This is a genomic window from Aerococcaceae bacterium DSM 111021, assembly GCA_020112395.1.
Classification (GTDB): domain Bacteria; phylum Bacillota; class Bacilli; order Lactobacillales; family Aerococcaceae; genus Ruoffia.
Map to the genome: position 1 here is coordinate 115,344 of JACCEK010000001.1, position 230,686 is coordinate 346,029.

Sequence of the window (230,686 nt, forward strand, 5' to 3'; positions counted from 1 at the left end):
ATAAAGTGATGTTGAGGTGTTTTGATTTTATTACAAAATTTGTCTAAAGTATCACCGTCAGTTTGGGCGATGATTTTAACATTTCCATCGGATAAGTTTCTTACTGTACCTTTAATATCGAGTTCTTTAGCTATTTGACTAACGTAATTTCTATATCCTACACCTTGAACTCTACCTGATACAATTAATTCGAATGTTTCCATGTAACCGCTCCCTTTCTGTTTGTTTTATTGTATCACATAAATTATAATAAAGAATTCGAAAAAAAACTTATACAATGGTATAATTAGAGTTGCGTAAAATTAAAAGAATAGTAGAACGAGGAGGATGGTCAATGGCTTCTAAAAAGAAAGTTCAAACCAAAAAGTCAACGCAATCAAGTGATCATTCAAAACATTATATATATTTAATTATAGGCTTAATTGTCGCTTTCATTTCGATAATAGCCTTATTTAATTGGGGTTTTTTTGGTTCACTTGTCTTGAACACATTCCGATTATTTGTCGGTCAAGCTTATGATTTGCTTTTAGTTGGGGTAACCTTTATTGGATTAGCTATGGTAGTAAAGCGTTCCATTATTAATATTCCGGCATTAAAATTGTTTGGTGCTTTATTTATATTAATATCTATGACTACGTTACTTCACTTTAATCAATTTTATCCACAAGAACCTTTACCAGATTCAATTTTTTCTGTGACATTTGATATATTCAGTAATGAATTTGTGACAGGCCAAAACCAAGTGAGTATTGGTGGTGGGATGTTAGGAGCTGTCTTTTATGCTAGCTTTGGATATTTATTCGGTCAATGGGGCACATATCTATTAGTTGGAATAGTTTTCTTCATAGGTTTACTTATGATTACTGGAGCAACATTTGAAGCTTTTATTAGTGCATTAAAACAATTATTTACTTACATATTTAATGGATTTAAAGGTGCAGGACGTACGATTAGCGAAGCGCGCTCAACTTACAAAGAATCTTTTGAACAAATCGATGAAGAAGAGGCCGTTGTACCTGATGTGGATTATGAAGAACCTTCTATAGAAAACAATCAAACATTTGATGAATATGAAGATTATCCTAAAGAAGAAGTAAAATATAATAGTTATAAACGTCCAAAGAGAAAAGGACTACTTAACAAATTGAAAAACAAATTTAATGTCGATGAAAATGATATAAAGAATGAACAATGGCAACAGCGCTACCAGCCATCTATAAAAGTTGATAACAAACACAATTGGGAAGAATATGATGGATCTGATGCACTCGCTTCTACTGCTGCAAGCGAGCGGGCGAGGCTAGAACGAGATATAGATTTAGTTTTAGATTTGGATTACTTTGACCAAATTAACAGCCAAAACGAGAATCAAAGTTTAAATTCAGATCTGCCAATTAACAATCAACAAGATTTTGAAGTTGAAGAATACACTCATTCAATGTGGGATAGCAATTCAGAGAAGGAAAAGGGCATCTATGATAACTTGGATGGTGCCGTTAGTGCTGAATATGAAGAGTATCAACCAGAAGGCTTTGAGGTTACTGATGATATAAATGCACAAGAGATAAATCAATCAGAGGTAGAGGAGACATCAATTAATCTGTCGAATGCAGCACATTGGCAGCAACAGTCTAATAATGTTCAAAATACAACGGATAATGAATTAGATTCTGTTCTAGCTCAAAGTGGTCAGGTTAGTAATACTCAAACGAAGAAAAGTAATAAGAGTAAACACAAAGGATATAAACTACCATCCAAAAAATTACTTACCAAAATTCCACCAGTAGATCAATCAGATGAGTATAAACGAATTAATGAAAATATTGATAAGTTGGAAAGAACATTTAAGAGTTTTGGAGTGGATGCTAAAGTTGTCAAAGCAAATTTAGGTCCATCCGTTACGAAATATGAGATTGAGCCCGCAATAGGTGTAAAAGTAAGCAAAATTGTTTCACTTTCTGATGACATAGCCTTGGCATTAGCGGCTAGAGATATACGAATGGAAGCACCAATTCCAGGTAAATCACTTATTGGAATTGAAGTGCCTAACAATCAAGTTAGCCCTGTATCTTTTTGGGAGATTGTTGATGCAGCATTGAAATCACCAAATTTATTAGAAGTTCCATTAGGTAGAGATATTTCCGGTGCTGTTTGTACTGCTGATTTGAGTAAAATGCCACATTTATTAATTGCCGGTGCAACAGGGAGTGGTAAGTCAGTTGGAATGAACGTCATAATTGCGTCTTTACTTATGAAGGCCAAACCCAATGAAGTTAAATTCTTAATGATTGACCCAAAAAAAGTCGAACTTACTATGTATAATGAATTGCCACACTTACTATCGCCAGTTGTAACTAACCCTAGAAAAGCAGCGCAAGCATTAAATAATGTTGTTCAAGAAATGGAACATCGTTATGAGTTGTTTGCTGCGTCTGGCGTTCGAAATGTTGATAGTTATAATGAATATGTTGATGAAGAGAACAAAAATGAGGGTACTGGATACGAGCGACTACCAAAAATTGTTGTTTTTATAGATGAGTTAGCAGATTTAATGTTAGTTGCTAGTAATGAAGTTGAGAATTCTATTATACGATTAGCACAAATGGCACGTGCTGCCGGTATTCATATGATTATTGCAACTCAACGTCCTTCGGTAGATGTTATTACAGGTATCATAAAAGCCAACGTCCCTTCAAGACTTGCATTTGCAGTGTCTAGTGGTACTGACTCAAGAACTATTTTAGATTCAAATGGTGCAGAAAAATTACTTGGTAGAGGTGATATGTTATTCCAACCAATGGGTATGAATAAACCACTGAGAGTACAAGGTGGATATATCTCAGATGCTGAAGTTGAACGTATCACTGATTTTATAAAAGATCAGAGTGAACCAGAGTACGATGAATCAATTGTAGTTACTGAAGAAAGTCTTGAACAAGCGAATGCGTCAGATGATGAATACTTTGATGATGCCGTTACTTTAATCAAAGAACAAGAGACAATTAGTATTTCTCAGTTACAAAGAAAATTCAGAATTGGTTATAATCGAGCAGCCAGATTGATAGATGATATGGAAGCTTTAGGACTGGTAAGTGAGCCCGACGGTAGTAAACCAAGACAAGTTTTAATCGATTAATTATTTATGATACCTAGTAGCTCATGAGGAGCTACTAGGTATTTTTGTATAGAGAATTATAAATGAACGGTCTTTAATGAGTGAAATTTATACACAAATATACACGGAGAAATCAAAATAAAACAAACGGTTACATTGCCTTTTTAACAAGCTTATTGTATAATTTAAAATGAACAAACAAGGAGGAAGATTGAATGAAAAAATTACTTAAATTATCGGCGGTAGCTTTAATGGCGGCTGGAGTGGCATTACCAACAATGGCAGCTGCTCAAGAAGAGTTTTCTGTTATTATGATTACGGACATTGGTGGAGTCGACGATAAATCATTTAACCAATCAGCATGGGAAGGTTTAACTGCTTGGGGAGAAGAGCATGGTAGAGAACGTGGAGTAAGTGGATATGACTACTTACAATCTAATAGTGATTCTGATTTCATAACAAATATTAACACGGCATTATCATCAAATTTTGATTTGATTTTTGGGATTGGGTTTAAATTAGAACCAGCAATTAATGATATGGCACAGCAGTATCCAGATCGTCAATTTGCAATCGTTGATGCTGTAGTTGATCAACCAAATGTAGCTTCTTTAAACTTTAAAGACCACGAAGCTTCATTTTTAGCTGGAGTTGCTGCAGCTTTAACAACTGAAACAGATCATTTAGGATTTGTTGGAGGTGTTGAAGGAGTCGTTATTGATCGTTTTGAAGCAGGATTCGTAGCTGGAGCAAAAGCAATTAATCCAGACATTGAAATTACAGTGGAGTACGCTGGTAGTTTTGGGGACGCATCACGTGGTAAACAAATCGCTGCAGCTATGTACGCTAATGATGCAGACATAATCTTCCATGCGTCTGGTGATACAGGTAATGGAGTTTTCTCTGAAGCAAAAGACTTAGTTACCAATGATCCATCGCGTAATTTATGGGTAATTGGAGTAGACCGTGACCAAGAAGAAGAAGGTATTGTAACAATTGATGGTGAGGACCGTCACTTAACACTAACTTCTACATTAAAACAAGTTGGGGATGCAGTGAAACAATTCGCGGAACAAACTGAAGCCGATGGATTCACTGCTGGTAACACAGTCTATGGTTTAGCAGACGGTGGTGTTGAACTAACTGATGGCCAATTATCAGATGAAGTTAAAGAAGCTATATCGGAATATCGTCAGCAAATTATTGATGGAGAAATTGAAGTTCCAGAAACACCAGAATAAAAACACGAACGATGAATTGCAACTGATGATTATTATACGGGAAACTGTTGAGTGCCTATTCTATTAAAACTATAATACCCTTAGATATTAATTAAGGGAGGAAATAAATTGAACAAATTACTTAAATTATCAACAATTACTTTATTTGCTGGAGGATTAGTTAATCCAGTATTCGCCAACGCACAAGAAGATTTCAGTGCAATCATGATTACTGACCAAGGTGGGGTGGATGATAAGTCATTTAACCAGTCAGCTTGGGATGGATTACAAGCTTGGGGAGAAGAAAACGGCTTAGAAAGAGGAACAGATGGATTTGATTATCTTGAATCTAATTCTGATTCTGATTACATAACAAACTTAAATACAGCTGTTCAAAGTGGTTTTGATTTAATTTATGGAGTAGGGTTCAAATTAGAAGCAGCAATCAGTGATGTTTCTCAACAATACCCAGAACAACAATTTGCAATTATAGATGCTGTAGTAGATCAACCAAATGTTGCTTCAATTAACTTTAAAGATAATGAGGCTTCATTTTTAGCTGGTGTGGCTGCAGCTTCAACGACAGAAACAGATAAAATCGGATTTATGGGCGGAGTCGAGGGGATTGTACTTGACCGTTTTGAGGCTGGCTTTGTAGCTGGTGCGAAAGCAGTAAATCCAGATATCGAAATAACAATTGAATATGTTGGTAGTTTTTCTGATGCACCTCGTGGTCGTCAACTAGCAGCTGCTATGTATGCGTCAGGCACAGATATTATTTTTCAAGCAGCTGGAGACTCAGGTAATGGAGTATTCTCAGAGGCTAAAGATTTAGTTTCTGCAGATTCAGCACGCAATATTTGGGTAATTGGTGCTGATATGGACCAAGACGCTGAAGGTATTATTGAAGTTGACGGCGAGGAACGTGGCTTAACTTTAACTTCTACATTGAAACAAATTGGTGATTCAATCCAATTGTTTACTAATGAAGCTAAAGCAGGCAACTTCGAAGCTGGCGTACAAGTATTTGGGTTAGCAGATGGAGGAGTTGACTTATCTGAAGGGAATCTTTCAGAAGAAGTTTTAACAACAGTAAATGATTACCGTCAACAAATTATTGATGGTGAGATCGAAGTTCCAGAAACTCCTGAAAACTAATTCTATTATTAAAAGGGCGCCTCATGAAGGTGCCCTTTTTTTATATATATGGAAAAATGATTATTTTAATGACAAAATAAGTTTTATAAAGAATATGAATATACTGAAATATTATTAATTAAGATAACATTGTAAGTAATATAATTAAGTGAAATTTGATATATATTACTTTAATATGATTTTAGCTATGATTTTTTAGTATATTTGTCTATAATTATATATATGAAAACCGATTGCAAAATTATAAGTATAGAATGTGAGGAGCAATTATGACAGATACAAACGTGCCTGTAATTGAAATGCGTAGTATATCAAAGAAATTTGGAGAGTTCTATGCGAATAAAAATATCAATTTACAGTTAAAAAAAGGTGAGATTCATGCCTTGTTAGGTGAGAATGGAGCAGGTAAATCTACTTTAATGAATATTCTCTCTGGATTATTAGAGCCTACATCAGGAGATATTTATATGGGTGGGGAAGTTGTTCAGATAGATTCTCCAACTAAAGCGAACCTTTTAGGAATTGGTATGGTTCACCAGCATTTTATGTTAATTGATGCTTTTACAGTTGTAGAAAATATTATCTTAGGTGAAGAACCGGTTTCAGGTATGACACTTGATAAAAAAACAGCTCAGAATAAAATTGAGGAGATTTCTCAACAATATGGTTTGCGTGTTGATCCATCTGCGCGGATTTCATCAATTAGTGTTGGTATGCAACAACGTGTTGAGATACTTAAAGTATTATACCGAGGAGCTGATATACTCATATTTGATGAGCCAACAGCATCTTTAACTCCGCAAGAAATCACTGATTTAATGGTGACTTTACGTAAACTTGCAGACGAAGGTAAATCTATTATTATCATCACACATAAGTTAGATGAGATTAAGCAGGTTGCAGACCGTTGTACGGTTATTCGTCGCGGACAATCAATCGACACTGTCGATGTTTCAACAACGACGTCGAATGAGTTAGCCGATATGATGGTAGGTCGTTCAGTTTCATTTACAACAGAAAAAACAGAAGCAAATCCGACAGATAGCATATTAGAAATTAAGTCATTAAATGTTCGTGATGAACGTGGTATTTCAGCAGTCGAAAACCTATCACTAAATGTTCGTAAAGGTGAAATTGTGGGTATTGCTGGTATTGATGGGAATGGTCAATCAGAGTTAATTCTAGCTATTACTGGTTTAATGCCTGTAGAATCAGGTCAAGTTCTTTATGAGGGCAACGACATTACAAACAAATCACCCAGAGATATCAACGAAAGTGGAATAGCACATATACCAGAAGATCGTCACAAATATGGTTTAGTCTTAGATATGCGATTAGAAAGTAATATGGTATTAAAAAATTATTATCATAAACCTTATTCAAGTAATGGGTTATTGAGTTTTAGTAAAATTGAACAACAAGCAAGAAAATTAATTGAGGCTTATGATGTTAGAACAACTTCAGAAAAAGCCTTTGCAAGATCACTATCTGGTGGTAATCAACAAAAAGCAATCATTGCCAGAGAAATAGATAGTAATCCTAAATTCTTAATTGCTGCTAACCCAACACGTGGATTAGATGTTGGTGCGATTGAATTTATACACAAGGAAATAATCAATGAACGAGACAAAGGTAAAGGTGTTTTATTAATGAGTTTCGAACTTGATGAAATTTTAAATATTACTGATAGAGTGCTTGTTATGTTTGATGGGAAAATCGTAGCCAATATTCCAACACATGAGACGAATGAGCAAGAGTTAGGACTGATGATGGCAGGGACACCATTTGAAGAAATTGAAAAAGCTCGTCAGGAAGGAAGTGTTGTGTAATGAAGTCAAATTTTAAACAATTAATGGTCCCATTATTATCTGTAGTAATTGGATTGATTTTTGGAGCAATTATTATGTTAGTTTTTGGTTACAATCCTGTAGAGGGTTATAAAGCATTAATTACAGGTTCGTTAGGTAATCCTTTTAATATTGGTCAAACAATTCGTGCAGCGACACCCTTAATTTTTACTGGTCTTGGTTTTGCTGTTGCGTATACTGCTGGTTTTTTCAATATAGGACTGGCTGGGCAAGCGCTATGGGGTTGGTTAATCTCAGTGTGGATTGGAATCTCATTACCTGACGCTCCTTCATGGATAGTATTACCACTTGCTATTATTGGTGGAGCAGTTGCTGGTGCATTATGGGCTGGTATCGCTGGTGTATTAAAAGCTTTCTTTGATACGAGTGAAGTTATCGTAACAATCATGTTAAACTATGTAGCAATTTATATTTCGGATCATATTGTTCGAAATGTTATTACAGACCGAGCTGACGCAACGCCTTTTGTAGGACAAAATGCATCGTTACGTATGCAATGGTTAACAGATTTAACAAACGGATCAACAATTCATGGTGGAATATTTTTAGCATTAATCTTTGCTGTTCTTGTATATATTCTTCTTCAAAGAACAACAGTTGGTTTTGAGTTAAAATCCGTTGGATTTAACAAACATGCAGCAAACTATGCTGGAATGAATGCAAAGCGTAATATTATACTAGCTATGCTTTTATCTGGAGGTTTAGCTGGATTAGGTGGCGTTATGAATGGTTTAGGCGAATTTAGAAATGTATTCTTAACAAATGGTGTAGCCCCTGCAATTGGTTTTGATGGCTTAGCTGTTGCTTTACTAGGAGCATTGAATCCAATTGGAATTATATTTGCTAGTCTGTTATTTGGTGGTTTAAAAACCGGAGGAACAATTATGCCTCTAATGGCAGGTGTTCCATCTGAGATAGTTGAGATTGCGACGGCGGCAATTATCTTCTTCGTAGGTGCTAATTATATTATTACTTATTTTATAGATCGTCGTGAAAAATCTAAACTAAGTAATTCAGATGTGATTGTACAAGGAGGAGATGACTAATGGTTAATTTACTAGCTTTAATTGTATCATCTACATTAGTATATTCAGCCCCATTAATATTTACAGCCATCGGTGGAGTGTTTTCCGAACGTAGTGGTATTGTAAATGTTGGGTTAGAAGGTATTATGGTTATGGGTGCCTTCAGTTCGATAGTATTTAATTTATTTTTTGCCGAGTCATTCGGTTCATGGACACCATGGATAGGCTTGTTAGTTGGGGCAGTTGCAGGAGCCCTAATTGCAACTATCCATGCTTCAGCAACAGTGCATTTAAGAGCTGACCATATCATATCAGGTACGGTAGTGAACTTAGCTGCACCTGCTTTAGCGGTATTCCTTACACGTGTATTATTTGAACAAAGAGGTCAAACGGATATTATTCGTCAATCATTTGGATACTTTAATTTTCCAATATTAAGTGATATACCAGTGATTGGACGTATATTCTTCCAATCAACTTCTTTACCTGCCTATGTAGGGATATTAATCGCATTCATTTGCTGGTTTGTACTTGCTAGAACTCGCTTTGGTTTAAGAATTCGTTCAGTCGGGGAAAACCCACAAGCAGCTGATACAATGGGAATTAATGTTTATGCAATGAAGTATGCAGGTGTGTTACTTTCAGGTGTATTCGGTGGTATTGGGGGAGCTGTGTTAGCTCAATCGATTTCACTAAACTTCTCAGTGTCAACAATTGCTGGTCAAGGATTTATGGCTATGGCAGCAATGATTTTCGGGAAATGGAATCCAGTTGGAGCTATGCTAGCAGCAATATTCTTTGGGTTTGCTCAGAGTTTATCTGTAGTTGGATCTCAGATACCATTTATAGAGTCAATCGACCCAGTTTATTTACAAATTGCACCGTACATTATCACAATAATTGTACTAGTTAGTTTTGTAGGTAAGTCATCTGGTCCGGCTGCAAATGGTAAGACATATATTAAATCTAAATAGAACTCATTTAAAACGACCTACTTAATTGTAGTGTCGTTTTTTTGTTGCAAAAGAGTAGAAATATTTCTAATTAATATTATTATAAACAGTTTAAAATACTTTAGAATACAGATTACTATCCCAAAAATATATGTTATAATATGTGAGTATAGATTTAGATACAAAGAGGAGTCTGTTTTATGAGCGAATTGGGAACTAAATTGCGTGATGCGCGTGTTGAGAAAGGCTACACACTGAACACGTTACAACAAATGACAAAAATACAAAAAAAATATTTACAAGCTATTGAACTAGGTAACTATGATGAAATGCCAGGTAGCTTTTATGTACGTGCTTTTATAAAGCAATATGCCGATATGGTTGGTTTAGATGGGGACCAACTATTAATGGAATACGAGGATGAACTTACTTCGAATTCAGAGAATGAAGATATAACTGAGGACAACGATAGTCAAAAACTACCTAGTCGAACAGAGCGTTATGTATCTAACGAAAAAAATTCATTCGATACTGTTGTGTCTTATTTACCTATAATACTATTAGTAGCCATTGTTATAGGAATTATGGTTGCTTTAGTTGTTGCGATAAATAACATCGGTCAAGAAAATCAACCAACTGAATCAGCCGTAAGTGAAACATCTACCAGTATAGTAAGTGTAGTAGAGCCTGATTCAATGAATCAAGATGAGTCGGTAGAATCAGAAAGTATTGTTGAAGAGCCTACGCTGGACGAAAATGATTTAATGGTAGGAGATCAAGTATTAACATTGACTTCTGAACCTGGTGAAGCAACAACATATCAATTAAATGCACCATTTTCAGAGTATAGTTTTGAAATTGAAGGTAATAGTTTTGTTTGGGTAGGTGTTTTTGAAGACGGGGTTATTGTTCAAGATACAACGATAGTTGAAGGTGAAACATTAGAACATACAGTCACTGCGGGCACTCAAGAGGTTCGCGTTTCGTTCGGATATCCTGAAGGAGCTAACTTATCTGTAAATGGTACTTTAATAGAACCTCAAGGACAATATTTAACTGAAACAATTATATTTACAGCAGCTGAAGGAATTGAAGAAGAGACTGAAAATGAAACAATTGAATTAGATATACCTGAAGAAGATACGGAAACTAACGAAGAAGATTTCCAAGGACCAGCTGTATTAGATCCAGCCAATAACACGGATGGAGCTGAATAAAAATGCAAATGAATATAGCTAACAAACTTACTGTTGCAAGAATGATTTTAATACCAGTTTTTATTATTCTATTGTATGTTCCTAATCAGTATGGAACGATTGATTTATTAGGAGCAAGTGTTCCGGTCTTTCAATTTTTAGCCGGAATAGTATTTACTATAGCTAGTATTACTGATTATTTGGATGGATATTTAGCTAGAAAACATAACTTAGTTACAGCATTTGGAGAATTTTTTGATCCAATGGCGGATAAATTATTAGTTATTGCGGCTTTAATTATGCTAGTTCAATCAAATGCTGTACCAGCTTGGGTTGTTGTGATTATAGTTAGTCGTGAACTTTTGGTCACAGGACTTAGAGTACTTTTAGCTACTTACAGCGGAAAAGTTATGGCTGCTGCATTACCAGGGAAAATTAAAACTTTCACTCAAATGTTTGCGATAATTTTTTATCTATTTAATGACATTGGATTCGCATTAATCAATATTCCAATTTCTACGATACTAATTTATGTCTGTTTAATATTTACAGTATATTCTGGAGCAGAGTATTTTTACAAAGGTCGACATGTATTTTTAGATGCTCAATAACTTTAGTCATATAATATTTAATTAAAATTACTGCATATTATTTTTAGAACAATTTACTTCATGATAATCTTATCTGGAGTAAATTGTTTTATTTTGAAATAAATTAATGGAAACAGGGATTTTTCTTGTATATATATAGGGGGAGTTTTTTTGAAGGCTGAAATCATAGCAGTAGGTACAGAATTATTAATGGGGTATATTATAAATACAAATGCGAGTGACATAGCACAAGGATTATTAGATATTGGAATAGGAACTTATTACCAATCTGTTGTTGGTGATAATAAAGAAAGAATTAAGGAATCGTTGGAGATAGCATCTTCGAGATCAGATTTAATTGTCTTATCAGGGGGGTTAGGTCCGACTGATGATGATATAACGAAATTTGTACTTGCAGATTATTTAGGTGAAGAATTATTTCATGATAGTAACCAATTGGAGATGATTGAAAGTTACTTCAAGAATCAGAATCGTGAAATAACAGAGAATAATTACCGACAAGCCTTAACGATAAGTGGAGGTAAAACACTTAATAATAACGTTGGACTTTCAGCAGGTGTGATATATACAAAAAAAGTTGATAATAAAGACAAATATTATATTGTTTTACCAGGGCCACCATTTGAAATGCAACATATGTTGGACGAACAAGTCAAGCCATTCATCAAAAATGCAGTATCTGATCAAGGAGTCATCACTTCGAAATATATAAATTTATACGGTGTAGGTGAGTCCTTTGTGGCGGATACATTAGACGATTTGGTTAAAACTCAAACAAATCCAACAATTGCGATTTATGCAAAGCCAAAGAGGGTAACAGTTCGATTAACATCGAATTCAAAAAATTATGAACAATCGCTGGAATCTTTAGATAGTGTGTCTGAAGTGATTCGAAAACGATTTAGTAATAATTTTATCGGTTTTGGTTCAAATCAAACACTTGAGAAATATATCATCGATGAATTAACGAAACAAAAGAAAACTTTATCAGCCGCAGAAAGTTTGACTGGAGGATTAGTTTTAGAAAAACTAACTAATACACCAGGAGCAGGAGAAGTTATTAAAGGTGGTTTTGTTACTTATCAAACGAATCAGAAAGAAAAGATATTAGGTATTTCGAAAGAGTTGATAGAGAAGTACTCAGTAGTTAGTGCTGAAGTAGCAATATCAATGGCTGAAAAGACTTTGACTTTAACTGAAAGTGATATAGCGATTTCACTAACTGGTGTAGCTGGACCGTCTTCGTTAGAAGGGCATCCACCTGGAGAAGTCTTTATTGCTTTAGCAACAAATAATCATCCAACTAAAGTAACTCAGCTGAATATATCAAACAAGCCAAGACATATTGTTCGAGAAGTAGCAGAGTTTGAAGTGCTAAATTTAGTAAGAGAATTTTTAAATAAATAGAACATATGTTCGTTTTATACTTGCAAATCTGTTAAAGTAAAGATACAATATAAAAGTAAATGAAATGGAGGCACAAGTTATGGTAGATAAAGATAGAAGAAAAGCGTTGGACTTAGCGTTAAAAGGAATTGAAAAAAACTTTGGTAAAGGTGCAATTATGCGTCTAGGAGATCGCACTGATACGCAAATTTCGACGATACCAACAGGTTCACTACAGTTAGATATTGCACTAGGTGTAGGTGGATACCCGAGAGGGCGTATAATTGAATGTTACGGTCCAGAATCATCTGGTAAAACAACAGTTGCTTTACATGCAATTGCAGAAGTTCAAAAAAATGGTGGATTAGCAGCCTTTATAGACGCAGAGCATGCATTAGATCCTGCTTACGCAGCTAATTTAGGTGTAGATGTAGAAGAATTACTTCTTTCTCAACCTGATACAGGTGAGCAAGCATTAGAAATAGCTGATGCATTAGTATCATCTGGAGCCATCGATATCGTGGTTATTGACTCTGTTGCAGCGTTAGTTCCTAGAGCCGAAATCGAAGGTGAGATGGGAGACACTCATATTGGTCTTCAAGCTCGACTGATGTCTCAAGCGTTGAGAAAATTATCAGGATCAATTAGTAAAACAAAAACAATAGCATTTTTCATTAACCAAATACGTGAAAAAGTTGGAGTAATGTTCGGAAATCCAGAGACGACACCGGGTGGACGTGCACTTAAGTTTTACTCAACAATCCGTTTGGAAGTAAGACGTGCTGAATCTATTAAAGATAGTGGAAACTTTGTCGGTAATAGAACTCGAATCAAAGTTGTTAAAAACAAAGTAGCCCCACCATTTAAAGAAGCTATGGTAGATATTATCTTTGGAAAAGGGATTTCCAAAATCGGAGAAATTGTTGATATAGCAGCTGATTTAGAAATTATTAATAAAGCTGGGTCTTGGTATTCATATGGTGAAGAACGAATTGGACAAGGACGAGAGAATGCTAAAACATTTTTAGAAGAGAACCCTGACATACTTGAAGTTGTAGAAGGTAAAGTTAGAGAACATTACTTTACTCCAGTTGAAGTTAAAGAAGCCAAAGCTAAAGAAGAAGAGGCTAAAGCTAAACTAGAAGCTAAAGGGAAAAAAACAGAAAAAACAACTGAATTACCTTTAGATGAAAAAGTGTAATATAAATTAATTTAGTTTAATAAAGAGTACCAAAAAAGTTATCATTAATAACTTTTTTGGTACTCCTTTTTTGTTAAAAAAGATACTAGAAAATTTAAACTGAGTATATGTAAAGATTAGAAAAATAAATAACAATTGATTTTAGAAAAAAGCCCAATGAAATAGTAAGCGTTTTACTTTAGATGTTATCAAATCAAACTTGAATATTAGGTTAAATACGATTTGTCTATTATTATTAGAAATTAATTTAAAAATATCTATATTTTATAATTGTGATTGATTGACTAATTGACAAAATAATCATATGATAGTAAGTGTGGTTGCACACTATTTATTTTACTTAATTTTAACACTAAAATGAATACTTTAAAATTACATAGATCAGGAGGTGACTCATATGGACTTTATGTCAATCGCCTTCGCGATCGTTGCTTTAATAGTTGGAATTATAATTGGCTTTTTAATCAAAAATATGTCTGATAACAAACGTATTGATGGTGCGAAAGCAAACGCAGAAGTCATTGTAGATGACGCAATTAAACAAGCCCAAAATCTCAAACGAGAAGCGCTGTTCGAAGCGAAGGAAGAAAATCTGAAGTACCGTAATGAGATTGAGACGGAGTTAAAAGAGCGTCGCAATGAAGTCAGTAGATCTGAAAATCGTTTAATTCAAAAAGAAGAGAATTTAGATTCAAAAAGCAATAATTTAGATAAAAGAGAACTGAATATTGAATCTAAAGAAGATAATTTGAGCAAACGGTTACAAAGTGTTACTGATAAAGAAGCGAGAATTAATGAAATAATTCAACAACAAAAAGATGAATTAGAACGTGTCGCTGCATTATCACGTGATGACGCAAGAGAGTTAATTATTGATGAAACAAAAGATGGGTTAACTCAAGACATAGCAATAATGGTTCGAGATGCAGAGCAACAAGCTAAGGACGAAGCAGATCGTAATGCAAAAAATATTATTCTACAAGCTATTCAAAGAACATCGACTGATATTGTCACGGATAATTCAGTTAGTTTGGTTCAGTTACCTAATGACGACATGAAAGGTCGTATTATTGGTCGAGAAGGTAGAAATATTCGAACATTCGAAAGCTTAACTGGTATAGATTTAATTATTGATGATACACCAGATACAGTCGTATTAAGTGGATTTGATCCAATTCGACGCCAAATTGCAAAAATAGCTTTAGAAAAATTAATCCAAGATGGACGGATTCATCCTGCTCGTATTGAAGAGATGGTTGAAAGAGCTAGAAAAGAAGTCGATGAAAAAATTAGAGAAGTTGGTGAAGAAGCTACCTTTGAACTTGGTATCCATTCCCTACATCCAGATTTAATTAAAGTCATTGGACGACTAGCTTATAGAACTAGTTATGGACAAAATGTATTAAAACATTCAATAGAAGTAGCTAAGTTAACTGGCTATATGGCGAGCGAACTAGGTGAAGATGTTGTAGTAGCAAAACGAGCTGGTTTACTACATGATTTAGGTAAAGCATTGGATAATGAAATAGAAGGTACGCACGTTGAGATTGGTACAGAAATTGCAAAACGATATAAAGAATCAGATATTGTTATAAATGCAATTGCTTCCCATCATGGGGATACTCAGCCAACATCAATGATATCGGTTCTGGTTGCATTAGCAGATGCATTTTCTGCGGCCCGACCAGGAGCTAGAAGTGAATCTCTAGAGAATTACATTCGTCGACTTGAACAGTTGGAAGAAATTTCAACAAGCTTTGATGGTGTATCACATGCATACGCAATTCAAGCAGGTCGAGAAGTTAGAGTAGCTGTTAGACCAGATAAAATCAATGATGCACAAGCGGCTAAAGTGGCTCATGACATTCGAAAACGAGTTGAGTCAGAGATGAATTATCCAGGAAATATTAAAGTAACGGTAATTCGCGAAACAAGATCTGTCGAATATGCCAAATAATTGAGTTAAAACTACGAGCTTAAACGCTCGTAGTTTATTTTTTTGGTATTAAAGTATTTTGTTTGAAATATTAAGTACTAAATGAGTAGCTAGCAAAAAAGGTTCAAATCAGTGATAACATGTTGGCTTTATTTTGCTTGGAAATATTGATATGATAATAGGTAAGATTAATTGGAAAGAGGACTTTCATGAAAATATTATTTATAGGTGACATTGTTGGAGTAAGCGGTCAAAATGCAATAAAGAAATATTTAACACAACTTAAACAAGAGCACAAACCACAAGTAACTATCGCAAATGGAGAAAATATTGCGGATGGACATGGAATTACAGAATCTTTATATAAATGGTTAATGTCATCTGGTGTTGATGCAATTACCCTTGGAAATCATGCATTTGATAATCGAAATATTTATGAATTTATATCAGATGCAAAGTGTTTAGTACGTCCAGTAAATATGCCGGATGGAACTCCGGGTAAAGGAGTTCATTATGTTCGAGTTAATGATACTGAATTAGCCATAATTAATGTTATTGGGAATGTTTTTATGAAACCTTCACTAGATGCGTTTAATTACTTAAAGCCCATTATAGATGAAGTTAAAAAAAGAACAAATCATATTTTCATTGACTTTCACGGGGAAACAACGAGTGAAAAGCAAGCTATGGGCTTTTGGCTAGATGGTCAAATCTCTGCAATTGTTGGGACACATACACATGTACAAACTAATGATGGTAGAGTGCTTCCTCAAGGTACGGCATATATATCGGATGTGGGTATGACAGGTGCTTTAAATAGTGTGATTGGTTTCCGAAAAGAAGATTCATTAAAACGGTTTATGACTCAATTACCAACACGATTAGAGCAAGAAATTTCTAACGAAGCAATTATAAGTGCCGTAGTCATCGAAACGAATCCATCAACAGGATTAGCAAAATCAATCAAAACAATATATCAGCAAATTAGATAGGAAGATGTGGATGGCAAAGAAAACAAAGCAAACGCCAATGATGGAACAATATTTAAAGATAAAAGAAAGTTATCCAGATGCATTCTTATTTTATCGTTTAGGTGATTTTTATGAATTATTTCATGAGGACGCAATCCAGGCATCAAAAATATTAGAAATCACTTTAACATCAAGAAATAAAAATGCTGATAACCCTATACCAATGTGTGGCGTACCATATCACTCATCGACGGAGTATATTAAACGTTTAATAGAAGCGGGTTATAAAGTGGCCGTCTGTGAGCAAATGGAAGATCCTAAACAAGTTACTGGTATGGTTAAAAGGGAAGTAGTGCGTGTTGTGACACCAGGAACAATATTGGAAGATGATGCAATTCCTAATAAAGAAAATAATTATTTAGCTTGTATCCACATTAGTACCACTGGTTACTATCTGACATATATTGATATTTCAACTGGTGAATTATATTTAACGAAAACAATGATATGGAATCAATTAGTGAATGAAGTAAAAAGTATTAATCCATCAGAAGTCATTGTGGATGCAAAAATAGAACTTGAATTGTTAGATAAATTAAAACAGCAATTAGGCAGTTTCTTTACTTTGTACCAAGTCGATACGGAAATAGAAAATTCATGGAAGATATCAAATCCTTCTTCAGATGAACTTATAATTTTGAATATGCTTTATGGATATTTAGAAAGTATTTACATAACAAATTTAGAACATATTAAAGAAGTTGAACGTTATGAGTTAAGTTCATATATGCAAATGAACTATTATGCAAAATCACAATTAGAATTGACTCGGTCATTGCGTTCTCAGAAGAAAAAAGGATCTTTACTTGATTTAATAGACAAGACTAAAACAGCTATGGGTGGACGTAAGTTGCACCAATGGCTTGATAAACCATTACTTGATATGGATGAATTAGAAGAAAGACATCAAAAAGTAGAATACTTAATGGGGTTTTATTTTGAACGTGTCGATTTAATGGAAAACTTAGGACGAATTTACGACTTAGAACGACTAGTCACAAAAATAAGTTTGGGTAATGCAACAGCGCGAGATTTAAATCAACTACGTAATTCTTTACAAGGAATACCTCGAATTAATCAGACGTTAGAGGTAATTAATTCACATTTATTACATGAAGTGGATTATACACCATTTACTTTGTTAAATGAATTTAGCTCACTCTTGGAATATGTTGATTCTGTATTAATAGAAGATCCGCCAATCTCGATAACTGAAGGTAATATTATTAAAGATAACGTGAATCAACGGTTAGATGAATATCGGGATGCGTTAGAAAACGGCCAAAAATGGCTATCAGAGCTCCAAAAGAGAGAACGCGAGGAAACGGGTCTGAAAACCTTGAAAGTTGGTTATAATAAGGTTTTTGGTTATTATATTGAGATTAGCAGGCTCCAAGCAGCGAACTTTAATGATGATCGTTATATTCGTAAACAAACACTTACAAATGCTGAAAGATATATTACAGAAGAGCTTAAAGAGATTGAAGCAACTATTTTAGGAGCACAGGAGAAATCAACCTCACTTGAGTATGATTTATTTATTGATTTAAGAGAGTACGTTGCGAAGTATGTCAGTGGTTTACAAGAATTAGCTCATGAAGTAGCTACGCTGGATGTGTTAGTAAACTTTGCTAATATCAGTGAATCAGAGGATTATGTACGGGCAGAATTAACGCATGAGACTAAGAGAATTGAATTAGTAGATTCACGTCATCCAGTAGTGGAAAGCTTAATTGGAAAAGCAAATTTTGTTCCCAATTCATTGTTCTCAGACGAAGATAGTTCATTGCTTTTACTTACGGGACCAAACATGTCAGGTAAAAGTACATTTATGCGACAAGTCGCATTTTCTATTATTTTGAATCAAATTGGTTGTTTTGTCCCAGCTAAAAAGGCTAAGTTACCAATTATCGATAAAATATTTACTCGTATAGGGAGTTCAGATGATACAACAAGTGGTCAAAGTACTTTTATGGTTGAAATGATGGAGACAAATGTAGCTCTAGAAGAAGCCACTGAGAATAGTTTATTACTATTTGACGAAATTGGACGTGGAACGGCAACTTTCGATGGAATGGCATTAGCCGAAGCGATTATTAAATATATTGCTAAAAATGTTAAAGCTATGACTATTTTCTCTACTCATTACCACGAATTAACTGAATTAGATAAGACAATTAATGAAGTGAAAAACATTCATGTAGGTGCACAAGAGCATGAAGGGAATTTAATCTTTTTACATAAAGTCATTGATGGACCCGCAGATAAAAGTTATGGAATACATGTGGCTAAACTGGCAGGATTACCCCAAAGTGTCTTAGAAGAGAGTCAAGAAATTTTAATTGAACTTGAATCTAATGCTAAAAACCTACGCGAATCAGGAGCTGTGCAATTAGACTTATTTACAAATCATGAAAAAGATTTAATCAAGGAATCAATACCTGAAAACATTCAATCAATAGTGGATGATATCCACTCCCTTAATATCAATCAGATGACACCAATAGAAGCATTGCAAAAAATCTATGAGTGGCATCAACAAATAAAGTAATTTTTTGGAGGTGTAACTGTGGGAATTATAAGACAAATGCCAGACTTTTTAGCCAATCAAATTGCAGCGGGTGAAGTTGTTGAGCGCCCTGCATCGGTAGTTAAAGAACTCGTTGAAAATGCCATAGATGCAGAAAGTAAACAAATTCTTGTCGAATTAGTAGAAGCAGGCATCCAACAAATAAAAGTGACTGATGATGGGAAAGGTATTTTAGCTGAAGATTTACCAATGGCCTTTATGGCGCATGCAACAAGTAAAATTTATGAGACGACTGACTTATTCAATATCCATTCTCTAGGCTTTCGGGGAGAAGCGTTAGCAAGTATTGGTTCTGTAAGTAAAGTACGTATTGAATCAAAGACTGAGGAAGATATCAGTGGGCATTTTATTGAGATAGAAGGATCAAAAGTAATTGCAGAGGGTCTTACTCAAGCAAGAAACGGAACGACTATTGAAGTTAACAGTTTATTTTACAATACTCCGGCCAGACTTAAACATTTAAAAACAATCAAAACAGAATTAAGCCATACTCTAAAATTCATCCAAAATATTGCATTAGCGTATCCAGATGTTCGTTTTAGATTAACTCATAATGATCAAGAAATTTTTGCTAGTCATGGAAACAATAATCTTCAACAGGTCATTGCGAGTGTATATCAACCATCTCTAGCTAGGGATTTAATAGCAATTCAAAATGAATCGGATGATTTTTCAATTAACGGCTTTATATCCAAACCTACTCTTACTAGAACAAGTAAACAATACATACATTGGATTATTAATGGAAGATCAGTTAAAAGTTACATGTTAGATGAAGTATTAATTAAAGCGTATGGAAGACAGTTAATGATAGGACGCTATCCGATAGCAATAATCAATATTCAACTGGATCCAAGACTTGTCGACGTGAACGTTCATCCAACCAAACAAACAGTTCGATTAAGTAAAGAAGATGAATTAAGCGAGTTAGTTACTCAAGCTGTCCTTAAAACGTTAAACGAAGTAAATCCGATACCGTCATTAGAGGAAAGTGATTTAACTAAGTTAAGAGGCGATGATAATGTCTATGAACCTGTTCATTTTAACTTCACGCATCAGGCTCATCGAACTAATCAGAGTGAAGTCAAAGATAGTGAGCGAAATATAGCTGAGAAGCCATCGGATTATAAAGATCAATTGAAACACGCATTAAATAATAACAGGACATCTCGAGTTTCATCAATTTCAGAATCACCGAATGTTAATTATCATAGAAGTGAGGCAAAAGTATCCCAAAATGAACCAGTGGATTTTAAACCATTGGCATCTGAACCTGAAGTTGATGAAAAAAAGACAAACTATTCTTTAGACTTCCATAGTTTGCGTTATGTTGGTCAAATCCATGGAACTTATTTAATAGCTGAGAGTGAATCTGGCTTTTACTTAATTGATCAACATGCGGCTCAGGAGCGTATTCGTTATGAGGACTTGATGAATGAAGAGGTTGATGTAACAATACAACAACAGTTATTGATGCCAATAATAATGAATTTCACAACAATAGAGATGGAACTGATTAGTGAATTAGAGGAACAATTCGAGAATCTAGGACTTTACTTAGAATTAATGGGGCCTACAAGCTATAAGTTGGAAAGTTATCCTGATTGGTTGTATTATGAAGAAGTCGAGGGACTAGTAACAGATTTGATTGAATTGTTGAACAAACAACCAAATTTAACTATTCCAGAATTAAAAGAACGCTCGATAATAATGCAGAGTTGTCGTGGAGCAATTAAAGCGAATCACTATTTAGATGATAAACAAGCAATCGCTTTAATTCATGGATTGGATGGATTAAAAGATCCTTATCACTGTCCACACGGACGTCCAGTGTTTGTAGAGTTTAATCAAAACACATTGGAAAAATTATTCAAACGTATCCAAGACACACATGAAAGAGGAGTTTTTCGATGAGTAAACAAGAGCAATATAATGACAAAATTAAACAATTAGACGAATTACAATTTAAAGTAACGCAAGAAAGTGCGACTGAACGTCCATTTACGGGCGAATATGATGATTTCTATGAAAAAGGAATTTATGTTGACGTCGTAAGTGGTAAACCATTATTTTCTAGTTCAGATAAATATGATGCGGGGTGTGGGTGGCCATCATTTTCTCAACCCATTGAAGAATCATTCGTTTCTGAACATGATGATCATAGTTTGAACCGTAAACGAACTGAAATTCGTAGTTCAGATGCTGATTCACACTTGGGACATGTATTCCCAGATGGGTTAGAAGAGTTAGGCGGTATGCGTTATTGCATTAACTCAGCAGCATTAACATTTATTCCAGAAGAAAAAATGGAAGAAAAAGGATATGGAGAATACCTTAAGTACGTAAAATAGGAGTGAAGATAATGGTTAAAAAAGACTATCAAAAACAAATTCAAAACTTGAATGATGTACAATTTCAAGTGACTCAAAATGAAGGAACAGAACAAGCATATACAGGAGAATATGATGATTTCTATGAAAAAGGAATATATGTAGATATTGTCAGTGGTGAGCCACTATTTTCAAGTGCAACTAAATATGATGCTGGCTGCGGATGGCCATCATTCTCACAACCGATATCTAAAGCAGGTATCGTTGAGAATACAGATCGGAGCTATGGGATGGTTAGAACTGAAGTGAGAAGTAAAGATGCAGACTCACACTTAGGTCACGTATTTAACGACGGACCACAAGATGAAGGTGGACTACGATTCTGTATTAATTCAGCATCCTTAAAATTCATTCCATATGATGAAATGGATAATGAAGGTTATACTGATTATAAAAGATATGTGGAGTAAATAGATTATGTATGAATTTTTTGAAGGAATTTTGAAGTCTGTTACACCACAATATATAGTAATAAACGTAAATGGGGTTGGCTATAAATTAATTACAGCCAATCCTTTTCGTTGGCAAGATTTTATTGGTCAAACTGTTAACTGTCAAGTTGAATTAGTTGTTCGAGAAGACTCGATGACTTTATATGGCTTTTTTGATTTAAATGAAAAAGAACTATTTCATAAATTAAATAAAGTTTCTGGCATAGGGCCGAAAAGTGCTCTGTCCATCCTAGCTTTAAATGATCATGAAGGTTTAGTCCAAGCGATTGAATCAGGAGATAGTCAGTATTTGACTAAATTCCCAGGAGTGGGGAAAAAGACAGCTCAACAAATGATTCTGGACTTAAAAGGCAAATTAGACTTTGCTTCAGAGTTAATCAACACCGGATCGACAATAAGTACAAATGCTTCAAATGGAATTAATGCTGAAGTGATGGAAGCACTAGAAGGACTTGGATACTCTCAACGTGAAATAAAACGAGTAGAAAAATTAATTACTGATGAACAATTTACATCTACTCAAGAAGGATTAAGTTTTGCCTTCAAATTATTGATCAAAAATTAAAAAGGAGGGCGTAGAATGAGTGCTGAAGACCGTATATTATCGAATGAAACCATAGATGGCGCTGAAGAATTACAAGAACAGTTACTTCTTCGGCCCAAATTACTTAAAGATTATATAGGACAAGATAAATTAAAAGCGGAATTAACGGTCTACTTACAGGCTGCTAAAATGCGTGAAGAAGCTTTAGACCATTGTTTAATCTATGGTCCTCCTGGACTAGGTAAAACAACATTAGCCATGATAATCGCAAATGAATTAGAAGTCGGTATTCAAACCACAAGCGGTCCTGCTATTGAAAGACCAGGGGATTTACTTGCGATTCTTAACGAACTGAATCCTGGAGATGTCCTGTTTATTGATGAGATTCATCGTTTGCCCCGTGTTATTGAAGAAGTATTATATTCTGCGATGGAAGATTTTTTTGTTGATATTATTATTGGACAAGGCTCTACAAGCCAACCTATTCATTTTGAACTTCCACCATTCACACTTATAGGAGCAACAACGAGAGCAGGAATGCTTTCGCAACCTTTAAGAGATCGATTTGGGATTATTTCACACTTGGAGTATTATAATGCAAATGATTTAAAAGCGATTGTAAATCGTACTGCCGATGTGTTCCAGATTGAGATTGATAATCATGGTGCACATGAAATCGCATTAAGAAGTCGCGGCACACCTAGAATAGCGAACCGATTACTTAGACGTGTCAGAGACTTTGCACAAGTCAAAAGTAATGGTAAGATATCAAAATCACTAACAGATGAATCGTTAAATATACTCGATATAGATGAGTTCGGACTTGATGTGGTGGATCGTAAACTATTAACAACGATGATAGAAATGTATAATGGAGGACCGGTAGGGCTAAGTACGATTGCAGTAAATATTAGTGAGGATATTGAAACTGTCATTGATATGTATGAACCTTACTTATTACAAAATGGATTTATCCAACGTACACCTAGAGGTCGAGTAGCAACAAAAAAAGCCTATGAGCATTTAGGATATTCGTGGTTGGAAACGAAAGAGGAATAGTATGTTAACTACAAAAGATTTTGATTATGAATTACCAGAGCATTTAATTGCTCAAACACCATTAGAAGATAGAAGTGCTTCACGTCTATTAGTATTAAATAGAGAAAATGATATTCTTGAAGATACAAATTTTAAACACGTCTTAGATTATTTAAATCCTGGGGATGCACTAGTAGTCAATGAAACAAGAGTTATCCCAGCTCGTATCTTCGGAGTTAAGCCTGATACTGGAGGACATCTTGAAGTATTACTCTTGAATAACACACAAGGAAACGAATGGGAAGTGTTAGTTAAACACGCTCGCCGAGCTAAAGTTGGTACTGTGATTGAGTTTGGAGATGAGGGGAAACTTCGAGCAGTTGTTAAAAAGGAGTTAGACCATGGTGGGCGAATTATTGAATTTGAATATGAAGGTGTCTTTCTAGAGATTCTCGAAACACTAGGTCAAATGCCACTTCCGCCTTACATCAAAGAAAGGTTAGAAGACCCCGATCGATATCAAACAATCTATGCGAAAGAAAATGGGTCTGCAGCTGCTCCAACAGCAGGTCTGCATTTTACTAATGAACTTTTTGAAGAAGCGAAAGAAAAAGGAATAGAAATAATTCCATTAACATTACATGTTGGGTTGGGTACATTTAGACCAGTATCTGTAGAACGCTTGGAAGAACATGAAATGCATGCGGAATTTTATAATCTAAGTGCAGAAAGTGCAAGTCGTATAAATAAAGTGAAAGAAAGTGGTGGAAAGGTTGTTGCTGTTGGAACGACGTCTGTTCGAACATTAGAAACAATTGCACATGATAACAATGGAGAGATTAAAGAAGGTTCGGGTTGGACCTCGATATTTATTACTCCTGGTTATGAATATCAAGCAGTTGACCATTTAATTACTAACTTTCATTTACCACAATCTACTTTAGTGATGTTAGTGAGTGCTTTCTATAATCGTGAAAAGACGCTGCAAGCATACAGACATGCTGTAGAAAATGAATATAGATTCTTTAGTTTTGGAGATGCTATGTTGATACTTTAAATGTGAAAAAAAACGCTTTGTTGGTTATTGCCAACAAAGCGTTTTTTTCAATCTAGTTATTTGTTTATAGTGGGAATTGTAGCTATATGGTATGATAATTAAGTGAATGATAAGGAGGTGTGCCAATGTTGTTTAATGTTCAAAGTGAGTATTCACTACTGAGTAGCACTTTAAGAATAAGGGACTATGTCAATGAAGCTAAACGATTAGGTTATGATGCGATCGGCTTAGCGGATAATCGTGTTCTGCATGGTGCCTTACAATTTTATACAATTGCCAAAAGAAATGGGCTAAAACCACTTATAGGATTAAATCTGACACTTAAAGGAGCAATAAGACAAGATAAAAATTTTCCTTTTATGCTTTATTCAATGAGTGAAGCGGGATATCAGCATCTAATTAAAATATCAAGAATGATTAAAAATAATCATATAGATGATTTAGAAGTTTGGTCTTATATTGAACATCAAGCTACTGACCTTGTATACATATCAACGGGTAGATTAAGCGAGATGGAACAAGCGGCTATTCATGAAGATCATCAGCATGCTAACAGGTTATTGGAGCACTATTTTAGAGTGTTTGGGCAGCATAGTGTATACATGGGAATGACTATTTATCCTTATAATAGATCTGAAGTCGACATGTTAAATCAGTTTGCTAAAAAAAATAAAATCCAACAAGTTGCTGCTCAGTTAGTAAATTCATTAAGTGAAGATGAAGCGTTTAGTTTACAAATACTTAATGCAATAAAAGAAAACGAGACAATAGATAGCTCTCTTCGCTATTCAAAGGGAACAAATTATTTGTTTTCAAAAGATTCTCTTCGAACTTTATATATTGAAGCAGGACTAAGTGATGTTTGGGAAAACTCTGAAAAATTAATAAGTAAATTAAATACAACTATTGATTCATCGAAGTCGTATTTACCCAAATATCAAGTGCCAACAAATTCAACTTCTGGTGATTATTTAAAAAATTTAACGTTGGAACGGCTCAAAATAATTGGTAAAGATACTGAACAAATATATATTAATCAACTGAACCATGAGTTAAAGGTTATCGATAATATGGGATTTAGCGATTATTTCTTAATCGTTTGGGATATTATTAAGTTTTGTCATGAAAAAAATATCCGAATTGGACCAGGTAGAGGATCGGCTGCCGGTTCATTAGTAAGTTACTTGTTACAAATCACACTAGTTGATCCACTTGAATATGGACTGCTTTTTGAGCGATTTCTAAATCCAGAGCGATATAATATGCCGGATATTGATATAGATATACCGGATAATAAACGTGAGGTAGTTTTGAAATACATCCAAAAACGATATGGACATGAACAAGTAGCTCAAATTGTGACAATGGGAACGTTCGGTGCAAAAGCATCAATCCGTGACACGTTAAGAGTTATAGGAGCAGATAGTGAAACATTAAAAAAATGGTCACAAGCTATTCCTTCAGACCAAAACCAGTTAATGACATTGGATCGAGCTATAAATCAATCTAATTTACTACAATCAATCGTTTCTGAAAGTGATTTCAATAAAGTTATATTCAAAGCAGCGAAAACAATAGAAGGGTTACCTAGACATAATTCAACTCATGCTGCAGCTGTAGTAATTAATGACTTTCCACTCGATTCAATTATCCCTGTAAAAGATCGAGAGAATGACTTGTTGATTACTCAATTTACAATGAATGATGTAGAACAGATGGGTCTATTAAAAATGGATTTTTTAGGGTTAAGAAATTTAACTATTCTAGATAACATCATTCGAAACATAAAAAACAATAAAAAAATCGTAATACAACCGAGTGAAATACCCATGAATGATGTTGAAACAATAAAACTATTCCAACAAGCAGATACTAATGGCGTGTTTCAATTTGAATCGGAGGGAATCAAAGATGTCTTGAAGCGTTTAAAACCTGAAAACTTTGAAGACATTGTAGCAGTTAACGCATTATATCGCCCTGGTCCAATGAAACAAATTGATACGTTTATTCGACGGAAGCATGGCAAAGAAAAAATTGAGTATGTACATGAAGTACTAGAACCGATATTGAATACAACTTATGGAATTATAGTGTATCAAGAACAAGTCATGAGAACTGTAGTTGATATGGCTGGATTTAGCCTTGGTGAGGCTGATATATTGCGCCGTGCAATGGGGAAAAAACAAGTAGAAGTTATGGAAAAGGAACGAGAACATTTTGTTAGTGGGGCAATGGAAAAAGGATATACTCAACAAGCAGCAAAGGAAGTATACAATTATATCTATGAATTTAGTAATTATGGATTTAATCGGGCCCATGCTGTTGTTTATTCTACGTTAGCCTATCAATTAGCTTATTTAAAAGCTAATTATACTGAAGAATTTTATCAAGCTATATTGAATAATGGCCGTTCTCAATCAACTTCGTTTAATCTCTATATACAAGAAGCAAAAAATAAACTAAATAAATTACTACCTCTAGATATCAATAAAAGTAAAGCTGGTTTCAAAGTAGATGAAGGGTTAAGAATTGGATTTAATTCAGTGACCGGAATTAGAGGAGAACTCATTAGACATATTACTGAAGATAGAAGTCAAATTGGGTCTTATAAAAGTCTGCTAGACTTTTTACAACGTTTACCACTTAAATTTTTAAAAATGGATATGATTTCTCCTTTAATATATTCAGGAGCATTTGACAATTTTGGATATAATCGAGCAACGCTGATACACAATCTACCTGCAATGATTCAATCAGTAGAGTTTAGTGGACAAAATATGAATTTGTTTCAAGAAATGGAACCGAAAATTGATTGGATTCAAGACTTTACCTTAATGGAACGTTTAAACCAAGAAAAAGAGGCTCTTGGTTATACTATATCAGGTCATCCATTAGATGCTTATAAAGAAATTATTAAAAATGATGGTGGATTTATAAGTATATCGCAAGCGTTAATTGCACCCGCAAAGAAAAAAGTAAAACTCATTGGGGTTGTTCAGAACGTAAAAGAAATACGGACTAAAAATAATGATTTAATGGCTTTTACTACTATCGGTGATGAATTTTATTCTATAGATGTAGTTATTTTTCCAGCTGTGTACAAAAAATATCAGCACTTATTGACGGAGAATAATATATTAATTATAGAAGGAACTGCAGGTGTAGATCGAAGGAATAACCAACAAATTATTGTTGATTTGTTATATCCAGTGAATGATTATGTTGTAAATGAAAATCAAACTAAAAAAAATAATAGTATCAGTCGTTGTTTTATTCAAATTGATGATTTTAGCCAAGATGTCTTAAAAATTGAAGCGATTAAACAATTAGCATTGGACAATTTTGGTCCAGCTGTAATTATTTTAGTCGATAAAAATCGCCAAACAATTCAACTAGATTTGCCCTATACAATTAGTTATAGTCATAGAGTCCAACAACAACTAAAAGAAATATTCGGATATGAACGAGTTGTTTTTAAATAAATCAGGGAATTACTGTTATTAAAGCAATAAAATGAAAATGAAAACGTTGCTTTCATAAAATAACCGATGAAATGATATGACTTTATATATGAATAATGATAAAATAACGACAGTGGTAAAATTCTTACCAATCTGTATTATTGAATTAGAGGTGGAATATGGAAATCAAACGTATTGCTGTTTTAACAAGTGGTGGTGATGCACCAGGAATGAATGCTGCAGTTCGTGCTGTTGTGGAGCAAGGAATCCATCATGGCTTAGAAGTTTATGGAGTATACTACGGTTATCGTGGTTTAGTAGAAGGAGATTTTCGACTGTTAACACTCTCAGATGTGCATCATAACATTCGACGTGGGGGAACAATGTTATATTCAGCACGTTATCCTGAATTTAGAGACAAAGAAGTACAAGAGAAAGCAATCAATCAGTTAGAAAAATTTGGTATTGATGCTTTGGTAGTAATTGGTGGAGATGGATCTTTCGCTGGAGCGTTAAGTTTAACGAAATTAGGCTTTCCTGCTGTAGGAATTCCAGGTACTATTGATAATGACATACCCGGAACAGAATATACAATTGGGTTTGATTCAGCTGTAAGTGTTGCTTTAGATGCAATTGATAAGATTTCAGATACAGCATCGTCGCATAACCGTACTTTTGTTGTAGAAGTAATGGGGAGACATGCAGGAGATATCGCAATTTGGGCTGGTGTAGCTGCAGGAGCAGATGCAATCATTATACCTGAAGAAGAGTTCTTAATTGAAGATGTTGTTCGTCGAACAGAAGCAGGACGATCAGCTGGTAAAGACTATTCACTAGTTGTTCTAGCGGAGGGTGCGATGGATGTCAATAATTTTGTAGAACAATTCCAAGTTCTAGCACCAGAACAAAGTGTTCGAGGTGTGACATTATCACACGTTCAACGTGGAGGTACACCAACTGCTCGTGATAGAGTTTTTGCAACTTTAATGGGAGCAAAGTCTGTTGATTTATTAATGGAAGGCCAAAAGGCTATCTATCTAGGTGTTCGTGAAGAGCAATTAGCAGTATTTGATATTGTTGGTACACTTGAAAAAACAGAACACCAAGTAAGACAAGATTTATTAGAATTAAACCAAGTTTTAACTGATCGTGGATATTAAATTAATTAAACTAAATTATAATAAAAGGGGAAATATAATAAATGAATACCAAAAAAACTAAGATTGTATGTACTTTAGGACCAGCAAGTGACGCTCAAGCAACAATGGAACAATTAATTGAATCAGGAATGAACGTTGCTCGTTTTAACTTCTCACATGGTGACCATGAAGAGCAATTAGTACGTTTTAATACATTAAAAGCCGCACGTGAGGCTACTAAGCAAAACGTTGGTATCTTATTAGATACTAAAGGACCAGAAATTAGAACACATTTAATGGCAACAGACATTGTTACATTAGAAAAAGGTAAAACTGTCCGCATCTCTATGGAAGAAGTTGCCGGTACTGAAGAGAAATTCTCTGTATCTTATGATCAATTAATTAATGACGTTAAAGTTGGCGGACACATCTTATTAGATGATGGTTTAGTTGATTTATTAATTACTGAAATCGACCATGAAAATGGCGATATTGTTACAGAAATTCAAAATAATGGTATTCTTAAATCTCGTAAAGGTGTTAACGTACCAAACGTATCTCTTAACTTGCCAGGAATTACTGCAAAAGATGAAAGTGATATTCGTTTTGGAGTACGCGAAGGAGCTGACTTTATTGCAGCAAGTTTCGTACGTCGTGCAGCTGACGTAATGGAAATCCGTCACGTGTTGGAAGAAGAAGGACGTCCAAATGTTAAAATTATTTCTAAGATTGAAAATCAAGAAGGTGTAGATAACTTAGATGAAATTTTAGAAGTTTCTGATGGTATCATGGTTGCGCGTGGTGACTTAGGAGTTGAAATTCCTACACAAGAAGTGCCAATCGTTCAAAAACATATCATTAGAAAATGTAACGAAGCTGGTAAAGTTGTAATTACAGCAACACAAATGCTAGATTCAATGCAAAGCAACCCTCGTCCAACTCGTGCTGAAGCAGGAGACGTTGCTAACGCAATCTTTGATGGAACGGATGCTGTAATGCTTTCTGGTGAAACTGCTGCTGGTGACTATCCAGTTGAGGCTGTTAAAACAATGGCAAGTATTGCTTTACGTACTGAAGAAGCATTAGTTGGTCAAGATGCTGTTACACTTAAAGAGTATGACAAACGAGACTTAACAGAAGCAATCGGACAAGCAGTAGGACATACAGCTCGTAACTTAGCAATTAACACAATTGTTGCAGCTACAAGCTCTGGACATACAGCTTTAATGATTTCAAAATATCGTCCTCAAGCAAATATTATTGCAGCAACTTTTGATGAAGAAGTAAGTCGCTCATTAACATTAGCATGGGGTGTACAAGCCCATGAGATTGAAGCACCAGTTTCAACTGATGATATGTTAGACTCAGCAACACAACTTGTTCAAGAAAAAGGATACGCTGGTGAAGGTGACTTAATTATCATCACTGCAGGTGTTCCAGTAACTGAATCTGGTACAACTAACTTAATGAAGATTCAATTAATCGGAACTTTATTAGCTAAAGGTGAAGGAATCGGCCGAGGAAATTACATCGGTAAAGCAGTTATTGCAAATTCTGCTGAAGAAGCAAATGTTAAAACAGTTGTTGGATCAGTTTTAGTTGCTAAAAATACTGATGCTGACTACTCTGAAGCTATTAATAAAGCAGGAGCAATTATTGTTGAAGAAGGTGGAATTACTTCTCACGCAGCAGTTGTAGGATTAGAACGTGGTATCCCTGTAATTGTAGCGGTTGAAGGAGCTTTATCTTCAATTAAAGCAGATGAATTAGTTACAGTAGATGCTCGTCGTGGACGCATTTACCGTGGAGCAACAGTAAGTATCTAATATAATATTTTAATTAAGAGCACTATCAAATCTGTTTGCATTATTCTTGATTTGATAGTGCTCATTTTTTATGAATTAAAATGAGTGATTTGAAAAATATTTAATAAATCAATAATAATTAATAGATTACAAGCGAAAATTAGCCGTTTTATGTTAATATAGAAAATAAATGATTGTAAATAATTGTATGTATTGTATTCGTATACAATATAGCAAAATAAAAAAAGGAGGGATTAAATGATTCAATTTGGAGAAATAATTGAAGCAAAGATAATAGATGAAAACGAATTAAGTTATTTTGCTCAAAAAGATGGAGTTACTTTTACAATCCCGAAAAAATCCATTGAAGAAACATTAGAAATTGGAGAGATAGTAGAAGGGTTAATCTATCAAGATAAAGATGAAACAAATATCTTACAAATGGAATTACCTGATATTCGCCCTGGTTATTTTGGATGGGGGAGAGTCATACAGTCAATATATAGTCTTGGTATCTTTGTTGATGTAGGATTAATAAATAAAGATATTGTAGTATCATTGGATGATTTACCTGAAGATAGTAATAAATGGCCGCGTCATGGCGATAAGTTATACTTAACTTACCAAGTAGACAATAAAGATCGTTTTTGGGGTGTTCTTGCTCAACAAGAAGATTACGATAAGTTAAAACGTAAAGCACCAGCTCGTATGATGAACCAAGATGTGAGTGCAACAGTTGTTAGTGATAAAGGGGTAGGTGTTCAAGCTCTATCAGTCGAAGGTTTTGAAATTTTTATCCATGAGAGTGAAATGGAACATCGTCTACGTGTAGGAGAGTCAGTTCAATTACGAATTATCCATGCTCATAAAGATGGAACCTTAAATGGATCTGCAAGACCCCGTTCTTTCGAGGCATTAGATGATGATTCTGAAATGATCTATGCTGTTTTAAGTAAGACATCAGATAAATTCTTACCATTACACGATAAATCTGATCCAGAAGATATAAAAGATTATTTAGGTCTTAGTAAGTCGCAATTTAAGCGAGCAGTAGGAAGATTAATGAAAAATGGCCGAGTAACGCAAGAAAAAAATAAAGGTATTTTTATTAAAGATTAAATAGGAGTGATTTAGTGGATGAATTAATAGATGATTACGAACGTTATTTATTGATTGACCAAGGCAAATCACAGAACACAATACAAAGTTATATTAGAGATTTAAAAAAGTTTACAAAATTTATTGAAGAACAAGAAGTTGTCGAAATTAGTAATGTTAATAAAGATACGATTCAGTTGTACTTAATTAGTTTAAATCGAGCGGGATTCGCGGCAAGTACAACAAATCGAATGATATCGACATTGAAAAATTTTTTCCATTATTTGATACGAGAACAAAAAATGAATCATAACCCAATGGATCTTATCCAAGGAGCTAAAAAACGAAAACATTTACCTAAAACTTTAAGTTCAAAGGAAATAGATCGTTTACTTGCTGCACCTGATACCAATAGTAATAATGGGATTCGAGATCGGGCAATATTAGAAATAATGTATGCTTCTGGATTAAGAGTGAGTGAATTAACTCATTTAAAAATGAATGAATTACATTTAGAATTGGGTTTTATACAGACTGTTGGTAAAGGCGATAAAGAACGGATTATACCTGTTGGTGATGAAGCAATTTTTTGGATAAAAAAATATCTTGAAGAAGTTTATCCGATTTATGCAAAACAATCGAACAATTCGACAATTTTGTTCTTAACTCAGCGAGGGAATCAGTTTACTCGCCAAGGTATATGGAAAAATCTAAAGAAATATGTAAATTTGTCGGGCATTGAAAGAGAAGTTTCACCCCATATTTTACGACATTCTTTTGCGACTCACTTGTTAGAGAATGGTGCAGATTTACGTATGGTTCAAGAACTCCTTGGACATTCTGATATTTCAACAACGCAAATTTATACTCATGTTTCAAAACATCGACTACAAGAAATATATCGTCATTCATTTCCGAGGGCGATTGATTAAAAGGAGTAAAGATATGAAATTTGAAAGAATACATTTATTAGTTATGGATTCAGTTGGTATTGGAGAAGCAGCTGATGCTAAAGAATTTGGGGATATTGGATCAAATACTTTAGGTAACATAGCAAAAACAGTTGGTTTAAAATTACCAAATCTTACTAAAATGGGATTAGGTAATATTGCTTCATTAGAAGGTATTGATTCGGTAAATGAACCATCAGCTTACTTTACAAAGCTTGAAGAGGTATCTGCAGGTAAAGATACTATGACTGGTCACTGGGAAATTATGGGACTTCGTATCGATCAACCGTTTCGTGTGTTTGAAGATGGTTTTCCAAAAGATTTAATAGAAAAAATTGAAAGTTTTTCTAATCGAAAAATTGTAGGAAACAAACCAGCATCCGGAACTGAAATTTTGGATGAACTGGGTCAGCACCAGATTGAGACGGGTGATTTAATAGTATATACCTCAGCTGATTCTGTACTTCAAATTGCAGCTCATGAAGATATAATTCCATTAGAGGAATTATACAAAATTTGTGAGTACGCAAGAGAAATCACTCTAGAAGATCCTTATATGATTGGACGAATTATTGCTCGTCCATATTTAGGTGAAGCAGGGAATTTTGAAAGAACAAGTAATCGACATGATTATGCTCTTGATCCTTTTGGTGATACAACATTAGATTATTTAAAAGATGAATCTTATGATGTTATTTCGGTTGGTAAAATTGAAGATATTTTTAATAGTCAAGGAATTACTGAAGGCCACCGTACTGAAGATAATATGGACGGTGTTGATAAGTTAATTAACGTTATGGATAAAAAATTTAAAGGGCTAAGCTTTACTAACTTAGTTGATTTTGATGCCAAATTCGGTCACCGTCGTAATACTCAAGGATATGCTGATGCATTAGAAGAATTTGATGCACGTATCCCTGAAATTATTGAACACATGGCTGATAATGACTTATTAATTATTACTGCTGACCATGGTAATGATCCGACATTTGCAGGGACCGACCATACACGTGAATACGTTCCGATTTTAGTTTATAGTAAAGCAATTAATGAACCTAAAGAGCTAGACGCAACATACTTCAGTGATATTGCTGCAACAATTTCCGATAACTTCTCAGTTAAACAAACTGAAGAAGGCAAATCATTTTTAAACCAATTAAAATAAAAAGGGGTATTGATTATGTTTACAGAAGCGACTGATTATATTAAAGCTCAAGGAATTACTGAACCAACGATAGGTTTATTCTTAGGATCAGGTTTAGGGGATCTAGCTGATGAGATTGAAGAAGCCATTGAAGTTGATTATCATGATATACCAAACTTTCCAGTGTCTACAGTTGAAGGTCACGATGGAAAATTAGTTTACGGAACATTAGCTGGAAAAAAAGTGATCGCATTAAAAGGTCGTTTCCATTATTATGAAGGATATGACTTAGCCAAAGTAACTTTTCCAGTTCGTATCTTTAAAGAATTAGGTGTAGAGTCAGTTATTATTACAAATGCTGCTGGTGGTGTTAACGAAACATTTGCCCCTGGAGATTTAATGATTATTACTGACCATTTGAATTTAACTGGTGAAAACCCTCTAAACGGACAAAATATTAAAGAGCACGGACCACGATTTGTTGATATGACAGAAACTTACAGTCTACGTGGACAACAAATTTTACGAGATATTGCGAAAGAAAATGATTTTCCAATCAAAGAAGGTGTATACACTTGGTTTACTGGACCAACATATGAAACGCCTGCTGAGATAAGAGCAACACGTACATTAGGTGGAGATGCGGTTGGAATGTCAACAGTTCCCGAAGCAATTGTAGCGAAACATAGTGGCTTAGAAGTGATTGGTATTTCTTGTATAACGAACCTTGCAGCTGGAATGCAAGCTGAACTAAACCATGAAGAAGTTGTGGAGGTTTCTACGCAAGTGAAACCAAGATTTAAACTACTTATTACAGAATTAATGAGCCGAATTTAATCGGAATACCAACGTATTGAAAGACAGGATGAATATTTATAATGAGATAACGAGTTTCCTAGAGCTAAGATAAGTCATCATAAATCGCTCACAGTAAACACGTTAACATTATAAAAGATTCATAATGTCTTTTTTCATTGTTTATGATTCTTTCCAAATTATTTTGTATACCTTATAATAAATACGAAAGATTATTTCGGCGATAAGGTTTATACAATTATTTAAATATTCAATTTCTTGAAATAATTATCATAACATGGTAATATCACTCAAGTGATTAAGGGACGAGGAGGTTTCCATGTTAATTAGTTCAAAAACCAAAAATGAAAAAATTATATTAGGATTACTTTCCTATACTTATGACGAAGGGAAAGCTAGTTTGGCAGAAATGACAAACTTGTTGGAGTCTTATCGAGAAGACCCTAATTTTGATATTTTATTATATAAGAGTGATGATAGTGATAATTTTATCGGATTAATATGTATTGAAAATAATACATTAGAATCACCAGGTGAAAACATACCATCTTCAACTACAATTATCGTACATCGAATTGCGGTAGTTCCTTCATTTAGAGATGAAGGTGTAGGATATAAAATGTATGAATTACTGCGTAAACAAAATCCTAATGCTACAGTCATCGGAGCAATGAATACTGTTGATATATTAGCTAAATGGAGTACAAAATATAATCAATCAATGTAATAATTAGTAATGTAATGGGGAGATAGTTTGCAGAATACAGAGTTAAGAATAGAATTAGAGTCATTTCAAGGGCCATTCGATTTACTCCTTCATCTAATTAAACAGATGGAAGTAGATATAAATGACATCCCCATGACTGCTATCACAAGCCAATACATTAAGTATATTGAGGCAATGCAAGAATTAGAACTCGATATTATAGGCGAATATCTCGTAATGGCAGCAACATTGTTAGAAATAAAGAGTAACATCTTACTACCGGTTGAACCGAGTCCAGATTATGAAGAGGATTATGAAGAAGGCGACCCTCGTGAGATACTTGTACAACAACTGCTTTTATATCAACAATTTCAAACTGTTGCAACACAATTGCAAATTAAACAAGACGAGAGGTCACGACTATTTACTCGTCCGATGTCAGATTTAACAGCTTACCAAGAATTTGTGCCTCTTGATGAAGGTGCTCTTTCACTCGCTGATTTAACAGACGCTATGTCGGTTGTACTTGAAAAAATGGCGAGTCGTGAGCCACTTGAACGGGAAATCCAACATGAAGCAATGACTGTTTCAGACCAAATGGAGAAAATAATGGCAGCTTTCAACTTCGATACTGATCATGAATCAGTAACGCTTGATCAATTTATCGAATATGGAACACGAAATGAAATTATAACGACTTTTCTAGCGATGTTAGAATTGGTTAGAAAGCAACATCTAATCTTTCTTCAAAAAAGTAAAGATGATCCAATTCAAATGAAGAAATTAGAGGAGCATGACGTGTGAATGATTTAATAAAAAGAGTATTTGGTGTATTGTTTGTATCAGGTGACGATGGGGTTAGTCGTCAAGAATTGGCTCAGAGTTTAGAAGAGCCCGTTAGCAAGATAGACAATTGTTTAGACCAATTAAAATTGAATTTTCAAATGGATGAGTTATCTCCTCTTGAAGTTGTCAATTTTAATCAAAGGTATCGTTTAATTACCAAGAAAGAATTAGCAAAAGATGTAGAAAGTTATGCACAGGCACCATTCTCACAAAATCTATCAAGAGCTTCGATTGAGACACTATCCATTATTGCATACAGACAGCCAATCACGCGAATGGCTATTGATGAAATAAGAGGAGTATCTTCGAGTAGTTTAATACAAAAACTAGTTTCTCGAGATCTTATAAAGGAAATTGGCCGTATAGAAGCGCCCGGTCGTCCTGTATTGTACGGCGTAACCGATTATTTTATGGATTATTTTGGTTTAAAATCATTAGATGATTTACCAGAAATTGAACCCATTGCATTGAATGCTGAACTTGCCTCTGAAGAATTGTTTGACTTGAAGGAATGGCCAATAGAATTATATAACGAAGAAAATAATCAGAATGAGGATGAGTAATTAAATGGAAAGATTACAAAAAGTAATGGCGAATGCTGGTGTCGCAAGTCGACGTAAAAGTGAGGATCTAATCGTTGAAGGTCACGTAAAAGTAAACGGAGAATTAATAACTACTCTGGGTACGAAAGTATCAAAAAGTGATATTATTGAAGTCGATGGCGTGCCGATTTATAAAGAAGAACCAAAATATATTATGCTTTATAAACCAAAAAATGTTATAAGTGCAGTGAGTGACCCTACGGATCGTAAAGTAGTCGTTGATTTCATTCATGGCGTGCAGGAACGTATTTATCCAATTGGACGCTTAGATTATGACACAACTGGTTTAATCTTATTAACTAATGATGGGGATTTTGCGAATTTATTAATGCATCCAAGGTACAATATTGATAAAGTATATATCGCAACTGTCAATGGGATAATAGAAACTAAAGCACTGAAGAAATTAGAACAAGGTATTGTAATTGATGGAAGAAAAACATCTAAAGCGAAAGCTAAAGTTATCTCTATCAATAAAGAGAAGAAAACTTCCGTTGTTCAACTTACAATTCACGAAGGTTGGAACCACCAAGTAAAAAATATGTTTGAAGCTGTTGGTCATACAGTGTACCGTCTTAAACGTGAGCGATTCTCATTTCTAGATTTAGGAGGATTACAACCAAGTGAGTGGCGTGACTTAACGGCATTTGAAGTTGATAAACTAAAAAAAATAGCAATGGCTGAAGAAGAATAATATATTATCCCTAAACACTTGTTTACAAGTGTTTTTTATTTGAAAAATTTAAATAAGTTAAATTTTAATCATTGTATATATATTCACAAAGACTTGCTATATTCAAGTGGATATGCTATTATATAACTAAATAAAATATAAATACGTCTTCAGGGCAGGGTGTAATTCCCGACCGGTGGTAAAGTCCACGAACTCGAGAGATCGAGCCGATCTGGTGTAATTCCAGTACCGACAGTAAAGTCTGGATGGAAGAAGATTAAATGATATATGCTTTTTTAGTATATTCTTTTAAAGTACGTCTTTTTACCCTGAAGAATAAAGGGGTAAGAAGGCGTATTTTTTTAGTCTTGAGACGAAGAAGGAGAAAGAAATGCAAAACAGAACACGGGTTAGAACAATGATATTGTTGGCTATATTAGGAGCATGGGCAGTTATATTGAGGTTTTTTGATTTTCCAATTTTACCAGTAGCACCATTTTTAAAAGTTGATTTTAGTGATTTGGCTGTATTAGTGGGGATGCTCGTAAATGGACCAGTAGGAATCATTACTGTAGCGTTTATACGTGATCTTATTAACTATATTCTTCAAGGTGGGGAAGCAGGATTTCCGATTGGCGCTGTTATGAGTTTTACTGCATCAGTCGTCATGTTTGTTCCGACACATTACATTTTGAATTCGTTACAAAATGTTAACTGGCGTGTAAAAGAAGTTTTAATGAGTCTAACATTAATTGTGGGATTAGTTGTTTCAATGTCTTTAATAAATTATTTTGTTGCACTACCTATTTATACAACAGTTTTAAATTTTCCAATTGATGACTACTTCGGTTACGTTTTAGCAGTAGTAGCACCATTTAACTTGATTAAAGGGATTTTTCTAAGTGTGGGACAAATCCTTGTTCTAAAAATGGTTCCAAAATTATTAATAAAAAGAAATACAATATACCCAGCTTATAACTCATTGAAATTAAATTAAACATTTAGCGGATAGTTCACTTTGATATAAGTGAATTTATCCGCTTTTTAGTTTAAACATCCATTTTTGATAGGTATTTTTAATACTAAGTTATTGTAAAAATCATTCTTTATTACACATATTACATGCATAGAAATATGGAATAATATAAAGCTAAATAATAATAATTAATATATTGGTGGAATAAGCTGATAAATAATGTATAATGTAGAATGATAAAGCAAACCTGTTTGTTCTATTACCATTGCTTTACAATTGCTTATCAATATTATGTTATTGATAATAGTTTTCTTTTTATTTAGCAAAAAATCAATAGAGTTATGGTAATATAATGGGGTAAGTTAACTATGTATTAAAGATGAATCATCATTAACTATGCATATTTAGGAGGGATTCTTATGTCTAAAGAACAAGATAAAGATCAAGAAGTTTTCGAATCAGAGGTTGAAGAAACGGTCGAAGAGACGCCTTCAAAAAAAGATAGCAAACCTTGGAATCGTAAATTCGGAGAAGATGAAAATTTAAAAAACCGTCAGTATTCACGTACTGCACGCAACCAGCCTGCGAAAGAAGCAACTACACTTTCTAAAGTGTTATTATTTATAATTGTTGTTACAGTTATTGCTCCTTTTTTACTGTTTATTTTCGTTAACGCACAACGCAGTAATGATGAAATACCAAATCGCAGTGCAGAGCAAATTAATATTTCTAGAAATTCAGAGATATCACAATTATCAAGTGCCGATGAAAGTGAATCCACGTCTGATGAGAGTGAAAGTGTAGAGGAATCAAGTTCTGAAATCAGCAGGGAGCCAATTGAACCTGAGGAATCGATTGAAACAGTACCAGAAACGCCACCTACACCGACTGTTCCAGAAGTGCCTGCGACGCCAATTGAAACACCGCCGACAACAGGTGGAACGTATATTGTCCAAGCTGGAGATTCATGGTACGGTATTGCTAGAAATAACGGGGTGGATCTGAATGCTTTATTAAACGCCAATGGTGCGTCAACTGAAACTGCAATCTTCCCAGGAGAAGCTATTTTATTACCTTAGTACAAATGAATGAATATAAAAAATAGAGATCTGTAAGAGGGTCTCTATTTATTTTGATTAAAAAGGAGAATTTTAAATGTCGAATTATCAAATTGCTATTGACGGACCGTCATCATCTGGAAAAAGTTCAGTTGCGCAAGAAATTGCTAAAGAGTTAAATATTATATATATAGATACTGGCGCAATGTACCGAGCTGTTACATTAGCTGCTTTGCAAGCAAATATCGAACCAAGTGATTCTGAAAATATAAAAAAACTGTTGCCGACAATAGAATTGAATTTTACCCGATCAGCAGAGGATGCACAGGAAATGTACTTAAATGACAAGAACGTTAGTCGAGAAATACGGTCAGACGAAGTAACTGCTAATGTTTCAGAGGTATCAGCTTATTCTTTTGTTCGAGAAGAATTAGTGGAAATTCAACGTAATATGGCTAGCACACACTCTGTCGTCATGGATGGAAGAGATATTGGTACCGTAGTATTACCGAATGCACCATATAAATTCTTCTTGAATGCATCAGCAGAAGTACGTGCAATGCGCCGTTACAAAGAGAATATTCAAAAGGGTTTGTCAAATCAATCTCTTGAAGAAATTGAAAAAAGTATCATAGCGCGTGATCATTATGATTCAAATCGTGAACATAGTCCCTTGGTTAAAGCAGATGATGCGATTGAGTTAGAAACTAGTAATTTATCTGTGCAACAAGTTGTAAATATAATAATTGAACAGTTAGATAAATAAGAGGCGCTAAATAGCGATTAAATTGTCATTTTACTAGACTGATGACTTAATTTTTGGTATGATATATTCATATACGGTTCTTAAATTTTAAGAAGAACCACTATTTTTTAGGTAACGCTTAGGAGGAAATGGGTAAATGTCAGAGTTTGTAGAAAATCAAGAATTAAATGAGAACGAAGAAGTGGTTGAAGAGACAGAATCTACTGAGGTAGAAGAATCTATGGAGACTATGGAAGACGCTTTAGATAGCGTTAAAGAGATTAAAGTTGGAGATACTGTTCAAGGTGATGTATTAGCCTTTGATGACAATCAAGTGCGAGTTTCTATTCAAGAAAGTGGCGGACTTGAAGGAGTTATTCCACGTAATGAATTATCAGCTACACCTGTTGAAAATTTAACAGACGTTGTTAATATTGGTGATGAAATCGAATTAGTGGTATTAAAACCAATTAAAGATAAAGAAAATGGAAACTTTTTATTATCTAAAAAACGTGTAGATGCTAAAAAAGTTTGGGAAGAATTACAAGTTAAATTTGAAAACGAAGAAGTTATCGAAGCTCCAGTTAAAAACGTTGTAAAAGGCGGATTAGTTGTAGATGCTGGTGTTCGTGGATTCGTTCCAGCTTCAATGGTTGAAGATCACTTCGTAGAAGACTTCACACCATATGTTGGTCAAACTTTAAAATTTGTTATTGTTGAGATTGAACCAAGTGAAAACCGATTAATCTTATCTCATAAAGAAATTGCACGTAAAGAAAGCGAAGCAAAACGTTCTGAACGTTTAGCTGATTTAGCTGTTGGTGCAGTTGTTGAAGGTACAGTAGCTCGATTAGTAAACTTCGGTGCATTTATCGATTTAGGTGGCGTTGACGGACTAGTTCACATTAGCCGTATTGCTCACGAACACGTTGATAAACCAAGTGATTATTTAACACCAGGTGAAACTGTAAATGTTAAAGTTCTTTCTGTAGATGAAGAAGATGGACGCGTGTCATTATCAATTAAAGACACATTAGACGGACCATGGGATAACATCGAAGAAAAAGCTCCAGAAGGTTCAGAATTAAAAGGTACTGTTAAACGCTTAACTAGCTTTGGTGCCTTTGTTGAAGTCTTCGCAGGAGTTGAGGGATTAGTGCATATTTCACAAATCGCTCACGAACATATTGCAACACCTCACGAACGCCTTGAAGAAGGTCAAGAAATTGATGTTAAAGTATTAAGCGTAGATCCAGAACAAAACCGCTTATCACTTTCAGTTAAAGCTCTTTTAGAGCAACCAGAAGGTATGGAAGAAGCTCCAGCTCCTGCAGCTAGCAACTCTAACAAACCTCGTCGTGAAAACAACAAACGTAATACAGGTAACAAAAAACAAAACCGTCAAAGAAATAACTTCCAAGACTCATCTGATGACAGCGATTCAGGATTTACTTTAGCTGACATGTTAGGTGATCAATTAGACCAATTCAAAGGTGAATAGGAATAATTTTTTGACTGAAAGAACGAGGCTGACTTTTAATTAGTCAGTCTTTTCTTAATTTATGGAGGTGAAATGAATGAGTAAAGTTCCAGTAGTCGCTTTAGTAGGTCGTCCTAATGTTGGAAAATCTACAATATTCAATCGACTTATCGGAGAAAGAGTTTCAATTGTTGAAGATCACCCTGGTGTAACTCGTGATCGTATATATGCAACTGGTAAGTGGATTGGTAAAGAATATCGATTGATTGATACCGGTGGTATTGACATGAGCAATGAACCATTGATGAATCAAGTTCGTTACCAAGCCGATTTAGCTATGGATGAGGCTGATGTCATAGTAATGGTAACTAGTGTACGAGAAGGAGTTACTAACGAAGACGAAGCAGTAGCTCAAAGATTGCACCGTACCAACAAACCAGTTGTACTTGCAATCAATAAAGCTGATAATCCAGAACAACGTCAAATGGTATATGATTTCTACACACTTGGATTAGGAGAACCAATACCTATTTCTGGTTCTCACGGTACTGGTATCGGTGATTTACTAGATGAGATAGTTGGATTATTTCCAGAGGACTCTAGTGATACAGATGATGATGATTCAATTAAATTTAGTTTTATTGGGCGTCCAAACGTTGGTAAATCAAGTTTAGTGAATTCAATCTTAAAAGAAGAACGTGTCATTGTTTCCAATATTGAAGGAACTACACGTGAAGCTGTAGATACTAAATTCAAAACTGCAGATGGAAAAGAATATACGATGATTGATACTGCAGGTATTCGAAAAAAAGGTAAAGTTTGGGAGAATACTGAGAAATATAGTGTAATGCGAGCTTTATCAGCTATTGAACGAAGTGATATTGTTTGTATGGTTTTAGATGCAGAAACTGGTATTATCGAACAAGATAAACGAGTAGCGGGATATGCATATGAAGCAGGAAAAGGTATTATAATTATTGTTAATAAATGGGATGCAGTTGATAAAAGTGATAATAAATTTGATGAATTTACGAAGGAAATTCGTAAGGAGTTTCAATATTTACGTTTTGCTCCGATTCTTTTTGTTAGTGCTATGACTGGTCAAAGATTAAATAAACTTCCAGAATTAATTAATATGATTCATGAAAATCGTGGAAGACGTGTTCAATCATCCGTCTTAAATAACGTATTGATGGATGCAGTAGCTATGAACCCTACGCCTACAGACAAAGGAAGACGATTAAAGATTTACTACATGACGCAAGTTGCAGTGAATCCACCGACATTCGTAGTCTTTGTTAATGATGTGGAATTAATGCACTTTAGTTACGAACGATTTTTAGAGAATCAGCTACGTGAAAGCTTTTTCTTTGAAGGAACACCAATACATATAATTACGCGAGCGCGTTCATAATACTTAAATATTCGTCTAGTTTTACTCAAGAATAGTGTAAAACGTTGTATTATAAGCATTTATGTGTTATTCTAAGTAATGAAATATCCGTTAAAGAGATGTGGTATATTTCAAATATCTCAAAACTATGAGGATTTACATAAGGAGGAATACTAATGGCAAATAAAGCACAATTAGTAGAAAAAGTAGCAGAAAAAACAAACTTAACTAAGAAAGATGTTACAGCGGCAGTAGAGGCGTTATTCGAAACTATCGAAGAAACTTTAGCTTCTGGAGACAAAGTTCAAGTTATCGGTTTCGGTACATTTGAAGTTCGTGACAGAGCTGCTCGTAAAGGTCGTAACCCACAAACTGGAGAAGAAATTCAAATTCCAGCAAGTAAAGTACCAGGATTCAAAGCTGGTAAAGCACTTAAAGAAGCTGTAAAATAATTCAGTAATCTTACCTCTAGAGCCATTAGGCTTTAGAGGTTTTTTGTTTACACAAAGCGGATATAAACTTCTTTCTTACCAAATTACGAACTACGATAATCATTTTTTAACCAATCAAACATTATCTTCAAGTTTTGCATATTAATTTTGGCAACTATAGATGTCGATGGTATAATAACTAAGAATGAGTAAAGGAGGGGTTAATAATGACTATCTTAGATGAGATATTAGAAGACTTAGGAAATGTTGAAACAATTGAGGAGCAACGTTTAGTTATTATTGATTATATAGAACGAGCAAGTGTGGATAGTAGTTATATTCCCGCGTTAGAAAGCTTGGCAGATGTATTATTTAAAACTGGTTCTATTAACCAAGGGTTAACTGTCTTAATTGAATTATATGAATTGAAACAATACAAAAAATATGCGAAGCGAATTGTAAAAAAATTATATCAATATGAAGAATACGATAAAGCTTATTTTTATTGGTTAGACTTAGCTAAGTCTGACAAAGATGATCCTGAGCTCAAATTATTAGAAGCAAGGCTACTGAAGCAATTGAATCGTCACACTGAAGCAATTGATATGTATCGTAAGCTGATTAAGCAATTTCCAACTTTAGCAGAAGCATACGAAGATCTAGGTGATATATACTTAGAACAACACAATACGAGTCAAGCAGAGAACTATTATAGAGCTATTTATAATTACTTAGATGATTATGGAAATATAAGAGATGTTCGGTTGAAACTTGTAGAAGTAGAATCTTTAAAAGAAATTTTAGACTTGGCAGCCGTTCAGCAATTAGAAAAAGATGATCGTATACCTCTTGAAACTGAAGATGAGTTCTTTGTGTTTGCAAATGTTTTTGCTTCATTATACCAATTTGAAAAAGCGATTGAATATGCTAAAAAAGCATTACAAAAGAGTCCAAATAATATTAATTATTCGCTTCTATTAATAGAACTTTACAAGGCAACGGGGCAAAAAACGAGTCTTTATAAAGAACTAGCATGGTCTGCAAAAACACTGCCACCATTTGATCCAACTATTTTAAAAATTGCAAAAGTTGCTTATGATGTGGATCACTTAAATGATGAAATTATTCAAAAATTAATTGATTTTTCAAATCTAATAGATAATAGTGAAGATTTTTATTTAGTTACTGATATTATTGTCAACTACTATTTAAAACAAGGTGATGCTGCTCAAGCTTTACATTTACTCCGAGTTTTGGAAGGGCAGCAAATCGATCATGAGTATATGAGTTATCACTTTGCAATTGTGTATGAAGAATTGGGTCTAACTGATAAAGCAGAGGAAGATTACTTAACTGCACTGGAATATATACTGCCTCAAGAGGAGCTAGCTTTCCGTGTTGCTAATTTTTATCTATCTAATAATGAAATTGACAAAGCCTTAGAAATTTCAACGCGTTATCAAAATACACTTTATGATATACCAAAATTAAAGACATTAAGAAAAGAAATTTGTTCACGAAATGACTTATCAGATTTAGATGAATTTAAAGAGTGGGAGTAATATTATGGAAAGAAATGAAAGGAAACGACAATTTTTAAAGTGGTTAACATCTAACTATCAGCATTCGAATCCATCTGTAAATTATTTATTGCAATTTTTATCAACGAATGCTGAATTTATGAATAATATTCGTTTTTCCGAAGGAGCTAAATATGCTCCAAGGGGAATTTATATTTCTTTTAAACCCAATACTCAGTTACCATTTATCTATTATAAAGATCAGCTAAGTTATACTTTGAGCGATCAAGCATTTCACGATATACGCTTAAATAATAAATTTTCTAAATTGGATTTTTACGTCGAAGTGAACATACCACATCTTTATCAAGAACTTTACCGTTTTGATGTGTTCGAGGATAATCCTTATGTACCTGAAAATTTACAATATTTAAAACAATTGGAACATGATTTATATAAAATTTCATTTGAAACAAAACTCTCGTTATTAAAAAAAGATTTGAATGTCGCTTTAGAAAAACACGATTTTGATAACGCGAGTTATATTCTAAACCAAATCGAAAAATTGAAAGGTGAGTAACATGTTTGTATCACTGAAAGATTCATTATTTCAAGAAGCAATCCCAGTATTAGACCAAATTGAGTCTCATGGATATGAGGCTTATTTTGTTGGTGGTTGTGTAAGAGACACATTATTAAAGAAAAAGATTAATGATATAGATATTGCAAGTAGCGCTCGACCTGAAGAAATTGAAGCATTATTCCCAATAACATTTGATGTTGGTAAAGAACATGGCACTATAGTAGTAGTAGTAGACGGTGAGCCTTATGAAATAACAACATTCCGAACTGAGGGAGACTATACTGATTTCCGTCGTCCAGATGAAGTAAACTTTGTAAGAAATTTACGCGAAGATACTTTAAGACGTGATTTTACTATTAATGCAATGGCTATTAGTCGTCAGGGCGAACTGTATGACTACCACGGAGGAGTTAAAGACTTAAATGAACATCTTATACGTTGTGTAGGCAATCCGCTTGAACGCTTCTTAGAAGACGCATTAAGAATGATGAGAGCTATTCGTTTTGCTTCCCAACTGGGATTCAAAATAGAAGATCAATCTTTTAATGCTATAAAAAAACTAAAAGCAAATTTACAACATATTTCTATCGAAAGAAGTCGAATTGAATTCAGTAAGTTTCTACTAGGGAAACATTTTACTAATGAAGCACAACTATTTGTTGATAGTGGCTTAGCGGAATACTTGCCAGGGTTCACGATTGAAAGTGCACGTTACGTTATGACAAAATTAAGTGAAGATTTTAGTCGTATAAACGATTCACTTCGCGATGAACGGTTGTTATGGGCGAGAATGTTGAAGCATATGGATATTACTAATGTCGGAGATATCCGGAAATTTTTGAAGGAATGGACTCATAGTAATTCATTTATTAATGATGTTATTCAAATGATTCAATTGTTTGATTACGTTAAAAATGAGCAAGTCACGAATTGGATTGTCTATTCATATGATTATCCTATCGTAAAAATGGTTGAGACATTCTTTTTACAAAGTCAATTAATCGAAAAACCGATTGTTGAAAAATTGTACAATGAATTACCAATTAAAAGTAAAAAAGATATATCAGTAAATGGTAAAGACATTATTAAAATACTTAATCTAAAAAAAGGTGGACCAGAGATTGGCGCTTGGCTAGATAAAATTGAAACTTTAATTATTGAAAAGAAATTAGAAAATAAATATAGTATGATTGAAGCGTACATAAATAAAAGTGGCAATAAAGATTAGGAGTGTTTAAATGCCTAAATTGAAAAATAAAATTGCGATAGTTGATATTGAAACAACTGGTCCAAATATTGATGAGGGAGACCGTATTATTCAGATTGGAGCAATTATTATATCTGAAGGCAATATTGTCAACACATATTCAATGTTAATCAATCCTAATCGTGCGATTCCTGAACATATTGCTAAGCTGACAGGTATAAATGAAAAAGATGTGGTTAATGCACCACAGTTTAATAGTGTGGCAACACTGTGGCATGAAAGATTAAAAGATTGTGTTTTTATTGCTCATAATTTAGGTTTTGATTTACGTATTCTTAAAGAAAGCTTTGAGAGATTCGAGTTAGAGTTTAACCCAGTCGCACTTGATTCTGTAGTGCTATCAAAAATAATTGTACCTACTGCAATTGGGTTTAATTTAACAGATTTGAGTCGACATTTTAATTTGGAATATAGTGAGGCTCATGATGCTTTTTCTGATGCGTTGATTACTGCCGATATTGTTAGTAATTTAGCTGAGATAGCGATGAATATTCCTCAAGAAACTCTGAATAGAATGGAACCTTTTTTAGAGCATTTAAGACATAATGAAATGGAGTTTTTTACGAACCCTCAGAAATTTGTACTTAAAGAAGAGTTAAGTGACAAGATACAGTTTAATGATGAAGAAATATCTGATTCTACTAAAAAAATAACAAATCAAACTCTTTCTGATTATATTTCTGAAAATTGGAAAAAACATTCATACATGATACTAGAGGATAATAATCGTCCTATTCCGTATGATCTCATTTTTAATGAAAGTGTTCTTAATAAAGAACAATATTTATTGTCTTTTCCTACGTTAGATGAATCTAATTATTGGATTGAATCAATTCAAAATAATACACAGCTAAAAGATGTTGCATTGTTGAAGTCACAATCAAATTATTTACATGAAAAAGCTTTTGAAAATTATATTAATAACTATAATTTTAAACGTAATAATCAACAAGAATTATTAGTGATAGCTGCGTCAATTCATTGGCAATCATTATCAAAATTTGGAGATTTTAGTGAAATAAATAAAGAATTATCAATTAGAACATTGTTAAATAAACATCAGTCTAATGATTTAATTACTAAAAATCATTCAAATTTTCATAAAGTAAAAGAAAATGCCAAACAAGCTAAAATTATAATAACTTACGATGCTAATTTACATAGTATGGTATTAAAATCTAGAAATCAGACCGAATATTTGTACAATCGACACTTAATTGTTGCGAATATTAATTCTTTTATTGATTCTGCGAGGTTTATTCATCAAAGTAATATAGAACTGAGTGATTTAAATAACCAATTATTATCAATTTATGATGATATGCAACAAGCATACAATGATAACCAATATATACTACACTTAAGTAATGAAATTCAGATTATTAGAGATCTTAGCAGTAAAGTTATCTCTATTATTAGTAACATTTTGAAAGAAGAAGCGTTTGATAAAACAATTCAACAAGAAAATATTAATGCCTATCTTGAAATAGGAACAAATGAAGCAAACAAAATTATAAAATATTCAAATAAAATATTAACTAAATTAATTGAATTTTATAACCAATTAACTTTAGAGTCAGATAAACTAAAGATGATTCAAGGAAAAACTTTACCACTTCATCGCTTCATTGATCAACTTACAAAAATGAAATTGATGGTTGATGAAAAAAATTATATGACTATTACTGCTACTCGAGTTAATAATAAATTTTATAATATTTCTATTCAAGTCAAACCAATACTAATTCAAAAAGGGTACTTAAGTTGGCTGATGGAGATGAAAAGAGTCTTGTTAATCAGTTCAGGAAACTATTATAATCCACGAATGACTGGTGATTCTAATTGGATTCAATTAGATTCATCATTTGAATATGTGAAACTACCGACTTTATATACTGAAAATAAACATATTTTAAATCATCCAATTGAGTTTATTCAAGGTAATGAAAATTCGGAGCGAATCGAAGACTTAACCGAGTTTATAATAAATGACAGGGCGTTATTAGGGAATAAAATAATTATAATTATGCCAAATCAATTTTTAGTTTCGGATGTTTTTCATAAGTTAATCCAAACAGAAGAGATATCAGAAGATTATCATATTTTAGCAGAGTCAATTACTGGAAGTCTAAATCGTATTCGAAGAAGAATCCATGAAACTGAAAAAGTTGTAGTAATCCTTAAGGAACGGAGCTTCACTGAACTTCTCTGGGGGGATAGTGAAGTAGACACATCTGTGCTCTTATACAATTTACCTTTTCAATCACCAAGTGAAACTAAAATCCAGGCTAAATATCATTATTTAAAGAAAATAAAAACTCACACAGAATTATTTGATGACATACTTTTACCACAAATGATTCAACGTATAAAAAATGTTGTTAACTTTATAAGTTTAAATTATTCGAATGAAAAACTTTATATTTTGGACAAGCGATTATATACAAAATACTACACAAAAGAAATACTAGATCAATTAAATTCTATGATTGAATTTAATATAATAAATTAAAGTGAATTAATGAGTATATTCAATTTAATCCAATTATATGTTATTATATAACGGTCGTGAATTTAGGATTAACTATCGAAAGGAGGCTTATCGTTGAACCGTAAAGTTGTATCAGGATTAACAGCTATTTTGTTAATTATACTTGTTGCATTATTATTTATATTTTCTCAAAGTACGGGGGCAATGGTACAAGCTCAAGAGGAAACTGTTGAATTAGTTGAGCTAGACTACAATGTCGAAAAAGTAAATGATTTTTATTGGGTAACTATTAATGAATCATACTTTACACTGGATTTTACAGACGATGAAGGTAATCAAATGTATGCAATTGTTACGCAAGACGGAGGAGATATTGCTTACTATACTTCTCAAGATTTAATATCTCATCAAGATGCCTTATCGATCACACTCAGTGAAAATGAACCAACTAAGTTATTACAACCCCGTTTAGGGATGTTAGATAACCATCCAGTTTGGGAGATTTCTTTTAAAGCTGAAAACAATACACTTTCGTATTATTATATTAATGCGTCAAATGGCGAATGGATACAAACCATCGCAAATATTTAAGAATTTTAGGAGGAATATTGTGGATACAATTACAATGCGTCAAGCAAGCGACTATGTTGAAAAACAAGTTACAATCCATGCATGGGTTACTAACAAAAGAAGTAGTGGTAAAATAGCTTTTTTACAATTACGTGATGGACATGAATACTTCCAAGGGGTTGTACTTAAGAATCAAGTGGGAGAAGAAACGTTTGAATTAGTTAAGCATTTAGGTCAAGAAACAAGTGTGGAATTAACAGGAATTATTCAAACAGATGATCGTTCAAGTTTAGGTTATGAATTATTAGTCGAATCTATTAAAGTTATTGGGGAGAGTAATGATTATCCTATAACACCTAAAGAACATGGAACTGATTTCTTGATGGATCACCGCCACTTATGGTTACGATCATCTAAACAACATGCTATTATGCAAATTCGTAATGAAATTATCCGTGCTACTTATGAATTTTATAATGACCGTGGATTCATCAAAGTGGACCCACCAATCTTAACTGGTAGCTCACCAGAAGGAACGACTGAGTTATTCCATACGAAATATTTCGAAGAAGATGCTTTCTTGTCACAAAGTGGTCAATTATATTTAGAAGCTGCTGCAATGGCTTTTGGTAAAGTGTTTTCATTTGGACCTACTTTTAGAGCGGAAAAATCAAAAACTCGACGCCATCTAATTGAATTTTGGATGATGGAACCAGAGATGGCAAATTACAATCATGAGGAAAGCTTACAAGTTCAAGAACAATATGTGGCATTTGTAGTCCGTAGTGTGATTGATAACTGTAGTTCAGCTTTAAGTACATTGGAACGTGATGTAGCATTATTAGAAGAATATACAAAATTACCTTACCCTCGTGTATCTTATACGGACGCAATTGAACTATTAACTGCGAATGGATTTGAAGATATTGAGTGGGGAGATGATTTTGGTTCGCCACATGAAACTTTTATCGCAAGCAAGTATGAGCGTCCAATCTTTATAGTTAATTATCCAAAAGCAATAAAACCTTTCTACATGAAAATAAACCCTGAAGATCCTCGTACAGTACTATGTGCTGATATGATTGCACCAGAAGGATATGGTGAAATTATTGGTGGATCAGAACGTGAAAGTAATTATGAGACTATGAAAGAAAATATCATTAATTTTGGGTTAGATTTAGATGCTTATAAATGGTATCTAGATATTTCTCGTTACGGAAGTGTTCCTCACAGTGGATTTGGTATGGGTCTTGAACGTGTAGTTGCTTGGTTATCTGGAATTGAACATATAAGAGAAACAGCTCCGTTCCCAAGATTATTAAATCGTTTATATCCATAAAAAGTTAATATTATTAATAAAAGCCATTTTAGATGGCTTTTATGCATTTATAAGGATAATTATCTACTGGAAGGGAGGATAGAATATGAGAAGTACTGCATATGACTGGATAAAAGATGGTTTTACATCAGTACCTAATATTTTATTAGATCAATTTCATCAACTTGAACTTTCAGGGGATGAAATGGTACTGCTATTGTATATTTTCTCACAAATCAATCGAGGAAAATCATCCGAAGACATGACTCGCACTTCAAGTGATCTAGGATGGAGTAGTCATAAAGTTAGCGACAATTTAAGTCAACTAATGAATAAAGATTATCTGCAAATAGAATTAGTGCCTAATAAAGAAGGTAAGCAAGCAGACCATTATACTTTACGCCCATTGTTCGATAAGTTAGATGAAATTAATTTCCAACAAAGTGCTCAAAGCACACAAAGTATTCCAAACACAAAAAAATTACCATCTAATGAGGGGCTAAATATTGTAACGTCTTTTGAGCAAGAATTCGGGCGACAATTAACTCAGATTGAATTAGAAACATTAAACGATTGGGTCAATATATCAAAGTATGATGAAAAACTTGTTCAACTGGCTTTAAGACAAGCTGTTTTAAATCAAGCTTTGAGTTTAAAGTATATTGATCGAATTTTACTTAATTGGGAAAAGAAAAATATACGTACAGTTAATGAAGCTCAAAGAGAAATTGAGAGATTTGAAAGCAGAAATAATCAAAACAATTCACAAATGATAAACGATTCACAATATGAACATATCGAAATACCACTTAACTACTGGGATGACAATTAATAGGAGAAGACAGAATGACTTTAAATTCAGAAGAAGTACTAGATATTATACACCGTATGGATCGCTTAATCCCTGATGCAAAATCTGAACTAGATTATAAAGATCCATTCCATATGTTAATTGCCGTTATGTTAAGCGCTCAGTCAACAGATAAGCAAGTAAATAAGATAGCACCAGCATTATTTGAAGCTTATCCAGATGCTGAGACAATGAGTCAAGCTTCTGCTCAAGAGATTGAATCTTATATTAAGACTTTAGGATTATACCGAAACAAGGCTAAATATATGGTTAGTGCAGCAGCTGATATTGTTAATAATTTCCAAGGTGAGATACCTAATAATCGTAAAGATTTGGTATCACTTTCGGGAGTAGGTCGTAAAACGGCAAATGTAGTCTTATCAGTTATTTTCGATACACCAGCAATAGCTGTGGACACACATGTCGAACGAGTGTGCAAAAGATTAAATATAGTGCCTAAGGACGCCACACCACTTCAAGTAGAGAAAATTTTGATGGAAAAATTACCTGAAGAATACTGGAGTCACGCACATCAGTTACTTGTTTTATTCGGAAGATATTATTGTACTGCTAGAAGTAAAAAGTGTATTGAATATTTAGAGGAAGTATAAAAAAAGACCTTTCAAAGTGATGAAAACTTTGAAGGGTCTTTTTTTATTGTCGTCTTGATCGGTTTACAGCAACATATATTATTGGAGTAACTATAGTCGCAAGAATTGCTTCAGGCACTCCATTTGCAGTAACAATACCCCATAAGATGGGCCATAATTGATTTACATTTGCACCCTCGATAGCGCCAATGTATTCAGTTGGTTTAAAAATACCAATTGCACCAAGAACTAATACTGTATTTAATAAACTACCAAGAAAGCCAGCAATAGCTCCTTTAGTGGGGGCGGATAAGTGTTTTAGAATATACTTAATGATTAAACCTAATAGTATAGGCATTAAAATTCGAGGTAATACACTCACTAAAGGTGATGTAAAAATCATACGCTCGACAGGGTTGCCAATTAACCAGGCTCTTACTAAAGAGTTTAAGCCAAATACTAAGCCTAAGATCGCACCATCTTTTGTGCCAAGCCAAAGAGTACTTAGTATAACAGTAATTGGAATAATCGTCATAGCGATAGGGCCAATTGTAATAAAACCAAGGAATGGTACCCAGCTTTGAATTATAATCAATGCAATAAATATACCTAGAATAACAAGTCTTCTTGCGTTATTATTAGAATAACTACTTTTCATGAATTAACTCCTTATAACTATCATGTACATTATTATAGCATATAGTTATTATTATATACTACATAAATTAGAAGACTTTAGGATTGGTGATTAAAAATGTTTGAACAATGGTTAGAGATGGAACAATTTTATTTCAATGATATGTGGATATTTGTAGCACTTAGTTGTTTTTTAGGTATTATATTTTTTGCTTCAATATCTTATATCAAAAAAAGAGCTGTCCAGGTTATTGTAGTTGTAACTTTAATTGTGTGGATTGTAACTGGAATTTTTGTTACACGAGGTTACGATAAGCATCAAGAGATGATTCAACAAAATAGCTACATAAACGCAACAAACCGAACGTTTGAGAAAAAGATATTTTTTGATTTTCCATATTCTTACTCAGAATTATCACTTTATAAACAAGGTTACATGAAAGATTATTTTGAACCGTTACCTTTTTATAAATCAGAACAATTAAGTGAAGAAATTGAATACAAGGGGAGTGACGGTACATATTACTATGTTGAAATAAATGGGGATGTATATTATACATCTCAACGTCTTTTAAGTTTTTCGGATCAAGCCGAGGCACCACAGCGTATTGGTGTTCAGTATCATCTAACTGACAATCAGTTTGAATCAATTGGGTTTATTACTCCTTCATCCATATTTTTAGAGTCTTACATTGTTCCACGGAGTTTAAAAGACCTTGAGGTCAATGATGCTGATAAAGCAAATTCTATCTATCAATCAGATCAACAAATTGGTCTTTGGATTTCACCGTAAATAAAAAAGAGTGAATGAGATTTTTATTTAATCTCATTCACTCTTTTTTTACCAAGAACTATTTTGTGGTAAGGATTCTGCACCGAACATATTTGGATTTTCTTCACTATTCGGTATGTCATTTCCATTTTGGTCTGGATTATTTTCGTCCGGAGGAGGTAACTCAGATTCATCCTCGGATGAAGTCGTTTCATCTTCACTCTCAGATTCTTCTTCAGAAGAATCTTCTTGAGTCGTTAATGTAAGTGTAATTACCATCACATCAGAACTACTATTACCGTCGACGATGCGTAGTCTTAAGATATACTCACCATCGCTTGCGGCAGGAATTTGAAAGGCAGTGTTGGTTCCGGTATAGACAACTTGACCATTCACTGACAACTCAAACTGACCAGAATCTGTAATTGGGCCCCATTGAGCATTAATTACTTGGTTATCTTGATCATATTCAGCATAAAATCCTGTAGGTGGATTTACATATCGACCATAGGCTAATGATTGTTGCGTTGGCTCTTGCCCTGTAATAAATAATTCATTTGATCTTGCTTCAGCTGGAGTGTAAGGTCCAGGTAATAGAATTGGATCAGTATATTTTTCGATTTCAACTTGAACAATATTATCAGGCTTCTCCCAGTCAGTTATCGGGATATCAGACATTAAGTAAGTCATCATTTCACGATATATATGTTGGGGTATAGCAGTATCCTCTAAAGTTAAGTAATTACCAGGCTCATTACGATTATCGTAACCAACCCATGAACTAATTGCATATTGAGGCGTCATCCCAACATACCAACCATCTGGAGCAGCATAAGTTCCTTGATCAATACCTAGTCCATCAAGCTCGTCATCTGTATAGTTTGTTGTGCCAGTTTTACCAGCATGATAAATACCTTCAATATCTGAGCTACTTGCAAATACGCCAGGTACACCTTTTAATATATCCGTTAACATGTAAGCAGTTGTCTCTTTCATTGCTTGGCGTGATTCAGTTTCGAAAGTTTCTTCCGTTCCAGCAGAAGTAACAACACGGTTAACAGTATAGGGTTTGTTGTACTCACCGTAATTCGCTATAGCGGCATATGCGGCTGATAATTGGATAGGTGTCACTTCACCACCGAGTGCATTTGCTTCTACAAGCTCTCGTTGCTGATCATTTTTTATATTTATATCCAACTTTTGTAAGAATGCATATGCATTATCTAAACCAACAGCTTGCAGAAGTTTTACAGCAGGTACGTTACGAGATCCTGCTAAAGCTTCACGCAGTGTCATATTGCCTTTATAGTCAAAGTCAAAGTTATAGAAATCAAGTCCGCTTGAGTATGTATACGGTTCATCAACTACTAAGGTTCCAGTTGAGAAGTTTAGATATTCTATAGCTGGTCCATATGCAGAAAGAGGTTTCATCGTCGAACCAATTGAACGGTTTAATGTATTTGCACGGTTTAATCCCATTGCAACTTCTTGCTTACGACCCCCGATAACAGCTACTAATTGTCCGTTATCAACATCAATTATTGAGGCAGCAGTTTGCATTTGATCATCTGGGAAGACGACAGCATCGTTGTCGTTAACAGTATCATATAGTTTTTCTTGTGCCTGATAATCCATGTTTGTATAAACTTCAACACCGTCAGTATAAATATTGATATTTATCTTATCTTGAACTTCTTGAGCTACAACATCCAAATATGCATCAATAACTAAATCTCTTTTGTTCAGAGAGTTATCTGACAGTTCAACTAACATTGATTCGATTGAAGTATTAACAGCTTCATCATGTTGTTGTTGAGAAATCATCTCACGATCTAACATAACTCCTAAGACTAAATCCCGACGTTCTTTAGCGTCTTTGGGATTTGTGTATGGATCATAAGTAGATGGAGCCTGTGGAATTCCTGCTAAGAGGGCGGCTTCAGAGAGAGTGATATCTTGAATATCTTTCCCGAAAAACTCTTTAGCGGCAGTTTTTGCACCATAGACATTATTAGAATAGAACAATTTATTCAAATACAGTGTTAAAATTTCCTCTTTGCTGTATTCTTGCTCTATTTGCATTGAAAGCCAAGCTTCCTGAGATTTACGTTCTAATGTTTGATCTTGAAAGTCAGTTGAGAAGACAGATAACTTAACTAGTTGTTGGGTTATCGTGCTACCACCTTGTACAATACCTCCAGCCCGAAGGTTTGCGATTAGAGAACCGACTATACGTATTGGATCCACACCATTATGATTGTAAAATCTTGTATCTTCTATAGCAATAACTGCGTCTTCTAATACTTGAGGTATTTCAGAAGGTTCCATAATATCTTTATTTTGGCCACCTAATTCTTTAATTAAATTACCAGACTGGTCATATATCTTACTCGAAACTTGACCTTGTAAATCGGTGACTGTAATTTCAGGCGAGTTCATTGCATAATATCCGAAAACTCCCGCACCGCCAATAACAGCAATAAAAAATAGCATGATTAGTAAAATAAAAATACGTTTCACTATTTTTTTAGGTTTTCTTTTAGGGCTATTTTTTGGCTCACCTTTTTTTCTTCTATATTTTTTTCGTTCTACACGACTTCCAGTTGCCATATAAGACTTCCTTTCTACAAAGTAACTTTAATTTTTATTCAATAAATATTTATCGAGAGCATCTAAGTAATCAACCATCGGGAAGATGCCGGTAGGGCACTTGTATCCAAATTCATTGATAAAATCATATGTTAAACTTTGTTTGTCATTATTTTTTATATATTGATGAATCATTTGATAAGGAAGCAAATAAATTTCATCTAGTTCACTAAATGATATAATTAAAAAAGCAATCCCACCTTGGTCAATACATGACATCATATGTTCTCTTTGATGGTCGGGTAAGTTAGATAAAGGAAAACTCGTTTTATTTTTTGTTTCCTTTGCTTCAAAGTCAACGTAATAACCTTGATATACACCATTATAATCCGTTGTCGAAGCATGACGATAGTATGCTTCAGTGATTCGAGCAGCGCTTCGTTTAGGATAATCAACACGAACGACCTGAACAGGGGTAGGTTTTTTATGAATAACTGCAATATTATGAGTTTGGTAATATTCATTACTTTTATTTAAGCGGTCCTCAAGAGACATACCTCGACTTCCGTAATTAACTTTTTTATTTTTTTTTAGTTTAATTTGTTTTCGTGGGCCATGGCCCATAGGGTACTTCACCATTACGTCACTCCTTATCACTATTTTTCATTATAACTAATTATTAATCTGTTAGATAGGTAAAATAGAGATAAAATATAAATTTAATCCAATTGAAAAAAATATCATACTATTCATAAACATATTTAGTATCTTACCATATGAATAGTGTTGAATTATGAATTATATGTGATATTATATTGAAAAACTACATGCATATGCTATAACTGTACGAATAGTTGAGTAAAACTGTTTACAAAATGGCTATTTTCAGTTAGAATACAAAGGTATGTAAAACAAGAAGTGTTGGAGGGTTAACATAATGACTACAAATTTTGAAAAAACAACAGGCAATGAAGGTACATTAACTTTTGAAATTCCTCAAGAGGAAGTAAAAAAAGGATTGAACCAAGCCTTTAAAAAAGTACAAAAAACTGTATCAGTTCCAGGTTTCCGTAAAGGGAAAGTTCCACGTCAGATTTTTAACAACGTTTACGGTGAAGAGGCTTTATATGATGAAGCTCTAAACGCTGTATTACCAGATGCTTATGAAGCTGCTGTTAAAGAATCAGGACTTGATATCGTTGGACAACCAAAACTTGATATTGAAACTATCGGTAAAAATGAACCTTGGGTTATGAAAGCAGAAGTTTCATTAAAACCAGAAGTTAAATTAGGTGAATATAAAGGTCTTTCAGTTGAAAAACAAGATACTGAAGTAACTGATGAAGACGTAGAGAATGCAATTAAATCTCGTCAAGAAAAATTAGCAGAATTAGTAGTTAAAGAGTCTGAAGCTGCTGAAGGTGATACTGTTGTAATCGATTATGAAGGTTTCGTAGATACTGAAGCTTTCGATGGCGGTAAAGCAGAAAATCATTCGTTAGAATTAGGTTCAAATTCATTTATCCCTGGATTTGAGGAACAATTAGTTGGAACTAAAGCGGGCGATAACGTTGAAGTAAATGTTACTTTCCCAGAAGAATACCAAGCAGAAGAATTAGCTGGTAAAGAAGCTGTGTTTAAAGTGACAGTTCATGAAGTTAAAGCGACTGAATTACCTGAATTAGATGATGAATTTGCTAAAGACGTTGACGAAGAAGTTGAATCGTTATCAGAATTAGAAAACAAAATCCGTGTTCAGTTAGAAGAAGAAAAACAACAAGCGGCTAAAGAAGTCTTTGAAGACTTAGCTTTACGTCAAGCTGTTGACAATGCAGAAGTTGATGGCGGAGTTCCATGGGCAATGGTTCATGATGAAATTCACCGTCAAATGGATTACTTCTTAAACAATTTAAGTCGTCAAGGTATTGAACCAGAAATGTACTACCAAATTACTGGTACTACTTCACAAGACTTACATGATCAATTCGAAGAAGAAGCTGAATTACGTACTAAGACTAACTTAGTTTTAGAAGCAATCGTAAAAGCTGAAAATCTTGAAGTGAGCGACAACGAAAAAGAAGAAGAAGTAAAATCTCTTGCTGAGCAATATGGTATGGAAGCTGACCAAGTTCGTGGATTTGTATCGGACGATATGTTAGATTCAGATATCAAGATGAAGAAAGCAATGAGCATTATCGTTGACTCTGCAGAAGAAAAATAAGATAGTTATAGCTAAAGATTAATATTATAGAGGGATTGCAAGAGTCACTAGTGTTTAGTATAGGGCTTCTTTGCATCCCTCTTTTGATGTTATTTACATCAAAAGAGAAAATTAAGGAGGATAATAAATGGCAAAAAAACCATCAGATATGACAAATTTCTACTGTTCATTTTGTGGGAAATCACAAGACGAGGTAAATAAAATTGTTGCAGGACCAGATGTATACATTTGTGATGAGTGTGTCGAATTATGTAAGAATATCATCGATGAAGAGCTAAAAAATGAACGGACTCATGAACCTGTGAAAATGTTAATTCCAAGCGAAATTAAAGATGTTTTAGATGATTATGTTATAGGACAAGATGCAGCGAAAAAATCACTTTCGGTTGCTGTTTATAATCATTATAAGCGAATCAATCAGAATATGATGGACGAAGATGACGTTGAGTTACAAAAAAGTAACATAGCTTTAATCGGACCAACAGGATCTGGTAAAACATTCCTAGCTCAGACAATGGCAAAAACGTTAAATGTACCTTTTGCAATTGCGGATGCTACTACATTGACAGAAGCCGGTTATGTCGGTGAAGATGTTGAAAATGTGTTATTAAAATTAGTTCAAGCAGCTGATTACGATATCGAACGTGCTGAAAAGGGTATTATTTACATTGATGAAATTGATAAAATTTCAAGAAAAAGTGAGAATGTTTCAATAACAAGAGATGTAAGTGGTGAAGGTGTGCAACAAGCTTTACTGAAAATATTAGAAGGTACTGAAGCAAACATTCCGCCTAAAGGTGGTCGCAAACATCCTAACCAAGAATTCTTAAAATTAGATACTAAAAACATCTTGTTTATTGTTGGTGGAGCATTCGATGGAATTGAAACAATTGTGAAAGAAAGATTAGGTAGTAAAGTTATTGGATTCGGTAAAACTACTGGAAAAGTAGACGAAACTAAGAGTTTAATGCAACAAGTAACATCTGAAGACTTACTTAAATTTGGTTTGATACCTGAATTTATCGGACGTATTCCAGTTACCGCTGCATTAGAGAAATTAACGGAAGAAGATTTAATCTCAATTTTAACTGAACCTAAGAATGCATTGGTTAAACAATATAAGAAACAATTGTTAATGGATGATGTAACACTTGAGTTTGAAGTAGAGGCACTTAAAGCAATTGCTAAACAAGCTCTTGAACGTGGTACAGGAGCTCGTGGCTTACGATCAATTATCGAAAATGTCATGTTAGAAATTATGTATGAAGTTCCAAGTCGTAAAGACATAGCAAAAATTATTATTACAAAAGACAATGTTGAAGGTGCTAACAAACCTGAATACTATAATGAAGATAATCGTAAAATCTCATAAAAGAGAGGCATTAAAATATGAAGTTAGTAAATCCAAAATTAGAAATAACTGCAGTTAAACTAGAACAGTATCCAGCCATGGATAAGCCAGAGATTGCCTTAGCAGGTCGATCAAATGTTGGGAAATCATCATTTATTAATACATTAATTGAAAGAAAAGGTTTAGCTAGAACTTCTGGACAACCAGGTAAGACTCAAACTTTAAATTTCTATAATATGGACGATAAATTCCGTTTTGTAGATGTCCCAGGTTACGGTTACGCAAAGGTATCAAAAACAGATCGTGCTAGATGGGCTCGAATGATCAGTGAGTATTTGACGAATCGAGATAATTTAGAAACACTCTTGTTATTAATGGATTTCCGTCATGAACCTACAGAATTAGATATACAAATGAAAGAATTTGCTGATGAATTAGATATCCCTTATGCAATTGTTTTAACAAAGGTTGACAAAATTAAAAAAAGTCAACGAAATAAGCATATATCAATGTTTACTAAAAAGTTAGATTTACCAAGTAGTGATGCTTTATTTCTATTTTCTTCTGAAACAGGTGAAGGAAAAGAAGAGATTTGGGAAGTTATTGAAGATCAAGTAAACTAACAAAATGAACAGGAGAACCATATGCTAAAACATTTAAGAAGTCAGTTTAATAAAGAAGAGTGGAGTTGGATGTTCCAAGACTGGGCAAACTCCGCTTACTCACTTATGATAACGACGGCTATATTTCCAATCTTCTATAAATCGGTTGCTGAATCCGCTGGTATAAGCGGACCTGATTCAACTGCTTATCTTGGATATACGAATGCAATAGCTACTGTTTTAACGGCTGTTTTAGCTCCATTTCTTGGGACAAGTGCCGATTATAAAGGTTATCGAAAACCAATATTTACTATTTCAACATTACTTGGAATTTTGGCTGTATTTTCAATGATATTTATAGGAAATGATAATTGGCTTTTACTCTTGATTGTATATGCTATATCTTCGTTTGGGTTCCATGTAGCGAATATATTTTATGATAGTTCAATTATGGATGTTACCACACCCGAAAGGTTAGACCAGGTTAGTTCTACCGGATTTGGCTTAGGTTATATCGGAAGTGTCTTTCCATTTTTAATATTTATGGTCTTTCAATTAACAGGTGTTTTACCAGCAAATGTAACAGTTAATATTGGTTTTTTTCTTACAGCAGCTTGGTGGTTCTTTTTTACTATTCCATATTGGAAAAACGTTAATCAAGTTAGCTATTTAGAAAAAACTGAAGGTATTATATCAACTACTTGGAAATCATTAAAAAGTACTGTCAAAGAATTAGGAAAGTATCCTCATATCTATATATTTTTAATTGGGTATTTCTTTTATATTGACGGTGTAGGAACGATAATTGCAATGGCAACATCGGTGGGGACTGATTTAGGTTTATCTGCTAATGAATTAATTGTTATGTTATTAGTAGTTCAAATCGTTGCTTTTCCATGTTCAATTATTTATGGGCAATTAGCTAAGCGTTTTGGCACGAAAACAATGCTATATGTGGGTATATTTACTTATATCGTTATTTGTATGTTTGGACTTGGGTTAGAATCATTCACTGACTTTATGATTTTAGCTATTCTTGTAGGATCTGCACAAGGTGGAATACAAGGATTAAGCCGATCATACTTCGGTCAAATTATACCTAGAGAAAAAAGTAATCAATTTTATGGTTTTTATAATATCTTCGGGAAATTCTCATCAGTTTTAGGCACGACAATATTAGGTATTGTTGCACAACTAACTGGTGATTCGTTAAAAGGATTATTTGCACTTATAGTACAATTCATTATTGGTGCAGTTCTTTTATTTATTGCTAAACCAAATAAAGGTTATAATAATTAATAAGAAATAATAGAGGTGATTTTCAATTGAGTTATATTCCAGAGGAAGTCATCAACGAAGTAAAAAGTAATGTTGATATTGTTGAACTCATTGGACAATACGTTCAATTGAATAAACGCGGAACAAATTATATGGCATCGTGTCCTTTTCATGAGGATAAAAATCCTTCTTTTTCGGTATCTCAACCTAAGCAGATTTATAAATGTTTTAGTTGCGGTAGAGGGGGGAATATTTTCGGATTTCTTCAAGAAATTGAGGGTATTTCATTTACTGAATCAGTATCCAAAGCAGCAGAGTTTGCTAATATCACGGTTGATGACAAATATATTCAATCCCAACCTTCGACGAAACAAGAATATAGTTATCTATTTGATATACATGAAAAGGTAAATGATTTTTATCATTATTATTTGATGAATACGAATAACGGTGAAGAAGCTTACAATTATCTAATTGAGCGAGAGTTAACGAAGGAAGTGCTAGAAGTATTTCAAATAGGGTTAGCTCCGAATAATTCTCAGCTTCTGGTTCAATATTTAGAAAAATCAGAATTTACTTCTGAACAATTGCTTGAATCAGGTATTTTCTATATGACAGATTCAGGAGAATTGATTGATCGTTTTCGTAATCGTATCATCATCCCTTTACGTAATAGCCGGGGAGATGTTGTGGCTTTTTCTGGTCGTGTTTACCTAGAAAATAGTGAGAAATCAGCTAAATATCTAAACTCGCCTGAAACGAGTATATTTAAAAAAGGTAAATTACTTTATAATTTAGATAATGCTAGATTACCTATACGAAACCAAAATAAAGTTCTCATTGCCGAAGGTTATATGGACGTTATTAGTTTATATCAAGCAGGTTATGAGAACGTTGTTGCTTCAATGGGAACTAGTCTCTCAGAAGACCATTTTAATCAATTAAGTAAAATGACTAGTACTTTAATTTTTACTTTTGATGGGGACGATGCGGGACAAAAGGCAACCAGTCGAGCGTTTCAAACAGCTCAAAATATTGCTAACATCGAAGTGAAAGCAATTCATATACCTAATAAAATGGATCCGGATGAATGGATAAAAAAACATGGTAAGGAAAGCTTTCAACAATTAATTAATCAAAGTATTTCTCAATTTGAGTTTAATCGTGAGTTTTTCAAAAAAGACTACAATTTAAGTAATGAGTATGAACTTGCACAATATATTGAGAAAGTTATTGAATTAATTAGTCAAATTAAATCACCAATTGAACAACAACTAAGAATTCAAGATTTAGTTAAAGAGTATAATTTATCTGAGTCAATTGTAGTTGAACAAGTTAATCGAGGACGAGATATTCAACCTAGTTATAATGAGCCAGTTGATCATTATAACGACTATTTACCTCCAGAGCCAAGTTATCACGATGTTCCAATATCAATAGAAGATTCTGCTTTACAAATTAAATCAAAACGAGCGTATAATAGTGAAAAACAAATACTATTTCATTTAATTTATTTTGAAGAAGCTTGGGATTATATGGAAGAATTAGATAATCCGCCTGTATTTTTCCATGACTTTGCAAGTAAAGCATACTTTGAATTAGATCGATACTATTACGAAGGCAATCGTTTGCCTCTTACAGGTATAATTGATAGAATTAATGACACTCAAGTAAGCCATTTTTTAACTTCTTTAATGTGGGAACAAGAGTTATTCGGCTTTACTAGTCAAATATTAGATGATTGTTTTAAAGTTCTCCAACATGAATTTATTCAACAAGAAATCAATGAATTAAGAAAAAAAGTTGTACAATATCAAAAACAACAAAATTATTCAGAAATGAATCAAACGTTAACAAGAATAATGAGTTTAACGCGTCAAATTAAAGCATTATAGGGGGCTTACTTATATGACTGAAAAAGATCAAGTTCAAGAAGAACAACAGCAACAACAAGATGGCAAAACAATTGAGCAAAAGAATCCACAAAAAGAACATGTAAAAGAAGAAAGAAGTAATGAATTATCATTAACTTTAGACCAAGCGACTAAGCAATTAATTACTGACAAGAAAATTTTGGGTCAGATTCATTATGATGAATTAACAGAAGCAATTGCTAGTCCATATGAATTGGATGCAAATGCTATTGATAAGCTGATTCAAAAAGTTGAAGATAGTGGTATTTCGGTCGTAGGTGATGATGGCGGACCTACTAAACAACAAATGGTACGTGCAGAAGAAGGAGACAAATCAACAACAGCATCTTCAGCAGCAGTATCTAAAATTAAAGTAAGCGATCCAGTTCGTATGTACTTAAAAGAAATAGGGCGAGTTGACTTACTTTCTGCAGATGAAGAGGTTTCAATTGCTAAACGTATTGAAGAAGGAGATGACTTAGCTAAGCAAGAATTAGCGGAAGCGAACTTACGACTTGTAGTATCGATTGCAAAACGATATGTAGGTCGAGGCATGTCGTTCCTAGATTTAATTCAAGAAGGTAATATGGGATTAATGAAAGCGGTAGAGAAGTTTGACTACCATAAAGGATTTAAGTTCTCTACATATGCAACTTGGTGGATTCGTCAAGCTATTACAAGAGCTATTGCTGATCAAGCAAGAACTATTCGTATTCCAGTTCATATGGTTGAGACGATTAATAAATTAGTTCGAGTTCAAAGAACGTTACTACAAGATTTAGGCAGAGAACCCACTCCAGAAGAAATTGGTGCTGAAATGGATTTACCTACTGAAAAAGTACGGGAAATACTTAAAATCGCTCAAGAGCCAGTTTCACTTGAAACGCCAATTGGTGAAGAAGACGATTCGCATTTAGGTGATTTCATCGAGGATGAAGGAGCTATGAGTCCGGAAGCATTTACATCTAGTTCATTACTACGTGAACAATTAGAGGATGTTTTAGATACGTTAACTGATCGTGAAGAGAATGTTTTACGATTAAGATTTGGTTTAGATGACGGCAATATTCGCACTTTAGAACAAGTAGGTAAAGTGTTTGGTGTTACTCGTGAACGAATACGTCAAATTGAAGCGAAAGCATTGCGTAAATTACGCCATCCAAGCCGTTCTAAGCAATTAAAAGATTTCTTAGAGTAGGATACATATTAACTTTAAAAAAGCGAAATAGCCATGGCTATTTCGCTTTTTTTGATGAATAAATGGAATGAAGTTAATGTCCTAAAACTAGATTCACTATCTCTTCTGCTGAGATTTTCCCAAAGTATTCACTTAATTCAAATTTACTTAGTGCATATAGGAGTTCATTGCGGTCGACACGCTTACCAATTAACTCTTTTTCCACAATTTGTATATCAGCTTTACCAAAAAAGTCACCATAAATACGGCATTTCTCAATTCTACTTTGTTCAACGCTTAGAGTTAAGGATACAGTTCCTCCTTCAAATCGACCATCACAGTTGTACTCATAGCGAGGTGATTTACCATAGTTCCATTCCCAGTTTGCAAATTTATCTTCCGCAATTTTGTCTATTGCTTTCCATTCTTCATCTGAGAGACGATAATATTTTAAATCTTCAACTCGACTCACTCCACATAGATGCATCAGCATAACTTGTTCAAAATCTTTCACAGAAATATCTCTATATTTTTCAGATAGATGTTCTCTAATAGGGGTCACTCGACGACGCACTGATTTAATGCCTTTTGATTCAATTTTTTTACGATTAGGTCGTAATGCATTTTCAACCGCATCGAAATCAATATCTAAAAGAAGGGAATAACCTGCATATAGGCGGTTTTTTTGGATTGTGACAGCAGCACCGGAAACTTTTTGACCGTTTATTTCTAAGTCATTTCGACCTTGACGTGCTACATTAGTTGCTCCTAGTTGTTTTAAACCTTCTATAGTAGGTTGATATATACGATCAAAATTTTCATTGAAATTAGAGGAAGGATCATCAATAATAAATACAAAATTTGCGTGATTTCTATCCATATAGATAGCTCCACCACCAGTTTCTCTTCTTACTATATCAATATTATTCTCTGCGACATAATCTAGATTAACTTCTTCGATCGTATTCTGGTATTTACCTATTTGAACCGAAGCACTTGGTCTATAAGGAAAAACTAATGATTCATCTAATTTAATATTTTCTAATGCGTATATGTGCATTGCTAATTGGGTAGCGTGATCTAAAACCTCAACTCCCTCTCGTATATGTTCAATAATGTACATTTTAGAGCTCCTTTATATGAATAATAATTGTAGTATAACATAGAGCTAACTTTTAGGTGTAACAGATTGATTTTTGAGAAGACTATATTATAAGCTAATACTATAGAAATAAACTTATGTATGATACAGTATCATTAATATATTATAACAGTTTACATGAGAGGAGATAAAATTGGTTAAATTAAATGTATTAGACTATGCTCAAATTGATGAAGGAAAAGATGCTAAAATTGCACTTGAAGAATCTACTGAATTAGCAAGAGAGGCAGAAGCTTTAGGTTTTAATCGCTATTGGGTGGCAGAACATCATAATGTACCTGCTTTTGCCAGTAGCTCACCTGAGATGTTAATGATGCATATTGCTGACTCGACTCATTCAATCCGGTTAGGTTCTGGAGGTGTAATGATCCCACATTATAGTCCGTATAAAGTAGCGGAAAATTTTAGAATGTTAGAAGCTTTTCACCCTAATCGAATCGATTTAGGTATTGGAAATTCCTTGGGAACAAATTTAGTTAATAAAGCATTAAATGAAACTAAAGAAAGAAAACTACCCTACAATCAAAGCATTCAGGATTTATATAAATATTTAACAGATAAAGATGATTCAGAGCATCGTTTAAATAGTATTGCTGCTAATCCAAAAGTGAGTACTGTGCCACAGATGTTTCAGTTAACTACAAGTAAACGAGGAGCAAAAAATGCTGCGAATCTAGGTTTAGGATTAACATTTGGTTTATTCCCTAATGCTAGTTCGGATAAAGTGAGTATTGGTAAAGAAGCTTCTGAGATTTACAGAAATGAATTCAAAGCTTCGAATTCGTTAAATGAACCAGTAGTAATGTTCTCTCCATTTGTCGTTGTTGCAGATACTAATGATGAAGCAGAAGAATTAACTAAAGCACTTGATATTTGGCTACTTGGAAAAAATCATTTTATGGAATTTAAACACTTTCCTTCAATAGAAACTGCAAGAAGCTATGTTTTTTCAGATGAAGACTTAAAAATGATTAAGGAAAATCGTTCTCGGATGATTGTAGGTGATATTGATTCTGTAAAAAAACAGTTAGATTTTTTGATTTCTCAATTTGAAGCAGATGAAATACTGATTATTCCTCTCATGCCAAATATTAAAGCTCGAAAAAGGGCATTAAAATTATTAGCAGAGAGTTTTAGAATTGATAATAAAGATTAAAAATAAATAAGAATTAAAATTTACGTATTTTATATGCGTAAATTTTTTTTATTTTTTTGTAAATAGCTAACCTAACATTTGTATAGTTAAAAAGCTGTATTGTTTAGAAAACCTAACATTTTAGTTACAAGATTTGTTTTACTTTGTTTAAGTTTATTTGAAGGATTCAGGTTAAGAATGTTTATTTATGGATGTTTTAACATGTTTTATGGTGATTGATTTAAAACAGAAAAATATTTTGTTTATGTTAGATTATCTATCATCTGACGTAATTAAAGACCATTCATAAATGATGTAATTTTTGTGATAAATTTAAAATAACATTAAATAAAAGTAAAAATAATACTAGTTTTATTCTTTTTATTATGATAATCTTCTAATTAAGCTTTTAAGTGATAGAAGAAAGGATGTGAGAGAATGATACATATGAAAGGCGTAAATAAGTACTTTGGAGAGAACCATGTATTAAAAAATATTGATTTGGATATTGAAGAAGGGGAAAAAGTAGTTATTATTGGACCCTCAGGTTCTGGAAAGAGCACATTAATACGCTGTATGAATCGTTTAGAAGAAATTACTGATGGCATCGCTCAAGTATATAATGTTGATTTAACTCAAAAAAACGCACCTGTTCAAAAAGTGCGACAAAAAGTTGCTATGGTTTTTCAAAATTTTAATTTATACTCACACAAAACAATTTTAGAAAATGTGACTTTAGCTCCAATTAAAGTTCAAAAGGTGGATAGAAAGCAAGCTGAAGAATCCGGGATGAAATATTTAAAACGTGTAGGTCTTGAAGATAAGGCTCATGCGTACCCCGCTCAATTATCTGGTGGTCAACAGCAACGTGTAGCGATTGCAAGAGCGTTAAATATGCATCCTGAAGTTATACTGTTTGATGAGCCGACTTCAGCATTGGATCCTGAGATGATTCAGGAAGTATTAGATGTAATGATTGATTTATCTCAATTGAACATAACCATGGTTGTTGTGACTCATGAAATGGGATTTGCTAGATCTGTAGCTGATCGTATTATATTTATGGACAAAGGTTCCATCGTTGAATCAGGCACTCCTGACGCATTCTTTTCTCATACAGAAAATCAACGTGCACAAGATTTCTTAAGTAAAATCATTAAACATTCTTAATTAAAAGAGGAGAAATAACAATGAAAAATTGGAAGAAAAGTATATTATCATTATCATTACTAGGAACAACTCTATTAGGTGGATTGGCTCCAGCAACTGTTTTTGCACAAGAAGAATTACCAGCTCAAGTACAAGCTATTAAAGATGCTGGAGTATTTAAAGTTGGAATTAAAGAAGACGTACCTCATTTTGGCTTTTTAAATCCTGACACAACAGAGCACGAAGGCTTTGAAATTGATTTAGCAAGATTAATTGCTGAAGAGATAACAGGTAGTGCAGATAATATTGCCTTTACTGGAGTGACGCCAAAAACTCGTGGACCTTTACTAGATAACGGTGAAGTTGATGCTGTAATTGCTACGTTTACTATTACTGAAGAACGTAAAGAAACGTATAACTTTACAGAACCATATTTTATTGATGAAGTTGGCTTTTTAGTTCGAACTGAAGATGGGATTACTGATTTTGCTGGATTAGAAGGTAAAACAATTGGTGTACCACAAAGTGCAACAACTAAAGATTTAGTACAAGCTGAAGCGGATGATCAGGGTGTTACTGTTAAATTTAGTGAATTAGCTACTTATCCAGAATTAAAAACAGCTCTAACATCTAAACGTATAGATGCTATGTCAGTAGATAAATCAATCTTAGCTGGTTATGTTGATGATAATAGCCAAATTTTAGACATCGGATTCTCACCACAAGAGTATGGTATTGCAACTAAATTAAGTAATGACGAATTACATAATTACTTAAATGAATTAATTGCAGGTTGGTTAGAAGATGGTACAATTGCTGAATTACTAGAAGCAAATGGAGTACAAGCAACTAGCTCTGACAGTGAATAACCATAAATTTATATAAAAAATCAAGTGTGTGACATACGTATGTAGATATGTGTGTCACACATCTTTAAATTATTAGATTGTTGTTTTTTCACGAGGAGGGAAAGCATGTTGTTGTTGACAGGTATCTCTTGGTTACAAGAAGGTCCATTTGCATTACATCGTTGGGGAGATCTTATTGAAGATATACCACTTTTTATGCAATCCTTTCTTTATACTATAGGGATTTCAATTAGTGCATTAATTTTTGCTTTTTTATTAGGAACTATTCTTGGAATTAGTTCGTCATCAAGAAGTAAGATTTTATCTTTTTTCACGCGTGTTTATGTGGAAATATTTCAGAATACACCATTATTAATTCAAATATTTTTTGTATATTACGGATTACCAATGGTTGGAATTGTTCTAGATACATATGTTATCGGTATTATATGTGTAGGACTCTATCATGCAGCTTATATTGCAGAAGTTATTAGATCTGGAATTGGTTCTGTTCCAAAAGGACAGATGGAAGCGGCTTTGTCTCAAGGATTTTCATTTTGGGAAAGTATGTGGTTTATAGTATTACCACAAGCCTTTAGAATGATGTTACCACCATTAACGAATCAAGTTGTAAATTTAATCAAGAATACATCAGCAATCGCTATTATCTCTGGAGCAGATATAATGTTTACTGCTAATAGTTGGTCGTCGATGAACTTACATTATGTACCAGCTTTTGCATTTGCAGCATTTCTCTACTTTCTTCTTTGTTTCCCTCTCACTCAGTTATCTGTGCGTTTGGAAGAGAAGAATAAGAAAGCATATACACGTTAAAGGAGGATTCGTATGACTTTTATGGAACAAATGCAAGAATTATTTACATTTAATAATATGATATTCCTTTTAAATGGGCTATATCTTACAATTTACATATCAGCAATTTCGATATTTTTAAGTTCTATCTTTGGTACGATATTAGCTATTATGCGTAATCAAGAAAGAGGTTTACTGAAGTGGATAGCTGTTATTTATATTGAGATTGTCAGAAATGTACCTAATATATTATGGATCTTCGTAATTTTTTTAATTTTTCGATTGAGATCGCTTGATGCCGGTGTTGCGAGTTTTACAATATTCACTACAGCTGCGCTAGCGGAAATTATACGGGGTGGATTGAATAGTGTTTCTAAGGGTGAGATAGAAGCGGCAGAATCTCAAGGCTTAGTTAAATCACAAGTGATGTGGCACATTATTCTACCACAAGCCATTCGTAATATGTTGCCTGCAATCATGTCGCAATTTGTTACTGTTATAAAAGACACGAGTTTCCTTTGGTCAGTTTTAGCGATGCAGGAATTATTAGGGAAAGCCAATATTTTAATGGGCCGGTATACAGCGACTTCTCAAGTATTCGTCTTATATGGTTTACTCGCATTAATATACTTTATTGTAAACTTTACTATCTCTCAAATTGCTCGAAAAATGACAAAAGATTATGGAAATTAAAAAAAGGAAAACAAATATAATTTTTAAACGACTAGCTCAATATACTAGTCGTTTATTTTTGTACATAGAGTTAGTTTAATTATTTATTATAGAATATAATAAATAGCTTAATTAAATTGTATTTTAGTGATAGAATTTAAGTATTATCTATAAGTTAAGAGGGAAAATATGAATTCAAATACATTATCTACTAGACTTGAAAGAGTCGCTCAATTTGTGAAAAAATACGGACAGAAACCAATTCGATTAACAGATATTGGAAGTGATCATGCATATTTACCATGCAATCTCGTTTTAAACAACGTTATTGAATATGGAATTGCTGGAGAAGTGGTTGAGGGCCCGTTTGTAACGGCTAAAAAAGAAGTTAGATTGCAAGGCCTGGAGGATTCTATTGATGTACGCTTCGGTGACGGCTTTGAGGTTGTCAATTTGAATGATTTAATCAATATGGCAACAATATGTGGAATGGGCGGTGTATTGATTCGTAATATACTAAATTCTGGTGTAAGCAAGCTAGTTTCAGGTCATACATTGGTGTTACAACCTAATGTTGCCGAACCACAATTACGAAGTTGGTTAATCCAAAATAATTACCATATTATTGATGAAGACATTGTCCAAGAACATAAACATAGTTATGAGATTATCGTAGCGAAGCATAATCCAGAAATAAACAAGCAAGCATTAAGTGATAAAGAACTTTTATTCGGCCCGATTAATTATAAAAATCAGTCTAAAGAGTTTTTTTTGAAGTGGGAAAGTGAGCTTAAAAACACGGAACAAATTATTAAATCCATTAAACTTGCCTCAAGACACAATAGTGATAAACTTGAAGAGTTGGAACTTAAATATCAACTAATTAAGGAAGTGTTAACAAATGAGTAAGCAAATTATTCAATTGAAAGATTTAATGGATAGTTTAGATAATTTGTATCCAATTGAGCTTGCTGAGGATTGGGATCAAGTTGGGCTTCATTTTGGCCATTCAGAGGCAAAAATTGAGAAGATTATGACAACACTTGATGTTCGGCCAAATGTTGTTGCAGAAGCAATAGAACGTGGAGTAGACACGATAATTGTTCACCATCCTATTCTTTTTAGCCCAATCCAGAGATTCGACAATTCAACAGTGGATCTTAGAATGTATACTGAAATTATAAAAAATGATATTAATATTTATGCATTACATACCAATCTAGATAAAGCACCAAATGGTATGAATGATTGGCTTGCGAATGCATTAGAGTTAGAGGATATTAAAGAACTTGAGTCATCAGAAGACGGTCAAACTGGACTTGGTCGTGTAGGAAATTTACCAAAAAAATTAAATCGTAAGGAAATAATTTCTTATACAAAAGAAAAATTAAACACAACGAATTTAACTCTGATTGAAAGTACACCTAAAAATAACTATCAACGAGTAGCTATAGTAGGTGGGGCATCATTTGATTCGATTTCGGCAGCTTTGGTAGAAGAAGCTGATGTTTTTATAACTGGAGATATAACATTTCATAAAGGACAAGACGCTTATGAGAATGATATATTAACAATCGACAGCGGACATTATGTTGAACACATTTTCAAAGAGAAGATGGCAATGGTTATCAAAGACCTTGCTACTCAGAATAATTGGGAGATAGAAGTCGTTGAAAGTAATACCAATACAAATCCATTTACGTACGAATAGAAAGGTGATTATATGAGTATTTTTGAAAAAACTAAAGAGAGATTAATTAGATATGCGAAAATTGATACACGTTCTGATGTATTTAGTGAGACGATTCCATCAACCGAAAAGCAATTTGATTTATTAAATTTATTAGTTGAGGAATTAAAAGAAATTGGTCTAGAAGATGTAGAGCTTAATCCGAATAATGCATTCGTTACTGCGACATTGCCTTCAAACACGACTAAAGAAGTACCTTCAATTGGTTTTATAGCACATGTTGATACAGCCGACTTTAATTCGGAAAATGTTCAACCAAATGTAGTTGTGAATTATGATGGTTCTGCAATCACTTTAAACGCTACTGAAGATATTGTAATGGATCCAATAGATTTTCCGAATTTAAATAAATACATTGGTGAAACATTAATTACAACAGATGGAACTACATTATTGGGGGCAGATGACAAGGCTGGAATAGCTGAGATTGTAACAGCGGTTGAATATTTAATCAATCATCCAGAAATCGAACATGGGAAAGTACGTGTAGCATTTGGTCCAGATGAAGAAATTGGCCGTGGAGCAGATCATTTTGATGCTAAAGGTTTTGGTGTTGATTTTGCTTATACAATGGATGGAGGCCCTGCGGGTGAATTAGAATTTGAAAGTTTTAATGCAGCAGGAGCAACAATTACAATTACAGGAAAGAATATTCATCCTGGTACTGCAAAAGGAAAGATGTTAAATGCCGTTACAATTATGAATGAATTTATGAATGAATTACCAGCACTTGAAGTTCCGGAACATACGGAAGAACGAGAAGGTTTTTATCATGTTTCTGATGTAGAAGGAACCGTTGATGAAGCCGTATTAAGAATGATAATTCGGGATCATGATCGTAAACTATTTGAAGACAGAAAAGCATTTATACAAGAAGTAGTTAATAAGATTAATGATAATTACCCATCAAAACCTCTAGAGCTTGATATGTATGATCAGTATTATAATATGGGTGAAATAATCGAAAAAGATATGACACCTGTTGATTTAGCTCAAAATGCAATGGAAACATTGAATATTCAACCAAAAATTTATCCTATTCGTGGGGGAACAGATGGCTCGAAAATTAGTTTCATGGGAATTCCAACACCTAATATTTTTGCAGGTGGAGAGAATATGCATGGACGCTTTGAGTTTGTTTCAGTTGAAACAATGGAGAAAGCAACAAATGTTATTGTTAAAATTATTGAACTAAATGCAAAGTAATTTATTGGAGTAGTGATATAACAATGAAGACATTAACTAAAGAATTCATAGTGAAAGAAGATGCGACAGCAATATCCATTGGTTCTGGAGGACTAGAGGTCTTATCAACACCTAGCTTAATCGCTTGGATGGAGAATGTGTCTTATACATTATGTGAACCTTTAACACAGGCAGTCGAAACCACAGTGGGAATTGAAATAGTTATGAAACATTTATCACCAACATCTGTAGGCAAGATTGTTAAAATTGATGCTGAAATAACCGACCGCAATGAAAACATACTCAGTTTTTCACTTAGTGCTTCAGTTGATGGCAAAGTAATTAGTACAGCCAATCATAAAAGGGCCATTGTAAATAAAGAGTTGTTTTTTAAAAAAATAAATGAATAAATTAGAAAACGGAAATTTTACCATTCTTTATTGGTAAATTTCCGTCTTTTAATAGAGTACGAATTAACTCAGAATGATATATAGTTTATTGAAAGGGGAATAGAATGGCTTTACAAATTATAACTGGAGATCTTTCAGTAAATAAAAAAAGAGTTATTATTGAAAAACTAATACAAATTCTCGATACGAATCCAAAAGCAACGATCTACTATATTGTCCCTGATCACTTGAAGTTTGATATGGAAACATTTGTTTTAAATTCAATTGAAGAAATTAATGGTCAATCAGAGGCTGCGATGATGGATTTACAAGTTGTGAGTTTTACTCGTTTAGCTTGGTTTATGATTCGACCACAGAGTACCAATCAGCAATCTATATCTGATGTAGGGTTAACTATGTTGATTAGACAGTTATTAAGTGAATTGAAAGATGATTTGATTGTGTTACGAGGTCAAATTAATCATCAAGGTTTTATAGAGAAATTATTAGTACTATTTAATGAGCTAATCGAAGGGAATATTAAACCTGAAGATTTAACACGTATAACAATTGAAATTAAAGGTGATGGATCAGAACAATTTATTCCTAATTTGGAGCAACAAAAAGTAAATGAGTTACAATTAATTTATTCAAAATTTATAGAGAGAATTGAATTGTTGGATGTTTCTCAGTATAGCACTTTACAACAGCTTGAAGAATATATTGCTAGTAACCATGATTATGAGAATCATTACGCGGTTATCGATCATTATTATTATTTTAATGCCCAACAGATGAGCCTTTTGATGCAACTTTCAGCCTCTTTCAAGGAAGTGTGGCTAACTTTACCTATTACTCATTCTCTAGCTAACAGCCAGACATATCAGCCGATTCTGGACTCTATACGCTATACTTACCACCAAGTTAAAGCATTAGCACAATTTAATCAAATAAAGGTTGCACCGGATTGGGATGTGAATCAACCAACACATACCATTCAAGTTGATTTATTAACAACAGCAACTTTATTTAAAAATATTCAAGAAATTGGTGCGAGTATAAATGAGGATAAAACTAAGTATCTAAGTCCACCAATCGAAGTATGGCAAACTGACACGATTCAAACTGAAATTCGTCACGTCAGCAATCAAATTCACTATTTAGTAGCTAATGAAGGCTACCGTTATCAAGATATTGTCGTAATGACGAGAGATTTCGATCGATATCAAGTTATTGTTAAACCGTATTTTGATGCGAATAACATACCTATATTTATAGATAATGTTGCTAAAATGAATCAACATCCGTTTGTTATTTTATTAGAAAGTCTATTGAATTTAAAGTTATACCAATGGAAGTATGATGATATTATGGGCTTTTTAAAATCAGGATTAATTATGCCAAATTTTTTAGCAAAAGAGTCGATTGAAGAACGGAATCTAATAAAAGATCAACAAGTAAATTACTTTGAGAATATTATTTTAGCGAATGGTTATTTTGGCTATCGAATGTTTCAACCTAGCTTTCACTGGCACTTTGAAGATGAAGACAAACGTGTTATGCATATTGGAAAGAATAGGTCGCATCTTACATTAAAAGAATTAGCCGAAGCATGGAGAAATTGGTTGATTTCTGATGTAAATAAATCATTTAAAGCCTGGGAAAAACCAATGACTGGTCAACAGGCTGGTGCTTGGCTGTATCAATTAATTATCGACTTAGGAATTCGCGATCAATTTATAGAACAGCGTGATTTGGCGATTGAAACTGGGGAAGTAGAATCATCACGTCGTGATGAACAGGTGTGGCGAGTTTTTGTTGATTTATTGGATGAATTTAATGAGCTCTATAAAGATCAAACTATTTCGTATACTTTATTTGTTGAATTATTAATTGCTGGGTTATGTGAATCAAGTTACCACATTATTCCAGCTACACTTGATCAAGTTGCACTATCTAGTATGGAAAGTCCTCAGGTTCAACCATTTAAAGTTGCTTTCTATATAGGTGTAGATGATAAAACTTTACCAATTAATAGACAAACACATTCATTGCTAGACGAAGCGTCACGAGATTTGTTACAAAAGGATTTACTTCCGCATCAATATCTAATGAAATTAAATGAACAACAATATAGCCAAGAATTATTATTAACGTATCAATTATTACTAAATGCGTCTGATCGAATTTACATTAGTTATGCAACAAGTGTAAATAATCAAAATATGCAAATAAGTCCTTATATTTTACAGTTGATCCAATACTTAAAATTACCAACATATACATTTACTCATGATTTAGTCAGTGAATTAGATAATTTACATACAAGTACTTTCGGTAAGTATGGAATGGAACAAAATTTACTACTTCAAATATCTCATTATTTAACTCAAGGTAAAGGTCATTTAAGTGATATTCATAAACAAGTTTTCCTAGCTATGGATAATTACAATGGAACCGAAAAAGATACGAGTCAATCATTAGAATCTTTGGTTGATGCAGTCGTGAAGTTTAATGAACTACCGAAAAATATTTCGCCTGAAATAGCGATAAAATTATTCGGAAAAAATATTAATGCTTCGGTTTCAAAGATAGAACAATATTATCAAGATCCATTTAGCCATTTCTTATTACATGGTTTGCGGATTAAAGAACGCAAATTATTTGAATTAGATTATACTCGTTCGGGAGATTATTTCCATGACTTCTTAGATTCCTTTACTAGATTAATAATAGAACAAAAGTTAGATCTAAGGGAAGTGAGTAACAATGAACTCTCTCAGTTATATAATTTAGTAAAAAGTAACCTAGAAAAAGACGAGCGATTTAACATTATGTTTAGTCACGCTAAGTTTAATGCAATTAAAACTCAAATGGATCAGCAGTTATTACGCTTTATTAAATTTACCCAAGCTCAACAACAACGAACAAAAATGAAATCGATTCAATCTGAAGCGGTATTTGGTATCTCACCGTCGGACGGACAACTAAAAAGCTTTATTTATCCATTAAACAGTGGGGGACAATTAAGTATAAGCGGAAAAATTGATAGAGTCGATACTGCCGACACGATGGAACAAACATTTTTACAAATAGTTGATTATAAATCTGGGAAAAAAGATTTCAATATTTTGGATACGTATTATGGATTGGATTTACAAGTGTTGACATATTTGAGTGTAGCTTTGAAAAACTATACAGGAACCAAAGCTTTTGGTGCTTTTTATCAACCATTAATCCATTCATATTTAGCCTATAAAGAAAAAGAAATGCCTGAGAATTTTGAAGTTATGGAAGAGTTACAATTAGCGGAAAATACATTCAATGGATTTGTGAGCGTTGATGAAGAGCAATTAACACGCATTGATACGAGTATTGAATTAACTAATAATAGTTTAATTTACCCTGTTAAATTTAAAAAAGGTGGAGCTTATAATGCATATAGTCATGTATTTAGCGAAGAAGAATTAGATATTATCTTAAATTACGTACACTTAAAATTTAGACAAGCTGCAAATCAAATTCAAACTGGGATGATTGAATTAAAACCATTCAAAGAGAACCAATTTACGACATCATTGCAACCAGAATACAGAGTGATTAGTGGTTTTGATTCAACTGAAAACTATCAAGCTTACCGAGAAAAAACATTGAATAAAAAAAGTGTCATTCAACAAATGCAATTAGAACTAGATGAAAGTGGTGAAAATAAAGATGCATAATATTGAACCTAAACCGATAAATTCAAACTTCAATGATGAGCAGTGGCAAGCAATACAACTTAAGGGAAAAAATATTCTTGTATCTGCATCAGCCGGTTCAGGGAAAACAACGGTTTTAATTGAACGAATTTTTAACCATATTTTACAAGGTTTTGCGAATGTTGATGAATTACTAGTCGTAACATTTACTGAAGCAGCAGCGAATGAAATGAAAGAAAGAATGGAAAATAGATTAAAAGAAGCGGTGAATGAAACACTAGAACCAGATGAGCAAAGACGCTTAATTCATCAATTATCACTTTTACCTAAAGCCAATATCCAAACACTGCATTCGTTTTGTTTAGAAATTATTCAAAATTTCTTTTATTTAATCGATTTTAATCCAAACTTTTCATTAATTACTGATCAAACTCAAGTGCAACTTATATATCAGGATGTTTGGGATGAAATGATTGCTGCCATTTATGATCCAGCTGAAGATACAAGGTATATAACACCACCAGTGTATCAATCACTGTTAGCGCGTTATGGAAATATTCGATCTGATGAGGATTTATTTAATACTATCATAGAAATTTATAAATTTGCTCGTTCGCAGACGAATCCTACTTTATGGCTTTCAAATGCGAATCGTGCCAGTGAAAATTTCAAAGATTTTAAAAGTAGTACATTATATAAACAAACTATACAAACTGTTATTGAAACAAATGCCATTCAAGCTATAAAGTTATTAGAAGAAGCAACAGATATGACACGTTCCATCTCTGATGAGGCAAATGTGAAGTATGAACCGATATTAAGTGAAGAACTCCAACAGGCAAATGCTTTATACGAATTGGTGAGAGAAAACAAACTTGAACAATTATTTTCTCATGCAAGCTCAATTCGGTTTGGAACATGGAAAGCTAATAAGAAGACTTCTGATGATTTTGAGATAGTTAGTGAAATGAAAGCTTTGCGTGATGAAGCAAAAGAAATTTTAACTAAAAATATAAAACCGATTTTCACGTACGATTATCCACTAACAATACAAGTTGAAGAAGAATTAGGTCAAATAATTCAAGCATTATCACAATTAGCATTGTTATTTATGGAACGCTTATCAGACCATAAAACATCGATTAACATGATTGACTATAATGATTTGGAACACTTTGCACTAGATATACTAGCACCACTAAATAGGGAAAATGAACAACGCCAAATCAGTTCAGCAGCACAATTCTACCATGATAAGTTTAAAGAAATTATGATTGATGAATATCAAGATATTAACGATATTCAAAATGATATTTTATACTTCTTATCGCATGAAACAAGAGTAGAATTGAATAAGAACTTATTTATGGTAGGGGATGTTAAGCAATCGATTTATGGCTTTAGAATGGCTGAACCAAGTTTATTTTTAAATCGATACCTAAACTATGCTCATTCAGAGGAAAGCGAATTGATCATACTTGATAAAAATTATCGTTCTAGAGATGAAGTGTTGCAATTCACGAACTTCGTATTTGAACGTATAATGGATAAAGATTTTGGAGAAATCGAATACGGAAAAGCAGAATCATTAACGACAGGAAATAAATCATTTCAACCTAAAGCACCACATAATGATTTTAATATTCAATTGTTATTATTTGAAAAAGAAAATCAAAGTAGTGACGAAATGGATGAATCTATAAGTGACGACATCGCACTTGCTGATACATCTTTAGAAGCAGAAAGTCATATTATTGCTCAAGACATCCGAAATAAGATTACGGAAGGTTACTTAATTTATGATAAAAAGTTAAAACAACAAAGACCAGTTACATTTTCAGACTTTGTTATTCTAACACCAACAAGAAAGCCGTTTCTTATTGCGCAAAGAATATTAGAAAGTTATGAAGTGCCTATTTATGCTCAAAAAGTTGAGAATTATTTCCAAAGGCAAGAAGTTCAATTAATGTTGGCTCTATTAAAATTAATTGACAATCCCTTGCAGGATATTCCTTTGGTTGCCATCCTACGTTCATATTTTGTTCAATTGGATGATGAGGCGTTAAGCAAGATTCGAATTCATTCACCCAATGGATTATTCTATGAGGCAGTGATGGCTTATCTTAATGATAGTGATAGTCAACGAGTTGAGACAGAAATATTTCAGAAACTTGATCGATTCTTTAAACAACTCTCACATTGGAATGACTTATCAAAACGAATCTCATTAGTGGATTTAATTTGGGCTATTTATCAAGAAACAACATTTTTAGATTATGTTGCAGGGTTAAATAACGGTGTCCAACGTGAGGCGAATTTACATGCACTTTACGAGAAAGCACGTGAATTTGAACAAAGCCAATATAAAGGTGTTTTTGGCTTTATCAGATATATTGAAAAGGTTATGCAACAGCAAAATGACTTAGCGGAGCCAGTTCTACTTGACTCAGAACAAAATTTCGTCAGATTAATGACCGTGCATGCTAGTAAAGGGTTGGAATTCCCGATTGTTTACATTATGGATACCGCTAAAAAATTCAATTTACAAGATGCAAGAACGAAGGCATATATAGCATCAAAACACTTTGGTATTAGTTCAGACTATTATGATCATGATAACCGAATTAAGTTTGATTCATTTACAAAATACGCATTTAAAATCGAAAAAGAAAATATGTTAAAAGCAGAAGAAATGCGTAAATTATATGTTGCTTTAACGAGGTGTGAACAAAAATTAATTATTGTCGGAACGGTAAAAAATGAAGAACAGTGGCATGATAAACAAGAGGATACGCAAGATAAAAGCGACAAAAAAATGAAGATGGTCGCTTTACAAGATAGACAAAGTGCAGCGAGTTGGTTGGATTGGATTCGACAAGCACTATCTAAGGAAAATACTGAATTATCATTAGCAGAATTTGAGTTATCACAAGTAAATATTGAATTTATTAATATTAATAGTCTTAAAGAGCAACAAATTCAATATCAAATCCCAACTAATTATTCACAGAAACCAAGTTTAGCAAAACAGATTAGCCGTGTAGACTTGAATAAATTACATGATTATCAAATATATAATCATATGAATCAATTATTCAACCATAGGTATACTTACGAGTTAGCAACCAATACTTCCAGTTATCAATCTGTATCTGAATTAAAACGATTGTATGAAGAGCCACGAATTGATAAAATTGAGTATTTCTCTGACCGAACTGGTAAATCTGGTGAAAATAAAAAGCAAGAGCGACAAAAGGACTCTTCAACAATACAAGGAATACGTTATACGGAAGACACGTTTGAAGCACCTAAGTTCGTTGATAATCTATCTAAAGAGCTAAATTATGCAGAAATAGGGAGTGCAACCCATTTCTTACTGCAACAGCTAGATTTCTCTTCTCTACATGGAAAGAATCGTATTGAAATTGAAAAAATATTACTCAAAACCAGTCAGAACTTAGTGGATGATGAACATATTAGTGATCAACTAGCTAAATTGATAAATTATGATAGTGTCATTACTTTCATTGAAAGTGACTTAGGTCAATTCACCATCAAGCATGCTGAAAGAGTAAAAAAAGAACAAGCATTTTCATACTTAACGCCAGCATTAAAATTATTTGAAAGAAATATTGATGCTGAAAATATTAAAGAATTATCTCAAGATCAATTATTAATTCACGGTGTTATTGATAATTTTATTGAATTTGATGAAGATATAGTTATTTATGACTATAAAACAGATAGGTATAAACCTTATGCTAATATGTCAAAAGAAGAACAGATAGAACAAATAATAAATAAATACCGCTTCCAAATAAGTCTATATTCAAAAGCACTTACAACAGCATTTAATAAGCCTATAAGACAAGCATACATTGTGCTTTTAGATTTTGGAGTATCGATTCCAATAGAAACAATGTATCATTTTTAATGGAGTACTTTTTAAATTGAATATAAGACAAAAAAAGCAAACTAGCTTTAGGGCTAGTTTGCTTTTTTGATTATTCAGAAGCTATAGTAGAGTCTACATCTGGTGCATAGTCAACACCTTGTGTGTACTCACCACTAGCATTCCAAAGTAAAAATTCATGAATGCCATTTTCAGCAAGAGCATTAATTTGGCCTTGCACTTCATTAGGTCCATATTGCATATACATAGTGAAATCTTGTAACCACGGTCTAGAAACTACGTTGTTTTGAACTGTATCCAAGACATAGAGTTCTTCATTAATATATGCATCTGTAAATTCGTAAGGGTAATAATCTGGAAAATCAAAGCCGAAGAATCCTTCACTCCAGTGAGATGGATAAATCATTGACGATACAACATCAACTCGTTCAGCCATTTGAGCAAAGTTTTGACCAATACCACGAACATCTGGAGCATCTCCAGCTACGGCAGTATAACCGAAGATATCAGCACTAATTTCAACTCCATAAGGAGTCAGACGATTATCGGCATAAGTTAAGAAGTCATTAATAGCTGCAACACGTTCATAACCTTGTTCTTCAGGAATATCGGATTCAAATACTGAATAATCACCAATTTCATAGTCTAATTGTGCATGGAAGGTTTCAAAACCTTCTGGGAAACGGATATAATCAAATTGAATATCTTTAAAGCCTAACTTAGCCGCTTCTTCAGCGATTGTTAGGACGTAGTCCCAAGCTTCTTGACTAAATGGATTAATGAATTTAGAACTGTTACCATCAGACCAAGTTTCACCCGTTGTTGTATCCATAAAAGATAAATCAGGTCGAGCTTCCGCTAACAAATTATCTTTAAAGGTTGTAATACGGGCGATTGGATAAATCTCATTTTCTTCTAGTACACGTAAAGCCTCTGAATAGTCTACAGATCCAAGTACATTCTTTTGAACATCTTCATTATCCGTTTCGATAGGAGGAATAACATTCCCCCAATCATCTTTAAAGTCGATAACAACAGCGTTTAGTTCGGTTTGGTTAATATAATCAATTATATAATTGAAGTATTCTTCATCGGCAACATTTTCTGCAGTCAAGTATACACCTTTAACTCCATCTTCTGGATAAGGAATTGTTACACCACTATCGTAGAAAAGTGTAGAAGGTAATTGATCTGGTTGAGTTAGCAGTGGTCGGTTAGGAATAACTAAGCCTTCATATCTATTTGTGTCATTTGTTGCAACACGATTATTGAATTCAGATATTGTTTCACTATCATACTTTGGAGTAACTTCAGGCAAAGTAAAGTACTGTGGTTCTTCTTGTTCAGCAGTGTTAGTTTGTTGGCAACTTGTTAAAACAAAAACTGAAATTAAAAGTAATACAAATGCTTTGGTAATTGTATTGACTTTTTTAATTATATGGTTGGACATATTAATAACTCCTCTTATCTTTATTACAAACTGCTAATTTGATTCTTGTAAATTAGCTAAATATACTTTAAAATTAATTAATTGCGCATTGATGGGTTCAAAGTAACCTAAAATTCGTTCTAAATTAATTTTATTGGTTGTATGTAATTTTGAAACACTGTCAAACACAGCAAAGAAAGATGTGTAATCTGTTTCTGGATTTGCGATAGATTTATATACGATTGACTCTGTTTCAATGGTGTCACGATAATCAGTTATATAGGTTGTTATTTCTTGCGATAGTCCTTGTAACTGTGTAATTTGATTCGTTACTTGATCTGCGGGTAGTGGACTTTTGTCAACTTGATTAGAGAATTCCTCTATTAAAGTATCCAATTCCGAACGAACTTCTTCTAATTTCGTTAAGTGTTCTTGTCGGCGCTGAATATTTTGTTGAATAGGTGAATCGTTGTTGGCAAAGTATGACAAATCATCACTCGCATTCGCGATAGTGTTTTCAAATTCAGCTTGAATATTCCCTTCAGCTAGTTGGATTTCAGTTAATTCATTGACGATACTAGTGACATTCTCTTGGACAAGACTGACTGTTCTGTCAGTTCTTTCTACTGAGTTATTACAGCCTGCAATAAATAGTGTGGTAAACAAGAGTATTATAGATTTATTCAAATGTTTCATAGAATCTCCTTAAATATATTTTAAATTGTTTAAAAAAATAATAAATTTAAATTTTACTTTGATTAGTATATAATAACACTATTAGCAATTCAAATATTATTCGATATTTAGAACCTAAAAGCAAGGAGTATCTATGTTTTTATCATTTTTCATCGCTATATTGTTGATTATTTTTGATCAAATTGTCAAGTTTTTGACCGTAACAAATTTACAAGTAGGAGAATCAGCTGAAGGGATTCCAAATGTATTTGATTTTTTCTATTTACGAAATGATGGTGCAGGTTGGGGATTGTTCTCAGGTAGAATAAATTTCTTTCTGATTATAACTGTTTTGGCTGCGACCTACATTATTTATCTAATTATTAAGAATCGAGATCACCATTTTGTAACTCGATTGAGTTATGGTTTAATACTTGGTGGAGCGCTTGGAAACTTTATTGATCGTGTCCGTATTGGATACGTTATTGACATGTTCAGACTCAAGTTTATTGATTTTCCCATATTCAATGTTGCTGACGCTGCGCTGACTGCTGGTGTCATATTACTAATCATAGTAATATTATTTTTTGAAAATACAGAGGATGTTTTATAATGACAAATATTAAAGAAGTAAAAAAGTTTGAATTAGAAGGAGAAATAGGACGCTTAGACAAAGTATTAGTCGATTTACTTTCGGATGAGACTTTTAGTCGCTCTACTATTCAAAAATTATTAAAGAACCAACATATTACTGTTGATGGAGTTCATCAAAAAGCTAATTATAAATTAAATGGTAGTGAAACTATCGAAGTAACAATTCCGGAAGAGGAGCAAATAGATATATTACCAGAGGATATACCTTTAGATATTGTTTATGAAGACAGCGATGTATTGGTTATCAATAAACCTGTAAATATGGTCGTTCATCCATCAAAAGGACATTACACTGGAACATTAGTTAATGCATTGATATTCTACTTAGGTGACAATCTTTCTGAAAGCAGTGAGGTTGTTCGTCCTGGAATTGTTCATAGAATTGACAAAGATACGTCTGGGTTGATTGTTGTTGCAAAAAACAATGTTGCACACCAAAAATTAAGTGAACAACTGGAAGACCATTCTATGGGACGCAGCTATATTGCTTTAGTGAATGATATTATCGAAACGCCAACTGGAATTATTGAAGCGCCAATTAAGCGTGATCCAAATAATCGAGTTAAATTTACAACTGATCATGGCGGTAAATATGCGTTAACCCACTTTGAAGTATTAGAGACATTTGCTCATAATACACTGGTTAAAGTGGAGTTAAAAACGGGACGTACCCATCAAATTCGTGTTCATTTTGAGTTTATCGAGCATCCAATTGTTGGTGATCCATTATATCGTCAAGGTGTTGGTCAAATGAAAGGTCAGCTTGCTCGCTTAGATGATGGTCAATTCCTGCATGCTCAATCACTTCATTTTATCCATCCAACTACAGGTGAGGAAATGACTTTCACAACTGAATTACCGGAAAGATTTGAAGAAATTATACGAACTTTACGTTAAACCAAGGCATAGTATTTATATTATGCAATAAAATATGGTAAAATTACTTATATTGCCATAACAAGGGGGTATTAATGTGTCAATCAATGATAAAATTCTCGATAAAATACGTAATTTATTATCATTAGCTGAAGATGGTGGTAATGACGAGGAGAGTCAAACAGCCTTATTAATGGCCCAGAAATTAATGCTGAAGTACAAAATTTCACAAGATGAATTAAACGAAGGCGGACAGCAAGAAATTATCATTAAATCAATTTCCGTGTATAAACGATTATATTGGTGGGAGAAAGTTTTAGTGAAAATAATTGCTGAAAACTTCAGAGTGATGTTTTACGTTCAAAGTAATCGTCTTCCCCATCAAAAAAGCGTCCAAAGAAAACTTGTTTTGATGGGCTATCCTGAGGATGTAGAATTAGCTTACGAAGTGTTTTTTTTAGCGGCTGAGTCGATGAAGCATTATGCTGGTGTTCATATCAAAGATAACGTTGAAGAATCCACACAAGCCCAAGCTCAAATTCGAAAATCATATTACCAAGGATTTATGGACGGCTTGGACCATAAGTTTGCGAAACAAAGAGAAGAAATGGCCGATGACAATGAAAAATTCGCTCTAATTATTCAAACACCTCAAGATGTTGTAGATAAGTTCAATCAAGAGATTAACGGTTCTCTTGCCTTTAAACAGCCAGAATTAAGTCGAAACACTCATGCTTACCATGATGGTTATGACCGGGGGCAAAATGTTTCATTAACAAATAAATACTTGGATCAATAAGTTTAAGCCAAGCAAAAAAGCACTGCAAAATGCAGTGCTTTTTTGCTGTATTCATTAATGTTTCATTAGGTTTTATTGAATAAGGAATAAAAAATAAAATATTTTAAAATAGATAATTATATATATCGATGACATCTTAATGTTTAAATTAGTTTAGCAAATAGGTGAGTTGGTTTGGGTTTATACAAATTAAAAGATTGTGGTTAATTATCGCTAATTGTCTGCTTATTAATTAATTTGGTAAGTATTCCAATAATAAGAGGTAACGTTTTCAAATCTTTGTAAATGTTGATATAATGACTTTAACAATAATATATCACGAGGTGAACAAATGAATTACTCTAGCATAGAAGAACAAACACAATTGTATAATGAATTATTTGAATTATATCAACAAGTAAAGAAAGAATCAGATGAACAATTTGGAACAATAGATAAAATTTTAGAACGTGAGGAGTTTCGAGAGAGTGCTCATAATTTAATGGCTTACCTTGCTTTACGCCGAAGAGATATTCGTAAATTACAATTAGACTTGTCTTCTTGGGGACTTTCCAGTCTCGGGAGATTAGAATCCAGAACGCTTTTTACACTCGAATCTGTCATTAGACGTTTAGGTAATGCAATTGGTGAAGATATGGCAATTGAAGAGCCTTCTTTAAAGCATTCAACAGCAGGTCGTAATCGATTAGCTCAAAATACTCAAATGTTTTTTGGGGATGCTCCCAATAAAAGAAATACGCGTATTATGGTAACAATGCCTACCGAAGCTTCTACTGACAAAAGTTTACTACAAGATTTAATTAAAAGTGGAATGAATGTAGCGCGTATTAATGCAGCTCATGATGATGAAGAAGTATGGCAAGCAATTATTGAAAATATACATGAAGTAGCCAATGAATTAGGTAGAAAAGTAAAAATTTTAATGGATATTGCGGGACCAAAAATTAGAACAGATTGGGTATTTACCAAATTCAAAAAACCTAAAGTTAAAGTGGGTGATTTAGTAAGGATGACGAGAGACTATAAGAAGTTACCCACACTAGATGATGACGTGAAGGTGACGGTTGGATGTAGTATTCCACAAATATTCAGTAAATTATCTATCTCCGATCCTATATTAATTGATGATGGCTCGATTGAGCTCGAAGCTAAAGAAATAGGCGAGAAAGAAGCTATATTAGTTGTTAAGCGAGTAAGAGGTGGATCAGTTAGAATAAAAGCTGAAAAGGGGCTAAATTTCCCTACAACAGAGTTTGATATCGATGTGATAACTGATGCAGACAGAAAAGCAATTAAATTTGCTGTTGAACACGCGGATATGATTGGGTGTTCATTTATTCGAACAACAGATGACATTGAAGAAATTCAAAAAGAAATTGAACTAGTTGCTAATCGACCACTGAGCGAAATTCCCTTAACGCTAAAAATTGAAACAGTCCAAGCAATGAATAATTTACCGGAAGTAATACTGAAGGCTGGAAGTAGAAACCCAGTTTCAGTGATGATTGCACGTGGAGACTTGGCCGTAGAAAGTGGGTACGTTAGACTAGCAGAATTACAACAAGAAATTCTATGGATTTGTGAAGCGAGTGATACACCTGTCATTTGGGGTACTGAAGTACTTGCTTCTATGTTGGATGAAGGGATACCTTCTCGAGCGGAAGTGACCGATGCTGCAGAAGGTAGTCGTGCTGAATGTGTTATGTTAAACAAAGGGTCATATATGTCAGAGTCGGTTTTACTGCTTAATGATATTTTAATAAAGATGGAGGAGCATCAATACAAAAAAACACCGACATTAAGGTCATTAAGTGTAGCACGAGTCAAGTTACCTAAAAACTGAAAATATTAACGTAAATTTATAATATATTTAGGAATATATTAGATACTTTCCGTTATAATATGAGTAAAAGACTAATTTTGGGGTGATTTTTATTAAACGATTTTTATTATTAACATCAATACTAGCAACACTTGTTCCTTACTCTGGGTTTTACACTCAAAATTCTGTAGTATTTGCTCAAAGTGATTCATCGATTGAAGAAAAAGAGAGTGGCAAAGAAGAAAATAATAATAGCATTAAACCAGATGACGTGGAAGATGCAGTTATCCATGAACCTGTTTTGCCAACAGATTATAATTTAGATGATATCAAAGAACTAACTGAAGAGGGTACTGATAAAGGGTATACTAAGGAAATGTTGAGCGTCGATGGATATGAATTTCCTTTTGAGGATATGCGTGGAAACAGTGGTTTTGGTTCTGATTTTGATGATTTGAATGAAACTTTAAATGAAAATTTAGTAGCGTACGTCGGTCAAGATAATATTAATACTTTTTTTGGACATTACTATGATCTATCGGGCACGGGGGTTTTTAATCCTTTAGCGGATCAAGGGTTATTAGATGTAGGTACTGAAGTTGTAATTACTGATAAGGACGGATTAAGTAAAGGCTATGAAATAACACAAACGATTGAATTCTTACATGAAAATCAACAAAAACAATTTTATGGTGATGATTATATGCCCGATTTAGCATATTACGGGAATGGCGACGATATGGTTTATATTCAATACTGTCGTTGGGATATTCAGAATGGTTTGTTAATTACTAACATTGGGTACCGTGTCTGGTAATATTATAAAATAACGAGATGAATCATGTATTTTGAATGATATGATTTATTTCGTTTTTACTTATTTAAAATTCATAAGCAGACACAATAAAAATATCAAATAATTATGTAAGGTAGGGATGTTTATGCACGTTTTTGTACTTTCAATTACTTTGTTAATTGATGATGCTTATTCGCTAAAAGATAAACGACGTGTTGTAAAAAGTATTATTCAAAAGAGTCAAGTTAGATTTAAAGTATCAGTGGCAGAAATTGCTTTTCATGATGTTTTAAACCAAAGTGAGCTTGCTTTTGCAGTCGTAACAAATAATAGTAAATTGGGACGGAGCCATTTAGAAGATTTATTTCGATTCGTTGAGAGCACTTATCCAATCACGGTAACTGATTATAATATTATGGAAATATAAACTTATTTGGAGGCAAAAAATGGAATACAAAAAATATTTAGCTTTATTACAAGATGAAATTGGAGCAGCTGTTTTTTCAACTGTTGACAAAGACGGCTTACCTCAATCGCGCTATATCAATGTCGGGGTGGGAAATGAAAATGGAATCTTTTTCATGACATCTCCAAAGACAGACTTTTATCAACAATTAGAAGGGACTTCATCTGTTTCAATTACTGGTATGGCTAAGTCAGAAGAAGGTATCGAAGTTGTACGTATCAGCGGTTCGGTTAGAAAAATTGGAAAGGAACATCTAGAAGAAATTTTAAAAGATAATCCATATGTTAATGATGTCTACCCGGATGAATCAGATCAAAAAGCTGTACAAGCATTCCAAATGTATAAAGGCAAAGGGAAATACCAACATTTACAAAAGAAAATTGTAGAAGTCTTCGAATTTTATGTGTAAGAATTAACTTGAATCGACGATTGAAATTCTGTATAGTTTCATAGGTGCGTTTACGCAGAATTTATATACTTGTCTTTAAAACACAATATATAGTGGTAATCTATAAAAAAGAGCGCAATATGATGTTTTTTAGAGTAGTATAAAAGGAGAGGAGTCGATGGCAATTATAGTTGTTGGAGGAATGATTGGTGCTGGGAAGACAAGTGTTGCGAAATTAATTGGAAATGCACTTGGTTCAGATATTTTTTATGAAAATGTAGATGATAACGAAATACTTCCGTTATTTTACACTGCATCAGAAGAGGAACAAGAATTAAAAAGATATCCATTTTTATTACAGTTAGAATTTTTAAATAGCCGTTTTTATAGTATTAAGGAGGCGCTTGTACACCGTAATAATGTATTAGATCGTTCGATTTACGAGGATTGGTACTTTGCTAAGGTAAACAACGACTTAGGTCGTATATCAGATATTGAATTTAGTATTTATGAAAAATTACTAACAAATATGCTGGAAGAATTAGATGAGTTACCTAAAAAAGCGCCTGATTTAATGATTTACTTAACAGGTTCATTTGAAACTATCTTAAAAAGAATCGGAATTCGAGGGCGAGAATTTGAGCAAGATATTAACTTAGTTAATTATTATGAGGCACTTTGGAGTGGTTATAATGATTGGGTGGATAATCATTATCATGCATCTCAAGTTTTAAGAATCGATATCGATAAATACGATGTTGTTAATAATCCTGATGATGCGGAAGTAGTCGTTGAATTAGTAAAAAATAAACTTGTTGAAATGGGCCAGCTAGTGCCTGTTGCTAAATAAGTGTAAATAAAGCAATTATATATTAATTAGCACCTTAAAGATTACGTCTTAAGGTGCTAATTTTTTTAGTATTCGTATGTTTTTATTCGCTTTTAATCAAAAATTTTACCTGGGTTTAATCGATTATTTGGATCAAAAGCAAGTTTAATTTGTTTTAAATAGTTAAGATACTCAATACTCATCACTTGTTTATAGTATGGTTTCTTAACTAAACCAATACCATGCTCTGCAGAAGGTAGGCCGCCAACTTGAGATACATATTCGTATAAGTTTGTTAAAATTTCGTGTTTTTTTGCTTGCCACTCATCTTCACTCAGTTCACCTCGTAAGATAGAAGAGTGAATATTGCCGTCACCAGCATGTCCAAAACTAATGAAGTTTAATCCACTATTGGCTTCAACTTCATGTGTGTATTTGAAAAAGTTAACAAATTCATTAACTGGTACAGAGTAATCTAACGGTTCTTGTTCAGATATTGATAAAATACCCGCCAATATATTATCTCTGAGATTCCAAGCTGTCAGACTATCTTCTTCTGAAAGAATTAAAAACTCTTCAGCATTATGTTCATTCGTTAGCTTTTCTAAACGCTTAGCTTCTTCATGTATAATTATTTCATGCATGCCATCAAAAGTCATTAGTAAATACGCAACGCCTTTTTTACTTGGGAATGTCTTATCTAGAAGTTGTTCACTAAAAGCAATAGCACGTTGTTCAAAGAATTCAACTGCTGTAATATCTAAACCATTTCGTAAAATAGATAATACAGCTTCAGCGGCGTTATCTAAAGATGGGAATGCTGCGATATAAGATTGCTTAAATTTTGGTAAAGGAATGACTTTTAAATAAACTTTAGTAATAATACCTAGAGTTCCTTCTGAACCAATGAATAGATGATTTAAGTTATAACCAGAGCTATTTTTAATCGCAATACTTCCAGTTTCAATAACGTCTCCGTTAGCTAAGACAATTTCCATTTTTCGAACATAGTCTCGTGTAGTACCGTATTTTACTGCACGCATTCCACCGGCGTTTGTAGCGACGTTCCCGCCAATTGACCCATGTTTTGCACCAGGATCTGGTGGATAGAAATAACCTTTTGACTCAACAAATTGTTGCACTTCACCGTTAGTTACACCTGGTTCAACAACCAATGTCATTGTATCTAAGTTAAAATCAATGATGTTATTCATTTTACTTAAATCAATAACAAGTTCACCACCAAATGCTGATGTAGCTTCAGATAAACCTGTATTTGCTCCATAAGTTATAATGGCCAAATCATACTCATTAGCGTATTTGACTAAGCTCACAACTTCTTGAGTATTAATGGGATAAGCCACCGCATGCAAGTTCACCTGGTTTCGGTGATGATTAACTGAATAGGCTTCTGGAATGCGATCTCCTTGAAGAATGCGTAAAGGCTCTGATATAATGTTATCTAATTTCATAATTGTCTCCTTTGAAAAGCTTTTCATTAATATAAGAATATCAAATTTACGGAACGTTGTCATTAATTGAACAAATATAAATCGAATAGAAAGTTGGAAGAAATTGAAAATTACTGTAAGAAAGCGAATGATTGGAACGATTCCTGTCTTTGAAGTGGTGAAAGATACTGAAAGAAATAACGCATTACCTATAATTGTCTATTATCATGGGTGGCAAATTAATAAAACTTTAGTTGTTACTCAAGGACGCAAGTTAGCGAGTAGAGGTTTCCGTGTGATATTGCCTGATGCAGCTAATCATGGGGAACGAATTCAGCCTGTTTCTTCAGTGCCATCTTTGACATTTTTTGGTAGTATACAAACTAATTTGTTTGAATTCGGCTTTATCATAGATTATTTCAAACGAAGACATTTAACTACAGATTTCATAGGGGTAGGTGGTTTATCAATGGGGGGAATGACGACGTGTGCATTGATGACTCATAATCCAGAGATAAATGCTGCTGCTTGTGTAATGGGAACACCAGCACTTACTGATTACCGTGACATGATTCATCGTCACGCGACAACTCGTAATATTTTCTTACCAAATGATTACTTTGATTTAACCTCATGGATTCCAAAATATGATTTATCTCGGCAATCGGAACTATTAGGCAATAAACCATTCTTTATATGGCATGGGAACGAAGATGATCGTGTCCCATTCGAACAAACTAAAGCATTTGTCGAAGACAATCCAAATTTAAATCTGGAAGTTGTATTTGAACATGCGGGACATCTTGTTCAAACAATTACGATGGACAAAATCGCGGACTTCTTTGAACGTAGTCATAAAGAGCATATTATAGAGACGAACAAATGACGATTGATGAATTATTAAAAAAGACATTAAATCTTCCATTAAAAAAAAGAAAAAGACTCATCCAAAGCAAACAAGTTAAGTGTGATGGAGACGTTGTAACTGACAGAATGCTTATTGTTGATCCGGTCTTGTTTGATGTGAAAGTTAATAATATACGAATTGGAGAGGATTTAGGCCATAAATACATAGCATTAAATAAACCAAAGGGTGTATTGAGTGCCAAAAAAGATAATAAGTTTAAAACTGTCTTAGATTTAATAACATCTCAAGATTTTGATGAAAGTTTATCAATAGTTGGTCGTCTCGATCGAGATTCTACAGGACTTGTTTTTCTGACCAATAACGGACAATTACACTATTTGTTTGAACAGGCTCAATATTCAAAAGAAAAGAAATATTATGTAACAGTGAATGGTTTAATGGATCAAAAAATGGTTAAGCAATTTCAAGAAGGGCTATCATTAGAGGATGGCACCCAGCTGAAGCCGGCAGGGTTAAGTATTGAAAGTCAATCAAATATTGAAAGTTCAGGAATTGTTACATTAACAGAGGGAAAACGACATCAAATTAAACGAATGTTTTTACAATGTGGTGTGAAAGTTATTGGCTTACATCGCATCATGATTGGGCCAATTCATTTAGATTCAACAACTCAAAGTGGACAATACCGGAATTTAAATGAAGATGAGTTGAGTAAGATAAAAAATATAATGATTAAAACGAAGAGATAGTGTGGGGTTTAAAGGAAGTGAAAGCAAACTCATCTTTAACTGTGTATCTCCGATTGAGCAACTTAGAAATTGAAGTTATAAAAGTTATATTATTCGCAAAATTCCATCAAAATGTTATTATTAAATCACATTAGATTAGAGGTGAGTATCAATTGCAATTCTTACAACCAATTTTAGATAATTTCTTTAAATTTGATTTTTTAATTATAATCATAGCGATTGGAGCTAGTTTTTTATATTATCGTTGCTTAGAAAGCTGTAAACAATTATTTAATATTTTAATTCCAAAAGGCAATGTTGCATTAGGAAAGAAGAATCAAAGAGTAATGAATGAACACTATAAATTATATTTTGATTCTGACGGGGAGCAAGAGATACTGCAAAAACGTCAGAAAAGTAATAGTTTGTATGTTTTATTTTCGAATATTTGTGCCATTTTTCCATTAATGGGTCTGTTAGGAACAGTCATTGCATTAATACCTATGGTTGGTGTAATGGACACTAATCTATTCTTTATGGCCTTAACTTCGACATTTTGGGGTATTGTATTCGCTATTATATTTAAGGCTCTTAACGGCTATTTACAAGCAAGAGTCGAAGAAAATAATGAACTAGTCCAAACTTACTTACTGAGGAAAGATGCAATAGAAGACCGTCGTGCTCGTAATGTATACGAGGATTCATTCGATGAAGTATAAAGAGATGATTGTCGATTTGACACCCTTACTTGATGTCATACTAATTTTATTATTCATGGTACTAGCAACTCAGTCTCAAGCTTCTACAGAGACAATCAATACTCTTGAGGAAGAAGTAACTCGACTAGAACAATTGCAAGCACCTCAATCACCATCGGAGCAAACATGGTATCAAACATATCAGCAGTCTATTGGAAAAGTCAATATTGTATTTCCATCAAGTTTAGATCCTGAACCTATGTACCTTATCTTAGAAGATGGATCAAAAATACAAAAACCTGAAACGCAAGATTTATATTATTGGCTTCTTTCTCAAATCGAAACAATTGACAAAGAAGTTGTGATTGTTGCATTTACATATAATAACGAAGAGATATTTTTAAGAGATTATCGTAATATCGTCTCAGTTATTACAAAAATAGACCAGAATTCAGAGAATACAGTCGTATATCAAGAACAATTAATTGAACTAAGTAATGCATTTGATTAAGGAGTGATTAAGATGGCTAAAAGAAATAATAAAAAGAAAACTAAATTCGGAATTTGGGGTTGGCTTATTGCTGGTTTACTTCTAATAGGTGGAGGCTTTGGAGTAACTCAAAGTGGTTTATTAGGTGATGGAGAAGATAATAATAATAAATCAGCGAATACAACGCCACAAGAGCCTGTAAATACTGATAACGGGACTGAAGATCATAAACATGTCAATATTACAATTTCGCAATCTGACATACTTTGGGACAACGAAGCAGTTACAAGTGATGAAGTTGTAACCCGTGTATCTGAAGAAGACGGTTCAACGACATATACAGTCACTGATGATAGTGCGATTAAAGCGACTTATGACGAAGTAATTAATGCTTTAAACGAGAATCAAGTAGAGTTTGAAGAAGCTGAGCAACAAGTATAATGACGCATAATAAATAGAGAGGCAGTGGATTCATTGTCACTCTATTTATTTTTGATATAATTAAAATTATATCTCAATGATGCGCTTACTTATAGTCAAAAGAAAGGAACTAAAGAATGAAATTACTTAGTTATTATCTTGATGAAACCAGTCATACTGGACTACTCACGAAAAAGGGAGTTGTTCCTATTGATAAACTATTAAACTTTGCGGAGTTCAATTTGGGATCGTCAATGGCATCAATTATTGAAAGAAATCTCTCTCCTATAATCAAAGATGCTTTTGAAAATAATAAACAATTTTTAAATGATTCTGATTATTTGGAATACGATAACTTAGTTATCGCACCACCAATAACAAAACCTGAGAAAATTATTTGTGTAGGTTTAAATTATTTAGATCATGTTTCTGAAAGCCCCAATCTTGATGTTCCAAGTGAACCTGTTCTTTTCAGTAAATTTAATAATGCAATTGCTAGTGATGGTGAAGATATACCTAAACCATTGGATGGTGTTCAAATTGACTATGAATGTGAATTAGTTATCGTTATAGGTAAGACTGCCAAGAATATATCAGTGGAAGAAGCTTTAGACTATGTGTTTGGCTATACAATTGGTAATGACTTATCAGTTAGAGACCTTCAATTCAGGTCCGGACAATGGTTACTAGGGAAATCTTTAGACAAATTCGCACCGATTGGACCGGTGATTGCGACTGCTGAGAGTATTAATCCAAATCATTTGGATGTATCGACAAAACGAAATGGTGAAGTCGTACAGCAGTCTAATACGGACAAAATGATTTTTAATTGTGCATCAATTATATCCTATGCATCAAAATATATGACACTTCAACCAGGAGACTTAATTTTTACAGGGACACCAGAAGGCGTTGTATTAGGGTATAACGAAGGGAAGCAAAACTGGCTTGATTCAGGTGACGAAATAGAAATTACAATTGAAGACATTGGAACATTAAGGAATCGTATCATTTAAGGAGTGGAAGGCTTTGTGTGGTCAATATAGTTACTTAAAGAATAAACAAGCATTATTAGAGCGTTATATGAATTCTAAGTTAGATGCAAATCTACCGGAAGATACTAGAGAAGTATACTATCCCGGTCAAAACAATATGATATTGCTTCCAAATAATAAATTCTATGCCATACAATGGGGATTTACACCTAGCTTCGCAAAGCGACCCCTAATTAATGCACGTCTAGAATCTATACTAGAAAAAAAGACGTTCATAGAACCTTTTAAACGAAAAAGATGTATTATTCCCGCAACATCTTTTTATGAATTTGAAACTGTGGAAGGACAAGATGCAAAACAACGGTGGTGTATAACAGTATTGAATTCAACCATTTTTTCAATTGCAGGTGTTTGTGAACGCTACGAGACAGAGGATGGAAGTAGTATTTTAACTTATGCTATGTTAACAAAAGAATCTGAAGGTCAAATGGCAGAAATACATCATCGCGTTCCAGTTATTTTAGATAGTGGTACCGAAAAGGACTATTTAAATTTAAATACGGATCCTTCAAAACTTAAAGAAAAACTGTTCCAACTAAATATAGATTTATCATTTATGAAAGTTTAAATTCAATAAAAAACAAGCTTATGGACTGTCAATTAAACATTCCAAATCTTGTTTTTAAGTATGAAAAATAAAATTTAATTATTTACGTCTTCGATAAAAAATGATTCAATCGCGGTAACTTTAGAGTCGATATTTCCACGAGTTGCTTTAGAATAAGCACAATCGCCATGAGCTTGTTCTGCAAGTTTTTGAACTTCAGTGAGTGCTATCCCTTCAATGCCCACTTCAAGATTAGCAACCAGTTTGAAGCCGCCTAGTTCAGGATCTGTATTCAATCCGATTTCAATACCAACTTTAGATTCAGCATCGATTCCCGCTGTTTTTTTATGGCGCTCAAGAGCTGAGTGGAAACAAGCGCTCCAACCTAATGCAAATAATTGTTCAGGGTTGACTGCTTCCCCAGGTCCACCCATTTCCTTAGGCATAGCAACATCCACTTTGAAACTTCCATCAACTAATCGACTTATACCATGTCGTCCACCTGTATTAACTGCTTTTGTAGTATAGCGTCTTTTTTCTGACATTAAATCATCCTCCATCTTTTGTCTCTAAATATAGATTACCAATAATTTAAAATCATGCAACTAATGTGATTTAGAAAATAAAACGGAAACAAAATGTGTTTGATTTTACAGTCGGCTAGGATATTGATACAATGAGGTTATTACATATAAGAAAGGGGTTTCACAATGATTAAATTAACTGCCTTTCCGGCGAAAGAGTTAGAGCAGGTTGATAAGCTATTTGTGACAATTGCTTTGGAGTTACATGCGACATCACTCAGCTCTGATAAAGATCGGATTCAATTGAATAATCTTTTAGAAGAAGCAAAAAAGAAAATTGATGCCGAATGTGGAAAAGACGAAGCAAAACAGTTGTTAGAACAAATTGATAGAGCTAAACTAGATGAGGTTGAGCTCGTGACATATCGAGGTGGACTCGCTCTATATATTACAGAAGAAGAGGTTTATTATTATCACTTAGGTATTCCGCTAGCTAATCTAGTTACCGTGGGTAAAGCGCCTAATTTAACGCCAATAATTGAAAACTATCAATATACGAATCAATATCATGTCTTAATTTTAAATCGTGAAGATATTCGTCTATTTGAAGGGGATGCGACATCAGTCAAAGAAATAGCATTCGACGATGAAGATGCCCCGAAAACGTTAAATGATGCGTTAGGAAATGAATTAACAGGTCGTAGCGGAAACTCAGGTGCATATGGTGCAACTGGCGGAGGAGAACAAGGTTACCATGGACACAATGATACAAGTCATGAGAAAGATATTGACCGTGAGAACTATTTCAGAATAGTCGATAATTATATTCATGATAATTACTCATCAGCTCTTGATTTACCATTAATTCTCTACGCTTTATCTGAGAATCAAGCTGTATTCCGTGAATTATCAAAAAATTCATACCTAGTTGAAGAGGGTATTGAAGAGTCTGGTGCTAATGCTAATTTCAATACTATACAAGAGAAAGCTTTAAGTAAAAATATTGAAATTGTTAAAAAAGAACAAGAAACAATGTTTAATCGATTCAGAGAAACAACACCTGAATTCAGAATTGATAACCAATTAGATGATTTATCTATGAGTGCGGTCGAAGGTCGTATTGAAGAGTTATTAGTCAATAAAGGCTTTACGCAAACGGGGACAATTACCGATAGTGGTAGTTATGAAGAAGATGATAGGGATTTTGTGAAACAGTTGATTACAAAAGTTACTGTCGCTAAAGGAAAAGTCTATATCGTACCAGATGACGACATGCCAGAAGGTATTAATTTATCAGCAAGATTACGTTATTAAATACAAAAAGGGAAAATAAACATTATTTTCCCTTTTTATATAGAAGATTTATTTTGAGTTAAAACACCGTTCCGTATAGTGGGACGGTGTTTTTATATTCAAAGGCTGATAAAACGGGAATTTAAGTATATATTTCTATTCGTCCACTATAGCGGGACAAACGGTAAATAGCAAAGTGTAAATGTAAGCGTTGTCATATATACTGTAATCGAACATAAGTAATTCAAATCCCAATATCAATTGAAGGAGGCTTTTGATAAAGAAAACTGTTAACTAGTCGTATTAATATTCGTAAAAATATATTAAATTTAAGGAGAAAAACATGGAACAAATTATACCTTTCATTTTAGCATTTTTTGGTGGGGTTTTTGGAGCAGCAATTGGCGGAGTAACATCATTTATATTATTTGGACTATTAGGATTTATAGGTATTGGATTAATTATAGGAACTGGATCTGATGTATTTTTAAATAGTGTGGCGCTTAGTCCAATTTTTGCACCACATGTGGCATTTGCTGGGGGTGTTGCTGCAGCAGCGTACATGGGGAAATTATCTCGTAATGGTAACTTAAAAACAGAAGTTGGTGAAGTGGCTGAAGAATTTAATGGTGCAAATATTTTTGCACCAATAAACGGAACTGGAAATGTAGGTGCGTTGATTGTTGGAGGTATTTTTGGTGTATTAGGCGCTATCGTTCTTCATCTATTAGATAACGTTGTATTCTTATTAGCAGATAACTTAGCTATTTCAGTTGTAACGACAAACATTATTGCCCGATTAGTGTTCGGAGATGGTGAATTGATGAGTGCACTTCCAAAAGAAGTTAAAAAAGTTGATTTGATAACAAAAGACCTCTTATTCAACATACTATGGAGTTTTTCTTTAGCAATTGTTATGGCAAGTATGATCGAAGTCATCCAAATCCCATTATTTGGTTTTGTGCTTGGGGCATTTGTATTAGTGTTTATAGTCGCTGGAGTTAATGTTCCAATGATACATCATGTTGCATTAATTGGTGGTATGGCGATGCAAGTATTCGGAAATATTTGGCTAGCTGGTCTGTTTGGAGTTTTAGCTATGCTATTATGTGAAGCAATTGGCGTTACATTTAACGCAAATGCAAAATCACATATTGATCCTCCAGCAGCTGCGATTGTGATTATTAGTTTAATATTATTGAACTTCTTTTAATTAGATAATGTATAAATTAAAATAAAACCCTCCCTAACTAAGTCTTACATCACATAAGCTTAGTTAGGGAGGATTTTATTTTTTATTCTTAATCTTCGAAAACACCTTCGAGCCAAGAGTCAACCGTTTCTCGGTTTTCATCAATCCAATTTTGAGCAGCAGTGCGTTCATCTGTTCCGTTCTGCATAGCGTATGTGACACTATCCATGTCCGCTACTTCCCAATAGAATCTATCGATAATCTCATTAGCTTCTGGATGGTCTTCAGCAAATCCTAGACGAGTTAATGTGTTGATATTTTCTGCTTCACCATAAACTAACTCAGGATCTTCTAACATTTTTATATCGTATTCTAGGAACATCCAATGAGGTGTCCAGCCGGTAATGACAATTTCTTCTTGATTTTGAATGGCCGTTTCAAGGGAAGCCAACATAGCACCAGTTGAAGGAGATTCTAAATCCCAATCGCTGATATTGTCGTAGACTTTCATCGCTTCTTCAGTTTGAATCATAATTCCAGCACCGGGTTCAATCCCTATAATAGTCTGATCTGCATGCGTATCTAATTCATCAATGGAATCAACATCCATGTAAGAAGGAACTGAAAGTCCAGTTGTAGCACCTTCTAAGTTAGGACCTAAGTCTACAACGTCATCTTTATATTCTTCAATAATAGCACCGTGAGTGATTGGTAGCCAAGCAGTAGTCATCGCATCGGATTCTCCGGTAGCTAGTGACTCAAACATTATTGCATTATCCACTGAAATAAGATTGACATTGTATCCAGCTTCTTCAAGTACTAATCCAAGAACATTTGAAGAGGCGACTTCAGTATCCCATGGGTTGTGGACTAACTGGATTGATTCACCTGTTGAACGAGATGATAATTCTGTGTTATTGACACTATATATCACTTCAGTTACAAGTAAAGCTGCAAGTATTAATCCAATAACTATATGTATTGTTTTTTTATTCATTTATTTTCTCCTTTCAGCTCTTAATTTACTCGACTTTTATTTGAACTTTGTAAAATTCGATCAATAACGATAGCTAATACAACTAAAGCGAAACCTGAAACAAATCCAGCTCCTGCTTGTCCACGTTGTAAGGCTGTTAGTACGTTAGTACCTAGACCTGGAGCACCAATCATTGATGCAGTAACTACCATTGAAAGAGCTAAGAGAACTGTTTGATTTGTTCCTGCCATTATTGTTGATTTGGCATTAGGAAGTTCTACTTTATATAATTTTTGCCAACCAGTACTACCGAATGAATCAGCAGCTTCAACTAATTCTTCTGGAACTTGTCTAATACCTAAATTAGTAAAACGAACAATAGGTGGTAGGGCGAATATAACAGAAGCGAACACACCAGGCACCATACCAATTCCAAAGAAAGAAACAGCTGGAATTAAGTAAACAAAGGCTGGCATTGTTTGCATAAAGTCTAGAATAGGTTGAATGATTTTCTCTGCAAGAGAGCTCTTAGCCATCAGAATACCTAAAGGTATACCAACGATAATCGAGATTAAACTAGCAACAATAATTAATGTTAGGGTGTTCATCATATTACCCCATAAGTTCTGGTTGTGAATATATAATAATCCAATACCAGCAAAAATTGATAAGCCCATTTTTCTATTAGAAACGAAATAAGCAACTAACATCACAATAATGATAAAAGCAAGTGGTGGAATTAACATTAACATACGTGTCATCCATTCCATTGAACTTGTACCAACATTGTTTAATGAATCAAATAACACATTGAAATTGGCAGTTATCCAATCAATAAAGTTAGAGATCCATTCTGAAAAAGGTAACTGTGGAAACATATCTAATAAACTACTCATGGTCTAATTCCTCCTTAGTAGAATCTTTAATTTCTGTAGCATCCTCATTGTTGTCAATAACATCATATTGAGTGTCTGTTGTCATGGCACCAATAACGTTACTACGGACGATAACACCTTTTAATTCACCTTTATTGCTTGTAACAGCAATTGGCGTTTCAGAATCATGAATCACATCGAATAAGTCATCAATTAACGCACCAGATTCAACTTCTGGAACATCTGATTGAACAGCACTTGATATATCATCATGACCTTGGTGTAGTAATGATTCCACTTCATCGCGGGTAACATAACCAATTAATTGCTCATCTTTATTTACAACAAGAATGTTACTCATGCCTTCATCTACCATAATACGTAGCGCTTCAGTCGGTGTTTCTAATTGAGTTGTAACAGCTGTTGGCTCTTCCATAATATGTTGTGCTGTATATACTTTAGTACGGTCAATATCTTCTACGAAACGTTTAACATAATCATTCGCAGGATTAGAAAGAATTTCTTCCCCCGTACCAACTTGTACAACTTCACCATCTTTCATGATAGCAATACGATTACCAAGTCTTAATGACTCGTTTAAATCATGAGTGATGAAGATAATTGTTTTATTCATTGTTTTTTGCATTTCAATTAACTCATCTTGCATATCACGACGGATCAGTGGGTCTAAAGCAGAGAAAGCCTCATCCATTAATAGGATATCTGGATCATTCGCTAATGCTCTAGCTAAACCAACACGTTGTTGCATACCACCAGATAACTGATCAGGGAACTGATCCTTATAAGGAAGTAAGCCCGCGTTATCTAATGCTCGCTCAGCTTTTTTCTGGCGCTCCGCTTTCGAAACACCTTGTACTTCTAAACCGTACTCAGTATTTTCTAAAATTGTACGGTGAGGGAATAGTCCAAAGTTTTGGAATACCATACTAATTTTCTTACGACGGATATCTCGTAAATCATTTTTGTTCATTTGTGATACATTCGCATCATCTATAAATACATTACCGTTAGTCGGTTCAATAAGACGATTTAACATACGAACAAGCGTTGATTTACCACTACCTGATAAGCCCATAATGACGAAAATTTCTCCAGCTTTTACATCAAAAGTAGCTTGATTTACTCCAAGTGTTGCACCTGTAGCTGCTAATATTTCTTCTTTAGTTTTTCCTTGGTTCATTAAGTCTAATGCTTCTTTTTCATTGTCTCCGAAAATCTTTGTTAAGTTTTCGACTCTTAATTTTCTCACTAATTTTACCTCTTTTCAATGTAATCTTTTTGTAATAATCTCGTTTTTCACAATAACATAGTTGATAAAGCAAGTAAAATCAGACGAAAAGATGAATATGCTTACTAAATTAGATTATCGCTTACAATCCATTAAGTTAGCCATTCTAATAATATGATAAGAATTCTCTCATTTTCACTTTTTGAACAGAAATCAAATAAAATTTTACAATTATTAAATAATTTATATTCATAGAAGCAAGTGATAATCCTTCTGTGATAATTTTTATCTTAATTTATATAGAAATATATTTGATATTCTGGCGGATATAATGCAAGGTAAATTTCGTGCGATTTAATAAGTGTAGCGTTATAATAAACTATAAGTATTAGAATAAATAAAACGATAGGAGATTCAAAATGGAAACAATAAAAATGCAACTTCAAGAAAATAAACCTTTTCCCAATAACAAACTGCCTGTCGTCCTATATAAGAAGGCATTGGATGAGATTTTTAAACAAAACGACTATTCTGGAGAGGCTGTTCTAAGTTTCCTAGAGAAACACGACTATTCAAATGGTTGGATAAATGGAATTCTGTCAGAACATCATTTTCATTCGATTGCCCATGAGGTGTTAGCATGTATTTCCGGATCGGCGAGGGTGCAATTAGGAGGTCCTGAGTCAGAAACTATTACCTTTACTCAAGGAGATGTTGTCTTTCTACCCGCAGGGACAGCCCATAAAAAGATGGATTCAACTGAAGACTTCATAATCGTAGGCGCATATCCGAATGGAGATTCATATGATATGCGCTATGGAGAGAACAGCGAGTATGATGAAGTAAAAGAGAACATTATACAAGTACCCAAACCGGAACTGGACCCAGTCACGGGTCAATCATTTTAAAGAATTGACTCCGTATAAACGAAAGTGAGATGTATACTATGAACACAGCTAGTAAATCTGAGAATATCGAAGCCCTAATAGAAGAAGTTATACCAGGAAGCCAAATAGATAAAAATTATATTTGTGGTTATACACAACCAGGTCTAATGGCTTCTATAATGTATAATAAGTTTCAATTTTTAGTTGCTTCAGATTATTTCATTGTGTATTTTACTCCTGATAATCTACTATTATTAACCGTTACAACTTTAGGAGACTTAAGTGGAGAGTATGCAATCATTCCAATCGAAGATATTGAATTTTTTAAAGCGAAAAAAGGATTCATTCAATATAAAATCACACTCAAATTTTATGGTGAAAAGAAGAGCATGATTTTAAAATGCAATAAAGCTATTCTCAATATGAAATGGCAAAAAGAAAACTTAAATCATTTGCTTGAGACAAATTGGAATGGCTTTGTAAAATAAATCTAAAATAAACGCATTACACAGATTAATTGTTTAATGCGTCTTTTGTTATAGAGCATATTTACGTCTTAGGGCGGATGATTTTTATACTAAATTTGTTAAAATATAACTATACTAAAAAATTAAAAATAAAATCAACCTGTAATTAATGAAAGGATAGATTTAATGAATTCAAACACACAATTTTGGGGTGAAGTATTTTCAACAGGAGTTAAAAATATTTGGCTATTTGCAAAAGCTGAAGTAAAAGTCATTGGTATTGTAATATTACTACTCTTTCTAGGCTTTTGGGGAATTGGCTATGAACCTGGTTATGCTATTGCATTTGCGATTGGAATTAGTCTATTAGATTTAATCCCAGTCGTCGGAGCGGGGATTGCATTTATACCTTGGGTGATTATTGAATGGATATTTGGTGATCCGAGTCAAGGATGGTTATTACTCTTCTTATATATCGGAGTCGAAATTATCGAACAATTAATCGAACCTTTTTTCTTAGGGAAAGACTTAGAACTACCATTCTGGTTACCCGCAGTGATTATGATCTTATGTGCGGTTATATTTAATGTATTAGGGATTGTTGTTGCCTCAGTCTTAATACCATTTATAGCAGCGTATCGCCAAGTACGCAATAAATACCGTAGAGAAAATCATTTAAACAACTATTATGATTAAATACTAAAGGAGCGCAGAATATAACTGTGCTCCTTTTGTGTTTTGAGTTTAAAAAATTCTAGTCTAGATGCGCATACAATTGTGGATAATTATTACAGAGAGGGCTACGTGGTTTACAGATTTCTCTTCCAAAGTTTATCATTGCTTGGTGGGCATGTCCCCATTTCTCAGGGGGCAGGATCTCTGTTACACGCTTTTCTATATCTTGAGCTGTCGCATCATCGTCAACAATGTTGTGATGCTTACATATTCGCGTTACATGGGTATCAACTGCAAAAGCAGCTTCGCCATACGCGACACTCAAGATAATATTGGCAGACTTCGGACCAATACCGGTTAAGGATGTTAATTCTTTACGTGTAGATGGAACCTCTCCTCCAAAGTTATCTAATAATTGCTGGCTACTCATAAAAATATATCGCGCTTTATTATGATATAAGCCAATCGTATTTATATACGTTTCAATCTCTTCAATACTCGATTCGACGACCGCTTCAGGCGAAGGATATCGTTCAAATAATTTGTCCTGAATTTTTTCAATGGAAGCATCTGTTGCTTGCGCACTCAAAATGACAACCATTAATAATTGAAAGGCATTCTCATATCGCATGGTAGGTCTTGCATCTGGATATAAATTCATAATTTCATTAAGTACGATTTTGGCATCTGTTCTACTTAGCATCTTATCATTCCTACTATAAGTTTTAATTATATTATAGTATATAATTAAATATTTTACAGGAATAACAAGTTTAAAATTTACTTTTTAACTGTTTCTAGCATATTCTTAAAAGCTTCGATCATAATTGAAGCATCCATTGAGCAAGTAACGGCATCAAAGCCATAATCTCTATAATATTTTGCCTGCTCAGTATTAGCCCCAAAGATAAAAGTAAATTTATTGTTATCACGACACGCTTTATAAATACGAGCTAAAGCTTCTTTAAAAATAGGGTGATCAAATTGAGCGGGAATACCTAAGGCAATCGTTAAATCAAAAGGACCAACAAAGATACCGTCAACACCATCGATCGCACAAATTTCTTCGATATTCTCTAAACATTCAGGTGTTTCACATTGTGGGATGACTAACGTTTCTTGATTACGCTCTTTAAAGTAGGCTGGTAAATCGGAAACTTTATCACTATAGCCAAAATCAGTGACACGAGATAGGAAAAATCCACGATTACCAATGGGTGCGTACTTCCCCCAATCAACCACTTGTTTAACTTCATCAACAGTTCGAATATTTGGAATAATTAACCCTTGAACACCAACATCTAATGGACGTAATACATTCGATCGACTAATATCTTTTATTCTCATTAAAGTAGACATATCACGTAATTCAGCTGTATGAACAATTTCCAGCAGTGATTCCGCAGTAAACGTACTGTGTTCAAAATCAACAATGAAGAAATCTAACCCCGCAATTCCTAAACATTCTACGATAGAAGTTCCAATCGTTTCAAAGAACGTGCCAACCACTTGTTCGCCTGCCTGCATTTTCTTTAATATCATATTTTCTTTCATAATTATCCCCCCTAAATTCTATGTTAACTGTATCATAAAAGTAATGGGAACGCATTCATCAAAACCGCATAGTGCAACAAACTGTATAATAGGGTATAAAGAATTGAAAATAAGACAACCCACTTCAATTGCATATATAAATAAGCAAAGAACTCTCGAATAAAAGCATTCGCATTGAATACCCATTTCTTACCTGATTCAGCACCATAGCTCACAGATTTTAAACCTAGTTTTTTAGCAATCAATTCAGCTCTAAACAAATGATACATTGTACTGATAATTGCAAATGAAGCATCTTCAGAGGCAAAGTGCTGACTTGAGAATAAAATGTTTTCATATGTATTTACAGATTGATCTTCAATAATAATATGATTTTTTGGGACACCTTGGCTTATTGCATAATTAGCCATGGCTAGTCCCTCTGGAATCATCTCATCATCACCTTGGCCACCAGACATAATTAATATTAAATCAGGGGCTTCTTTGTATACTTGAATTGCTTTATCAATCCGTTTGGCAAGTAAAGGCGTCACTTTTTCTTTATTCAATCCAGCGCCTAGAACGATGAGATAATCTACGCTTGGTTTCTCTTTACTAAATAAATTCATCAGAGCCGAAAGAAGATAGCTGTTAACGACTAGTATACCCAAACAAATACCACAAACAAAGTAACCAATTCCCCATGTAATTAAAGGGAGTTGAAGTATTTCGATGACATTAATTTCGTTCAGATACAATAGAAGAGAAATGATAATACCGACAAACAAACTAATTATTAAGCATTTGAACAAATTTCTATGTTTGCTTAAGAAACCTATAGTCAAAACCACAGGTATAATTAAGAATAGAATACCTAATATTATACCCATAATTAGCGCCAAATTATTAAAGTTAAAAATCAGAAACATAACAACACTTTGAATTGCGACTAAAATCATGACCAGACCTAAAAAAATAGTTCTAGGTTCATATTTATAAATAACAAAACAAAGTACGAATAAAAGAATAAAAACTAACAATGACATTGCCATTTGATCCTCCGGGTGCATTTATTATACGAATTCAAGAAATAATGGTAACATAATCATATCAAGTTTAGGAGGAAATATGTATGACACAATTAAAAGAAACATTTACATTTTCAAACGGTTTAGAAATCCCTGCGATTGGATTGGGAACATGGCAAATGAGCCCAGAAGAAGCAGAACAAATGACAGCTTATGCGTTAAATAATGGCTATATACACATCGATACTGCCCGCACTTATGGTAATGAAGAGGGTGTCGGTAAAGGGATGAAAGCTTCAGGAGTGAACCGAGAAGACTTTTTCCTAACTACTAAAGTAAGTGCTTTTTCAAAAACTTATGATGAAGCTAAAAAAGACATTGAAGACTCATTAACGGCTTTAGATACTGAGTATCTTGATTTAGTGATTATTCATGCTCCTCGTCCTTGGGATAAAATGCATTCCGATGGACCCATTGAGAAATTATATTTTGAAGAGAATCTGCAAGTATGGAGAGCATTGGAAGAAGCATATGAAGCAGGTAAAGTAAAAGCCATTGGTGTTTCAAACTTTGAAATTGATGACTTAGTAAATCTGCTAGAGAATGTAAAAATCAAACCAATGTTAAATCAAATTAAATACCATATTGGTTTCCGCGATGAGCAGTTAGTTCAATATTGCCAAGAAAATGACATTATTGTAGAAGCTTACTCTCCAATTGGAACAGGAAAATTATTAAATAATCCGGACATTCAAACGATTGCAGATAAATACAATAAATCAACAGCTCAAATTGCGATTCGTTATTGTTACCAAAAAGGCTTAGTTGTATTACCAAAATCAGTTCACGAAGAATATGTGGATAATAATGCGGATCTTGATTTTGAGATTTTGGCAACTGACATGGATTACTTAAATCGTTTAGTTATAAACTAATATATATAGAAACAGACTCCAGTAAAAACTGGAGTCTTTTTTTTTGTTATTCACATCCAATGCCGTCGTTATCACGATCTAAATGTGATGCATAGCCAGGTTCACCGCGGTAAATTGGTGCCGCGCCGGCTTCTCGTACAGCAGTACAATTTTTATATGAGACATATTCTTCTACAGGAGCTTCTGTTGCTATTTCAGCAAAACCAGCAGGTTCTATCTCACCTTGACCTTCATTCGCATCGGAATTGACCGGTTGATTCGAAGAAGAGCTGTTCACAATCGCATTCCCAGTAAAGTATAAAGTAGTGCCAGGGTGATCATTGTTCGCTGGCGCTGTGGTTGCTGTTTGTTCAATATATTCCCCGTCATGCTGACCAGTTCCATAATCAAGCTGAACATTTTTCTGTCTATTTGGAATATAGATGTTAAATTGAAGGGTTTCGCCGTTATCATCAATGGAGAAACCTTCCATAAATGCACCTGAAGCAAGTAAGTTCCCATCTTCAAAGAAAGGAGTCACACGGTAACGGACGGTAAGTAAGTCATTTTCGATGGTACTTGCGACAAAGTTCTCAAAAGGTAACATACCATCCATATTAAACCATCGTGTTCCGGTCATTAGATTTAATTCTGGTACACCTTCACCAATCAATTGATGTCCTATTAAGTGTGATCGATTATAAAGCCAACCCCCACTACCGATTTGCTTGTACTTCCCTTGATGCCAACCAGTAGGGTGGATGGCCGAGATATCTTTTCTTGACTCTTGTTCAGCAGGTAAGGTATCTACAGAAAGAACTGCGTTAGCAGCACCTACGCGACCTAAGTCATCTAATTGACTAAATTCCACCCATGTTTTTGTTGCGGTAATATCTTTGTTAGTAAAGTAAGGGATATTATTATTAATCTCGACATAAGTTTCTCCTTCAGGCACATTTGGTGCACTTTTCGGCAATTCTGGTGTAATCGAGAAGCCACTGCTATCAATAAATTGTTCGTTAGCATCTGCGGACTTATGATCAACGGGAAATACAAGTAGCGTCAATATAAAGAATATTGACAGTTTATGAAATACATTCTTATTTATTTTCAAATTTTATTCTCCTAATCCAATGTTTATCTTTATTATATTAATAATTAATTTATTTACAAGACCTTTATAATATTTAATTATACAAATGAATATATATGGCTGATCATATTGGGAAACAATTAAATAAATAATAATTATATAAAATTTTATATAAACACTTGATATTAATATTAGTTATATATATAATAAAACCATTCGATAGTGAATGTAATCACAATGTGATAATAAGTGATTTAAGGGGTGATATCATAAATATAGAAAGATTTATCGAAGTCCGAAAACAAAGGGGCTTAGTTCAAAGTGAGCTAGCTGAAGGCATATGCACTCAGGCGACTTTAAGTCGGTTTGAAAACAACGGTCACGTACCGAGTTTAAAAATATTAATTAAATTATGTAATCGGTTAGAATTACCACTTAGTGAATTGTTTCCTAAAGTTGGAGTCAAGCATTCTAAGTTAAAAGAGTTAATGGAAGAAGCCGAATTCTCGCTCATCTTAAGTGAGTATGAGAAAGCAGGGAATTTGCTGGAAAACATCGATTTAACTCTGATTGATAACTCTGAATTAACCATGCGATATCATTATTTAAAGGCATTTGTGATGATCTATAATAAGCATTCTACTATTGATACGTTGTATGAATTAGATCAGATATTACTTGATAATCATATAAATCAACATGAATTATATAAATTATTGGCTTATACGGGCAGTGGAATTATCTTTAAGCAATTAGATGAGTTAGAAAAAGCGGAGTTTTACTTTGCGAAAGTCTTAGATCGGATTTATGATTTTCCGACCAATCATATGGAAGAAGTTTGGCGCGTGTTACACATCGTCTTTGAATGCAGTAAGTTCTACGCGCATATCGACGAGATAGATATTAGTAATGCTTTAGCTGAACATGCCATTTCTATTTGCTCAGATAACCATGTAACCTATTATCTAGCGAGGGCGGCGATTCAGTTAGCTAAAAATGCTATGACCGTAAAAGAATCTAAAGATACAATCTTAGCGTTAATTTATGACGCTCGGGCTTATTCAAAAATTAATCGAAATAAAATCGCATTAAAAGAACTTGATGAGATGGAAAAATATATAAAAAATGAATATTAATAAGAGGGGATATTTAAATGAAGAAATTATTAGGAATTGTTGGGACAAACTCAGATAATTCAACTAACCGTAAGTTATTACAATATATGGAAACACATTTTTCAGAAAAAGCTGAAATAGAATTAGTTGAGATTAAAGACTTACCCATGTTTGTCAAAGATAAAAGCATTGAATTACCAGAAAGTGTTAAAGAGTTATCAGATAAAGTTGAACAGGCTGATGGTGTAATCATTAGTACACCTGAATATGATCATTCTGTACCAGCTGCATTAATGAATGCTTTAAGTTGGTTATCATTTAAAACACATCCATTCGTTGATAAGCCAGTCATGGTTGTCGGTGCATCATATGGAACACTTGGTTCATCACGAGCTCAAATGCATGCCCGCCAAATATTAGACTCACCAGAATTAAAAGCTAGAATTATGCCAAGTTCAGAATACTTACTAGACCATTCATTACAAGCATTTGATGAACAAGGGCAATTAATTTCAAAAGAAAAAATTGAACTACTTGATGGCTTATTCTCAGATTTCTTAACTTTCGTTGAGATTACTGGGCAATTAATGGAAGCACATGCTGTTAATGTTAAAGAAGCAGATAACTACACTTGGGAAGACTAATAAAGGAGATAATATAGTATGAAATTAGTAGGAATCGTTGGATCAAATGCAGTAGGATCATATAACCGTTTATTATTACAATTTATCCAAAAGCATTTCAATAAATTAATTGAATTAGACATCGTTGAAATTGATAAAGTGCCATTATTTAACCAAAGTGATGACCAAACTCAATCACCTGTTATTCAAGATATTGCTAAAAGAATTGAAGCGGCCGAAGGAGTTATCATTGCGACACCTGAACATAATCATACAATTCCCGCAGCATTAAAAAGTTTGATTGAATGGCTATCATTTAAGATTCATCCTTTCGAAAACAAACCAGTGATGATTGTTGGTGCATCGTACTATACTCAAGGTTCTTCCCGTGCACAGCTATCATTAAGACAAATATTAGATTCTCCAGGAGTGAACGCAATAGTATTGCCTGGCAATGAATTTCTATTAGGGAACGTAAAAGAAGCTTTTGATACTGACAATAACTTAAAAGATCAAGGTACAGTTAACTTTTTAGCATCATGCTTAGAAAAATTCATTCGTTTTATTAAGGTGGTTTCAGCATTAGAAGATAAAGAGGAGAATATAAAAGTGATTAAACCAATTGAAGAAGATTTATTTGCTAATGGTAAAATTGACACAACTATCGAAGGTATAGATATGAATGCACCTGATTGGGTAGAACAAGTCAACGAAAAAGTTAAACCAGCTACAGGTAATGACTATGTTAACCTTAATCGTGGTGTTTTAACTGTTAACCAAATTGATCAATTCTTAAGATCAATGCCTATGGAATTAACATTTGCGGACAGTAACAACCAATTTCTATATTATAACAGCGTTCTTCCACCAGAGGAAATGTTAGCGAAACGGTATCCAGAACAAGCTGGAAATCCATTAGGTGCATGTCATCCAGATTTTACGCATAAAAATGTAAAATGGGTAATTTCACAACTTCGTTCAGGAAAACAAGAGAATGTACGTGTTCATGTTCCAACTCATGGGCCAGATAAATATGTAGTACATAATTACCAAGCAATTCGTGATGACGAAGGTAATTATATGGGAATTAATGAGTATATTATGGACTTAAAACCAACTATTGATTGGTATTTACAACAAACTGGACAAGAGCTAGTAGGTGGTAAAGATACAGTATCTGGTGCATCTCAAAGCGAAAATAAAAAAGCAGATGCAGTTTCAGGTGCTTCTGCAACCGAAACTGTAGAAGAACCAGCAGTAGATACAGTATCAGGAGCTTCATCACATTAATTCGTTTAACATCTTGGAAATTCGGAGTCTAGACTCCGAATTTTTTATTCTAAAAGTATATATTTAAGGGGCGTTAGTCTATGGAAAGTATTGTATTCAAAGCAATGGGAACAACAATTAGTCTTCAGATTCAACACGAATTCGCAGATTACTTGTTAAAAGAAGCCAAAAAGCGATTATTAGATTATGAAAAAAGATTTAGTGCAAACAATGATAATAGCGTATTAATGAACGTGAATAAATTAGCAGGCATAGAATCAGTTGTAGTTGATTCAGATATATATGAATTGATTAAAATCGGAAAGGAATACAGTTTAGATGCATCGAATACATTGAATATAGCCATTGGCCCATTGATTAAACTATGGAAGATCGGCTTTCAAGGGGCCAACGTTCCAACACAAAGTGACATTGAAGAATGCTTAAAACTAATAGACCCTCAGTCAATTATTTTATCCGAGGAAAATCAGTCAATATATTTAGAGAAAAAAGGGATGGAAATTGATTTAGGTGCTTTAGCTAAGGGTTTTTTTGCTGACAAAATCAAACTATTTTTAAAGCAGGCTGGCGTTGAAAAAGGAATAATTGATTTGGGAGGAAATGTCTTACTTATTGGATCACACTATGTTAATTCAGATGGATACTGGCGAATTGGTATACAAGATCCTTTTAAATCACGACAAAATATAAAAGGATTAGTAAAAGCGAAAGATGTTTCAGTAGTGACCTCAGGCATCTACGAACGAGTCCTTGTACTAAACGGCCAAGAGTATCATCATATTTTTGATAGTCAAACTGGTTATCCTGTGAGGAATGATATTGCAAGTGTGACGATTATCTCATCGGAATCTTTAGCGGGTGAATTATATACAACAATGTTCTATCAATACAAAAGTAGTGAAACAATTAACTTAATTAATAATATTAAAGGAATTGAAGCCATTGTTATTACTAGAGATAACGATATATTAATGACTGATGGATTAGAAAATACGTTTGTACTAGTTAATTAGTATTCCATTTTTATCCATAAATAACTATAACTTATCAAATTATAAGTTATAAGAGAAATAATAAAAATAATGGAGGTGCTTTCTATGGTTTTAGATTCTAATTGTGGTTACTGTCAGCAAGGTGAATTGTTGGATGGATTTGGATACTTAGTATGTGAACTTGAATCATCAATGGTTATTATATTCCGTGAACAAAGTCATAAGGGACGAGTTATTGTCGCCCACAATAAACATGTTAGTGAAATGGTAGACTTATCAGATGAGGAACGTCATTTATTCTTTTCTGAAGTATCAAAAGTTGCTGAAGTTATTCATACACTTTATCAGCCTGATAAAATTAATTATGGTGCTTACGGTGATGGTGGTTCACATCTTCATTTCCACTTAGTTCCTAAATATGCTGGTGGATTCGAATGTGGTACACCTTTTGCTATGAATCCAGAGAAAATATTTTTAAATGATGATGAATATGAAGCGATGGCTTCTGATATCCGTAAAGAACTCGGGGTTTAATACGAATGGGAGAGCAGTTTTGACTGCTCTTTTTTAGTGTAAATTATTGCTGTATTTATAGGAATTACATTTTTATTAGCGTAGATTTTTTTAGCAATAAATGTAAACCTTTTCAAATGCAAGCGATAATTATAAGTAATTATATTTTAAAAGTCGAACGTTCGACTTTATAGATTCTGTTTAGTTCGCTAATACATTGTTAACGAATTATAGAAGGTGTATCGTACTTGTGACAGGAACGAATCAATTTTTAAAAATTGGATAATAGGAGTGAATAATTTGGTGAGAGCGATTGAAGGAATGAGCTCAGTAGGAGCGAATTTCCGAGGAATTGATAGTGTCGTTGAGTCAGGCGGACTATTTGGTATTTGGAATCATCCCTTAGCAAGTAAAATTACATACTTTGGGCTTCATGCATTACAACATCGAGGACAAACGAGTGCTGGGATCGTTAGTAAGCATAATGAAAGTTTCAAGAGCTTTCGGGGTAGTGGGCTCATATCGCACGTTTTCGATTCAGAAACTAAGTTAGACACACTCGAAGGGAATTGCGCTATAGGGCAAGTCCGTTCAGCAACAGTTAGTGATCAAAAAGATGACTCTAATATTCAACCTTTGTTATTTCATTTCAATAATCAGTCGATTGCTATTACACATAACGGGAATTTAACAGAAGCTTTATCATTAAGAAGAGAATTAGAAGACGACGGCGCAGTATTTTCCACAAATTCAGCAGCAGAAATTCTCATACATCTTATTCGTCGCTCGAAAGAAAATGAATTCAGCAAAGCATTTGAAAAATCCATTGCAAGTTTAAAAGGAGGTTTCAGTTTTTGCTTATTAACTGATAATGCGTTATATGGGGCTGTTGATAGACATGGTTTTAGACCTTTGATTATAGGCCAGTTTCCTAATGAGTCCTATATTTTAGCCAGCGAAACATGTGTTCTTTCAAGTATTGGTGCAAAATATGTCACTGAATTAAAAGCCGGCCAATATGTTGTAATTAACGAAGATGGATATCACATCAATCAATATACAACAGAAGAGACAACCACTTTAGAACCAATGGAATTTATATACTTTTCAAGGCCTGATTCTGACATTGCTGGTATAAACGTCCATAGTGCTCGAAAAGAAATGGGTCGTAGGCTTGCTATCGAAGAACCTACACCAACGGGCGATATAGTCATAGGTGTGCCAAATTCCTCATTATCATCTGCAAGTGGTTATGCTGAGCAACATGGCCTACCTTATGAGATTGGCTTAATTAAACACCAATATATAGGGCGAACTTTCATTCAACCTACACAGGAACTAAGAGAACAAGGTGTTAGATACAAATTATCAGCTGTAGAATCATTAATTAAAGGTAAGTCAATTGTATTAGTCGATGATTCAATTGTTAGAGGGACTACAATTAAACATTTAGTGAAGTTATTAAAAGAAGCTGGAGCTAAAGAGGTACATTTGCGAATTGCTAGTCCTCCCATTCGGTTTCCAAATTACTATGGAATTAATACAACTCATACAAAAGAATTGATTGCATCAATGTATACTATTTTTGAATTAAATCAATTGTTTGGAAGCGATAGTTTGGGATATCTGTCAGTGCAAGGCTTAGTTGATAGTATTAACTTCGATCCTAATATTGCGACACAAGGAGTCAGTTTAGATGCGTATACTGGAGTCTATCCATCGGATATTGGAGATTATAAAGAAGAATTTGAAGCGAGTTTAACGCCACTACAAATAAAAATTTTAAAAGGAGACAATTGTGATGAGTAATGCATACCAAGAATCTGGAGTCGATATTGAAAAAGGCTATGAAGCTGTAGAGAGAATGAAGAAACATGTTAGCCGAACAATGCGCCCTGAGGTTATGAACCAGCTGGGAAGTTTTGGTGCTTTATTTAAACTTGATACACAAAAGTATGATAATCCTATTCTTGTTAGTGGTACAGACGGCGTCGGCACTAAGATTTTATTAGCTCAACAATCAGGAATCTTAGATACAATCGGTATTGATGCTGTAGCTATGTGTGTGAATGATATTTTGGCTCAAGGAGCTCAGCCACTATTCTTTCTTGACTACTTAGCTGTAGGCAATGCTATTCCTGAAGATATTGAACGAATAGTTTCTGGTGTAGCTGAAGGGTGTGTTCAAGCGAATGCTGCTTTAGTTGGTGGGGAAACGGCTGAGATGCCTGATTTATATAATACGGGTGAGTTTGACCTTGCAGGCTTTTGTGTTGGTGTTGCGGATGAGGCAAATATCTTAGATGGATCCAAAGTTAAAGAAGGCGACGTCTTAATTGGTTTAGCTAGCTCTGGCATTCACTCTAATGGTTATTCTTTAGTACGTAAGATTTTCTTTAAAGATAATGATATGAGCTTTCAAGATAAATTATCCGATGGTAGTACACTTATTGATTGCTTACTTACACCTACTAAAATTTATGTTAAAGATATTTTACCATTTATTGATTCCCAAAAAGTAAATGGAATAGCTCATATTACTGGTGGAGGATTCTTTGAGAATCTGCCTCGCATGTTTGGTGATAACTTAACAGCAGTGATAGATGTTAATTCATGGGCAGTTCCAACTATTTTTAAAGAAATGGAACGTTTAGGAAAATTAGACTTTGAAGAAATGTTTAATGTATTCAATATGGGAATTGGTATGGTTCTGGCAGTTGAATCAAAGGATGCACAAGAGTTTTTAGAGACCGTAGAAGGAAGCTCTATTATTGGATGCATTGAAAAACAAACGATGTCTGATGAAACAGTTCGTTTAGTGATGGAGAAGGAGTAAGCTGTGACAATAAACTTAGCTTTATTCGCTTCAGGTAATGGATCAAATGTTCAAGCTATTATTGATGCTGTAAAAGACAAAAAAATAAAAGCACATATTCAATGTATCGTTTGTGATAATAAACACGCTTATGTAATTGAAAGAGCACGGGATGCAGGTATTAACTGCATAGTAGTAAGTCCAAAGGAATTTGCCAACCGGAAACTCTGGGAACAACATATTGTTAATTACTTATTAGTGAATCAAGTTGACCTTATCGTTTTAGCAGGTTTTATGCGCATCATTAAAGATGAAATACTTGGAGCTTTCCCTAAACGTATTATTAATATACATCCATCAATGCTTCCAGCATTTCCTGGAAGAAATGGAATATTAGATGCGTTTCAAGCGAAAGTAAAGGAAACTGGTGTAACCATTCACTATGTAGATGAAGGTATTGATACTGGAGAAATTATTGCTCAAGAAAGCTTAACAGTACAAGGATATTGGACACTAGATGAGTTAGAAGCGCAAATTCATGCTATTGAACATAGACTGTATCCGATAGTTATACAACAAGTGATAGAAGACATTCAATATACAACTCAGAAAGGATGAATATATAAATGACACAATATGCTTTACTTAGTGTTTCGGATAAAACTGGAATCGTTGAAGTTGCTAAAACGTTAGTAGCTCAGGAAGTCAAATTATTATCAACAGGAGGGACTTATAAAGTCTTACAAGAGGCTGGCATACCAGTTATGGCTGTTGATGATTACACACAATTCCCAGAAATGATGGATGGTCGTGTTAAGACATTACATCCGAAAATTCATGGAGGCTTATTAGGTTTACGTGAAAACAATGAGCACAAACAAGCGATGATTGATCACGAGATTACACCGATTGATTATGTCATTGTTAATTTATATCCCTTTAAAGAAACGATAAGTAAACCGGATGTCACTTTAAAAGATGCCATTGAAAATATCGATATTGGTGGACCGTCTATGTTAAGAAGTGCTGCTAAAAATTTTCAATCTGTCACTGTTGTAACAGATCCAAATGATTATTCAACTTTCACCCAACAATTGAATGAGAATGGTCAAACCTCTTTTGAGTTCAGGCAATACTTAGCAACCAAAGTCTTTCAATTAACATCACATTATGATGCGTTAATCGCTTCATACTTAGAGAAAGTTACCACTGATACATCGTCATTTGAATCTCATTCATGGAACCATAAGACACTAACCTTTACTGATAAACAAGATTTACGCTACGGTGAGAACAGTCATCAAGCCGCAACTTTTTATAAAGAATTGAATGCACCTAAATCTTCAATCGCATCTGCTGTACAACTAAACGGAAAAGAATTATCTTATAACAATCTTAAAGATGCCGATGCAGCAATCAAAATCGCAAAAGAGTTCACTGAGCCGGTTGCTGTTGCAGTTAAACATATGAATCCATGTGGTGTTGCTATTGCTGACACAATTGAACAAGCTTTTGAACGATGCAAACAAGCAGATCCTGTATCTATCTATGGTGGGATTGTTGTTGTTAACCGTGAAGTGACAAAAGAATTAGCTGATGAACTAGCAAAAATATTCTTAGAAATCATCGTTGCGCCAAACTTTAGTCATGATGCTTTAGAAAGATTATCGAAAAAGAAGAATTTACGCTTATTAACGATAGAATTCGATGAAGAAATCGATACGAAACAACAAGAATTGGTTTCAGTTTCTGGCGGATTATTAATTCAAGATGTCGACAAATCAAATGAACTAATTGCTGATGATATTTCTGTATTACCATCAGGTTGGGATGTTTCTACACATCGTGAACCGACACAGGAAGAGTTAAAAGCAATGAATTTTGGTATGAAAGTCGTCAAGCATGTTAAAAGTAATGCGATTGTAGTAACCAATGACTTTATGACTCTAGGTATTGGCGCAGGTCAAATGAACCGTGTAGGGTCAGCGGAGATTGCCTTATCACAAGCAGAAGAACAAGACCCTAATTTGAGACAAACATATGTTATGTCTAGCGATGCATTCTTACCCATGGCTGATACCGCTCAACTAGCCTATGATAGAGGGATTACAGCAATTGCTCAACCTGGTGGGTCTAAGTATGATGAAGATTCTGTAAAAGTGTGTGATACTCATGAAATGTCAATGGTAATGACAGGACTCCGTCATTTCCGCCACTAATATTCAAACTTTAAGGAGAGATTCTATTGAAAAGTGTGTTAATAATTGGTTCAGGCGGTCGAGAACATGCTATAGCACGATCGTTTTCTGAAAGCATGACTGTTGAAACAGTTTATGTTGCACCTGGGAATCCGGGTATGCTTTCTAACGCTAAAATTGAATGTGTCAATATCCAAGTGACAGAAATCGAATTACTTATTGAATTTGCGCAGATTAATCATATTGATTTAACTTTTGTAGGTCCTGAGCAACCACTGGAACTAGGCATTGTTGATTCATTTATGGAACATAATTTAGCAATCGTTGGCCCCACGAAATCAGCTGCTCAATTAGAAAACTCTAAGAATTTTGCAAAAGATATTATGAAACAAGTGGACGTTAAAACAGCTCAATACAAGTTTTTTGAGCCTAAATCTTATTCATCAGCGAAAGAATATGCTCAAACATTAGGCTTACCATTTGTAATTAAGGCAGATGGGCTCATGAGTGGAAAAGGTGTAGTTATTCCAGAAACAATGGACGAAGCTTTAACTACACTTAAGGATATGATGGAAACCAACAATAAACCCGTTCTAATCGAGGAATTTTTAATTGGTTCAGAGTTTTCGCATTTCAGTTTGATCAACGGAACACATGTTATTCCTTTAGGAACATCGTGCGATTACAAGCGTGTGGCAGATGGCGACCAAGGTTTAAATACGGGTGGTATGGGGGCATTCGCTCCTGTTCCTTGGTTTAATGAAGTCGAACAGAAAATCGTTCAGTCAGAAATTGTTCAACCTATTGCAGATAGAATGGTCGAAATCGGTACGCCATTCACCGGAGTTTTGTATACCGGAATTATTTGGACGGCAGATGGACCGAAAGTCATTGAATTCAATACCCGTTTAGGTGATCCAGAGACACAAGTATTATTACCGCTTCTAGAGAATGATATTTATGACGTTATGGAAGCGCATTTGAATCACTCTCCAATAGATATTAAATTCAAAAATGAATTTAATGTTGGAGTCGTCTTAGCAGCTACAGGTTACCCGACTACACCAATGAATCATATTCCTCTTAATATTGCTGATGATTTAACTGAGCATATATTATTTGCAGGTATTACTGAAAGCCCTGACTCTGGATTATTATCAAAAGGTGGAAGAATATTAATTGGCCTTGGAAACGGCCAGTCACTTGAGGAAGCTAAAATAAACGCTTATAAAGTTATGAAAAACTTAGATATAAAGGATACTTTTTACCGGGAAGATATTGGCTTGAATAGAAGCAATCAATACTTAGAGGAGGTACAAGAATGGCAAAAGAAATAGAAGTAGCTGTTGTTATGGGCAGTATTTCTGATTGGGATCAAATGAAGCATTGTTGTGATTTCTTAGATCTATTAAATATTAATTATGACAAAAAAGTTATTTCCGCTCATAGAATGCCTTCAGAAATGATTGAGTTCGCTGAAAATGCAAAAGATAATAACTTTAAAGTCATTATTGCTGGGGCCGGTGGTGCAGCACACTTACCAGGTATGATTGCCTCGAGCACCACTTTACCTGTCATTGGTATACCCATTAAATCAAGTACACTCAATGGTGTAGACTCGTTATTATCTATTGTACAAATGCCTGCTGGTGTACCTGTTGCCACAATGGCTATTGGACCTGCAGGAGCAAAAAACGCTGGATTAATGGCAGCACGTATTCTTGCAGTTAATAATCCAGAAATTGATAAAGCCTTAATCGAATTTCAACAGTCACAACATAATAAAGCAGTAGAAAGTAGTGAAGTATTAGATGACTAAAAAATTAGCGGCTGGTACTACCATTGGGATTATTGGAGCAGGGCAATTAGGGAAAATGCTTGCTCAATCAGCACAAAAGATGGGTTACATCGTTTCGATGTATGATCCGAATCCAAGTTCATGCGGCTTTAATGTTGCTCATTCTTACACTGTAGCAGAATTTAATGACCGAGATGCGTTATTAAAGTTTGTCAGCAGTGTGGATGTCGTTACGTATGAATTTGAGAATATTGATGGAGAACTATTAAAAGAATTAGAACAAAATAGCTACTTACCTCAAGGTACAAAGCTATTATTAATATCACAAAATAGATTAGAAGAAAAAAAGTGGTTAAATAACTTAGGTATTGAAACAGCAGATTTTGTAGAAATTAATCATTTTAATGAATTAGTAGAAACGACGAAGACATCGTCACTACCGGCTATATTAAAAACGACACGTTTTGGTTATGACGGAAAAGGACAAATTCGTTTAAACTCTTTAGTTGATATAGAAGAAAACGCAAAAAATATTCAAAAATTAATAGATCAACAAACGCTAGTATTGGAAACTTTTTGTGATTTTGATTTTGAAGTATCTGTTATTGTTGCACGTGACTTAGAAGGTACCATCAAGGTATTTCCTATTAGTCGTAATCATCATGCACACGGTGTATTGTATTCAAGTTTAGTAGGAGAGTATTTATCAAGTGAATTAACTGAAAAAATTCATCAGATTGCACAAAATATTGCCGATGCGGGTCAGTTAGTTGGAGTATGTGGTATAGAGTTTTTCGTAACGAAAGATAAGCAATTATTAGTGAATGAAATTGCACCTAGACCTCATAACAGTGGTCATTATACGATTGAAGCAACAAATGTATCTCAATTTGATCAACATATATTAGCCATTACCGGACATTCTTTAATGAATATACGCTTAATGGAACCTGCGCTAATGATCAACATCTTAGGGCAGCATATGCCATTAGTAGAAGATTACAAAAGTAATTATCCAGATGCAATCTATCATGTTTATGATAAAGGAAAAGCAACTAAGCAACGAAAAATGGGGCATTTTACATTGACTCATCCAAATTTATCTGAATTAGAAGACATATTATATCATTCATCAAGTTTACAAACTTGGCAGGAAATGTTTTGAAAACGAAGGAGAATATTATGGAATTAATCTATCACGGAAAGACAAAAGATATATATCAAAATGATCAAAACTCTATCGTTTTAAAGTTTAAAGATGACTTAACAGGCAGTGATGGTGAGTTTGACCCAGGTGCGAATCAAATAGGTTTATCAATAGATGGCATGGGTAAATTAAATCTAAAGCTCACTTCTTACTTTTTCGACTTACTTAATAAAGCTGGAATTCCGACGCATTTCATCGAATCGAATGTTTCCGAGAATGCAATGACGGTAAAGAAAGCGGAAGTTTTTGGTCAAGGTATTGAAGTTATTACTCGGTTCAAGGCAACTGGCTCATTTATTCGTCGTTATGGTTCGTATATCGAAGACGGGTCTACTTTAAAGGACTATTTTGAAATAACTTTAAAAGATGATGACCGTGAGGATCCATTGATTACAAAAGCTGGGATTTTAGCATTAAACATTATGTCAGAAAATCAATATCAAACTTTAGTTGAATTAAACCATAATATTGCATACATAATTAAAGAGGAATTAGAAAAATATGACTTAGATTTGTATGATATAAAATTGGAGTTTGGCTATATAAAAGATTCGAACGACATTATCTTAATTGATGAGATATCAGGTGGGAATATGCGTGTATATAAAGAGAACCATATTCTTGGCCCAGTCGAATTAGCGCAAATTTTTGTAAGCATTTAAAGAAGGAGACTATAAATGAGCAATTTTATTTTAGTGCCAGCACAAGATTCTTCGTTCTTGTTAAAGGAAGCACATAATTTTCTAGGTATAACCAATTTAGAAGCGGTGAAACAATACGATGTTTTTGAGACAACTGACGATATCGATCTTAACTTAGTATTGCCTTTGTTTGATGAAGGGGTTATTTATTCAAATTTAGATGAATTCCAAACATCATCAAGCTTACGTTACCGCCAAGTTCTTGGTCAGTATGACGAAATAGAAGAGATGACAAATCGTATCATTCAAAACATTAAGGGCCATGACTTAACATTACACCACTCAAAAATTATTCAATTATCAGGCGTTAGTTCTGATGAATTTGAATTATTTAAAACTTACTTTGTTAATGAAACAGAAATCGAATTAGTTTCATTTGAAGAGTTAAACTTTGATATGGGGATAAGCCAAGGTTTAGACTTACATGTAGTAGATAATTTTAATGAATTGGACGATGAAGGATTAAACGAGTTACTAAAAAATTATTCAATGGATCTATCTGATATTAAAGTAGTTCAGGATTACTTTAAATCAGAAGGTGAAAGACCTACGATATTCCAGTTAAAGGTAATAGATACTTATTGGTCAGATCATTGTCGACATACAACTTTTATGACTGAATTACAAAATATCTCTGTTTCTGAAGGGAAATATCAAGAGGCTATTGAGCAAACAATCGCAAGATATAATGATGTTCGCCAGTCTGTTTATGCAGATCGACCAAAGATGAAAGCAATCACTTTGATGGATCTGGCCACAATTAACGCAAAACATGCCAAACAACTTGGTTTGCTTGATAATTTAGATGAATCAGACGAAGTAAATGCATGTTGTGTGCGCATAAAAGTGGATGTAGAAGGTAAGGATGAGGATTACTTACTTTACTTCAAGAATGAAACGCATAATCATCCAACAGAGATTGAACCATTTGGAGGGGCAGCGACATGTATTGGTGGTGGAATTCGTGATCCATTATCTGGACGTAGTTTTGTACATCAAGCAATGCGTATTACAGGGGCAAAAAACCCACTGACTTATTTTGATGAGACACGTGATGGCAAATTACCTCAACGAATCATTAGTCAGCGTGCAGCTCAAGGATATAGTGATTACGCCAACCAAATTGGACAAGCAAGTGGTTATGTACGTGAATATTACCATGATGGCTTTGAAGCTAAACGAATGGAATTAGGTGCTTTAGTAGCAGCAGCGCCCATTGACAATGTAGTACGAATTAAACCCGACCCAACTGATGCGATTATTTTACTTGGTGGACGTACTGGGCGTGACGGTTTAGGTGCTGCAGTAGGTTCATCAATGGTTCAAACTGAAAAATCTATCGAATTACAAGGTGCTGAAGTTCAAAAAGGTAGCCCAACAATTGAACGAAAGATTATCCGATTATTTAGAAACAGTGAAGCAACTCGTTTAATTAAAAAATCAAATGATTTTGGAGCAGGTGGTGTATCTGTTGCGATTGGTGAGTTGGCTGATGGATTAATTATCGATTTAGATAAAGTTCCAACTAAGTACCCTGGTATGGATCCAAGTGAAATTGCTTTATCCGAATCACAAGAGCGAATGGCAGTCGTAGTAGCTCAATCAGATATTGATAAGTTTATAGCTTTATCTGAATCTGAAGATATAGAAGCGACAGTGGTTGCAGAAGTGACTGACTCTGACTACATGGTTATGCAATATAACGGAGAAGAAGTGCTTAGACTTAAGCGTTCATTCTTGGATTCTAACGGAGGCGTTAAAGTAGCCGACGCAAAAATTAACTTCTCAGACATTGAAGATTACTTTACTGATTCGCGAGATATTATAGATCAATTACAAGATGTAAATAATACCAGTCAAAAAGGATTAGCACAAAATTTTGACTTCACGATAGGGAAGAATACCGTGTTAGCTCCTTTAGGAGGCGTGAATCAAATAACTCCACAAGAAGGTATGGTCGCTAAAATACCAGTGTTAGGACAGGATACGTCGACCGTTTCAGTTATGACCGTATCATTTAAACCTACATTGGCACAGATATCTCCATTTCACGGAGCATACTATGCAGTAGCGAATTCGATTGCAAAAGCTGTAGCTCTTGGTGTATCTTATCAAGATGTGCGTTTAACTTTCCAAGAATTTTTCGAGCGTATGATTGATTCAGAGAACTGGGGTAAACCGACAGGTGCTTTACTTGGTGCATTTAATTTGATGGAACAACTTGGTTTAGCTGCAATTGGTGGTAAAGACAGTATGAGTGGAACGTTTGAGGACTTACAAGTACCTCCTTCTTTAGTTAGTTTTGCTGTCGCAACGACTGATGTAAGCAAGGTCAATTCACGTGAACTCAAAGCAACGGATTCTAAAGTATTATTATTAGAGGCAAAGCTAAATCAAGATGACTTAGTAAATACGAATGAATTAAAAGACCTATTCCAGACAATTACGAACTTAATTAATCAAGGTGAAGTAAGGTCTATTTCAACAACCGATAATAAAACAATTGAAATGAATCTCATTGAGATGGCATTAGGAAATGATATTGGCTTTGAAATGAATATGGATTATGCTAATAAAAAATCAGCTCTAGGATTTTTAATTGAAGTAAGTAAAGATACAGAAGTGAATGAATCGCATACTGTGGCTATAACAAATGAAAGTAACTTAGGCACATTTGAGCAAGCATATGATCTAAATACATTAAAAGAAGCTTATACAGAACCACTAAATGATATTTTTACTGATATTGAATTGGTTGAAGCTCTTCCAAAGCTACCTGAATTATCTGTACCTAGCGTTTCTTCAGAAGCTAAGGTCTTAATTCCTGTTATGACAGGCGTTCATGGAGAATATGATTTATATGAATCATTCAAACGTTACACAAATAACGTTGATTTCTTTATCATTAAAGAAGAGCTAGACTATCAAACATCTATTCGAGAATTTGCTCAAATTATTGAAAATTATGATGTCATTGCATTCCCAGATGGATCGATTATGTCGAACCGTTTTGAATATGGACAAGCTATTGATTTCGTTATTCAAGACTTAAAAGATGAATTAGAAAACTTTATTCAATCGAAGCATATTATCGCAATTGGTGCATCATTTGCAGGTTTTGTGAGAAGTGGACTCATTGAATTTGGAAAAGTACAAAAGGGAACGAGCATAAAATTCAAGTCAAATCCTTACGATAAATTTGTTTCAACAGTTGTATCTGCGAATATTATTAACGAATCTGACTATGGTCCAATTGGTTCATACTCAACTGCTTTAGCGGGCTACACATTGAATATTGAATTGGATGAGAGTCAGTTTGATAAGCAAATTCTATCAAAATATACTTCATTCTTTGAAAATAGTTTAGGTATTGATGCGATGACCGATCCAAGCGGACACATTCTAGGTATTAATTCAAATATTGAACGATTTAACTTAGATGGATTCAATAACTTGAATGTGAATGAATCTCCGTTTATAGCGAATTTACTAACAAAAATTAATCTTGCGCTTTAATAGAAATTAAAAAAACACTGCCAAGCCATTCGCTTAGCAGTGTTTTTTAGTGTGCTTATTAAAACGTTATGTTGAACTTCTAACAATTAGATTTGTCTCAAGGAATATTTGCTTCTCAATTCTGTTATTCTTTTCGATTTTTTCACGCACTAATTCTAAAGCTTGAAAACCTAAATCAAAACGAGGTTGATTGACTGTCGTTAAATTAGGACTAACGATATTGGCTAAATCTATATTATCAAAGCCGACTATTGATATATCAGTTGGGATATTTAAATTATTATTTAATGCTGCTTTTATAGCAGCTGCAGCAAAGATATCAGAACTCGCGAAAATCCCATCTATATCACTATTAACGCTCAAATAATAATTAAGTTGTGAATAAGCGATATCATAGTTAATAGTTGAAAAGTACATAATATCATTTTCTGATACATCTAAATTATAATCATTACACGCCTTTAGAAAACCTCTTTGCCGTAAGACTGCATAATTGTGATTGAGCGTAGAGGTAACATGGAGAATTTTCTTTCGCCCGGATTTAATTAGAAACTTAGTTGCATTATAGGCAGACTTATCATCATCGATACTAACAAAAGATAAATCATTATGAAAAATGTAATCTGAACACATAACAGTCGGTATAATACTATTCAATTTTTTGACTGTCTCAGCTTGATCGAATGGAGAAAGTGAGATAATTCCAATCGCATTAATATTCTCAATCAAGGATAAATAATAGTCTATGTCTGATGTTGTTGTTTTTGTTCGCGTAAGGACCATCTTGTAATCAGAAAGTTTAGCTGCTTTTTCAATTCCTGATAAAACATCCACATTGAATGGATTTGCATAATCAGGTACAAATACAACAATTGTTTTAGATTCTAATTCTTCGATAGCAATTTCATACCCGTTTTCGAATAGAGTTTGAGTAATGATTGTCTTCAAGGGGTCACTTACATTGCCTTTATTGTTCAGGACCCTTGATACTGTTGCGATAGAAACGCCATGATCATCAGCAATAGACTGTAATGTAGCTGTTTTTCGCTTACTCATAGATTCACCCCTCATTTTTTAATAGAGCATATCACACAAAATAAATAATGTAAAATTTACATGGATGAAAACATTGATTATTAATAAGGCTATTAATATAATAAAGGAAACACTTACATTAAATATGTAAAGTTTACAGGAAGGGGGATGGCATGAAAGATTTAAACGTAGCTGTTATCGGAATAGGTTTTCTTGGAATACAACATATTGAAGCTATACGACGACTTCCTAATACAAAGGTTGTTGCCATTGTAGGACGCGATTTAAAAAAGACAGAACGTCAAGCAAACGAATTAGGTGTTGATTGGGCATTTAATTCTGTTTCAGATTTATTGAATTCAGATTTAGACATTGATATTGTTCATAATTGCACACCAAATGGCCTTCATTATTCTATTAACAAACAATTAATCGAAGCAAGTATTCACGTTTTCGGAGAAAAACCATTTACTAAAAATGCAACCGAATCTATGGAATTAGTAGAATTAGCTAAAAGGCATGATATTAAGGGTGGTATTAACTTTAATTATCGTCAAAATATCATGGTAACTGAGATGAGAGAGCAAGTAAAACAACGGATTATTGGGAATCCTTGGTTTGTTCATGTGGAATACTTACAAGATTGGTTACTTTATCAAGAGGATTATAATTGGCGAATGGATCCTGAGATGGGTGGAGAATCCAGGGCAATTGGTGATATTGGCTCTCATTGTTTTGATACTATCCAACATATACTTGGAGAACGCATTATAGAAGTCGAAGTGAAAAATCTACGCAAATTTGATCAACGGTTTGAGAATGGACAGACACATAATATATCAAACGAAGATGTTTCGATTATTTTCGCAACTTTTGAAAGCGGTTTAAAAGGATTGATCCGCTTATCACAAGTCACATCAGGGAAGAAAAATGAATTTAAAATATCTGTAGAGGGGGATAAACAGACGTTAGAGTGGAATCAAGAAAAACCAGATAAATTATGGATTGGGAATAGAGATATTGGTAATACAGAGATTTATGCATCTGAACAGTATTTAACTGATACTGCAAAAGATGTAGCGATCTTGCCGAATGGTCATCCTGTCGGCTGGCATGATGCTTTGACGCAAGGTATACGCAATTTTTACGAAGATATAAGAACAAATACTAACTCGGACTATGTAAATTTTGAACAAGCACATTATATTATGAAAATTATAGATGCATGTATATTGAGTGATATAGAAGGTAAAGCAGCTAAAGTCAATTAAAAGGGAGTAAATAAAATGAAAAACTTAAAAAAACTGCTCGTTATAATGGCAACTTTGTTTATAAGCATAGCTGGGATAAATATCGCATCATTAACTCAAGTTCAAGCACAAGATGAACCAGGTGAATTAGCTATTATAATACCTGGAGCAGAGCATGGTTGGTTGGCAGGAGTCGCATATTTTGCTGAATTAAAAGCTGAAGAATTAGGTATCGAAAACTACCGTATTTTAACAAGTTCTAACGTTAATGAACAAGCTTCTCAAATTGATGAAGTACTTGCTCAAGAAGTCGGTGCAGTTGTATTACTACCACATACAGATGAATTATCTTTATCTGCTCAAAAACTAGTTGATGCAGATATACCTTTGATTGTTTTTGATCGTCGTGTTGATGTTGACTATACGGCTTATGTTGCTGGAAGTAATCCAGAAATTGGTGAAGTAACAGCAGAACTACTAGGAGAAGAATTAGAAGGATCAGGTAAAATCGCTGTATTAAACAACCCAAGTGCTGGGTCTGTAAGTTATGAGCGTGTAGATGCATTTAAAGCAGTTATGGAAGAGAATTATGCTGATATTGAATTAGTCGATATGACAGTTGAAAACTTTACTCAAGAAGCTGGACTAAGTGTGGCAACGGATATGTTAGTAGCTAATCCTGAATTAGATGCGATCTTCTCTATTGATGATGAGTCATCATTAGGAATTCTGCAAGCTATTAAAGACGCTGGTCGTGAAGATATTCAATTCTTATCTGGAGCTGGTGGCTCACAAGCATACTTCCAACAAATAGCTGATAGTGAAGACATCAATTTATTTACAGCAACTTACTCACCATCTATGATTGGTGATGCAGTTGAAGAAGCTTGGAAAGTATTAAATGGTGAAGACGTTGAGCAAGATCAAATTGTATCACCTACAATTGTAAATAGTGATAATGTTGATGAATTCCTAGATGAAAACTCTCCGTATTAAGATATAAAGGAATGATTGTATGAATCCTGTTGCAGAAATGAAAGAAATTACCAAGTCATTTGGTAATAATCATGTTTTGAAAAAAGTAGATTTTACATTAATGCCAGGATCCATCCATGCGCTTCTCGGAGAAAATGGTACTGGAAAAACGACACTTATGAATATCCTTGGGAATATTATTTCCAAGGATTCTGGTTCAATTAAACTCTTTGGATCCGCATATGATGAGACTAAAGTAAAAAAACAAGTCGCTTTTATTCATCAAGAACTCTCTTTAATTAATGATTTGACGGTCTTTGAAAATGTCTATTTAGGCCGAGAATTAAAGAAAGGACTCTTTTTAGATAAGAAAGCTATGAAAGAAGAAACAGAAAAATATATAGACATGTTAGATGTTGATTTAGAAGCAAACCAATTAGTTTCTACTTTGAATCCTGCATTAAAACAAATTACTGAAATACTTAGAGCTGTTATGCAACAAGCAAAAATTATTATTATGGACGAACCAACGTCGTCGCTGACAGATGTTGAAATTGATCATGTGTTTAATGTTATCCAAAATTTAAAAAAGAATGGCGTAAGTATTATCTTTATCTCACATAAATTGAATGAAGTGTTAACAATATGTGACGCCTACACAATTATGCGAGATGGTCTTGTTGTTGCGACTGGAGATGTAACGGATGAACTTACTGAAGCTCATTTAAGTAGTCATATGGTAGGGAAAGAATTAAGTACTGAAACGATATATAAACAAAGAACTATTGGTAATACAGTTTTGGAATTATCCGAGTTGACGAAAGACAGACAATTTAAAAATGTTAATATGTCGCTTAAAAAAGGGGAAATTTTAGGGGTTACGGGGTTACTAGGTGATGGACGAAGTGAATTGTTTATGTCCGTTGTTGGAGCTAATACGCCTTATTACGGTACGATTCGAGTCAATGAGAAGGTAGTTACAATAAATAATACAACTCAGGCGATGAAAAATAAAATTACCTATGTACCAAAAAATCGAAAAGAGAATGGTATTGTCTCTGACTTAAGTATAAAAGAAAATATGACCTTGTCTATTTTGAAGAACTTTTACAAAAATGGACTTTTAAATAGTAAAGCGATTCATGATCATAATGAAAACTACATTAATGAGTTATTTATTAAAGTATCAGATACAGATGATCTAATCACCACTTTATCGGGAGGGAATCAGCAAAAGGTCGTTCTTGCTAAGGCGCTTGGGAGTCAACCAGATATTGTCATATTAGACAATCCGACTCAAGGGGTGGATGTTGGAGCGAAACTAGAAATTTATACGTTGATAATGAAACTTGCTGCTGAAGGTATTAGTTTTATTATACTTTCAAGTGAATTTCCAGAATTGTATAACTTGTGTGACCGTGTATACGTGATGTTTCATGGGAGAGTAAAACATGAATTCAATCGAGAAGCGTTAAATGAGGAAGATATAATGCTAATTGCGACAGGAGGTTCAATAAATGAATGAGATTAAAACTCGTGATGATATAAGAGGCAATCAAACAACTTCGACAATGGACAAAATTAAAACAATTTTTGCGAACCATAGTGCAGCAATAGCATTGTTATTTATTATTATTATTGGAATCATTCTAAGAGGTGATGTGTTTTTTACCTATAGTAATTTGATGAATATTTTAATGAACAATTCATTTATTGGCATTATATCCTTAGGGATGACTTTAATTATACTGACTGGAAATATTGATTTAGCTGTAGGGTCTCAACTAGCCTTATCTGGGTTATTTGCGGTAACTTTGTTAAACAATACAGAAAGTGTATTCATAGCAATCTTTGGTGCAATCTTAGTAGGGGCAGTAACTGGTGGACTATCTGGTATGGCTGTATCTTACTTCAACATACCATCTTTTATAGTCACTTTAGGAACCATGCAAATTTATCGATCATTTGCTCAGTACTTTTACAATGGTGGAGGAGTGATGGCAACTTCAAATAATTCTGAACACTTCACGAATATTTCGAATTTCCGCCTGTTTGGAGAAATACCTATGCCGATTGTATATTGGATTATTATTAGTATCTTAATGATGGTTTTTGTACGGAAAACGGCATTCGGTCGACACATCTTTGCTGTAGGAAGTAATGAACGTGCGACATTCTTATCATCGGTAAATATTCATCGAATTAAAATAGGTGTGTTTATCATGTCTGGGGTACTCGTTGCCATTGCTGGTGTTTTAGAAGCATCTCGTTTAGGAAGTATGAACTCTGCTTCATCGGGCCGTTCTTACGAAATGGATGCAATAGCGGCTGTTGTAATAGGTGGAACCGCAATGAACGGTGGACGTGGAAGTATCATTGGAACAGTTTTTGGTACATTGACTATTGGTATTATTAACAATTTGATGAATCTATTAGGAGTCCCTTCATTTTTAGTTGGAGCGATTAAAGGGTTTATTATTATTGGCGCAGTGATGTTACAAAAAGTAATGTCTAAACATAAAGAGTAGGTGTGTATATGAAATTAGGCTTAGTAACAGCAATACTAGAACATATGAATTTTGAACAAGTGATTGATTTTGCCTCAGAAAACCAGATAGATAGTGTTGAATTAGCGTGTTGGCCAAGTGGAGAAGCAGGGCGGCGGTATGCCGGGGTCTCACACATTGATGTGAGAAGTTTAACTGAAGAAAAAGTTAACTACATTAAAGACTATGCGGAGAAACGGCATGTAACTATTTCGGCTTTAGCATACTATCCTAATCCGTTATCAGGTGACAGACAAAAGCGTGACGAAGTGGTAGAACATTTGATGCATGTAATCACAGCAGCGGACCAATTAGATGTAAACTTAGTAACTACATTTATTGGGCGGGATCAAACAAAGTCATTATCAGAGAATTTGGCTACTATAGAAAGTGTATGGAGGCCTATATTAGACTTGGCAGAAGCTAAACAAGTTAAAATTGCGATTGAAAACTGTCCTATGTTGTTCACAGAAGATGAATGGCCAGGCGGTCAGAACATTATGACTAGCCCTTCAAATTGGCGGAAAGTTTTTAATATCCTTGATAGTGATTACTTGGGGTTAAATTTTGATCCCTCACACTGTATCTGGCAACAATTAGACTATATTAAACCTTTATATGAGTTCAAAGATAAGCTATTCTTTATTCACTTTAAAGACATGAAACTATATCGCGAAAAATTAGCGGATGTTGGTGTGATGGCTACTCCATTAGAGTACATGACCCCAAAATTGCCTGGTTATGGTGATGTTAATTGGTTAGCATTTCTTTCAGCCTTATCAGATATTGGATATGATGGTCCTACGAGTATCGAGATAGAGGATAAAGCGTTTGAAGGCTCACGAGCAGCAATCGAAGATTCTATAAAGCACAGTGTTAAATATATGAGGAATGTCATGTATTAAGACTTGAAAACAAAGGCTAATTAGTCTTTGTTTTTTATTTTTAGAGAATAAGTTATAAAGTGTAATAAAGACTTGTGGCTGGTATAATAAAGTTGCAAGTGCGTGGCGATTATACGGGCAGCTCTGACGAATTAGAGACTCATTTATTTATAAAAGGAGTGGAAAAGATGAAGGCAATACCATATTTTAATTTCCCTAACACTAAGGAAGTTTTAGCTTTTTATGAAAAAATAGGAGCAAAAAATATCCGCATATTACTAGCATCAGATGAGATGTTTGCTGATATGCCACCCGAGATGGCTCCAAAAGACCCTGATGAGTTTGTGATGAATGCTGAATTTGAACTTTTTGGCAATACTATCTACGCTTCTGATTCATGGGATAGGCGTGATGTTGATCACAGTGGTAGTAATATTAGTTTTGTTTTTACTTTAAGTAATGATAATGAAGTTCAAGTAGTAAAAGATTTTTTCGATAAAGCCATAGAAAATGGTTTTACGGTTGAAATGCCATTAGAAGCTTCTGAATGGACCGAACTGTTTGGTATGTTAAAAGATCCATTTGGTTTATCTTGGATGTTCAGTGGGGAATAAGTATACATTACAGAAAATTTTCAGTTTTAGAAAAGAGTTCAATTGAACAAGATTAATATCGATAGTGAGTATCTGGCAAATAGTGCATTAGATACTCACTCTTCTTATCCCATTGATTGATCTTATATTATAAGGAGTGTTAATAATGAAAGTGATAAAGACAATGATGGTAGTGATTTTATTAAGTGTTGTGCTGAGTATACCAAGTAGGGTAATAGCTAATGATGATGCGTCAAATTATTTGGTGTATGAATCAACTGACATGGCTGCTTACACTGAGATGAATATTGATATCGTTAATACAACTATAGTGATTCAGTTAGGTGAGCAATATAGTATAGATGTGTATTTATCCCAAGATGACTTAGAATTTGAGGAGTTATTTAATATAGACAATAACAACGGACGTCTAACGATTGCTGAAAAAGATTGGAAAAATACAGTTAAATCAATATTATTGAATGTAAAATCTCACTTTATTATTACAGTTCCTGAAATGAATGAATTAGTGGCGAACATCGAATTTATCAATGGGGAAATCACAATTAATAATGAGATTAAAGAGCTGACGCTTGATTATGTGAATGGGGATACTAACTTATTTGGCAAAGATGCGTATCCGATGGATATTGAATTTATTAACGGTGACGTTATGTTAGAATTTGGTCGTTATGATGCGGATATAAATATTGAATTTATTAACGGTAATTTGAATTTTTTCGGAGATAAATCTTCATCGAGGTTATCAGCATTTAAACGAATGACTGGAGAAAGAACTCATACTATCAACATTGATGCAGTTAACGGATCTGTTACGATAGTAGAACAAGCAAGGTAAAGTTGAATCCTTTGAAATTACAGAAAATCCTGTGTAAACTAATAACAATAGTAAACGTTACCAATAATTTTAGGAGGACAATATAATGAAAGCAGCATTTCATGGACATGCAGTAGTGAGTTTAGAAACTGACAAGGGAATAAAAATTTTAATTGATCCTTTTATCACTGATAATAGCTTGACAGATTTAGATGCAAACACTGTTGAAGCAGATGTCATTCTTCTGACACATGGACACTCGGATCATATTGGAGATACGCTAGAAATAGCTAAACGAACAGGAGCTGTCGTAATTTCAACAGTTGAAGTTGTGAATTACCTAGGTTCACTCGGGTTAGAAAAATTACATGGTATGCAACCAGGTGGGGCACACGAATTTGATTTTGGTCGGGTAAAAATGACCCCTGCTATTCATGGATCATCCATAGAAATGGATGGTAAGCCATTCACATTAGGATTGGCAGCAGGATTATTAATTACTGCAGATGAGCAAACTGTTTACCATGTTGGAGACACAGCTTTATATTCTGACATGAAGTTAATTGGCGAACTCAATGATATTGATTTAGCTTTTATCCCAATAGGCGATAACTTTACGATGGGACCAGATGACGCAGCTATCGCTGCTAAATGGTTGAAAGCTAAAAAAGTTGTGCCTATACACTACAACACGTTTCCATTAATTAATCAGGACCCGATTATTTTCATTGATAAACTAGATGCTAATATCGGATTAATCCCAGTGATCGGGGAAACAATTGACTTTTAATTGATACATTAAAAATACAAGAGCAGCCGACAGGATTAAGTTAATCTTGTCGGCTGCTTTTATATAACTATACTAATTTAAACGTTAAGTTTATGATATTCCCTTTACTTAATATACTAGATACTTTGCAGTGACGATGAATAAAACGATTAATTCCGGATAATTGATCGTCGTCTAATTTAGCATCCGTCTCTATAACAACATTTGCATTTAGTCGCCATTCCGGTTTCTCATCGATAAAATCACCCTCAACATGTGCTTTCAAAACAGAAAAATCAATTTTTTTCATGTTTAAATACGAGACAGCCGTCATTAAATGGCAGCCAGATAATGAAACTAGGAGCATACCAGTTGGTGAGGTTCCTTGACTAATTATATCGGGAGTTCGTTCGGTAAAATCCATTGTATATGTAAATCCTTCTATACTTGATTCCACAACATATTTATCTATTACTTTTGCATGAGTCACTTTTTCTGCCATTGATAAATACCTTCTTTCCTATCTTTTATCCTTCAAGATGTATTTCATTTAGCTATATTATAACATACAGAATTATATGGACAGCACTTCGTTGTTGTATAACTAACGGTAATTATCTTTATATTTGAATATATGCTCAATTGCATTTTTGACTTAGCCTTTTATCAATATACATGTTAGGATAAAGTCATTATGTTTTTAGGAGGACAATATGAAGGTTCCAATATTGTATGAAGACAACCATTTAATGGTTGTAGAAAAGCCAGTAAATATACCTGTACAAGAGGATACAAGTAAAGATCTTGATTTATTTAATTACTTAAAAAAGTTTATAAAGGTAAGAGATAACAAGCCGGGCAATGTTTATTTAGGTTTAATTCACCGACTGGATAGACCTGTAGGCGGTGCAATGGTCTTTGCTAAAACGTCGAAAGCAGCTTCGCGACTCTCTAATACTTTAAGAAAGCATGAATTGAATCGATATTATCTAGCTACAGTTATGGGTAAATTACCAAAAAAAGAAGATAAAATCACTCATTATTTATGGAAAGATCGTAAGATTAATCAAGTATATGCTGTTGACCGGAATCACCCTGAAGCTAAAAAAGCAGAGCTTAGCTATGAAGTATTGGACTATAAAGAGGGTATGTCACTTGTTCGTGTACAATTACATACGGGACGCTCGCATCAAATACGTGTCCAGTTTCAAGCATTGGGAACACCATTATATGGTGACCAAAAGTATGGCGACAAGAGGATTAAGCCGAACACACAAATCGCTTTGTGGGCGAATGAAATAGAAATTCCTCATCCAACTTTAAAAGAAGTTATAAAAGCGACATCAAATCCACCTCGTATAGAACCGTGGAATTTATTTTTAAATAATTAAATAAAGAGTCACTATAGGTGTTTATTACTAAAACGAAGTAAAAAATACCTAGAGTGACTCTTTTATAATCTAGAATATAAAATTTATAAACTGTCAGAAGTATATATAATATTTCCAGAATTTCCAGTTAAATGTTGCGTATTTTTATTTCTCGCAACGTATGACTCTTTTCCTGAAAGTCTAAGAGCAAGCCGATCATCTTTATTTAATAAAATTTGTTCTGCCCAATATAAGTTATCGTTAATAACTGAAATGGGTTCTGAAAAAGCATTATGTTGAATTAACACTTCATTAAAAGTGTACTTTAACTTACTCAGTTTTATTAATGCATCACGGTACTCTTTAACAGGAGCACTAGAATCAAGGTTTAGCAAAGTCGGATTAGCACATGCATCACCTAACATAGCCACCTCTAATTCTGGTATGATAAAGCCCATAATACCTTTAGTATGACCTGGAAGGTGAATAGGTTTAATGGTTATTCCACCTAAGTCAAATACATTCGATTCATTATAACTAACATAATTTACAGCTTCATATGGGATAAAATTTTCTTTAGGAAAAGATTTACCATGCCGACGCATCACGCTGTTCATGATTTTGTGTCTAGTCTCAACTTGTGTTCCGTATTTGACGAGTTCAAAATCATCTTCTGGAAGATAGACCAAATCGAATTGCATATTCCCCCCAGCATGGTCAGGATGTCCATGGCTGCAAATGACATCATACGGAATATCAAGAATATTATCTACAATCTTTTTTAAATCACCATAGCCAAAGCCAGTATCGATCAAGACTGCTCGATCATGTCCTTTGATGATATACGAACAAACATAGGGCATTTTTATTCGAATAATCTCATCACTAATGGGTTCAATTTCAAATAATTCCATACAAATTCCTTTCATTTTAATCTATATTTTAATTATATCATTTGTAAAACCGTTTGAGCTAATATAGACTAATTAAAGCAGATTATTACACTCATATTGATATATTCTTCTGATCACATATGAGAAAATTCATTTTAAAACAATTGAGAGAGGTTACTTTTATGCTAGATACATTTAAGTCTTTATTTACACGATTACTATTCACTGGTATTGGTCAAGTTTTATTAATCATATTATGGATGCAATTTCCAGGTCAAGAAGCAGCAGGGTACTTGCTTTTATTGTTATTATTGGGCATACCCGTCGGGGCTATTTCAAATGCATTAATCAAAAAATTGATCGTTTACGTGATGGATTTAACGGATTCTAAAATATTGAAATACAGTCTTCCATTTTTAATCATAGTAGGGAGTTTTTTAATTTTAGTCCTTCTTATTTGGTTGTTACCTTTTTTATATTTAGTTCTATTTTATATAATTCTATCCTTGCCATTACTAATTTTTGAAATGATTTTTTATTTGTATAAGGAATCAAAAGTAGAATGATGAATACAAAAGGTGACTGGTGTGAATGAAAGTTTTTTTATTTGATTGTTGCGTATGCTGCTAATTGGAATTCCACAAGTTGCTAGTATCTAATGATCTGCATAAGAATATACTTAATATTTTATCAATAATTTTCCTACGTTTAGGTGGTCTATTATTTATATTAGTTTTTTTGTTCACTACCATATTTAATATGAGAAATAGTTATTCATTTACCTATTTTATTTAAAACAAGTAATAAAAGTGTTTAGAAAATAATCAACGTCACGTTGAACACATTGAAGGAGTATAATATGTTAACAATTTATGGATTAAGTCATTGTACAACAACGAAAAAAGCAAAAAAATATTTAGAAGAAAAAAATTTAAAGATTGATGATATTATCGATATCCGTGAGAATCCACCAAGCGATATCATTATTAAAGCAGCAATCAATCAAGCTGATGGAAATGCCCGTAAAATTATGAATACATCTGGAAGTTTATACCGTGAATTGGGTTTAAAGGATAAACTTGATAGCATGAATGAATCAGATATAGTTGAATTACTAAAAAATAACGGCATGCTAATTAAACGACCACTAATTACAGATGGTGATACTATTACAACAGGTGCAAGAGAAACGAAATTAAACCAAGTGTGGTTAGAGAACCACTAATTTAATCTTTAAGAGGTAACCACTATGAAATCAAAACTTTTTAATTTAACCAAGCAATTTATTTTCCGACTAATATTAACATGGCTCGGCCAATATGCCATTATAGTTGGTATTAGATCTATCGATCCAACGAATTCTATTACCGAAATTGTCTCACTCCTTCCTCTTACAGCAATGTTTTCATCACTTATTAATACAGCCTTATTTTGTTTTATTGTCTTTGCAATCAATAAAGTATCGAGTATGCGTGAGAAAATAATGATTACTATAGCACTAATATCAGGGTTATTTCTCCATTCTATCGTTTTATTTGTTGCCTTAGAAGGGATTTTTGGAGTTATTTTTGCGTATTTATTTTTATTTATTTTACCATTTTTACTCATTGAGACTATTTTATACTTTATCCGTAACCGTAAAATATTATAAAGTTCAGTTTTATGAATCCCATAATATGAGTTTGCATTAGATTTAATTAATCGTTTTCTAATAAAACATTGACAATGAATACCTTATATATTATTCTTAGTTCAATTAAATTAATTAAACGCTTTGAAATAGAAAGTAGACTTAATAACCTTTATAGAGAACTCATGGTTGGTGGAAATGAGTGAGCGTTAGTAAGTCGAAAATGACTATTGAGCGGTCATTCTGAATGCAGGAGCAATAAGGATGAACGGATGCATTCGTTAAAAATGTCACAGTGTATTTATTATTATGGATATTCATGCACTGGTTGAGATTATTCTAGTGATGGAATGATGAATATAGGTGGTAACACGAAGTTAAACTCTCGTCCTTGTTAGGGTGGGAGTCTTTTTGTTTTAGATAAAATCATAAAAATAAAGTGGAGGAATATATAATGAGAAAATGGTTAAAAAAATTAGGATTAATTAGTTTAGTTGGTAGTTTATTTGTAAGTAGCTCAGCTTCAGTTGCTGTACAAGCGCAAGATAGAGATTTTGAAGGTGAAAAAGTTTCTGTTGGTGTAGTTGGTACTGAATATGAAGAGATTTGGAAATATGTAGCAGATAAAGCATTAGAAGAAGAGGGGATTGAGTTAGAAGTAGTACTATTGACTGATTATAATATTCCTAATGAAGCTTTAAGAGATGGGTCTATAGATTTAAATGCTTTTCAACATGATGTTTTCTTGGAAAATTGGAATTCTGAAAACGATGGTGACATTACTACGATTGGCTATACTTACGCCGTACCAACACGTATTTACTCACAGGAATATGATTCATTAGATGACTTACCGAATGGCGCAAAAATCGCAGTAAATTCAGCTCCTACAAGTTTAGGTTATAACTTACAAACTTTAGTACGTGCTGGGCTGATTACACTAGATGACAGTGAAGAGTTGTTACCAACACCTTCAAATATTTCTGATAATCCGAAAAGTTTAGAATTAATTGAGTTAGATGGAGCTCAAATTCCGGCTGCCGTACTTGATGTTGATGCGGCCTTTATAGATAATTCATTTTTAGGTGGAACAGACTTTGTCCCTACTGATGCAATCTATGTTTATGGTGATACTCCGGAAACTATTAACATGAGCCGTGTGAATAATATTGCAGCTCGCACCGAAGATGCTGAAAATCCTTTATTATTAAAAATCGTAGAGTTATTCCAACAAGAAGATGTTGCTGCTAAAATTGATGAAGTCACTCAAGGCGGAAGTCTAGCTGCTTGGGAGATAATTGAAGAAGCTAAAACTGTTCAGAACGAAGATTAGTTATTAAATTATAAAAAAAGTTACAGAGTGAACACAATTGTGTTCAAAGTATGATAGTGTTAATAAGGAGGTTGATAAAATGAGCACAATTACAGTTCGTGTTACAGAAGATGAAAAACAATTCTTGGATGAGATGGCAAAATTTGAAGGGAAAAGTTTATCTGAATTATTAAAAACAACCACTCTTGAGTATTTAGAAGATACTTACGATGCAAATATTGCGGATTACTCCTATCAAGAATACTTAAAAGATAAAAAGACACGTCCTTTAGCAGATTTAATGTCTGAATTGAATATATCATGACATACCAAGTTGAAACGACCATTCATTTTGACAAACAGATTAAAAAAATGGATCGGTTTGTAGCGATAACAATATTAAAGTGGCTAGAGAAAAAAGTAAATAATTCTGAAAATCCAAGAATTTATGGTAAGCAATTGAAAGGCAATTTATCTAACTATTGGAGATATAGAGTGGGGGATTATCGAATTATTTGTGAAATTAATGATGATACCCTGATTGTTTTAGCTATAGAGGCTGGTCACAGGCGAAAAATATCTAATATCTTAAACCAATGTAATTACTAATAAGTAAGTGCATTGGTTTTTATTTATTAAGCACTTTATAGATAAAATCTTGCATATTCTCTATTATGTTTTATAATGGATATAGATAAGTTGATTGCGCTTTCAAAATAGAAAGGTGTTGGTTTTGATGACAAAAATATACAAGAATATACTTTTGCCAGTTGATGGTTCACAACAGTCTATCGATGCATTCAAACGTGGCGTTTTATTAGCAAAACAATGGGATAGTAATGTCTATTTGGTTCGTGTAGTGAAGGATGATGACAATCAAGAAATTACACCAGAACAACGCGAATCACTTTTAAACTCACTAGAAGAATATGCGCGGAATGAAAGAGTGTCTCTAAATAAAGAATTAATATACGGAGATCCACGCACACAAATAGCAGAAGTTTTAGTTAACCGTTGGTCGATTGATTTGATTATTTTAGGAGCTACTGGTAAAGGTCGAGTAGCAAAAATGTTAATTGGATCAATTACAGATTATGTCGTTAGAAATGCTCAATGTGACGTTTTAATAAGCCGTTAAATACAATGTAAAAAGCTACTCTGATAATAAAGGAGTAGCTTTTTACATTGTATCAAACGGAAGTATATTTAATTGAAATATTTTAAAAATATTTCAATTAAATAAATACTATTTCATCGCTAATCTGCTATACTAATTCGACGTAGTAAAGAAAGTAGGAAAATATGAAAAATATAACATTTGAATCAATGGGCATAAGCTCAGAAATAACGACGGCACTTACAAGTCTTCGTTATTATAAACCAACAACGGTTCAGCAAGAAATTATTCCAGTAGTATTAGAAAATCGAGATGTTATCACTGAATCTCAAACAGGTAGTGGTAAAACAGCGGCATATGGAATCCCACTGTGTGAACAAACTATATGGGAAGAGAATAAGCCCCAAGCTTTGATTCTAGTTCCTACGCGTGAGCTAGCAATGCAAATCAAAGATGATATTATGAATATTGGGCGATTAAAACGTATTAAAGTAACATCTGTTTTTGGAAAATCATCATTTAAAACACAGAAGTCAGAATTAAAACAGAAAAGTCATATTGTTGTAGGAACACCGGGACGGATATTAGAGCATCTAATAGAAGGAACTTTGAATGTAGATAAGGTGCGCACTTTAATCCTCGATGAAGCTGACGAGATGCTTAATATGGGCTTTATCGAGCAAGTTGAAGATATTATAAAGTACTTACCTAAAGAGCGTCAAACGATGCTATTTTCTGCTACAATGCCTTCTGAAATTGAGCGTTTAGCTGTTTTCTATATGAAACCAGATCGAGTTTCAGTAAAAATAGAAAAAACTGAAGCAAACACACCTAACATTTCACAATCTTATATTAGAGTGAATGATATGGTAAAAGAAAAATTGCTATTAGATTTATTGACTCTTGAAAATCCAGATACGTGTATTATTTTTTGTAACACTAGGGATGAAGTAGATACTGTTGATACCTTTTTAGCGAAAGCAGGTTTACCTATTGATAAGATACATGGTGGTATGGATCAAGATGATCGTTCGGATGTTATGAATGAATTCCGTTCTGGTAAGCTTCGTTATTTAGTAGCAACCGATGTTGCTTCACGTGGTTTAGATATTGATAATGTTACTCATGTCATCAATTATAATGTGCCATTTGAGAATGAAAGCTTCACACATCGTACGGGACGTACAGGAAGAGCAGGCAAAACTGGTGTGGCATTGACATTGGTTAGCCCTAAAGAAGCAAGTCGTTGGCGTGAAGTCCGTGATTATGCTTTGGAAGAGAATATCGAAGTAACAGAAATTAATGCTCCTAGTGACCGCGTAGTTAATAGCGCAAAGCCAGCATTCGAAATGAAAATTAACTCACGTCCGGTATTGAAAGTTGCTCGTAATAAAGAATTAAATAAAGATATTACTAAAGTATATTTCAATGGTGGGAAAAAGAAAAAGCTTAGAGCTGTCGATTTTGTAGGAACTTTAACGAATATTAAAGGTGTCGAAGCCGAGGACATTGGTATTATTACCATCCAAGAAAATGTCACATACGTTGAAATACTGAATGGTATGGGACCATATGTTATCACTGAGATGCAAAACCGAACTGTAAAAGGGAAAAAATTAAAAGTTCATAAAGCGAGAAAATAATTAACATAACACCCAACCCAATATCCAGAATATTGGCACTGGAAAATTATAATCCAAACAAAAACATAGTGAGTCTCTATTTACAATTAAGAGTACTCACTATGTTTTTTGTTATACTAAATTATACTGCTTGTTAATAGCGTTTTAGCCATGTATTAGGAGAAAATAGAATTAACATTGGGAATATTTCTAAACGTCCCATGATCATGATGAATGATAATATTATTTTGATAAAAGGACTAAAATGTGCAAAGTTTTGAGAGGGTCCGACAATGCCTAAACCAGGTCCAATATTATTAAATGTTGCGGCTACCGCACTAAAAGAGGATAGTAGATTTGGAGTTTCTAAACTAACTACCAGCACTGCCACAATGAAAATCAGAATATAGACCACCAAGTAACTTAGAACAGTATTAGCCAATTTAGAATCTATACGACGACCTTCATATTGGATGGCAACGACTCGATTAGGACGAATCGTTTGTTTAATTTCAGCCCAAGCAATTTTAACTAATAATAAAACGCGTGAAACTTTTAAACCACCCGCGGTCGATCCAGCCATTCCTCCGACAAACATCAATAGAATGAGTATCAATTGCGAGAATAAAGGCCAATGATCAAATAGAGCAGTTGAATAACCCGTTGTTGAAATGATAGAAGCTACTGTAAAGAAACTATCCCGAAATGCATTGACAACACCATAAGAGGTTGAGATCAAATTCATGGCGATTAAAAGCACACCTACGGCGATAATTGCTAGAAACCAACGAAGTTCTTCACTTTTTAGTACTCGCTTCGCTTGATGTATGAAGACTAAATAGAACAAATTGAAATTGATACTGAATACAATCATACCGATACTTAAAATCATCTCAACTGTAAAACTTTCATAAGGTGCGATACTCCCATTCAAAACACCGAAACCACCCGTTCCTGCTGTCCCAAAAGCTAGTAACATCGCTTCGAAGAAGGGCACACCGGCAAGATACAAGCATATTAGGGTAATCATCATAAAAGTGAAATAAATAATATACAAAATTCGAGCGGTTGAAGACAACCTCGAAACAAGTTTACCAAAGGTAGGTCCAGTCATTTCAGCTTTCATGATATGTACTGATGACGACTCAGCTTTAGGTAAAATGGCCAAGGCGAAGACTAAAACTCCCATCCCACCAACAAAGTGGGTGAAACTACGCCAAAACAACATTGAATGTGATAAAGCTTCCACATCAATTAAAATACTTGCACCTGTCGTTGTAAATCCACTCGCCATTTCAAAAAAGGCATCGACGAACGATGGAATCTGTTGGCTTAGAACAAAAGGAATGGCACTAAAAAAAGAAATAGAAATCCAAGATAGTGATACTATCGCAAAACCTTCACTCGCATAGAAAGTACGACGATGCAATTTCGTCCGTGATAGGGCAAAACCAATAACAAAAGTCCCTAGAGAAGTACCAAGAAAACTAGCAATATTTACCCAACTTTCTTGATAGATCACACTGACTATTAAGGGTAATAACATCAGTCCAGCAAGAATCATTAAAATATTTCCGAGGGTATAGCGGATAAATTGTTTATTCATTATGGCCTCCTTACTTCAAGATATCATCAATATCGCTAAATGCCTTATGCTTAGTTACAATAAGCACATGATCATCAGCTAAGATAACATCGTCACCTGTAGGATATATTAATTGCGAGCCTCGTATTATGTAGGCAATTAAGACATTGTCTTTTGTATTTAGATCTTTAAGCTTAATATTCACCACACGACTGTTTTCTTTTACAAGGAATTGTAAAGTCTCAACTTGGTCATCAGCAATTCTAATTAAAGCCTCTACATTTGATGCCGTTGCATTTCTTAAAGAGCGAACGTATCGTAAAATCTTGTTTGTTATTAATCGTTTTGGGGTCACGATGGCTTGCAAGTCCGAGTCACCCAATATTTTTAATAAGCCAGTTCGACTCACTTTTGTCATGACTTTCTTAATACCTAAAGATAGGGCGTACATCGAATTAATAATATTTTCCTCGTCGATACCCGTCAAACTTAAGACCGCATCAAAATTCTCGATACGTTCTTCTAATAACAATTCCTGTTCCATTCCGTCGCCTTTAATCACAACGACTTGTGGGAATCGGTGACTGAGGTCTAAAGCTCTTTCTTCATTTAATTCAATCACTTTTAAATCAATATCCATCTTACTTAGTAGATGAAGAGTGTAATAGGTCAAACGGCCTCCACCAATAATTAAAACCGATTTAATTTTTTCTTCACGATAACCAGCTTTGGAATAAAAGTTTGCTAAATCTTCTCGAGATCCTGTCACATAAACACGATCCCCAACTCTCAAGACAGATTGTCCACTTGGTATAATCGTTTGTTTATCATGGGTTAGGGCGCAAATTAATACTTCACCATATTCATTTCTAAATTGATTTAAAGACTGATCGGCCAACGGGCTGCCAGCTTTAATTTCTAGTTCAACTAGATTCACACGGCCTTTACCGAATTGTTCAATACTGAGTGAATGCGGGAACTCAATACTTTTGGTAATGTAACGAGCAGCAACCATCTCTGGATTGATAACTAAGTCAATACCTAGGCTCTCACGAACAAATTCAATATGATTTGTATATTTAGGATTTCTTACACGAGCAATGGTGTACTTAGCACCTAATTGCTTAGCAATAATTGAACTTATGATATTCGTTTCATCCTCAGGTGTCACAGCAATAAACATATCACACTGTTCAACACCAGCTTCGACTAAATTATCATAATCCGCGCCGTCACCAACTAAACCTGTTATGTCGGTTTTATTTATAATGCGATTCAATCTTTCTGGAATGGTTTCGATGAGAACGATATTATTATTCTCCAATGCTAGTTCTTGGCAAAGAATTTCACCAACTTTTCCTCCACCTATAATGACAATATCCATTTGACGATTCACCTTCGTTTTCATAAAATTTTAATTTAAATAAGTTGAATATTAGCAATTTGACTTGATCCTAAATATACATGCAATGAGAAGCCTGTAATTGCATGGTTTAGACTAAGAAATATAAGAGCTAATAAGACAGTCATTTTAAACTATATAAAGCAATATTACAATAGTTTCATCAAGTAATAAAGAAAATATTGCTGGCAATATCATAAGTGGTTAAACAAGTATAAAGTGATGCTGTTATGCGATTAGGAAAATTGAAAACTTCAAAAAGATAGAAGTTTGAGTCATAGGATAGATCGAGGAACTTAATGAGATGTAAGAGATCAATTTGAATTTTAAAAGAAAATAGAAACATCAAAATTGATTATTATCATATTACTTAAAATAGAATTCAGTCTCTGAGTATCTTTACGCATAAGTCTAAGCATAATAATCTGAATTAACCTCAGAATCGATATTTAAATTTATGCGGAGAAAAAGAAGTAGGGTTGGCGAGATAAAACATGGATATTGTGGAATAATACATTTTCTCATTCGAGTTTACATAATATATATTATCGAACTTTATTATTTGAGAGAGTTTATCATATACTTATAGAACAACTCATTAATATGAAGTAATTATACTGATTGATATACTTCATATAAAAAATCATTACAACAATTACTTGTAATTTCATTGAGAGCTAATTTATTATTTTAGTTATGGTTTTAGCTGAAGATTCAAGCGAAGAATCTTCAGAACACATTGAGTCTTGTAATAATGATAAAGTTGATTCTGTAGATAATGAATCTGAGTTTGAAGTCGATAATCAAAAAACGATTTGCCTATAATCAGTTTAGCTGGATTCACTGAAGCGAATGATGAAGATGAAATTCAGCTTATCTTGCTATAGATAGTATTATCTACAATGTCACAATTTTGATGCATAGACAGATAGAAATCACTAAAATATGATGACCGGTGGTACTGATTAGTTGAATCAGTACCAGCTCACGACACAGATATTTTAGAGTTTTTTTCTATAGCTGGTCGTTTAGAATAATGAATAAAATAAAAACTCCTAACCAAAATTTCGGTTGGAGATTTTTACTTTAAAACTCATTAAATTCTTTATCATCTTGATTGTAGATTGAAATAACACCGTCACCAATGCTATAATGCCAACCATTTAACGTTAATTGACCATTTTCAACACGATTTTTGATGTTATCATACGACATAAGATTACTTAGTTGCTGAATGACATTCAATTTCTCAAGTCGATTTGCTTTGGCAGTCATGCTATCATTTGGCATCTCTTCAGAGATTTGCTTACGCAAAGCATCTAACTGAGATATCCAAATACCTGTATATGGGAGTTTCTCTATATTTTCAGGTGGATTGATACTAGCTGCACAACCACCACAATTAGAGTGTCCACAAACAATAATGTTTTTTACATTCAAAACTTCTACAGCATATTCGATAGCAGATGTCGTAGATGCATATTTAACGCTCTGCCCCGCTGGTGGGACAATATTAGCAATATTTCTAATATGAAATATTTCGCCTGGATAAGCTTGTAATAAACGTTCTGGGCTTACTCGAGAATCAGAACAACCAACAAATAATGTATGGGGCTTCTGTGTGTCACTTAGTGACTCATATAATTCTTGATTTCTTGCATAATCTTGATTTTTAAATTGCTTGAGTGCTTTATATATATTTTTCAAATGCAAAAACTTCCAATCTTATTAGTATAATATTAAGTTTACATATTTTATTGAATTGAAGCAAATTTGAATTATTTATATCAAATTTATTACTCCATCTACAACTTCTTGCGTAGTTAAGTGATCTGTTTCTATAGTATGGGTTGCGCACGATTGATAAAAAGCAAATCGATTCATATATACTGATCTTAATTCTTCAATCGAATTATTTTGAGCAATAGGCCTTAGACTCACTTGATCATCCGTGATTCGTTTTTGCAGTATGTCAAAATCAGCTTTTAGATATATCACATTATTCATTTTTTCTAGAAGTATTCTGTTCTCCACAGTTTCTACACATCCTCCACCAGTGGATATAATACCGGGGAGTTGATAATATTTTGATAGATATTGGTGCTCAAGTTGTCTAAATTGAGATTCTCCGTGTATTTCGAAATACTTAGATAATGGCATGTTAATCTCTTTCATAATTTCTTTGTCTAAATCATAAAATGGTTGATTTAATATTTCACTTAAGTTTCGCCCTATGGTGGTCTTTCCAGCTCCCATAAATCCGATTAAAATCATAAAATACACCTCTATTAATTATTATAATTGCGCTTGGGACATACTACTGATTTCATCAAAAAATGTTGGATAACTAATATTTACACAGTCCGCATCTTCTAACATCATCGTTTCATTGTCGGGTATGAGTAACCCAGCTATTTGTAGCATCATCCCTATGCGATGATCACCAAAACTTTTGACATTCGCCCCATGAAGAGGTGTTGGACCATGAATAATTAATCCATCTTCAGTTTCTTCGATGTTTGCGTTCATTTTATTTAATTCAGATGCAATAGCATTGATTCGATCTGTCTCTTTAACACGAAGCTCTTGAGCGTCTTTGATAATAGTTGTTCCATTCGCTTGTGTAGCAAGTAAAGCTATGATTGGGATTTCATCAATTAAACGTGGGATGATATCACCAGAGATCGTTGTTCCTTTTAGACCACTAGCTTCTATTACTAAGTCTGCACTATAACCATTTGCCCGCATATTTACAGATAAATTACCACCCATTGCTTTAATAACATCTAAGATTCCTGATCTTGAAACATTTACACCCACGTTCCTTAATTCAATTCGACTGTTTGGAAGTAATAAACCAGCACCCATAAAGTATGCTGCTGACGAAATATCACCAGGTACATCAATTTCTTGTCCTATAAGTGTTTGGCCGCCTTGTAGTGAAATTACTTTGTCAGTAACATTAACCTCAACGCCAAATTGCCTTAACATCTCTTCTGTATGATTACGAGAAGTCGTTTTTTCTATGATTTTTGTCGTACCTTCAGCTTGTAGTCCTGCTAAAAGAATTGCTGACTTAACTTGTGCGCTAGCAACTGGCATCTCATACTTAATGGCCCTTAATTGTTCAACAGGCTCAATTGATAATGGGGGTAATTGTGTATTGTCATCCCCTTTAATCTTTGCTCCCATGCTTTGCAATGGGAGCAAAATTCGATTCATAGGTCTTTGGCTCAATGATGCATCTCCAGTAATAACACTTTTAAACGGTTGCCCTGATAACAGTCCGCTTAATAACCTCATAGTCGTACCAGAATTGCCCGCATACAAAGTAGATTCTGACTTTAATAATCCTTTAATTCCTTTGCCGATGATCGTAACTATTTCACCATCATCTTGAATATCTACTCCAAGTTGTTGCATAATTTTAATCGTACTTAAACAATCATCTGCTCTTAGGAATCCAGTTACTTTTGTTACTCCCTCAGCAATTGATCCTAAAATGATAGCACGGTGTGAAATGGATTTATCTCCAGGTACTGTTACTTTATACCGGATGTTTTTAAGTGAGGTAATTAATTCCTTAGACATTTATTTCTTCCTCACTTTCCCACATTTCGGGATTTTTACTGTATTCACGATAAGATTTGACCGCTCTTTGTAGTTCTATGAAACTATCATGTGGGAATTTTTCAAGTATTGCTTGAACTAACTCGGTTGCTATTACTGCTTGGGCAACAACACTTGCTGCTGGAACTGCGGTTGTGTCGCTTCTTTCAATGTTGGCTTCGTAGTTTTCTTTAGTGTAAATGTCGACACTTTGTAAGGGTCTATATAAAGTTGGGATTGGTTTCTTAACCCCACGAATGATTATTGGCATACCATTGGTCATACCACCTTCTAACCCACCAAGGTGATTACTTAACCTGTAGAAGCCCTTTTCAGGGGTATAGGCGATTTCATCCATTACTTCACTACCGTAACGTCGACCTACTTCAAATCCATCTCCAATTTCGACTCCTTTAAAGGCATTAATACTCATAATAGCTTGAGCTAATCGTCCATCCAATTTTTTATCAAACTGTGTGTAACTTCCAAGACCTGCAGGTAAACCTTCAGCTATGACTTCAACGACACCTCCTAAAGTATTTCCATCACGTTTAGTTTGGTCAATCTTCTCAATGACTGCTTGTTCTTGAGTTGAATCGACCATCTTAACAGGAGATTTGTCAGCTAAGTCACGAATGTCACTTAATGATAATTTAGTGGTGTCTGCTTGTCCTTGAATGCCACCTATTTCACATACATAAGCAACAATATCGATATTTAAAGCATTCAATAATTGTTTAGCAACCGCACCTATAGCAACTCGCATAGCAGTTTCTCGCGCAGATGATCGCTCTAAGACATTACGTAAATCTTCATGATGGTACTTAATACCTCCAACTAAATCAGCATGACCGGGGCGTGGGCGATGTACTGCACGTCTTTTACGACTTTTAGGGTCATCATTAGGCTCAATACTCATCACACTTTTCCAATTTTTATTATCGCGATTTGCAACAACCATGGTAATCGGAGAACCTAAAGTTTTTCCGTAACGAACCCCAGAAGTAATTTCTACAGTATCTGTTTCAATTTTCATTCGATTTCCACGGCCGTATCCCTCTTGGCGTTTTGCTAATTCATGGTTGATTCCATCAACATCAATCGGTAGCCCAGCAGGTAAACCTTCAATTATCGTCGTTAATTCTGGTCCATGTGATTCCCCAGCGGTAATAAATCTCATCATATGTTTTCCCAACTTTCTGTGATTTGTGTCATTTTTATAGGTTTTTATTCATAATATTCAATATCTTTTCTGTGTTCATCTTAAGTCCAGTTATCAAAGTGTAGTTCAATGCTGCTTGATGTACTAACATCTCAATTCCACCAATGATTTTACAACCTTTTGCTTCTGCTTGATGCATTAATAACGTTTTTCGTGGGTCATAGACAATATCACAAACAACACAATTTGGATTAAGCCAATCTTCATTTTCTAGTATCGAATTCATAGGGTTTGGTGACATACCAACAGAGGTAGTCTGAACTAATATCTCGGTATTTATCATTATATTTTGTACTTTTTCTGACTCGCCTAAATCAATTAAACTAATTTTAGTGTTTGGATAGTCACTTTTTAATTGTGCAATCACTGTCTTTATCTCCAGAGGCCTTTCAATGTTTCTGGCTATAACATTGACTTCACTGACCCCTTCAAGAACAGCTTGAGTCAGTATAACTCGGGTCGTATTACCTGATCCAAAAATTGTTACTTTTTTACTTTTAATCATTACGTGATGAGCCTTCACTGCATTCCAAAACCCTTCACCATCAGTGTTATATCCAACCCATTCATTGTTTTTTAAAACAATCATGTTCACAGCTTGTACGTATTGTGCTGCTAAGTCTAATCGATCGACACACTTTATGGCTTCAAGTTTACCAGGCATAGTAATATTAATTCCACTGACATTTAAATTTTTTAAAGCTTCAATTCTACTTATAGTTTCCTTTTGTGACGTTTCAAAGGCTAAGTAAACTATGTTTAAATTATCCATTTCAAAGCAACTATTATAAATTAAAGGTGATTTTGAGTGATGGATTGGTGAACCGATAACAGCAGCCATTCTACTCTTTCCATTAATTTCTTTTATGAATTTCATAAGAATCCCACTCCTTTTCAAACCAGTTTTGAAAAGTTTTTATATCGACTACTTTTAATTCACAATGACCAAATTCACTAGGTAGAACAATTGTCATTTGATCGCTACGTCTTTTTTTATCACTTTGCATAACCTTTATTAACTGTTCAGCTGTATAGTGAGGTTTTTCCCCGAGCAGATGATACTCATCTAAAAGCTTCTTAAATATCAGTGGGAAATCTTCAGTTATATAGGTTTGGGATACAGCCATTTTAGTAAATACAAGCATCCCTAAAGCAACACCACGACCGTGACTTATATGATACTTACTACTTTGCTCTAGTGCATGACCTAAAGTATGGCCAAAATTTAGCAATTGTCGTAACCCTTGATCAAATTCATCTTCGATCACAATGTTTTTCTTCATGATGACGCATTCTTTTACTATTTCAACTAAGTCTAATGATTTAGCATTTAACGGTTCTTCCCGATCAACTAAATACTGAAGTAAAGGTTCATTCATTATCATCGCGTATTTTATTAATTCACTACAGCCATCTTCAAAAACAGAAGTGGGTAAAGTTTCAAATGTATTTATATCACATAAGACAGCAACAGGATGATGGAATGCTCCAACTAGATTCTTTCCTTGCGCTATGTCGACTGCTGTTTTTCCACCAACTGAAGAATCAATCGCTGCAAGAAAAGTAGTTGGAATCTGAATATAATCGATACCTCTTAGGTATATACTCGCTGTAAAACCAACTAAATCCCCAATGACTCCCCCACCGAGTGCTATTAATACGTCATCACGAGAAAAATGTAATTCAGCTAAATAACTAATAATACGTTCGACCATTAATATACTTTTCTGTGCTTCACCAGGTGGTAAGCATAAGAATGTAATCTGGTCACTTATCTTGTTGAGATTATCTTTTAAGTTTTTTAAATAACCATGTCCTTCTACATTTTCTTCGGTAACAATTAATACTTTACGGCCTTCGATGAATGGTTTTAATAATACTTCTGAATCATTTATCAATCCTCGTCCTATCATAACTTCATATGGTTGTGTGACTGGGATATCAACTCTTTCCATTAGACTGTCTCCAGGTGATTATTACTCATATCTAAGGTTTTCATGAAGTTATGTAATTTCCACACTTTATCTGTTAACGTTTTGTACTGTTCTGGGTATAAAGATTGAGCACCATCTGATTCAGCATGATCAGGGTCTGGATGAGTTTCAATAATTAGCCCATCTGCTCCAGCAGCAACAGCAGCTAGTGATAATGACTCAATGATGTCACGGCGACCTGCTGCGTGACTGGGATCAATGACGATTGGTAAGTGACTCAATTGTTTAACTATAGCGATGGCTGAAAGATCTTGTGTATTGCGCGTAGTAGTCTCGAATGTACGTATACCACGTTCACACAGAATGACATTATCATTCCCACCTGCCATAATATATTCAGCACTCATTAACCATTCCTGTATGGTCGCGGACAACCCTCGTTTTAATAGAATCGGTTTATTTGTTCTTCCTAAAGCTTTTAATAAGTCAAAATTTTGCATATTTCTCGCACCTACTTGGAACATATCAACATGATCAAATAATTCAATTTGATCAATTGACATCACTTCAGATACGATAGGCATATCCATTCTTTTACCAACCTCACTCATCATATCAAGACCTCTCTTACCTAAGCCTTGGAATGAGTATGGGGAAGTTCTTGGTTTGAAGGCACCTCCTCGAAGCATATTCCCTCCAGCTTCTCTAACGTATTCAGCTGTTTCCTGTAATTGATCCTCATTCTCAATTGAACATGGTCCTCCAATCATTGCAAAATGTCCCCCACCTATTTTCATATTACCAACTGTAATGATACTTGCATCTGGATGTAACTGCTTGCTCGCTTTTTTGTAAGGTGATTGAATTTTTTCTGTCGTAACAACTCTTGGTAACTTTGTTATTAATTCCAATTTGTCATCAGTAACAATCCCATGTAATTCTAAGGTGATACCCTTTGTATGGGGAAGCAAAGTGACATCTAATTCTAATTGTTTTAGTTCTAAAGTTAACTTTTCTAACTCATCTTTACGTGTGTGGGGGTTTAATTTTACAATCATTTTAATATCCTCCTAGGATGGTGTTTTGTATTTTTTGTTGTTTTGCTATAACATTTTGACGCGTCTCCTTCAAAATAAAACTGCTTAGACTAAAAAAATTATATAAAAAGACCTAGCAACAATAATCACTGTTAGTCAGTGATTATTGTTGCTAGGTCTCTGGATATACTTATCTAAACTTATAATAAACTAGTTAGATAGATGTATCTCAAGTTGTCCTATTTGAGTGCAACATAAATCACTTCTACTTGAATAAAAGTAAAAGTAAAAATAGTTATAGAAGCTAAAAAATGTTGCACTCATTAAAGATTTCAAGATACTTCCTCCTAACATTTATTATTTGATTAGAATCATACACCTTTATTATAATTGTGTCAATAGATTCTAATCGATTTATAATAAAAACCAGAATTAATTTATTTTTGCATTAAAAAATGACATGTAAAGTTAATATTACGATAAAAAATAAACAACCTGTGCCAAATAGTAAGTAGAACACCCATTTCAGATTAGCATAACACAGGTAGTATAAGTAATCTCTGATTCTTTACGACGTATACTTTGTTTATTCACTACTAGGTACAGCTTATATTCTGGACCAACTACTCTAAAGCTTTTATTTGACACATGATACCTTAAACAAGATCGTCATTCATGCAATTCGACACACACATGTTATACTTAAAATAACATATCTTAGAAAGGATGTAATTATGGGTTTACTAGTAGACGGAAAATGGCACGATCAATGGTATGACACTAAAAGTACCGGAGGTCGTTTTGTTCGTAAAGATTCTCAATTCCGTAATTGGATAACTGCTGACGGAAGTGCTGGACCAAAAGGAGATGCTGGATTTAAAGCCGAAAAAGGACGCTATCATTTATATGTATCCTTAGCTTGTCCTTGGGCTCACCGTACACTAATTATGCGTAGTTTAAAAGGCCTGGAAGATTATATTACAGTATCGGTTGTGCACCCAGAAATGTTAGAAAATGGTTGGACGTTTGAAGATGGACCTGGTGTTATACAAGACTCAATTAATAATGCTGAATATTTACATCAAGTATATACCGCAGCTGAACCAGATTATAGTGGGCGAGTAACTGTTCCAGTACTTTGGGACAAGCAAACAAATAAGATTGTTAATAACGAATCATCAGAGATCTTACGTATGCTTAATTCTGCATTTGACAAAATTGGAGCCAAATCTGGTGACTACTCACCAAATGAACTAATGGCTGAGATCGATAGAATGAATGAAAAAGTATATGATAATGTGAATAACGGTGTCTATAAATCAGGATTTTCTACTAAACAAGAAGTTTATGAAGAAGAAGTAACAAAATTGTTTAACGTATTAGATGAGTTGGAAGACCACTTAGACAACCATCAGTATTTAGTAGGCGATCAATTAACTGAAGCGGATATCCGTTTATTTACTACATTGGTACGATTTGATGCAGTCTATTATAGTCATTTCAAATGTAACTTTAAACGTATTATAGACTACCCTAATCTTTGGCGATTAACACGCGAGATTTACAATCTTGAAGGAGTTGCGGAAACTGTAAATATGCAACATATTAAAGATCATTACTACATGAGTCATAAAACAATTAATCCTACAGGAATTGTTCCTAAAGGACCGAAACTAGATTTTAGCTTATAGAAATTCGAAAACCAGCCTTGAATTAGGGCTGGCTTTTTATTTCTTATAATTTTAAATTAAATAAAGTCAAAAACAGTTCCAACATCATTCTGTTCTGCACGGCGACGCACTACTTCTGCTACAGCTACATCTAATGCACCAGTACCGATAGGGATACAAATAATTATCTCTTTACTGTAATCAGTTAACGTTACTTTATCGGCTGCTAATTGCCCCAATGTACAATAGATATCATCTTCAGAGATTTTCCCCGCATTAGTAAGTGGTTTCAATACTCCACGATGTAATGCCTGATCTATATGGTCTACGATTATTTTATCTGCAGATAGTATGAGATCTTCGCTCACTTCTTCAAAAGAACCCATAGGGAAAACAATCGTACCTGGTTTTACCATTTCTTTTGTAATAAATGGCTTCTGAGCTGGTGTAAAAGTAAATAAAGCTTCATTATCAGTCGCTTGCTCTGGATGGTCTGGATCAGCTATAATTATTTCACCAGTTACATATTTTTCCATATCAGCTTTAAATTGTTCTGCAGTAGATCGACGATGATTCCATACTACTAAACGATCGATATCATATAAATCAGCAATACACATAGTAGCAGTTCGCGCTTGAAGACCTGCACCAAACATCCCCACCGTTATCGTATCTTTTTTGCCTAAATATTTCAATGCTACTGCTGCCTGTGATCCAGTACGCATATTTGAAATATAAGAACCCTCCATAACAGAAGTGAATGTACCTAATTCAGGGTCAATCAATGTGATGAGTGCTGTAATATAAGGTAAACCTATTTTTTTACGTTCCCCAGCAAAACCACCTACCCATTTTTGTCCACCTACTTTTAACCAATCAACATAGGCTGGCATCGCATTCATAAAACCTTCGTTTTGTGGCCAATTACCAGTCTCACCTAAATCCAATGTAACTTTTGTTGGATTTACGATTTCTCCCAATCCAAACCCTTCAAATGTCTTATCAACAACTTCATTAATCTCTGAAACTGAAATTAAACTTTTAACTTGTTCTTCATTTAATAATCTTGTCATATTCTCCTCCTAAACCTGTTAATTAATTTAAGCAAATTGAGTGATCGAATAGATATTCAAACACACCCTGCTTCTATTTTACACCAAATATAATTACTTCGCTGAAAAAATACAAATAATATCTATTTATGGACACGCAACTAAAATTGCAAGCAATAGTATCAACGATTAAAATTAATATTAAAATATAAAGCAAATCGTAATATGTTATAAAACCAGTGTTTTCTATTTATTCATCTGATGATAATCAGAGCACATAAAATTATTTTATTATGAAAATAACTCAATGAAAACGGCATCACTGTTGATTTGTTAGTGTTGGTTACGTTTTTAAACAAAAAAAATACTTGTAATTAGATATAGATTAGTTGTATAATCAAATCAAATAAAAGCGCATTCATCACACAACTTAAAGTAATGGTCTTTATTCATGAAAATTAATTCGAATGTCGGAAGGCGGGATAAAAGGGAAAATATCGTCGTGAAGTTGGCTTTCTTTAAAAAGATATACACATAACAAGGAGGATTTAAAAATGTCACAACAACAACAACAAGTAGAGGTAGCAGAAAAATACCATACGGCAAAACAATGGGAGATTGCCCTTTTCTCTTTAAACAACTCGGCAACAAATCTCTATTTATTCGCTTTTGGTTTCTTAACGTATTATGCAACAGGGGTTGCAGGACTTGCTACTTTAACAGTAAGTAACTTACTTGGTTTTGCTCGATTATTCGATGGGCTTATTGATCCAACGATTGGAATTGTAATGGATCATGTTAATTCAAAATGGGGACGTTTCCGTCCGATTATGCTAATTAGTAATATTGCATTAATTTTATCATTCCTTTTCTTATTTAGTTTACATCGTTTTGATGGCGCTATGTTAATGGTTTTATATGTTATTGCTTTAATTTTCCACAAAATCGCATATTCATTCCAACAAACAGTAACAAAAGCTGCTCAACCGGCATTAACTAATGATCCAAAGCAACGCCCAATGTTCTCAGTTTATGATACAATTTTTAGTTCAATCGGAGTTTTTGCAATAGGACAAGTTATTGTTTCTAACTTCTTATCGCCACGTCATGGTGGGGAATTTAACTTAGCATTCTACGGAGAGTTTATTACAGGTATCGTAATTATTTCTGCTGTTTTAACTGTATTGGCAATGATTGGTATTGCACGTAAAGATAAAGAGGAGTATTTCGGTCTAGGTGATGATACAGTAGAAACAAAATCACTAAAAGACTATTGGTCTGTTATTAAAGGTAACACACCACTACAAACACTTGCTCTTGCAGGTGGAGCAATGAAATTATTGGCTCAACTTTATAGTGATCAAGCAGTTGTAGTAATTGTTTTTGGTATCATTTTAGGTAACTACGGTCTTTCTGGACAGTTATCTCTATATCAAATTATTCCAAACTTAGTAATAATCGCTGCTTTAACAGCGCTTGCCACTCGCAAAGGATTAAAGACTTCATATACAACATCACTAATTTTTTTACTAGGTTCATTATCATTAGTAGCAACAGTGTTATTTACATCAAATGATACGACTCAAATTTTCACTACGGGTGGAATTCCAATGTTATTATTCATTGCTGGTTATATCGGTATGCGTGTTTTTAGTTCTTACCCTACTTCAATTGTATTAACAATGGCTGCAGATATTACTGATTATGAGACTGCTCGTTCAGGTCGATTCGTATCTGGTTTAATTGGAACAATCTTTTCATTAACAGATTCAATTGCATCATCATTAGCTCCAATTCTGATTGGTTTCGTTGTAGCAGCTATCGGATTTACTGAAGCTTATCCAGAGGCGGCTGAACCATTAACGGATGCATTATTCACAGGTGGTATCACATTGCTGGTTGTTATCCCTGCTGTAATTGCATTAATCGCATTATTCCTAATTATTAAGTATCCACTTAATAAACAAGCGATGGAAGATGTTCAAGCAACGATTGCAGCTAAGAAGTTAGATAAAGTTGCAGCTGGTGCAGCTCCAAGTATTCTAACAGAAACGCCAGAATCAACTCAACCAATTGCTCGCTTTGAAGATGAAGAAGAAAAATAATATAAATTAAACTGCATGAAAAAAATGATCGGATAAGTTTTCCTTAACTTATCCGATCATTTTTTATATAGTGATGTTCCCGAAAGCACTTATTTAAGCATAAACACAATGTTATAGGCTTTAATAACCTATGTATGAAGTTCTTATTAAAATAAAATACCTCCGTTAAAACAGCAAATTTCAGCATAAAACCAAAGTGTTAAGATAGATTGGTTAAAACACACTTAAAAAAGTCATCAAACCTTTGTAATCTAGTATTGATTGAATATATAGTCAAATAAATCATCACTTAACTCTCCAGTGTTACCGGTAATTTCATTAATCGTATAATTTTCAATACGGTAATTATATATGTCTACAAAGAAGACTTCATTTTCACTATCTCTAACTGGTATAACAGCTACTTGATGCGGAAAAGCATCTCTGAACATAATCCCCACTGCTGGTACTTCCATTGAGGTTTGAGCTAAGCCAGTCAGTGTATCACCAACATTTAACATATCCTCTTCGATTCCATTTGAATAATCAATCCCTACTTCTGCATTATTCCATTGAATCTCAACACTTTCAGCACTTGCAAAAGCTAATTGATTCTCAAAGAAATAGACAGTTAATATACCTACACTATTAATATTATTGGGATCTTCAAATCGATAGGCTAGAGCTGTTATTGGGTCTTCTAGTTCTAATTCCGTCATTTCAACTTCAGGTTGAAAATTTTCTTTAACTTCTTCCATAGTAGTTCCGGCTACATTATCTTCTAATCCACGCATAACAGCATTATCCAATAAAACAGTGAGTTGCTCTTGAGCAAGTCGATAACCTAAATTATCCGTTGTATTCTGCGTAACTAGTTCTTCAAGTGAATCAGATGGAATGAAATCTGCCACAGCATAAAACAATAATTGATCAGACATAGGTCTTAATGTACCATCATTTACACCTTCATAGTTCTCAGGTGTAAAGTAAACACTCGTTATAAAAACATCACCTTCATATGTTATAAATTCGAGCATCTTCTCTTCAGTACTATCTTGTGATGGTAAAGCAACTATGGACCCGAGTTGCTCATCTTTAAACATATTGACTAAACCTACAATTGTTGGATTCCCATTTTGTAGAACATCCATACGAGGCCATCCAGGACGGATTGCTTCGTTGACATCCTCTAATGGCATGGTGTTTTCATTTGGGATATCTATTTGGTTGCTTATAAAAGATGTAGCGTATAAACCATCATTATAAAGGTAAAAGTGAATTGAAAGCTGATCTAAATTTGATGAATCATATGTATATATATATTCTTTCTCATAAGCGTCATACTCAATAACTGTTTCTTCAGCATCTGGAGAAAAAAACGCTGATATTTCTTCATAAGTACTACCGTCACCCGTGGCTGTGTCTTTGGTATAATCTTGATACTCTAAATTCGTCAGTAATTCAATATAATCTTCCCAGACAGATTCTGCATCGGGTTCTAAATCGAAAGTATTATCCATTAAATTAGACAATTGACTAATAACATCTTCAGTTTCTGACTTTTCAAAATTTTGTGCACTTACTGGACCGATTTGACTAATCAACAAACATAATATACTTAAAACTACAAAACGTGAAATAGACTTCAAACCATTCATCATTATCCCCTTCTTTCTTAGTCTCACTCATATTTTAACACGCTTACATTATGAAATACATTGATATACTAGGGTTGTCTGATACTAATTATTAATAAGAAAAAAGCCAGCATTTAAGCTGACCTTACAAAAATTTTAAAATCCTAAGGAATGAGTATCGTTTTACCATTACCAGACCGAGTTAATAAATCTTTATGAATCTTTTTTGCATCTTTTAATGAGACACGATTTCCAATAATAGGATTTAATATGTCATTTTCTAACATAGCAATTAACCCAGCTGAGGCTTCCTTGTAATCTGCTTCAGTTAAATTAGGTAATGATGCACCTAAGATATTTAAATTTCGGCTTAAAATATGTCTAGGTGAAATTTCGATTGTATCTCTCGCTCCAACCACTACTATTCGCCCTTTTGTTTTGATAATTTGCATGTCTAATTCAAGGTTTTTATTTGCTAAAAATTCAATAATCACATCTGGACCACTGCCATCAGTATATTCCTTCAATTCATTTAAATTATCTTCACTTAAGTGATACATAGCGTAATCAGCACCATTATCTAGTATTGATTTTAAACCTGATTCATTACTCGATGTCCCTATAACCTTAGCGCCAATTGATTTAGCCATTTGGACAGCTAGTGTCCCGACCCCACCAGTAGCTCCATGAATAAAAACAGTTTCACCCGCCTTTACCTTAGCACGTTGAAAAAGCACATGATAAGCTGTAAAACCAGGTATGCCTAATGCAGCGCCATGTTCAAAAGATGAATGTTTTGGTAGCCTTAAAACTATATCTGAATCGACAACAATTTTTTCAGCATAAGTTCCTGATTGTTCAATGTTTCGGAATGTACCAACGAAAACACGATCACCAATTTGAAATTTTGTTACATCATTTCCAACTTCCTCAATAACACCCGCCCCATCAAATCCAGGAACGAAAGGTAGTTTAGGAACATATAAATTGTAATTACCCGTTAGAACATAAGCTTCATTAGGATTGACTCCAATAGCATGCATTTTGATTTTTACTTGGTTCTTTTTTACTGTTGGTTCAGATTTAACTTTATATTGTAATTTTTCGTAGTCTCCGAATTCTTCGACTACAATTGCGTTCATTTGTTTATTTTTACTCATGTTTTCTCCTCTTTCTTAAATTGTCAATTAGACTCAGCAGAAAATATATATTAAAATTTGAATAAAAAACACTTCCAGAAGAAGTGTTTTAAATAAAATTATGCCAATTTACGGAGTGCTTGTAAATCTTTTATTTTAACTGATGGCGCTCCAGTATCACTATATAAGAACTCTCGAGGAGTTTTACTATTAGACATAGCAACAATTAATCGATCACGATACGGCTCAGCAAGTTCATCAAATAAAAATTGTTCATCTGAAAGGTTTAATTGTTTTCGAAGAGATTCAATTTCACCCTTTGTTTTCAATTTATAAGAACGACTTGGTAATTTATCTGATATATCTCTTTTTTCAACCCGATAAAAATAATTTTCATCACCATAATTAATTTCTAATGCACCAGTGTTCGTTCTAGTTTTAGTAACATTAGAATATTTATCTTTTTGTAATTCCCACCAAGTTTCAATACCTTTTACAGCTTCTTCTTCAGTATGGTAACTACCATGTTCCTTACGAAAGTTTTCTCTACGATTAACCCAATAATTTGTATAGACAGTCTGATTCATAGTATACCTCCTAGACATAGTTGATAGCGTTATCTTATGATACTTGTGAACTAAGGTCAAACATTTAGCTTTCTAGATTTTCTAATTTCCAATCTATAGGAGTTTGTCCGTTAGATTCTAAAGTAGTATTTACTTGAGAAAATGGTTTTGATCCAAAGAAAGAATGTCTAGCAGAAAATGGGCTTGGATGGGATGATTCGATAATATAGTGCTTATTCGTATCAATTAATTCTTTCTTTTGTTGCGCATGGCGCCCCCATAATAGAAATATTACTGGATGATTTAAATTATTTAATGCAAGAATTGCATGATCTGTAACTTGTTCCCACCCCTTATTTTTATGAGAGTTAGGCGTATGGGCTCTTACAGTCAGTACTGTATTCAACATTAAAACACCTTGTTCAGCCCATTTCTTTAAAAAACCATGATTTACTGGGGGGTAATTTAAATCGTTTTCTAATTCTTTATAAATATTTCTTAAAGAAGGTGGTATTTTAACATGTTCTTTAACCGAAAAACTTAAACCGTGTGCCTGACCTTGTCCATGGTATGGATCTTGTCCAATAATTACAACTTTAACATCGTTGTATGGTGTCCATTCAAAAGCAGTCCAAATATCTTCTTTAGGAGGATAGACAACATGTTCAGCATACTCTTCTGTTAAAAACCGCTGTAAATCTTGATAAGTATGTGTATGTGCAATTTCCTCTATTATCGATTGCCAAGCGTTATTCACTTTTATCATCATTTTCCTCCTTATTAACAATATATACTTTACATTAAATCAATCAATTTGTTAAACTTAATCCATTATATAAATATTGAGGTGTCCAATTGTCCAACATAATATTACGCGATGCAACATTAGATGATGCAGAACAAATTTTAAAAATATATCAGCCATATATTGAAAATACAACAGTAACTTTAGCCATTCAAGTGCCTTCCATCGAAGATTATAAAAAACGTATGAAAGCTATTATTGATCATCTAGCTTTTATAGTTGCTGAAGAAAATGATAAAATAGTTGCATATGCTTTTGCAAACCATTTTCAAGAAAAGAGGCAAGCATACAAATACACTTGTATTTTAAATCTATTTGTTGAGCCTTCGTATTACGGAACTGGTTTAAGCCAAAGATTATATGAGGCAATTGAAAATAAATTGAAAAAGAATGGTATCGTTCAACTATATTCAAATCTGACAGCGAGTAATATTGCTGGTTATCGATTTCATCAAAAAAATGGCTATACTGTCGTAGGACAAATGCCGAAATTCGGTTTTAAATTTGATGAGTGGCATGATATTATTTGGATGGCAAAAACAATAAATTCTGAATTTTAAATTTTTTAATTATAATGTAAAAATATGTAAGAAATCTCTGGAATCGTGCGTTCCAGGGATTTTTATTTTATCTTCCAAAGTAAAAGCAGTTTCATTCTTTAAGTAATTAATAACAATACGTTCTGGATAATACAGAATGAGGGTTATTGAACGAGGAACCAATCTTACTGAATCTAATATATTTTCAACGACATTTTTAAATATTTTTATAGAAAAAGGATTAAAAAAATAAAATATTGTATCTTTAGAATTAATAATATAGTCATCTGCATAAGTATGCTCTAGATTAATTACATTGTTTGCTACTTTAAATCTGTTTTGGTACTGCTGCAAATTTTCCTCTAATTCATTAAAAGTCATAGGATGTAATTCTACACCTGTGACATTAATACCGAAACGATAGTGCATATAAAATAACGCTCTCCCCGTTCCACATCCCATATCAACAAATCGATCATTTTTAGAAATTCTTAAATTATTGAATAATAAGCTTAATACATCATAATCTGTAGACTCTAAGCGATGATAATCATATATTGAAGCTTGCCAATCTCTTTCATTCGTTGTTTGGATATTTAATAAGTTATCCCATTCTTGGTTATTCATTTAATCACCTGTATTAAAAAACGGGCCTTATGCCCGTTTAAGATTTATTTATAAAGTAAATATTAACGTGTCATTCCAAAATACGCATTAATACCATTTACTAAACCATTAATTAACTGTTTTTGATAAGATGGATTAATTAATTTTCTGAATTCAGCATCATGATCTTGGAAACCTAATTCAACTAAAGTTGCTGGTATATCCGTAGTACGTGTAACGTGTAGGTTTTGAGCTCGAGTTCCCATATCATTAGCACCAGTTATTGCAATTAAACTATTTTGAATAGCATTCGCAAGTCTCTTACCTTCTGGAATAATATCTGTTCCAATATGGTGATCCATCGTTTCATATCCTTTTTCATCGATTGATGTATCGTGATATAAAGTGACAATACCATGTGCACTATTAGGTATTGGCATTGCGTTGTGATGCACACTGATATATGCATCAGGCATTATGCTATTAGGTTCAAGGTGACGTTGATGTAATGGAATCGTTTCGTCATATGTTCTTGACTCATAAACGATATAACCTTGGTTACGTAAAATGCTTGATAATTGTGATGTAATATTCAAGTTTAAATCTTTCTCTTTAGCATTATTCGCTGCAGATCCAGTTTCTGCACCACCATGTCCCGCATCAATATACACAACATTTTTACCTTGAGGTACTTCTACAGTTGCAGTTTTCGGAACATAACCTACAACACTTCCATTAGAATTCAACAGTTCAATATACGTATTTCCGCTTACATTGTATTCTCTATTTACTGTAAAACGTTGACCAAAATAATTTACAACATCACTTGTACGACCAGTGTATGATAACGTCGTTCTAATTGCTTCAGTTTTACCATTTAATTTTACGTCGTAATTAACAGTTCTTGGTGTCACAGCAGATAAATCTGGGATAGATTGATTTGATCCAGAATTATTATTATTGTTGTTACCACCATTGTTTGAACCAGTTGGCTTAGAAACAATTAAAACATCACCGGTATATAGATAGTTACTAGATAGTTTATTCCAGTCTTTAAGATTTTGAACAGTAATCCCATTTGCAGCTGCAATTTTATATAAATAATCGCCAGGTTTAACTGTATATGTTTTTGTCGGAATTGTTGGATTCGTTGGATTTGAAACATTATCATTGCCGCTATTATCAGAATTTGATGGGTTCGATACAATTAATCGATCTCCAGGATGAATTAAGTTAGATGAAAGTTTATTCCATTCTCTTAACTGACCTTCAGTGATTCCATATTGACTAGCAATTTTACTCACCCATTCACCTGATTTTACAACATGCACCTTTGTAGGTGTATTAGTGTTGCCAGGAGTTTCATTCTTATCTTCTTCTTTTTCTTCTGGCTTAGGCGCTGGTGTATTATTACTTGGTTTTGAAACTACTAATATGTCACCTGAATAGATATAGTTAGTTGATAACTTATTCCAATCTTTAATGTTTTGTACAGAAATTCCATAACGATTTGCAATAGAATATAGATACTCGCCTGATTTTACTGTGTGAGTTTTAGTTGGCGTAGTATCTGGTTTATTGTTCTCGTTGTTTTCATTACCAGTATTTCCTGACGAAGCAGGGTTTGAAACAACTAAGCGATCTCCTGGGTGGATTAAATTGGAAGAAAGATTATTCCACGTTTTTAATTGTTGATCGGTAATACCATACTGTGTAGCAATTTTAGTTACCCATTCACCAGCTTTCACAACATGAATCTTCTTAGTTGTGCCGTTGTTTGGTACATTCTCGTCTTTATTATCTTCAGGTTTTGGAGATGGTGTTGGTATATTCACAACTGGTTTTGCAACATTCAATACATCACCTGAATAAATATAATTACTTGATAATTCATTCCAGTCTTTCAAGTTTTGTACGGTTACACCAAATTTAGAGGCAATTGAATATAAATAATCACCAGACTTAACTGTGTAAGTTTTAGACTGTATTGAACTATCTGTATCATTATTCGTATTATTTGAATCATTATCTTCAGTTACTTTAGTAGAACTAGATACTACTAAGCGATCTCCAGGATGGATTAAATCTGAGGATAAATTATTCCAACTTCTAACTTGATTAGCTGTAACACCATATTTCTGAGCAATTAAATTAACCGACTCTCCAGCTTTTACAATGTGAATGTCTGAAGTAGTACTGTTACCAGCTGAGTTATTATTTGAATTATTATTTTCATTTACTTCTGGTGAAGTAGCTACCGATTTAGATACTTTTAGTACATCTCCTGAATAAATATAATTATTAGATAAATTATTCCAATTTTGTAGGTTCTGTACTGTGACACCATGTTTTAAAGCGATTGAATAAAGTGAGTCTCCAGCTCTAACTGTATATGTAGATCCAGTTAAAGTTACGTCACTCATTGTATTAACTTCATTATTGATAGGTGGTGTATTTGTTACTTCAGTTGTACTATCATCCAATGTTATATAAGAATCTTGTTCTTCAGTCGAAGGAGTAGAAACATCTTCATTTGGTGAAGTTTGACTCACTAGTAAACTTTGACCTGGAAGAATCATTTCAGTACTTAAGCCATTTATTTGCTTAAGTTGTGATAACGAAAGTCCATGACGACCTGCAATAGAATATAAAGTGTCGCCAGCCTGTACCACATACGTTGATGATACTTCTTGAGCAGCCACTATAGTTTGTGATCCACCGATTGCAACTAGCGCTGCTAACGAAAGTGAAACTGTAATCCATTCACCACGCCGTTTGCGCATTATCTTTTTCTCCAAAATGAACACTCCTTAAATTTAATGTAATTATCATAATTATAACATATTTACGTTACCAATATGTTAATAAAAATTATAAATTTTAATATATTAGTTATCCGCTTTAGCAAATCGATTTTCAAGTAAGTTCATTAATTGAGATATAGTAAATGTCATAATGAAATATAATAGAGCTGCAAATAAAAGTGGTGCAAAAGTTGTATAAGTTGCTCCTCTCACTGTATCAGAAGCAAACATTAAATCTTTGATTCCTAAAACGGAAACAATTGAAGTTTCTTTAATCAATACCGCAAACTCATTACCAATTGCAGGAAGAATATTTTTAATGGCTTGAGGTAACAGAACTTTTCTAAATGCCATCCATTTAGGTAAACCAAGAGCTCTCGCTGCTTCTGTTTGACCGGTATCAATAGATTGAATACCACTACGCATAATTTCTCCCATATAAGCAGTTGAATTTATTGTCACTGCTAATACTGCTGAGAGAAAATCATCTAAGTAAATATTAAACATCGGCAGTCCAAAATAAACTAAGTATACTTGTACTAATAATGGTGTTCCACGAATAATTTCTACATAAACACGTGCGATTGATTTAATAAATTTATTCGATGAAATACGCATTAATGCCAATGCTGCACCGAATGGTAATGATAAAACTACGGTAACAAATGCTAATTGTATTGTATACCATGCTCCGTTTAAAAATAGTGGGTAATATTCTTGAATAATATCCATGTGTATCTCTCCTTTTATCCTTTTAAAAATTTATAAGTCTGCTAACTAGTATCGAAAATTTTATGATTATATATACAAATTAAAACAAAAAAGCCTCTATTTCTAATGCTAAACATTAAAAATAGAGACGAAAAATTCCGTGGTACCACTCTGTTTAATTGATAAAATCAATTCACTTATTTATAACGCATCATGCGATATTAGCTACTTTTAGGTTCACTAATATGTCTATTAAGTGCGGTTCAGTCAAGTGATTCATTGTAGCCTTTCACCATTTGCTACATCGCTTTAATTTCACTTATACTTACTCTCTTAAATATTCGACTACTATTTAATTAAGAATAATATTAAAAGAATGAGAATTGTTTGTCAACTATATTCGTTAATTAGATTAAGAATGTTTTATTTCAATAGGTTTATTCTTACGCTTCTACTAACTCTGCAACTTCTTCCTCTGTCATTGAACTATCACAACGTACATTTACTTCTTTATCACTTGCATATAGTAACCCTGGAACTGTCGGCACGCCATATTTTTCGCGGAAGTTTCTTAACTCTTCAGAATAATCAGAATGTTCTGAATTTGTATAATATACTTTTACACTTTGTTCTACACTTACTTTGTGAAGTTTGGGCGCAAATTTCCGGCAATATGGACATGTTGGTCTACCAATAAATACAACCGTGCCTTTTTCATTTGAAAGTAATTCGTCCGCTTTATCGGGAGACACTTCCTCAAAATCTTGAATAATTTCTAAAAATGCATTTTCTTCTACTGTCATAGTAAAACCTCTCTTTCATAATTAAATATTACATCAAATACACTCGATACACCAATCTTATTGCTTACTCCAAATCAATATCTTGTAAAGTTTGTTTTTTCTTATTCTTCAAACGTATCGATGTCAATAGAAGAATAATCCCTATGAGAAGAATGACTAAAGCAACTATTGTAATGGGTCTTCTTTCACCAGTAGATGGCAACTCGATATTGCCCTTATTTGTCTTATCATCCTTACTTGATTTGTTTTTAGTATTATTAATTGAACTAGTTGATTTCGGCTTAGGTAGTTCCTTGATGTTTGTATCATTCCTCACATTTGATAACTGTTTCTTCAGAGACTCCAAGTTATCATTTGGTGCTGTTAAGTTATCCGGAATTTCTTCCAATGTTTCGTCCTCATTGTTTGGTGTATCGATTTTAGAAGCTAAACTTTCTTCCATAGACTCTTCTTCCTTAGGAGATATATCTTTATGAGTGTATTCATCAAAATAGCCAGAAGAACTTGTAGAATTAATATTCCACTGCTGTGCAGTGGCATCAAATAGAACAAGTTTAACTTGGTATCTCTGATGAATACTTCGTACTAAATCAATCGCTTCTTCATCGAATAACATATTTGAATTTAAGTAATTTGCTAGCTCATTTTTTATTACTTCAAAAGCTTCACTGTTTATATTATAAATATAACTCCACTGATTTTCTTTTAGACCGATAATTTTATAATAGTTTTCTAAAAACTCATTTTTATTTTCGTTCTTTATGTACGCTCGTTGAGCGTATTGAGCTAATGTTTCGATATCTATTAAACTAATTTCTTTCGCATAGCTATATGTTTCATACGCTAAGTTGTCTAAAACGATATTTGGCTTATCAGACAATACATTTTCCAAAGCAACTTGATCTAATTGCTGACTGTATAAACGAAAAATATCTTCAAAAGCCACTTTTCGATATGCTTTTGGGATTATTTTTTGTAAGTATGAATCAATTTGTACTAAATAATCATTTAATGATGTTTTATTGTTCAATAATATTTGGTCTACAGACATATACTCTGAAGAGTATGGATACAATTGGCACTCATTATATAGCGCTTTAGATTGTGTCGTATTTTCTCTCTCAACTTGTAATTCATTTAACGTGTAGTTTAAGTTTGAATAATTTTGCTCTAATTGGTTACGATCAGCAATTAATTGATTCAAAACACCTTGAATTTCTTGAATGTAATTTTGCCATTCTAAAACTGTCTCATGATTTGCAACTAACTCTAATTGTTCTTTTTCTGTGAGATACATAAAGTCTGGATTCGTCTCAGAATGAAGACTATACACTTCATCAATCACAAACAATAATTGTGTATTAGCCCAATCAATTGAATCTACTTCGCCAGACTCTAACAAACTGATACTATGATTAATATCATTATATTCAGCTTGGACGAATTGCAGCTCAGTTTCTATCTCTTCAATCATCGCCTCTAATGTAACGGACTCTATACCTTCTCCACCTGTATTTTGTAGAATATTCAGGCAATCCTCTAATGATATAGTTTCATAATTTATATCTTGAGTTACAATATATGGTTCTGGTACTTCCTGAGCGAGTATTGTAACGAATGAACTTAGCAACAGATTAATAAGTATAAATGGTATGAAAATTTTTTTCATAATAACACCTCCATATATATATACGTAAAAAAGTGCCATTTCCATTAATTTATTTTTAAAAAGTGCATTTATTTATTATTTTACTAGTAAAGACAACAAAATTTCATAGAAAAAACGGTTAGTGAAAGTATATTGCTTTCACTAACCGTTTTTTATGTTTGTTAATCTAAATATTCAACAACCTCAACTTTATTAGTATAATATCGCATTCTTTGTACCAATTCAGCGTATAACTCACTTGCTTCAACCAAACCATACTCTTCTGCATCTGCTAACGGCACAACAGAATAAACTGATGTTTCAGGCATTCCAAAGTTATAAGTCGGCATGAATCGCATAGAATCTAATATTACTTCACCATTAGCTAGTTTATTAAAGGTATATTCAGTAATCCCTCCAACTTTTGTATCAATTTCATATTGTCCTGATAAAAAGTTACCATGAGAGAACATTCCTGCTTGGCTTTCATTATAATTTATAAAGGGTTGTAATACGTGAGGATGGCCCCCTAGGATAAAGTTAGCCCCTGCATCTCGTGCTACTTGCATGACTTGCAATTGCCAAGTATTAGGCAAATAATCATATTCATTCCCCATATGGAACATGACAACTGAAACATCAACCTCTGAATTCAATTGCTCAATTTCTAAAGGTATTATGTCCAAATTAATTAATGATAAAAGATACTCTTCCTCTTCTGGAATATAATTACCGTTAGCATCATTAGCATAAGATAAAAAGCCAACAGACATATCCCCTACCTCAATGATTCGAGACGTATTATAATCATCCCAAGAGTCAAAACTTCCAACGTACATCATATCACGTTCTTGTAACGCTCCGATTGATGCATGTGCTCCTTCAGCTCCTAAATCCAACGAATGGTTTGTAGCATTATTAACAATGTCAACTCCAGCATTTTGAAGTGCATCGATAATCTCCTCAGGTGAATTGAAAAATGGATAGGTCGATGGACCAAACACACTACCAGCAGTAATCATTTCTAAATTTGCTGTAGTAATATCTGCGTTTTCTAGATAGGGTCTTACTGGATCAAACATATGATCAAAACTATAACCTTCACCAGTATCTGCATCTTGAAAAACAGTATCATGAATTAAAATATCACCTATTGATCGAATTGTTACTGAATCCATAACTTCAACTTCATTACTGGCAATACCTTCATCTGTGTTCTCAACAATTTCTTCACTATTTACTTCCGTAGATTCACTCGTAGAATCCTCCTCTTGGTTGGTCGATTGACAACCCAAGAAGAGGAAGACTACTCCTAAAAATAAACTTATTGATTTAAAACTATTTATTGTTTTTTTCAAACCTCACTCATCCTTATTCAATTTCTACGAGTAAATCACCTGCAACAATTTGATCCTGTTCTTTAACATAAATACTCTTAATCACTCCAGCTTTAGGTGCTTGTATCGCATTTTCCATTTTCATCGCTTCAGTAATAATTAAGACATCATTCTGATTTACACGATCACCTTCTTTAACGTTAACTTTAAAAACAGAACCTGGCATTTGTGCTCCAATATGATTCGCATTTGAACGATCAGCTTTAGGGCGAGCAATCGCAGACATATCGACATTATTGTCTATAATCTCAACTTGTTCTGGCATACCATTTAAATTAAAGTAAACAATTCGTGTTCCATTTTCTTTTAAAGGTCCAATACTTGTTAATTCAACTAGTAATGTCTTACCAGGCTCTAAATCAACAACAATACGTTCATTTAACTTCATACCATAAAGGAATGTAGGTGTGTCAATCATGTCAACTTGACCAAAATCTTCAATAAAGTTTAAGTAATCACGGTAAACTTTCGGATATAAACCTAAACTAAGCATGGAATTCATATCAACAGCTTTATAAAGTTTTTCTGTTAATTCAGTCTCAGCTACATGGAAATCAAATGGTTCTATATGATTTCCTGGGCGATCTGAGATAGCCGTTTCATTTTTTAATACGACAGCTTGTAATTCTTTATTCATTCCGCCAGCAGGTTGACCAATCTCACCCTTAAAGAAAGAAATAACTGATTGTGGGAAGTCCAAAATATTTCCTTGCTCTATAACAGACGTCTCATCTAAATCATTTTGAACCATGAACAATGCCATATCTCCTACAACTTTAGAAGAAGGTGTTACTTTAACGATATCGCCAAATAAATAGTTAACTCTATGATACATATCTAATACGTCATCATATCTCTCACCTAAGCCTAATGATTGGGCTTGCATACGTAAGTTACTATATTGTCCGCCTGGCATTTCGTAATCGTATACTTTTGTCCAAGCAGTCGTTAAATCACTTTCAAATGGAGTGTAATATTTACGAGTTGCTTTCCAATAATTTTGCATTATATCATTAGCTTCCAAATCAAGATTAACGTTACGATCTAATCCTTGTCGAGCATAGTAAAGTGCATTAGCATCAGGTTGTGAATTTTGTCCTGATAAAGCAGCATTCGCAGTATCAACGATATCAACGCCCGCATCGATTGCTCTGGAATAGATTGCAACACCCGTACTAGTTGTGTCATGCGTGTGTAAGTGAATTGGTCGAGATACTTCTTGTTTCAATGCGCTTATTAATTGATATGCTGCTTCTGGTTTTAAAATACCAGACATATCTTTAATGGCGATTGTATGTACGCCTAATGCCTCTAATTCTTTAGCCATGTTTACGTAGTAGTCTAACGTGTATAAACTTGATCGTTTAGGATTAAGTATATCACCAGTGTAGCAAATAGTACCTTCAACAATTTTTCCTGTCTCTAAAGCAGTTTCAATGGGTAATTTTAAAGCTTCTAACCAGTTTAAAGAATCAAATATTCTAAAAACATCAATACCTTCTTGAGCACTTGTTTTAATAAACTGTTGAACTAAATTATCAGGGTAGTTCTTATAGCCAACTGCATTCGAAGCACGTAATAACATTTGGAATGGAACATCTGGAATTAACTTACGTAAATCACGTAATCTTTGCCAAGGACTTTCTTTCAAGAAGTTATAGGCAACATCAAAGGTAGCTCCTCCCCACATTTCAAGTGAAAAGTAATCATGCATTGTTTCATTCATAAATGGAGCAATTTCACGCATATCTGTTGTTCTTAAACGCGTTGTTAATACAGATTGATGAGCATCTCTCAATGTAGTATCAGTTAATAATGTATTCTTTGACTCAAGTACTGCTTTTGAAACTGCTTCAGGGCCTTGTTGGTCTAAAATCTGTTTAATTGACAAAGCACTATTATCATGAGGTTTTGTCCATACCTCACCTGGCATATTGAAAGATTCACGGTGAATGTTTGTTCGACGACCTTTGATTTTTGGTACTTGTCGTAATTCAAAGTGAGGTTTTTCTTCAGCATCAACTCCAGGGAAGCCATTTACTGTAACGTTCGCGATATATTTTAATAGTTTATTACCACGATTTCTAGGTGGAACAAAATCAAATAACTCTTTATGAGAATCTATAAATGTGACATCGTACTCTCCAGAAATGAATTGTGGATGCTTAATAATATTCTCAATAAAACGAATATTGGTTTTAAGACCAACCACACTCATTTCTTCTAATGAACGTCTTAGGTTAGCAATTGCACCATCTTTTTGAATTGAATAAGTAGATATTTTTACTAATAATGAATCATAGTACGGTGTAATATTTGCACCACTGTATGCATCCCCAGCATCAAGACGTACGCCAATCCCACCTGGTGAACGGTAACCAATAATTTTACCAGAATCTGGTGCAAAATTATTTAATGGATCCTCTGTTGTTACACGTGCTTGAACGGCAAAACCGTTTAAACGAACATTTTCTTGGCTTGGGAAACCAATTGTTTCGTCAAATAATGACTCACCATCTGCAATTAAGATTTGTGTACGAACAATATCTAAACCTGTAACTAATTCTGTAATAGTATGTTCAACTTGAACACGTGGATTAACTTCGATGAAGTAAAATTCATCATCTGATACTAAAAATTCAACAGTTCCAGCATTAATATAACCAATATGATTCATAAGTTGTAAAGAGGCATCTGTTAATTTTTCACGCATTTCAGGACTTAAGTTGAATGACGGGGCCACTTCAACAACTTTTTGATGACGGCGTTGAATCGAACAATCACGCTCATATAAATGCATAACATTTCCATGAGTATCCCCTAATATTTGAACTTCAATATGTTTGGGCTTATCAATGTAACGTTCCGCATACATACGATCATCACCAAAAGAATTTTTAGCTTCAGATTTCGCTCGATCATAGGCGTTTTCGATCTCCTCTTCAGATTCAACAATACGCATACCTTTACCACCACCACCACTAACAGCTTTTAACATAATTGGGTAGCCATGTTTTTGTGCAAAATCTTTAACGTCAGAAAGTGAATTATCATCCGTTACTGTTCCAGGAATGATTGGTAAACCAGCCTCGATAGCAGTTTCACGCGCGCGTGTTTTATTACCAAACATCTCTAAATGTTTTAACTCTGGACCGATGAATATAATTCCCTCTTCTTGACAACGACGTGCGAATTCATAATTTTCACTTAAAAACCCGTAACCTGGATGAATGGCATCAATATTTTTTTCTTTAGCTAAGGAAATAATTCCTTCAATGTCTAAATAAGCGCCAGTAGGATTTAATGATTCCCCTACTAAATAAGATTCGTCCGCTTTTTGTCTATGTAATGAACCAATATCTTCCTTAGAATATATTGCTACAGTAGTTATTCCTAATTCTTTACATGCACGGATAATTCGAATTGCTATTTCACCACGGTTAGCGATTAATACTTTTTTAATTTTATTCATTATCTCAACTCCATCTTGTTTACTTAATTTAGTTCCAAATATTTAATGATTCATTTTGAGCACGATTTTCTGCTTCTCGCAGCAAACTTTCATACGAATTATTAGGTGGATTTACATATCTCACTTTAGCAAGACCAGCTTCTAATAAAGCTTCATTAATTAATGTATCGTCGCTATAGACATAGGCTAATATACGATCATAATTGTCTGTAGGTGGGCCAACATCTAATTCAATGTATACTTGCTCCGCTTTATCCAAATACTCCTCATTCAAATCTTTGGCTTCTTGCGCATATGGCTCTGGTCCACCATCTCCATAATTCATTTCTGGACTATTAATTATAAGATACCTGACAGGTAACTCATAGCCATTTAATTCAATACGAATCGTGTCACCATCATTTGCTGAAATATACTCAACTGGGATCTTTTTCAAAGTCGGTAATACTTCAAAATTACTTCCATCGAATTCATTGATAATGACTTTCGCATCCTGATCACTTATAACTGTGTTAGAGTAATTAAAACTAAATAAATCAGGTGCAACCAATAAAACCAAAACAATGATTATTGCTGATAAACTCCAACTGATCTTTTTATTTTGATTACCAAAGGTTCGTAGCAACCGATGAAAGAGTGTTTTTTTACTCAAGTGAGCCCTCCGTTCTAATTGGTTAAATACACAATTGCTATTATAGCATAATTATTAGACCGTTTTATCATTTTGTGAGAGAATTTTAATCTAATTTATCATCATATACTTATAAGTTGATAATAAGTTAAACGAGTCACATGAGTTTTGATTAATAAAAAACACCACTGCCATATAAGCTGTGGTGCAATAAAAACTTTACCTCATAAAATTTTCTTTTAAAGATTCACTTTTTTCATTTGGTATTTGACGAATATCTACTTTCGTTCCTTGATCTTCTATAGTTGAAAGCCATTCGATTTGTTTACTATTTAATGAAACACCTGGAGCAATTGTTCTACTACCTCCAGATGGTGCCACACTAGATAATGTCACAGTCGGTATTGAATATCCTAGATTCATGATAACTTTCAAATCATTTATTGTTTCAAATATAAGAATAGGATGTTTTTGAGCATCGAGTTTATTTAGCATTTTGATTGCTTTGCTTAAACTATAATAGCGACACGTGATTCCATCTGGAACAGCCATATCTAATAAACCTTGTTGCATTTTATTTTCAGAAAGTTTGTCATTTACGACAATAATAAGATTACTCTCGACCTCACTACACCACAGTTCTGCTACTTGTCCGTGGAGAAAATGATCATCAACAAGAGCCATGCTTACATTAGCCATTTTTAATTCTTCCCTTCTAATTTTACATTCAGCGGATATGTTACGCCAAATGAATGCTAAGTGCAACTATTATTAGCTAAAAAACACGAAAAAAGTAAACTTTTTAGTGAAATCCACAGGATGCCTTACACTAATTTAGATACATCATAGTAAGCATGTTCAAATTACGGTATAATGTTATCTGAACTAACAATTAAAATTGGTAGAGGTGAAATAATGTATTTGAAAACTACGTCTAATAACCATTCAGAATTTTACACAATACTAGACGAAGCATCCATTCCTAAAGCTAAAAAGATTAATAGGCGCATGCAAATTCAAAAAAGCGATTCCGAGTTATTTTTTCGTTTCAATCAATCAGTACGCTTAACCTCAGACAATGGTTTAGCTCTTATCGTGCTAACCAATACACCTGAGGATGAATCAACGTATCAAGAGTTTATCTTAACTAATAGTATTGATTTAGTCCCTGGTGTCTATTTTAACACGTTAGCTATTACTGAGGAATGTAGTATTTTTATGGAACCACTTGGGAAGGATTCTCCTACAACTATTCCAACCGCAAAAAAAATCGCGATAAGAAAATACCAACCAAAATTATACATAGAAAATTTACACACTTTATTTTATCAGATAAAAATGGCACCTTTTGAAAGTCTCTCTGTACCTGGGAATTACTATGAATTAATAATTGTAGATCAAGGTGAATTAATTCATAATGTTAATGATGTTGATTACATAGCAAAGAAAAATGATTGCTTTATCTATCAACCCGGCCAAATTCGTAAACAAAGAATCCAGCAAGACGGCGTCACTTCTTATTTGTCAATTATATTTGAAGCCACAGGCTTAACTCACTCAGCGACAAATCAAATTATACATTTAGGTTCTCAAAACACTGCCCTGATAGAACGGATTATTGAATTGTCTAATATCACGACCAATGGTACGTACAGTGATGATGAAGTCTTACTCAACTTAAAATTAATTTTACTGAAAATTGTTCAAGGTGAAGCTAATATTAGTGAAAAACCAACAACATCTATGCGCGAAAATTATGAGAATGAATTATTTCAAGCAATGGTTGATTTTTTAGATTCAAATGTCGAAAAACAAAATCAAGTAAGTGATTTAGTCGATCATTTTTCATTATCACGCTCAACCATTCAATCATTATTTAATAAATATGCAAATACAACGCCTAAAAATTATATCAATACAATTCGATTGAATAGAAGTAAACAAATGATTCGTGATACACAAATGACCCTGTCCCAAATCGCTGATTACCTAGGGTATGGATCCATTCAATACTTCTCACGAGCATTTAGTAAGGAATTCGGTTTAAGTCCTTCTAGCTATGCTAAATCAATTGTATAGCAGTTTTTTATTGTCCTTATACGAAAAACACCATCCATTGGGCTAAAGACTCGCTCAATGTGATGGTGTTTTTGATGTAATTTATTATGCTAGTTTTGCTAGTAAATCCGGACGGAAGCCGTTAAATGGCTCTTCTCCATCAATCTCGACAACTGGAAGTGATTGGAAACCAAGTGCTTTGATATGAGTTAAAGCTTCTTCGTTATCAAAAACATCTAAAGTAGAATAATCTACACCTTTGTCATCCAGATATTTTTTTGTAAAGTCACATTGCATACAATTTGGTTTTGAATAAACAGTAATTTTTGACATATATATTACCTTCTTTCTTAAAACTATAAATTTATCATACTGCATTCCAATACAAAAAACAACTATATATTGTGCTGTTAATTAAAAAAGGCACAATATATAGTTGTTAGGATATGTATGATAAGTTACTAATTATGGCCTAGTTCATTATAAATGGGTACACCGCATAGTGATGACCTACGTATTTTGTAAAATATAATTTGAAATTATGCTTATTTTGATACGTTTGAACTAACTTGTGCAATTCATCTTGTTGATCTCTATCATTGATTTCATCAAATTGACCCATTACGACAAACTCTACTTTATTTAGTACATTCAACAAATCAAGCTGTGCAAAGTAGCTACGTATCTTATAAATATCTCCAGATTTTCCTTCAAGTAATAATCCACTCGCATTATCCGAATTAAAATATGGTGTTCCTGCTAATTTTAAATAACAACGCAGATTCCCACCTATAACTCTCGCATTTTCTTCAATATGTTCAGGAAAAGTGCTACTTCTATCTATTCGTTCATTATTAAACAATACTCGTTTGAATCCTTCTTTAGCTATACCACTGTCATCTTTAACAATATTAGTAACTAAGAAATTTACAGCAGTAATTTTTGTCTTTAATAATAAAGCATTAATGATTACCGTATTGTCACTGTATCCAAGGTAACATTTATCTTTAATGCCTTCAATTGCCCGCCAATCGTCATCAGTAAATTGATTCAGCACTTCATTTGCTAAATCACCACCAGATAAATCAAATATTGCTTTAATATTAGGATCAATAAGTGCATTATATAACTCTTCTTTACGATAAGTTGCATCATGTGTTTTATTGTTAATGGGATCTATATATACTGTCGGACTGATGTGGACTTTTAAATTAAATTCATTGACTAAACAATCATACAATGATGTTATCTTTAATCTTACTTGTTCATTCAAAGTAAGCCCATTAGAACATCCTAGTAAGATGACTTCATCATCAGATTTAAGGTGCATAGTATCATCACTTTCTATATCTAAGTTATTTTTACGAAGCATTTGCTTCTATCTCTACTAATTTTTCCATAAGTTCATGCAAATGTCCAATTTCTAAATTAGCAATTTCATCTTTATTGTATACTTTCGCTATCTTACCTTGGTGAAGAACAACGATTCTATCTCCGTATTTTAATGCGTCTTGCATATGATGTGTAATCATTAAAGTAGTTAAGTTATTCTCTGTTACCATCTTGTGTGTCATTTCCATGACTTGTTTTGCAGTACGCGGATCGAGCGCAGAAGTGTGCTCATCCAAGAGTAATAGTTGAGGTTTTTGCAATGTCGCCATGACTAAAGAGATAATTTGTCTCTGACCACCAGATAAGTATTCTATGGGAAGCTCTAACCTTTTTTCTAAATCTAAATTGAATTGAGATATATACTCAGCCATTTGAGCTTTATTATCAGAGTTTAATGAGAGCGATAAGCCTCGTTTTTGCCCACGTTTATTAGCTAACATTAAATTTTCAAATACTGACATACGTGGAGCTGTTCCCATACTTGGATTCTGAAATACTCTTGCGACTAGACTCGCACGTTTTATCTGTGGAATATTTGTAACATCCATATTGTTTAAAAGAATATTTCCACTGTCAGGTTCGATATGACCAGTCAATGCATTGAATAAAGTCGACTTCCCTGCTCCATTTGTTCCAATGATTGAAATAATCTCACCTTTTTTTACAGAAAGTGTAATGTCTTCAAGACCTTTGACAATATCTCCTGTTTTGCGTTTGAAAACTTTGGATATGTGATTTAATTCTAAATAATTTTCTGTCATATTGATTCACTCCTTTCTAAAGGTTCCCTAATTTTGCTTTACTTAATCCCATTTTTTTAGATATTGCTGGTAGAGCTAAGAATACTGCTAGAATAAGTGCAGAAATCAATCGGAAGTCATTCGGATTGAAGCCTAATTGAAGAACAAATACTATAATTAAGCGATAAATAACGGATCCAATGACAATCGAGATAAATCTTCCTGATAATTTCATCTGTTTTCTTAAGATAACCTCACCAATAACGATTGACGACATAGCTACAACTACTGTTCCAGTCCCCATTTGTACATCTGAAAACCCATTATCTTGTGCCACTAAAGCACCACTTAGAGCGATAAATCCATTCGCAAACATTAAAGCAAGACGTTTCATTGTATTAGTTTTAATTCCGAATGAAGCTGCCATAATCTCATTATCTCCGGTTGCGATAATAGCTTGTCCTAAATCGGTTTTGAACAAATAAGTCATAAACATGATTACAATTGAAACAACAATTATACCCACAATAGCTCTTTGGTACTGATTACTATCAATAATTGTATTGAGGTAACTATAAATTGTATCAAACCCGCGTAAACTTAAGTTAGGACTACCCATTACGCGTAAGTTGATTGAATAGAAACCTGTTAGTGAGATAATACTTGCTAATAAAGCAGGTATGTCAAAATATGTTGTTAATAAACCTGTAACTAAACCAGCTAACATCCCGGTAACAATTGAAGCAAATGTTGCCAGAATAGGATTAACTCCCATTGTAATTAGGGTAACAGCAGATGCAGCTCCTAAAGTAAATGATGCTTCACTAGTTAAATCGGCGAATCGAAGGATTCGGAAACTAATATATAATCCTAATCCCATGATTCCCCATAAAATTCCTTGATATAGTGCACTAAAATAAATACCCATTATTACAATTACTCCTCACCTAAACGTTCATTAATATCCATAACTTTAGAAGCAACCTCTTCAGGTATCTCAATACCTAAACGCTCTGCTGTTTCAAAATTGATAACTGGTTGTAATTCTTCAAGAAATCGAACTGGTGTTTCACCTGGATTAGCACCATCAATTACTTCCTTAGCAACATCAGCTGCTAATAAGCCAATATCTTTTTGATTGATCGCAACTGCTGACAATGCTCCTTGACCAACCATAACATCCACAGTCGTGAATACAGGTATACCAGCAGCGTCTGTTGCATCTAATAATGTTTCAAATGCACTTGCAATTGTATTGTCTGAACCAACATAAATAGCGTCTACTTCATTGGCTAATGACTGTGCAACTAATTGCATATCCATTGTTGATGCAATTCCTTCTATTTGAACTTCTAAGCCCATTTCTTCAGCAACTGCAGCAGCTTGCTCAGTTTCGGCAAGTGAATTATCTTCACTCGTTGTATAGATCATACCGACTTTTTTTACATCTGGTTGTAATTGTAATAACAGCTCAAATTGATCTTCATAAGGTACTGCATCACTGGCACCAGTTATATTTTCACCAGGATTGTCCAAGTTATCAACTATACCTGCTGAAACTGGATCAGTTACTCCAGTCATAATAATTGGGATATCAGATGTAACATTTTGGAATGCTTGTGCTACTGGGGTAGTAATAGCAAAGATTACATCTGGTTCTTCCGCCACAACACTTTGAGCGATTGTTGATAATATGTTTAAATCACCTTCAGCGTTTTGATAATTTATAGTCATGTTCTCACCTTCAGTATACCCATGCTCCGCAAGTCCATCGTAAACACCTTGGCGAATATCATCGAGTGATGAATGCGTAACTAATTGAACAACAGCGACATCTAAATTGTCATCTTGACCCTTAACCTCTTTTGTCGCGTATGACACTGTTATTAACGTAAAAGCAACCATTGTTAATAGAATTTTGTGTATTTTTTTCATTGTAATTTCTCCTTTTCTATATAAAAAAACAGCCGACACATCCAATCTACGTGTCAGCTTAATCAAGCATAAAAAAAGACCACATAGATTGTATTACTACAAATACTATGTGGTAAACTGGGGAAAGAGCCACATAGATACAGTTTCAGTTATATTCAAACTGGGCTGTATCCATGGAACAGATTCCAAGTCTACAACCTATCTACGCCAGCTTTGCCAGATTAAATTATTTATGTTGTTTACTTGGTTTGTCATATTCATTGGCCCCCTTCTTATTTGTTAATACAATGATACAGCCTCACAAAAAATATGTCAACCTTTTCAATTGATTTTTTAATCTTTTTCTAATAATCGAGCGCATTTTGATAATTAGTGTTTTAGTCTTGTTTAATGTACAATAATAGTCTAGTAAAATCTGATAATTAAATCAGCTTTAACAAAATCATGTTATAAAAAGGAGGTTTGGTTGATGTCATTTGATGGCTTTTATACACACAAAATTACTGAAGAGCTCACTTCCAAACTAAAAAATGGACGCATACACAAAATCTATCAACCATTTGAACAAGAACTGCAATTTGTCATACGGTCAAACCGTACGAATTATCGACTCGAGGCTTCAATCCACCCTATGTATTATCGAATGCACTTAACAGATGAAAAATCTAACAACCCACAACAAGCGCCAATGTTTTGCATGTTATTACGCAAGCATTTAGAAAATGCAACTGTGTTGGATATCCGTCAGTTTGAGAACGATCGAATTATTACGTTTGAGTTAAGTGGTCGTGATGAGTTAGGTGATTTACAAAGTTACTTACTTATTTTTGAATTAATGGGGAGACACAGTAATATAATTCTTGTAAACCCTGTTACGAAGAAAATTATCGATTGCATTAAGCATATACCACCAAGTATGAATAGTTTCAGAAGTTTACAACCAGGTGCTGAATATATCTTGCCCCCTAAAAATGAAACTCAAAAAAATATATTTGAATTGAATAATACAGAACTTGATACATTCGCAACAGAGCATCAAGAATTGTTAGCTGCAGGTAAAGCTTCGAAAGTAATACAAGGTATGTCGGCTTTAGCTAGCAAGCAAATTTCAGCTTGGATAAGTGATAATAATTTATCTAGTTCTCAAGCTTTATCGAAATATTTAGAAGAACTTAAATCTGGTCAACCTGTTATTTTTAGATCAGACAACCAGATGAAGTTTTATGCGATGGATCTACCCTATCTTAATGGTGAACGTGATTATTTCCCAACTTTAAGTGCATCGCTGGATTTGTTTTATAATCAAAAAGTACGTTTAGATCGTGTAAAGCAATTATCTGGTGATTTGATTCAACGATTGAAGCAAGTTATCGAAAAGAATTATCACAAACTTGATAATCTTCAAAAAGATAGACTGATAGCTGAAGATGCTGATATTTACCGTTTGAAAGGAGAATTAATTAATGCGTTCTCTTATCAAATCGAAAAAGGTCAATCGTCAACGATAGTTCAAAACTATTACAAAAATAATGAACCTTATACAATTGAATTAAACCCAAGGAAAACACCTTCAGAGAATAGCCAAGCATACTTTAAACGTTATACAAAATATCGTGATTCTCTACGTTATATTGAAAAACAAGAAAAATTAGCCACAGAAGAGATTGAGTATCTTGAATCAGTACTTGTTCAACTTGATCAAGCAGAGATTGAAGATATAGAAGATATTAAAGCTGAATTGGTACGCGAGGGATACGGTGGAAAGCGAAATAAAACAATTAAAAAACGTGCAAAATCAAAATCTAAACCACGACAATATAAATCTAGTGATGGTGTAATTATGTACGTTGGTCGTAATAACCAACAAAACGATGAACTGAGCATGCGCAAAGCCAGCAAGAATCACTGGTGGTTACATACAAAAGATATTCCAGGAGCACATGTTATCGTTGAATCTGACAAACCTAGTGATCAGACTATGACTGAAGCGGCAGAAATTGCAGCTTACTATTCAAAATCACAAAATTCAGCTAATGTCCCGGTAGATACAGTCCAAGTGAAGCATTTACGAAAACCAAATGGTGCTAAACCAGGTTACGTTATATATGAAGGTCAAAACACACTTTATGTTACGCCAAAAGCAGATAAAATTGAATCACTTGAATTGAAATAATTAAATATATTAAAGACCACTTTCCTAGTTAATTAAATACTAACTAGGAAAGTGGTCTTTTTGTATAAATCATATGTGCTTACTAATCAAAAAACTGATAAAGGAAATACTTGCCAGTTTAATATATTTCTTAGTCTGTAAATGATTCAGTTAATTGAGGTACGATTTGTTTCTTACGAGAAACAACACCAGGTAAGTTGATTAAATTCTCAACTACAGGTTGTTTAAATGCTTTTTCGATTGGAATAAAGTTTTCCCCCAATACGAATGCAATTGAATCACTTTCAAGTATATCTGTAACGAGTAGAACGAATAGATCAAACTTATTCGCAGCAATTTCATTACGCATCGTTTCTAATAATTCATCCTTACGAGCTAACATCTCTTCGAAACCAATGGCATTGATTTGACCAATACGAACAGAATTCTCATTCATATCAAATGTTTTAGAATCAGATTGCACTAGTTCTAGTGCAGTTTTTTCACTTAACTTAGTACCTGCTTTTAATAACTCAAGTCCATACTTATCAATATTAACATCAGCAATTTTTGCTAATTCAATAGCGATATTTTTATCTTGAGAAGTACACGTTGGTGATTTGAATAATAACGTATCAGAAATAATTGCTGATAACATTAACCCTGCTACAGCTTTTGGAACATCAATATTATTTTCTTTAAATAATTTAAAAATTACACTAGCTGTACTACCAATTGGTTCAGCACGATAAAATAGCGGATTAGCTGTTTCAAAGTTTGCGATTCTATGGTGATCAATTACGAAATCAACTTCCACCTCTTCTAAATCGTTAACAGATTGTGTTGCTTCATTATGATCGACTAACGCAACACGGTCAACTTCATTTGAAACCGTATCTACCACACGTGGTCTTTCAACATTAAAGAAATCTAATGCAAATTGAGTTTCATCATTTGGCGTACCTAAAGCTACAGCCTCTGACTCATGACCTATTTTTTCTAAATAAAAGCTAAAAGCGATTGCTGATGCTATGGCATCAGTATCTGGGTTTTTATGTCCAAAAACTAAATATTTTGACATGAATATATTCCTCCTTAAGGTTTATTCTAGTATAGTTTATCACTATATCAGAAAAAAATGAATGAACTTTTTTCTAAACTATTCTTCATTTTCACTTTCTTGATTTATTAGTTTTAACTGAGCCAAATGTATATTAAGTACATTTCCTAATTTCTCAATATCTTTCATAGCTGATCCATTCGTTAAACGTTCAGAAACTGGGATCTCATTAGCGCTTATCTCACTCATAAAGCCAGTATCACCGTAAACGACTAAAGGTACATCTGTTTCTGTGATCGCTAACGCATTAATTAAACGATGAGGTTGAGCTTTTAATTCCTTAAGAATTAAAATACCTCGGCTACCACGCGAGGCAGCACCGACTATTTCTGGTTTGAATCGTTTGATATTCCCTCTTTGAGTCAATCCTACAATCTGCGTTTTTTTAATGTCTTCTATCACTAAGGCAGCCACAACATAATCTTCTTGCTTGAGGTTAATACCTATTACCCCTTGTGCTTTAAGACTATATGTAGAGACCTCACTTAAAGGATACCTTAGACTATAACTTCTATTTGTTAGATATAGCACTTCATAGTCAGTGTTATCTTTGATTGGTATTGCAGATATTAATTCGTCGCCTTGTTTCAGCTTCATAGCAACAGCCGTTTTCGTTTTGTAGCTTCTAAACGTTACAAATTCGTCTAAATTAGTCTGTTTTATCATTCCTAATCGAGTAGCAAGTACTATCTTATCTTCAATCAAGTTTGCTTTAGTCTCAGTCATTCCTTCTGCTGCTTTAAAGGCTGCAATAAGTTGTTCTCCATCTTTCAATTGATACTTTTGAGATATATGCATACCCATGTCGTTCCAACGAATATCTGGTAATTCATGGACAGGAATATAGATATAATTTCCTTTATTAGTAATCATGACAATCGCATCATAAGTACTTAATCCTTCTACATAAATCGCATAATCAAATTCACGACGCCCAAGATTCAGCGTATCTGAAGAATTGAACGATCGATGACTCGTTCGTTTCACATATCCTTCATTGGTAACTGAGACAACAACGTCTTCTTTTGGTATTAATAGTGTCGATTCAATCGTAATTTCTTTTACTTCGGCTTCAATCTCAGTACGACGCGGTGTTGTGTATTTATTTTTAACTTCAGTTAACTCTTTGATTAATACTTTATTAAGTATTCCAAAATTTGATAAGATATTTTCATACATCGCAACACGTTCATTTAATTCTAGTCGTTCACTTTGTAAGGCTGTGACGTCTGTATTTGTTAAACGATATAATTGCAAAGATACAATCGCTTCAGATTGTTCACTTGAGAAATCAAATTCTTTCATTAGATTTTCTTTAGCATTTGCTTTGTTTGCACTTTGGCGAATCGTTTCAATAACTTCATCTAAGATAGACATAACATGAATCAATCCATCTACGATATGTAATCGTGCTTTGTCTTGCGCTAATTGAAATCGTGTTCTTCGCGTAATAACTTCGCGCTGATGTTCAATATATGCCTCAAGAATCATCATTAAACTAGCTAACACAGGACGTCTATTATGTATTGCTATCATGTTAAAGTGATAATTCACTTGTAAGTCTGAATTTTTTAATAAGTAATTCAATACTGCTTCAGCATCAATATCACGCTTTAACTCAACCACAAGTCGAACGCCATCTCTATCAGATTCATCACGAACCTCTGCAATACCATCTAGTTTTCGTTGTAAACGAATATCATCTAAACGTTGAATTAATTTTGATTTATTCACATCATAGGGAAGTTCAGTCGCAATAATTTGAGATTTGCCACCCTTTAAGGATTCTATCTCAATCTTAGATTGAACGACTACCTTGCCGTTCCCTTTTTCATAAGCATTTTTTAAATCCTTTGCACCTTGAATGATTCCACCCGTTGGAAAATCAGGGCCTTTTATAAATTTCAGTAAATCTGATAATTCATATTTTTCATGTTTCAACATGTATATCACAGCGTCAATGACTTCACCTAGGTTATGAGGTGGTATTTCAGTTGCATAACCTGCCGAAATTCCCGTTGCTCCATTAACAATTAGGTTTGGATACCTTGCTGGTAATACAATTGGCTCTTCAAGGGTATCATCAAAGTTTAAAGCATAATCAATTGTTTCGTAATTGATGTCTGATAATAACAGCGAGGCGATCGGTGATAGTCTAGCCTCCGTATAACGCATCGCTGCTGCTGGATCTCCATCCATACTACCATTGTTACCATGCATGTCGATTAACGGTTCACGTAACTTCCAATCTTGGCTTAGACGTACCATTGCTTCATAAACAGATGAATCCCCATGCGGATGGTAATTACCAATAACGTTTCCTACCGTTTTAGCAGACTTACGATAAGGATTTTCTGATGTATTACGATCTTGCTGCATAGCAAATAAGATTCGTCGTTGTACTGGTTTCAATCCGTCTCGAATATCTGGTAAAGCACGATCTTGAATAATATATTTTGAATATCGACCAAATCGGTCACCAATGACGCTAGCAAACGTCAATTCTTCAATATGTTCATTTGGATTAAGCACCATTTATATCATCCTCACTAAATAAATTTATCTGTGATTCTTTATCATCACTGCTCAAACCTGGCTCTGATTCAGAATGAGTCTCTATTTTCTCTTTGACATCTATATCTGACTCTTCATTTTTTTGACTAGTTGTAATTTCTGATTCGTTTAAGAGAGTATCTTCTTCATCAAGTGTAAATCGAACGTTATTTTCAATCCATTTACGTCTAGGCTCTACTTTATTACCCATTAAAGTTGTTAAACGTCTTTCAGAAGTTGCAGCATCATCAATCGTTACACGAATCAACAGTCGAGTCTCTGGGTTCATAGTCGTATCCCAAAGTTGATCTGCGTTCATCTCACCTAGACCTTTATAACGTTGTAAAATATAGCCTTTACCGACTATATTAATCTTTTCTTCAAGTTCCTCATCTGTCCAAGCATATTCAATAACTTCTTTCTTCCCTTTTCCTTTACTTACTTTGTAAAGTGGTGGCATAGCAAGATATACTTTACCAGCTTCAAGCAATGGTTTCATATAACGATAAAAGAATGTTAATAGCAAGACTTGAATATGTGCTCCATCGGTATCCGCATCGGTCATAATTATAACTTTATCATAATTAGATTCTTCAACATTGAAGTCATTCCCAACTCCTGCACCTATTGTATAAATCATTGTATTAATTTCTTCGTTTTTTAAGATATCTGCCATTGAAGCTTTTTCAGTATTAATTACTTTACCACGCAATGGAAGAATTGCTTGATATCGACGGTCACGTCCAAGTTTAGCAGACCCTCCTGCTGAATCTCCCTCGACTAAATAAAGTTCATTTTTTGAAGCGTCTTTGGATTGAGCTTTAGTTAGTTTCCCAGAGATAAGTTTCTCTTGTTGAGATTTTTTAGCTCCAGTTCGAGCAGCATCTCTAGCTTTTCTTGCTAATTCACGAGTTTCACGCGCTTTAATAGCTTTACGTAATATCATTTGACTGAAATTACCATTTTCATTTAAGAAAGCCGATAAAAATTCATTGATTGCATTATCGACCAATTGACGCGCTTTAGGCGTACCTAACTTCTCTTTCGTCTGTCCCTCAAATTGTAAATATTGCTCCGGTACTCGTATAGATATTACCGCTGCTAATCCCTCGCGAACATCAGAACCTTCCAGGTTCTTATCTTTTTCTTTCAATAATCCTGATTTACGAGCATATTCATTAAATGCTTTTGTAATTCCGGTCTTCATTCCTGTTTCATGTGTTCCTCCGCCATATGTACGTACATTATTAGCGAAAGATAAAATTGTTTCCGAATATCCATCATTATATTGCATAGCAAAATCTATTTCGAAATCATCAACAACAGTCGAAACATTCGCGATTTCACCCATCGTATCTTTTTCTTCGTTTAAGTAATTAATGAAATCATGTAATCCATTCTCAAATAAGAATGATTCACTTACTTCGTTAGCTTCATCGCTAACCGTAATTTCTAGTCCTTTTAATAAATAAGCCGATTCACGGAATCTTTCACTAATTGTTGCATAATTAATCTTTGAGCTTCCAAAAATAGTTTCATCCGGCATAAAATGCACAGTCGTCCCTTTTTTGGACTTCGATGATGCCTTAGTTTTCTTTAATTTTGTAACGGGTTTTCCCCCGTCTTCAAATCGCATTGTATATTTAAAGCCATCTCTATAGACGGTAACTTCTAACCAACTAGATAAAGCATTTACAACACTTGCTCCAACTCCATGGAGTCCACCGGCTGATTTATAGCCACCTTGGCCAAATTTACCACCAGCATGAAGAACTGTGAATATAACTTGAATGGTTGGTATCCCACTATCGTGTAATCCAATAGGCATACCACGGCCATCGTCTTCTATACGAACACTGCCGTCTTTTAATAGTGTTACATTTATCTTATCAGCAAAGCCTGTTAAAGCTTCATCGACTGAATTATCTACAATTTCATAAATTAAATGATGCAACCCTTTTTGATCGGTTGACCCAATATACATACCTGGACGTTTTCGTACTGCGTCAAGGCCTTCAAGTATTTGAATAGCATCATCATTATAATTTGTAAGGTTTGGTTTCTGTGCCAATATTACACCTCTTTTTTCTAAAAATAATCAACTTCTTTATCATATCAAAAAAATCGTATTTTTTCTTTATTAAATTTTAAAATGTTTATTTAACACTCTTTTTATCGATTTACTACTTTTGAATTCTATACAAATACAGTAGTTTTTGCAAACTCTATTCACATCAACAACATTCTATTTATTTAGGGCATAATCAAACTACTAATAAAGTACACTACTTTATAAATTTTGAGTCTTAAAGTATCTATGTAAAATAAAAGATATATGGTAAAATAAAACCAACTATTAGGAGGTTGTTATGGAAACAATAAATAATTATATCTGGCCTATCTTATGGGTTGTTTTAGCATACTGTATAGGTTCTTTCCCCACAGGTGTTCTGTACTCTAGATCACGCCATAACATTGATGTACGTTCTTTAGGTAGTGGAGGAAGTGGCGCAACAAATGTTGGCCGTAATTTTGGTTTTCGTGCAGCGATAGTTGTGACTGCAGTTGATGTACTAAAAGGTTTAATCCCTGTGCTCATTGCGAAAAATATCTTTTCGAATTATCCCATTATTATTATGTTAACTGGATTAGCATGTGTAATTGGTCATGCTTATCCAGTATGGGCGGGTTTTCGTGGGGGGAAAATTGTTGCAACATCAGTTGGGGTATTAGTAGCATTTAATATTTGGATTGCTCTAATTATGGTATCTCTATTGGGAATTCTGATTTTCTTAACGAGTACCGTTAGTCTATCTTCAATGACAAGCTATTCCATCATAGCATTATATATCGCGTTTACAAACCCAGAGCCAATATACAAAGTGGGCTTCATACTTATCGCCCTGTTATTAATATACCGTCATCGGACAAATATTGAACGGATTATTAAACATGAAGAAAGTCGCATTAATTGGGGCCTTAATAAACCTAAAAAGTAAATTCAAAAAAACCGCCTATTGTAAGGCGGTTTTTTTGAATTATTTTTTACTGAAAGTCATAGTATAATCATGCGTCATCAGTTGAGATGGAAGTAACTCATGGATAGCATATTTTTCAGCTAGTTCTCCCGTTGCACTCTCAGGGTCGGCAATACCAGACCATGGTTCTAAACATACAAATGGAGCGCGATTTGGATATGGTGACCATATACCAACAAAGTCCATTCGATTTGGCTTCATTTTGATTTCCACATCATTTGCTTTATCTTCCAAAACAATTTCAGTCTGCTGACTAATTTGATAAATTAACGCATCATTTTTAAATGTAGTGTGCTTTAATGGTACCTCGTTAACCTCAACATACTTTGCTTTGTTAGGTATTGTTAAGCCTTCTTTATTCAATGGTATTTGTAAATATTGCCCTGCAGGCTCAAATCTAAATGACACATTATCAAATTCTGGTTTAGATCCTGACGTTGTTTGACTCATATTAAAGGCAGGATGTCCTCCTATGCTATAATATAACGTCTTATCAGTCGCAGGATTTAGTATCTCATAGCTCACCGTGATGCTCGAATAATGCAAGATATAATTAATTTGTAAACTGAAATCAAATGGATATTTCTCACGTGTCTCATCCGTATTCTTTAAATATAAGCTAGTGGAATTACTAGTGACATTTTGGATATGAAAAGGTAAGTCTCTTGCAAAGCCATGTTGTGTCATTTGATGTTTTTGATTATCATGTTCAAATGTATTGTCCTTTAATTTTCCCACAATTGGGAATAAAACGGGTGCATGCCTTGCCCAATACTTTTCGTTCGCTTGCCATAGAAATTCGTAATCCGATTTTTTATCCACAATCGATACTAATTCGGCACCTTCTTCTTTGATTTTAACTATTAGATAGTCGTTTTCTAAAGTAATCATTTAGGTTCCTCCCGATTTATATTATAAGATATAGTGACTTAAATCACGATTTTCAACAATTTTCTCTAATCGTTGTTCAACATACTGATCTGTTATTTCAATGCGACCCATTTGCATTTCCGCAGATTCATACAATAATTCGTCTAAAACTGTCTCTAAAATAGTATGAAGACGTCTAGCCCCAATATTATCTGTATTGTCATTTAAGCGTACAGCATATTCTGCTAATTTTGCGATTGCTGTTTCAGTAAAGTGAATTTCAACACCTTCTGTTGCTAATAATGCTTCATATTGTTTGATTAAAGCATTCTTAGGTTCTGTTAGAATACTTACAAAATCACTTTCAGTTAAATCTTTTAGATTCACACGAATTGGGAAACGTCCTTGAAGTTCAGGGATTAAATCTGAAGGTTTTGATTCATGGAATGCACCACTACCAATGAATAATATATGATCCGTTTCAATAATACCGTATTTAGTTTGAACTTGACTCCCTTCTACGATTGGTAAAATGTCACGTTGTACACCTTGACGGCTGACTTCTCCGCTATTTTGATTTTTCGAAGCAATTTTATCTATTTCATCAATGAAAATAATACCGTTACTTTGAGCAAGTTCCAAAGCTTTTTGGTTGATATCATCTTGATTTATTAATTTATCTGCTTCTTCTTCAGTCAGTAATTTAATTGCTTCTTGGACCGTTACTGAACGTTCTATTTTCTTTTTAGGTTTCAGAGCGCTTAAACTTTCTTGCATATCCATCATTTGTTCCATAGCTGGATTCATGCTATTTAATTGAAGTTTTTTCTCTTCCATTTTAATTGTTACTTCATGGTTATCTAATTTACCATCACGAATTTGTTGACGAATAGCTCGACGTGTTGCTGCAACTTCGTCAGTTACAATTTCTTCCTCTTCTTCATCTATATCCTCACCAGTTGGGTTCATTTGTTTAAACATTTCTGCAAAGTTTCCAAAAGGATTTGCTTGATTCTGTTGAGTAGAAGTATCTGCTTTTTTAGGTTTTTCGCCTGGTTTTAAAGCTTTGGCAATACGTTCAATTGCTTTTGCTTCAGCGGTTTCTTTTACTTCTTCTTGTTTCTGCTTCTTAATTAGACGAATACTATTTTCAACTAAGTCACGAACCATTGATTCAACATCACGACCCACATAACCAACTTCAGTAAATTTAGTCGCCTCAACTTTTATAAATGGTGCCTGAGCAATATCTGCAAGCCTTCTAGCAATTTCTGTCTTCCCAACTCCTGTTGGTCCAATCATAAGTAAGTTTTTAGGCTTTACTTCTCGTTGCATTTCCGCATCTAGTTTTAATCGACGAATACGGTTACGTAAAGCGATTGCGACTGATCGTTTTGCCTCGCTTTGTCCTACAATATACTGGTCTAAAGCTTCTACAATTTTTCTTGGTGTTAAGTTATCCATTATATCCTCCTAGTATATCTATATTCAAAATTTCCCTCTTAGATAGAAATATAAACTTGTTTTCTTTTAAAATTTAGTCTTCAAAAGATTCAACTAAAATATTGTCATTAGTAAATACATCGATTTCACTCGCAATTTTTAAAGCATTATTTGCAATCTCATATGCTGATAAATCTCCATATCTTAACATCGCTCTTGCAGCAGATAATGCAAAATTACCTCCTGATCCAATCGTTAATACACCATCATCTGGTTCGATTACTTCACCTGTTCCGCTAACTAAGAGTAAAGTCTCGCGGTTCATTACGATTAATAAAGCTTCCAATTTCTGTAATGAGCGATCAGTTCGCCATTGTTTTGCTACTTCTACTGCAGCACGTGTCAATTGCCCTTGATGCGCTTGAAGTTTTTCTTCAAACATTTCTGATAATGTAATGGCGTCTGCAACACCACCAGCAAATCCAACAATAACCTCATTATTATAAATTCGGCGTAATTTCTTAGCGCCACCTTTCATAATAACACTTTCACCCATCGTTACTTGCCCGTCTCCAGCCATTGCTAATTTATTATCTTTTTTTACTGCACAAATTGTTGTCATTATTATTCCTCCTTAGATTGTCGTTTTGCTCTCGGAAACACATCTAAATAAGTGCTTCTTAAACGATCTTTTGTTACATGAGTATAAATTTGAGTTGAACTTAAATCTTCATGTCCTAATAATTCTTGAACACTTCGCATATCTGCGCCATTATTTAACAAATGAGTCGCAAAAGTATGTCTCAGTTTATGAGGGTGTATAGAAAGATTCAGTCCTGCTTCTTTTACAATTGAATTAAGTATATTTCGAACTAGAGTTGGACTTAATTGTAAGCCAGTTTTAGAGAGAAAAACAAACGAAGCGTGTTCAGGTATACTTTTTTCTACTAATTCTGGTCTGAGATTTTGAATATATATAGTCAGACTTTTTAAAGCGACATCCCCAACTGGAATAATCCGTTCTTTGTCACCTTTACCAATAACTCGAACTAAAGACATATCATAATCGACTTGTTGTAATGTGAGATTTGTTAACTCACTTACCCGCATACCAGTCGCGTAAAGTAGTTCTACCAAGGCACTATACATTAATTGCATAGATGACTCTGACTTTTCTATCGCTGTAAATATTTCATTCATCTCATCTTGATAGAAAAATTCAGGCAATTGTTGCTTCTTAACATTGTATTGTACTAACTCCATTGGATTGCTGTCAATCCATTCCATTCTTAACGCATATTTAAAAAAAGCTCGCAAACTTGATAATTTTCTTGAGATCGTTGTTCTAGCCAAACCTCTTTCATTTAAGAATGCTAAAAACAGTCGGAAATCCTGATACATTAATTTTGATATATCAGTATCCCCGGAGCTTTCTAAAAAATCACTAAATTCTATCAAATCTTTAGAATATGCAAGGACAGTTTGTTTAGAGTAACGTCGTTCATTCTCTATATATATCATAAACTGATTAATATATTCTTCCACTCTATCCCTCATTTCAATTATAATCATAAATTCATGTAACCGCTATAGATACTAAACCTGATTGGGGATTAATTAAAATATTTTCATCATTCTACAGTACCTTTTTATATTCTATCAATTAAAATGCTTTTTGTAATCATTCCAAGGTCTGATTAGTTATAAAAATATATTTTTTAAACGTTATATTATAGTGATACTCATGTTTACTATAGTAGTGTATCACTACTTCGTAAACTAATTATGAAATTCGACTGAAATTATTTATAAATTCAAAAAACGATAACTATTCAATAAAAATCACATACAAACAGTATGATTCTTATGACTAATTATCGTTTATTTATTAATTAACTAATTCTTCTTCATAATCACAGTTGCTACATTTAACTTGGCTACCTTTACGTGTAACTTTCTCAGTAAGGAAGTGATCACATTTTGGACATGATCGTCCAATGGGTTTATCCCACGAAACAAATTCACATTCAGGATACAGTGTACAACCAAAGAATATACGGTTTTTCTTCGATTTACGCTCTACGACTTCTCCCTTTTCACAAGTTGGACAAGTCACACCGATTTTCTTAACAATTGCTTTAGTATTCCGACAGTCTGGGAAAGCACTACACGCGTAAAACTTACCATATCGTCCAATTTTGATAACCATCGGATGCCCACAAACATCACAATCGAAGCCAGCTGGTTCATCTTTGATTTCAATTTCTTCCATATTTACTTCTGCTTTTTTAATTTCTTTATCAAAGCCAAGATAGAATTCATCTAATAATTTTACCCAGTTTTGCTTACCTTCTTCGACCTCATCCAAGCCTCTTTCCATTCCGGCTGTAAAATCTGTGTCGACAATATCAGGAAAAAATTCAACCATGACGCTATTAACAATTTCTCCTAGCTCGGTTGGTTCGAATCTTTTAGCTACCATTTTTACATAGTATCTTTTTCTTAATGTTTCTAAAGTTGGTGCATAAGTAGACGGACGACCTACACCCTGTTCTTCTAGTATTTTAACTAAACTTGCTTCATTATAACGTGCAGGTGGTTGCGTGAAGTGTTGTTCAGGATTAATTTCTGCTAACTTAACATTATCATTTACCGAAAGATCAGGTAAATAATTATCTTTTTTTGTTTTAGATTCATATACTTTTAAGAAACCGTCAAATTTAATGCGTGATCCATTCGCACGGAAATTAACATCATTTTGAGAGATGTCTGCTCTTATTGTATCGTATACTGCATCAGTCATCTGACTAGCTACAAAACGTGCCCAAATTAAAGAATAAAGTCTAAATTGGTCTCGTGATAGATATTCTTTTATATCATCTGGAGCCATAGTAACATCCGATGGACGAATTGCCTCATGCGCATCTTGCGTATTAGCAGAGTTCGTTACAGCTGCTCCTTCTCCAAGATACTTTTCACCAAATTTTTCTGTTATATAATTACCAGAACTCACTTTGGCAGTTTGTGATATACGAGTTGAGTCTGTACGCATATAAGTAATTAAACCGATTGTATTTTTTCCAATTGCAATACCTTCATACAGTTGCTGAGCAATCATCATCGTTTTACCTGCACGGAAATTTATACGGTTAGATGCATCTTGTTGTAATGTACTTGTCGTATACGGTTTCGGTGGTTTTCTGCGACGTTCTTTTTCTTCGATATCATCAATTTTAAAGTCTTTATCTTGATCTATTTTTTCAAGTATGGCATTCACTTGAGCTTCATTCGTTAAATTAACTTTTTGCCCATTTTCTCCATAGAATTGTGCTTCAAAACTAGAACGGCCTTTTTTGAACTTTGTTGGAATTGACCAATATTCTTCAGGTTTAAATGCTCGAATCTCTATTTCACGATCGATTATTAATTTTAATGCTGTCGATTGAACCCGACCTGCACTAAGTCCACCTTTAATTTTCTTCCATAATAAAGGTGAAATTGAATAACCAACAATTCTATCTAAGATACGTCTCGCTTGTTGTGAGTCAACTAGGTCTTGATTGATTACTCTTGGTGTTTTAAAAGCATCTTTAACAGCTTCTTTAGTAACCTCATTAAAAACAACACGATTCTTGTCGCCTTCTTCTAAGCCTAGAATGTAACTCAAGTGCCATGCAATAGCTTCACCTTCACGGTCCGGATCGGCTGCGAGATATACTTTCTCTGCTTTTTTTGCTAATTTCTTTAATTCTTTAACGGTATCACCACGGCCACGGATTGTAATATACTGTGGATCAAAGTTGTTTTCAAAATCAATCCCCATTTTACTTTTTGGTAAGTCTCTTAAATGGCCTTTACTTGCTACAACTTTATAATTTCGTCCTAAATATTTATCTATTGTTTTAGCTTTGGTTGGTGATTCGACGATGACTAAGTATTTATATGCCATCCTCAATCAACTCCTTTAAATTATTTTTATTGTCTGATATTTTTAATTTATAAAATCGTAAACATATTAGTTCATTCTGTTATTGATGTCAAACATTAAATTTTTGCATGAATACTGCTTAATATAATTATACGGGAGATATATTAGAGTTATTACATGCAAAATATTCCACTTTTAAACAGGTTAACGATTCATTTAATACCCTTGCAACTGAAATATTTCTCTAAGATCACTAATCAACATTTGGGTATCTAACACAGGCGTTGCTCCGAGGTGTATTAATTCATTACACCCTCTGGACTGATCATCTATAATGCGACCTGGGATTGAAAAAACTTCTCGATTATATTGTAATGCATAATTTGCTGTGATTAGGCTACCACTCTTTTGAGCGGCTTCTATAACAATTGTAGCTTTAGATAAACCAGCCACTAAACGATTTCTTAATATAAAATGATGACGCATAGGTTTTTCATTTGGAAGATATTCACTTAGAATTAGATGATCTTGTTCCATTCTTTTCTGTATATGTTTATTTGCTCTAGGATAATAATAATCTAAACCACAGGGTATGATAGCTATACTCTTACCTTGCGGATGATTAATTGAACGTTCATGGACTGAGGCATCAATACCAAGTGCCAAACCAGACACACTTACCCAGTTGTTATCCGATAAAGCATCAACTATATCAAAAGTCATATTCTTTCCATATGAAGTTGCTTTTCGTGTACCTATTACTGATACTTTTGGTTCACGAATAAGGCTTATATCTCCTCTATAAAAAACCAATATAGGTGGTTGAGCAGTATGATACCAAAGCATTGGGTAATAATATTCACCAATCATCATTGAATACTTTGATAGACGAGTATAATAGGCTAAATCAGATACTGATATTTCACGAAAATCAATCCTTTTGTCTGAAATATATTTTCTAGCATGTTTAACTTGTAAGAGTATTATTTGACACTCCTTTGCGTCCACGGATTCTAATAATAATTTACGATCCATTATAACTAATAAATAATCAGACAATACTTTATGCGATACATTTTTTGACTTGAGAAAAATTAATTGTTCTTTTATTTTTAATTTCATGTTACACCTCCATATATATATACAAAAAAAAGGTGCAATTCCATTAAAAAAAAACGAAATATTTTTAATTATTTCGTCTTTCTACTATTATATGCAAATGATATATTATTAACTGGGGAAAAAGAATGACGATGAATCGGTGTATATCCATAATTATGCAATGCTTCTAAATGATTTTTTGTTCCATAACCCATATTTTTATCAAACTGAAACTCAGGATATAAATCATGATACTTAACCATTAATTCATCTCGATGAACTTTCGCAATAATACTTGCAGCTGCAATAGATATTGATCGTTCATCGCCTTTTATTATTTCAGTTTGTGGGATAGTTGTGTTTAAAGTCAGTGCATCTATTAATAAATGATTTGGCTTAATCGGTAATTCATTTACACTTTTTAACATAGCTTGTTTGGTTGCTTCAAGTATATTAACCTTATCAATGCCATTGTTATCTATTTCAACGACAGAGTATGCTAAAGCAACTTCTTTTATTAAGTCTGCATACTGAACTCGCTTTGCGTGTGACAAAGTTTTTGAATCGTTAATTCCAACTAATCTATCCATGTCCTGCGGTAAAATTACACTAGCTGCAACAACGGGTCCAGCTAATGGCCCTCTACCTACCTCATCAATTCCAGCGATATAAGTCACATTTGGATTAGAATATAAATTAACTTCATATTGTAATCTATTTTGATGGTCAAGTAACTCTTTTTCTAACTTTTGTTTTTTTAGTTCGAATTGCTTTAATAATTTTTGAACACCTTTTCGTTCATCTGTTTTTAACAAAGTTAATTGATTTTGATCCATTCCATCTTCATTAAAAAGCAATTCTTTAATTTCGTTAATTGTCATCTTGCTCATCTAAAACATGCTCCACCTTATCTAATGTAATTGACCCTAAATTATTCTTGCGATAATCAAAGATAATCCGCTGGCTTGCCGCTTCATAATCATCCTTCAGACCCACTCTTTCTGTAATCAACATAAGTAAGTCGACTGGTGTATTATTTAACACTTCATCTTTCGTTACTCTATATTTACTAACTAGCAGATCCGAATGATTTTCTTGATAATATGCAAGTAAATATAATGATAAATCATCCATGTATAATAAAGTATCTTTAATTGCACCAGTAATCCCTAACTTTATCCCTACATTTGGATCTTCAAACTTAGGCCATAAAATTCCTGGTGTATCTAACAATTCAAAGTCCTTATTAATCTTTAACCAACGTTGTGCTTTAGTTACTCCTGGTTTATTACCGGTTATTGCTTGGTTTTTCCCAACAAAACGGTTGATAAGTGTAGATTTCCCTACATTCGGTATTCCAAGTATCATTAATCGAATAGCTCTAGGTTTTACACCACGATTTTTTTGTTTTTCGAAATAGTCTTTCATAATATCTTGGATTCGCTGTTGTAGCTTACGTAAACCTTTGTTATGTTGCGCATCAATTGCTACCGCGGGTATATTTTGTGACTCATAATAATCTAACCAATGGTTCGTTACTTCGTTATCTGCTAGATCACTCTTATTTAATGCTATTATTCTTGGTTTATTTCCAACAATTTCATTTATCATTGGATTTCGACTTGATTCCGGAATTCTAGCATCAACTAACTCAATAACTACATCAACGAGATGCATCTTTTCCGTAGCTTCACGTCTTGCTTTTGCCATATGTCCTGGGAACCACTGTATAATGTTTGAAGACATAAAATATCCACCTCTATTCTATTATATTTACAATTCCGTTTTCTAACATATTGTATTCATTTATTTTACCAAACCGATTAAAAGGATAATACACAAAATTTGTCTCTCCTTGAATATTCTCGGCTTGGATAAGACCGAACTGACGGCTATCACCTGAGTATGGGCGGTTGTCCCCCATAACAAAATAATGGTCTTCAGGTACTTCAGTAAGCCCTAAAGTATCCCATAGGCTAAAATCTTCAGTAAATCTTCCTTCTGTGTCTGATTTAAGCGGCTCTAAATATGGTTCTTCAACAGCTTGATTATTTAAATATAACGTATCATTTGAAAAATATAACTCATCCCCAGGTTGTCCGATTACTCGTTTAACATAAGAATCACCTGACCCTCTTGGATCCGGAAATATAACGACATCGAATCGATTTATTTCTATGTTTCTTAACATCACCATTTGGTCTTGATGATGTAATTGTGGTTCCATAGAGCTACCTTCTACTTGAAACGGCTGTAAAACATAATGGCGCAGTGCTAAAAAGATTAGCACTGCAACCATTATTGCAAATATTATACTCACTATTTCATTAATCAGTTGTTTGAGAATATTCACGCTGCATCATCCTCTGATAAATACTCTTCTAAGACATCAACAGCTGCATCATATTGTGAATCATTTTCTTGAATGTACTCACGTGCCATTGTATTCAATGTGGTCGCTGTTTCGCCGGTCACTTCTCCAGTAACTTCTAATTCATTATCTTCTTGAAATTTTTCAACAGCTACTTGAACCGTATCGTCAAAGTATGTTCCAACATTTAGTTCATAACCAAATGCGTCTAGCATATTAGTTAATGATTCTACTTGATCTGATCCATCACCTAAAGCAAGTACTTCTTCAGAGTTTAGTATGATTGCTGTTTCAATTGGATGTCCTTCTACTTGAACAGTTGGTTCGATACCTATGTCATGAATCCATTCCCCACTAGGTGTCAACCAACGAGCGAAAGTAAGTTTCAATTCACCGAAATCAGTCGCATTTAAAATTGTTTGCACTGAACCTTTACCAAAACTTTTTGCACCAATGATAGGTGCATCGGTATTTTCTTTAATGGCTGCAGTTAATATTTCACTCGCACTCGCACTTCCTTCATTGATTAAAAGAACATATGGTTCAGTGATTTGGAAGTCACCGTACTCTGAATCATTAGCAACATAAGTAGTTACTGAGGAGCCACTTTCTTCCATTTGCATAATGATATCGTCATCTTCTAAAAACATATTACTAATAGCAAGTCCTTGATCCAATAAACCGCCCGGGTTATATCTTAAATCGAATACAAATGATGTAGCACCTTCTTCTCGTAAGCCCTCAACTGCAGTTACCAATTCGTCATAGGTGGTTCCATTGAATTGTGTAATCTGAACATTTCCAATTTTAGAATTGTCTTCATCTAATTCACCAGTTACGGTAGTGATTGGTATCTCTGCTCGTTCTAGTTCTACATTAAAAGTTGATGAACCACGTTGAATGACAAGGTTAACCGTTGTACCTTCTTGACCACGTATCAATTCAACTACTTCGTTTGTATTCATTCCTGTTAGTTTAGTTCCATCTGCTTCTAAAATTATGTCATTTGGTTGTATACCAGCTTCACTAGCCGGTGTACCATCAATAGGTGTTACGATGACAATCTGTCCATCACTAGCCATAATTTGGATTCCAACACCTTGAAATGACCCTTCAACGGTTTCATTCATATCAGCCGATTCTTGAGCATTCAAGTATTCAGAATAAGGATCTCCAGTTGAATCAACCATTCCTTTAAGGGCACCTTCTAGTAGTTGGTCTTTACTAATATCTTCAATATAAAATTGTTGGATAGCATAATATACATCAGCAATATTTTGTATGTCTTCATCGCTTAGTTCTTCGACATTAGATTCTTCGTTTCCAAATAACCACTCAAATCCATGAGCTCGATTCAAAGAGGTTGAACTTAATAGTACAAAGGCGAAAATAACTACAATAGAAGTAATAGACCAATATTTATTTCTTTTTTTCATATTCTCACCTCAGTATTTTCTATTTATCTAATTTTACTGCTGTTTTTAAAGCGATTTCCATCATTTGTGTGAATGTGTTTTGACGTTCTTCTGCAGTCGTTTCTTCACCAGTAATTAAATGATCACTTATTGTACACATAGCTAGCGCTTTACGGTTATGCTTTGCTGCAACGGCGTATAGACCTGCTGCTTCCATTTCAACGGCCAGTACACCATAATCTGCTAATTTAGTTTTATTCATCTCTTCATTATAGAATCGATCACTTGATAATATATTACCTACATGAATATTCTCTTTGCTCAATGATTCTGTTGCCAGATGGTATGCAATATCCAACACTTCAAAATCAGCAATTGCTGAATAATGTACTTGACCTTCAAATATATTTTGTAAAATACTTGAGTCAGTTGTTGCTCCTTGTCCGAAAACAATATCACGTACTTTAACTTCGTCCTTCATTCCACCTGCAGAACCAATACGGATGATTGTCTCTACTTCATATTCAGTATATAATTCCTCTGCATATAACATAGCGGATGGAATACCCATTCCTGATCCTTGAACAGAAATTTTCACTCCATTATATTCACCAGTATATCCGAACATGTTTCGAACAGTATTGTATTGTGTCACATTCTCCAAGAATGTTTCAGCAATAAACTTTGCTCTTAATGGATCTCCTGGGAAAAGAACTGTTTTTGCAACATCACCTTTGTTTGCTCCAATATGTACACTCATTTTTATATTCCTCCTTAAAAATTATCAAATTGATATGATTGCCAAGTATCATCAAAAACTACTAATAGTTTACTATACTCGGGCGATGATTCTAAATATGTGGATATTTCATCAAAGTTTTCGCTTTTCTTTGGAAAACTCTGATCAGAATGGATCCGATTTGCAAGACGACTAATTGGGTCATTCGCATCGTGATTCACATGTCTAAAAATATATTCGTAAAACGAAGGTCGCATTTAATTACCTACTTTCAATTTTTCCTTAATTAATCATGATTTTATTATAACATCGTATCTGAATAATCAAAACAAAACTTATTACATTTCATATAATTATACTCAGCTCATCGGCTTAGTAAACAAACTAACATTAAAATTTTAAAGTAAAAGAGCTACAAAAAATATATATTTTAAATATAGTTATATCACAATGTTCAAATGTAACAATCAGCTAGTGTAACGGCAATTTTATCCGGTTAATATTTGCTCAATATTATCCGATTGACATTATTATATCCATATCTATAATAATCTATATGTCATATTATTACAAAGGAGTAAACAAGATGGGTAAATCAATCGTGCATGTTAAATTTTCGGGAAGCATATCATATGAATATGATGATTCTGGAGATTTACTAGATTATGAATTATTTGATAAAGCAATGGAAAATTTTGCCGATGATCCTGAATTATGTGGTCAATTAGCTGAGTACGACTGTGAAATAGAACGGAAATAGTTATTTTGAGATAACTATTCTTATTTTTTGAAATATTTATGCGGATTTCCACTCATAAAGTACAAGTTTTATGTACAATACCTTTCTATTTGTTATAATCAAATTAGATATAAAAAAGGAACTGGAAAGGTGATTATATGACAAACGAACCTGTATCAAAAAAGAAAGCAATATTAGTCGAAGTTTTAAATGCCGTAACTCATGGTATAGGAACTATTCTAAGTATTATTGGATTGATCTTATTAATTATTAAAGGTATAGATTTATCATCCACTCAAGCAGTTGTCGCTTACGTCATATATGGCGCTAGTTTAATCTTACTTTTTCTAAACTCTACACTTTATCATAGTTTGAGTTTCACAAAATTCAAAGATTTTTTCCAAAGATTAGATCATGGTGCAATCTACTTATTAATTGCAGGTACTTACACTCCTTATTTAATTATAGGTATAGGTGGCCGCTTAGGTATATTTTTCTTAGTTCTGGTTTGGGGATTAGCATTGGTAGGAATTTTATTTGAATTATTTTTTATTAATAAATTTCCGCGTCTAAGTACTTACATGTACCTGGGCTTAGGATGGTTAGGTATTGGAATAATCTATCCATTGATACAAAACATTGATCTAACTGGTATATTGTTATTAGCGTTAGGTGGTATGGTATATTCCCTAGGCGTAATCTTTTATAGTATGAAGAACAACAAATGGATGCATATTATTTGGCACTTGTTTGTGATGGCTGGTGCGTTTTTCATGTATATCAGTGTTTTACTCTATGTCTAAAAACGCGAAAACACATCCATTCGTTTTGCATTAAACGAATGGATGTGTTTTTTTATTGTGCTAAATTATCCATAATATTCAACAAAGCTGACATCATATTCTCCTCAAATGGGGAATGCCCCGAGGATTCAACAATGTTCAATTCAGAATGAGGTAGCTTCTGTTGTAACTCATAAGCACCACTCACCCGACAATCAACATCGTATCGACCATGAACAATATCAATAGGCGTATTTGATAAAACTGATATATTATTCAATATATAATTATCATCATCCCAAAACATTTTATGTTTAAAGTAATGAGCTTCTAATAGCCCGAGGGATAAGTCTTGCGGTTTAACACTTGATTGAGATGTTTCTACTGGCAAATGTAAAACTATACTTGATTCCCAAGCATTCCATTGTCTACAAGCTTCATCTCTTTCGTGGTTGGATCCCTCTGTCATTAAGCTAAAATAAGCACTTACCAGATCATCTTGGTTGTCCTCAACAATAAATGATTTATATTTTTCAAATTCTGAAGGATAAAATTCACTAGCCCCAAACTTAAATAGCCAATCAATATCTGATTGTCTCCCTAAAAATACACCTCGTAGTACAAGACGCTTTATTCTTTCATGGTATTTAATGCCATAAGCTAGAGCTAAAGTTGTACCATAACTGCCACCAAAAACAATCCAAGAATCAATCCCAAAGTGTTTTCGAATCACTTCCAAATCCTCAACACTTGCATCTACAGTATTATTTTCTAGTGATAAAAAGGGTTTACTGCGTCCTGTTCCTCTTTGGTCAAATAGGATGATTCGAAATCTTTCCGGGTTAAAGAAACGACGTGATTTTTCACTTATTGAACCACCTGGTCCTCCATGAAGAAAGACCACTGGTATGCCATCAGGATTTCCACATTCTTCAATATATAGCGAATGCCTATCTGAAACATCAATATAAGTATTTTTATTAACAAGTGTATTTAAATAACCCATTGTCATATCGTCGCCTCCACTATTTCTTATCTTTTGAACTCATCTCAATGGATTTATTAATAGCGGCAGTAACACCTTTGTTAATAGCTGATTTAAAACCAGCATGTTCAAGCGCAACAATTCCTGCTATCGTCGTCCCACCTGGGCTCGTTACTCTATCTTTTAATTCACTAGGGTGTCCGCCAGATTCAATCACCATGCTAGAAGCGCCTTTTACTGCCTGCGATGCCATCTTACGACTTTGCTCACGGGATAATCCATTTTCTACACCAACGTCGCTCATTGCCTCTATAAGTTGATAAATGAACGCGGGACTAGAGCCTGCTAGCCCAGTCACTGCGTTAAATAATGATTCAGGTATTGCCTCTACAATACCAGCATTTTTTAAACTTTCTTCAAATAGATTTATCTTTTCGGTTTCGATATTCTCCGAAGTACAATAAGCAATGTAACCTTCACCTACTTCTACAGGCGTATTTGGCATCGTTCTAATCCACTTATGAGATTCTGGTGTAAAAGCTTCTAATTGCTCAATCGATAAGCCAGCTGCCATACTAACCCATGTTTTTGGTTCAGAATCAGTTATTAGATTATCAAGTTGATCAAAAATGTTCTGAAATTGATTGGGCTTAACGCCTATATATATTAAGTCAGACTCGTTGATGAGTTCACTTAAGGATTCAGCTCCTACAACATCAGCGCCAATCTGTTTGGCTAAGGTTGTTAGTTTTTCTTTCGTTCGATTATGTAAAATCATCTCGTGTCCCGCTCGCAGTATTGCTTTAGCAATAGCAGAACCCATGTTTCCGACTCCTATCATTCCGATTGTAGGCATTATATCCCTCTTCTTTCTAATCTAATCCCACGCGTTTAAAGATTGTGTCTACTTGTGTTAAATGATAAGACGAATCAAATAATTTATCAATTTCATCTTTCGATAACTTCTCATTTATAATTTCATTCGACTTAACTAATTCCTCAAATGATTCTGATTCATCCCATGCAATTTTAGTTAAAGGTTGGACTAAATCATATGCTGCTTCACGAGTTAAACCGGCATCTATCAATGTTAGCATAACACGTTGCGAATAGATTAAACCATATGTTTTGTCCATATTTTGTTGCATATTCTCAGGTAGGACAGTTAAGCTTTCAATAATCTTTGCAAATCTATTTATTTGGTAGTTTAGTAATGTTGTCGTATCGGGTAATATAATACGCTCAGCTGATGAATGTGAAATATCTCGTTCATGCCATAATGCCACATTCTCGAATGCTGGTGTAATGTAACCACGCATCACACGCGCTAGACCAGTAACGTTTTCACTCCCAATTGGGTTTCGTTTATGAGGCATTGCCGAAGAACCTTTTTGACCTGCAGCAAAAAACTCTTCGACTTCACGAGTTTCAGTTTTTTGTAAACCTCTGATCTCAGTCGCAAAACGTTCAATACTTGTACCAATTAATGCGATAACCGCTACATAATGAGCGTGTAAATCACGAGGTAAAACTTGTGTTGAAATATCTTGTGCGCGAATCCCTAATTGTTTACATACAAATGCTTCAACTTCAGGGGGTGTATTTGCGAAAGATCCAACTGCACCACTCATTTTACCAGCTTCAACATCTTTAGCTGCTTCTTCAAAACGTTTTTGATTTCGTTTTAATTCTGAGTAGAATCCTGCTAATTTCAATCCAAAAGTCGTTGGTTCTGCATGAACACCATGAGTTCGACCCATTTGAATTGTATATTTATGTTGCTTTGCTTTTTCCCCTACAACGTCAATGATATGTTGAAGATCTTTACGTAAGATATCATTGACTTGCTTTAATTGGAACCCATAGGCCGTATCAACTACATCTGTACTTGTTAAACCATAATGAATCCATTTACTCTCATCGCCTAAACTCTCACTGACACATCGAGTAAAAGCAACAACGTCATGTCGTGTTTCTTCTTCGATTTCTAAGATTCTATCAACCGTAAAAGATGCATTTTTTCTAATTTTGTCTACATCTTCTTGTGGTATTTCCCCTAAGTTTGCCCATGCTTGACATGCTTCTATCTCAACATCTAACCATGTTTCATATTTCTTCTCAAGTGACCATATATTTTTCATTTCTGGCCGTGTATAACGTTCTATTGTCATTATTTATCCTCTTTCTTACGTTCCCACCACTCATAACGGTGAGTGTGAATATTTTTTTCATCTGTTTCGCCTTGAAGCACTTTGGTTAACTCCCAATTCGTGGTGTCAATTTCTGGCATAACAACATCACTCGGAAAGTTCTCCTCTATGACTGTTCTAACAATTTTGTCAGCATAATTAACCAACTCTAAGAAAACTTTTGCACCACCTATGACCATCAAATTATTGTTGGCAGATAATTCTAACGCTTCTTCAACTGTATGAATAACCATAAGCCCAGGTATATCTTGTCCATATGTCTTGTCTGTTGTGAGTACAACGGTTTTTCGACCAGGGAGCAAACGTTTGTTCATGGCTTCAAATGTTCGACGCCCCATTAACATAGTATGTCCCATTGTTGTTTCTTTAAAAAACTTTAAATCATTCGGTAAATTCCAAGGCAAATCGTTTTGGTAACCAATTCCACCGTTTAAATCTTGTGCATACACAAAAGTTATCATTCTTTCACTTCCTTAAACTGCTATGGGTGCTTTAATTGAAGGATGGGGTTTATAACCTTCTACTTTAATATCATTGGTATCAATTTGATCTATTGGTGCATCACTATTTATAACTAAAGTCGGTAACTGGCGAACGTCACGCTCTAATAATAAATTAGCTTGCTCAATATGATTAGAATAAAGGTGTGCATCACCTATAGTATGAACAAAATCTCCGACTTCTAATCCAGTTTCGCGTGCAATAAGATGTGTTAGTAAGGCATAACTAGCTATATTAAATGGAATACCTAAAAATACATCCCCACTTCGTTGATATAATTGACAACTCAACTTACCATCCGCAACGTAGAATTGAAATAAAGTATGGCATGGTGGTAAAGCAGCTGTCGGAACATCTTCAGGATTCCAAGCCGTCACAATATGTCGTCTTGAATCAGGATTAGTCTTTATTTGTTCAATGACTGTTCTGATTTGGTCTAATGTATCGCCATTGCGCAATTCCCAAGCACGCCACTGTTTACCGTATACATCACCTAAGGGACCAAACTTCTCACTAAAATCATCGTCATTTAATATTTTTTCTTGAAATTTACTCATCTCGGAATCATAAATCGCTTTGAACTCTTCATCATCTAATACTCGCAGGCCAAAATCAGTCATATCAGGACCTTTATAGTCATCACTTTCGACATAATTTTTAAATGCCCACTCATCCCATATGTGATTATTGTGTTCTAATAAGTAGCGTATATTCGTATCTCCACGCAAAAACCATAATAATTCAGATTTAATTAGCCCAAATGGTACACGTTTTGATGTCAGTAAAGGAAACCCTTCTTGTAAGTTAAAACGCATTTGGTGACCAAAAAGACTAACGGTTCCAACCCCTGTACGATCTTCTTTCTTCGTACCCTCGTTTAATACTTTTCTAACTAGTTCTTGATATTGCGTTGTCATTTGTTTACTCATCCTTTCTAAAGTGAAAGTTCACTTAAGTACTCGTAACGGTCATAGTACTCTAGTAAAGCTAACTCTAGCGACTCTAATCTTTCTTGTAATTCCATTAACTTGAACGCATCGCTACCTTGTGATCCCATTTCTGTCTGGATAGTTTCAATTTCTGTTTCAGTATCTTCAATATCTTTTTCTATCGTTGCCCATTCTTTCTTCTCGTGATAAGACATTCGCTTCTTATCTTTTTTATCAGTCACCTCTTTTTCAAGTACTGCTTTTGTTGCAACTTTATTATCTACTTTAGTAACTTGATTCGATTCTTTACGTTGAGTTTCTAAGTAATCGCTGTAGTTTCCATATATTAAACTAAATTGTCCATGCCCTTGAACGTCTAATAATTGGTCGACCGTCTTATCAATAAAATAACGATCATGAGAAACGATTATTACCACTCCGACAAATGAATCTAAATAATCTTCAAGAACTGTCAATGTTTCAATATCTAAATCATTCGTCGGCTCATCTAAAAACAATACGTTTGGCTCTTGAATTAATAAAGTTAGCAAATATAATCTACGTCGCTCACCACCAGATAAATACTTAATTTGTGTACCGTGAGTCACACGTGGAAAATTAAACTGTTCTAACATTGAAGCAGCTGAAACTGATTGACCGCCATCTGATTGGAATTCATCCGCGATTTGTGTTAAATATTTAAGAACACGCATCTCGCCAGGTAAATCTTGATCTAATTGGCGGTAATAAGCAATCTTAACTGTTTGCCCAATCTCGTAGACCCCGCTCTTAATTGGATGTAAGCCCGCTAGAGTATTCAAGAAAGTTGATTTTCCAACACCATTTTCTCCAATTATGCCAAGGCGCTCACCTTTAACAAAGCTTTTCGTAAAGTTCTCAATAACTGTTTTATCACCAATTTCAATAGATACATTTTCTAAATCCATAATCCGTTGTCCAATTCGCTGTTGATCAAAGTTAAAATCAATTGTTTCTTCTGCCTTATTACGCGAATCAATGGTATCTTTTAAGTCGTCAAATCGATTAATACGAGCTTGTTGTTTAGTTGTTCTAGCTTTTGCCCCTTTACGCATCCAACCTAACTCTTGTTGGAATAAACGATTTTGTTTTTCTTGCATTCGTTCATTATTGGCGGCTTCCTCACTTCGTTTAATTAAATACGCTTGATAATTCCCCGTGTATTCTCTCAGTTGACCAAAGCTTAACTCAATTATTTTGTTCACTGATCTCTCTAAGAAATATCGATCATGTGTCACTAACAAAAGCGCCCCTTTATATGATGCTAAATACTTCTCTAACCACTGTATTGAATCAATATCAAGGTGGTTGGTCGGCTCATCTAATATTAATAAATCCGGTTCAGATATAAGTACTTGAGCAATCCCGATACGTTTACGTTCTCCACCAGAACATGTTGACACTGAACGACTTAAATCTTTTAGACCTAATTGGTTCAATACGGTTTTCGCATTCACTTCTATTTCCCAACCATTATTTAAATTCATATCGTCACTCATCTTAGTGAAACGATCAAAGTAAGTCATGTTTTCTGGTTCATTTTCTAAATCTAACCGAGCTTTTTCATAATGCAATAATTTCTGTATTTGAGGTGCTGGACTATCATATACAGTCTCCAAAATAGTTTTATTCTCATCTAATTCTGGATGTTGGTCTAAGTATCCGATACGATAATCATTAGGTTTTACAATTTCACCATCATCATAATTGTCAATATTTGCAATGACTTTTAACAATGAACTTTTCCCCGTACCGTTAGCTCCTATTAGTCCAATCCGATCTCCCGTACGTATAGATAGATTTACTCCACCTAATAATGTCTTTGTTCCATAAGTTTTATGTAAATTAGTTATTTTTATTTCTTTCATATCAAAACTCCTCGCTAAATTCACTATATTATAACATAGAACGGATTAGACTATTTTAAAATGATGCACTTTATTTGTCTATTAATGCTTTACAAAATAAAAAACCAGGAACCATAAGTTCCTGGACATAATTACCCTTTGCCAAATTGACTTCGATATAAATCTGCATACACACTATTTCGAGCTAATAATTCGTCATGCGTTCCATCTTCCATGATACCTTGAGGTGTCACTACGATAATTCGATCAGCATTAGTGATTGTTGCTAATCGATGCGCAATGACTAATGATGTTCTACCTTGTGACAATTCATCAAGTGACGCTTGAATAAACCTTTCAGTAGCTGTATCCAATGCACTCGTTGCTTCATCAAGAATGAGAATTTTAGGGTTCTTCAAGAAAATTCTTGCGATAGACAGACGTTGCTTTTGCCCACCTGATAAAGAGACCCCTCGTTCACCAATCTGTGTATTAATACCATCTGGTAAATTTGAAATCACTTCACGTAATTTTGCTGAATTAATCGCAGCTTCAACTTCTTCATCAGTTGCATCTAATCGTCCGTATAACACATTCTCTTTAATCGTGCCGTCGAATAAAAAAACATCTTGTTGAACAATCCCTATTTGTTTACGTAATGATTGCATCGTAACATCTTTTATATCAATGCCATCTATATTTATTTGTCCGTCCGAAATTTCATAAAAACGAGGTAATAAGTTCACGAGTGTTGTCTTTCCAGAGCCACTTGGGCCAACAAATGCTACAGTTTGACCGGCCTTAATGTCTATATTAACTTTTTCAAGCACAGGTCTTTCTTGACTATAACCAAAAGAGACATTTTCATAACGAATATTCCCTGAAAACTCTGGTGCTTCTTTTGCATTTTCGCTATCGATAATATCTGGTTGTTTACTTAACTCTTCTTGTAACCTCATAAAACCTGCATAGCCCTTTGGATAAACTTCTAACATTGCATTTATTCTTTCAAGTGGACGAACAAATACATTAGAAAGTAATATGTACCCAACTAATTCTCCGATAGTTAACTCTCCGATTATTATATAGTAAGAGCCGGCAATTAATGCGAATAAGTTAATCAGTCGCATAATAATATAATTAAATGAAAAGCTAATTGCCATAGAATTGTAAAAATCAACCATAGTTAAACGATAGCGTTCAGCTAAATCTGTGAAAATATTCTTCTCAAAATCTTCATTAGCAAAAGCCTTCACTACCCGCATACCACTAATAGAATTTTGGATACCTGCATTAAAATGCCCTAGGTTTTGTTTAATACTCATATTAACCTTGACCATTCTCCGACTAAATATGCCAAGCATAATTCCCAATATTGGAATTAAGGCCACAGTCATTAATGCAAGAGGCACATGAACATTCAACATGAGTAAAAATGCACCCACTAAAGTCATTATTGTAATGAAAACATCCTCCGGACCATGATGAGCTAATTCACTAATCTCAAATAAATCTGTCGTAATTCGACTCATTAAGTCCCCTGTTTTCATCTTATCAAAATAAGCATACGATTGTTTCTGAAAATGCCCAAATAACTCACGACGCATATCTGTTTCAATATAGCTTCCAAATAAATGTCCAATAGATACTACAATATAATTCATCGTTGTATTAAATAAGTATAATGCTAATAAAAGTACCGAGAACATGACTATATGGCGTAGATTACCTTGTGGTAAAATTTGATCAATCACCATATTTACTGCAATTGGAAAGAATAGTTCCAATATTGCTGAAAGTACCGCACAAAAAAAGTCTATGATAAATAATTTTTTGTAAGGTGTGTAATAAGAGAAAAATTTTTTTAACATAGTATAACTCCTTCGACATTAAATCACTAATCATTCTACCTCAATGATATAGTAATTTCAAAGCAATAAAATAAAAAAGCATGGTTTTGAAATTACTCAAATACCATGCTAACAAATTATTTCAATATGTATTACTTTTTATTTCTTGAAGATACAACCAACCAGATTCCAGCTACAACCGCAACTGCTGCAATTAGAATTAAAATCCAACTGTTTGCTTCTCCAGTATTAGGCAATACTTCCATTGCATTAACTTCTACAGGGAAGAACATGAATAAAGTTAGTATATAACTAAATAAAAATGTTTTCTTCATAAGAATACTCCTCATCTACAAAATGTTTCATTCATCATATATTATATGTAATATGATTAGAATAAGCCAGTTATATTCCCTTTAACATCAACATCAATACCTTCTGCTGATGGTTTCTTTGGTAATCCTGGCATAGTCATAATTGTTCCTGTAATTGCAACAATAAATCCTGCACCAGCCGAAAGTCGTAATTCATTAATATGAATATCAAAATTAGTTGGCGCTCCAATTAATGAAGCTATGTCAGATAAAGAATATTGTGTTTTTGCCATACATACCGGTAGGTCACCAAAGCCAGCACCCTCAATTTCTTTCAGCTGTCTCACAGCTTTCTTAGATAATACTGCACCATTTCCGCCATAAACCTTTTTCACGATTTGGTTTACTTTATCAACTAAAGACGTATTTAATTCATAGGCATATTTTAGCTGGGTATTATTATCACATGCATCCACAACTAATTGTGCTAGTTCAATTGCACCATCACCACCATGTTCCCATACTTTAGCTACAGCAGCGCTTATCCCCCATTCTTGACAGGCATCTAAGATAACTTGAATTTCAGCATCCGTATCGGTGTAAAAATGATTAATACCTACTACCGTATTTAAATTAAACTCTTCTCTCATTGTATGAATATGGTGTTTAAGATTAATAAGTCCTTTTTTCACAGCTTCGACATTCTCTTCATTTAAATGTTTTTTAGAAACGCCACCATGCATTTTCAATGCTTTAACAGTTGCTACAACGACAACAGCATCAGGCGAAATATCTGCTGTTCTACACTTTATGTCAATGAATTTCTCAGCACCTAAATCGGCACCAAATCCAGCTTCAGTCACAGTATAATCACCATAATACATAGCATGCTTGGTTGCTGATATACTATTACATCCATGAGCAATGTTTGCAAATGGACCACCATGGATAAATGCCGGTGTATTCTCTAGTGTTTGAACTAAATTAGGCTTAAAAGCATCAACTAATAGAGCGGTCACAGCCCCTGCACCCTTTAATTGTGCTACAGTAACAGGTTGGTTGTCATAATCATATGCCACTATGATTCGATTAATTCTTTGTTTCAAATCAGATAAGTCTTCCGCCAAACAAAAAATAGCCATAATTTCAGAAGCTACAGTGATATCATAACCATCTTCTCTAGGCACTCCATTCGTTGAGCCATTCAGCCCATTAACAATATGTCGCAATTGACGATCATTCATATCAACAACGCGTTTCCAATGTATCTTTCGTGAATCTATTTTTAATTCATTACCATGATGAATATGATTATCTAATAATGCAGAAATTAAATTATGAGCTGAAGAAATTGCATGGAAATCACCCGTAAAATGTAAGTTAATATCTTCCATTGGTATAACTTGAGCATACCCGCCTCCAGCAGCACCACCCTTCATTCCGAATACGGGACCTAATGAAGGTTCTCGAAGAGCAAGGACTGATTTCTTACCAATTTTTGCTAATCCATCCGCAAGTCCAACAGATACTGTTGTTTTTCCTTCTCCAGCAGGAGTTGGTGAAATTGCTGTAACTAAAATGAGCTTTCCTTTATTTTCATTGAACATTTCCTGGCTTATATCCACATCAATCTTCGCTTTATGATAGCCATATGGAATAAATTCTTCATCTGTTATTCCTAACTGTTCAACAATTTTTTTAATAGGCTGTATATTAGCTTGCTTTGCAATCTGACTATCTGTTAAATGACTCAAATAACCACTCCTCGTTAATAATGTGTTCAATACATTATAACATATAAGAGCGGTTGCATAGCATTACGGATAATTCATTTATAAATACCTCTCAAAATATTCGTATTTCTTACATTAATAAAACCAGATGTAAAATTAAAAGCATATTGTTTTAAATTAGATTAAAGAATTAGCTAAAATATATACGTATTTACTGCGTATAATTGATCAGCGTAAAGCAAATAATATAGCTTTGTGCTGTTTTTTTTGTGTCCAAAGTTATAAAGGAGATATAATTTATGGAGTTTCATATGAAATTACCGAGAAATGGAAAAGAATTTCTGGTGTTTTTGATAATACTATCTGTACTATCAGTTAATATTATCGCACCATTTATCACAATGTTAGAGATGGGGTTTAGTTTAAAAAATTGGCAAAATACATTCCAAGTAATGCCTTATATTTGGATAGTCGTAGTTATCTTAGTTCTTTTAACTCATAATCCAGCAACAAAAATATCAAATAAACTAATAAAAAATAGATGATAGTTTTAATGCACATGTGATTGTAAGTTATTTAGTCAATGCGTTTATAATGTCTATTGTGCTTACAATTGTTGCGACTTGGATTGGTATGGGGAAAATAACTACAATACTATTCCAAACCTTCCCTAATAACTGGCCAAGAAATTTTGCAATCGCATTTTTTGTCGAAGCAATCATTGCTCAGCCGATTGCTCGTTTTATTATACTGAAGATGCACCGACATATAGATGCAAAAGATACTAAAGCGTTTTTCTAATTAACTTCTTTGAATCTGGTTTAATCAAATAAATTTCGGTATATAAAAAGCATCCACGAGTGGATGCTTTTTATATACACGTTAATCTTCGTCCATAGACAATACAGCCATGAATGCTTCCTGCGGAATTTCTACACTTCCGACTGACTTCATTCTTTTCTTACCTTCTTTTTGTTTTTCAAGAAGTTTTTTACGGCGAGAAACATCCCCACCGTATAACTTAGCTGTAACATCTTTACGATATGCTTTAATCGTTGTACGAGCTATAACCTTATTACCGATAGTTGCTTGTACAGGAATTTCAAACATTTGACGTGGAATGATTCCCTTAAGTTTACTTGCTAATTCTTTCCCTCGGTTAAAGGCAAAATCACGGTGAACAATTGTACTAAACGCATCAATCACTTCACCATTAAGTAAAATATCCAATTTAACTAAATTAGATTCTTTATATCCGATAACTTCATATTCTAAGGAAGCATACCCTTTTGTATTTGATTTTAATTTATCAAAAAAGTCAAAAATTATTTCGGCCATTGGCATCTCATATACTACGTTCACTCGATATTCATCTAAGTAATCCATAGTCATAAAGTTACCACGTTTTCGCTCACATAAGTCCATGACGGCACCAACATATTCATTTGGTACCATGATTGTTGCTTTAACATATGGCTCAAAAATCTTGTCAACTTCAGTATTATCAGGCATCATCGATGGATTATCCACGATTAACTTAGAGCCGTCTGTCTTAATCACTTCATAAATAACTGAAGGTGCAGTCATTATCAAATCTAAGTTAAATTCACGCTCTAAACGTTCTTGGATAACATCCATGTGTAATAGACCTAAGAACCCTGTACGGTAACCAAATCCTAGAGCTTGTGATGTCTCTGGCTCAAATTGAAGAGCTGCATCATTTAATTGTAATCTCTCCAAAGATTCTCTTAAATCATTGTAATCACTTGAATCCACTGGATATACACCTGCATAAACCATAGGATTTAACTTACGGTACCCCGCTAAAGCAGCATCGGTAGATCTATCTGCCAGAGTGATTGTGTCACCTACACGCGTATCCTGAATGGTTTTAATATTAGCAGTTACGTATCCTACGTCTCCTGCCATTAAGAAATCACGCTTAATTGGAGATGGCGAGAAAATACCAACCTCAACTACTTCGAATTCTTTATTGTTACTCATCAACATCATTCGATCGCCCGCACGCAATACTCCATCCACCACTCGAATACTTAAGACAACCCCACGGTAGCTATCATATGCTGAGTCAAAAATTAAAGCTTTAAGTGGTGCTTCAACATCACCTTGTGGTTCTGGAACTTTTTCAACAATTTGCTCTAATATGTCTTCAATTCCGATACCTGATTTTGCACTTGCATGAACAGCTTCTGACGCATCAATGCCTATGATATCTTCTATCTCAAATTGAACACGTTCAGGATCTGCTGCTGGTAAATCAATTTTGTTAATAACCGGTAAAATTTCTAAATCATTATCTAAAGCTAAATAGACGTTTGCTAATGTCTGAGCTTCAATACCCTGCGCAGCATCAACTACTAATAAAGCACCTTCACATGCCGCTAGAGAACGTGAAACTTCATATGTGAAGTCGACGTGTCCAGGCGTGTCAATTAAATGAAAAATATAATCTTCTCCATCTTTAGCTTTATATGTTAATTCAATCGCATTAAGTTTAATAGTAATTCCACGTTCACGCTCAAGATCCATTGAATCAAGTAACTGAGCCTGCATATCACGGTCAGCTACAGAATGTGTCTGTTGTAAAATTCTATCAGCTAAAGTTGATTTACCGTGGTCAATATGTGCAATAATCGAGAAGTTTCTTATTCTTTTTTGTCTTTCTCGCATTTCATTTATATTCATAAAACCTTCACTTCCTTTATAGCCAGATGGCTTACCTACAAAAATTCTCACACTTAATCATACCAAATATTATAGCATATTAATAGGGTTCTTAATGCTTTTTTATTAAATTATCTATTCATCAATATACAAGTCTAAATTTAACTTAGTGTAAAAACGAGAGTTTTCCATAAACTTCTGTGTCAGTGGAACATATTCATTGTAACCATGAAATCATCTTCAGCTTTAAATATAATACTAATGAATTTATATTTAGGAACTTTCGACTCACCAACCTATTGAATCTGGAACTCACTGTTCATTCGCACAGCTTCTAGTGTGTTAGTTCCTCCTTTTCATGACACACTAACCTGCTCCGCAAACTCTCCAGTATGCTTAGATAAATAAATTAATCCATAGGCGAAATCTGTTGTAATTAGCTAAAAGCGTTCTACTATGGTCCTGAGCTGTTCTCATTGGAATAAGCGTAAAATTATGGTCATTTTTACACAACGGCAACATCTTTATCTAAAAAAGCTACCCATTGACTTAACAATGGGTAGCTTTAAATATTATTTATCGAACATATCTCTCATCTTATCAAAAAATCCACCTTCATTATTCGCACGAACAGTTTGGCCTGATTCATCAGCTAAATCTTGGAATAATTCACGTTCCTTATCTGACAATTTCTTCGGTGTAACAACTTTAATTTTCACATGTTGATCCCCAGTGAAATTACCTCTTAAACTTGGGGCACCTTTACCTTTGAGACGGAAACTCGTACCTGTTTGAGTACCACCTGGTACCTTCAACTTCACTTTACCATGAACTGTAGGCACAGTTATTTCATCACCTAAAGCTGCTTGGACAAATGTAATAGGTAGTTCATAATATATTTCCGTACCATCACGTTCAAACTCTTCACTTGGCTGTACTCTAAAGACAACATATAAGTCTCCATAAGGTCCACCGTTTTGACCAGCTTCACCTTGTCCAGTTAAACGAATTTGTTGATCATTTTCAACACCAGCTGGAACAGTTACTTTAACAGAATGTTCTTTGTTTTCAATCCCAGCACCATGACACGTTTCACATTTTTCTTTGATTTCTTGTCCAGTTCCAGAACACACATCACATGCGCGTTGTGTCATTACACGACCGAAAGGTGTGTTTTGCTCTACTTGAACTGCACCAGAACCATGACACTTAGAACAAGTTACTGGGCTTGTTCCGGGTTTTGCTCCTGAACCATGACAAGTATGACATTCTTCATTACGATTGTACTTTACAGTCGCGTCTTTTCCAAAGATAGCTTCTTCAAAAGTTAAAGTCACACGATATTGTAAATCACTTCCACGTCTCGGTGCATTAGGGCTCTGACGAGATGCACCTGAACCTCCAAAGAATTGTTCAAAAATATCTTCGAAACCAAATCCAGCACCGCCGTAGCTTCCGCCACCAAATCCACCACCGAATCCGCCGCCAAAGTTTGGATCATTTGCAGCATGTCCATACTGATCATAAGCAGCTCGCTTTTGTGAATCACTAAGTACTTCATATGCTTCAGACACTTCTTTAAACTTATCTTCAGCACCTTCATCTTTATTGATATCTGGATGATATTTTTTTGATAATTTACGATATGCTTTCTTAATCTCTGCATCTGCTGCATCACGAGACAAGCCTAGCACTTCATAATAATCACGTTTCTCTGCCATAATCTACCTCCTTCTTTAAATGATGACAATCAATATTAACTCAACTCATCTAATAGAAATCAAACGAGCGATATGTCAGATTATATAAAAAGCCAAGGGAATTGATGCCCTCGGCTATAGATTAACATCTTAATGTAGTCATTCTATACAAATTACTCTTCGTCGTCAACTTCCTCAAATTCAGCGTCTACTACGCCGTCATCTTCAGATGTTTCACCTGAAGCGTCTGCTTGAGCTTGTTGCTCTGCTGCCGCTTGTTCGTATAATTTAACTGTTAAGTTTTGAACTACTTCGTTTAAAGCATCGCGTTTTTCTTTCATTGCTTCTAAATCGTTCGCATCGATAGCTGCTTGTAATTCATCACGTGCTGACTCTGCTTGTGTAACTTCTTCTTCAGAAACTTTATCTTTTAAATCTTCTAAAGTTTTGTTCGTAGTGAAAATTAATTGATCAACTTCATTGCGTAAGTCTGCTTCTTCACGACGTTCTTTATCTGATTCAGCATTTGCTTCTGCATCTTTAACCATTTGATCAATTTCTTCATCTGAAAGACCTGAAGATGATTTGATTGTAATTGTTTGTTCTTTTTGAGTACCTAAGTCTTTAGCACTTACGTTAACAATTCCGTTTTTATCGATATCAAATGATACTTCGATTTGAGGAACTCCACGTGGTGCTGGTGGAATATCCGTTAATTGGAATCTTCCTAGTGTTTTGTTATCCTGAGCCATTTCACGCTCACCTTGTAATACGTGTACATCTACTGCTGGTTGGTTATCAGCTGCAGTAGAGAATACTTGTGACTTACTCGTTGGAATTGTTGTGTTACGATCGATTAATTTAGTGAAGATTCCACCCATTGTTTCGATACCTAGTGATAATGGTGTAACATCAAGTAATACGATATCTTTAACGTCACCTGAGATAACTCCACCTTGAATTGCAGCACCCATCGCTACTACTTCATCAGGGTTAACTGATTTGTTAGGCTCTTTACCAGTTTCTTTACGTACAGCTTCAACTACTGCTGGAATACGAGTAGATCCACCAACTAAGATAACTTGGTCAATTTCATTTTTATCTACACCAGCATCTTTTAATGCTTGACGAACTGGATGTTTAGTACGCTCTACTAATTCATCTGTTAATTCTTCGAACTTAGCACGAGTTAATGACGTTTCTAAGTGTAATGGTCCAGCATCTGAAGCTGTGATGAATGGTAAACTAATTTGAGTTGAAGTAACTCCAGATAAATCCTTTTTAGCTTTCTCAGCAGCATCTTTAAGACGTTGTCCAGCCATTTTATCTTTAGTTAAGTCAATTCCATTTTCTTTTTTGAATTCTTCGGCTAGATATTCAATAATTTTCTCATCAAAGTCATCTCCACCTAAACTGTTATCACCCGATGTAGAAAGTACGTCGAATACTCCATCTCCTAACTCAAGGATAGAAACGTCGAACGTTCCTCCACCTAAGTCAAATACCAAGATTTTTTCTTCACTATCCGTTTTATCTAAACCATAAGCTAATGCCGCTGCTGTTGGCTCGTTAACAATACGTTCAACTTCTAAACCAGCAATTCTACCTGCATCTTTAGTAGCTTGACGTTGTGAATCATTAAAGTAAGCTGGAACAGTAATAACTGCTTTATCAACTTTTTCACCTAAGTAATCTTCAGCATAGCTCTTAATGTATTGAAGAGTCATTGCAGAAATTTCTTGCGGAGTATATTCTTTATCTCCCATTGATACTTTGTAGTTGTCACCCATGTGACGTTTAATTGAACTTACAGTATCAGGGTTTGTTACAGCTTGACGCTTAGCAACTTCCCCTACTTGAATTTCATCATTTTTTAAAGCTACAACAGATGGTGTTGTACGGTTTCCTTCTGGGTTGGGAATAATTTTCGCTTCTCCACCTTCAAGAACCGCTACAGCAGAGTTTGTTGTACCTAAGTCAATACCAATAATTTTAGCCATATTACATTTCTCCTTTTAATTGTTATTCTGATACGATAACCATTGCCGGTCTAATGACGCGGTTATCAATTCGATATCCTTTTTGTAAAACTTGTATAACAGTATTACTATCTTGTCCATCTCCAGCAGGCATTACACTTACAGCTTGGTGGAAGTTTGGATCAAATTCTTCATTTAATGGGTCGATTGTATCAATTTTTTCTTTTTCAAATGCATTTTTAAATTGGTTATGAACCATCTCTACACCTTTTTTAAGTGCTTCACCATCTTCAGATGGTGTTTCAGTTTGTAGAGCGCGTTCTAAGTTATCAATGACATCTAAGAGTGACGTCGCTAAATTTTGTGATCTGAACTTAGCTGCATCTGATCTCTCTCGCGTATTAATTCGTCGCATATTAGCCATCTCTGCTTGCAGACGTAATACTTTGTCTTCTAATTCTTCTTTTTCTTGTTGTAATAATTCTAATTCTGATACCTCGCCTGTTTCTTGTTCTGAAACCTCGGGCGAATCAGTCGTTGTCTCTTCTGATGGAACTGCTTCTAAGTTCTCTGTAGTTTCATCAACAACTTCGTTATTATTTTCTTGTTCTGTCAATTGACACCCTCCTTCATTAATCTTATTGAATCGATAATTTACTTATCATCATTTCTAATAAAGCTATTACTCTTTCATAGGACATTGTCGTAGGACCAAGTAATCCTAATATAATCTTTTGATTTTGATTAACGAAGGAGCCTGTCAGAAGATTTATGTTCGCAACACTATCAGCTAAAAACTCATAGCCGAACTTAATATTAATACCTTCATCTTGATCTTCAAGCAATTGATACATTTCTCTTGAACCATCTATTAAATCGAATAAATGCTTAAGTGCATCTCTGCTTGTCTGTCCATCTATTAAATCAAATATATTACTTTTTCCACTTATGTAATAGCGGTGTCCTTTTATGTGGTGCATAGATTTTTCAATCAATGGAGAGAAATCCAATTGATACCCTGTCAAACGTTGTGTTAGTAAAGGTATCCCTAACTTCATCCTTTGATAAGCATCTTCAAGTACAACTCCTTTAAGTTCGTCATTAATCATATTTACTAACTTTGAAATATCATCTTTTGATAATGATACTTTTAGATCAATTTGCTCACTTTCGATGTTCCCTTTATCAGTCATAACAATTGATATATATCGAGTGCGATCAATTGGCACTAACTTAAACTCATCAAAGTAATGAGACTCTTTGTCTTGTCCAAGAACCACTGCTGTAAATCCAGTCAATGAAACTAAAATATCTGCACAAAGTTGTGTCAGTTGTAATGGACTGTAATGTCTCGCTTGGGTTAACTCCTCAAAATTAGCATCATCATCAAGTAATGGTAATTGCTTATCTTCTTGACGAATAATACCTTCGATATAATAACGATAACCATCTTTTGATGGAATACGTCCACTAGAAGTATGAGCTTTCATTAGAAAACCAAGTTGTTCTAGAACGACCATATCATTACGTATTGTTGCAGGACTAACATCCAAGTAACTCTCTCTAAGTAAAGTTTTAGATCCAATAGGCTCTTCAAACTGTCCATAAAGTTGTATAATTAAATTCAGAACTTCCTGTTGCCTTGATGTCAACATATTCTCACCCCACTTATTAGCACTTAAGTTATCTGAGTGCTAACTGTTATTATAATACAACCTACCAAGTTGTTTGTCAAGACTTTTGGCAAAAATAAACAAAAAAAATAGCACTCTTAGTTACAGAGTGCTAAATAACTTCACTTTCTTCGATTTCATGCGGATTTTCCAAATGAAATGTGAATCCTTCACCTAAAACTTGTTGAATTCCAGTAACAGTCACGAATGCATTTGAATCTATCTCATTGATAATTCGTTGTACTTTAACTAATTGAATTCGATTAATCACTACATATAGAACATCCTTTTCTACTTTAGAATAATAACCATAGCCTTTCAGCACTGTGATACCACGATCAACTCTTTTCATAATCTCTTCTGCAATCACATCGTGTTGATTGGATACAATCATCACTGCCTTTTTAGGATTATACCCTTCCATAACAAAGTTTAATAATTTACTAGTTATATATAGTGAAATCAGTGTCAGTATTCCTTTTTCTAACCCAATAACCAATGTTAAAGGAATAACAATCATGATATCAATGATTAATAAAGCCACTGAAACTTGCAGTCCCATATACTTATTAATAATTAAAGCAATAATATCAACACCGGCAGTAGTACCATGACCAAGAATAACAATTCCTATTCCCAAACCAATTAAAAAACCACTACTTAATGGTGCAAGTAAGGTATTATCTGGTTGGAACCCTGGTAAAACTACAAATTCTAAAAAGAATGACATGGATACAATAGCAACTAATGTATAAATGATTGTTTCTTTCTCAAGAAATTTCCATCCAATTAGCATTATAATTGTATTTATAATTAAGTTACTTAGAGCTGGACTAATTCCAAATACATAATAAAATAGTAAGGTTATACCAGTGACCCCACCTTCACCAAGTTGATTGGGTATAACAACTGAATTAATTGCTAGTGAAAAGATGAAAGTTCCTAGTAAAACGAGAAACAAATTTTTAAAAATATTTTTATACATTTGCATCACCATTTAATTGCTTAAAATAGATCCTAGTATTTTCTTCATCTATTTTTAATTGATCAATTAGACCATCTATATTATCAAATTTATATTCACCTCTTAAATAATGGTGCCATCTTACTCTTACTTTCTCTCCATAAATCATTTTATTAAAGTCCAATATATATACTTCACAAGTTAAATCATGATTATCATAAAATGTTATATTATGACCTATTGAAGCACTTCCCAGATGCCAAGTATCACCTATTTTAATCTCAACGGCATAAACACCGATTCCTGGCAATAATTGAGGGTGAGCTACTTGAATATTAGCAGTAGGATAACCTAATGTTCGACCTACTTTTTCGCCATGGATGACTGTACCATATACTTCATAAATATAACCTAAGTCGTTATTTGCTTGAGTTACTTCCCCATTATATATTAATTCTTTAATACGAGTAGTAGATATCTTCATATGATGTGATGATAGTTCATCAACTTCAATGACATCAAAGCGATCAGATGCATGGATTGGTAGTGTATGCATGTTTGCAATTTCTTTTTTTCCGTATGTATAATCATAACCAGCGACTGCTACTTCTGTATTTAAACTCACTAAATATTCCTCAACAAATTCCTGTGGTGTTTGAGTTCCGAACGAGAATGTATAATCAACGATATATAATATATCAACATTAAATTGCTCCATTAATTCTGCTTTTCGTTTATTTGTTGTTAAATAATTAAACGAATCTAAATTAAGATCTTCATAAACTATTCTTGGATGTTGATTAAAAGTCATTAGCGCCAATTTGAGTCCTCTTTTATTTGCTTCTTCTCTTGCTCGTTCTATTACTTTTTGATGACCTAGGTGAACGCCATCAAAAAACCCTAATGTCATTACGACTGATTCATCAGGGATTTTATCCGGATTATAGGGATGGCTTAAATATATTATCTCCATTTAGAATCTCCTTTCGTTTATACAAACATTTTGTAAGGTTTTATAAATAATTCTTTTTCAGCATGCTGCAGATATAGAGCGATAATTTTATCTTCATAATAAAACGCTACTGGATTTTTAAAATCTAGATTGAAGTCTGCCTTTAATAATACTTGCCCATTTTTTACTTTTGCAAATTGTTCACGGTCTAATTCAATTTTTGGTAAGTGTGCTAGGGACGATTCTATCGATGCTACTTTTTCTTCGATTTCATTATTATCCATCATTCCTTGAATCTCCTCAAGAGAATAGCTTTGAGAAGAATTAAATCCACTAGTCTGTAGCCTTGTTAACTCAGACATATGAGCAGGATAATTCAATTTCTTACCCAAATCCACTGCTAATGTTCTAACATAAGTCCCTTTTCCGCAATGCACATTAAATTTCCACGATTGAGCGCCTTTTTCATGATCATAATCGGGCTCACCATCTCGCTCAAATGAATTAATGACAGCTGTTCTGATTGGTCGTTCAACCTCTAAGCCTTGCCTAGCATATTCATACAATTTCATACCGTTAACCTTAACTGCTGAATACATTGGTGGAATTTGTTCAATAATACCTTCCATTGAAGACATTGCTGCATCGATATCTTTAATAGAAACTGGTTGAAGGACTGGCTTTTGTTCAACAACCGCACCATGCGCATCTTCAGTTTCTGTTGACGTACCAAGTGTAATTTCGCCATAATAAACTTTAGGTGAATCCATCAATAACTCAACTAATCTAGTGGCCTTGCCTAAACAGACTACAAGCACACCTTCTACTTCAGGATCTAGCGTACCAGTGTGCCCAATTTTTTTCATCTTTAAAATTTTTCGCAATTTAAAAACAACATCATGACTTGTCATGCCTTTTGGTTTCCAAACAGCTAAAATACCATTTATCATAATTAGCTCCTTAATTTATACTTTTCGACACTTGATTATAACAAACTTCACAAGTCTCTGCTATTCTATATTATCAGATACATAATTAACCAAACAACTACTCTTATTATTTATTAATTTTATTTTTTTCACACCGCATGTGATATACTAATTCTCAGATAAAAAGGACGTCTAATGTAATAGTAATTCTAGGTTCAAGGCCGGACTTGGTATACTTTAATGACATTTACACAAAGTTTGTCCTTAATCGAGTCATACTACTAAAGAGGAGTTCTTCATGAAAAGAAAACAACGGCTATCATCCATTCTAAAATACATATTATTATCGGTCTTATTGCTCATTATTATATTTTTTGGTCTATTTAAATTATTTAGTTATGAAAGTCTTGATTCTGCAAGATCACTTATTCATTCTACCAAGGATTATCAAGTTCATGATAATAAAAACTCTATCTACTTTTCACCAGTACCAAATAAAACAAATTCTATGCCTACAATTATCTTTTACAATGGTGCATTAATTGAAGAGGAAGCCTACTCCCCGTTAGCAAGTGAGCTAGCCAAAAATGGATTTCCCGTGTATGTTATAAAAACATTATTTAATTTTCCTTTATTAGCCCCTGATGATGAAATAATCGATGACCTTACTGAAGAAGACTCTATTATACTTATGGGCCACTCACTAGGCGGAGTCCAAGCGAGTTATATAGCTAAAGAATTATTAGACAATAAAAATTCTGATTCACCAGATCTTTCAGGTTTAATATTACTTGCGAGCTATCCGGCAGATAATACGGATTTAACGAACTTTAATAATCCAGTCTTAAGTATTACAGCAAGTGAAGATGATATCATTAATGCTGAAAAATATTTAAATGCTAAGCAACTACTCCCTGATGAAACTGTATATTATACAATCCAAGGTGGAAATCATGCCGGTTTTGGCTTTTACGGTGCACAGCGCGGGGACGGGGATGCCACAATCTCACACGATGAACAACTGCAAGAGATTGTCCATTTAATTAATACAACTTGGTAAAAGGAACATCTTAAGCATAAAAAAACACCATCCAAATCACTATTTGTGACTTGAATGGTGTTTCTTTTTACTCTTCGTCGCTTTCTTCGTTACTGTCACCTTTAATTTGGTTTAATAACGAATCAATATGACTTCCGTAATCAATTGAACGATCTCGTTCAAATTTTATTTCTGGTGTTTTATAAAGTGTTAATTTCTTACCTAAATCACTACGGACTTTACCTGTAATTGCATCAAGGCCTCGTTGAGTTTTTTGTCTCTCTCCAGCCTTATTTGACAAAGTGCTGTAATAAATTGTCGCGTGTTGTAAATCTCCAGTAAGATTAACGTCAGTAATTGTTACACCGTCAATTCGCGGGTCTTTAATTTCGAGCAACAAAATATTATTTACTTCACGTAAAATTTCTTGTCTTACTCTACCAACACGATATTTTGCCATTGTAACACCCTCCTTAAAAAGGTTTATCTTTTTATTTCAACCATATGGAACGCTTCGATAACATCGTCCATTCTAACATCGTTATAATTTTCGATCATGATACCACACTCATAGCCTTTATCCACCTGTTTTGCATCATCTTTAAATCGTTTCAAGCTTGCTAATTCACCTTCGTAAATAACAATGTTATCACGAAGTAAACGAACTTGACTATCACGAGCAATATAACCATCTGTAACAAATGATCCAGCAATCGTACCTAATTTAGATACTGTAAATGTCTCACGAACAAGAGCTTGACCTTGAACCTCTTCTTCATATTCAGGATCCAGCATTCCTTTCATCGCTGTTTCAATTTCGTCAATTGCATCATATATAACTCGGTATTGTCTAATATCCACAACTTCAGAATCAGCTTGCAGACGCGCCTGTGGTGTTGGTCGAACGTTAAACCCAAGAACAATAGCACCCGATGCTGCAGCTAATGAGATATCACTCTCATTGATTGCACCAACTGCTTGATGTACTACATTCACACGTACACCTTCAACCTCTATCTTTTGTAAGCTTGCAGATAATGCTTCAGCAGACCCTTGTACGTCCGCTTTAATAATCACATTAACTGATTTTAATTCACCTTCTTGTAATGAATCAAACAAGTTATCTAATGTAATTTTCTTCGTTAAACTACGTTGAACATCTTGTGCTTCTTGAGCACGTTGTTCACCGGCTTGACGAGCAGTTTTCTCATCTTCGAATACAACGAACAAATCACCAGCTTGAGGTGCATTTTGTAATCCAGTAATCTCAACAGGTGTTGCAGGTCCAGCAGTACGGATACGTCGACCAATGTCGTTAACCATAGTTCTGACACGTCCATATGTGTTACCTACTACAATTGGATCCCCAACATTTAACGTACCATCTTGTACTAATAATGTCGCTGTTGGTCCTTGACTCTTATCAAGACGAGCTTCAATAACCGAACCAATCGCTAAACGACTTGGGTTAGCTTTCAATTCTTGAACTTCTGCCACTAAAACAATCATCTCTAATAATTCTTCAATATTTTGATTGAATTTCGCAGAGATTTCAACGAAGATGTTCTCTCCACCCCAATCCTCAGAGATAATTCCATGTTCAGATAACTCTTGTTTGACACGATCAGGATTAGCAGTTGGCTTATCAATTTTGTTTACAGCAATAATAATCGGAACCTCTGCGACTTTAGCATGGTTAATTGCTTCAACAGTTTGTGGCATTACCCCATCATCTGCAGCGACAACGATAATCGCAATATCCGTTACATCCGCTCCACGTGCACGCATCGTAGTAAACGCCTCATGCCCAGGTGTATCTAGGAATGTAATAATATTATCATCTTCAGTTTCAACTTGGTAAGCACCAATATGTTGAGTAATTCCACCTGCTTCATCTTCAGTTACTCGAGAATGACGAAGTTGATCAAGTAATGTTGTTTTACCATGGTCAACGTGTCCCATAATTGTTACGACTGCAGGACGAATTGAAAGTTTCGATGCATCTTGCTCTTCTTCAAAGTACACATCTAAATCAGAAACATCTACAACAACTTTTTCTTCTGGCTCCACACCATATTCAATTGCAATTAACTCAATAACTTCTTTTGAAAGTGCTTGATTTTGGTTAGCCATAACACCATTCATCATTAATTTTTTAATGATTTCTGATGTGTCGCGGTGTAACATTTTAGCAATTTCTTGAATATTTGTTCCATCAGTATATACAAGTTTCTCAGGTAAATCTTTATGTTTACGTTGTGTTATACCTTTAGACTCAGTATTTTTGAAATTCTTGTTACCTTTACCGCGTCTATTTCGGCGGTTACGACGACCTGCTTGATTAGATGTGTTGTTGCTACCAGCATTTTTATTTGGGGTATTACTCTGTTTAGTATTCGTTTTGGATTCCTCTTTTTTGTTTTGATTTTGTTTTGTTTGTTTTTTGTCTGAAGTTTGTTTAATAGCATTCGTTTCATTACTAGAAGTTTTCGTTTCTTTGTTACTAGCTTGTTGAGAAGCTTTTTCTTTATTCTCTATCTTCTTAGTGTTTTTATTACTAATAATTTTATTCAATTGTTTTTCTTGATCATCTGTAATTGAAGACATGTGGCTACCAAATTCTAGTCCGTTAGTTTCGGCCATAGTTAGCAATGCCTTACTTGTCAGATCATGTTCTTTTGCATATTCATATACGCGTTTAGTCATGTAATCACCTTCCTAATTAATTAGTCATATGATTCCTCACTCTCCACGTCGTAAGATAAAAATTTCTTTGCCATACCTTGGTTTTCAATTCCGATAATTGTTCGGCTTTTTCCAATTGCGTGGCTTAATTCATACTTAGTAAATTCAGTGTTAAGGGGAATACCTTCACGTTCGCTCAATGAGCGATATCTCTCAATTGTTTTTTCGCTGGCATCGTTAGCGCAAAGAACAAGATGGATTCGATGATTTTTCATCGCTTTCTCTACTAGTTCATCACCCGATATAATTGCTCGAGCGCGCGTAGCCAGACCTAACATATTCAACTTTTTCAAATCATTTTTCATAGTAGTTCTTTTCGAGCTTTCTGATGGTCGATGTAGCTATATAATTCATCATAGAATTCATCATTAATCTTCATTCCAAATGCACGATCAAACGTTCTTTCTTTTTTAGCTTTAAGTGCCAACTCTGGCTCAAGTGCTATATAAGCTCCTCGCCCATTTTGTCGACCCGTTGGATCAAGGAAAACTTCGTTTTCTTTGGATTTAACAACACGTACTAATTCTTTTTTAGGATACATTTCTTGAGATACAATGCATTTCCGCATTGGTTGTTTGCGTTGTTTAGTTGCCATTATATCGCTCCTTTAATGAATATTCTCTCTTATTATAACTCATCTTGCGCTTCATCATGCTCTTCTAGCAACTCTTCATAATTTTGTTCATGATCATGCTCGATTTCTGATATTGCATCTTCAACTGCTTCAGCATTGTAATTGTTCTCATCTATATCTTGCTCTTCGATTTGATCAACTACGCTTTCTTGCTCTTCAATATCTTCAAGTTCTGCAACATCTGAAATAATCTCCGCTTCATCAAAAGCATCATACTCTTCAGTTAATTCTTCTTCATTGTTAACTAAAAAATCTTCTTCGATTTCAGCATTCTTTTCATTTAAATACTCTTCATATGCCGACTCAGATTTTATATCAATTTTGTGTGATGTTAATCGAGCAGCTAAACGAGCATTTTGTCCTTTTTTACCAATTGCTAATGATAATTGGTAATCAGGAACGACTACGATA

The 230,686-nt window shown here is 33.9% G+C and carries 207 protein-coding genes, 1 pseudogene, 1 riboswitch and 2 other annotated features (2 of these 211 only partly in view); of the genes and pseudogenes, 124 read left to right on the forward strand and 84 right to left on the reverse strand.

The window, feature by feature from the left end; all coding sequences use genetic code 11:
• A protein-coding gene (locus tag HYQ40_00615) for an acylphosphatase (GenBank protein MBZ6526257.1) crosses the window boundary here: on the reverse strand, positions 1-203 show its 5' portion. The gene continues 73 nt to the left of window position 1, outside the view; 203 of the gene's 276 nt are visible here — the first part of the coding sequence; it begins with the start codon at positions 201-203; its stop codon lies beyond the left edge, outside the window.
• 131 nt (positions 204-334) lie between these two features.
• Between HYQ40_00615 and HYQ40_00620 the strand changes: the two genes are divergently transcribed.
• From HYQ40_00620 to nth, 44 genes are all read left to right on the forward strand, one after another.
• Positions 335-3,136, forward strand: a complete 2,802-nt coding sequence (locus HYQ40_00620) for a DUF87 domain-containing protein (protein ID MBZ6526258.1) — start codon at positions 335-337, stop codon at positions 3,134-3,136.
• 194 nt (positions 3,137-3,330) lie between these two features.
• The gene (locus tag HYQ40_00625) at positions 3,331-4,356 is read left to right on the forward strand and encodes a BMP family protein (protein MBZ6526259.1); all 1,026 of its coding nucleotides are present in this window, start codon (positions 3,331-3,333) and stop codon (positions 4,354-4,356) included.
• A 204-nt stretch (positions 4,357-4,560) separates the two neighbouring features.
• Positions 4,561-5,493 carry a BMP family ABC transporter substrate-binding protein gene (locus HYQ40_00630; protein ID MBZ6526260.1) on the forward strand — a complete coding sequence of 311 codons (933 nt, stop codon included), beginning with the start codon at positions 4,561-4,563 and terminating at the stop codon, positions 5,491-5,493.
• 269 nt (positions 5,494-5,762) lie between these two features.
• Positions 5,763-7,322, forward strand: a complete 1,560-nt coding sequence (locus tag HYQ40_00635; protein MBZ6526261.1) for an ABC transporter ATP-binding protein — start codon at positions 5,763-5,765, stop codon at positions 7,320-7,322.
• Positions 7,322-8,407, forward strand: a complete 1,086-nt coding sequence (locus HYQ40_00640; protein ID MBZ6526262.1) for an ABC transporter permease — start codon at positions 7,322-7,324, stop codon at positions 8,405-8,407. Before HYQ40_00635 ends, HYQ40_00640 begins: the two co-directional genes overlap by 1 nt.
• Entirely contained in the window at positions 8,407-9,360 is a 954-nt protein-coding gene (locus HYQ40_00645) for an ABC transporter permease (GenBank protein ID MBZ6526263.1), read from the forward strand. Before HYQ40_00640 ends, HYQ40_00645 begins: the two co-directional genes overlap by 1 nt.
• Positions 9,361-9,539: 179 nt before the next feature.
• The gene (locus HYQ40_00650; GenBank protein MBZ6526264.1) at positions 9,540-10,556 is read left to right on the forward strand and encodes a helix-turn-helix domain-containing protein; all 1,017 of its coding nucleotides are present in this window, start codon (positions 9,540-9,542) and stop codon (positions 10,554-10,556) included.
• 8 nt (positions 10,557-10,564) lie between these two features.
• Entirely contained in the window at positions 10,565-11,146 is a 582-nt protein-coding gene (gene pgsA / locus HYQ40_00655) for a CDP-diacylglycerol--glycerol-3-phosphate 3-phosphatidyltransferase (protein MBZ6526265.1), read from the forward strand.
• A gap of 150 nt (positions 11,147-11,296) precedes the next feature.
• Positions 11,297-12,553: a competence/damage-inducible protein A gene (locus HYQ40_00660; protein ID MBZ6526266.1), complete on the forward strand. Its 1,257-nt coding sequence runs from the start codon at positions 11,297-11,299 to the stop codon at positions 12,551-12,553.
• A 79-nt stretch (positions 12,554-12,632) separates the two neighbouring features.
• Complete coding sequence (gene recA, locus HYQ40_00665) at positions 12,633-13,733, forward strand: recombinase RecA (protein MBZ6526267.1); 1,101 nt, start codon at positions 12,633-12,635, stop codon at positions 13,731-13,733.
• Between the two features lie 397 nt (positions 13,734-14,130).
• Positions 14,131-15,690 carry a ribonuclease Y gene (rny, locus tag HYQ40_00670; GenBank protein MBZ6526268.1) on the forward strand — a complete coding sequence of 520 codons (1,560 nt, stop codon included), beginning with the start codon at positions 14,131-14,133 and terminating at the stop codon, positions 15,688-15,690.
• 188 nt (positions 15,691-15,878) lie between these two features.
• A complete protein-coding gene (locus HYQ40_00675) occupies positions 15,879-16,661 on the forward strand; it encodes a TIGR00282 family metallophosphoesterase (GenBank protein ID MBZ6526269.1) in 783 nt (260 codons plus the stop codon).
• 10 nt (positions 16,662-16,671) lie between these two features.
• Positions 16,672-19,251 (forward strand): DNA mismatch repair protein MutS, encoded by a 2,580-nt coding sequence (gene mutS, locus HYQ40_00680; protein MBZ6526270.1) that lies wholly within the window; start codon positions 16,672-16,674, stop codon positions 19,249-19,251.
• 18 nt (positions 19,252-19,269) lie between these two features.
• Positions 19,270-21,204 (forward strand): DNA mismatch repair endonuclease MutL, encoded by a 1,935-nt coding sequence (gene mutL, locus HYQ40_00685; protein ID MBZ6526271.1) that lies wholly within the window; start codon positions 19,270-19,272, stop codon positions 21,202-21,204.
• Complete coding sequence (msrB, locus tag HYQ40_00690) at positions 21,201-21,641, forward strand: peptide-methionine (R)-S-oxide reductase MsrB (protein ID MBZ6526272.1); 441 nt, start codon at positions 21,201-21,203, stop codon at positions 21,639-21,641. The genes mutL and msrB (HYQ40_00690) overlap by 4 nt, the downstream gene beginning before the upstream one ends.
• Positions 21,642-21,652: 11 nt before the next feature.
• Positions 21,653-22,090, forward strand: coding sequence for a peptide-methionine (R)-S-oxide reductase MsrB (gene msrB, locus HYQ40_00695; GenBank protein MBZ6526273.1), 438 nt, complete (start codon positions 21,653-21,655; stop codon positions 22,088-22,090).
• 7 nt (positions 22,091-22,097) lie between these two features.
• Entirely contained in the window at positions 22,098-22,697 is a 600-nt protein-coding gene (gene ruvA / locus HYQ40_00700) for a Holliday junction branch migration protein RuvA (GenBank protein MBZ6526274.1), read from the forward strand.
• Positions 22,698-22,712: 15 nt separating this feature from the next.
• Positions 22,713-23,735 (forward strand): Holliday junction branch migration DNA helicase RuvB, encoded by a 1,023-nt coding sequence (ruvB, locus tag HYQ40_00705; GenBank protein MBZ6526275.1) that lies wholly within the window; start codon positions 22,713-22,715, stop codon positions 23,733-23,735.
• Position 23,736: 1 nt separating this feature from the next.
• Positions 23,737-24,771, forward strand: a complete 1,035-nt coding sequence (queA, locus tag HYQ40_00710; GenBank protein ID MBZ6526276.1) for a tRNA preQ1(34) S-adenosylmethionine ribosyltransferase-isomerase QueA — start codon at positions 23,737-23,739, stop codon at positions 24,769-24,771.
• Positions 24,772-24,896: 125 nt separating this feature from the next.
• The gene (locus tag HYQ40_00715) at positions 24,897-28,253 is read left to right on the forward strand and encodes a DNA polymerase III subunit alpha (protein MBZ6526277.1); all 3,357 of its coding nucleotides are present in this window, start codon (positions 24,897-24,899) and stop codon (positions 28,251-28,253) included.
• Between the two features lie 158 nt (positions 28,254-28,411).
• The gene (pfkA, locus tag HYQ40_00720; GenBank protein MBZ6526278.1) at positions 28,412-29,392 is read left to right on the forward strand and encodes a 6-phosphofructokinase; all 981 of its coding nucleotides are present in this window, start codon (positions 28,412-28,414) and stop codon (positions 29,390-29,392) included.
• Positions 29,393-29,433: 41 nt separating this feature from the next.
• Positions 29,434-31,197, forward strand: coding sequence for a pyruvate kinase (pyk, locus tag HYQ40_00725; GenBank protein ID MBZ6526279.1), 1,764 nt, complete (start codon positions 29,434-29,436; stop codon positions 31,195-31,197).
• Between the two features lie 237 nt (positions 31,198-31,434).
• Positions 31,435-32,295 carry a hypothetical protein gene (locus HYQ40_00730; GenBank protein ID MBZ6526280.1) on the forward strand — a complete coding sequence of 287 codons (861 nt, stop codon included), beginning with the start codon at positions 31,435-31,437 and terminating at the stop codon, positions 32,293-32,295.
• 14 nt (positions 32,296-32,309) lie between these two features.
• Entirely contained in the window at positions 32,310-33,206 is an 897-nt protein-coding gene (gene xerD, locus HYQ40_00735) for a site-specific tyrosine recombinase XerD (protein ID MBZ6526281.1), read from the forward strand.
• Positions 33,207-33,219: 13 nt separating this feature from the next.
• On the forward strand, positions 33,220-34,389 hold the full coding sequence (gene deoB / locus HYQ40_00740; GenBank protein MBZ6526282.1) for a phosphopentomutase: 1,170 nt from the start codon (positions 33,220-33,222) through the stop codon (positions 34,387-34,389).
• A 15-nt stretch (positions 34,390-34,404) separates the two neighbouring features.
• A complete protein-coding gene (locus HYQ40_00745) occupies positions 34,405-35,205 on the forward strand; it encodes a purine-nucleoside phosphorylase (protein ID MBZ6526283.1) in 801 nt (266 codons plus the stop codon).
• Between the two features lie 298 nt (positions 35,206-35,503).
• Positions 35,504-35,911 carry a hypothetical protein gene (locus tag HYQ40_00750; protein MBZ6526284.1) on the forward strand — a complete coding sequence of 136 codons (408 nt, stop codon included), beginning with the start codon at positions 35,504-35,506 and terminating at the stop codon, positions 35,909-35,911.
• A gap of 105 nt (positions 35,912-36,016) precedes the next feature.
• Entirely contained in the window at positions 36,017-36,694 is a 678-nt protein-coding gene (locus HYQ40_00755) for a segregation/condensation protein A (protein ID MBZ6526285.1), read from the forward strand.
• Positions 36,691-37,299 (forward strand): SMC-Scp complex subunit ScpB, encoded by a 609-nt coding sequence (gene scpB / locus HYQ40_00760; protein ID MBZ6526286.1) that lies wholly within the window; start codon positions 36,691-36,693, stop codon positions 37,297-37,299. The genes HYQ40_00755 and scpB overlap by 4 nt, the downstream gene beginning before the upstream one ends.
• A 4-nt stretch (positions 37,300-37,303) precedes the next feature.
• The gene (locus HYQ40_00765) at positions 37,304-38,032 is read left to right on the forward strand and encodes an rRNA pseudouridine synthase (GenBank protein ID MBZ6526287.1); all 729 of its coding nucleotides are present in this window, start codon (positions 37,304-37,306) and stop codon (positions 38,030-38,032) included.
• A gap of 141 nt (positions 38,033-38,173) precedes the next feature.
• A riboswitch (FMN riboswitch) is annotated at positions 38,174-38,293 on the forward strand.
• A gap of 109 nt (positions 38,294-38,402) precedes the next feature.
• Positions 38,403-39,008, forward strand: a complete 606-nt coding sequence (locus tag HYQ40_00770; GenBank protein ID MBZ6526288.1) for an ECF transporter S component — start codon at positions 38,403-38,405, stop codon at positions 39,006-39,008.
• Positions 39,009-39,406: 398 nt separating this feature from the next.
• Positions 39,407-40,066: a LysM peptidoglycan-binding domain-containing protein gene (locus HYQ40_00775; GenBank protein MBZ6526289.1), complete on the forward strand. Its 660-nt coding sequence runs from the start codon at positions 39,407-39,409 to the stop codon at positions 40,064-40,066.
• A 76-nt stretch (positions 40,067-40,142) separates the two neighbouring features.
• Positions 40,143-40,811 carry a (d)CMP kinase gene (locus HYQ40_00780; protein ID MBZ6526290.1) on the forward strand — a complete coding sequence of 223 codons (669 nt, stop codon included), beginning with the start codon at positions 40,143-40,145 and terminating at the stop codon, positions 40,809-40,811.
• A gap of 136 nt (positions 40,812-40,947) precedes the next feature.
• The gene (gene rpsA / locus HYQ40_00785) at positions 40,948-42,291 is read left to right on the forward strand and encodes a 30S ribosomal protein S1 (GenBank protein ID MBZ6526291.1); all 1,344 of its coding nucleotides are present in this window, start codon (positions 40,948-40,950) and stop codon (positions 42,289-42,291) included.
• A gap of 76 nt (positions 42,292-42,367) precedes the next feature.
• Positions 42,368-43,684 carry a ribosome biogenesis GTPase Der gene (gene der / locus HYQ40_00790; protein MBZ6526292.1) on the forward strand — a complete coding sequence of 439 codons (1,317 nt, stop codon included), beginning with the start codon at positions 42,368-42,370 and terminating at the stop codon, positions 43,682-43,684.
• 155 nt (positions 43,685-43,839) lie between these two features.
• Positions 43,840-44,115: an HU family DNA-binding protein gene (locus HYQ40_00795; GenBank protein ID MBZ6526293.1), complete on the forward strand. Its 276-nt coding sequence runs from the start codon at positions 43,840-43,842 to the stop codon at positions 44,113-44,115.
• Positions 44,116-44,321: 206 nt separating this feature from the next.
• Positions 44,322-45,656, forward strand: a complete 1,335-nt coding sequence (locus HYQ40_00800) for a tetratricopeptide repeat protein (protein ID MBZ6526294.1) — start codon at positions 44,322-44,324, stop codon at positions 45,654-45,656.
• 4 nt (positions 45,657-45,660) lie between these two features.
• Positions 45,661-46,194 carry a YpiB family protein gene (locus HYQ40_00805; protein ID MBZ6526295.1) on the forward strand — a complete coding sequence of 178 codons (534 nt, stop codon included), beginning with the start codon at positions 45,661-45,663 and terminating at the stop codon, positions 46,192-46,194.
• 1 nt (position 46,195) lies between these two features.
• Complete coding sequence (locus tag HYQ40_00810) at positions 46,196-47,425, forward strand: CCA tRNA nucleotidyltransferase (protein ID MBZ6526296.1); 1,230 nt, start codon at positions 46,196-46,198, stop codon at positions 47,423-47,425.
• Between the two features lie 10 nt (positions 47,426-47,435).
• The gene (locus HYQ40_00815; protein MBZ6526297.1) at positions 47,436-49,976 is read left to right on the forward strand and encodes a hypothetical protein; all 2,541 of its coding nucleotides are present in this window, start codon (positions 47,436-47,438) and stop codon (positions 49,974-49,976) included.
• 93 nt (positions 49,977-50,069) lie between these two features.
• Complete coding sequence (locus HYQ40_00820) at positions 50,070-50,546, forward strand: PepSY domain-containing protein (protein MBZ6526298.1); 477 nt, start codon at positions 50,070-50,072, stop codon at positions 50,544-50,546.
• 19 nt (positions 50,547-50,565) lie between these two features.
• Positions 50,566-51,864: an asparagine--tRNA ligase gene (gene asnS / locus HYQ40_00825; GenBank protein ID MBZ6526299.1), complete on the forward strand. Its 1,299-nt coding sequence runs from the start codon at positions 50,566-50,568 to the stop codon at positions 51,862-51,864.
• An 85-nt stretch (positions 51,865-51,949) separates the two neighbouring features.
• A complete protein-coding gene (locus HYQ40_00830) occupies positions 51,950-52,675 on the forward strand; it encodes a DnaD domain protein (GenBank protein MBZ6526300.1) in 726 nt (241 codons plus the stop codon).
• A gap of 14 nt (positions 52,676-52,689) precedes the next feature.
• Positions 52,690-53,304, forward strand: coding sequence for an endonuclease III (gene nth, locus HYQ40_00835; protein MBZ6526301.1), 615 nt, complete (start codon positions 52,690-52,692; stop codon positions 53,302-53,304).
• A 43-nt stretch (positions 53,305-53,347) separates the two neighbouring features.
• On the opposite strand, the gene HYQ40_00840 is transcribed toward nth, so the two are convergent.
• A complete protein-coding gene (locus tag HYQ40_00840) occupies positions 53,348-53,941 on the reverse strand; it encodes an ECF transporter S component (protein ID MBZ6526302.1) in 594 nt (197 codons plus the stop codon).
• 96 nt (positions 53,942-54,037) lie between these two features.
• Here HYQ40_00840 and HYQ40_00845 point away from each other — a divergent pair, with 96 nt between their 5' ends.
• Positions 54,038-54,712 carry a hypothetical protein gene (locus HYQ40_00845; GenBank protein MBZ6526303.1) on the forward strand — a complete coding sequence of 225 codons (675 nt, stop codon included), beginning with the start codon at positions 54,038-54,040 and terminating at the stop codon, positions 54,710-54,712.
• 48 nt (positions 54,713-54,760) lie between these two features.
• Here HYQ40_00845 and HYQ40_00850 read toward each other — a convergent pair whose 3' ends face one another.
• Both HYQ40_00850 and recU read right to left on the reverse strand, forming a co-directional pair.
• A complete protein-coding gene (locus HYQ40_00850; GenBank protein ID MBZ6526304.1) occupies positions 54,761-57,301 on the reverse strand; it encodes a PBP1A family penicillin-binding protein in 2,541 nt (846 codons plus the stop codon).
• 27 nt (positions 57,302-57,328) lie between these two features.
• A complete protein-coding gene (gene recU, locus HYQ40_00855; protein ID MBZ6526305.1) occupies positions 57,329-57,919 on the reverse strand; it encodes a Holliday junction resolvase RecU in 591 nt (196 codons plus the stop codon).
• A gap of 298 nt (positions 57,920-58,217) precedes the next feature.
• Here recU and HYQ40_00860 point away from each other — a divergent pair, with 298 nt between their 5' ends.
• From HYQ40_00860 to rpoD, 6 genes are all read left to right on the forward strand, one after another.
• Positions 58,218-59,501: a trigger factor gene (locus tag HYQ40_00860; protein ID MBZ6526306.1), complete on the forward strand. Its 1,284-nt coding sequence runs from the start codon at positions 58,218-58,220 to the stop codon at positions 59,499-59,501.
• 127 nt (positions 59,502-59,628) lie between these two features.
• Positions 59,629-60,873, forward strand: a complete 1,245-nt coding sequence (gene clpX / locus HYQ40_00865; GenBank protein MBZ6526307.1) for an ATP-dependent Clp protease ATP-binding subunit ClpX — start codon at positions 59,629-59,631, stop codon at positions 60,871-60,873.
• A gap of 17 nt (positions 60,874-60,890) precedes the next feature.
• Positions 60,891-61,475: a YihA family ribosome biogenesis GTP-binding protein gene (locus HYQ40_00870; protein ID MBZ6526308.1), complete on the forward strand. Its 585-nt coding sequence runs from the start codon at positions 60,891-60,893 to the stop codon at positions 61,473-61,475.
• A gap of 21 nt (positions 61,476-61,496) precedes the next feature.
• A complete protein-coding gene (locus HYQ40_00875; GenBank protein ID MBZ6526309.1) occupies positions 61,497-62,753 on the forward strand; it encodes an MFS transporter in 1,257 nt (418 codons plus the stop codon).
• Between the two features lie 26 nt (positions 62,754-62,779).
• Positions 62,780-64,627: a DNA primase gene (gene dnaG, locus HYQ40_00880; GenBank protein MBZ6526310.1), complete on the forward strand. Its 1,848-nt coding sequence runs from the start codon at positions 62,780-62,782 to the stop codon at positions 64,625-64,627.
• Between the two features lie 70 nt (positions 64,628-64,697).
• The gene (gene rpoD / locus HYQ40_00885) at positions 64,698-65,843 is read left to right on the forward strand and encodes an RNA polymerase sigma factor RpoD (GenBank protein MBZ6526311.1); all 1,146 of its coding nucleotides are present in this window, start codon (positions 64,698-64,700) and stop codon (positions 65,841-65,843) included.
• A 73-nt stretch (positions 65,844-65,916) separates the two neighbouring features.
• Here rpoD and HYQ40_00890 read toward each other — a convergent pair whose 3' ends face one another.
• Positions 65,917-66,945, reverse strand: a complete 1,029-nt coding sequence (locus HYQ40_00890) for a lipoate--protein ligase (protein ID MBZ6526312.1) — start codon at positions 66,943-66,945, stop codon at positions 65,917-65,919.
• A 172-nt stretch (positions 66,946-67,117) separates the two neighbouring features.
• On the opposite strand from HYQ40_00890, the gene HYQ40_00895 reads away from it, so the two are divergent.
• The 11 genes from HYQ40_00895 (at position 67,118) to addA (ending at position 82,560) form a co-directional block, all read left to right on the forward strand.
• Positions 67,118-68,140 carry an LLM class flavin-dependent oxidoreductase gene (locus tag HYQ40_00895; GenBank protein ID MBZ6526313.1) on the forward strand — a complete coding sequence of 341 codons (1,023 nt, stop codon included), beginning with the start codon at positions 67,118-67,120 and terminating at the stop codon, positions 68,138-68,140.
• A 417-nt stretch (positions 68,141-68,557) separates the two neighbouring features.
• On the forward strand, positions 68,558-69,289 hold the full coding sequence (locus HYQ40_00900; protein MBZ6526314.1) for an amino acid ABC transporter ATP-binding protein: 732 nt from the start codon (positions 68,558-68,560) through the stop codon (positions 69,287-69,289).
• A 20-nt stretch (positions 69,290-69,309) separates the two neighbouring features.
• Positions 69,310-70,137, forward strand: coding sequence for a transporter substrate-binding domain-containing protein (locus HYQ40_00905; GenBank protein ID MBZ6526315.1), 828 nt, complete (start codon positions 69,310-69,312; stop codon positions 70,135-70,137).
• Positions 70,138-70,242: 105 nt separating this feature from the next.
• Positions 70,243-70,950 (forward strand): amino acid ABC transporter permease, encoded by a 708-nt coding sequence (locus HYQ40_00910; GenBank protein ID MBZ6526316.1) that lies wholly within the window; start codon positions 70,243-70,245, stop codon positions 70,948-70,950.
• A gap of 30 nt (positions 70,951-70,980) precedes the next feature.
• Positions 70,981-71,622: an amino acid ABC transporter permease gene (locus HYQ40_00915; protein MBZ6526317.1), complete on the forward strand. Its 642-nt coding sequence runs from the start codon at positions 70,981-70,983 to the stop codon at positions 71,620-71,622.
• A 168-nt stretch (positions 71,623-71,790) separates the two neighbouring features.
• The gene (locus HYQ40_00920) at positions 71,791-72,510 is read left to right on the forward strand and encodes a tRNA (adenine(22)-N(1))-methyltransferase TrmK (protein MBZ6526318.1); all 720 of its coding nucleotides are present in this window, start codon (positions 71,791-71,793) and stop codon (positions 72,508-72,510) included.
• Positions 72,503-73,312, forward strand: coding sequence for a Nif3-like dinuclear metal center hexameric protein (locus tag HYQ40_00925; GenBank protein MBZ6526319.1), 810 nt, complete (start codon positions 72,503-72,505; stop codon positions 73,310-73,312). The genes HYQ40_00920 and HYQ40_00925 overlap by 8 nt, the downstream gene beginning before the upstream one ends.
• Positions 73,313-73,324: 12 nt before the next feature.
• Positions 73,325-74,557 (forward strand): peptidase T, encoded by a 1,233-nt coding sequence (gene pepT / locus HYQ40_00930; protein MBZ6526320.1) that lies wholly within the window; start codon positions 73,325-73,327, stop codon positions 74,555-74,557.
• A 23-nt stretch (positions 74,558-74,580) separates the two neighbouring features.
• Entirely contained in the window at positions 74,581-74,946 is a 366-nt protein-coding gene (locus HYQ40_00935; protein MBZ6526321.1) for a thioesterase family protein, read from the forward strand.
• 104 nt (positions 74,947-75,050) lie between these two features.
• The gene (locus HYQ40_00940) at positions 75,051-78,647 is read left to right on the forward strand and encodes a PD-(D/E)XK nuclease family protein (protein MBZ6526322.1); all 3,597 of its coding nucleotides are present in this window, start codon (positions 75,051-75,053) and stop codon (positions 78,645-78,647) included.
• Positions 78,640-82,560 carry a helicase-exonuclease AddAB subunit AddA gene (addA, locus tag HYQ40_00945; protein MBZ6526323.1) on the forward strand — a complete coding sequence of 1,307 codons (3,921 nt, stop codon included), beginning with the start codon at positions 78,640-78,642 and terminating at the stop codon, positions 82,558-82,560. The genes HYQ40_00940 and addA overlap by 8 nt, the downstream gene beginning before the upstream one ends.
• Before the next feature lie 70 nt (positions 82,561-82,630).
• On the opposite strand, the gene HYQ40_00950 is transcribed toward addA, so the two are convergent.
• Both HYQ40_00950 and HYQ40_00955 read right to left on the reverse strand, forming a co-directional pair.
• Positions 82,631-83,989 carry a putative glycoside hydrolase gene (locus HYQ40_00950; protein MBZ6526324.1) on the reverse strand — a complete coding sequence of 453 codons (1,359 nt, stop codon included), beginning with the start codon at positions 83,987-83,989 and terminating at the stop codon, positions 82,631-82,633.
• Between the two features lie 33 nt (positions 83,990-84,022).
• Positions 84,023-84,664: a YkyA family protein gene (locus tag HYQ40_00955; GenBank protein MBZ6526325.1), complete on the reverse strand. Its 642-nt coding sequence runs from the start codon at positions 84,662-84,664 to the stop codon at positions 84,023-84,025.
• 133 nt (positions 84,665-84,797) lie between these two features.
• Between HYQ40_00955 and HYQ40_00960 the strand changes: the two genes are divergently transcribed.
• The 8 genes from HYQ40_00960 to HYQ40_00995 all read left to right on the forward strand — a co-directional run bounded on the left by HYQ40_00960 (position 84,798) and on the right by HYQ40_00995 (position 91,294).
• The gene (locus HYQ40_00960) at positions 84,798-85,256 is read left to right on the forward strand and encodes a signal peptidase II (protein MBZ6526326.1); all 459 of its coding nucleotides are present in this window, start codon (positions 84,798-84,800) and stop codon (positions 85,254-85,256) included.
• A complete protein-coding gene (locus tag HYQ40_00965; protein MBZ6526327.1) occupies positions 85,256-86,194 on the forward strand; it encodes an RluA family pseudouridine synthase in 939 nt (312 codons plus the stop codon). The genes HYQ40_00960 and HYQ40_00965 overlap by 1 nt, the downstream gene beginning before the upstream one ends.
• Positions 86,195-86,270: 76 nt before the next feature.
• Positions 86,271-86,972 (forward strand): DUF2786 domain-containing protein, encoded by a 702-nt coding sequence (locus HYQ40_00970; GenBank protein ID MBZ6526328.1) that lies wholly within the window; start codon positions 86,271-86,273, stop codon positions 86,970-86,972.
• A 331-nt stretch (positions 86,973-87,303) separates the two neighbouring features.
• A complete protein-coding gene (locus HYQ40_00975) occupies positions 87,304-88,815 on the forward strand; it encodes a hypothetical protein (protein ID MBZ6526329.1) in 1,512 nt (503 codons plus the stop codon).
• Between the two features lie 82 nt (positions 88,816-88,897).
• Entirely contained in the window at positions 88,898-89,611 is a 714-nt protein-coding gene (locus HYQ40_00980; protein ID MBZ6526330.1) for a hypothetical protein, read from the forward strand.
• Between the two features lie 124 nt (positions 89,612-89,735).
• The gene (locus HYQ40_00985; protein MBZ6526331.1) at positions 89,736-90,017 is read left to right on the forward strand and encodes a DUF503 domain-containing protein; all 282 of its coding nucleotides are present in this window, start codon (positions 89,736-89,738) and stop codon (positions 90,015-90,017) included.
• Between the two features lie 19 nt (positions 90,018-90,036).
• Positions 90,037-90,465, forward strand: coding sequence for a pyridoxamine 5'-phosphate oxidase family protein (locus tag HYQ40_00990; protein MBZ6526332.1), 429 nt, complete (start codon positions 90,037-90,039; stop codon positions 90,463-90,465).
• Between the two features lie 157 nt (positions 90,466-90,622).
• Positions 90,623-91,294 (forward strand): deoxynucleoside kinase, encoded by a 672-nt coding sequence (locus tag HYQ40_00995; GenBank protein MBZ6526333.1) that lies wholly within the window; start codon positions 90,623-90,625, stop codon positions 91,292-91,294.
• 92 nt (positions 91,295-91,386) lie between these two features.
• Here HYQ40_00995 and HYQ40_01000 read toward each other — a convergent pair whose 3' ends face one another.
• On the reverse strand, positions 91,387-92,745 hold the full coding sequence (locus HYQ40_01000; GenBank protein MBZ6526334.1) for an FAD-binding oxidoreductase: 1,359 nt from the start codon (positions 92,743-92,745) through the stop codon (positions 91,387-91,389).
• Between the two features lie 103 nt (positions 92,746-92,848).
• On the opposite strand from HYQ40_01000, the gene HYQ40_01005 reads away from it, so the two are divergent.
• The 7 genes from HYQ40_01005 to HYQ40_01035 all read left to right on the forward strand — a co-directional run bounded on the left by HYQ40_01005 (position 92,849) and on the right by HYQ40_01035 (position 97,551).
• The gene (locus tag HYQ40_01005) at positions 92,849-93,610 is read left to right on the forward strand and encodes a prolyl oligopeptidase family serine peptidase (protein MBZ6526335.1); all 762 of its coding nucleotides are present in this window, start codon (positions 92,849-92,851) and stop codon (positions 93,608-93,610) included.
• On the forward strand, positions 93,607-94,341 hold the full coding sequence (locus HYQ40_01010; protein ID MBZ6526336.1) for a pseudouridine synthase: 735 nt from the start codon (positions 93,607-93,609) through the stop codon (positions 94,339-94,341). The genes HYQ40_01005 and HYQ40_01010 overlap by 4 nt, the downstream gene beginning before the upstream one ends.
• A gap of 152 nt (positions 94,342-94,493) precedes the next feature.
• Complete coding sequence (locus HYQ40_01015) at positions 94,494-95,039, forward strand: MotA/TolQ/ExbB proton channel family protein (protein MBZ6526337.1); 546 nt, start codon at positions 94,494-94,496, stop codon at positions 95,037-95,039.
• The gene (locus tag HYQ40_01020; GenBank protein MBZ6526338.1) at positions 95,029-95,529 is read left to right on the forward strand and encodes a hypothetical protein; all 501 of its coding nucleotides are present in this window, start codon (positions 95,029-95,031) and stop codon (positions 95,527-95,529) included. Before HYQ40_01015 ends, HYQ40_01020 begins: the two co-directional genes overlap by 11 nt.
• A gap of 12 nt (positions 95,530-95,541) precedes the next feature.
• Positions 95,542-95,949: a hypothetical protein gene (locus tag HYQ40_01025; protein ID MBZ6526339.1), complete on the forward strand. Its 408-nt coding sequence runs from the start codon at positions 95,542-95,544 to the stop codon at positions 95,947-95,949.
• Between the two features lie 116 nt (positions 95,950-96,065).
• Positions 96,066-96,944: a fumarylacetoacetate hydrolase family protein gene (locus HYQ40_01030; protein MBZ6526340.1), complete on the forward strand. Its 879-nt coding sequence runs from the start codon at positions 96,066-96,068 to the stop codon at positions 96,942-96,944.
• A gap of 13 nt (positions 96,945-96,957) precedes the next feature.
• Positions 96,958-97,551 carry an SOS response-associated peptidase gene (locus HYQ40_01035; GenBank protein MBZ6526341.1) on the forward strand — a complete coding sequence of 198 codons (594 nt, stop codon included), beginning with the start codon at positions 96,958-96,960 and terminating at the stop codon, positions 97,549-97,551.
• Positions 97,552-97,625: 74 nt separating this feature from the next.
• Here the strand turns inward: HYQ40_01035 and HYQ40_01040 are convergent, their stop codons facing one another.
• Entirely contained in the window at positions 97,626-98,075 is a 450-nt protein-coding gene (locus HYQ40_01040; protein MBZ6526342.1) for an organic hydroperoxide resistance protein, read from the reverse strand.
• 165 nt (positions 98,076-98,240) lie between these two features.
• Between HYQ40_01040 and HYQ40_01045 the strand changes: the two genes are divergently transcribed.
• Both HYQ40_01045 and HYQ40_01050 read left to right on the forward strand, forming a co-directional pair.
• Positions 98,241-99,368, forward strand: coding sequence for a hypothetical protein (locus tag HYQ40_01045; protein MBZ6526343.1), 1,128 nt, complete (start codon positions 98,241-98,243; stop codon positions 99,366-99,368).
• 322 nt (positions 99,369-99,690) lie between these two features.
• Positions 99,691-100,560 (forward strand): hypothetical protein, encoded by an 870-nt coding sequence (locus tag HYQ40_01050; protein MBZ6526344.1) that lies wholly within the window; start codon positions 99,691-99,693, stop codon positions 100,558-100,560.
• Positions 100,561-100,648: 88 nt separating this feature from the next.
• On the opposite strand, the gene HYQ40_01055 is transcribed toward HYQ40_01050, so the two are convergent.
• The 3 genes from HYQ40_01055 to HYQ40_01065 are packed head-to-tail and all read right to left on the reverse strand — an operon-like array spanning position 100,649 to position 103,591.
• Positions 100,649-101,536: a glycine betaine ABC transporter substrate-binding protein gene (locus HYQ40_01055; GenBank protein ID MBZ6526345.1), complete on the reverse strand. Its 888-nt coding sequence runs from the start codon at positions 101,534-101,536 to the stop codon at positions 100,649-100,651.
• A gap of 20 nt (positions 101,537-101,556) precedes the next feature.
• Positions 101,557-102,411, reverse strand: a complete 855-nt coding sequence (locus HYQ40_01060) for a proline/glycine betaine ABC transporter permease (protein MBZ6526346.1) — start codon at positions 102,409-102,411, stop codon at positions 101,557-101,559.
• On the reverse strand, positions 102,404-103,591 hold the full coding sequence (locus tag HYQ40_01065; GenBank protein MBZ6526347.1) for a glycine betaine/L-proline ABC transporter ATP-binding protein: 1,188 nt from the start codon (positions 103,589-103,591) through the stop codon (positions 102,404-102,406). Before HYQ40_01065 ends, HYQ40_01060 begins: the two co-directional genes overlap by 8 nt.
• Positions 103,592-104,058: 467 nt before the next feature.
• Between HYQ40_01065 and HYQ40_01070 the strand changes: the two genes are divergently transcribed.
• The 3 genes from HYQ40_01070 (at position 104,059) to HYQ40_01080 (ending at position 105,689) form a co-directional block, all read left to right on the forward strand.
• Positions 104,059-104,547 (forward strand): cupin domain-containing protein, encoded by a 489-nt coding sequence (locus HYQ40_01070; GenBank protein MBZ6526348.1) that lies wholly within the window; start codon positions 104,059-104,061, stop codon positions 104,545-104,547.
• Between the two features lie 38 nt (positions 104,548-104,585).
• Positions 104,586-105,014, forward strand: a complete 429-nt coding sequence (locus HYQ40_01075) for a hypothetical protein (protein ID MBZ6526349.1) — start codon at positions 104,586-104,588, stop codon at positions 105,012-105,014.
• Positions 105,015-105,179: 165 nt separating this feature from the next.
• Complete coding sequence (locus tag HYQ40_01080; GenBank protein ID MBZ6526350.1) at positions 105,180-105,689, forward strand: AI-2E family transporter; 510 nt, start codon at positions 105,180-105,182, stop codon at positions 105,687-105,689.
• 58 nt (positions 105,690-105,747) lie between these two features.
• Here the strand turns inward: HYQ40_01080 and HYQ40_01085 are convergent, their stop codons facing one another.
• The 3 genes from HYQ40_01085 to HYQ40_01095 form a co-directional block, all read right to left on the reverse strand.
• Positions 105,748-106,371: an endonuclease III gene (locus HYQ40_01085; GenBank protein ID MBZ6526351.1), complete on the reverse strand. Its 624-nt coding sequence runs from the start codon at positions 106,369-106,371 to the stop codon at positions 105,748-105,750.
• A 77-nt stretch (positions 106,372-106,448) separates the two neighbouring features.
• Complete coding sequence (locus HYQ40_01090) at positions 106,449-107,222, reverse strand: hypothetical protein (GenBank protein ID MBZ6526352.1); 774 nt, start codon at positions 107,220-107,222, stop codon at positions 106,449-106,451.
• Positions 107,223-107,254: 32 nt separating this feature from the next.
• Entirely contained in the window at positions 107,255-108,253 is a 999-nt protein-coding gene (locus tag HYQ40_01095; GenBank protein ID MBZ6526353.1) for a YdcF family protein, read from the reverse strand.
• An 80-nt stretch (positions 108,254-108,333) separates the two neighbouring features.
• Between HYQ40_01095 and HYQ40_01100 the strand changes: the two genes are divergently transcribed.
• Complete coding sequence (locus HYQ40_01100) at positions 108,334-109,164, forward strand: aldo/keto reductase (GenBank protein ID MBZ6526354.1); 831 nt, start codon at positions 108,334-108,336, stop codon at positions 109,162-109,164.
• Between the two features lie 46 nt (positions 109,165-109,210).
• On the opposite strand, the gene HYQ40_01105 is transcribed toward HYQ40_01100, so the two are convergent.
• Positions 109,211-110,257 (reverse strand): DNA/RNA non-specific endonuclease, encoded by a 1,047-nt coding sequence (locus HYQ40_01105; GenBank protein MBZ6526355.1) that lies wholly within the window; start codon positions 110,255-110,257, stop codon positions 109,211-109,213.
• A 248-nt stretch (positions 110,258-110,505) separates the two neighbouring features.
• Between HYQ40_01105 and HYQ40_01110 the strand changes: the two genes are divergently transcribed.
• The 14 genes from HYQ40_01110 to HYQ40_01175 all read left to right on the forward strand — a co-directional run bounded on the left by HYQ40_01110 (position 110,506) and on the right by HYQ40_01175 (position 127,004).
• Positions 110,506-111,372, forward strand: coding sequence for a helix-turn-helix transcriptional regulator (locus HYQ40_01110; protein MBZ6526356.1), 867 nt, complete (start codon positions 110,506-110,508; stop codon positions 111,370-111,372).
• Positions 111,373-111,389: 17 nt separating this feature from the next.
• Positions 111,390-111,995: an NAD(P)H-dependent oxidoreductase gene (locus tag HYQ40_01115; protein ID MBZ6526357.1), complete on the forward strand. Its 606-nt coding sequence runs from the start codon at positions 111,390-111,392 to the stop codon at positions 111,993-111,995.
• A gap of 18 nt (positions 111,996-112,013) precedes the next feature.
• A complete protein-coding gene (locus HYQ40_01120; protein ID MBZ6526358.1) occupies positions 112,014-113,264 on the forward strand; it encodes an NAD(P)H-dependent oxidoreductase in 1,251 nt (416 codons plus the stop codon).
• 104 nt (positions 113,265-113,368) lie between these two features.
• Positions 113,369-114,277 (forward strand): FAD:protein FMN transferase, encoded by a 909-nt coding sequence (locus HYQ40_01125; GenBank protein MBZ6526359.1) that lies wholly within the window; start codon positions 113,369-113,371, stop codon positions 114,275-114,277.
• Between the two features lie 75 nt (positions 114,278-114,352).
• Positions 114,353-114,790 carry an HIT family protein gene (locus HYQ40_01130; GenBank protein ID MBZ6526360.1) on the forward strand — a complete coding sequence of 146 codons (438 nt, stop codon included), beginning with the start codon at positions 114,353-114,355 and terminating at the stop codon, positions 114,788-114,790.
• A 300-nt stretch (positions 114,791-115,090) separates the two neighbouring features.
• Entirely contained in the window at positions 115,091-116,578 is a 1,488-nt protein-coding gene (locus HYQ40_01135) for an amidophosphoribosyltransferase (protein ID MBZ6526361.1), read from the forward strand.
• Positions 116,571-117,605: a phosphoribosylformylglycinamidine cyclo-ligase gene (locus HYQ40_01140; protein MBZ6526362.1), complete on the forward strand. Its 1,035-nt coding sequence runs from the start codon at positions 116,571-116,573 to the stop codon at positions 117,603-117,605. Before HYQ40_01135 ends, HYQ40_01140 begins: the two co-directional genes overlap by 8 nt.
• Positions 117,606-117,614: 9 nt before the next feature.
• On the forward strand, positions 117,615-118,202 hold the full coding sequence (gene purN, locus HYQ40_01145) for a phosphoribosylglycinamide formyltransferase (GenBank protein MBZ6526363.1): 588 nt from the start codon (positions 117,615-117,617) through the stop codon (positions 118,200-118,202).
• 8 nt (positions 118,203-118,210) lie between these two features.
• Positions 118,211-119,803, forward strand: a complete 1,593-nt coding sequence (gene purH, locus HYQ40_01150; protein ID MBZ6526364.1) for a bifunctional phosphoribosylaminoimidazolecarboxamide formyltransferase/IMP cyclohydrolase — start codon at positions 118,211-118,213, stop codon at positions 119,801-119,803.
• Between the two features lie 26 nt (positions 119,804-119,829).
• Positions 119,830-121,119, forward strand: coding sequence for a phosphoribosylamine--glycine ligase (purD, locus tag HYQ40_01155; protein MBZ6526365.1), 1,290 nt, complete (start codon positions 119,830-119,832; stop codon positions 121,117-121,119).
• Positions 121,104-121,601 (forward strand): 5-(carboxyamino)imidazole ribonucleotide mutase, encoded by a 498-nt coding sequence (gene purE, locus HYQ40_01160; protein ID MBZ6526366.1) that lies wholly within the window; start codon positions 121,104-121,106, stop codon positions 121,599-121,601. Before purD ends, purE begins: the two co-directional genes overlap by 16 nt.
• Complete coding sequence (purK, locus tag HYQ40_01165; GenBank protein MBZ6526367.1) at positions 121,594-122,745, forward strand: 5-(carboxyamino)imidazole ribonucleotide synthase; 1,152 nt, start codon at positions 121,594-121,596, stop codon at positions 122,743-122,745. Before purE ends, purK begins: the two co-directional genes overlap by 8 nt.
• A gap of 17 nt (positions 122,746-122,762) precedes the next feature.
• Positions 122,763-123,449, forward strand: coding sequence for a phosphoribosylaminoimidazolesuccinocarboxamide synthase (locus tag HYQ40_01170; protein ID MBZ6526368.1), 687 nt, complete (start codon positions 122,763-122,765; stop codon positions 123,447-123,449).
• 15 nt (positions 123,450-123,464) lie between these two features.
• Positions 123,465-127,004: a phosphoribosylformylglycinamidine synthase gene (locus HYQ40_01175; GenBank protein ID MBZ6526369.1), complete on the forward strand. Its 3,540-nt coding sequence runs from the start codon at positions 123,465-123,467 to the stop codon at positions 127,002-127,004.
• A gap of 66 nt (positions 127,005-127,070) precedes the next feature.
• On the opposite strand, the gene HYQ40_01180 is transcribed toward HYQ40_01175, so the two are convergent.
• A complete protein-coding gene (locus tag HYQ40_01180; GenBank protein MBZ6526370.1) occupies positions 127,071-128,060 on the reverse strand; it encodes a substrate-binding domain-containing protein in 990 nt (329 codons plus the stop codon).
• A gap of 152 nt (positions 128,061-128,212) precedes the next feature.
• Between HYQ40_01180 and HYQ40_01185 the strand changes: the two genes are divergently transcribed.
• The 8 genes from HYQ40_01185 (at position 128,213) to HYQ40_01220 (ending at position 135,915) form a co-directional block, all read left to right on the forward strand.
• Positions 128,213-129,310, forward strand: a complete 1,098-nt coding sequence (locus HYQ40_01185) for a Gfo/Idh/MocA family oxidoreductase (protein ID MBZ6526371.1) — start codon at positions 128,213-128,215, stop codon at positions 129,308-129,310.
• A 15-nt stretch (positions 129,311-129,325) separates the two neighbouring features.
• A complete protein-coding gene (locus tag HYQ40_01190) occupies positions 129,326-130,285 on the forward strand; it encodes a substrate-binding domain-containing protein (protein ID MBZ6526372.1) in 960 nt (319 codons plus the stop codon).
• Positions 130,286-130,304: 19 nt separating this feature from the next.
• The gene (locus tag HYQ40_01195; protein ID MBZ6526373.1) at positions 130,305-131,789 is read left to right on the forward strand and encodes a sugar ABC transporter ATP-binding protein; all 1,485 of its coding nucleotides are present in this window, start codon (positions 130,305-130,307) and stop codon (positions 131,787-131,789) included.
• Positions 131,790-131,835: 46 nt separating this feature from the next.
• On the forward strand, positions 131,836-132,792 hold the full coding sequence (locus tag HYQ40_01200) for an ABC transporter permease (protein MBZ6526374.1): 957 nt from the start codon (positions 131,836-131,838) through the stop codon (positions 132,790-132,792).
• Positions 132,793-132,800: 8 nt separating this feature from the next.
• A complete protein-coding gene (locus HYQ40_01205) occupies positions 132,801-133,715 on the forward strand; it encodes a sugar phosphate isomerase/epimerase (protein MBZ6526375.1) in 915 nt (304 codons plus the stop codon).
• Positions 133,716-133,882: 167 nt separating this feature from the next.
• Positions 133,883-134,308 carry a glyoxalase/bleomycin resistance/extradiol dioxygenase family protein gene (locus HYQ40_01210; protein MBZ6526376.1) on the forward strand — a complete coding sequence of 142 codons (426 nt, stop codon included), beginning with the start codon at positions 133,883-133,885 and terminating at the stop codon, positions 134,306-134,308.
• A gap of 145 nt (positions 134,309-134,453) precedes the next feature.
• On the forward strand, positions 134,454-135,146 hold the full coding sequence (locus HYQ40_01215) for a hypothetical protein (GenBank protein ID MBZ6526377.1): 693 nt from the start codon (positions 134,454-134,456) through the stop codon (positions 135,144-135,146).
• Between the two features lie 85 nt (positions 135,147-135,231).
• The gene (locus HYQ40_01220; GenBank protein ID MBZ6526378.1) at positions 135,232-135,915 is read left to right on the forward strand and encodes a metal-dependent hydrolase; all 684 of its coding nucleotides are present in this window, start codon (positions 135,232-135,234) and stop codon (positions 135,913-135,915) included.
• A 67-nt stretch (positions 135,916-135,982) separates the two neighbouring features.
• Here HYQ40_01220 and HYQ40_01225 read toward each other — a convergent pair whose 3' ends face one another.
• Positions 135,983-136,396, reverse strand: coding sequence for an OsmC family protein (locus HYQ40_01225; GenBank protein MBZ6526379.1), 414 nt, complete (start codon positions 136,394-136,396; stop codon positions 135,983-135,985).
• 211 nt (positions 136,397-136,607) lie between these two features.
• Here HYQ40_01225 and HYQ40_01230 point away from each other — a divergent pair, with 211 nt between their 5' ends.
• Positions 136,608-137,285 carry an RluA family pseudouridine synthase gene (locus tag HYQ40_01230; GenBank protein MBZ6526380.1) on the forward strand — a complete coding sequence of 226 codons (678 nt, stop codon included), beginning with the start codon at positions 136,608-136,610 and terminating at the stop codon, positions 137,283-137,285.
• Positions 137,286-137,368: 83 nt separating this feature from the next.
• Here the strand turns inward: HYQ40_01230 and HYQ40_01235 are convergent, their stop codons facing one another.
• A complete protein-coding gene (locus tag HYQ40_01235) occupies positions 137,369-138,178 on the reverse strand; it encodes an MBL fold metallo-hydrolase (GenBank protein ID MBZ6526381.1) in 810 nt (269 codons plus the stop codon).
• A gap of 161 nt (positions 138,179-138,339) precedes the next feature.
• Here HYQ40_01235 and HYQ40_01240 point away from each other — a divergent pair, with 161 nt between their 5' ends.
• From HYQ40_01240 to HYQ40_01275, 8 genes are all read left to right on the forward strand, one after another.
• Positions 138,340-138,723, forward strand: coding sequence for a hypothetical protein (locus HYQ40_01240; protein MBZ6526382.1), 384 nt, complete (start codon positions 138,340-138,342; stop codon positions 138,721-138,723).
• A 293-nt stretch (positions 138,724-139,016) separates the two neighbouring features.
• On the forward strand, positions 139,017-139,382 hold the full coding sequence (locus HYQ40_01245; protein MBZ6526383.1) for a Spx/MgsR family RNA polymerase-binding regulatory protein: 366 nt from the start codon (positions 139,017-139,019) through the stop codon (positions 139,380-139,382).
• A 24-nt stretch (positions 139,383-139,406) separates the two neighbouring features.
• The gene (locus HYQ40_01250; GenBank protein ID MBZ6526384.1) at positions 139,407-139,808 is read left to right on the forward strand and encodes a hypothetical protein; all 402 of its coding nucleotides are present in this window, start codon (positions 139,407-139,409) and stop codon (positions 139,806-139,808) included.
• 114 nt (positions 139,809-139,922) lie between these two features.
• Positions 139,923-140,183 (forward strand) — a binding site (T-box leader).
• Positions 140,184-140,241: 58 nt separating this feature from the next.
• A complete protein-coding gene (locus tag HYQ40_01255; GenBank protein ID MBZ6526385.1) occupies positions 140,242-141,120 on the forward strand; it encodes a methionine-binding protein in 879 nt (292 codons plus the stop codon).
• Between the two features lie 79 nt (positions 141,121-141,199).
• Positions 141,200-141,424, forward strand: coding sequence for a toxin-antitoxin system, antitoxin component (locus HYQ40_01260; protein ID MBZ6526386.1), 225 nt, complete (start codon positions 141,200-141,202; stop codon positions 141,422-141,424).
• Positions 141,421-141,708 carry a type II toxin-antitoxin system RelE/ParE family toxin gene (locus HYQ40_01265; protein ID MBZ6526387.1) on the forward strand — a complete coding sequence of 96 codons (288 nt, stop codon included), beginning with the start codon at positions 141,421-141,423 and terminating at the stop codon, positions 141,706-141,708. Before HYQ40_01260 ends, HYQ40_01265 begins: the two co-directional genes overlap by 4 nt.
• Positions 141,709-141,835: 127 nt before the next feature.
• The gene (locus HYQ40_01270; protein ID MBZ6526388.1) at positions 141,836-142,237 is read left to right on the forward strand and encodes a universal stress protein; all 402 of its coding nucleotides are present in this window, start codon (positions 141,836-141,838) and stop codon (positions 142,235-142,237) included.
• A gap of 164 nt (positions 142,238-142,401) precedes the next feature.
• Complete coding sequence (locus HYQ40_01275) at positions 142,402-143,859, forward strand: DEAD/DEAH box helicase (GenBank protein MBZ6526389.1); 1,458 nt, start codon at positions 142,402-142,404, stop codon at positions 143,857-143,859.
• A 133-nt stretch (positions 143,860-143,992) separates the two neighbouring features.
• On the opposite strand, the gene HYQ40_01280 is transcribed toward HYQ40_01275, so the two are convergent.
• The 9 genes from HYQ40_01280 to aroF all read right to left on the reverse strand — a co-directional run bounded on the left by HYQ40_01280 (position 143,993) and on the right by aroF (position 154,648).
• Positions 143,993-145,444: a TrkH family potassium uptake protein gene (locus tag HYQ40_01280; GenBank protein ID MBZ6526390.1), complete on the reverse strand. Its 1,452-nt coding sequence runs from the start codon at positions 145,442-145,444 to the stop codon at positions 143,993-143,995.
• A gap of 10 nt (positions 145,445-145,454) precedes the next feature.
• Complete coding sequence (trkA, locus tag HYQ40_01285; GenBank protein ID MBZ6526391.1) at positions 145,455-146,807, reverse strand: Trk system potassium transporter TrkA; 1,353 nt, start codon at positions 146,805-146,807, stop codon at positions 145,455-145,457.
• A 1,104-nt stretch (positions 146,808-147,911) separates the two neighbouring features.
• Entirely contained in the window at positions 147,912-148,532 is a 621-nt protein-coding gene (locus tag HYQ40_01290; GenBank protein ID MBZ6526392.1) for a carbonic anhydrase, read from the reverse strand.
• A 75-nt stretch (positions 148,533-148,607) separates the two neighbouring features.
• Positions 148,608-149,099, reverse strand: coding sequence for a shikimate kinase (locus HYQ40_01295; protein MBZ6526393.1), 492 nt, complete (start codon positions 149,097-149,099; stop codon positions 148,608-148,610).
• A 21-nt stretch (positions 149,100-149,120) separates the two neighbouring features.
• The gene (gene aroA, locus HYQ40_01300; GenBank protein ID MBZ6526394.1) at positions 149,121-150,416 is read right to left on the reverse strand and encodes a 3-phosphoshikimate 1-carboxyvinyltransferase; all 1,296 of its coding nucleotides are present in this window, start codon (positions 150,414-150,416) and stop codon (positions 149,121-149,123) included.
• Positions 150,409-151,614, reverse strand: a complete 1,206-nt coding sequence (gene aroC, locus HYQ40_01305; protein ID MBZ6526395.1) for a chorismate synthase — start codon at positions 151,612-151,614, stop codon at positions 150,409-150,411. Before aroC ends, aroA begins: the two co-directional genes overlap by 8 nt.
• A 37-nt stretch (positions 151,615-151,651) precedes the next feature.
• Positions 151,652-152,533, reverse strand: coding sequence for a shikimate dehydrogenase (locus tag HYQ40_01310; GenBank protein ID MBZ6526396.1), 882 nt, complete (start codon positions 152,531-152,533; stop codon positions 151,652-151,654).
• The gene (gene aroB, locus HYQ40_01315) at positions 152,511-153,611 is read right to left on the reverse strand and encodes a 3-dehydroquinate synthase (protein ID MBZ6526397.1); all 1,101 of its coding nucleotides are present in this window, start codon (positions 153,609-153,611) and stop codon (positions 152,511-152,513) included. The genes HYQ40_01310 and aroB overlap by 23 nt, the downstream gene beginning before the upstream one ends.
• Entirely contained in the window at positions 153,611-154,648 is a 1,038-nt protein-coding gene (gene aroF / locus HYQ40_01320; GenBank protein ID MBZ6526398.1) for a 3-deoxy-7-phosphoheptulonate synthase, read from the reverse strand. The genes aroB and aroF overlap by 1 nt, the downstream gene beginning before the upstream one ends.
• A 713-nt stretch (positions 154,649-155,361) precedes the next feature.
• On the opposite strand from aroF, the gene HYQ40_01325 reads away from it, so the two are divergent.
• Entirely contained in the window at positions 155,362-156,318 is a 957-nt protein-coding gene (locus HYQ40_01325) for a glutathione S-transferase family protein (protein ID MBZ6526399.1), read from the forward strand.
• 56 nt (positions 156,319-156,374) lie between these two features.
• Here the strand turns inward: HYQ40_01325 and HYQ40_01330 are convergent, their stop codons facing one another.
• Positions 156,375-157,370: an ornithine cyclodeaminase family protein gene (locus HYQ40_01330; protein ID MBZ6526400.1), complete on the reverse strand. Its 996-nt coding sequence runs from the start codon at positions 157,368-157,370 to the stop codon at positions 156,375-156,377.
• 533 nt (positions 157,371-157,903) lie between these two features.
• On the opposite strand from HYQ40_01330, the gene HYQ40_01335 reads away from it, so the two are divergent.
• Positions 157,904-159,454: an MFS transporter gene (locus tag HYQ40_01335; protein ID MBZ6526401.1), complete on the forward strand. Its 1,551-nt coding sequence runs from the start codon at positions 157,904-157,906 to the stop codon at positions 159,452-159,454.
• 251 nt (positions 159,455-159,705) lie between these two features.
• Here the strand turns inward: HYQ40_01335 and HYQ40_01340 are convergent, their stop codons facing one another.
• The 4 genes from HYQ40_01340 to HYQ40_01355 all read right to left on the reverse strand — a co-directional run bounded on the left by HYQ40_01340 (position 159,706) and on the right by HYQ40_01355 (position 163,544).
• The gene (locus tag HYQ40_01340; GenBank protein ID MBZ6526402.1) at positions 159,706-161,094 is read right to left on the reverse strand and encodes a hypothetical protein; all 1,389 of its coding nucleotides are present in this window, start codon (positions 161,092-161,094) and stop codon (positions 159,706-159,708) included.
• A 140-nt stretch (positions 161,095-161,234) separates the two neighbouring features.
• Positions 161,235-162,212: an NADPH:quinone reductase gene (locus HYQ40_01345; GenBank protein ID MBZ6526403.1), complete on the reverse strand. Its 978-nt coding sequence runs from the start codon at positions 162,210-162,212 to the stop codon at positions 161,235-161,237.
• A 116-nt stretch (positions 162,213-162,328) separates the two neighbouring features.
• On the reverse strand, positions 162,329-162,796 hold the full coding sequence (locus tag HYQ40_01350) for a hypothetical protein (GenBank protein ID MBZ6526404.1): 468 nt from the start codon (positions 162,794-162,796) through the stop codon (positions 162,329-162,331).
• A 64-nt stretch (positions 162,797-162,860) separates the two neighbouring features.
• Complete coding sequence (locus HYQ40_01355) at positions 162,861-163,544, reverse strand: uracil-DNA glycosylase (GenBank protein ID MBZ6526405.1); 684 nt, start codon at positions 163,542-163,544, stop codon at positions 162,861-162,863.
• A gap of 86 nt (positions 163,545-163,630) precedes the next feature.
• Here HYQ40_01355 and HYQ40_01360 point away from each other — a divergent pair, with 86 nt between their 5' ends.
• Positions 163,631-164,140: an N-acetyltransferase family protein gene (locus HYQ40_01360; protein ID MBZ6526406.1), complete on the forward strand. Its 510-nt coding sequence runs from the start codon at positions 163,631-163,633 to the stop codon at positions 164,138-164,140.
• Positions 164,141-164,149: 9 nt separating this feature from the next.
• Here HYQ40_01360 and HYQ40_01365 read toward each other — a convergent pair whose 3' ends face one another.
• The 9 genes from HYQ40_01365 to HYQ40_01405 all read right to left on the reverse strand — a co-directional run bounded on the left by HYQ40_01365 (position 164,150) and on the right by HYQ40_01405 (position 176,890).
• Positions 164,150-164,746, reverse strand: a complete 597-nt coding sequence (locus HYQ40_01365) for a class I SAM-dependent methyltransferase (GenBank protein MBZ6526407.1) — start codon at positions 164,744-164,746, stop codon at positions 164,150-164,152.
• A gap of 62 nt (positions 164,747-164,808) precedes the next feature.
• The gene (locus HYQ40_01370; protein MBZ6526408.1) at positions 164,809-167,523 is read right to left on the reverse strand and encodes a LysM peptidoglycan-binding domain-containing protein; all 2,715 of its coding nucleotides are present in this window, start codon (positions 167,521-167,523) and stop codon (positions 164,809-164,811) included.
• Positions 167,524-167,613: 90 nt separating this feature from the next.
• Positions 167,614-168,261 carry an amino acid ABC transporter permease gene (locus HYQ40_01375; GenBank protein MBZ6526409.1) on the reverse strand — a complete coding sequence of 216 codons (648 nt, stop codon included), beginning with the start codon at positions 168,259-168,261 and terminating at the stop codon, positions 167,614-167,616.
• A gap of 120 nt (positions 168,262-168,381) precedes the next feature.
• Positions 168,382-168,591, reverse strand: a binding site (T-box leader).
• A gap of 92 nt (positions 168,592-168,683) precedes the next feature.
• Positions 168,684-169,043: a thioredoxin fold domain-containing protein gene (locus tag HYQ40_01380; protein MBZ6526410.1), complete on the reverse strand. Its 360-nt coding sequence runs from the start codon at positions 169,041-169,043 to the stop codon at positions 168,684-168,686.
• A gap of 64 nt (positions 169,044-169,107) precedes the next feature.
• Positions 169,108-170,712, reverse strand: coding sequence for a hypothetical protein (locus HYQ40_01385; GenBank protein MBZ6526411.1), 1,605 nt, complete (start codon positions 170,710-170,712; stop codon positions 169,108-169,110).
• Positions 170,713-170,873: 161 nt separating this feature from the next.
• Positions 170,874-171,869: a CapA family protein gene (locus tag HYQ40_01390; GenBank protein MBZ6526412.1), complete on the reverse strand. Its 996-nt coding sequence runs from the start codon at positions 171,867-171,869 to the stop codon at positions 170,874-170,876.
• A 193-nt stretch (positions 171,870-172,062) separates the two neighbouring features.
• On the reverse strand, positions 172,063-175,560 hold the full coding sequence (locus HYQ40_01395; GenBank protein MBZ6526413.1) for a pyruvate carboxylase: 3,498 nt from the start codon (positions 175,558-175,560) through the stop codon (positions 172,063-172,065).
• Between the two features lie 28 nt (positions 175,561-175,588).
• Positions 175,589-176,212, reverse strand: a complete 624-nt coding sequence (locus tag HYQ40_01400; GenBank protein MBZ6526414.1) for a thermonuclease family protein — start codon at positions 176,210-176,212, stop codon at positions 175,589-175,591.
• Positions 176,213-176,410: 198 nt separating this feature from the next.
• A complete protein-coding gene (locus HYQ40_01405; GenBank protein MBZ6526415.1) occupies positions 176,411-176,890 on the reverse strand; it encodes a PTS sugar transporter subunit IIB in 480 nt (159 codons plus the stop codon).
• 216 nt (positions 176,891-177,106) lie between these two features.
• On the opposite strand from HYQ40_01405, the gene HYQ40_01410 reads away from it, so the two are divergent.
• Positions 177,107-178,270 carry a helix-turn-helix transcriptional regulator gene (locus tag HYQ40_01410; GenBank protein MBZ6526416.1) on the forward strand — a complete coding sequence of 388 codons (1,164 nt, stop codon included), beginning with the start codon at positions 177,107-177,109 and terminating at the stop codon, positions 178,268-178,270.
• Positions 178,271-178,354: 84 nt separating this feature from the next.
• Here the strand turns inward: HYQ40_01410 and nrdH are convergent, their stop codons facing one another.
• The 5 genes from nrdH to HYQ40_01435 form a co-directional block, all read right to left on the reverse strand.
• Positions 178,355-178,582: a glutaredoxin-like protein NrdH gene (gene nrdH, locus HYQ40_01415; GenBank protein ID MBZ6526417.1), complete on the reverse strand. Its 228-nt coding sequence runs from the start codon at positions 178,580-178,582 to the stop codon at positions 178,355-178,357.
• Between the two features lie 139 nt (positions 178,583-178,721).
• Positions 178,722-179,621, reverse strand: a complete 900-nt coding sequence (locus HYQ40_01420; protein MBZ6526418.1) for an LD-carboxypeptidase — start codon at positions 179,619-179,621, stop codon at positions 178,722-178,724.
• Positions 179,611-180,402, reverse strand: coding sequence for an ATP-binding cassette domain-containing protein (locus tag HYQ40_01425; GenBank protein MBZ6526419.1), 792 nt, complete (start codon positions 180,400-180,402; stop codon positions 179,611-179,613). Before HYQ40_01425 ends, HYQ40_01420 begins: the two co-directional genes overlap by 11 nt.
• A 16-nt stretch (positions 180,403-180,418) precedes the next feature.
• Positions 180,419-181,309: an ABC transporter permease gene (locus HYQ40_01430; protein MBZ6526420.1), complete on the reverse strand. Its 891-nt coding sequence runs from the start codon at positions 181,307-181,309 to the stop codon at positions 180,419-180,421.
• An 8-nt stretch (positions 181,310-181,317) separates the two neighbouring features.
• Positions 181,318-182,316: an ABC transporter substrate-binding protein gene (locus HYQ40_01435; GenBank protein ID MBZ6526421.1), complete on the reverse strand. Its 999-nt coding sequence runs from the start codon at positions 182,314-182,316 to the stop codon at positions 181,318-181,320.
• Between the two features lie 469 nt (positions 182,317-182,785).
• Between HYQ40_01435 and HYQ40_01440 the strand changes: the two genes are divergently transcribed.
• Positions 182,786-184,489 (forward strand): NFACT family protein, encoded by a 1,704-nt coding sequence (locus HYQ40_01440; GenBank protein ID MBZ6526422.1) that lies wholly within the window; start codon positions 182,786-182,788, stop codon positions 184,487-184,489.
• Positions 184,490-184,619: 130 nt separating this feature from the next.
• Here the strand turns inward: HYQ40_01440 and HYQ40_01445 are convergent, their stop codons facing one another.
• From HYQ40_01445 to parE, 3 genes are all read right to left on the reverse strand, one after another.
• Complete coding sequence (locus HYQ40_01445; protein ID MBZ6526423.1) at positions 184,620-185,549, reverse strand: manganese-dependent inorganic pyrophosphatase; 930 nt, start codon at positions 185,547-185,549, stop codon at positions 184,620-184,622.
• Positions 185,550-185,627: 78 nt separating this feature from the next.
• Positions 185,628-188,123, reverse strand: a complete 2,496-nt coding sequence (gene parC, locus HYQ40_01450) for a DNA topoisomerase IV subunit A (protein ID MBZ6526424.1) — start codon at positions 188,121-188,123, stop codon at positions 185,628-185,630.
• Entirely contained in the window at positions 188,113-190,212 is a 2,100-nt protein-coding gene (parE, locus tag HYQ40_01455; GenBank protein ID MBZ6526425.1) for a DNA topoisomerase IV subunit B, read from the reverse strand. The genes parC and parE overlap by 11 nt, the downstream gene beginning before the upstream one ends.
• A gap of 298 nt (positions 190,213-190,510) precedes the next feature.
• On the opposite strand from parE, the gene plsY reads away from it, so the two are divergent.
• A complete protein-coding gene (gene plsY, locus HYQ40_01460) occupies positions 190,511-191,140 on the forward strand; it encodes a glycerol-3-phosphate 1-O-acyltransferase PlsY (protein MBZ6526426.1) in 630 nt (209 codons plus the stop codon).
• A 39-nt stretch (positions 191,141-191,179) separates the two neighbouring features.
• On the opposite strand, the gene HYQ40_01465 is transcribed toward plsY, so the two are convergent.
• From HYQ40_01465 to HYQ40_01520, 12 genes are all read right to left on the reverse strand, one after another.
• Positions 191,180-192,070 carry an aldose 1-epimerase family protein gene (locus tag HYQ40_01465; GenBank protein MBZ6526427.1) on the reverse strand — a complete coding sequence of 297 codons (891 nt, stop codon included), beginning with the start codon at positions 192,068-192,070 and terminating at the stop codon, positions 191,180-191,182.
• Positions 192,071-192,091: 21 nt separating this feature from the next.
• Positions 192,092-193,516, reverse strand: a complete 1,425-nt coding sequence (gene hslU / locus HYQ40_01470; GenBank protein MBZ6526428.1) for an ATP-dependent protease ATPase subunit HslU — start codon at positions 193,514-193,516, stop codon at positions 192,092-192,094.
• A gap of 70 nt (positions 193,517-193,586) precedes the next feature.
• Positions 193,587-194,114 carry an HslU--HslV peptidase proteolytic subunit gene (hslV, locus tag HYQ40_01475; GenBank protein ID MBZ6526429.1) on the reverse strand — a complete coding sequence of 176 codons (528 nt, stop codon included), beginning with the start codon at positions 194,112-194,114 and terminating at the stop codon, positions 193,587-193,589.
• Between the two features lie 2 nt (positions 194,115-194,116).
• Positions 194,117-195,049: a tyrosine recombinase XerC gene (locus tag HYQ40_01480; GenBank protein ID MBZ6526430.1), complete on the reverse strand. Its 933-nt coding sequence runs from the start codon at positions 195,047-195,049 to the stop codon at positions 194,117-194,119.
• A gap of 331 nt (positions 195,050-195,380) precedes the next feature.
• Complete coding sequence (gene topA / locus HYQ40_01485) at positions 195,381-197,441, reverse strand: type I DNA topoisomerase (protein MBZ6526431.1); 2,061 nt, start codon at positions 197,439-197,441, stop codon at positions 195,381-195,383.
• A 195-nt stretch (positions 197,442-197,636) separates the two neighbouring features.
• Positions 197,637-198,542 carry a DNA-protecting protein DprA gene (gene dprA, locus HYQ40_01490; GenBank protein MBZ6526432.1) on the reverse strand — a complete coding sequence of 302 codons (906 nt, stop codon included), beginning with the start codon at positions 198,540-198,542 and terminating at the stop codon, positions 197,637-197,639.
• A 68-nt stretch (positions 198,543-198,610) separates the two neighbouring features.
• A complete protein-coding gene (locus tag HYQ40_01495) occupies positions 198,611-199,411 on the reverse strand; it encodes a ribonuclease HII (protein MBZ6526433.1) in 801 nt (266 codons plus the stop codon).
• Positions 199,392-200,267 (reverse strand): ribosome biogenesis GTPase YlqF, encoded by an 876-nt coding sequence (ylqF, locus tag HYQ40_01500; protein MBZ6526434.1) that lies wholly within the window; start codon positions 200,265-200,267, stop codon positions 199,392-199,394. The genes HYQ40_01495 and ylqF overlap by 20 nt, the downstream gene beginning before the upstream one ends.
• A gap of 13 nt (positions 200,268-200,280) precedes the next feature.
• The gene (lepB, locus tag HYQ40_01505; protein MBZ6526435.1) at positions 200,281-200,874 is read right to left on the reverse strand and encodes a signal peptidase I; all 594 of its coding nucleotides are present in this window, start codon (positions 200,872-200,874) and stop codon (positions 200,281-200,283) included.
• Positions 200,871-202,328: a S41 family peptidase gene (locus HYQ40_01510; GenBank protein MBZ6526436.1), complete on the reverse strand. Its 1,458-nt coding sequence runs from the start codon at positions 202,326-202,328 to the stop codon at positions 200,871-200,873. Before HYQ40_01510 ends, lepB begins: the two co-directional genes overlap by 4 nt.
• Positions 202,329-202,347: 19 nt before the next feature.
• The gene (gene deoD / locus HYQ40_01515; protein ID MBZ6526437.1) at positions 202,348-203,067 is read right to left on the reverse strand and encodes a purine-nucleoside phosphorylase; all 720 of its coding nucleotides are present in this window, start codon (positions 203,065-203,067) and stop codon (positions 202,348-202,350) included.
• A gap of 14 nt (positions 203,068-203,081) precedes the next feature.
• Positions 203,082-203,303, reverse strand: a complete 222-nt coding sequence (locus HYQ40_01520) for a hypothetical protein (GenBank protein MBZ6526438.1) — start codon at positions 203,301-203,303, stop codon at positions 203,082-203,084.
• 329 nt (positions 203,304-203,632) lie between these two features.
• Here HYQ40_01520 and HYQ40_01525 point away from each other — a divergent pair, with 329 nt between their 5' ends.
• Together HYQ40_01525 and HYQ40_01530 are read left to right on the forward strand one after the other, a co-directional pair.
• Positions 203,633-203,806, forward strand: a complete 174-nt coding sequence (locus HYQ40_01525) for a hypothetical protein (GenBank protein MBZ6526439.1) — start codon at positions 203,633-203,635, stop codon at positions 203,804-203,806.
• 137 nt (positions 203,807-203,943) lie between these two features.
• Positions 203,944-204,588, forward strand: coding sequence for a hemolysin III family protein (locus HYQ40_01530; protein MBZ6526440.1), 645 nt, complete (start codon positions 203,944-203,946; stop codon positions 204,586-204,588).
• A 52-nt stretch (positions 204,589-204,640) separates the two neighbouring features.
• On the opposite strand, the gene pip is transcribed toward HYQ40_01530, so the two are convergent.
• The 9 genes from pip to HYQ40_01575 form a co-directional block, all read right to left on the reverse strand.
• Positions 204,641-205,579, reverse strand: a complete 939-nt coding sequence (gene pip, locus HYQ40_01535; protein ID MBZ6526441.1) for a prolyl aminopeptidase — start codon at positions 205,577-205,579, stop codon at positions 204,641-204,643.
• A gap of 13 nt (positions 205,580-205,592) precedes the next feature.
• Positions 205,593-206,408 (reverse strand): pyrroline-5-carboxylate reductase, encoded by an 816-nt coding sequence (proC, locus tag HYQ40_01540; protein ID MBZ6526442.1) that lies wholly within the window; start codon positions 206,406-206,408, stop codon positions 205,593-205,595.
• 16 nt (positions 206,409-206,424) lie between these two features.
• A complete protein-coding gene (gene purB, locus HYQ40_01545) occupies positions 206,425-207,723 on the reverse strand; it encodes an adenylosuccinate lyase (protein MBZ6526443.1) in 1,299 nt (432 codons plus the stop codon).
• Positions 207,723-208,223, reverse strand: a complete 501-nt coding sequence (locus HYQ40_01550; GenBank protein ID MBZ6526444.1) for a dihydrofolate reductase — start codon at positions 208,221-208,223, stop codon at positions 207,723-207,725. The genes purB and HYQ40_01550 overlap by 1 nt, the downstream gene beginning before the upstream one ends.
• A gap of 12 nt (positions 208,224-208,235) precedes the next feature.
• Positions 208,236-209,180 carry a thymidylate synthase gene (locus tag HYQ40_01555; protein ID MBZ6526445.1) on the reverse strand — a complete coding sequence of 315 codons (945 nt, stop codon included), beginning with the start codon at positions 209,178-209,180 and terminating at the stop codon, positions 208,236-208,238.
• A 17-nt stretch (positions 209,181-209,197) separates the two neighbouring features.
• Entirely contained in the window at positions 209,198-211,099 is a 1,902-nt protein-coding gene (locus HYQ40_01560) for an ABC-F family ATP-binding cassette domain-containing protein (GenBank protein MBZ6526446.1), read from the reverse strand.
• Between the two features lie 131 nt (positions 211,100-211,230).
• On the reverse strand, positions 211,231-212,949 hold the full coding sequence (locus tag HYQ40_01565) for an ABC transporter ATP-binding protein (GenBank protein ID MBZ6526447.1): 1,719 nt from the start codon (positions 212,947-212,949) through the stop codon (positions 211,231-211,233).
• A gap of 131 nt (positions 212,950-213,080) precedes the next feature.
• Positions 213,081-213,263 (reverse strand): LPXTG cell wall anchor domain-containing protein, encoded by a 183-nt coding sequence (locus HYQ40_01570; protein ID MBZ6526448.1) that lies wholly within the window; start codon positions 213,261-213,263, stop codon positions 213,081-213,083.
• Between the two features lie 56 nt (positions 213,264-213,319).
• Positions 213,320-214,996 carry a formate--tetrahydrofolate ligase gene (locus HYQ40_01575; protein ID MBZ6526449.1) on the reverse strand — a complete coding sequence of 559 codons (1,677 nt, stop codon included), beginning with the start codon at positions 214,994-214,996 and terminating at the stop codon, positions 213,320-213,322.
• 278 nt (positions 214,997-215,274) lie between these two features.
• On the opposite strand from HYQ40_01575, the pseudogene HYQ40_01580 reads away from it, so the two are divergent.
• A pseudogene (locus HYQ40_01580) lies at positions 215,275-215,776 on the forward strand (hypothetical protein).
• An 81-nt stretch (positions 215,777-215,857) separates the two neighbouring features.
• Here HYQ40_01580 and lepA read toward each other — a convergent pair.
• The 8 genes from lepA to truB all read right to left on the reverse strand — a co-directional run bounded on the left by lepA (position 215,858) and on the right by truB (position 225,875).
• Positions 215,858-217,681 carry an elongation factor 4 gene (lepA, locus tag HYQ40_01585; GenBank protein ID MBZ6526450.1) on the reverse strand — a complete coding sequence of 608 codons (1,824 nt, stop codon included), beginning with the start codon at positions 217,679-217,681 and terminating at the stop codon, positions 215,858-215,860.
• A 551-nt stretch (positions 217,682-218,232) separates the two neighbouring features.
• Entirely contained in the window at positions 218,233-219,381 is a 1,149-nt protein-coding gene (gene dnaJ / locus HYQ40_01590; protein ID MBZ6526451.1) for a molecular chaperone DnaJ, read from the reverse strand.
• Positions 219,382-219,533: 152 nt separating this feature from the next.
• The gene (gene dnaK, locus HYQ40_01595) at positions 219,534-221,360 is read right to left on the reverse strand and encodes a molecular chaperone DnaK (GenBank protein ID MBZ6526452.1); all 1,827 of its coding nucleotides are present in this window, start codon (positions 221,358-221,360) and stop codon (positions 219,534-219,536) included.
• Between the two features lie 22 nt (positions 221,361-221,382).
• Complete coding sequence (gene grpE / locus HYQ40_01600) at positions 221,383-221,955, reverse strand: nucleotide exchange factor GrpE (protein MBZ6526453.1); 573 nt, start codon at positions 221,953-221,955, stop codon at positions 221,383-221,385.
• A 22-nt stretch (positions 221,956-221,977) separates the two neighbouring features.
• Entirely contained in the window at positions 221,978-222,994 is a 1,017-nt protein-coding gene (hrcA, locus tag HYQ40_01605; GenBank protein MBZ6526454.1) for a heat-inducible transcription repressor HrcA, read from the reverse strand.
• Between the two features lie 130 nt (positions 222,995-223,124).
• Positions 223,125-223,997, reverse strand: coding sequence for a YitT family protein (locus HYQ40_01610; protein ID MBZ6526455.1), 873 nt, complete (start codon positions 223,995-223,997; stop codon positions 223,125-223,127).
• The gene (ribF, locus tag HYQ40_01615; protein MBZ6526456.1) at positions 223,990-224,949 is read right to left on the reverse strand and encodes a riboflavin biosynthesis protein RibF; all 960 of its coding nucleotides are present in this window, start codon (positions 224,947-224,949) and stop codon (positions 223,990-223,992) included. The genes HYQ40_01610 and ribF overlap by 8 nt, the downstream gene beginning before the upstream one ends.
• Before the next feature lie 17 nt (positions 224,950-224,966).
• The gene (gene truB / locus HYQ40_01620) at positions 224,967-225,875 is read right to left on the reverse strand and encodes a tRNA pseudouridine(55) synthase TruB (protein MBZ6526457.1); all 909 of its coding nucleotides are present in this window, start codon (positions 225,873-225,875) and stop codon (positions 224,967-224,969) included.
• A 280-nt stretch (positions 225,876-226,155) separates the two neighbouring features.
• Here truB and HYQ40_01625 point away from each other — a divergent pair, with 280 nt between their 5' ends.
• The gene (locus HYQ40_01625) at positions 226,156-226,917 is read left to right on the forward strand and encodes a hypothetical protein (protein ID MBZ6526458.1); all 762 of its coding nucleotides are present in this window, start codon (positions 226,156-226,158) and stop codon (positions 226,915-226,917) included.
• 67 nt (positions 226,918-226,984) lie between these two features.
• On the opposite strand, the gene rbfA is transcribed toward HYQ40_01625, so the two are convergent.
• The 5 genes in view from rbfA to nusA are tightly spaced (at most 32 nt apart) and all read right to left on the reverse strand, a layout consistent with a single transcriptional unit that may run on beyond the window.
• Positions 226,985-227,356, reverse strand: a complete 372-nt coding sequence (rbfA, locus tag HYQ40_01630; GenBank protein ID MBZ6526459.1) for a 30S ribosome-binding factor RbfA — start codon at positions 227,354-227,356, stop codon at positions 226,985-226,987.
• Between the two features lie 23 nt (positions 227,357-227,379).
• Positions 227,380-229,602 carry a translation initiation factor IF-2 gene (infB, locus tag HYQ40_01635; GenBank protein ID MBZ6526460.1) on the reverse strand — a complete coding sequence of 741 codons (2,223 nt, stop codon included), beginning with the start codon at positions 229,600-229,602 and terminating at the stop codon, positions 227,380-227,382.
• 20 nt (positions 229,603-229,622) lie between these two features.
• Entirely contained in the window at positions 229,623-229,946 is a 324-nt protein-coding gene (locus HYQ40_01640; protein ID MBZ6526461.1) for a ribosomal L7Ae/L30e/S12e/Gadd45 family protein, read from the reverse strand.
• Entirely contained in the window at positions 229,943-230,236 is a 294-nt protein-coding gene (locus HYQ40_01645; GenBank protein ID MBZ6526462.1) for a YlxR family protein, read from the reverse strand. Before HYQ40_01645 ends, HYQ40_01640 begins: the two co-directional genes overlap by 4 nt.
• Before the next feature lie 32 nt (positions 230,237-230,268).
• Positions 230,269-230,686 carry the 3' end of a transcription termination/antitermination protein NusA gene (nusA, locus tag HYQ40_01650; protein MBZ6526463.1) on the reverse strand. 911 nt of this gene lie beyond the right edge of the window, so the window shows 418 of its 1,329 coding nt (coding positions 912-1,329); its start codon lies off the right edge, out of view; its stop codon occupies positions 230,269-230,271.

What these genes read in the sequence shown, in the direction of transcription:
- nrdH (MBZ6526417.1), bottom strand. Translation starts at nt 178,582, where the DNA reads ATGTCAAAAATTACTGTTTATTCAAAACCAAATTGTATGCAATGTGAC.
- HYQ40_00775 (MBZ6526289.1), top strand. Translation starts at nt 39,407, where the DNA reads ATGTCTAAAGAACAAGATAAAGATCAAGAAGTTTTCGAATCAGAGGTT.
- HYQ40_01120 (MBZ6526358.1), top strand. Translation starts at nt 112,014, where the DNA reads ATGAAATTAGTAGGAATCGTTGGATCAAATGCAGTAGGATCATATAAC.
- HYQ40_00810 (MBZ6526296.1), top strand. Translation starts at nt 46,196, where the DNA reads ATGTTTGTATCACTGAAAGATTCATTATTTCAAGAAGCAATCCCAGTA.
- aroC (MBZ6526395.1), bottom strand. Translation starts at nt 151,614, where the DNA reads ATGAGATTTATTACCGCTGGGGAATCACATGGACCAGAATTAACGACG.
- HYQ40_01335 (MBZ6526401.1), top strand. Translation starts at nt 157,904, where the DNA reads ATGTCACAACAACAACAACAAGTAGAGGTAGCAGAAAAATACCATACG.
- ribF (MBZ6526456.1), bottom strand. Translation starts at nt 224,949, where the DNA reads ATGGAGATAATATATTTAAGCCATCCCTATAATCCGGATAAAATCCCT.
- HYQ40_01295 (MBZ6526393.1), bottom strand. Translation starts at nt 149,099, where the DNA reads ATGATTTTAATCGGATTTATGGGAGCTGGAAAGACCACCATAGGGCGA.
- HYQ40_00990 (MBZ6526332.1), top strand. Translation starts at nt 90,037, where the DNA reads ATGGAATACAAAAAATATTTAGCTTTATTACAAGATGAAATTGGAGCA.
- HYQ40_01405 (MBZ6526415.1), bottom strand. Translation starts at nt 176,890, where the DNA reads ATGGCTAATGTAAGCATGGCTCTTGTTGATGATCATTTTCTCCACGGA.
- addA (MBZ6526323.1), top strand. Translation starts at nt 78,640, where the DNA reads ATGCATAATATTGAACCTAAACCGATAAATTCAAACTTCAATGATGAG.
- deoD (MBZ6526437.1), bottom strand. Translation starts at nt 203,067, where the DNA reads ATGAGTGTACATATTGGAGCAAACAAAGGTGATGTTGCAAAAACAGTT.
- ruvA (MBZ6526274.1), top strand. Translation starts at nt 22,098, where the DNA reads ATGTATGAATTTTTTGAAGGAATTTTGAAGTCTGTTACACCACAATAT.
- HYQ40_00935 (MBZ6526321.1), top strand. Translation starts at nt 74,581, where the DNA reads ATGAAGACATTAACTAAAGAATTCATAGTGAAAGAAGATGCGACAGCA.
- HYQ40_01220 (MBZ6526378.1), top strand. Translation starts at nt 135,232, where the DNA reads ATGAAAGCAGCATTTCATGGACATGCAGTAGTGAGTTTAGAAACTGAC.
- plsY (MBZ6526426.1), top strand. Translation starts at nt 190,511, where the DNA reads ATGGAAACAATAAATAATTATATCTGGCCTATCTTATGGGTTGTTTTA.
- HYQ40_01140 (MBZ6526362.1), top strand. Translation starts at nt 116,571, where the DNA reads ATGAGTAATGCATACCAAGAATCTGGAGTCGATATTGAAAAAGGCTAT.
- HYQ40_01200 (MBZ6526374.1), top strand. Translation starts at nt 131,836, where the DNA reads ATGGACAAAATTAAAACAATTTTTGCGAACCATAGTGCAGCAATAGCA.
- HYQ40_00730 (MBZ6526280.1), top strand. Translation starts at nt 31,435, where the DNA reads ATGATTCAATTTGGAGAAATAATTGAAGCAAAGATAATAGATGAAAAC.
- HYQ40_01080 (MBZ6526350.1), top strand. Translation starts at nt 105,180, where the DNA reads ATGAATTCAAACACACAATTTTGGGGTGAAGTATTTTCAACAGGAGTT.
- HYQ40_00960 (MBZ6526326.1), top strand. Translation starts at nt 84,798, where the DNA reads ATGTTTTTATCATTTTTCATCGCTATATTGTTGATTATTTTTGATCAA.
- HYQ40_00985 (MBZ6526331.1), top strand. Translation starts at nt 89,736, where the DNA reads ATGCACGTTTTTGTACTTTCAATTACTTTGTTAATTGATGATGCTTAT.
- HYQ40_01255 (MBZ6526385.1), top strand. Translation starts at nt 140,242, where the DNA reads ATGAGAAAATGGTTAAAAAAATTAGGATTAATTAGTTTAGTTGGTAGT.
- HYQ40_01420 (MBZ6526418.1), bottom strand. Translation starts at nt 179,621, where the DNA reads ATGCTTCGTAAAAATAACTTAGATATAGAAAGTGATGATACTATGCAC.
- HYQ40_01390 (MBZ6526412.1), bottom strand. Translation starts at nt 171,869, where the DNA reads ATGGATTCAGTAACAATTCGATCAATAGGTGATATTTTAATTCATGAT.
- parC (MBZ6526424.1), bottom strand. Translation starts at nt 188,123, where the DNA reads ATGGTGCTTAATCCAAATGAACATATTGAAGAATTGACGTTTGCTAGC.
- HYQ40_01265 (MBZ6526387.1), top strand. Translation starts at nt 141,421, where the DNA reads ATGACATACCAAGTTGAAACGACCATTCATTTTGACAAACAGATTAAA.
- HYQ40_01440 (MBZ6526422.1), top strand. Translation starts at nt 182,786, where the DNA reads ATGTCATTTGATGGCTTTTATACACACAAAATTACTGAAGAGCTCACT.
- HYQ40_00870 (MBZ6526308.1), top strand. Translation starts at nt 60,891, where the DNA reads ATGAAGTTAGTAAATCCAAAATTAGAAATAACTGCAGTTAAACTAGAA.
- rbfA (MBZ6526459.1), bottom strand. Translation starts at nt 227,356, where the DNA reads ATGGCAAAATATCGTGTTGGTAGAGTAAGACAAGAAATTTTACGTGAA.
- HYQ40_01560 (MBZ6526446.1), bottom strand. Translation starts at nt 211,099, where the DNA reads ATGAAAGAAATAAAAATAACTAATTTACATAAAACTTATGGAACAAAG.
- HYQ40_01520 (MBZ6526438.1), bottom strand. Translation starts at nt 203,303, where the DNA reads ATGCGACCTTCGTTTTACGAATATATTTTTAGACATGTGAATCACGAT.
- HYQ40_01135 (MBZ6526361.1), top strand. Translation starts at nt 115,091, where the DNA reads ATGAGCTCAGTAGGAGCGAATTTCCGAGGAATTGATAGTGTCGTTGAG.
- HYQ40_01425 (MBZ6526419.1), bottom strand. Translation starts at nt 180,402, where the DNA reads ATGACAGAAAATTATTTAGAATTAAATCACATATCCAAAGTTTTCAAA.
- msrB (MBZ6526273.1), top strand. Translation starts at nt 21,653, where the DNA reads ATGGTTAAAAAAGACTATCAAAAACAAATTCAAAACTTGAATGATGTA.
- HYQ40_01395 (MBZ6526413.1), bottom strand. Translation starts at nt 175,560, where the DNA reads ATGAATAAAATTAAAAAAGTATTAATCGCTAACCGTGGTGAAATAGCA.
- HYQ40_01385 (MBZ6526411.1), bottom strand. Translation starts at nt 170,712, where the DNA reads ATGAAAAAAATTTTCATACCATTTATACTTATTAATCTGTTGCTAAGT.
- HYQ40_00900 (MBZ6526314.1), top strand. Translation starts at nt 68,558, where the DNA reads ATGATACATATGAAAGGCGTAAATAAGTACTTTGGAGAGAACCATGTA.
- HYQ40_01060 (MBZ6526346.1), bottom strand. Translation starts at nt 102,411, where the DNA reads ATGAGTAGTTTATTAGATATGTTTCCACAGTTACCTTTTTCAGAATGG.
- hslV (MBZ6526429.1), bottom strand. Translation starts at nt 194,114, where the DNA reads ATGACAACAATTTGTGCAGTAAAAAAAGATAATAAATTAGCAATGGCT.
- HYQ40_00780 (MBZ6526290.1), top strand. Translation starts at nt 40,143, where the DNA reads ATGTCGAATTATCAAATTGCTATTGACGGACCGTCATCATCTGGAAAA.
- HYQ40_01225 (MBZ6526379.1), bottom strand. Translation starts at nt 136,396, where the DNA reads ATGGCAGAAAAAGTGACTCATGCAAAAGTAATAGATAAATATGTTGTG.
- deoB (MBZ6526282.1), top strand. Translation starts at nt 33,220, where the DNA reads ATGAAATTTGAAAGAATACATTTATTAGTTATGGATTCAGTTGGTATT.
- purH (MBZ6526364.1), top strand. Translation starts at nt 118,211, where the DNA reads ATGACACAATATGCTTTACTTAGTGTTTCGGATAAAACTGGAATCGTT.
- HYQ40_01180 (MBZ6526370.1), bottom strand. Translation starts at nt 128,060, where the DNA reads ATGAGTAAGCGAAAAACAGCTACATTACAGTCTATTGCTGATGATCAT.
- HYQ40_01070 (MBZ6526348.1), top strand. Translation starts at nt 104,059, where the DNA reads ATGGAAACAATAAAAATGCAACTTCAAGAAAATAAACCTTTTCCCAAT.
- pgsA (MBZ6526265.1), top strand. Translation starts at nt 10,565, where the DNA reads ATGAATATAGCTAACAAACTTACTGTTGCAAGAATGATTTTAATACCA.
- hrcA (MBZ6526454.1), bottom strand. Translation starts at nt 222,994, where the DNA reads ATGTTGACATCAAGGCAACAGGAAGTTCTGAATTTAATTATACAACTT.
- purB (MBZ6526443.1), bottom strand. Translation starts at nt 207,723, where the DNA reads ATGACAATAGAACGTTATACACGGCCAGAAATGAAAAATATATGGTCA.
- dprA (MBZ6526432.1), bottom strand. Translation starts at nt 198,542, where the DNA reads ATGAAATTAAAAATAAAAGAACAATTAATTTTTCTCAAGTCAAAAAAT.
- mutS (MBZ6526270.1), top strand. Translation starts at nt 16,672, where the DNA reads ATGGCAAAGAAAACAAAGCAAACGCCAATGATGGAACAATATTTAAAG.
- HYQ40_01235 (MBZ6526381.1), bottom strand. Translation starts at nt 138,178, where the DNA reads ATGGAATTATTTGAAATTGAACCCATTAGTGATGAGATTATTCGAATA.
- proC (MBZ6526442.1), bottom strand. Translation starts at nt 206,408, where the DNA reads ATGCCTACAATCGGAATGATAGGAGTCGGAAACATGGGTTCTGCTATT.
- HYQ40_00625 (MBZ6526259.1), top strand. Translation starts at nt 3,331, where the DNA reads ATGAAAAAATTACTTAAATTATCGGCGGTAGCTTTAATGGCGGCTGGA.
- HYQ40_01350 (MBZ6526404.1), bottom strand. Translation starts at nt 162,796, where the DNA reads ATGAATCAGACTGTCTATACAAATTATTGGGTTAATCGTAGAGAAAAC.
- HYQ40_00795 (MBZ6526293.1), top strand. Translation starts at nt 43,840, where the DNA reads ATGGCAAATAAAGCACAATTAGTAGAAAAAGTAGCAGAAAAAACAAAC.
- HYQ40_01010 (MBZ6526336.1), top strand. Translation starts at nt 93,607, where the DNA reads ATGACGATTGATGAATTATTAAAAAAGACATTAAATCTTCCATTAAAA.
- HYQ40_00715 (MBZ6526277.1), top strand. Translation starts at nt 24,897, where the DNA reads ATGTTGTTTAATGTTCAAAGTGAGTATTCACTACTGAGTAGCACTTTA.
- HYQ40_01435 (MBZ6526421.1), bottom strand. Translation starts at nt 182,316, where the DNA reads ATGAAAAAAATACACAAAATTCTATTAACAATGGTTGCTTTTACGTTA.
- HYQ40_01215 (MBZ6526377.1), top strand. Translation starts at nt 134,454, where the DNA reads ATGAAAGTGATAAAGACAATGATGGTAGTGATTTTATTAAGTGTTGTG.
- recA (MBZ6526267.1), top strand. Translation starts at nt 12,633, where the DNA reads ATGGTAGATAAAGATAGAAGAAAAGCGTTGGACTTAGCGTTAAAAGGA.
- HYQ40_01020 (MBZ6526338.1), top strand. Translation starts at nt 95,029, where the DNA reads ATGAAGTATAAAGAGATGATTGTCGATTTGACACCCTTACTTGATGTC.
- HYQ40_01495 (MBZ6526433.1), bottom strand. Translation starts at nt 199,411, where the DNA reads ATGAGCAAGATGACAATTAACGAAATTAAAGAATTGCTTTTTAATGAA.
- HYQ40_01375 (MBZ6526409.1), bottom strand. Translation starts at nt 168,261, where the DNA reads ATGGATATTATTCAAGAATATTACCCACTATTTTTAAACGGAGCATGG.
- HYQ40_01325 (MBZ6526399.1), top strand. Translation starts at nt 155,362, where the DNA reads ATGGGTTTACTAGTAGACGGAAAATGGCACGATCAATGGTATGACACT.
- HYQ40_01170 (MBZ6526368.1), top strand. Translation starts at nt 122,763, where the DNA reads ATGGAATTAATCTATCACGGAAAGACAAAAGATATATATCAAAATGAT.
- HYQ40_01345 (MBZ6526403.1), bottom strand. Translation starts at nt 162,212, where the DNA reads ATGAACGCAATTGTAGTCGAAGAATTCGGAGACTACGAAAAATTACAA.
- HYQ40_01380 (MBZ6526410.1), bottom strand. Translation starts at nt 169,043, where the DNA reads ATGACAGTAGAAGAAAATGCATTTTTAGAAATTATTCAAGATTTTGAG.
- rny (MBZ6526268.1), top strand. Translation starts at nt 14,131, where the DNA reads ATGGACTTTATGTCAATCGCCTTCGCGATCGTTGCTTTAATAGTTGGA.
- HYQ40_01625 (MBZ6526458.1), top strand. Translation starts at nt 226,156, where the DNA reads ATGAAAAGAAAACAACGGCTATCATCCATTCTAAAATACATATTATTA.
- HYQ40_01250 (MBZ6526384.1), top strand. Translation starts at nt 139,407, where the DNA reads ATGAAATCAAAACTTTTTAATTTAACCAAGCAATTTATTTTCCGACTA.
- HYQ40_01065 (MBZ6526347.1), bottom strand. Translation starts at nt 103,591, where the DNA reads ATGAACCAAGGAAAAACTAAAGAAGAAATATTAGCAGCTACAGGTGCA.
- HYQ40_01365 (MBZ6526407.1), bottom strand. Translation starts at nt 164,746, where the DNA reads ATGAATAACCAAGAATGGGATAACTTATTAAATATCCAAACAACGAAT.
- trkA (MBZ6526391.1), bottom strand. Translation starts at nt 146,807, where the DNA reads ATGGATATTGTCATTATAGGTGGAGGAAAAGTTGGTGAAATTCTTTGC.
- ruvB (MBZ6526275.1), top strand. Translation starts at nt 22,713, where the DNA reads ATGAGTGCTGAAGACCGTATATTATCGAATGAAACCATAGATGGCGCT.
- aroA (MBZ6526394.1), bottom strand. Translation starts at nt 150,416, where the DNA reads ATGTCTAAGGAATTAATTACCTCACTTAAAAACATCCGGTATAAAGTA.
- HYQ40_00635 (MBZ6526261.1), top strand. Translation starts at nt 5,763, where the DNA reads ATGACAGATACAAACGTGCCTGTAATTGAAATGCGTAGTATATCAAAG.
- recU (MBZ6526305.1), bottom strand. Translation starts at nt 57,919, where the DNA reads ATGGTGAAGTACCCTATGGGCCATGGCCCACGAAAACAAATTAAACTA.
- HYQ40_00955 (MBZ6526325.1), bottom strand. Translation starts at nt 84,664, where the DNA reads ATGAAACATTTGAATAAATCTATAATACTCTTGTTTACCACACTATTT.
- HYQ40_00905 (MBZ6526315.1), top strand. Translation starts at nt 69,310, where the DNA reads ATGAAAAATTGGAAGAAAAGTATATTATCATTATCATTACTAGGAACA.
- HYQ40_00995 (MBZ6526333.1), top strand. Translation starts at nt 90,623, where the DNA reads ATGGCAATTATAGTTGTTGGAGGAATGATTGGTGCTGGGAAGACAAGT.
- dnaK (MBZ6526452.1), bottom strand. Translation starts at nt 221,360, where the DNA reads ATGGCTAAAATTATTGGTATTGACTTAGGTACAACAAACTCTGCTGTA.
- HYQ40_00650 (MBZ6526264.1), top strand. Translation starts at nt 9,540, where the DNA reads ATGAGCGAATTGGGAACTAAATTGCGTGATGCGCGTGTTGAGAAAGGC.
- HYQ40_01260 (MBZ6526386.1), top strand. Translation starts at nt 141,200, where the DNA reads ATGAGCACAATTACAGTTCGTGTTACAGAAGATGAAAAACAATTCTTG.
- HYQ40_01410 (MBZ6526416.1), top strand. Translation starts at nt 177,107, where the DNA reads ATGTATTTGAAAACTACGTCTAATAACCATTCAGAATTTTACACAATA.
- HYQ40_01055 (MBZ6526345.1), bottom strand. Translation starts at nt 101,536, where the DNA reads ATGAATAAAAAAACAATACATATAGTTATTGGATTAATACTTGCAGCT.
- HYQ40_01645 (MBZ6526462.1), bottom strand. Translation starts at nt 230,236, where the DNA reads ATGGCAACTAAACAACGCAAACAACCAATGCGGAAATGCATTGTATCT.
- HYQ40_01210 (MBZ6526376.1), top strand. Translation starts at nt 133,883, where the DNA reads ATGAAGGCAATACCATATTTTAATTTCCCTAACACTAAGGAAGTTTTA.
- HYQ40_01465 (MBZ6526427.1), bottom strand. Translation starts at nt 192,070, where the DNA reads ATGATTACTTTAGAAAACGACTATCTAATAGTTAAAATCAAAGAAGAA.
- pepT (MBZ6526320.1), top strand. Translation starts at nt 73,325, where the DNA reads ATGAGTATTTTTGAAAAAACTAAAGAGAGATTAATTAGATATGCGAAA.
- HYQ40_01125 (MBZ6526359.1), top strand. Translation starts at nt 113,369, where the DNA reads ATGGGAACAACAATTAGTCTTCAGATTCAACACGAATTCGCAGATTAC.
- HYQ40_00940 (MBZ6526322.1), top strand. Translation starts at nt 75,051, where the DNA reads ATGGCTTTACAAATTATAACTGGAGATCTTTCAGTAAATAAAAAAAGA.
- aroF (MBZ6526398.1), bottom strand. Translation starts at nt 154,648, where the DNA reads ATGATTGTAAAATTAAACCCCCACACACGTAAAGATGAGTTAGAAAAG.
- HYQ40_00770 (MBZ6526288.1), top strand. Translation starts at nt 38,403, where the DNA reads ATGCAAAACAGAACACGGGTTAGAACAATGATATTGTTGGCTATATTA.
- HYQ40_01430 (MBZ6526420.1), bottom strand. Translation starts at nt 181,309, where the DNA reads ATGGGTATTTATTTTAGTGCACTATATCAAGGAATTTTATGGGGAATC.
- HYQ40_01030 (MBZ6526340.1), top strand. Translation starts at nt 96,066, where the DNA reads ATGAAATTACTTAGTTATTATCTTGATGAAACCAGTCATACTGGACTA.
- HYQ40_01190 (MBZ6526372.1), top strand. Translation starts at nt 129,326, where the DNA reads ATGAAAAACTTAAAAAAACTGCTCGTTATAATGGCAACTTTGTTTATA.
- HYQ40_00765 (MBZ6526287.1), top strand. Translation starts at nt 37,304, where the DNA reads ATGGAAAGATTACAAAAAGTAATGGCGAATGCTGGTGTCGCAAGTCGA.
- HYQ40_00805 (MBZ6526295.1), top strand. Translation starts at nt 45,661, where the DNA reads ATGGAAAGAAATGAAAGGAAACGACAATTTTTAAAGTGGTTAACATCT.
- HYQ40_00915 (MBZ6526317.1), top strand. Translation starts at nt 70,981, where the DNA reads ATGCAAGAATTATTTACATTTAATAATATGATATTCCTTTTAAATGGG.
- pyk (MBZ6526279.1), top strand. Translation starts at nt 29,434, where the DNA reads ATGAATACCAAAAAAACTAAGATTGTATGTACTTTAGGACCAGCAAGT.
- HYQ40_01330 (MBZ6526400.1), bottom strand. Translation starts at nt 157,370, where the DNA reads ATGACAAGATTATTAAATGAAGAACAAGTTAAAAGTTTAATTTCAGTT.
- HYQ40_01565 (MBZ6526447.1), bottom strand. Translation starts at nt 212,949, where the DNA reads ATGTTAAAAAAATTTTTCTCTTATTACACACCTTACAAAAAATTATTT.
- HYQ40_01270 (MBZ6526388.1), top strand. Translation starts at nt 141,836, where the DNA reads ATGACAAAAATATACAAGAATATACTTTTGCCAGTTGATGGTTCACAA.
- HYQ40_01640 (MBZ6526461.1), bottom strand. Translation starts at nt 229,946, where the DNA reads ATGAAAAATGATTTGAAAAAGTTGAATATGTTAGGTCTGGCTACGCGC.
- clpX (MBZ6526307.1), top strand. Translation starts at nt 59,629, where the DNA reads ATGGCAAAAAAACCATCAGATATGACAAATTTCTACTGTTCATTTTGT.
- HYQ40_00910 (MBZ6526316.1), top strand. Translation starts at nt 70,243, where the DNA reads ATGTTGTTGTTGACAGGTATCTCTTGGTTACAAGAAGGTCCATTTGCA.
- rpsA (MBZ6526291.1), top strand. Translation starts at nt 40,948, where the DNA reads ATGTCAGAGTTTGTAGAAAATCAAGAATTAAATGAGAACGAAGAAGTG.
- HYQ40_01025 (MBZ6526339.1), top strand. Translation starts at nt 95,542, where the DNA reads ATGGCTAAAAGAAATAATAAAAAGAAAACTAAATTCGGAATTTGGGGT.
- HYQ40_01115 (MBZ6526357.1), top strand. Translation starts at nt 111,390, where the DNA reads ATGAAGAAATTATTAGGAATTGTTGGGACAAACTCAGATAATTCAACT.
- HYQ40_00840 (MBZ6526302.1), bottom strand. Translation starts at nt 53,941, where the DNA reads ATGAAAAGTAGTTATTCTAATAATAACGCAAGAAGACTTGTTATTCTA.
- HYQ40_01075 (MBZ6526349.1), top strand. Translation starts at nt 104,586, where the DNA reads ATGAACACAGCTAGTAAATCTGAGAATATCGAAGCCCTAATAGAAGAA.
- HYQ40_00755 (MBZ6526285.1), top strand. Translation starts at nt 36,017, where the DNA reads ATGGAAGTAGATATAAATGACATCCCCATGACTGCTATCACAAGCCAA.
- HYQ40_00630 (MBZ6526260.1), top strand. Translation starts at nt 4,561, where the DNA reads ATGATTACTGACCAAGGTGGGGTGGATGATAAGTCATTTAACCAGTCA.
- HYQ40_01445 (MBZ6526423.1), bottom strand. Translation starts at nt 185,549, where the DNA reads ATGTCAAAATATTTAGTTTTTGGACATAAAAACCCAGATACTGATGCC.
- HYQ40_00965 (MBZ6526327.1), top strand. Translation starts at nt 85,256, where the DNA reads ATGACAAATATTAAAGAAGTAAAAAAGTTTGAATTAGAAGGAGAAATA.
- HYQ40_01045 (MBZ6526343.1), top strand. Translation starts at nt 98,241, where the DNA reads ATGATTAAATTAACTGCCTTTCCGGCGAAAGAGTTAGAGCAGGTTGAT.
- HYQ40_01550 (MBZ6526444.1), bottom strand. Translation starts at nt 208,223, where the DNA reads ATGATAACTTTTGTGTATGCACAAGATTTAAACGGTGGAATTGGTTAC.
- HYQ40_01525 (MBZ6526439.1), top strand. Translation starts at nt 203,633, where the DNA reads ATGGGTAAATCAATCGTGCATGTTAAATTTTCGGGAAGCATATCATAT.
- HYQ40_00875 (MBZ6526309.1), top strand. Translation starts at nt 61,497, where the DNA reads ATGCTAAAACATTTAAGAAGTCAGTTTAATAAAGAAGAGTGGAGTTGG.
- msrB (MBZ6526272.1), top strand. Translation starts at nt 21,201, where the DNA reads ATGAGTAAACAAGAGCAATATAATGACAAAATTAAACAATTAGACGAA.
- HYQ40_00745 (MBZ6526283.1), top strand. Translation starts at nt 34,405, where the DNA reads ATGTTTACAGAAGCGACTGATTATATTAAAGCTCAAGGAATTACTGAA.
- HYQ40_01310 (MBZ6526396.1), bottom strand. Translation starts at nt 152,533, where the DNA reads ATGAAATTCATAAAAGAAATTAATGGAAAGAGTAGAATGGCTGCTGTT.
- HYQ40_00850 (MBZ6526304.1), bottom strand. Translation starts at nt 57,301, where the DNA reads ATGGCAACTGGAAGTCGTGTAGAACGAAAAAAATATAGAAGAAAAAAA.
- ylqF (MBZ6526434.1), bottom strand. Translation starts at nt 200,267, where the DNA reads ATGTCTTCAAACATTATACAGTGGTTCCCAGGACATATGGCAAAAGCA.
- der (MBZ6526292.1), top strand. Translation starts at nt 42,368, where the DNA reads ATGAGTAAAGTTCCAGTAGTCGCTTTAGTAGGTCGTCCTAATGTTGGA.
- HYQ40_01085 (MBZ6526351.1), bottom strand. Translation starts at nt 106,371, where the DNA reads ATGCTAAGTAGAACAGATGCCAAAATCGTACTTAATGAAATTATGAAT.
- HYQ40_00925 (MBZ6526319.1), top strand. Translation starts at nt 72,503, where the DNA reads ATGAGTAAGCAAATTATTCAATTGAAAGATTTAATGGATAGTTTAGAT.
- HYQ40_01100 (MBZ6526354.1), top strand. Translation starts at nt 108,334, where the DNA reads ATGACACAATTAAAAGAAACATTTACATTTTCAAACGGTTTAGAAATC.
- HYQ40_01000 (MBZ6526334.1), bottom strand. Translation starts at nt 92,745, where the DNA reads ATGAAATTAGATAACATTATATCAGAGCCTTTACGCATTCTTCAAGGA.
- HYQ40_00675 (MBZ6526269.1), top strand. Translation starts at nt 15,879, where the DNA reads ATGAAAATATTATTTATAGGTGACATTGTTGGAGTAAGCGGTCAAAAT.
- lepA (MBZ6526450.1), bottom strand. Translation starts at nt 217,681, where the DNA reads ATGAATATAAATGAAATGCGAGAAAGACAAAAAAGAATAAGAAACTTC.
- HYQ40_00920 (MBZ6526318.1), top strand. Translation starts at nt 71,791, where the DNA reads ATGAATTCAAATACATTATCTACTAGACTTGAAAGAGTCGCTCAATTT.
- aroB (MBZ6526397.1), bottom strand. Translation starts at nt 153,611, where the DNA reads ATGGAAAGAGTTGATATCCCAGTCACACAACCATATGAAGTTATGATA.
- dnaJ (MBZ6526451.1), bottom strand. Translation starts at nt 219,381, where the DNA reads ATGGCAGAGAAACGTGATTATTATGAAGTGCTAGGCTTGTCTCGTGAT.
- HYQ40_01280 (MBZ6526390.1), bottom strand. Translation starts at nt 145,444, where the DNA reads ATGAATAAACAATTTATCCGCTATACCCTCGGAAATATTTTAATGATT.
- HYQ40_01240 (MBZ6526382.1), top strand. Translation starts at nt 138,340, where the DNA reads ATGCTAGATACATTTAAGTCTTTATTTACACGATTACTATTCACTGGT.
- HYQ40_01555 (MBZ6526445.1), bottom strand. Translation starts at nt 209,180, where the DNA reads ATGACAACGCAATATCAAGAACTAGTTAGAAAAGTATTAAACGAGGGT.
- HYQ40_01090 (MBZ6526352.1), bottom strand. Translation starts at nt 107,222, where the DNA reads ATGAAAGAAAATATGATATTAAAGAAAATGCAGGCAGGCGAACAAGTG.
- purK (MBZ6526367.1), top strand. Translation starts at nt 121,594, where the DNA reads ATGACTAAAAAATTAGCGGCTGGTACTACCATTGGGATTATTGGAGCA.
- HYQ40_00860 (MBZ6526306.1), top strand. Translation starts at nt 58,218, where the DNA reads ATGACTACAAATTTTGAAAAAACAACAGGCAATGAAGGTACATTAACT.
- HYQ40_00645 (MBZ6526263.1), top strand. Translation starts at nt 8,407, where the DNA reads ATGGTTAATTTACTAGCTTTAATTGTATCATCTACATTAGTATATTCA.
- HYQ40_01480 (MBZ6526430.1), bottom strand. Translation starts at nt 195,049, where the DNA reads ATGAGGGATAGAGTGGAAGAATATATTAATCAGTTTATGATATATATA.
- HYQ40_00620 (MBZ6526258.1), top strand. Translation starts at nt 335, where the DNA reads ATGGCTTCTAAAAAGAAAGTTCAAACCAAAAAGTCAACGCAATCAAGT.
- HYQ40_01050 (MBZ6526344.1), top strand. Translation starts at nt 99,691, where the DNA reads ATGGAACAAATTATACCTTTCATTTTAGCATTTTTTGGTGGGGTTTTT.
- nth (MBZ6526301.1), top strand. Translation starts at nt 52,690, where the DNA reads ATGACTTTAAATTCAGAAGAAGTACTAGATATTATACACCGTATGGAT.
- HYQ40_01185 (MBZ6526371.1), top strand. Translation starts at nt 128,213, where the DNA reads ATGAAAGATTTAAACGTAGCTGTTATCGGAATAGGTTTTCTTGGAATA.
- HYQ40_00750 (MBZ6526284.1), top strand. Translation starts at nt 35,504, where the DNA reads ATGTTAATTAGTTCAAAAACCAAAAATGAAAAAATTATATTAGGATTA.
- HYQ40_01610 (MBZ6526455.1), bottom strand. Translation starts at nt 223,997, where the DNA reads ATGTATAAAAATATTTTTAAAAATTTGTTTCTCGTTTTACTAGGAACT.
- HYQ40_01095 (MBZ6526353.1), bottom strand. Translation starts at nt 108,253, where the DNA reads ATGGCAATGTCATTGTTAGTTTTTATTCTTTTATTCGTACTTTGTTTT.
- HYQ40_01275 (MBZ6526389.1), top strand. Translation starts at nt 142,402, where the DNA reads ATGAAAAATATAACATTTGAATCAATGGGCATAAGCTCAGAAATAACG.
- HYQ40_00975 (MBZ6526329.1), top strand. Translation starts at nt 87,304, where the DNA reads ATGAATTACTCTAGCATAGAAGAACAAACACAATTGTATAATGAATTA.
- HYQ40_00815 (MBZ6526297.1), top strand. Translation starts at nt 47,436, where the DNA reads ATGCCTAAATTGAAAAATAAAATTGCGATAGTTGATATTGAAACAACT.
- HYQ40_00950 (MBZ6526324.1), bottom strand. Translation starts at nt 83,989, where the DNA reads ATGTCCAACCATATAATTAAAAAAGTCAATACAATTACCAAAGCATTT.
- HYQ40_01195 (MBZ6526373.1), top strand. Translation starts at nt 130,305, where the DNA reads ATGAATCCTGTTGCAGAAATGAAAGAAATTACCAAGTCATTTGGTAAT.
- HYQ40_01230 (MBZ6526380.1), top strand. Translation starts at nt 136,608, where the DNA reads ATGAAGGTTCCAATATTGTATGAAGACAACCATTTAATGGTTGTAGAA.
- queA (MBZ6526276.1), top strand. Translation starts at nt 23,737, where the DNA reads ATGTTAACTACAAAAGATTTTGATTATGAATTACCAGAGCATTTAATT.
- HYQ40_01570 (MBZ6526448.1), bottom strand. Translation starts at nt 213,263, where the DNA reads ATGAAGAAAACATTTTTATTTAGTTATATACTAACTTTATTCATGTTC.
- pip (MBZ6526441.1), bottom strand. Translation starts at nt 205,579, where the DNA reads ATGACAATGGGTTATTTAAATACACTTGTTAATAAAAATACTTATATT.
- HYQ40_00640 (MBZ6526262.1), top strand. Translation starts at nt 7,322, where the DNA reads ATGAAGTCAAATTTTAAACAATTAATGGTCCCATTATTATCTGTAGTA.
- HYQ40_00890 (MBZ6526312.1), bottom strand. Translation starts at nt 66,945, where the DNA reads ATGTACATTATTGAACATATACGAGAGGGAGTTGAGGTTTTAGATCAC.
- topA (MBZ6526431.1), bottom strand. Translation starts at nt 197,441, where the DNA reads ATGGCATATAAATACTTAGTCATCGTCGAATCACCAACCAAAGCTAAA.
- HYQ40_00830 (MBZ6526300.1), top strand. Translation starts at nt 51,950, where the DNA reads ATGAGAAGTACTGCATATGACTGGATAAAAGATGGTTTTACATCAGTA.
- HYQ40_01040 (MBZ6526342.1), bottom strand. Translation starts at nt 98,075, where the DNA reads ATGTCAGAAAAAAGACGCTATACTACAAAAGCAGTTAATACAGGTGGA.
- HYQ40_00845 (MBZ6526303.1), top strand. Translation starts at nt 54,038, where the DNA reads ATGTTTGAACAATGGTTAGAGATGGAACAATTTTATTTCAATGATATG.
- HYQ40_01205 (MBZ6526375.1), top strand. Translation starts at nt 132,801, where the DNA reads ATGAAATTAGGCTTAGTAACAGCAATACTAGAACATATGAATTTTGAA.
- HYQ40_01340 (MBZ6526402.1), bottom strand. Translation starts at nt 161,094, where the DNA reads ATGATGAATGGTTTGAAGTCTATTTCACGTTTTGTAGTTTTAAGTATA.
- HYQ40_00800 (MBZ6526294.1), top strand. Translation starts at nt 44,322, where the DNA reads ATGACTATCTTAGATGAGATATTAGAAGACTTAGGAAATGTTGAAACA.
- purE (MBZ6526366.1), top strand. Translation starts at nt 121,104, where the DNA reads ATGGCAAAAGAAATAGAAGTAGCTGTTGTTATGGGCAGTATTTCTGAT.
- pfkA (MBZ6526278.1), top strand. Translation starts at nt 28,412, where the DNA reads ATGGAAATCAAACGTATTGCTGTTTTAACAAGTGGTGGTGATGCACCA.
- HYQ40_01245 (MBZ6526383.1), top strand. Translation starts at nt 139,017, where the DNA reads ATGTTAACAATTTATGGATTAAGTCATTGTACAACAACGAAAAAAGCA.
- HYQ40_01175 (MBZ6526369.1), top strand. Translation starts at nt 123,465, where the DNA reads ATGAGCAATTTTATTTTAGTGCCAGCACAAGATTCTTCGTTCTTGTTA.
- HYQ40_01355 (MBZ6526405.1), bottom strand. Translation starts at nt 163,544, where the DNA reads ATGATGATAAAAGTGAATAACGCTTGGCAATCGATAATAGAGGAAATT.
- HYQ40_01530 (MBZ6526440.1), top strand. Translation starts at nt 203,944, where the DNA reads ATGACAAACGAACCTGTATCAAAAAAGAAAGCAATATTAGTCGAAGTT.
- infB (MBZ6526460.1), bottom strand. Translation starts at nt 229,602, where the DNA reads ATGACTAAACGCGTATATGAATATGCAAAAGAACATGATCTGACAAGT.
- HYQ40_01510 (MBZ6526436.1), bottom strand. Translation starts at nt 202,328, where the DNA reads ATGAAAAAAAGAAATAAATATTGGTCTATTACTTCTATTGTAGTTATT.